The organism is Streptomyces sp. NPDC042336, assembly GCF_055581985.1.
In genome coordinates, this window is sequence record NZ_JBVJEA010000016.1 from 1 (window position 1) to 163,818 (window position 163,818).

The 163,818-nt window shown below is 72.3% G+C and carries 135 protein-coding genes, 2 pseudogenes and 1 riboswitch; of the genes and pseudogenes, 40 read left to right on the top strand and 97 right to left on the bottom strand.

Features of this window, described 5'->3' with window-relative positions:
- Positions 1-254: 254 nt before the first annotated feature.
- The 3 genes from ACZ6IM_RS28735 to thyX form a co-directional block, all read right to left on the bottom strand.
- Positions 255-1,940 carry a ribonuclease J gene (locus ACZ6IM_RS28735; RefSeq protein WP_052843327.1) on the bottom strand — a complete coding sequence of 562 codons (1,686 nt, stop codon included), beginning with the start codon at positions 1,938-1,940 and terminating at the stop codon, positions 255-257.
- 154 nt (positions 1,941-2,094) lie between these two features.
- Complete coding sequence (gene dapA / locus ACZ6IM_RS28740) at positions 2,095-2,994, bottom strand: 4-hydroxy-tetrahydrodipicolinate synthase (RefSeq protein ID WP_052843325.1); 900 nt, start codon at positions 2,992-2,994, stop codon at positions 2,095-2,097.
- A 219-nt stretch (positions 2,995-3,213) separates the two neighbouring features.
- Complete coding sequence (gene thyX / locus ACZ6IM_RS28745; RefSeq protein WP_052843323.1) at positions 3,214-3,954, bottom strand: FAD-dependent thymidylate synthase; 741 nt, start codon at positions 3,952-3,954, stop codon at positions 3,214-3,216.
- A gap of 190 nt (positions 3,955-4,144) precedes the next feature.
- Between thyX and ACZ6IM_RS28750 the strand changes: the two genes are divergently transcribed.
- Both ACZ6IM_RS28750 and ACZ6IM_RS28755 read left to right on the top strand, forming a co-directional pair.
- Complete coding sequence (locus ACZ6IM_RS28750) at positions 4,145-4,384, top strand: hypothetical protein (RefSeq protein ID WP_052843322.1); 240 nt, start codon at positions 4,145-4,147, stop codon at positions 4,382-4,384.
- A 115-nt stretch (positions 4,385-4,499) separates the two neighbouring features.
- On the top strand, positions 4,500-5,054 hold the full coding sequence (locus ACZ6IM_RS28755; protein ID WP_052843320.1) for a hypothetical protein: 555 nt from the start codon (positions 4,500-4,502) through the stop codon (positions 5,052-5,054).
- A 76-nt stretch (positions 5,055-5,130) separates the two neighbouring features.
- Here the strand turns inward: ACZ6IM_RS28755 and ACZ6IM_RS28760 are convergent, their stop codons facing one another.
- From ACZ6IM_RS28760 to rpsO, 5 genes are all read right to left on the bottom strand, one after another.
- Entirely contained in the window at positions 5,131-5,586 is a 456-nt protein-coding gene (locus ACZ6IM_RS28760) for a tetratricopeptide repeat protein (protein WP_052843318.1), read from the bottom strand.
- A gap of 13 nt (positions 5,587-5,599) precedes the next feature.
- The gene (gene dapB, locus ACZ6IM_RS28765) at positions 5,600-6,352 is read right to left on the bottom strand and encodes a 4-hydroxy-tetrahydrodipicolinate reductase (RefSeq protein WP_052843316.1); all 753 of its coding nucleotides are present in this window, start codon (positions 6,350-6,352) and stop codon (positions 5,600-5,602) included.
- Between the two features lie 35 nt (positions 6,353-6,387).
- Positions 6,388-7,767 (bottom strand): M16 family metallopeptidase, encoded by a 1,380-nt coding sequence (locus ACZ6IM_RS28770; RefSeq protein ID WP_052843314.1) that lies wholly within the window; start codon positions 7,765-7,767, stop codon positions 6,388-6,390.
- Positions 7,764-9,983 (bottom strand): polyribonucleotide nucleotidyltransferase, encoded by a 2,220-nt coding sequence (locus ACZ6IM_RS28775; protein ID WP_052843312.1) that lies wholly within the window; start codon positions 9,981-9,983, stop codon positions 7,764-7,766. The genes ACZ6IM_RS28770 and ACZ6IM_RS28775 overlap by 4 nt, the downstream gene beginning before the upstream one ends.
- A gap of 282 nt (positions 9,984-10,265) precedes the next feature.
- Complete coding sequence (gene rpsO / locus ACZ6IM_RS28780) at positions 10,266-10,553, bottom strand: 30S ribosomal protein S15 (RefSeq protein ID WP_003973291.1); 288 nt, start codon at positions 10,551-10,553, stop codon at positions 10,266-10,268.
- Positions 10,554-10,837: 284 nt separating this feature from the next.
- Here rpsO and ACZ6IM_RS28785 point away from each other — a divergent pair, with 284 nt between their 5' ends.
- Entirely contained in the window at positions 10,838-11,134 is a 297-nt protein-coding gene (locus ACZ6IM_RS28785; protein ID WP_052843310.1) for a DUF397 domain-containing protein, read from the top strand.
- Positions 11,135-11,159: 25 nt separating this feature from the next.
- On the opposite strand, the gene ACZ6IM_RS28790 is transcribed toward ACZ6IM_RS28785, so the two are convergent.
- The gene (locus ACZ6IM_RS28790; RefSeq protein WP_469560348.1) at positions 11,160-12,731 is read right to left on the bottom strand and encodes an outer membrane protein assembly factor BamB family protein; all 1,572 of its coding nucleotides are present in this window, start codon (positions 12,729-12,731) and stop codon (positions 11,160-11,162) included.
- A 366-nt stretch (positions 12,732-13,097) separates the two neighbouring features.
- On the opposite strand from ACZ6IM_RS28790, the gene ACZ6IM_RS28795 reads away from it, so the two are divergent.
- The 6 genes and pseudogenes from ACZ6IM_RS28795 to ACZ6IM_RS28820 all read left to right on the top strand — a co-directional run bounded on the left by ACZ6IM_RS28795 (position 13,098) and on the right by ACZ6IM_RS28820 (position 22,754).
- Complete coding sequence (locus ACZ6IM_RS28795) at positions 13,098-16,106, top strand: SCO5717 family growth-regulating ATPase (RefSeq protein WP_052843305.1); 3,009 nt, start codon at positions 13,098-13,100, stop codon at positions 16,104-16,106.
- A 302-nt stretch (positions 16,107-16,408) separates the two neighbouring features.
- Positions 16,409-18,265, top strand: coding sequence for an ABC transporter substrate-binding protein (locus tag ACZ6IM_RS28800; protein ID WP_469560351.1), 1,857 nt, complete (start codon positions 16,409-16,411; stop codon positions 18,263-18,265).
- Positions 18,266-18,293: 28 nt separating this feature from the next.
- Positions 18,294-19,310: an ABC transporter permease gene (locus ACZ6IM_RS28805; protein WP_052843329.1), complete on the top strand. Its 1,017-nt coding sequence runs from the start codon at positions 18,294-18,296 to the stop codon at positions 19,308-19,310.
- On the top strand, positions 19,307-20,251 hold the full coding sequence (locus ACZ6IM_RS28810; RefSeq protein WP_052843300.1) for an ABC transporter permease: 945 nt from the start codon (positions 19,307-19,309) through the stop codon (positions 20,249-20,251). Before ACZ6IM_RS28805 ends, ACZ6IM_RS28810 begins: the two co-directional genes overlap by 4 nt.
- Positions 20,248-21,193: pseudogene (locus ACZ6IM_RS28815) on the top strand (ABC transporter ATP-binding protein); the annotation flags it as partial. The gene ACZ6IM_RS28810 and the pseudogene ACZ6IM_RS28815, both read left to right, overlap by 4 nt.
- 505 nt (positions 21,194-21,698) lie before the next feature.
- Complete coding sequence (locus ACZ6IM_RS28820) at positions 21,699-22,754, top strand: ABC transporter ATP-binding protein (protein WP_469560355.1); 1,056 nt, start codon at positions 21,699-21,701, stop codon at positions 22,752-22,754.
- Between the two features lie 72 nt (positions 22,755-22,826).
- On the opposite strand, the gene ACZ6IM_RS28825 is transcribed toward ACZ6IM_RS28820, so the two are convergent.
- The 9 genes from ACZ6IM_RS28825 to rimP form a co-directional block, all read right to left on the bottom strand.
- The gene (locus ACZ6IM_RS28825) at positions 22,827-23,783 is read right to left on the bottom strand and encodes a bifunctional riboflavin kinase/FAD synthetase (protein ID WP_052843297.1); all 957 of its coding nucleotides are present in this window, start codon (positions 23,781-23,783) and stop codon (positions 22,827-22,829) included.
- A gap of 187 nt (positions 23,784-23,970) precedes the next feature.
- Positions 23,971-28,017 carry a trypsin-like peptidase domain-containing protein gene (locus ACZ6IM_RS28830; protein ID WP_052843295.1) on the bottom strand — a complete coding sequence of 1,349 codons (4,047 nt, stop codon included), beginning with the start codon at positions 28,015-28,017 and terminating at the stop codon, positions 23,971-23,973.
- 254 nt (positions 28,018-28,271) lie between these two features.
- A complete protein-coding gene (truB, locus tag ACZ6IM_RS28835) occupies positions 28,272-29,177 on the bottom strand; it encodes a tRNA pseudouridine(55) synthase TruB (RefSeq protein WP_052843293.1) in 906 nt (301 codons plus the stop codon).
- A complete protein-coding gene (rbfA, locus tag ACZ6IM_RS28840; protein ID WP_052843291.1) occupies positions 29,174-29,656 on the bottom strand; it encodes a 30S ribosome-binding factor RbfA in 483 nt (160 codons plus the stop codon). Before rbfA ends, truB begins: the two co-directional genes overlap by 4 nt.
- Positions 29,657-29,727: 71 nt before the next feature.
- Positions 29,728-30,021: a DUF503 domain-containing protein gene (locus ACZ6IM_RS28845; RefSeq protein ID WP_052843289.1), complete on the bottom strand. Its 294-nt coding sequence runs from the start codon at positions 30,019-30,021 to the stop codon at positions 29,728-29,730.
- Between the two features lie 152 nt (positions 30,022-30,173).
- Positions 30,174-33,278: a translation initiation factor IF-2 gene (gene infB / locus ACZ6IM_RS28850; RefSeq protein ID WP_469560360.1), complete on the bottom strand. Its 3,105-nt coding sequence runs from the start codon at positions 33,276-33,278 to the stop codon at positions 30,174-30,176.
- A gap of 161 nt (positions 33,279-33,439) precedes the next feature.
- Positions 33,440-33,745, bottom strand: coding sequence for a YlxR family protein (locus ACZ6IM_RS28855; protein WP_052843286.1), 306 nt, complete (start codon positions 33,743-33,745; stop codon positions 33,440-33,442).
- Between the two features lie 102 nt (positions 33,746-33,847).
- Positions 33,848-34,870: a transcription termination factor NusA gene (gene nusA / locus ACZ6IM_RS28860; protein WP_052843284.1), complete on the bottom strand. Its 1,023-nt coding sequence runs from the start codon at positions 34,868-34,870 to the stop codon at positions 33,848-33,850.
- A gap of 2 nt (positions 34,871-34,872) precedes the next feature.
- Positions 34,873-35,379, bottom strand: coding sequence for a ribosome maturation factor RimP (gene rimP, locus ACZ6IM_RS28865; protein ID WP_052843282.1), 507 nt, complete (start codon positions 35,377-35,379; stop codon positions 34,873-34,875).
- 357 nt (positions 35,380-35,736) lie between these two features.
- Here rimP and ACZ6IM_RS28870 point away from each other — a divergent pair, with 357 nt between their 5' ends.
- The 3 genes from ACZ6IM_RS28870 to ACZ6IM_RS28880 are packed head-to-tail and all read left to right on the top strand — an operon-like array spanning position 35,737 to position 37,746.
- A complete protein-coding gene (locus ACZ6IM_RS28870) occupies positions 35,737-36,297 on the top strand; it encodes a hypothetical protein (protein WP_469560365.1) in 561 nt (186 codons plus the stop codon).
- A 3-nt stretch (positions 36,298-36,300) separates the two neighbouring features.
- On the top strand, positions 36,301-36,798 hold the full coding sequence (locus tag ACZ6IM_RS28875) for a ferritin-like domain-containing protein (protein ID WP_469560366.1): 498 nt from the start codon (positions 36,301-36,303) through the stop codon (positions 36,796-36,798).
- A gap of 39 nt (positions 36,799-36,837) precedes the next feature.
- Positions 36,838-37,746, top strand: coding sequence for an aminoglycoside phosphotransferase family protein (locus ACZ6IM_RS28880; protein WP_469560370.1), 909 nt, complete (start codon positions 36,838-36,840; stop codon positions 37,744-37,746).
- A 453-nt stretch (positions 37,747-38,199) separates the two neighbouring features.
- On the opposite strand, the gene ACZ6IM_RS28885 is transcribed toward ACZ6IM_RS28880, so the two are convergent.
- From ACZ6IM_RS28885 to ACZ6IM_RS28915, 7 genes are all read right to left on the bottom strand, one after another.
- Entirely contained in the window at positions 38,200-39,903 is a 1,704-nt protein-coding gene (locus tag ACZ6IM_RS28885) for a proline--tRNA ligase (protein WP_052843897.1), read from the bottom strand.
- Between the two features lie 73 nt (positions 39,904-39,976).
- Positions 39,977-40,507 carry a GNAT family N-acetyltransferase gene (locus ACZ6IM_RS28890; protein WP_052843898.1) on the bottom strand — a complete coding sequence of 177 codons (531 nt, stop codon included), beginning with the start codon at positions 40,505-40,507 and terminating at the stop codon, positions 39,977-39,979.
- Between the two features lie 61 nt (positions 40,508-40,568).
- Positions 40,569-41,414, bottom strand: a complete 846-nt coding sequence (locus ACZ6IM_RS28895) for a GNAT family N-acetyltransferase (RefSeq protein WP_052843899.1) — start codon at positions 41,412-41,414, stop codon at positions 40,569-40,571.
- Positions 41,415-41,514: 100 nt separating this feature from the next.
- The gene (ispG, locus tag ACZ6IM_RS28900; RefSeq protein ID WP_469560375.1) at positions 41,515-42,672 is read right to left on the bottom strand and encodes a flavodoxin-dependent (E)-4-hydroxy-3-methylbut-2-enyl-diphosphate synthase; all 1,158 of its coding nucleotides are present in this window, start codon (positions 42,670-42,672) and stop codon (positions 41,515-41,517) included.
- Between the two features lie 196 nt (positions 42,673-42,868).
- Positions 42,869-44,161, bottom strand: coding sequence for a M50 family metallopeptidase (locus tag ACZ6IM_RS28905; protein WP_469560505.1), 1,293 nt, complete (start codon positions 44,159-44,161; stop codon positions 42,869-42,871).
- Positions 44,162-44,169: 8 nt separating this feature from the next.
- A complete protein-coding gene (dxr, locus tag ACZ6IM_RS28910; RefSeq protein WP_469560377.1) occupies positions 44,170-45,426 on the bottom strand; it encodes a 1-deoxy-D-xylulose-5-phosphate reductoisomerase in 1,257 nt (418 codons plus the stop codon).
- A gap of 92 nt (positions 45,427-45,518) precedes the next feature.
- On the bottom strand, positions 45,519-47,510 hold the full coding sequence (locus ACZ6IM_RS28915; protein ID WP_469560380.1) for an acyl-CoA dehydrogenase family protein: 1,992 nt from the start codon (positions 47,508-47,510) through the stop codon (positions 45,519-45,521).
- A 291-nt stretch (positions 47,511-47,801) separates the two neighbouring features.
- Here ACZ6IM_RS28915 and ACZ6IM_RS28920 point away from each other — a divergent pair, with 291 nt between their 5' ends.
- The gene (locus ACZ6IM_RS28920) at positions 47,802-48,815 is read left to right on the top strand and encodes a LacI family DNA-binding transcriptional regulator (protein WP_052838310.1); all 1,014 of its coding nucleotides are present in this window, start codon (positions 47,802-47,804) and stop codon (positions 48,813-48,815) included.
- 90 nt (positions 48,816-48,905) lie between these two features.
- Here ACZ6IM_RS28920 and ACZ6IM_RS28925 read toward each other — a convergent pair whose 3' ends face one another.
- On the bottom strand, positions 48,906-49,340 hold the full coding sequence (locus ACZ6IM_RS28925; RefSeq protein ID WP_052838311.1) for an Rrf2 family transcriptional regulator: 435 nt from the start codon (positions 49,338-49,340) through the stop codon (positions 48,906-48,908).
- A 126-nt stretch (positions 49,341-49,466) separates the two neighbouring features.
- On the opposite strand from ACZ6IM_RS28925, the gene ACZ6IM_RS28930 reads away from it, so the two are divergent.
- Positions 49,467-50,204, top strand: coding sequence for an SDR family NAD(P)-dependent oxidoreductase (locus ACZ6IM_RS28930; RefSeq protein WP_052838312.1), 738 nt, complete (start codon positions 49,467-49,469; stop codon positions 50,202-50,204).
- A gap of 36 nt (positions 50,205-50,240) precedes the next feature.
- On the opposite strand, the gene ACZ6IM_RS28935 is transcribed toward ACZ6IM_RS28930, so the two are convergent.
- The 5 genes from ACZ6IM_RS28935 to ACZ6IM_RS28955 form a co-directional block, all read right to left on the bottom strand.
- Positions 50,241-52,463, bottom strand: coding sequence for a glycosyl hydrolase family 95 catalytic domain-containing protein (locus ACZ6IM_RS28935; protein WP_052838313.1), 2,223 nt, complete (start codon positions 52,461-52,463; stop codon positions 50,241-50,243).
- Positions 52,460-54,442 carry a beta-galactosidase gene (locus ACZ6IM_RS28940; protein WP_469560385.1) on the bottom strand — a complete coding sequence of 661 codons (1,983 nt, stop codon included), beginning with the start codon at positions 54,440-54,442 and terminating at the stop codon, positions 52,460-52,462. Before ACZ6IM_RS28940 ends, ACZ6IM_RS28935 begins: the two co-directional genes overlap by 4 nt.
- Entirely contained in the window at positions 54,442-55,314 is an 873-nt protein-coding gene (locus tag ACZ6IM_RS28945) for a carbohydrate ABC transporter permease (RefSeq protein ID WP_052838315.1), read from the bottom strand. Before ACZ6IM_RS28945 ends, ACZ6IM_RS28940 begins: the two co-directional genes overlap by 1 nt.
- A gap of 95 nt (positions 55,315-55,409) precedes the next feature.
- Complete coding sequence (locus ACZ6IM_RS28950; RefSeq protein WP_052838316.1) at positions 55,410-56,447, bottom strand: ABC transporter permease; 1,038 nt, start codon at positions 56,445-56,447, stop codon at positions 55,410-55,412.
- A gap of 27 nt (positions 56,448-56,474) precedes the next feature.
- Complete coding sequence (locus ACZ6IM_RS28955; protein WP_469560389.1) at positions 56,475-58,160, bottom strand: extracellular solute-binding protein; 1,686 nt, start codon at positions 58,158-58,160, stop codon at positions 56,475-56,477.
- Between the two features lie 340 nt (positions 58,161-58,500).
- Here ACZ6IM_RS28955 and ACZ6IM_RS28960 point away from each other — a divergent pair, with 340 nt between their 5' ends.
- Complete coding sequence (locus ACZ6IM_RS28960) at positions 58,501-61,356, top strand: glycoside hydrolase family 3 C-terminal domain-containing protein (RefSeq protein ID WP_469560392.1); 2,856 nt, start codon at positions 58,501-58,503, stop codon at positions 61,354-61,356.
- A gap of 41 nt (positions 61,357-61,397) precedes the next feature.
- On the opposite strand, the gene ACZ6IM_RS28965 is transcribed toward ACZ6IM_RS28960, so the two are convergent.
- Positions 61,398-62,111, bottom strand: coding sequence for a response regulator transcription factor (locus tag ACZ6IM_RS28965; RefSeq protein WP_052838516.1), 714 nt, complete (start codon positions 62,109-62,111; stop codon positions 61,398-61,400).
- Positions 62,108-63,304 carry a sensor histidine kinase gene (locus ACZ6IM_RS28970; RefSeq protein WP_469560396.1) on the bottom strand — a complete coding sequence of 399 codons (1,197 nt, stop codon included), beginning with the start codon at positions 63,302-63,304 and terminating at the stop codon, positions 62,108-62,110. Before ACZ6IM_RS28970 ends, ACZ6IM_RS28965 begins: the two co-directional genes overlap by 4 nt.
- 142 nt (positions 63,305-63,446) lie before the next feature.
- Here ACZ6IM_RS28970 and ACZ6IM_RS28975 point away from each other — a divergent pair, with 142 nt between their 5' ends.
- The 3 genes from ACZ6IM_RS28975 to ACZ6IM_RS28985 are packed head-to-tail and all read left to right on the top strand — an operon-like array spanning position 63,447 to position 66,191.
- The gene (locus ACZ6IM_RS28975) at positions 63,447-64,580 is read left to right on the top strand and encodes a glycosyltransferase 87 family protein (protein WP_469560399.1); all 1,134 of its coding nucleotides are present in this window, start codon (positions 63,447-63,449) and stop codon (positions 64,578-64,580) included.
- Complete coding sequence (locus tag ACZ6IM_RS28980; RefSeq protein WP_052838321.1) at positions 64,577-65,752, top strand: glycosyltransferase family 4 protein; 1,176 nt, start codon at positions 64,577-64,579, stop codon at positions 65,750-65,752. The genes ACZ6IM_RS28975 and ACZ6IM_RS28980 overlap by 4 nt, the downstream gene beginning before the upstream one ends.
- Positions 65,753-65,777: 25 nt before the next feature.
- On the top strand, positions 65,778-66,191 hold the full coding sequence (locus ACZ6IM_RS28985; RefSeq protein WP_052838322.1) for a cytidine/deoxycytidylate deaminase family protein: 414 nt from the start codon (positions 65,778-65,780) through the stop codon (positions 66,189-66,191).
- Positions 66,192-66,200: 9 nt separating this feature from the next.
- Here ACZ6IM_RS28985 and ACZ6IM_RS28990 read toward each other — a convergent pair whose 3' ends face one another.
- The 3 genes from ACZ6IM_RS28990 to ACZ6IM_RS29000 all read right to left on the bottom strand — a co-directional run bounded on the left by ACZ6IM_RS28990 (position 66,201) and on the right by ACZ6IM_RS29000 (position 71,791).
- Complete coding sequence (locus ACZ6IM_RS28990; RefSeq protein WP_469560403.1) at positions 66,201-67,646, bottom strand: aldehyde dehydrogenase family protein; 1,446 nt, start codon at positions 67,644-67,646, stop codon at positions 66,201-66,203.
- Between the two features lie 185 nt (positions 67,647-67,831).
- On the bottom strand, positions 67,832-69,499 hold the full coding sequence (locus ACZ6IM_RS28995; RefSeq protein WP_052838324.1) for a PucR family transcriptional regulator: 1,668 nt from the start codon (positions 69,497-69,499) through the stop codon (positions 67,832-67,834).
- A gap of 165 nt (positions 69,500-69,664) precedes the next feature.
- Positions 69,665-71,791: an ATP-binding protein gene (locus ACZ6IM_RS29000; protein ID WP_469560407.1), complete on the bottom strand. Its 2,127-nt coding sequence runs from the start codon at positions 71,789-71,791 to the stop codon at positions 69,665-69,667.
- Between the two features lie 252 nt (positions 71,792-72,043).
- Between ACZ6IM_RS29000 and gabT the strand changes: the two genes are divergently transcribed.
- Positions 72,044-73,378, top strand: a complete 1,335-nt coding sequence (gabT, locus tag ACZ6IM_RS29005) for a 4-aminobutyrate--2-oxoglutarate transaminase (protein WP_469560410.1) — start codon at positions 72,044-72,046, stop codon at positions 73,376-73,378.
- Positions 73,379-73,792: 414 nt separating this feature from the next.
- On the opposite strand, the gene ACZ6IM_RS29010 is transcribed toward gabT, so the two are convergent.
- The gene (locus ACZ6IM_RS29010; protein ID WP_469560413.1) at positions 73,793-74,626 is read right to left on the bottom strand and encodes a tetratricopeptide repeat protein; all 834 of its coding nucleotides are present in this window, start codon (positions 74,624-74,626) and stop codon (positions 73,793-73,795) included.
- A gap of 44 nt (positions 74,627-74,670) precedes the next feature.
- On the opposite strand from ACZ6IM_RS29010, the gene ACZ6IM_RS29015 reads away from it, so the two are divergent.
- Complete coding sequence (locus ACZ6IM_RS29015; protein ID WP_052838328.1) at positions 74,671-75,360, top strand: phosphatase PAP2 family protein; 690 nt, start codon at positions 74,671-74,673, stop codon at positions 75,358-75,360.
- Here ACZ6IM_RS29015 and ACZ6IM_RS29020 read toward each other — a convergent pair.
- The 8 genes from ACZ6IM_RS29020 to ACZ6IM_RS29055 form a co-directional block, all read right to left on the bottom strand.
- Complete coding sequence (locus tag ACZ6IM_RS29020; RefSeq protein ID WP_052838329.1) at positions 75,299-77,116, bottom strand: chitinase; 1,818 nt, start codon at positions 77,114-77,116, stop codon at positions 75,299-75,301. The two genes, ACZ6IM_RS29015 and ACZ6IM_RS29020, sit on opposite strands and share 62 nt — an antisense overlap.
- 97 nt (positions 77,117-77,213) lie before the next feature.
- Entirely contained in the window at positions 77,214-77,672 is a 459-nt protein-coding gene (locus ACZ6IM_RS29025; RefSeq protein ID WP_052838330.1) for a hypothetical protein, read from the bottom strand.
- 129 nt (positions 77,673-77,801) lie between these two features.
- Positions 77,802-79,229 carry an NAD(P)/FAD-dependent oxidoreductase gene (locus ACZ6IM_RS29030; protein ID WP_052838331.1) on the bottom strand — a complete coding sequence of 476 codons (1,428 nt, stop codon included), beginning with the start codon at positions 79,227-79,229 and terminating at the stop codon, positions 77,802-77,804.
- A gap of 48 nt (positions 79,230-79,277) precedes the next feature.
- A complete protein-coding gene (locus ACZ6IM_RS29035) occupies positions 79,278-80,078 on the bottom strand; it encodes an ABC transporter permease (RefSeq protein WP_052838332.1) in 801 nt (266 codons plus the stop codon).
- Positions 80,079-81,008, bottom strand: a complete 930-nt coding sequence (locus ACZ6IM_RS29040) for an ABC transporter permease (RefSeq protein WP_052838333.1) — start codon at positions 81,006-81,008, stop codon at positions 80,079-80,081. It abuts the gene before it with no gap.
- Positions 81,008-82,201: an ABC transporter ATP-binding protein gene (locus tag ACZ6IM_RS29045; RefSeq protein ID WP_052838517.1), complete on the bottom strand. Its 1,194-nt coding sequence runs from the start codon at positions 82,199-82,201 to the stop codon at positions 81,008-81,010. Before ACZ6IM_RS29045 ends, ACZ6IM_RS29040 begins: the two co-directional genes overlap by 1 nt.
- Before the next feature lie 5 nt (positions 82,202-82,206).
- The gene (locus tag ACZ6IM_RS29050) at positions 82,207-83,454 is read right to left on the bottom strand and encodes an ABC transporter substrate-binding protein (protein ID WP_052838334.1); all 1,248 of its coding nucleotides are present in this window, start codon (positions 83,452-83,454) and stop codon (positions 82,207-82,209) included.
- A gap of 55 nt (positions 83,455-83,509) precedes the next feature.
- On the bottom strand, positions 83,510-85,045 hold the full coding sequence (locus tag ACZ6IM_RS29055) for a gamma-aminobutyraldehyde dehydrogenase (RefSeq protein ID WP_052838335.1): 1,536 nt from the start codon (positions 85,043-85,045) through the stop codon (positions 83,510-83,512).
- Positions 85,046-85,247: 202 nt separating this feature from the next.
- Between ACZ6IM_RS29055 and ACZ6IM_RS29060 the strand changes: the two genes are divergently transcribed.
- On the top strand, positions 85,248-85,862 hold the full coding sequence (locus ACZ6IM_RS29060) for an NADAR family protein (RefSeq protein ID WP_469560421.1): 615 nt from the start codon (positions 85,248-85,250) through the stop codon (positions 85,860-85,862).
- A gap of 75 nt (positions 85,863-85,937) precedes the next feature.
- Here ACZ6IM_RS29060 and ACZ6IM_RS29065 read toward each other — a convergent pair whose 3' ends face one another.
- Positions 85,938-87,269 (bottom strand): class II 3-deoxy-7-phosphoheptulonate synthase, encoded by a 1,332-nt coding sequence (locus tag ACZ6IM_RS29065; protein ID WP_052838337.1) that lies wholly within the window; start codon positions 87,267-87,269, stop codon positions 85,938-85,940.
- A 177-nt stretch (positions 87,270-87,446) separates the two neighbouring features.
- Here ACZ6IM_RS29065 and ACZ6IM_RS29070 point away from each other — a divergent pair, with 177 nt between their 5' ends.
- Entirely contained in the window at positions 87,447-88,979 is a 1,533-nt protein-coding gene (locus ACZ6IM_RS29070) for an anthranilate synthase component I family protein (RefSeq protein WP_052838338.1), read from the top strand.
- Positions 88,976-89,563, top strand: a complete 588-nt coding sequence (locus tag ACZ6IM_RS29075; RefSeq protein WP_052838339.1) for an anthranilate synthase component II — start codon at positions 88,976-88,978, stop codon at positions 89,561-89,563. Before ACZ6IM_RS29070 ends, ACZ6IM_RS29075 begins: the two co-directional genes overlap by 4 nt.
- Here the strand turns inward: ACZ6IM_RS29075 and pdxR are convergent.
- A complete protein-coding gene (gene pdxR, locus ACZ6IM_RS29080; RefSeq protein WP_052838340.1) occupies positions 89,529-90,944 on the bottom strand; it encodes a MocR-like pyridoxine biosynthesis transcription factor PdxR in 1,416 nt (471 codons plus the stop codon). The genes ACZ6IM_RS29075 and pdxR overlap by 35 nt on opposite strands.
- A gap of 138 nt (positions 90,945-91,082) precedes the next feature.
- Between pdxR and trpD the strand changes: the two genes are divergently transcribed.
- On the top strand, positions 91,083-92,141 hold the full coding sequence (gene trpD, locus ACZ6IM_RS29085; RefSeq protein WP_469560426.1) for an anthranilate phosphoribosyltransferase: 1,059 nt from the start codon (positions 91,083-91,085) through the stop codon (positions 92,139-92,141).
- Between the two features lie 214 nt (positions 92,142-92,355).
- Here trpD and trpC read toward each other — a convergent pair whose 3' ends face one another.
- The 10 genes from trpC to ACZ6IM_RS29135 form a co-directional block, all read right to left on the bottom strand.
- On the bottom strand, positions 92,356-93,177 hold the full coding sequence (gene trpC / locus ACZ6IM_RS29090; RefSeq protein ID WP_052838341.1) for an indole-3-glycerol phosphate synthase TrpC: 822 nt from the start codon (positions 93,175-93,177) through the stop codon (positions 92,356-92,358).
- Positions 93,177-94,793 (bottom strand): FAD-binding oxidoreductase, encoded by a 1,617-nt coding sequence (locus tag ACZ6IM_RS29095; RefSeq protein ID WP_469560431.1) that lies wholly within the window; start codon positions 94,791-94,793, stop codon positions 93,177-93,179. Before ACZ6IM_RS29095 ends, trpC begins: the two co-directional genes overlap by 1 nt.
- Positions 94,793-95,440: a DsbA family oxidoreductase gene (locus tag ACZ6IM_RS29100; RefSeq protein WP_469560433.1), complete on the bottom strand. Its 648-nt coding sequence runs from the start codon at positions 95,438-95,440 to the stop codon at positions 94,793-94,795. Before ACZ6IM_RS29100 ends, ACZ6IM_RS29095 begins: the two co-directional genes overlap by 1 nt.
- Positions 95,437-96,723, bottom strand: a complete 1,287-nt coding sequence (locus tag ACZ6IM_RS29105) for a flavin-dependent oxidoreductase (RefSeq protein ID WP_052838344.1) — start codon at positions 96,721-96,723, stop codon at positions 95,437-95,439. The genes ACZ6IM_RS29100 and ACZ6IM_RS29105 overlap by 4 nt, the downstream gene beginning before the upstream one ends.
- Positions 96,720-97,829, bottom strand: a complete 1,110-nt coding sequence (locus ACZ6IM_RS29110; RefSeq protein ID WP_052838345.1) for a monodechloroaminopyrrolnitrin synthase PrnB family protein — start codon at positions 97,827-97,829, stop codon at positions 96,720-96,722. The genes ACZ6IM_RS29105 and ACZ6IM_RS29110 overlap by 4 nt, the downstream gene beginning before the upstream one ends.
- A gap of 178 nt (positions 97,830-98,007) precedes the next feature.
- Positions 98,008-99,438: a beta-ketoacyl [acyl carrier protein] synthase domain-containing protein gene (locus tag ACZ6IM_RS29115; protein WP_469560437.1), complete on the bottom strand. Its 1,431-nt coding sequence runs from the start codon at positions 99,436-99,438 to the stop codon at positions 98,008-98,010.
- A gap of 95 nt (positions 99,439-99,533) precedes the next feature.
- A complete protein-coding gene (locus tag ACZ6IM_RS29120) occupies positions 99,534-100,451 on the bottom strand; it encodes an SDR family oxidoreductase (protein WP_052838346.1) in 918 nt (305 codons plus the stop codon).
- 80 nt (positions 100,452-100,531) lie between these two features.
- Positions 100,532-101,968, bottom strand: a complete 1,437-nt coding sequence (locus tag ACZ6IM_RS29125; RefSeq protein WP_469560440.1) for an MFS transporter — start codon at positions 101,966-101,968, stop codon at positions 100,532-100,534.
- A complete protein-coding gene (locus ACZ6IM_RS29130) occupies positions 101,955-103,454 on the bottom strand; it encodes a 4-hydroxyphenylacetate 3-hydroxylase family protein (RefSeq protein WP_052838348.1) in 1,500 nt (499 codons plus the stop codon). The genes ACZ6IM_RS29125 and ACZ6IM_RS29130 overlap by 14 nt, the downstream gene beginning before the upstream one ends.
- A gap of 104 nt (positions 103,455-103,558) precedes the next feature.
- The gene (locus tag ACZ6IM_RS29135; RefSeq protein ID WP_052838349.1) at positions 103,559-104,851 is read right to left on the bottom strand and encodes an FAD-dependent monooxygenase; all 1,293 of its coding nucleotides are present in this window, start codon (positions 104,849-104,851) and stop codon (positions 103,559-103,561) included.
- A 153-nt stretch (positions 104,852-105,004) separates the two neighbouring features.
- Between ACZ6IM_RS29135 and ACZ6IM_RS29140 the strand changes: the two genes are divergently transcribed.
- Positions 105,005-105,961, top strand: a complete 957-nt coding sequence (locus ACZ6IM_RS29140) for an AraC family transcriptional regulator (RefSeq protein WP_052838519.1) — start codon at positions 105,005-105,007, stop codon at positions 105,959-105,961.
- A gap of 23 nt (positions 105,962-105,984) precedes the next feature.
- On the opposite strand, the gene ACZ6IM_RS29145 is transcribed toward ACZ6IM_RS29140, so the two are convergent.
- Both ACZ6IM_RS29145 and ACZ6IM_RS29150 read right to left on the bottom strand, forming a co-directional pair.
- On the bottom strand, positions 105,985-106,434 hold the full coding sequence (locus ACZ6IM_RS29145; protein ID WP_052838350.1) for a DUF4190 domain-containing protein: 450 nt from the start codon (positions 106,432-106,434) through the stop codon (positions 105,985-105,987).
- A gap of 57 nt (positions 106,435-106,491) precedes the next feature.
- Positions 106,492-107,163 (bottom strand): DUF4190 domain-containing protein, encoded by a 672-nt coding sequence (locus ACZ6IM_RS29150; RefSeq protein WP_052838520.1) that lies wholly within the window; start codon positions 107,161-107,163, stop codon positions 106,492-106,494.
- Between the two features lie 56 nt (positions 107,164-107,219).
- Here ACZ6IM_RS29150 and ACZ6IM_RS29155 point away from each other — a divergent pair, with 56 nt between their 5' ends.
- The 3 genes from ACZ6IM_RS29155 to ACZ6IM_RS29165 all read left to right on the top strand — a co-directional run bounded on the left by ACZ6IM_RS29155 (position 107,220) and on the right by ACZ6IM_RS29165 (position 110,418).
- Positions 107,220-108,380, top strand: a complete 1,161-nt coding sequence (locus ACZ6IM_RS29155; RefSeq protein ID WP_469560446.1) for an adenosine deaminase — start codon at positions 107,220-107,222, stop codon at positions 108,378-108,380.
- 14 nt (positions 108,381-108,394) lie between these two features.
- Positions 108,395-109,135 carry a glycerophosphodiester phosphodiesterase gene (locus ACZ6IM_RS29160; RefSeq protein WP_052838352.1) on the top strand — a complete coding sequence of 247 codons (741 nt, stop codon included), beginning with the start codon at positions 108,395-108,397 and terminating at the stop codon, positions 109,133-109,135.
- Between the two features lie 125 nt (positions 109,136-109,260).
- Entirely contained in the window at positions 109,261-110,418 is a 1,158-nt protein-coding gene (locus ACZ6IM_RS29165) for a serine hydrolase domain-containing protein (protein ID WP_469560510.1), read from the top strand.
- A gap of 24 nt (positions 110,419-110,442) precedes the next feature.
- Here the strand turns inward: ACZ6IM_RS29165 and ACZ6IM_RS29170 are convergent, their stop codons facing one another.
- The 3 genes from ACZ6IM_RS29170 to ACZ6IM_RS29180 all read right to left on the bottom strand — a co-directional run bounded on the left by ACZ6IM_RS29170 (position 110,443) and on the right by ACZ6IM_RS29180 (position 113,831).
- Positions 110,443-110,994: an HXXEE domain-containing protein gene (locus ACZ6IM_RS29170; protein WP_469560450.1), complete on the bottom strand. Its 552-nt coding sequence runs from the start codon at positions 110,992-110,994 to the stop codon at positions 110,443-110,445.
- A gap of 12 nt (positions 110,995-111,006) precedes the next feature.
- On the bottom strand, positions 111,007-112,206 hold the full coding sequence (locus ACZ6IM_RS29175; protein ID WP_052838354.1) for a polyamine ABC transporter substrate-binding protein: 1,200 nt from the start codon (positions 112,204-112,206) through the stop codon (positions 111,007-111,009).
- Between the two features lie 185 nt (positions 112,207-112,391).
- Positions 112,392-113,831 (bottom strand): gamma-aminobutyraldehyde dehydrogenase, encoded by a 1,440-nt coding sequence (locus tag ACZ6IM_RS29180; RefSeq protein WP_052838355.1) that lies wholly within the window; start codon positions 113,829-113,831, stop codon positions 112,392-112,394.
- Between the two features lie 164 nt (positions 113,832-113,995).
- On the opposite strand from ACZ6IM_RS29180, the gene ACZ6IM_RS29185 reads away from it, so the two are divergent.
- From ACZ6IM_RS29185 to ACZ6IM_RS29215, 7 genes are all read left to right on the top strand, one after another.
- A complete protein-coding gene (locus ACZ6IM_RS29185; RefSeq protein ID WP_052838356.1) occupies positions 113,996-114,511 on the top strand; it encodes an Lrp/AsnC family transcriptional regulator in 516 nt (171 codons plus the stop codon).
- Positions 114,512-114,513: 2 nt separating this feature from the next.
- Positions 114,514-115,887, top strand: a complete 1,374-nt coding sequence (locus ACZ6IM_RS29190) for an aspartate aminotransferase family protein (RefSeq protein ID WP_052838357.1) — start codon at positions 114,514-114,516, stop codon at positions 115,885-115,887.
- 202 nt (positions 115,888-116,089) lie between these two features.
- Positions 116,090-116,866 carry an ABC transporter ATP-binding protein gene (locus ACZ6IM_RS29195; RefSeq protein WP_052838358.1) on the top strand — a complete coding sequence of 259 codons (777 nt, stop codon included), beginning with the start codon at positions 116,090-116,092 and terminating at the stop codon, positions 116,864-116,866.
- On the top strand, positions 116,848-118,263 hold the full coding sequence (locus ACZ6IM_RS29200) for a hypothetical protein (protein WP_469560456.1): 1,416 nt from the start codon (positions 116,848-116,850) through the stop codon (positions 118,261-118,263). Before ACZ6IM_RS29195 ends, ACZ6IM_RS29200 begins: the two co-directional genes overlap by 19 nt.
- A 130-nt stretch (positions 118,264-118,393) precedes the next feature.
- Positions 118,394-118,801 (top strand): VOC family protein, encoded by a 408-nt coding sequence (locus tag ACZ6IM_RS29205; protein ID WP_052838360.1) that lies wholly within the window; start codon positions 118,394-118,396, stop codon positions 118,799-118,801.
- Between the two features lie 79 nt (positions 118,802-118,880).
- Positions 118,881-119,999, top strand: coding sequence for an LOG family protein (locus ACZ6IM_RS29210; RefSeq protein WP_469560513.1), 1,119 nt, complete (start codon positions 118,881-118,883; stop codon positions 119,997-119,999).
- 156 nt (positions 120,000-120,155) lie between these two features.
- Positions 120,156-120,866, top strand: coding sequence for an LAETG motif-containing sortase-dependent surface protein (locus tag ACZ6IM_RS29215; RefSeq protein ID WP_052838361.1), 711 nt, complete (start codon positions 120,156-120,158; stop codon positions 120,864-120,866).
- 62 nt (positions 120,867-120,928) lie between these two features.
- On the opposite strand, the gene ACZ6IM_RS29220 is transcribed toward ACZ6IM_RS29215, so the two are convergent.
- The 10 genes from ACZ6IM_RS29220 to rpsB form a co-directional block, all read right to left on the bottom strand.
- Positions 120,929-121,729 carry a maleylpyruvate isomerase family mycothiol-dependent enzyme gene (locus tag ACZ6IM_RS29220; RefSeq protein WP_052838362.1) on the bottom strand — a complete coding sequence of 267 codons (801 nt, stop codon included), beginning with the start codon at positions 121,727-121,729 and terminating at the stop codon, positions 120,929-120,931.
- 43 nt (positions 121,730-121,772) lie between these two features.
- On the bottom strand, positions 121,773-122,801 hold the full coding sequence (locus ACZ6IM_RS29225) for an ABC transporter ATP-binding protein (protein ID WP_469560462.1): 1,029 nt from the start codon (positions 122,799-122,801) through the stop codon (positions 121,773-121,775).
- A 2-nt stretch (positions 122,802-122,803) separates the two neighbouring features.
- Positions 122,804-124,513 carry an ABC transporter permease gene (locus ACZ6IM_RS29230; RefSeq protein WP_469560464.1) on the bottom strand — a complete coding sequence of 570 codons (1,710 nt, stop codon included), beginning with the start codon at positions 124,511-124,513 and terminating at the stop codon, positions 122,804-122,806.
- Positions 124,489-125,580: a thiamine ABC transporter substrate-binding protein gene (locus ACZ6IM_RS29235; RefSeq protein ID WP_052838364.1), complete on the bottom strand. Its 1,092-nt coding sequence runs from the start codon at positions 125,578-125,580 to the stop codon at positions 124,489-124,491. Before ACZ6IM_RS29235 ends, ACZ6IM_RS29230 begins: the two co-directional genes overlap by 25 nt.
- A gap of 79 nt (positions 125,581-125,659) precedes the next feature.
- A riboswitch (TPP riboswitch) is annotated at positions 125,660-125,765 on the bottom strand.
- A gap of 38 nt (positions 125,766-125,803) precedes the next feature.
- A complete protein-coding gene (rlmN, locus tag ACZ6IM_RS29240) occupies positions 125,804-126,910 on the bottom strand; it encodes a dual-specificity RNA methyltransferase RlmN (protein WP_052838365.1) in 1,107 nt (368 codons plus the stop codon).
- 112 nt (positions 126,911-127,022) lie between these two features.
- A complete protein-coding gene (locus ACZ6IM_RS29245) occupies positions 127,023-128,201 on the bottom strand; it encodes a phosphatidate cytidylyltransferase (RefSeq protein ID WP_052838366.1) in 1,179 nt (392 codons plus the stop codon).
- A complete protein-coding gene (gene frr, locus ACZ6IM_RS29250) occupies positions 128,201-128,758 on the bottom strand; it encodes a ribosome recycling factor (protein ID WP_052838367.1) in 558 nt (185 codons plus the stop codon). Before frr ends, ACZ6IM_RS29245 begins: the two co-directional genes overlap by 1 nt.
- Before the next feature lie 179 nt (positions 128,759-128,937).
- Positions 128,938-129,696, bottom strand: coding sequence for a UMP kinase (pyrH, locus tag ACZ6IM_RS29255; protein ID WP_007444937.1), 759 nt, complete (start codon positions 129,694-129,696; stop codon positions 128,938-128,940).
- 206 nt (positions 129,697-129,902) lie between these two features.
- A complete protein-coding gene (gene tsf / locus ACZ6IM_RS29260) occupies positions 129,903-130,739 on the bottom strand; it encodes a translation elongation factor Ts (protein ID WP_052838368.1) in 837 nt (278 codons plus the stop codon).
- A gap of 95 nt (positions 130,740-130,834) precedes the next feature.
- Positions 130,835-131,761: a 30S ribosomal protein S2 gene (gene rpsB, locus ACZ6IM_RS29265; RefSeq protein WP_052838369.1), complete on the bottom strand. Its 927-nt coding sequence runs from the start codon at positions 131,759-131,761 to the stop codon at positions 130,835-130,837.
- A 272-nt stretch (positions 131,762-132,033) separates the two neighbouring features.
- Between rpsB and ACZ6IM_RS29270 the strand changes: the two genes are divergently transcribed.
- Positions 132,034-132,714, top strand: coding sequence for a murein hydrolase activator EnvC family protein (locus ACZ6IM_RS29270; RefSeq protein ID WP_469560471.1), 681 nt, complete (start codon positions 132,034-132,036; stop codon positions 132,712-132,714).
- Here ACZ6IM_RS29270 and ACZ6IM_RS29275 read toward each other — a convergent pair.
- From ACZ6IM_RS29275 to ACZ6IM_RS29355, 17 genes and pseudogenes are all read right to left on the bottom strand, one after another.
- Positions 132,668-133,225 (bottom strand): TetR/AcrR family transcriptional regulator, encoded by a 558-nt coding sequence (locus ACZ6IM_RS29275; protein WP_052838371.1) that lies wholly within the window; start codon positions 133,223-133,225, stop codon positions 132,668-132,670. The genes ACZ6IM_RS29270 and ACZ6IM_RS29275 overlap by 47 nt on opposite strands.
- A 128-nt stretch (positions 133,226-133,353) precedes the next feature.
- The gene (gene whiG / locus ACZ6IM_RS29280; RefSeq protein ID WP_052838372.1) at positions 133,354-134,196 is read right to left on the bottom strand and encodes an RNA polymerase sigma factor WhiG; all 843 of its coding nucleotides are present in this window, start codon (positions 134,194-134,196) and stop codon (positions 133,354-133,356) included.
- 283 nt (positions 134,197-134,479) lie between these two features.
- Positions 134,480-135,667, bottom strand: a complete 1,188-nt coding sequence (gene dprA / locus ACZ6IM_RS29285; protein WP_052838524.1) for a DNA-processing protein DprA — start codon at positions 135,665-135,667, stop codon at positions 134,480-134,482.
- A 605-nt stretch (positions 135,668-136,272) separates the two neighbouring features.
- The gene (locus ACZ6IM_RS29290; protein ID WP_469560475.1) at positions 136,273-137,898 is read right to left on the bottom strand and encodes a YifB family Mg chelatase-like AAA ATPase; all 1,626 of its coding nucleotides are present in this window, start codon (positions 137,896-137,898) and stop codon (positions 136,273-136,275) included.
- A complete protein-coding gene (locus ACZ6IM_RS29295) occupies positions 137,898-138,260 on the bottom strand; it encodes a YraN family protein (protein ID WP_469560478.1) in 363 nt (120 codons plus the stop codon). The genes ACZ6IM_RS29290 and ACZ6IM_RS29295 overlap by 1 nt, the downstream gene beginning before the upstream one ends.
- A gap of 88 nt (positions 138,261-138,348) precedes the next feature.
- Complete coding sequence (locus ACZ6IM_RS29300; protein ID WP_003965949.1) at positions 138,349-138,657, bottom strand: DUF2469 domain-containing protein; 309 nt, start codon at positions 138,655-138,657, stop codon at positions 138,349-138,351.
- A 56-nt stretch (positions 138,658-138,713) separates the two neighbouring features.
- Positions 138,714-139,238, bottom strand: coding sequence for an NUDIX hydrolase (locus tag ACZ6IM_RS29305; protein ID WP_052838375.1), 525 nt, complete (start codon positions 139,236-139,238; stop codon positions 138,714-138,716).
- Positions 139,228-140,004 carry a signal peptidase I gene (gene lepB, locus ACZ6IM_RS29310; protein WP_052838376.1) on the bottom strand — a complete coding sequence of 259 codons (777 nt, stop codon included), beginning with the start codon at positions 140,002-140,004 and terminating at the stop codon, positions 139,228-139,230. The genes ACZ6IM_RS29305 and lepB (ACZ6IM_RS29310) overlap by 11 nt, the downstream gene beginning before the upstream one ends.
- A gap of 103 nt (positions 140,005-140,107) precedes the next feature.
- Positions 140,108-141,118, bottom strand: coding sequence for a signal peptidase I (lepB, locus tag ACZ6IM_RS29315; protein WP_052838377.1), 1,011 nt, complete (start codon positions 141,116-141,118; stop codon positions 140,108-140,110).
- Positions 141,009-142,100, bottom strand: a pseudogene (gene lepB, locus ACZ6IM_RS29320) (signal peptidase I); the annotation flags it as partial. The pseudogene lepB (ACZ6IM_RS29320) and the gene lepB (ACZ6IM_RS29315), both read right to left, overlap by 110 nt.
- Positions 142,093-142,857, bottom strand: a complete 765-nt coding sequence (gene lepB / locus ACZ6IM_RS29325) for a signal peptidase I (RefSeq protein ID WP_469560483.1) — start codon at positions 142,855-142,857, stop codon at positions 142,093-142,095. The pseudogene lepB (ACZ6IM_RS29320) and the gene lepB (ACZ6IM_RS29325), both read right to left, overlap by 8 nt.
- Positions 142,858-142,902: 45 nt before the next feature.
- Complete coding sequence (rplS, locus tag ACZ6IM_RS29330) at positions 142,903-143,253, bottom strand: 50S ribosomal protein L19 (RefSeq protein ID WP_016432403.1); 351 nt, start codon at positions 143,251-143,253, stop codon at positions 142,903-142,905.
- Positions 143,254-143,389: 136 nt separating this feature from the next.
- Positions 143,390-144,223 carry a tRNA (guanosine(37)-N1)-methyltransferase TrmD gene (gene trmD / locus ACZ6IM_RS29335; RefSeq protein ID WP_052838379.1) on the bottom strand — a complete coding sequence of 278 codons (834 nt, stop codon included), beginning with the start codon at positions 144,221-144,223 and terminating at the stop codon, positions 143,390-143,392.
- Positions 144,223-144,795 carry a ribosome maturation factor RimM gene (gene rimM, locus ACZ6IM_RS29340; protein ID WP_469560486.1) on the bottom strand — a complete coding sequence of 191 codons (573 nt, stop codon included), beginning with the start codon at positions 144,793-144,795 and terminating at the stop codon, positions 144,223-144,225. Before rimM ends, trmD begins: the two co-directional genes overlap by 1 nt.
- 109 nt (positions 144,796-144,904) lie before the next feature.
- Positions 144,905-145,144, bottom strand: a complete 240-nt coding sequence (locus ACZ6IM_RS29345) for an RNA-binding protein (RefSeq protein ID WP_003973401.1) — start codon at positions 145,142-145,144, stop codon at positions 144,905-144,907.
- A 2-nt stretch (positions 145,145-145,146) separates the two neighbouring features.
- A complete protein-coding gene (gene rpsP, locus ACZ6IM_RS29350) occupies positions 145,147-145,566 on the bottom strand; it encodes a 30S ribosomal protein S16 (protein ID WP_007444852.1) in 420 nt (139 codons plus the stop codon).
- 253 nt (positions 145,567-145,819) lie between these two features.
- Complete coding sequence (locus ACZ6IM_RS29355) at positions 145,820-146,416, bottom strand: hypothetical protein (RefSeq protein ID WP_052838381.1); 597 nt, start codon at positions 146,414-146,416, stop codon at positions 145,820-145,822.
- Positions 146,417-147,086: 670 nt separating this feature from the next.
- On the opposite strand from ACZ6IM_RS29355, the gene ACZ6IM_RS29360 reads away from it, so the two are divergent.
- Both ACZ6IM_RS29360 and ACZ6IM_RS29365 read left to right on the top strand, forming a co-directional pair.
- Entirely contained in the window at positions 147,087-147,974 is an 888-nt protein-coding gene (locus ACZ6IM_RS29360; RefSeq protein WP_052838382.1) for an SAM-dependent methyltransferase, read from the top strand.
- A 208-nt stretch (positions 147,975-148,182) separates the two neighbouring features.
- Complete coding sequence (locus tag ACZ6IM_RS29365) at positions 148,183-148,788, top strand: hypothetical protein (RefSeq protein WP_052838383.1); 606 nt, start codon at positions 148,183-148,185, stop codon at positions 148,786-148,788.
- Positions 148,789-148,801: 13 nt separating this feature from the next.
- Here ACZ6IM_RS29365 and ftsH read toward each other — a convergent pair whose 3' ends face one another.
- From ftsH to nsdA, 6 genes are all read right to left on the bottom strand, one after another.
- A complete protein-coding gene (gene ftsH, locus ACZ6IM_RS29370) occupies positions 148,802-150,748 on the bottom strand; it encodes an ATP-dependent zinc metalloprotease FtsH (protein ID WP_052838384.1) in 1,947 nt (648 codons plus the stop codon).
- A 114-nt stretch (positions 150,749-150,862) separates the two neighbouring features.
- Entirely contained in the window at positions 150,863-152,413 is a 1,551-nt protein-coding gene (gene ffh, locus ACZ6IM_RS29375) for a signal recognition particle protein (protein WP_052838526.1), read from the bottom strand.
- 159 nt (positions 152,414-152,572) lie between these two features.
- A complete protein-coding gene (locus tag ACZ6IM_RS29380; protein ID WP_469560493.1) occupies positions 152,573-155,047 on the bottom strand; it encodes a [protein-PII] uridylyltransferase in 2,475 nt (824 codons plus the stop codon).
- Between the two features lie 26 nt (positions 155,048-155,073).
- The gene (locus tag ACZ6IM_RS29385; protein ID WP_003973409.1) at positions 155,074-155,412 is read right to left on the bottom strand and encodes a P-II family nitrogen regulator; all 339 of its coding nucleotides are present in this window, start codon (positions 155,410-155,412) and stop codon (positions 155,074-155,076) included.
- Complete coding sequence (locus ACZ6IM_RS29390; RefSeq protein ID WP_052838386.1) at positions 155,409-156,755, bottom strand: ammonium transporter; 1,347 nt, start codon at positions 156,753-156,755, stop codon at positions 155,409-155,411. The genes ACZ6IM_RS29385 and ACZ6IM_RS29390 overlap by 4 nt, the downstream gene beginning before the upstream one ends.
- Before the next feature lie 320 nt (positions 156,756-157,075).
- Entirely contained in the window at positions 157,076-158,578 is a 1,503-nt protein-coding gene (gene nsdA / locus ACZ6IM_RS29395; RefSeq protein ID WP_052838387.1) for a transcriptional repressor NsdA, read from the bottom strand.
- Positions 158,579-159,023: 445 nt separating this feature from the next.
- Between nsdA and ACZ6IM_RS29400 the strand changes: the two genes are divergently transcribed.
- Entirely contained in the window at positions 159,024-159,695 is a 672-nt protein-coding gene (locus tag ACZ6IM_RS29400; protein WP_052838388.1) for a bifunctional DNA primase/polymerase, read from the top strand.
- Between the two features lie 382 nt (positions 159,696-160,077).
- Here ACZ6IM_RS29400 and ftsY read toward each other — a convergent pair whose 3' ends face one another.
- Entirely contained in the window at positions 160,078-161,286 is a 1,209-nt protein-coding gene (gene ftsY, locus ACZ6IM_RS29405; protein ID WP_052838389.1) for a signal recognition particle-docking protein FtsY, read from the bottom strand.
- 181 nt (positions 161,287-161,467) lie between these two features.
- Between ftsY and ACZ6IM_RS29410 the strand changes: the two genes are divergently transcribed.
- Entirely contained in the window at positions 161,468-162,928 is a 1,461-nt protein-coding gene (locus ACZ6IM_RS29410) for a cytosine permease (RefSeq protein WP_052838390.1), read from the top strand.
- 147 nt (positions 162,929-163,075) lie between these two features.
- Here the strand turns inward: ACZ6IM_RS29410 and ACZ6IM_RS29415 are convergent.
- The coding region (locus tag ACZ6IM_RS29415; RefSeq protein ID WP_469560501.1) for an MFS transporter at positions 163,076-163,818 on the bottom strand (743 nt) is incomplete at its 5' end.

Below are 163,818 nucleotides of genomic sequence, written 5' to 3' on the forward strand. Positions count from 1 at the left end.
TCCGACTCTATCAGATCTTTCCGATCCGATTTCCTCGGTGCTTTCCAGGTTCCCGCTTTCGCGTTTCCCTTTCCGGCGGCTCCGACTTTATCAGAGATTCTGAGTCGGGATTTCCGCCCTCCCGGGGCGGCTCCGAACCATGAAGTGGTCGGGTGCCCGTCCGAGCGGAGATGTAAACGTACTGGAGCGGGGCGCCCCGATGCAAATCGAGGCGCCCCGCTCCAGGTTGGCGCTGTCGGTGGTCCGACGGGCCGTCAGACCTCCACGACGACGGGCAGGATCATCGGCCGGCGCCGGTAGGTGTCCGAGACCCACTTGCCGAGGGTCCTGCGGATCAGTTGCTGGAGCTGGTGCGGCTCGACGACTCCGTCCTGGGCCGAGCGCTCCAGCGTTTCGGTGATCTTGGGGAGCACCGCGGCGAAGGCCGAGTCCTCGATGCCCGAGCCGCGGGCCTGGACGTGCGGCCCACCGGTGATCTTGCCGGTGGAGGAGTCCATCACCACGAAGACCGAGATGATGCCCTCGTCGCCGAGGATCTTGCGGTCCTTGAGGGCCGGCTCGCGGACGTCCCCGACCGAGAGGCCGTCGACGTAGACGTACCCCGCCTGCACCTTGCCGGAGATCTTCGCCTTGCCCTCGACGAGGTCGACGACCACGCCGTCCTCGGCGATGACGATGCGGTCGTGCGGGACGCCGGTGAGGGCGCCGAGTTCGGCGTTGGCGCGCAGGTGGCGCCATTCGCCGTGGACCGGCATCAGGTTCTTCGGGCGGCAGATGTTGTAGAAGTACAGCAGCTCGCCGGCCGAGGCGTGGCCCGAGACGTGGACCTTGGCGTTGCCCTTGTGGACGACGTTGGCGCCCCAGCGGGTCAGGCCGTTGATCACCCGGTACACCGCGTTCTCGTTGCCCGGGATGAGGGACGAGGCCAGGATCACCGTGTCGCCGTTGACGATGCGGATCTGGTGATCGCGGTTGGCCATGCGGGACAGGGCGGCCATCGGTTCGCCCTGGGAGCCCGTGCAGACCAGGACCACCTCGCTGTCGGGCAGGTCGTCGAGCGTCTTGACGTCGACCACCAGGCCCGGTGGGACCTTCAGGTAGCCGAGGTCTCTCGCGATGCCCATGTTGCGGACCATGGAGCGGCCGACGAAGGCGACCCGGCGGCCGTACTCGTGCGCGGCGTCCAGGATCTGCTGGATGCGGTGGACGTGGCTGGCGAAGCTCGCCACGATGATCCGCTTGCGGGCACTGGCGAAGACCTGGCGCAGGACGTTCGAGATGTCCCGCTCGGGCGGGACGAAGCCCGGCACCTCGGCGTTGGTCGAGTCGGCGAGGAGCAGGTCGATGCCCTCCTCGCTGAGCCGTGCGAACGCGTGCAGGTCCGTGAGGCGGCCGTCCAGCGGAAGCTGGTCCATCTTGAAGTCGCCGGTGTGGACGACCATGCCCGCGGGCGTGCGGATGGCGACGGCCAGCGCGTCCGGGATGGAGTGGTTGACCGCGACGAACTCGCAGTCGAAGGGGCCGACGCGTTCGCGGTGCCCCTCCGCCACCTCAAGGGTGTACGGGCGGATGCGGTGCTCCTGGAGCTTGGCCTCGATGAGCGCGAGGGTCAGCTTGGAGCCGATCAGCGGGATGTCCGGCTTCTCGCGGAGGAGGAAGGGGACGCCGCCGATGTGGTCCTCGTGGCCGTGGGTCAGGACGATGCCCTCGATGTCGTCGAGGCGGTCCCGGATGGACGAGAAGTCCGGCAGGATCAGGTCGATACCGGGCTGCTCCTCCTCGGGGAAGAGCACGCCGCAGTCGACGATCAGCAGACGGCCGCCGTATTCGAAGACCGTCATGTTGCGGCCGATTTCGCCGAGGCCGCCGAGGGGCGTGACCCGGAGGCCGCCCTTGGGGAGCGCCGGGGGGCGGCCCAGTTCAGGATGCGGATGACTCAAAAGACTCTCCTCACCACACGCGCCACGTACCGGTGGGCACGTGGCGCGCATGACGTTCGTGCAGAAGCAGTTGTCGTAGTGGGGTGCGGGCACCGGTGGCCCGCCTATTCAGTTGTGAAGTCCGTCCGGTCGTGCGGTGGTGCGAAGTCTGATGTCAGAGCTGTACCCCGCCGGCGGCAAGATCGATCTTGAGCTGTTCGGTTTCCTCGGGCGTGAGGCCGACCATGGGGGCGCGCAGCGGTCCGGCGGGCAGCCCCTGGAGGGCGAGCGCGGCCTTGGTGGTCATGACGCCCTGGGTGCGGAACATGCCGGTGAAGACGGGGAGCAGCTTCTGGTGGATCTCCAGTGCCTTCTGTACGTCACCCGCGACGTGCGCGTCCACCATGGCGCGCAGCTCGGGAGTGACGACGTGGCCGACGACGGAGACGAAGCCGACCGCGCCCACGGAGAGCAGCGGCAGGTTCAGCATGTCGTCGCCGGAGTACCAGGCGAGGCCGGAACGCGCGATGGCCCAGCTGGCCCGGCCGAGGTCGCCCTTGGCGTCCTTGTTGGCGACGATCCGCGGGTGCTCCGCGAGGCGGACCAGGGTCTCGGTGTTGATCGGGACGCCGCTGCGGCCGGGGATGTCGTAGAGCATGACCGGGAGCCGGCTGGCGTCGGCGATGGCCGTGAAGTGCTGGTACAGGCCCTCTTGCGGGGGCTTGTTGTAGTACGGCGTGACGAGGAGCAGGCCGTGGGCGCCGACGCGTTCGGCGGCGCGGGCCAGCTCGATGCTGTGCTGGGTGTTGTTGGTGCCGACTCCGGCGACGACGTGCGCCCGGTCGCCGACGGCTTCCAGGACGGCTCGTACGAGGTCCGCTTTCTCCGCGTCGCTGGTGGTGGGGGACTCGCCGGTGGTGCCGTTGACGATCAGGCCGTCGTTGCCTGCGTCCACCAGGTGGGTGGCGAGCCGCTGGGCGCCGTCGAGGTCGAGTGCGCCGTCCGCCGTGAAGGGCGTGACCATGGCGGTGAGGACCCGCCCGAAGGGGGTCTGCGGAGTGGAGGTCGGAGCCATGGGTTACACGCTACTCGTTGCTCAGGGCGGGGTCTGCCCTAGGGGGAGGCGGCAGGTCGGAACGGAAGTGGAGCCCGGCACTGCCTGCTCGGGGGTTCAGGCAGTGCCGGGTCCCTTTGATCAGGCTAGATGAACTTCTCCAAACGCCGCAATCCGGACACATCGCATGGTTGATGCGTACATCTGTGCCCGGCGGGGCCGGCCCTGAGGCCGGACTCGTTACGGAGCCACCCGGCCGTTGGCGTTGAAGGCGGCGTGGGTGAGCGGCATGAGGCGGGCCCACTCGGCCTCCATCCGCTCGCCGACCATCTCGATCTCCCGCTGCGGGAAGGAGGGCACCTTCGCCAGCTCGTGCTGGGTGCGCAGGCCCAGGAAGTGCATCAGCGAGCGGGCGTTGCAGGTCGCGTACATCGACGAGTACAGGCCGACGGGAAGCACCGCGCGGGCCACCTCGCGGGCGACGCCGGCGGCGAGCATCTTCTGGTACGTCGCGTAGGCCTGGCGGTAGGACTCCTCCATCGCGCCACCGACCAGCTCGTGCTGCTCGGGGGTGCCCTCGACGAAGACGTACTTGCCGGGGCGGCCCTGCTGCACCAGCTTGCGGGAGGCGTCCGGCACGTAGAAGACCGGCTGGAGCTCACGGTAGCGGCCCGACTCCTCGTTGTAGGACCAGCCGACGCGGTGCCGCATGAACTCCCGGAAGACGAAGATCGGGGCGCTGACGAAGAAGGTCATCGAGTTGTGCTCGAAGGGGCTGCCGTGCCGGTCCCGCATGAGGTAGTTGATCAGGCCCTTGGAGCGCTCCGGGTCCTTCTTCAGCTCGTCCAGGGACTGCTCCCCGGCGGTCGAGACCCGGGCGGCGAACAGCACGTCGGAGTCGGTCGCGGCGCTCTTGACCAGCTCGACGGTGATGTCACCGCGCAGGTCGATCTTGAAGTCGTCGGCGGGTGTGTCGGTCACGGTGTGGTGGGCCTTCCCATCTCGTCACTTGGCGGGGCCACTCTACGGCCGCCGGGCCGCGGCCCGCCGAATCGGGCGATCGGTGCCGTGCCGCGATGAAGTCGGCGAAACAGGGCACCCAAAGGGGCGTTCGTTCGTCTGTATGAGTAACAGCACTTCATTCCAGTCCCTGAAGGGAGACGCAGCCCCTATGATCCGCCGGCGTGAACCCGTGCCGTTCGCCTTCGTCGCAGAGGCAGACAGGTTCCGCAGCAATGTCACACCCCCGCCGCGTGAACGGGCGTCCTTCGGCCAGCTGGCCGGACGCTGGCTCCTCGGCGTCACCGTCGTCGCCGGTCTCGTGGGCTCCCTGGTGATCGGGATGCCCGCCCTGTCGGCCGACCAGCCCGCCTCGCACAAGCAGCCGTCGCAGGCGTCCGAGGGACGCTAGGGGGCGTCGGGCACGGTCCCCGACTCCGTCCGGACCCCCGAGGGTGGTGACCGGAGACACAGGTCGGTAGCCTCACCGGGCACAACACTTGCCTTGGAACGAGTGAGGACCAGCCGTGCCCCTGCCCTTCCTGACGGCCGACCGCGCCTTTGACACGGCCGACGACGTCGCGCTGCCGTACGACGACCGCGACCTCTGGCGCCGGCCCTACCGGCCGGGGCCGTGGCGCGTGGGGGCGGCGGCCGTGATGCTGCTGCTCGCCTCGTTCGTCCTGTTCGCGGCGGTCATCATCGCGGCGACGGGCGGGCCGTCCTCCGCCGCGGCGGTCTTCGTCATCGCGGTCGTCGTCATCCTCTGCGCCCTGCGGATGCTGCGCATGGGTGTGTGGGTGAGCGCCCACGGAGTGCGTCGGGTGGGCTTCCTCACCACGCGCACGGTGGCCTGGCAGCAGGTCGCCAGCCTGCGCACCGTGCAGCAGCCGGTGCGCTGGCTGGGACTGCCGCGCACGGTGCAGGGGCAGGCGCTGCTGCTGGTGCGGCAGGGCCGGTCGACGGAGCCCATGTCCCCGCTGCTGACCTCGCACAACTCCGACTTCCTCGCCCGTGAGGGCGCCTTCAACCGGGCGGCCGACGCGGTGGAGGCGTGGGCCGACGAGTACCGACGGGGCTGACGCACCCGACGGCCGAACGCCGGGGCCCGGACCGCAGCTGTGCGGTCCGGGCCCCGGCGTTCGGCGTGCGGTCCGCTCAGGCGGCCTCGACGTGCTTGCCGTCGTGCAGGGCGATCGCCCGTTGCATCGCCTTGCGGGCGCGCGGGGTGTCACGGGCGTCGTGGTAGGCGACGGCGAGGCGGAACCAGGTGCGCCAGTCGGCGGGGCTGTCCTCCGTCTCGGCCTTGCGCAGGGCGAAGACCGCGTCGGCCGACTCCCGGTCGACGCGGCCGCTGGGGGTGCGCTTCAGCTCGTCGACGGGCAGTCCGCCCTCGGCGTCGAGCTCGGCGGCGAGCTGGTTGGCCCGGCGGACGAACTGGGTGTTCTTCCAGAGGAACCACAGGCCGATCACCGGCAGGATCAGCACCGCGACGCCGAAGGTGACGGTGAGCAGGGTGCCGGCCTCGATGAGCAGCACGCCGCGGCTGCCGACCAGGAGGAAGTAGAAGACCAGGACGGCGGCCGTGACGAGGTAGGTGATCTTCGCGCGCATCAGGGTGGGGGTCTCAGTTCAGGTCCAGGAAGTGTTCCAGGCCGAAGGTGAGGCCCGGCGTCGTGACCACCCGGCGGGCGCCCAGCAGGATGCCCGGCATGAAGCTGCTGTGGTGCAGGGAGTCGTGCCGGACTGTGAGGGTCTCGCCCTCACCGCCGAGCAGTACCTCCTGGTGGGCGAGCAGGCCGCGCAGCCGGATCGCGTGCACCGGGACCCCGTCGACGTTCGCGCCGCGGGCGCCGTCCAGGGCGGTGGCAGTGGCGTCGGGCGCCGGTGCGGAGCCTGCCTTCTGCCGGGCCGCCGCGATCAGCTGGGCGGTGCGGGTGGCGGTGCCGCTGGGGGCGTCCACCTTGTTCGGGTGGTGCAGTTCGACGACCTCGACGGACTCGAAGTACGGGGCGGCGAGCTGCGCGAACTTCATGGTGAGCACGGCGCCGATGGAGAAGTTCGGCGCGATGAGCACGCCGGTTCCCGGGGCGGCGTCGAGCCACGAGTTCAGCTGGGCGAGACGCTCGTCGGTCCAGCCGGTGGTGCCGACGACGGCGTGGATGCCGTGGCGTACGCAGTAGTCGAGGTTGTCCATCACCGAGGCGGGGGTGGTCAGCTCGACGGCGACCTGGGCGCCGGACTCGGCCAGCGCCTCCAGGCTGTCGCCCCGGCCGAGGGCGGCGACCAGCTCCATGTCCTCGGCGGCCTCCACCGCCCGTACCGCCTCGGAGCCGATCCGGCCCTTGGCACCGAGGACGGCCACGCGCAGCTTGCTCATGTTGGGTTCGCTTCCTTACCGAGAGACCGGGAGTGTCAGGCGACGGCGTCGTGCAGTCGGGACGCCTGCTTGTCCTTGAGCGGGCCGATGACCGACAGGGACGGCCGTCGGCCCAGGACGTCGCGGGCGACGGCGCGGACGTCGTCCGGCGTGACCGAGGCTATCCGGGCCAGCATGTCGTCGACCGACATCTGCTCGCCCCAGCACAGCTCGCTCTTGCCGATACGGTTCATCAGCGCCCCCGTGTCCTCCAGGCCGAGGACCGTGGAGCCCTGGAGCTGGCCGACGGCGCGGCCGATCTCGTCGTCCGTGAGGCCGTGCTCGGCGACGTGGTCCAGCTCGTCGCGGCAGATCTTGAGCACGTCGTGCACCTGGGAGGGCCGGCAGCCCGCGTACACGCCGAAGAGACCGCAGTCGGCGAAGCCCGAGGTGTACGAGTACACGCTGTAGGCCAGCCCGCGCTTCTCCCGGACCTCCTGGAAGAGGCGGGAGGACATGCCGCCGCCGAGGGCGGTGTTGAGGACGCCCATGGCCCAGCGGCGCTCGTCGGTGCGGGCCAGGCCCGGCATGCCGAGGATGACGTGGGCCTGCTCGGTCTTGCGGCCGATCAGCTCGACGCGGCCGGCGGTGCGGATGGTGCGCCGGCCCTCGCGCGGGGCGAGCGGCTGGGCCGCCGGGTCCTTGAAGGCGCCAGCCTTCTCGAAGGCGGCGCGTACTTGGCGTACGACCTTGTTGTGGTCGACGTTGCCGGCCGCGGCGACCACCAGGTGGGTGGGGTCGTAGTGCTTCCGGTAGAAGCGGCGGATGCGGTCGGCGGTGAGGGCGTTGACCGTGTCGACGGTGCCGAGGACGGGGCGGCCCAGCGCGTTGTCGCCGAACATGGTGTGCGCGAACAGGTCGTGCACGCAGTCGCCCGGATCGTCCTCGGTCATCGCGATCTCTTCGAGGATGGCGCCGCGCTCGACGTCGACGTCCTCCTCCTGGATCAGCGAGCCGGTCAGCATGTCGCAGACCACGTCGATGGCGAGCGGCAGGTCGGTGTCGAGCACGCGCGCGTAGTAGCACGTGTACTCCTTCGCCGTGAACGCGTTCATCTCGCCGCCGACCGCGTCGATGGCGGAGGAGATGTCCAGGGCGCTGCGCTTGCGGGTGCCCTTGAAGAGCAGGTGCTCCAGGTAGTGGGTGGCGCCGTTCAGCGCGGGGGTCTCGTCGCGGGAGCCGACGTGGGCCCAGATGCCGAAGGTCGCCGAGCGGACCGAGGGGAGGGTCTCGGTGACGATGCGCAGGCCGCCGGGGAGGGTCGTCCTGCGGACCGTGCCGATGCCGTGCTCGCCCTTGATGAGGGTTTGGGTACGGGCGACGGCCCGCGCCTCCGAAGAGGTGCGGGCCGTCGCCTCGGCGCTACGGGACGTCACTGGTCGGCGTCGTCCTTCTTGTCCTCGGAGCCTTCCTCGCCCTCGATCACGGGGATCAGGGAGAGCTTGCCGCGGGAGTCGATCTCGGCGATCTCGACCTGGACCTTGGCGCCCACGCCGAGCACGTCCTCGACGTTCTCGACGCGCTTGCCGCCGGCGAGCTTGCGGATCTGCGAGATGTGCAGCAGACCGTCCTTGCCGGGCAGCAGGGAGACGAACGCGCCGAAGGTGGTCGTCTTGACGACCGTGCCCAGGTAGCGCTCGCCGACCTCGGGCATGGTCGGGTTGGCGATGCCGTTGATCGTGGCACGGGCGGCCTCGGCGGCCGGACCGTCGGCGGCACCGATGTAGATGGTGCCGTCGTCCTCGATCGTGATGTCGGCGCCCGTGTCCTCCTGGATCTGGTTGATCATCTTGCCCTTGGGGCCGATGACCTCACCGATCTTGTCGACGGGGATCTTCACGGTGATGATCCGCGGCGCGTTCGGGGACATCTCGTCCGGCGTGTCGATCGCTTCCATCATCACGTCGAGGATGTGGAGGCGGGCGTCACGGGCCTGCTTGAGGGCGGCGGCCAGGACGGAGGCCGGGATGCCGTCCAGCTTGGTGTCGAGCTGGAGGGCGGTCACGAACTCCTTGGTGCCGGCGACCTTGAAGTCCATGTCGCCGAAGGCGTCCTCCGCACCAAGGATGTCGGTGAGGGCGACGTAGTGCGTCTCGCCGTTGATCTCCTGGGAGATCAGGCCCATGGCGATACCGGCGACGGGGGCCTTCAGCGGCACACCGGCGTTCAGCAGCGACATGGTGGAGGCGCAGACCGAGCCCATGGACGTCGAGCCGTTGGAGCCGAGGGCCTCGGACACCTGGCGGATCGCGTAGGGGAACTCCTCGCGCGTCGGCAGCACCGGCACGATGGCGCGCTCGGCGAGTGCGCCGTGGCCGATCTCGCGGCGCTTCGGGGAGCCGACGCGGCCGGTCTCGCCGACGGAGTACGGCGGGAAGTTGTAGTTGTGCATGTAGCGCTTGCGGGTCACCGGGGAGAGGGTGTCCAGCTGCTGCTCCATGCGGAGCATGTTCAGGGTGGTGACGCCCAGGATCTGGGTCTCGCCACGCTCGAAGAGGGCGGAGCCGTGCACGCGCGGGATGGCCTCGACCTCGGCGGCCAGGGTGCGGATGTCGGTGACACCGCGGCCGTCGATGCGCTTCTTCTCCTTGATGACGCGCTCGCGGACCAGGGACTTGGTCAGCGCGCGGTACGCGGCGGAGATCTCCTTCTCGCGGCCCTCGAACTCCGGGAGGAGCTTCTCGGCGGCGAGCCCCTTGACGCGGTCCAGCTCGGCCTCGCGCTCCTGCTTGCCGGCGATGGTGAGCGCCTGCGTCAGCTCGGGCTTGACGGCACCCGTCAGCGCCTCGAGGACGTCGTCCTGGAAGTCCAGGAAGATCGGGAACTCACCGGTCGGCTTGGCGGCCTTGGCGGCGAGGTCGGCCTGGGCGCGGCACAGCACCTTGATGAAGGGCTTCGCGGCGTCCAGACCGGCGGCGACGACCTCTTCGGTGGGCGCCTCGGCGCCGCCCTCGACCAGCTTGATGGTCTTGTCGGTGGCCTCGGCCTCGACCATCATGATCGCGACGTCGCCGTCCTCCAGGACGCGGCCCGCGACGACCATGTCGAAGACGGCGTCCTCGAGCTCGGTGTGCGTCGGGAAGGCCACCCACTGGCCGCGGATCAGCGCGACGCGGACGCCGCCGATCGGGCCGGAGAAGGGCAGGCCGGCCAGCTGCGTGGACGCGGAGGCGGCGTTGATCGCCACGACGTCGTACAGGTGGTCGGGGTTGAGGGCCATGATCGTCGCGACGACCTGGATCTCGTTGCGCAGGCCCTTCTTGAAGGACGGGCGCAGCGGGCGGTCGATCAGGCGGCAGGTGAGGACGGCGTCCTCGGAGGGCCGGCCCTCACGGCGGAAGAAGCTGCCGGGGATCTTGCCGGCGGCGTACATCCGCTCCTCGACGTCCACCGTGAGCGGGAAGAAGTCGAGCTGGTCCTTCGGGTTCTTGGAGGCGCTGGTGGCCGACAGCACCATGGTGTCGTCGTCCAGGTACGCCACGGCGGAACCGGCGGCCTGACGGGCCAGGCGGCCCGTCTCGAAGCGGATGGTGCGGGTGCCGAACGCGCCGTTGTCGATCACGGCTTCGGCGTAGTGGGTCTCGTTCTCCACTAGTGATTTCTCCGATGCTTGTCGTCTTTTGTCCCGTCCGCCCGTGTGGCGGAGGGGACGGTGCCGGAGAAGCGTTCCGTGCAATGCGGGCCGGTCTTCGATCGAAGCACCCGGGGATCTGCCCCCGGGGGCCACTACCGAGGACCGGCGGCGGCGGTGAGGTCCGCTTCTCCTCGTACGTCTTGTTCTTCTGCTACCACACTACAAAGCGGCGGCGACAGCGCGCACGTACAGCAAAGGGAGCGGCCCCCTTACGATGGGAACCGCTCCCTTCACGGCGTGCTATCGGGCGCCCGCCGCACCGCGGCGGATGCCGAGGCGCTCGACCAGCGCACGGAAGCGCTGGATGTCCTTCTTGGCGAGGTACTGCAGCAGCCGGCGGCGCTGACCGACCAGGATGAGCAGACCACGACGGGAGTGGTGGTCGTGCTTGTGGGTCTTGAGGTGCTCGGTCAGGTCGGAGATCCGACGGGACAGCAGAGCGACCTGGACCTCGGGGGAGCCGGTGTCGCCCTCCTTGGTACCGAACTCGGTGATGATCTGCTTCTTCACTGCGGCGTCGAGCGACACGCGTACTCCTCTTGGTCTGTGACTGGCCACCGAGTGCCCCCGGTCTGCGTCTCGGGGGATCTTCCATGACTCGGAAGGCGGGGATCCGCTGGGCGCGACCTCCAGGGCTCACAGCTCCGGGGGCGCGTACACAAACGGCCGTCACACAGCCTACCAGCCCGTAGGGACACCTCCGCCCGTCCCCCGTACCGGTGCCTACATCGGTGAACCGCTGACCTGTGAGAACGGGGACAAGTATGGTGACCGCACAGTTCGTTGGCACAGCAGGAAGGACCCGAGCCGCGATGGCCGAGGCCGAGGACAGGGAACTCCGAGCACGCAAGGACCGGGAGCGGGACGAGCTCTACGCCCTCGACATCTCCGGCGTCGAGTGGCACAGCGCGCCGGGCACCGAGTCCCACGAGGAACGGGTCGAGATCGCCTACCTCCCGCAGGGTGCCGTCGCCATGCGGTCCTCGCTCGACCACGACACCGTGCTGCGGTACACGGAGGCGGAGTGGCGGGCGTTCGTGCTCGGTGCGCGGGACGGGGAATTCGACCTGGAACCGGCCGCGGAACGCTCCGGGGGCGACATCGAGTAGACGCCGAGCAGCGGCGGCGCTCCGGTCAGGACGTCCGCGGTGTGCCGCCGCCGATGCCGAGCACGAGGTAGCTCCACTGCTTGGTCTTGGCGTCGGCGGGGCCGTTCGCGGCCTTGACCCCGAAGAAGAGGCGCCCGTTCTGGACGACGATGTCGTTCTCGTCCGGCAAGGTCATCATCTGCGCCTCGCCCGGCAGCCCGAAGTAGAGGTACGGCACCTCCTCGTCCGTCCGCGGGTCCAGGGCGACCAGCGCGTTCGGTGTGATGTGGTCGTTGCTCAGGCGCAGGGCGAGCAGCCGGTCACCGCTCATGCGCACCGGGTAGAGCAGCGCGCCGGGGCCGGAGTCGAACTTCTTGGTGGTGTTCCCCGTGGCGAGGTCGAAGCCGATGATCCAGTTGGACGTCTGCTTCTCGAGCTGGTCCTTGCTGCGGATGAAGACCTGGTCCTTCCCCACGGCGATGGTCGGGCAGTCGTCGATCAGCAGGTAGTCGGAGAGGGCGCAGTCGGCGACGTAGGCGCCGTTGCGGAGACTGACGGTGGCGCGGTTGCGGCCCCGGTCGTCGAGCGAGATCAGCTCGGTGATCTCGGAGTCCCCGGCGGACACGGCGATGACGGCGGGGTCGGCGGAGGGGACGTCGAGCCCGCGGATGCCCTCGGCGGCGGTGTACGTCCACAGCGGCTTGCCGGTGACGGGGTCCAGCTTGCGCAGTTTGTAGGTGACGCCCTTCCAGGACTCGGCGGGGAGGTCGTCGCCGCCGGTCCAGCACTGCTCCCGGACGATCAGCCCGCGACCGCCGGCGGCGCCCATGTCCTGGCAGGGGGCGGCGGTCGCCGTGGTCCAGCGGGTGGTTCCCTTCTCCATGTCGTACCCGACGGTGCCGCCGCCCCAGGTGACGGCGACCGTTCCGTGCGCGAGGGTCACACTGGGCCGGTCCTTGGCGGGGTCCGCGCCCTCGCCGGACTCGGGGCCGGACTCGGAGACGGGGAACCGTCCCTCCCAGACCAGCTTGCCGTCGTCGAGGTCGACGAAGGCCACCTGGTTGCAGTACGCCTCCTCCGCCCAGTCGTTCGCCCGGAAGAGGACGGCGGTGCGGTGGTCGCCGGTGACGTGGCGCGTGTAGCCGCAGATCGGGCCGTCGAGCCCGAGCCGCCACTTCTCGTCGCCCGGCTCGGCGTCGGTGCCGATGCTCAGGCCGACGAGTGTCTTGTTGATGCCCTTGGCGAGGATGCGGTCCGTGGCCCACATTCCGGGCATCTCCACGTGCTCCCCGGGTTTCATGTCGTCCACGGAGAAGCGGAAGGCCATCTCGCCGTTGGTGCTCGCGGGCCGCTTCTCGACCGTCTCGCGGACGTCGAGCGGGCCTTGTCCGACCGCGGTTCCCGACGTGCCGGACGCCTTCGGGGCCGCGCTGTCGCGCCCCCACAGCAACCAGCCGCCGGCGCCCAACACCCCGGCGAGGACCACCGCGAGGAGCCCGAGCAGCGCCTTCCGGGGCCCCTTGCCGCCCGGGCCTCCGCCGTCTCCGGGGCCGTGCCTGCCCTCGTGCGGCTCCACGGGGGCCGCGGGGGCGGCTGGGCCCGGAGGGCCTGGGGGCATGGACGGGAGCGGGCCGAAGCTCACTCGGGGCCTCTTCCTGTTCCTCGGAATCCCTGTGCCTCTCAAGGGAATTCCTGCGACGGACGACGGAGATCGCCGCCAACTATGCCGGGCACACGATCACTCGAAGGGAGTGGGTGGCGGGGACGTCGTCGCCCACCGTGCGGGGACGGGGGCTGACGGGGCGGGGCTCGTGATGATTAGGCTGGTGTGGGGCGCGACACCAGAACCCGTGGAGGGGGCGTCGGCGTCTCAGGGGGAAAGCCGGTGGATCGGACGACCTCGAACGGCCTCGGACCATTTCGGATGACAAGCAAGGGTCGCCCCAGCACGGCATGAGGGTGCTCGACCACACCAGGAGGAACTGTGAGCAGCGATCGGGACGGGAACCGCGGGGGCTGGGCTACACCCGGCGATGACCAACCCGACGCGGAGTCCTCCGTCGAGACGACCGGCGAGTTCACCATCGACTACGCGCCGCCCGCCTGGTACACGCAGAACGCGTCCGGCGACGGTGGGGAGGGTGAGAGGGCGGATGCGTCCTCCGGCTCGTCCGGTACTCCCTCCTCTTCCGGCTCGTCCGGTGCTCCCTCTCCTTCCGGCCCGACCGCTCCGCCTGCTCCTCGGGGTCCGGTGCCGCCGTTGCCGGGGCTGACTCCGCCGCCGCACGCGACGCCCAACGGGCCGTCCTCTGTTCCGGCGCCCGCTCCGGGTGCGCCCTTCACGCCTCCGCCGCCGGCGCCTGCTCCGGGGGCCGTGTTCACACCGCCTCCCCCGCCGGGGCCGGGTGCGCCGTTCACGCCGCCCGCGCCGCCGAGCGCGGGGCCGACCGGAGTGCCGAAGTTGCCGGTGGGGAGCGGGTTCGAGCCGCAGTCGCAGCAACCGTCGGCGCCGCCGGAGCCCGAGCCGGAGCCGCGGGTTCAGACGCCGGAGCCGGAGGCGGTGACCGACCCGGCGCCCGCCGCGGATCTCGCCTCGCCCACGGCCCTGCCGGCGTTTCCGGCCGGAGGCTTCCAGCTCCAGGCTCCCGCACCGCCGGCCGCCGAGGAGCCCGAGGCAGAGCCCGAACCCGAACCCGACAGCGAGCCCGACACCTCCGATCTCGACAACGGCGACCTGGACAGCGGCGCGACCATGCGCTTCTCCGCAGTCGCCCTCAAGCGTGAGATCGCCGAACGGGCCGCCGCGGAGGACACCGCCGAGGAGTCCCCGGCGGCCGGTTCCGAGGAGGTCGGTGACGCGCCGGACGAGGCCGTGGCGGGCGCGGACGACACCGAGGCCGAGGCCGACTCCCGGAAGGACTTCGACGGGGGGCCGGTGCACGACGCCGAACCGGCGCCGGTCGCCCTGACCGCCGTACCCGATCCCGATCCCGAGGAGGAGGACGAGGACGAGGACGCAGACGAGCCCGCAGACGAGCCTCGGGACAGCGCCCCGAGCGTTCCGGCGGAGGACGAGCCCGAGGACGCGGTGCCCGCCGACGCCGCGCCGCCGGCCGACAGCGCGCCGCAGGACGCCGTCCCGCAGGACGCTCCACCGGCCCCCGCCCCGGACGGAATGCCGCCGATGCCTCCGTCGTACCCGCCGGCCGCGCCCTCGCCTGCCCACCAGTGGCCCGCACAGCCGCAGCCCGCCCCCGCGTCTCCCGAGCAGCCGGGTGTACCGGCCCAGCAGCCGCCGTTCCAGCCGCAGGCTCCGCAGCCGGCGCCCGCCGCGTGGAACCCGCCGCCCCCCGTCCCGCAGACCGGTTACGGCTTCCCGCAGGCGCCGCACGTGCCGTCGGCGCAGCAGCCGTACCCTGGTGTTCCGCAGCAGCCGCAGCAGCCGCAGGCCGAGGGCCAGGCTCCGCCCGCCCAGCCGGCTCAGCCGGTCCAGCCGGTTCAGGGCCCCCACGCACCGGCACCTCAGGCCCCCCAGGCGCCTCAGCCGATGCAGCAGCCGCAGTCCCCGCACCCTGCGCAGCAGCAGCCGGAGCACCAGCCCCTCCCGCCCCAGCAGCAGGCACCCCAGCAGCCACACCCGTACCCGCAGCCGCAGCCGCAGCCGCACCAGCAGCCCGCCGATCCCCGGCTCGGTGCCGCCTGGCCGCAGCCCATGCAGCACGATCAGCGCCAGCCCACCAACCCGGGGGCCGCGCCGCTCGGTTACACGGCGGCCGTGGAACTGTCGTCCGACCGGCTGCTCAACAACAAGCGGCAGAAGGCGAAGAGCAGCCGTCCGGCCGTCGGCGGTTCCCGGTTCAAGCTGGGCGGCAAGAAGGAAGAAGCCGAGCGGCAGCGGAAGTTGGACCTGATCCGCACCCCGGTGCTGTCCTGCTACCGCATCGCGGTGATCAGCCTCAAGGGCGGTGTCGGCAAGACGACCACCACCACCGCGCTCGGCTCCACGCTCGCCACCGAGCGGCAGGACAAGATCCTCGCGATCGACGCCAACCCGGACGCCGGTACGCTCGGCCGCCGGGTGCGCCGGGAGACCGGTGCCACCATCCGGGACCTCGTCCAGGCGATCCCGTACCTCAACTCGTACATGGACATCAGGCGGTTCACCTCGCAGGCCTCGTCCGGTCTGGAGATCATCGCCAACGACGTGGACCCGGCGGTGTCCACGACCTTCAACGACGAGGACTACCGGCGCGCGATCGACGTGCTCGGTCAGCAGTACCCGATCATCCTCACCGACTCGGGCACCGGTCTCCTCTACAGCGCCATGCGCGGCGTGCTCGACCTGGCCGACCAGCTCATCATCATCTCGACGCCGTCCGTGGACGGTGCGAGCAGTGCCAGTACGACCCTGGACTGGCTGTCGGCCCACGGGTACGCCGACCTCGTCTCCCGGTCGATCACGGTCATCTCCGGGGTCCGCGAGACCGGCAAGATGATCAAGGTCGACGACATCGTCGGACACTTCCAGACCCGGTGCCGGGGGGTCGTCGTGGTCCCGTTCGACGAACACCTGGCCGCCGGCGCCGAGGTCGACCTCGACATGATGCGGCCGAAGGTGCGGGAGGCGTACTTCAACCTCGCGGCGATGGTCGCCGAGGACTTCGTCCGCCACCAGCAGGCGCACGGCCTGTGGACGTCCGACGGCAACCCGCCGCCGGTCGCCGCCCCGCCCATGCCGGGCCGGCAGATGCCCGGGCAGCCGATGCCGCCGCAGCAGCAGCCCGGCCAGCCGATGCCGCCCCAGCAGCCTGCGCAGCCGATGCCGGGACAGCCGTATCCGCCGCAGCCCGGACCCGGCCAGCAGCAGCCGCATCCGCAGCCCGGTTACGGTCAGCCCTACGCCCAGCCCGGTTACGGATATCCGCAACCGGGACAGCAGGGGCAGCCGGGACAGCCGGGGCAGACGCCCCCTCCTCCCCCGCCTCAGCAGTAGCTCCACCCCCTCCGAAGGCCCGCGCCGTCCCCGACGGCGCGGGCCTTCGGGCGTGTGCGAACGACAACGTCCGCCCCAGCCGCCACGCTCTCACCAGGCAAGCGCCAGTGGTCTGCGCCAATGAGGGTGACGTATGGGTCAACTCGCCGTTTCCGCAGGCCACATGGGGTTTGACATACCGTTGACGCGCGCAGACTGCCGCTGGTAGACACACACTTCATTCCGCGTTCACCACCGTTCAAGCCCGCCTCACGCGAGGACGCCCGGCGTCTGCGCGTGCGATGACGCGAGGTCAGGTAGTCATGAACAGACACGATCAGCACGGCAGCGGACGTACCGCCCACCGGCCGTGGAGAACCCGTCTCCTCGCGGCAGCAGGCGCCGGCGCGCTGCTCCTCGCGTCGGGGGCGGTCGCCCCCTCGGTCTCGGCGAAGGAGGGCGACGGGGGCGACAAGGTGCTCACCGTCGCCGTGGCGCAGAGCGTCGACTCGCTCAGCCCGTTCCTGGCGGTGCGGCTGCTCAGCACCAGCATCCACCGGCTGACGTACGAGTACCTGACCAACTACGACGCCAAGGACAACCACGTCATACCCGGGCTCGCCACCGAGTGGAAGTCCTCGCCGGACAAGCTGACCTGGACGTACACGATCCGTTCCGACTCCAAGTGGTCGGACGGCGAGCAGGCCACCGCCGAGGACGCGGCGTGGACGTTCAACACGATGATGACCGATCCGGGCGCCGCCACCGCCAACGGCAGTTTCGTCGGCAACTTCGAGAAGGTCACCGCGCCCAGCCCGACCCAGCTGGTGATCCGGCTGAAGAAGCCGCAGGCCACGATGACCGCGCTGGACGTGCCGATCGTGCCCAAGCACGTCTGGGAGAAGATCGACGACTTCTCCAAGTTCAACAACGACAAGGACTTCCCGGTCGTCGGCAACGGGCCGTTCGTCCTCACCGACTACAAGCCGGACAGCTATGTGCGGCTGAAGGCCAACAAGGACTTCTGGCGCGGCGCCCCGAAGTTCGACGAGCTGGTCTTCCGGTACTACAAGGACCAGGATGCCGCGGTCGCCGCCCTGCGCAAGGGCGAGGTGTCGTTCGTCGCCGGGTCGCCGTCGCTGACCCCGGCCCAGGCCGACTCGCTCAAGGGTGAGGAGAACATCCGGGTCAACGACGCCCCCGGCCGCCGCTTCTACGCGCTCGCCACCAACCCGGGCGCGCGGGCGAAGGACGGTACGGAGTTCGGTGACGGCGACCCCTCGCTGCTGGACCAGCGGGTGCGCAACGCGCTGTTCATGGCGGTGGACCGCAAGGCGATCGTCGACAAGGTGTTCCAGGGCCACGCGGTCGAGGGGGCGGGCTACATCCCGCCGCGCTTCTCCTCGTACTTCTTCGAGCCGTCGGCCGGGCAGGAACTGGCCTACGACCCCGAGAAGGCCGCGCGGTTGCTCGACGAGGCTGGCTACCGGACGAACGCCGACGGCAAGCGCCTCGGCAAGGACGGCAAGCCGCTGACTTACCGCATCCTGTGCCACGCCACCGACCCGAACGACAAGGCGGTCGGCAAGTACGTCCAGGAGTGGTGGGGCAAGCTGGGCGTCTCGGTCACGCTCGACTGCCTGGACAACGTGACCGACCCGTGGCTGGCCGGCAAGTACGACCTCGCCTTCGACGGCTGGTCCGTCAACCCCGACCCGGACTTCGTGCTCTCCATCCACACCTGCGCGGCGCTCCCGGCGACGCCGAAGGACACCGGCGCCACCGACAACTTCATCTGCGACAAGAAGTACGACGACCTCTACGCGCGGCAGTTGGCCGAGTACGACACCGGCAAGCGGGCGGAGATCGTCAAGCAGCTGCAGTCCCGGCTGTACGACACCGGGTACATGAACGTCATGGCGTACCCGAACGCGGTCGAGGCGTACCGCACGGACCAGATCAAGTCGATCACCACGATGCCGTCCGCCGCGGGCAACATCTACGGGCAGGACGGCTACTGGAGCTGGTGGTCGGCGGTGCCCGCCGACTCCGGTGACACCTCGGGGGGTTCGTCGTCGACCGGCACCGTGATCGGGATCGCCGCGGGCGTCGTCGTCCTCGTCGGTCTCGGGGTGCTCTTCGCCGTCCGCCGACGGGCGTCGGCCGACGACCGTGAGTAGCGCGACCGACCCGGCGAGCGTCTCCGCGATCGGGAAGCGTCCGTCCGAGGCTACGCGGGGGCGCACCCGCAGCGGGTATCCGCGGTACGTGGCGGGGAAGCTTGGGGGCGCGGTGGTCTCCCTGTTCGCCGTCCTGGTCACGAGCTTCTTCCTGTTCCGGCTGATCCCCGGCGATCCGGTGAAGTTCATGACCGGTGGCCGCCCGGTCTCGGCCGAGCAGCTCGCGGTGTACAAGGAGGAGTTCGGGCTCGACCTGCCGATGTGGGAGCAGTTCACGGACTACTGCCTCAAGGCGCTCACCGGGGACCTGGGCACGTCGTACCAGTTCCACGCGCCCGTGGTGGACAAGATCACCGAGGCGCTGCCGAACACCCTGCTGCTCACCGGCACGGCCTTCGTGCTCTACACCGCGCTGGGTGCCTTCCTCGGCACCCGCTCGGCGTGGCGGCACGGGAGCCTCGGTGACCGGCTCAACACCGGTCTGGCGCTGACGCTGTACTCCATCCCGTCGTTCTGGCTGGGGCTGCTGCTCATCATCGTGCTGTCGGTGGGGGTGGACCCGATCCCGGGGCTGTTCCCCACCGGGGGCATGGAGTCGGGCCGGGAGGAGGGCTTCGCGCACGTGCTGGACGTGGCGCACCATCTCGTACTGCCGGTGGTGACGTTGGTCGCGGTGGAGTACGGGCAGACGCTGCTGGTCGCCCGGTCGGCGCTGCTGGACGAGATGGGCAGCGACTATCTGACGACCGCGCGGGCCAAGGGGCTCAGGGACGACCTCGTACGGCGTCGGCACGCCGTGCCCAACGCGCTGCTGCCGACGGTGACGCTGGTCTTCGTCAACCTGGGGCGGACCGTGGCGGGGGTCATCCTCGTCGAGACGGTGTTCTCCTGGCCGGGTCTGGGCGGACTGTTCTACCAGGCACTGAGCGTGCCCGATCTCCCGCTGGTGCAGGGGCTGTTCTTCGTCTTCGCCGCCGCGGTGATCCTGATGAACACCCTGGCCGACCTGTTGTATCCAATGCTCGATCCGAGGGTGGGCCGATGACCGCCGAGACCACCGAATCCGCGTCCGGGCCGCCGGTCAAGTCCGGCGCGCCGGGCCCGCGCGCGCTCGCCCGGCGGCGGCGCCGTGCCTCCGTCGCCCGCTTCTGGAGGGAGTACCGCAGGCACCGTGCGGGGGTGTTCGGGCTGGCGGCGCTGGTGCTGTTCGTGCTCGTGGCACTGACGGCGCCGCTGACCGTCGGGTCGGACGTGGACAGCGTGACCGACGCTCCCGGGCAGCCGCTGGAGAGCCCGAGCGGCCGGTTCCCGCTGGGCACCGACCAGTTCGGGCGGAACCTGCTGGGCCTGCTGATCTGGGGCTCGCGCGTCTCGCTGCTGGTCGGGCTGCTCGCGGCGGCGCTGTCGGTGCTGATCGGCGCGCTCATCGGGATCACGGCCGGGCACTTCCGCGGCTGGTACGCCACGGTGATGATGCGAATCACGGACTGGTTCCTGGTGATGCCGACGCTGGTGCTGGCGATCGTGCTGGCCACGGTGCTGTCCCGGTCGCTGGGCACGATCGTGCTCGCGATCGGCGTGACCACCTGGCCGACCACGGCCCGGCTGGTGCGGGCGCAGACGCTGGCGGTGGAGTCGCGGCCGTACATCGAGCGGGCGAAGGCGCTCGGGGGCGGGCACTGGCACATCATGTCCCGGCATGTGCTGCCCAACGTCATGCCGCTGATCCTGGCGCAGACGACGCTGATCATCTCCTCCGCGATCCTGGCCGAGGCGACCCTGGCCTTCCTCGGGCTCGGGGACCCGGCGGTCGTGTCCTGGGGCGGGCTGCTGCAGGACGCGCGCGAGGCGGGTTCGGTGAGTTCCGGTGACTGGTGGTACCTGGTGCCGCCCGGTGTCGGGATCGCGGTCGTCGCGCTGGCGTTCACGCTGTGCGGGCGTGCGGTGGAGGCCGTTCTCAATCCCAGGCTGGGGGTGTCCCGTTGAGTCTGCTCGAGGTCCGGGACCTGAAGGTGACGTATCCCGGCGGTGCGGCCGCCGTGCGCGGGGTCGACCTGACCCTTCAGGCGGGTGAGAAGCTCGGCGTCGCGGGCGAGTCCGGCTGCGGCAAGTCCACCCTGGCCCTGGCGCTGCTGCGGTTGCTGCCGCCGGGTGCCCGGGTCGGCGGGGAGGTGCTGCTGGACGGCGAGGACGTCCTCACGATGAAGTGGGGCCGGGTACGGGCGGTCCGCTGGGCCGGCGCGTCGATCGTCTTCCAGGGCGCGATGCACTCCCTGAACGCCGTCCACCGCGTCGGTGACCAGATCGCCGAGCCGATCGTGCTGCACCGCAGGGCCACGCCGGCCGGGGCGCGCAAGCGGGCCGGGGAGTTGCTGGAGCAGGTCGGTCTGCCGGCCGCCCGGGCGAGTGCCTACCCCCACGAGCTGTCCGGCGGGCAGCGGCAACGGGTGATGATCGCCATGGCGCTGGCGTGCGATCCGCGGCTCATCGTCGCCGACGAGCCGACCACGGCGCTCGACGTGATGATCCAGGCGCAGATCCTGCGGCTGATCGAAGGTCTGGTGGGCGAGCAGGACGTCGGCCTGATCATGATCAGCCACGATCTCGCGGTGCTGGCCGACACCTGCGACCGGCTCGCGGTGATGTACGCGGGCCGGGTGGTCGAGGAGGGCCCGGCCCGGCAGGTGTACGAGGACGCCCGGCATCCCTACGGCCGGGCGCTGGCGGAGGCGTTCCCCACGATCGGGGACCCGGCCTCGCGGTTCGCACCCCGCGGGCTGCCCGGCGACCCGCCCGACCCGGCGGCGGTGCCGTCCGGGTGCGCGTTCCATCCGCGCTGCCCGGTCGCGCTGGACCTCTGTGCCACCCAGGACCAGCCCCTGCGGGAGGCCGGCACGCACCGCCGGGCGGCATGCGTGCACGTGGGCCCGGACGACACGGGAACACCGGGCGACGACGACACGCCCACCGGGGAGGCGACACCTCCACGGAACGGGGCCGCCGATGCCCACGGGGCTGCCGCCGGGGGCGGGGAGCGCGCCGAGGGCGAGAGACCAGCCCGGCGCGGGAAACCCGCCGGGGCCCGCTCCCCCGGCAACAGCCTGACGCCCGGCAAGGACACCGAGCCCGCCCCCGAAACGGCCATCGCCGACAGGGGGACGGCCGCCGAGGGCGGAGGGCCCGCCGAGGGCAAGGAGCCCGCCGCGAACACGGCCGCCGCCCACAGCGCGGCGGCCGACGGGAGCGCGGCGGCCGACGGGAGCGCGGCGGCCGACGGGAGCGCGGCGGCCGACGGGAGCGGGGCGGTCGACGGGAGCGGGGAGCACACCGCGGACGCGGCGGTCGGCGGCAGCGGCACGGCCGGGCGCCGCCGGGCAGGCGGCGCGGGCGGGGTCGCGTCGGCGGAGGACGACGGAGTGAGGAGCAGTGCCCCATGACCAGCACCGCGTCCAGCGACGCACCCACCGGCACCCCCGACGACACCCACGGTCACACGCCCCCGTTGCTGAGTGTCCAGGGGCTGCACGTCACCTTTCCCGGCAGGCGCGGGGCGGCCGACGCGCGCGCCGTGGACGGGGTCGACCTCGACATCCGGCCGGGCGAGATCGTCGCGCTGGTCGGCGAGTCGGGCTGCGGCAAGACGACGCTGGCCCGTTCGCTGCTGGGCCTGGTCAGGCCGACCGGAGGCCGCGTCACCTTCGACGGCGCACCCCTCGCGTACTCCGCCCGGGCGCTCAAGGCGTACCGCAGAAGGGCCCAACTCGTCCTCCAGGACCCGAGCGGCTCGCTGAACCCGCGGCACACCGTGTACGACATCGTCGCCGAGGGCCTGCGCATCCACGGCCACGCCGGGGACGAACGGACGGCGGTCGCCGAGGCGCTCGCGCGTGCCGGGCTGCGGCCGCCGGAGCGGTTCTTCCTGCGCTATCCGCACGAGCTGTCCGGGGGCCAGCGCCAGCGGGTCGTCATCGCGGGCGCGCTGGTCCTGCAACCCGAACTGCTCGTCGCCGACGAACCGGTGGCCTCCCTCGACGCGTCGGTGCGCGGAGAGATCCTCGCGCTGCTGCTGCGGCTGCGCACCGAGCTGGGCCTGTCCGCGCTGGTGGTGACCCACGACCTGGGCCTGGCCTGGAACATCGCCGACCGGGTCGCGGTGATGTACCTCGGCCGGATCGTCGAGACCGGCCCGGTGGAGCAGGTGCTGACGGCACCCCGGCACCCCTACACCCAGGCCCTGCTGTCCGTGCTGCCCGAGGCACCCGGCGCCCCGGTCGTGCTCACCGGGGAGCCTCCGGACCCGTCGTACATCCCCGACGGGTGCCGCTTCCACGTCCGCTGCCCGGTCCTGGCGGGCGGCGAGGCCGAACGGGCCGGCGTCGCGGACGCCTGCCGGCACCGGGAGCTGGGGATCCTGCGCGGCGGCGACGAGTCCCAGGTCGCCTGCCACTGGGCGCGGGCGGAGCGGCCCGCGGCCCGACGACCGGACTGACGGGGAAGGACGGGGGAGGACGGAGAAGGAGGGGCCGGGAAGGGAACGGCCCCGGGCGGGCGGCGTCGGCCGTCAGGGCCTGGGGGCGTCCGTCGCGGTGATCTCGCGGCACCTGTCCACGTCCTCGGCCATCTGCTCCAGGAGCGCGTCCAGCGTCTCGAACTTCGCCTGCCCGCGTACGAAGGCCACGAAGTCCACGGCGACGTGCAGGCCGTACAGCTCCAAGCCCACGCGGTCGATGGCGTACGCCTCGACCGTGCGCTCGGTGCCCTCGAACTGCGGGTTGGTGCCGACGGAGATCGCGGCCGGCATCGCCTCGCCCTGGGCGTGCAGCCAGCCCGCGTACACCCCGTCGGCCGGGATCGCGGTGTGCGGGAGGGTCTCGACGTTGGCCGTGGGGAAGCCCATCTCACGGCCGCGCTGGGCGCCCCGCACGACCACGCCCTCCACGCGGTGCGGGCGGCCCAGGATCTCCGCGGCGCCGGACACGTCGCCCTCGGCCACCAGGCGGCGGGTCAGGGTGGACGAGAACGGCTCGCCGCCGCCCGCCTCGCCGGTGACGTACAGATCGACGACCTCGACCTCGAAGTCGTAGACCTTGCCCTGCTCGGTGAGGAAGTCCACGTTCCCGGCGGCCTTGTGGCCGAAGCGGAAGTTGGGGCCCTCGACGACCGCCTTGGCGCGCAGCCGGTCGACCAGCACCTTGACCACGAAGTCGGCCGCGGAGAGCTTCGAGAACTCCTTGGTGAAGGGGAGGATCAGCACCGCGTCCACGCCCAGGTCCGCCATCAGTTCGGCCCGGCGGTGGTGCGGGGCGAGCAGCGGCGGGTGGCTGCCGGGGCGGACGACCTCGCTGGGGTGCGGGTCGAAGGTGACGACGACGGCCGGAACGCCCAGCTCACGGGCGCGGTCCACGGCGTGCCTGATGATCAGCTGGTGCCCGCGGTGAACGCCGTCGTAGGAGCCGATGGTGACGACGCTGCGTCCCCAGTCCTCGGGGATGTCCTCCAAGCCACGCCAGCGTTGCACTGTGTCCGCTCCTCGGTGCTTCCGTGGTTGCCATGGTTCCGTGGTGACCCTTACGCAGGTCTAAGGGTGCCATGCCGTGCGGCTCCGGCCCGCATCGGCATCGGCGCTGTGACCGGGTGCACGCCGGGCGGGCCTGCTCGGGGGCCCGGTGGCGGTCGTGGTGGGGCGTGGCGGGGGTCGGGGCGGGTCAGGCGGGGACTCCGATACCCGCCAGGTGCTCGATCGTGCGGCGGGTGCTGGGGCCCACCAGCGCGGCCCAGTCCTGGGGCGCGTCGGTGAGCCAGCCGGTCAGCCGGGGGGCGAAGCCCGGGAGGTGGCGGGCCAGGTCGACGAGAGCGCGGTCGAAGCGGGTGGCGCCCTCGGGGGTGCGGACGAGGAGCAGCCCGGTGCGCTGGACGAGGGCGCGCAACTCTTCGCCCTCGCACCGGGCGGCCGCGTGCAGCAGCGCGTCCAGGACGGCGGGTTCGCGCTCGTGGGCGAACAGGTGCTCCCGCAGTTCGCGGCGGAGCGGGGCGCCCGCCGTCGCCCCGTCGGCGGCGAGGACTCCGGCGAGCACGGCCCGCGCCGGCTCGGGACCGTCGTCCAGGAGGCGGGTGACCAAGGGCAGGAGTACGGCGCGGGGTGCGGGGTCCCGGTCGAGGCGCCGGTCGACGTAGGCGGCCAGGTGCCCGGCGGTGTCGGGGCGCTCGGTCACCGTCCGCCCGAGGAGGGCGGCCACCCGGTCGGCCAGCGCGGGTGTGGTGGCGTCGGCGAGCCTGCGCAGCGCCTCACCGGCGTCCGGGCCGAGCAGTCGGGCCCGGAACGCTTCGAGGACGGGCCCGGGGTGGGTCGGCAGGGCGGCGGCCACCGCGCTCGGCGGGAGGTACGGATCACCGGCGGCGAAGTGGTCGAGGGCTCGGGGCAGGTGGCGGTCGCGGCAGGCGGGGTCCTGGACGAGCAGGGCGAGTGCGCCGCCGCGCAGCTGGCTGTCGGAGGGACCGGCGAGCAGGACCAGGGCGGCGTGGCGGAGCAGGGTGCGGTCGGCGCCGGTGCGTGCGTGCGGGGCGGTACGCAGGCCGTGGGTGACCGCCGCGGTCTGCCGCGCGGACCGCTCGTCGCGCGCCCACCGCTCCACCGCGCGACACAGCGCCGACGGCTCCTCCTCGGCCAGGACGGCGAGCAGTTCGTCGGCGCGTCGGTGCGCGCTGTCGACGAGTACCTCGGTGAGGCCGTCCAGGCCGCGGTGGCGGTGGGTGTGCAGCAGTGCCTGCGCGGCCGTCGCCACGGTGGCGTGCGGGGTGGCGGGCAGTGGCCGCTCGTCGTCGAACCAACGGACGAGGAGCGGTTGTACGGCCGCGGGGTCGGCGACGAGCAGCCCGGCCACGGTGTCGAGGTGGCGGGGGCCGGGCTCGTGCGGCGGTCCGTCGGCGAGGACCAGGCGGCGCAGCAGGTCCAGGCGGGTGCTCTCCGTCACCCGCAGGGCCGTCCAGAACCCGGGTCCGAACACCAGGGGCGCCGGCTGCCCTTCGCCGCCCCGCTCCGCGATGCCGTCGGCGAGCAGCCGCAGCACCTCCGTGTACGGCGTCGCGTCGGGTACCCGGGTCAGCACCTCGGCGAGCAGCCGGGCGGCCCACCAGGAGTGCGGGTCGCGGTCCAGGGCGTGCGCCAGCTCTTCGAGGGTCAGGGCGAGTTGGGGCACGCCGTGCTGACGGGCGAGGAGCAGGACCGCCTCGACGACGGAGCCGATGCGGTGGTGCGGCACGGGGAGGGTGTGCGTGCCGTGCGGGGTGTCGCGGCGGTGGACGAGGGCGCGCAGGGCCTCCGCGAGGTCGAGGTGGATGCCCTGGATCCAGTCGGCGAGCTCCTCGTGCGCGAAGCGGTACCCGCCGCCGGCGGGTACGAAGAGGCCCTCGGTGAGCACGGCCGGTGCCCAGCCGGTGCCGCCGCCCAGCCGGGCTGGGGCCGGTCCCCACGGGAACAGCGCCTCGAAGGACTCCCGGTCCAGTCCGCCCTGTCCGGGCCCGAGACTGCGCCGGGCGGCCTCGTGGACCTGCCCGGAGACCTTCGCCGCCAGTCGGCGCACGGCGGTGCCGTGCAGGCCGTTCTCCCCGGCCAGCCGGGTGGCGACGCGCAGGCACGCCAGGTCCAGGTAGGCCGCGAAGACCTCGTCCCGGGTGACCGGGACGGGGGCCGGGGAGCCGGGGAGGGCGGCGTGGACCTCCGAGAACAGGCGGAGGGTGAGGGGGTGACCGGCGTCCGGGTCCGCCAGGGCGCCTTCGGGTACGCCGTGACGTACGCGCGCCTCCCGGGCCTCCTCCTCGCTCAGGTCGCCCAGGCGGACACAGGGCGGGAGCCCGGCGTGCCCGCGCCCCCGGGGGCCTGCGGACACCGGTTCGGCGGACGCCGGTCCGGTGTCGGCGGCCTCCGTGCCGGCCGGGGGTACGGCGGCGGCCGCCCCGGGCACCGGCCGCGGTCCCACGGCACCGCCGGTACGCCGCGGCCACGGGGCCGCGCCGGGAGCCCCGGGCGCCTGCACCTCCGCTGCCCCCGACCGCCACTCCCCCAGACCGGTCCCGAACCAGGAACCGCCACCGGCCACACCCGGCCCCGGACCCGGCACGGCGAGCGCCGCCCCGGACGGCGGCACACCCTCCGCCGCCCACACCGCACTGCCCGACCCGGACCCCGGCACCCCGCCGATCACCCCGGACGCCCGCGCTCCACCGGCTGCCCCCGACCCCGGCTCCCCCGGGCCGGTCCCGCCACCGGCCACACCCGAACCCGGCCCCGTGGCGGTGGCCACCCGGGGCGGCGGGATGTCCGCCGGCCGCCCGGACGCCCGCGCCACCACCGTGCCCGTACCGGCAGCCGCAACCGCAGCCGTCGAATCGGGCGACGGCACTCCGGCGTCCGGTCCGTACAGCAGCTCCCTCGGGAACTCCGCCCCCGCGTGCTCCCAGTACTCCGGGCGGCAGGCCACCACGAGTCGTGCCTCCGTCTCGCGCAGCCAGGTGGCCGTCCCCTCGGTCCACTCGGGGAGGCGGTGTGCCAGGACGGGCGGCATCTCCTCGGGGCCGTCGAGGAGGATCAGGAGGGGCCGTCCGGCGGTGCGGGCCAGGCGGGCGAGCCGTTCCGGGGCGATGTCGCCGAGGTCGGCGGGTCCGGGGCGGTCCGAGGCGGCGACGATGCGGGCGGCCCGGGCCAGCGTCCGGCGAGCCGCGTCCGCCAGCGACATGTCGTCGTCGTGCAGGTCGGCCCCGCGCAGCCACAGCGTCGGCGCCGCGTCCGGGCCGCCGGACCGACGGGCGGCGAGGGCCGCCAGCTCGGTCGTCCGGCCACTGCCCGGCGCGCCGACCAGGCCGAGCACGCGGGCGCGGCCGACGGCGAAGGAGGCGAACTCCCGCGTCACCGCCGCCCGTTCGACCGGTTGCGCCGAGCCGGATCCGCCACCCGGCGCGGCGGTGGGACCTCCGTCCGTGACCGAGGTCGCGGTGAGGGCGAGCACCCCGGCCAGGTTGAGGTCGGCGCCGTACGCCGGGACCGTCGCCGCGTTCTCGACGAGGAGCTCGGCGAGCGGGCCGGTGGCCGCGCGGCGCAGCGGCACGGCGAAGCCGACGTCGCTGTGTCCGGAGCTGAGGGCGGTACCGAGGACGCCGAGGACGGCGCCGGTCGCCACGTCGAGCACGGGCCCGCCGGCCGCGCCGCCGCCCAGCCGCAGGGCGTCCCGCCCGCTGGTGCCGACGGCCAGTTCGAGGGCGTCGGCGAGGATGTGGAAGCGGTCGGTGGCCGTGTAGGTGACGTCGGTGGCGCCCAGGACCCGGGCCTCGCGCCAGCCGCCGGCGGCGATCCGGACGTAGGTCCCGGCCTCGACGCGGTCCCGCGTGGCGAGGGGCAGCGGGGCGACGCCGAGCCCCTCGGTCCGCACGGTGGCCAGGCCGAGGTCGGGCAGCGGGGTCACATCGGCGGCGGCCACGACACGTCGGCGGCCCTCGGCGGTGCTCAGGACCAGCCGGGACAGGCCGTCGACGGTCTCGTGGCTGGTGAGCACGGTGCCGTGGTGGTCGGCGACGAACCCCGTGCCGCGGGGGCGGCCGGCCAGGTCGTGGAAGCGGATCAGGGCGCCGTCGGGCGCGCACCCGGCCCGATCGGACGCGCGGACAGCCGGAGGCCCGCCTCGTGCTTCCCGGGAGCCGCCCCCTGGCCGCTCCTCCGCCCTGCCGCCCGTCGCCTCCCGGGACCGGTTCCGCGACGCCATCGTCGAACCTCCCCGCCGTACACCGTGCCGTGTGTTCGACGGTAGGCGCGAGATGATCAGCGGGACAGATCCCCTGGCGAACGCGCCCCCTTCCACTCCCCCGGTTCACTCCGAGCGCCCGCCCGGACGGGTGAACAGAAGGGGTGGGCTGGATACACCCTAGGGGGTGGGGGAACCGAGGGGGGACCGTGGAGCGGCGACAGTGGCAGTCCCCGTGATCGCCGCTCCACGGGCGGACCCGACGGTGGGCCGGGTCAGCCGAAGACGGCCAGGCTCTTGGCCTTGCCCTTGTGCTCCTCCACCAGGGCGAGCAGACGCCCCTCGGGATCGAAGACGGCGACGGCACCGGCGCCGGTGTACTCCTCGGGCATCTCCAGCCGTACGCCGTTGGTGAGCAGCCGGGCCCGCTTCACGTCGACGTCCCAGCGGGGGAAGGCGGCACCGGCCGCGTCCGCGACGGGCATGACGGTCAGCTCCTGCTGGAGCTGGTCCAGGGTCCGGGCGCCGTCCAGCTTGTACGGCCCGACGCGGGTGCGCCGCAGCGCCGTGAGGTGGCCGCCGACGCCGAGACCGGCGCCCAGGTCGCGGGCCAGGGCCCGGATGTAGGTCCCGGAGGAGCAGGTCACCGAGACCACCAGGTCGAGCACCGGGGTGCCGTCGTCGGCGACGGCGTCACGGACGTCGTACACCGCGAAGGAGGAGACGGTGACGGGGCGGGCGGGGATCTCGAAGTCCTCGCCCTCGCGCGCGCGTTTGTAGGAGCGCACGCCCTTGATCTTGATGGCGCTGACCTTGGACGGCACCTGCATGATGTCGCCGCTCAGCTCGGCGACACCGGCGTCGATCGCCTCCCGGGTGACCTTCGAGGCGTCCCGCGACCTCGTGATCTCGCCCTCGGCGTCGTCGGTCAGTGTCGTCTGCCCGAGCCTGATGGTGCCCAGGTACTCCTTCTCGGTGAGGGCGAGGTGCCCGAGGAGCTTGGTCGCCCGCTCCACACCGAGGACCAGGACGCCCGTCGCCATCGGGTCGAGCGTGCCGGCGTGCCCGACGCGCCGCGTGCGGGCGATGCCCCGCATCTTGGCGACGACGTCATGCGAAGTGAAGCCCGACGGCTTGTCGACGATGACAAGGCCGTCGGGCGTGGTGTGCTTGTCGGTCATTTAGCGGTGTCGTCCGTCTCGTCGGCCTCGACGGCCCCGTCGGTCTCGGTCTCGTCCTCGCCCGGCTTGCGGTACGGGTCCGCGTCACCGGCGTACGCGGCACCCGCGGACGCCTCGCGCACCTTCTCGTCGGACTGCCGCGCCTTGTCGAGGAGGTCCTCGATGTTGCGGGCGGTGTCCGGCAGGGCGTCCATGACGAAGGTCAGGGTCGGCGTGAACTTCACGCCCGCCGCCTTGCCGACCTCGGAGCGCAGGATGCCCTTGGCGCTCTCCAGGCCCGCCGTGGCGGCCTGCCGCTCCTCGTCGTCGCCGTAGACCGTGTAGAAGACGGTCGCCTCCCGCAGGTCACCCGTGACCCGGGTGTCCGTGATGGTGACGTGCGAGCCGAGCCGCGGGTCCTTGATCCCGCGCTGCAGCTTCTGGGCCACCACCTCTCGGATGAGGTCCGCCAGCCTTTTCGCCCGCGCGTTGTCGGCCACTGGTCCGTCTCCCGTTCCTTGTTCTCTCGTCTGATCCGGTCTTCTGCCGGGTCCTGCCGTTCGCCGTCGCCTCAGTCGTCGTCGCCGTGGAAGCGCCGCCGCACGGACAGCAGTTCCACCTCGGGGCGGCCGGCCACCAGCCGCTCGCACCGGTCGAGCACGTCGCTGAGGTGGCCCGCGTCGCCGGACACCACGGCCAGGCCGACGACCGCCCGGCGGTGGAGGTTCATGTGCTCCACCTCCGCCGCGCTCACCGCGTACTTCCGCTGGAGTTCGGCGACGATCGGGCGGACGACGGAGCGCTTCTCCTTCAGCGAATGTACGTCGCCGAGGAGGAGGTCGAAGGACAGCGTCCCCACATACATGTGCAACCGGTTCACCCGCCGGTCCGGGATCGATGGCCCCGCCATCCACGGGCGGGGACATCAGAACCGTACAACGAACGGCCGGGGCCGATCGACGGATATTGTGCTCCGCCGACCGGCCCCGGACCGGTCACTCCCGGAAGTCGCGGTGCTTACACCCGCGGCTTCTCGCGCATCTCGTACGTCGCGATGACGTCGTCGACCTTGATGTCGTTGAAGTTTCCGAGGTTGATACCGCCCTCGAAGCCTTCGCGGATCTCGGTGACGTCGTCCTTGAAGCGACGCAGACCCTCGATGTTGAGGTTCTCCGCGATGACCTTGCCATCGCGCAGGAGGCGCGCCTTGGTGTTGCGCTTGACCTCGCCGGAGCGGATGAGAACACCCGCGATGTTGCCCAGCTTGGAGGAGCGGAAGACCTCGCGGATCTCCGCCGTGCCCAGCTCGACCTCTTCGTACTCCGGCTTGAGCATGCCCTTGAGGGCCGCCTCGATCTCCTCGATCGCCTGGTAGATGACCGAGTAGTACCGGACGTCCACACCTTCGCGCTCGGCCATCTGCGCGGCACGCCCGGCGGCGCGCACGTTGAAGCCGATCACGATGGCGTCGGAGCCCATCGCCAGGTCGATGTCGGACTCCGTGACCGCACCGACGCCGCGGTGCAGGACGCGGATGTCGACCTCTTCGCCGACGTCCAGCTGGAGCAGGGAGGACTCCAGTGCCTCGACGGAACCAGAAGCGTCACCCTTGATGATCAGGTTCAGCTGCTGGACCTCGCCGGCCTTCAGCACCTTGTCCAGGTCCTCCAGCGACACGCGGCGCGTGCGCTTGGCGAACGCGGCGTTGCGCTCGCGGGCGGCGCGCTTCTCCGCGATCTGGCGGGCCGTACGGTCCTCCTCGACCACGATGAAGTTGTCACCGGCGCCCGGGACGTTGGTCAGACCCAGCACCTGGACCGGCGTGGACGGACCCGCCTCGGCGACGTTGTTGCCGTTGTCGTCGAGCATGGCGCGGACGCGGCCGTAGGCGTCGCCCACCACCATCGTGTCGCCGACCCGCAGGGTGCCTCGCTGCACGAGGACCGTCGCCACGGCACCGCGGCCGCGGTCGAGACGGGACTCGATCGAGATGCCCTGCGCGTCCTGGACCGGGTTGGCCCGCAGGTCGAGCGAGGCGTCCGCGGTGAGGACCACGGCCTCCAGCAGGGAGTCGATGTGCAGACCCTGCTTGGCGGAGATGTCGACGAACATGGTGTCGCCGCCGTACTCCTCGGCCACCAGGCCGTACTCGGTCAGCTGACCGCGCACCTTGGTCGGGTCGGCACCCTCGACGTCGATCTTGTTGACCGCGACGACGATCGGGACCTCGGCCGCCTTGGCGTGGTTGAGCGCCTCGACCGTCTGCGGCATGACGCCGTCGTTGGCCGCGACGACCAGGATCGCGATGTCGGTCGACCGGGCACCACGGGCACGCATGGCGGTGAACGCCTCGTGACCCGGGGTGTCGATGAAGGTGATCTTGCGCTCTTCGTCGTTGACCTCGGTCGCGACCTGGTAGGCACCGATGTGCTGGGTGATGCCGCCGGCCTCGCCCGCGATGACGTTCGTCTTGCGGATGGCGTCGAGCAGTCGGGTCTTTCCGTGGTCGACGTGACCCATGACGGTGACCACCGGAGGACGGACGACCAGGTCCTCCTCGGAGCCCTCGTCCTCGCCGAACTCCAGGTCGAAGGACTCGAGCAGCTCGCGGTCCTCCTCCTCCGGGCTGACGATCTGAACCGTGTAGTTCATCTCGTCGGCGAGGAGCTGGAGCGTCTCGTCGGAGACGGACTGGGTCGCGGTGACCATCTCGCCGAGGTTCATCATGACCGCGACGAGCGACGCCGGGTTGGCGTTGATCTTCTCCGCGAAGTCGGTGAGCGACGCACCGCGCGACAGGCGAATGGTCTCGCCGTTGCCGCGAGGCAGCATCACGCCGCCGACCGACGGGGCCTGCATGGCCTCGTACTCCTGGCGCCTCTGCCGCTTCGACTTGCGACCGCGACGCGCGGGACCGCCGGGACGACCGAAGGCGCCCTGCGTGCCACCACGGCCACCGGGACCGCCGGGACGACCGCCGAAGCCGGGACGGCCACCGCCGCCGCCGAAGCCGCCGCCACCGCCGGGACGACCGGCGAAGCCGCCACCGCCACCCGGGCGACCGCCGCCGCCGGGACCGCCGGGACGACCGGCGAAGCCGCCACCGCCACCGGGACGACCGCCGCCACCGGGACGACCGGCACCGCCGGGACCGCGACCGCCGCCACCGGGGCCGGGACGCGGGCCGGCAGCGGGACGCTGCGGCATCATGCCGGGGTTAGGACGCGGGCCACCGCCGGGACGGGGACCGGCGCCGCCGCCCTGCGGACGCGGCATCGAGCCCGGGCTCGGACGGTTGCCGCCCGGAGCCTGGGGACGGGGGCCGCCGCCCTGGCCGCCGGGACCCTGCGGACGGGGACCGGCGCCGGGGGCACCGGGGCCACCGGGTCGGGGTCCGCCCTGCGGACGCGGCGCCTGCGGGCGCGCCATGCCGGCGTTGCCGCCGGACGTGAAGGGGTTGTTGCCCGGACGGGGACCGCCGGGGCGGCCGCCGGGACGCTGTGCCGGAGCACCCGGACGCTGGCCACCGGGACGGCCCTGGCCGCCCTGCTGACCGCGGTCCTGACCCGGACCGGAGGGACGGGCGCCGCCGGGCTTGGGGGCACCGGGACGCGCGCCGCCGGGCTTCGGGCCGGACGGAGCCGGGGCCGGAGTGGACGGAGCGGCCGGGGCCGCCGGCGGAGCGGTGAACTCCGGTGCGGCCGGGGCCGGACGCGGCGCGGGCTTGGGGCCCGGCGTCGGACGCGAACCCTGGGACTGAGCCGGCGCGGGCGCCGACGGCGCCTCGGGCTGCTGGGCAGCCGCGGGCTTGGGTGCGGCCGGCGGCCGCGGGGCAGCCGGACGGTCCCCCGCTGCCGGAACGGCGCGGGAAGCGCCCCCGGTCTGCGCCGGGGACGGCGCCGACGGCCTGGGGGCAGCCTTCTTCGGGGCCGCGGGGCGGCCGGCGGACCGGCCGTTGCCGCCGCCCTGCTGGAAGGCGTCTGTCAGCTTGCGTACTACGGGCGCTTCGATCGTCGAAGACGCCGAACGGACGAATTCACCGAGTTCCTGGAGCTTGGCCATGACGACCTTGCTCTCGACGCCGAACTCCTTGGCGAGTTCGTAGACCCGGACCTTAGCCACTTCGCTCCTCTGAGGTCCGGGTTGCGTCCGGACCGTCGCTAGTTCATGGGCGTACTCATCGCGTACTCATCGAGTGCTCATCGCAATCTCGACCTGCTTTCGACTCGCGAGGTACCAAACCGCGCGCGGTTCCGCACGGCATGTCTTCCTTACCACGTTGCTCACATGCTGCTTTCAGCAGCCTCGTGGCAACCTTCTGCCTGCTCGACGTAGTGGCGCAACGCCTTTACGTCGAGCGGACCCGGGACGCGGAGCGCCCGCGGAAACGCCTTGCGGCGCACCGCCTGGTCGACACAGACCGGTACGGGGTGTACGTACGCACCCCGGCCGGGCAGCGTACCGCGTGGATCGGGGGTGCAATGACCCTCGACCACCACGGTGCGCAGCAGCTCACTCTTGACCGCTCGCTCCCGGCACCCCACGCAGGTGCGCTCGGGGCATGCTCGGGTACGTGTCCGGCCAGACACTCCTAAGTCTACCTCCCCGGACCGACCTCACCCCTTCGGGGCAAGAATCGAACACGTGCCGCACGCAAAGCTGTCGTGATCTCTGCGCCGTGCGGCTTGGATCTATTCCCGGTGGTCGCCGGACGGCTGCTCTGACGACGCGTCGGCGGGCTGCTCGGTGTCCGGGCGGATGTCGATCCGCCAGCCGGTCAGCCGGGCCGCGAGCCGGGCGTTCTGGCCCTCCTTGCCGATGGCCAGCGAGAGCTGGTAGTCGGGCACGATCACGCGTGCGGAGCGGGCTGCGAGGTCGACGACCTCCACCTTGGAGACGCGGGCCGGGGAGAGCGCGTTCGCCACCATCTCGGCCGGGTCGTCCGACCAGTCGACGATGTCGATCTTCTCGCCGTTCAGCTCGCCCATGACGTTGCGCACCCGGCCGCCCATGGGGCCGATGCAGGCACCCTTGGCGTTGAGGCCCGAGCGGGTGGAGCGTACGGCGATCTTGGTGCGGTGGCCGGCCTCGCGGGCGATCGCGGAGATCTCGACGGAGCCGTCGGCGATCTCCGGGACCTCCAGGGCGAACAGCTTCTTCACCAGGTTGGGGTGCGTGCGGGAGAGCGTCACGGAGGGGCCCCGTACGCCCTTGGCCACCCGGACGACGTACGAGCGCAGGCGCGTGCCGTGCGGGTAGGTCTCGCCGGGCACCTGCTCCTGCACCGGCAGGATGGCCTCCAGCTTGCCGATGTCCACCAGCACGTTCTTCGGGTCGCGGCCCTGCTGGACCACGCCGGTGACGATGTCGCCCTCGCGGCCGGCGTACTCGCCGAGCGTCGCGTCGTCCTCGGCGTCGCGCAGCCGCTGCAGGATGACCTGCTTGGCAGTGGTGGCGGCGATGCGGCCGAAGTCGGACGGGGTGTCGTCGAACTCGCGGGCCGCCTGGCCCTCTTCGAGGTCGTCCGGGTCCTCCTTCGCCCACACGGTCACATGGCCGGTGTTCCGGTCGAGCTCCACGCGCGCGTGCCGGCGGCTTCCCTCGGTGCGGTGGTAGGCGATGAGGAGGGCCGACTCGATCGCTTCGACCAGCAGGTCGAAGGAGATCTCCTTCTCCCGAACCAAGCCCCGCAGGGCGCTCATGTCGATGTCCACGGCTACGCCTCCTCCTCTTCCGTCTTGTTGTCGTTCTTGCGGTTGAACTCGACCTGGACCCGTGCCTTGTCGACGTCGTCGAAGGGCAGTCTGCGGGTGGTGGGCTTGCGGCCCTTCACCCCGGGCACTTCCAGGTCGAGGCCGTCCTCGTCCACGCCCAGGATGCGGGCGGTCAGTTCGCCGCCCTCGTGCAGCTGGAAACGGACCAGGCGGCCCGTGGCGCGCACGTAGTGGCGGTGCTGGGTGAGGGAGCGCTCCGCGCCGGGGGTGCCGACCTCGAGGGTGTACTCCCCCTCGCCCATCGCGTCGGTCTCGTCGAGCTTCGCCGAGAGCGCGCGGCTCACATCGGCGATCCGATCCAGGTCCGCTCCGGCGTCGGAGTCGACGACCACGCGCAGCACACGCCTGCGGCCGACCGCGTCCACCGCGAGCTCTTCGAGGTCCAGTCCCTGGGAGGCGACGAGCGGTTCCAGCAGCTCTCGCAGCCTCTCGCTCTGGGTGGTGCTCATCCGGGTGACTCCTCGGCCGCGTGTGCTGTTGTGGGACGGTGCGCGTGTCTGGTCAAAGGGTATCCGGTCGCGGGGGGTGTTGCCGTCCACCCCGGTCCGGCGGTGCCGATGAGTGGTGGCCGGGCGGGGCACGGGTACCGTGATCACGGGCGGGCGGGATCGTGGGTTTCCGTCGCGTTGAGTGTCGTTCTGCCGGTTCTTTTGTCGTTGCTCTGCCGATGTTTGTCGCTGCTCTGCCGTTGTGTGGTCGTTGCTCTGCCGATGTTTGTCGCTGCTTGTCACTGCTTGTGGTTGCTTGTCGTTGCTTGTCGTCGCGTTTTTCGTCGTTTCCGTACGAGCCTGTCGAGGACGTCTGCCGTGTCGCTTTCCCCATCGCCGCGCCCGCCCCTCGGGCCGCGCAGAAGGAGCCTGCTCGGGTCGGCCGCCGGGGCCGCCCTGCTCGTCGGCTGTACCGGGGGGTCCGGCTCCGGCGGGGCGGGGGCCGGTCCGTCGGCCGTCGAGCGGGCACGGGCGCGTGCGGCACGGGACAGCGAGGAACTCGCCGCGCGGTACGCGGCGGTCATCGCGGCCCATCCGAGGCTGGCGGAGCGGCTGGGGGCGTTGCGGGAGGAGGTCGTGCGGCACGCGGAGGCGTTCGGTGGCGGGCGGGCGGGTTCGCCTTCGGCTTCGGCGTCCGGGACGGGGGTGGCATCGACCGCGTCGCCTTCTGTGTCCGCGCGGGCCGCCGGGCCCGCGGACGACTCCGGTGCCGTGCCGGACGACGAGAAGGGCGCTGTGGACCTGCTCGTCCGTGCGGAACGGAAGCTGGCCGACCGGCGGGCCCGGGCGCTGCTCGACGTGCCGGGTGAGCTGGCGCGGCTGCTCGCCTCCGTCTCGGCGGCCGGGGCGGCGCACGTGTTTCTGCTGACGGAGGGCTGACGGGTGGGCAAGGCGGAGGACGGGCGGCTGGACGCCCTCCAGGCGGCGCTGGCGGCGGAGCACGCGGCCGTGTACGGCTACGGGGTCGTCGGCGGGCGGATCGTCGAGGAGCGGCGGGCCGAGGCGCGGACGGCGTACGACGCGCACCGGGCGCGACGGGACGCGCTGGCGCGCGAGGTGCGGGACCTGGGCGGGGAGCCGGTGGCCGCGGCCGCGGGGTACGCGCTGCCCTTCTCGGTGCCGGACTCGGCGGCGGCACTGCGGCTGGCGGCCGAGCTGGAGGAACGGGTGGCCGGGGTGTACTCCGACCTGGTGCGGGCGGCCGAGGGCGACGGGCGGGCCTCGGCGGCCTCGGCGCTGCGCGAGGCGGCGGTCCGCGCGGTGCGCTGGCGGGGCGGGAGCGTAGCCTTCCCTGGGCTCGCCGAGCGGGCCGGCACACCGACCGGGCGGGGGTCCGCTCCGCGGGCCTCCGACACGGCCACGGCATCACCGACTGCGTAACGCGTACGGCATTCCGTACGGGAAGGGAACGGCTCGCGCATGGCTTTCGAACCGCCGCGGCGTTTGGTCAGGGCGTTCGGCGAGACGGCGCCGGACGGTGACGACTGGTTGGCCGAGCTGCCCGAAGTGGCGGAGCGGGCCGTGGTGCGGCGCGAGTTGGTGGTCGAGCGGGTGCAGGTGCCCGGGGGGCGCAGCAGCCTGGTGGTCCTGGTGCGGACGGCCGAGGGGGCGCCGGCGGTGCTGAAGCTCGCCCCGCGCCGGGCGCGCCCGGAGAGTGAGCGGGCGGCGCTCGTGCACTGGGGTGGGCTGGGGGCCGTGCAGGTGCGCGAGGAAGGGGCCGAGGGGGCCGAGGAGGGCGTACTGCTGCTCGAGCGGCTGCATCCGGACGTGTCGGTGCGGTCGTTGCCGGAGGCGAAGGCGCTGCTGGAGGCCGCGGGGACGTTGCGGCGGCTGTGGGTGGAGCCGCCGGACTCTCATCCCTTCGAGACCGTGGCCGAGCGGACCGGGCGGCAGGCCGAAGCGATGCGGGCGAGCGCGGCGGCGGACGCCGAGGTGGCGCCGCTGGTCGACGCGGCGCTCGCGGCGCGGGCGGAGTTGCTGGCCGAGCCGCCGGAGCGGCGGCTGCTGCACGGGACGTTCCGGCAGAGCAAGGTGCTCGCGGGGGATCGGATGCCGTGGCTCGCGGTGGGGCCCGATCCGGTGGTCGGGGAGATCGCGTTCGATCTGGCGCGGTTGGTGCGGGACCGGGTGGAGGATCTGATCGCCCAGCCGTCGGGGGCCTCGACGACTCGGCGGCGGATCAAGCGGCTCGCGGAGTCGTTGGAAGTCGACCAGGAGCGGTTGCGCGGCTGGACGCTGTTCCGGGCGGTGGAGTCGGGGGTGCGGGCCCGGCGGGTGGGGCGGGAGCAGGACGCCGAGCTGTTGTTGGAGTTCGCGGGCTGGCTGTGAGGGTGCCTGCGGCGCCTGTGCGGCTCCGGTGGAGGTGCCTGCGGCGGCCGTGCGGGTGCGGTGGTGGGTGCGGGGTGCCTGCGGCGCCTGTGCGGGCTGGTGGGGGTTCGCGGTGCGCGGTGCGTTGTGGGTGGGTCGGGGCCGCGCCGGGGGGTGTCCGTCCTCGGAACGGCGCGGAATCGGTCGGCCACAGAAGTGGAACTCCGTTGACGCGCCAACCGCTGCGGGCGGACACCCCCCGACACGACCCCTTCTCGCCGTACGCGACTGCGGCCCGCCAACGCCGCCCTGCCCCGGCCCGCCGTACGCGGCTTCCCCGCCGTAGCTGCGGGCAGTCGTGCCGCTGGGGCGATGGGGGTCCCCCGCTCGAGCCAAGCCGAGAGTGGGGGAGGGTGGGCGCAGCGGCACCCCGCTACGCCGGACCGCACTCCCCCCGCGCCCGCCCGGAGGGGCTCAGCTGGTGAGGCGGGTGAGGGCCTCCTCGACCGTTACTTCCTCGCGCTCGCCCGTGCGGCGGTCCTTCAGTTCGACGACGCCCTCGGCGGAGCGGCGGCCCGCCACCAGGATCTGCGGGACGCCGATGAGTTCGGCGTCGGTGAACTTCACGCCGGGAGAGACTCCCGCGCGGTCGTCCACCAGGACGCGGACGCCTGCCGCGGACAGCTTGTCGGAGACCTCCAGGGCCAGCTCGGTCTGCAGGGCCTTGCCGGCGGCGACGACGTGGACGTCGGCCGGGGCGACCTCCTTGGACCAGACGAGGCCCTTGTCGTCGGCGTGCTGCTCGGCGAGGGCGGCCACCGCGCGGGAGACGCCGATGCCGTAGGAGCCCATGGTGACGCGGGCCGGCTTGCCGTTCTGGCCGAGGACGTCGAGCTTGAGGGCGTCGGCGTACTTGCGGCCCAGCTGGAAGATGTGGCCGATCTCGATGGCGCGGTCCAGCTTGAGGCCGGTGCCGCACTTGGGGCAGGGGTCGCCCTCGCGGACGACGACGACGTCGACGTAGGCGTCGACCTCGAAGTCGCGGCCCGCCACGACGTTCTTGGCGTGGGTGTCGGGCTTGTTGGCGCCCGTGATCCACGCGGTGCCCGGCGCGACGCGCGGGTCGGCGATGTACTTGACCTTCTCGCCCAGGCCCTGCGGGCCGACGTAGCCGCGGACCAGGTCGGGGCGGCCGACGAAGTCCTCGGCGGTGACCAGTTGGACGGCGGCGGGGGCGAAGTGCGCCTCGACCTTGTCCATGTCGACCTCGCGGTCGCCGGGGACGCCCACGGCGAAGATCTCGCCGTCCACCTTGACGAGGAGGTTCTTGAGCGTGGCGGAGGCCTCGACGCCGAGGGAGGCGGCCAGGGTCTCGATCGTGGGGGTGTCGGGCGTGGGGATTTCCTCGGCCGCGGGGGTGCCGGTGGCGTCCGTCGGGGTGAGGGTGTAGGTGATCGCCTCGGTGTTGGCGGCGTAGTCGCAGTTCGGGCAGTCGGCGAAGGTGTCCTCGCCGGCCTCGGCGGGGGCCAGGAACTCCTCGGACTTGGAGCCGCCCATGGCGCCGGCGGTGGCCGCGACGATGCGGTAGTCGAGGCCCAGGCGCTCGAAGATGCGCTGGTAGGCGGCGCGGTGCAGGGCGTAGGACTCGGCGAGGCCCTCGTCGGCGACGTCGAAGGAGTAGGAGTCCTTCATGAGGAACTCGCGGCCGCGCAGGATGCCGGCCCGGGGGCGGGCCTCGTCGCGGTACTTGTTCTGGATCTGGTAGAGGATGACCGGCAGGTCCTTGTAGGACGATGCCTGGTCCTTGACGAGGAGGGTGAAGATCTCCTCGTGGGTGGGGCCGAGGAGGTAGTCGCCGCCCTTGCGGTCCTGGAGGCGGAAGAGTTCGGGGCCGTACTCGTCCCAGCGGCCGGTCGCCTCGTACGGCTCGCGCGGCAGCAGGGCGGGGAGCTGGACCTCCTGGGCGCCGATGGCGTCCATCTCCTCGCGGACGATGCGCTCGATGTTGCCGAGGACCTTCTTGCCGAGCGGCAGCCAGCTCCACAGGCCGGCGGCGGTGCGGCGCACGTAGCCGGCGCGGACCAGCAGCTTGTGGCTGAGGACCTCGGCGTCCGCCGGGTCGTCGCGCAGCGTCTTCGCCATCAACTTCGACATGCGCTGGACCGGTGCGTTGGCCATGGTTCTCGTGTCTCCTGCTGCGTAAGGGTGGTGCTAGGAGGTTAGCCGGGGGGTCCACTGCGGTGGAAATCGGTTATCGCCTGAGAAGCGGGAGCGGGGCGCCCATCACGGCGTAGGGCTTGGGGGCGCTGGGGAAGAGGACCCGGCGGGCGAGGTCCTGGTAGCCGAGGGAGCGGTAGAGGCCGCGGGCGGGGCTCTCGGTGTCGATCGCGGAGAGGATCGAGCGGGGCTCGGTGGCGGCGTCGGTGATCGTGGTGATCAGGGAGCGGCCCGCGCCGTGGTTCTGGTACGCCGGGTGGACGTGGAGTTCCGTGATGACGAAGGAGTCGTCGAGCCAGGCGTCGGTGCCCTGGGCGCGGAGGTACGGCTCGACGACGGTGGACCACCAGTGGGCGCGGTCGTTGGGCATGCCGTAGACGAAGCCGACGAGACGGCCCCGGTCGGTGGCGCCGAGGGCTCTGGCACCCGGGTGGGTCATGTGGCGCAGGACGATCTGACGGCGGACGGCCACCTCGTCGGGGCCGAGGCCGAAGGCGGCGGCTTGGACGGCCAGGGCCTCGTCCACGTGCGCGGCGAGGTCCAGTGGGCCGATCACGACGTCCATGCCGGGGAGCCTACAGGGGGGTTGCGGTGGGAGGTGCTGGTGCTGGTGGTGCGCCCGGGGCTCAGAACAGGACGCTCATGAAGGCGCCCACCTCTTGGAACCCGACGCGGAGGTACGTCCGTCGCGCCGCGGTGTTGAAGTCGTTGACGTAGAGGCTCGCCACGGGGGCGACGTCCGCGAGGGCGTAGCGCAGGACCGCCGCCATGCCGGGTGCCGCCAGGCCCTTGCCGCGGTACTCGGGGGCCACCCACACGCCCTGGATCTGGCAGGCGCGGTCGGTGGCGGCGCCGATCTCGGCCTTGAAGACGACCTTGCCGTCGGCGTCGAAGTGGGCAAAGGAGCGGCCGGAGCCGACGAGTTCGGCGACCCGGGCCTGGTAGAGCAGGCCGCCGTCGCCGGCCATCGGGGAGATGCCGACCTCCTCGGTGAACATCGCCACGCAGGCCGGCATGATCCGTTCCATCTCGTCCTTGCGGACGCGGCGGACGTAGGGGTCCGGGGCGATGTCGGGGAGGCGGTCGGTGACCATGAGGGGCTGGCGGGTGCGGACCTCGCGGGCCGGGCCCCAGCCGGGTTCCAGCAGCCGCCACAGCTGGGCGGTCGGACCGGCGGGGCCGACGATCGAGGAGCAGCGGCGGCCGGCCCGGCGGGCGCGGTCGGCGAAGGCTCGGACGGCGCGGGGGGTGGCGCAGATGGGCACGAGGTTGGCGCCCGCGTAGCACAGGGACGTGAGCATGCCGTGCTCGTACCAGCCCCACATCTCGCCGCCGAGCCGCCACGGGTCGAGACCGGCGATCTGGACGCGTGCGGTCACGAAGGCGTTGGCGACCGGGTCGCGGTCGAGGATGGCGAGCGCGGCGTCCAGGTCGCTCGGTTCGAGCACGCGGGAGGTGGTCTGCGTCAACACGTGCGGGGGCCTCACCCTGAGATCTGCTGGTCCCCGCACTGTACCTGCCACGCATATGCCGCGCCGCCCCCCTGGGGCGACGCGGCAGTGGGGTGAGGGATCAGCCCGCGACGGCGACGGAGGGCTCGCCGGAGGCCACGCCGTCCTTCTCCATCTGCTCGGCGATCTTCATGGCCTCGTCGATGAGGGTCTCCACGATCTTGGACTCGGGGACGGTCTTGATGACCTCGCCCTTGACGAAGATCTGGCCCTTTCCGTTGCCGGAGGCGACGCCGAGGTCGGCCTCGCGGGCCTCGCCGGGGCCGTTGACCACGCAGCCCATGACGGCGACGCGGAGCGGGACCTCCATGCCTTCGAGACCGGCCGTGACTTCCTCGGCCAGCTTGTAGACGTCGACCTGGGCGCGGCCGCAGGACGGGCAGGAGACGATCTCCAGGCCTCGCTGGCGCAGGTTCAGCGATTCCAGGATCTGGATGCCGACCTTGATCTCCTCGACCGGCGGGGCCGAGAGGGAGACCCGGATGGTGTCGCCGATGCCCTGGGAGAGCAGCGCGCCGAAGGCGACGGCGGACTTGATCGTGCCCTGGAAGGCGGGGCCGGCCTCCGTGACACCGAGGTGGAGGGGGTAGTCGCACTGCGCGGCGAGCTGCCGGTAGGCCTCGACCATCACGACCGGGTCGTTGTGCTTCACCGAGATCTTGATGTCCCGGAAGTCGTGCTCCTCGAAGAGCGAGGCCTCCCAGAGAGCGGACTCCGCCAGGGCCTCGGGGGTCGCCTTGCCGTACTTCTGGAGCAGGCGGCGGTCCAGCGAACCCGCGTTCACCCCGATGCGGATGGGCGTGCCGTGGTCCTTCGCCGCCTTGGCGATCTCCTTGACCTTGTCGTCGAACTGCTTGATGTTGCCCGGGTTCACCCGGACCGCCGCGCAGCCCGCCTCGATCGCGGCGAACACGTACTTGGGCTGGAAGTGGATGTCCGCGATCACCGGGATCTGCGACTTCTTCGCGATGACGGGCAGCGCGTCGGCGTCGTCCTGGGTGGGGCACGCCACACGCACGATCTGGCAGCCCGACGCCGTCAGCTCGGCGATCTGCTGGAGCGTGGCGCCGATGTCGGAGGTGCGGGTGGTGGTCATGGACTGCACCGACACGGGGGCGTCGCCGCCCACCGCCACGGGCCCGACCTGGATCTGCCGGCTCTTGCGGCGCTCCGCGAGCCTGGTCGGAACGTCCGGCATGCCGAGAGAAATCGCAGTCATCTGCTGTGCAACCCCAAGTCGTGGATCAAGGTCCGGCCCCGTTCAGCGGCGGGCTCCGGCATCCGAGATTACGGCACCGACATGAACACCGGGCACGCGGCGTACGGGGGATGCACCCTTTGGCGTCCATCCGCGGGACGTAGGGAGTGAAGCCCGGTCCGGAGGGACATGCTCTCCGGATCGGGCTTCTCATCGGTCAGGTGATCCGCACGGGGTTGACGACGTCGGCCACCAGCACGAGCAGCGTGAAGCAGACGAAGACGCCCGCCACCACGTAGGCCACCGGCATCAGCTTCGCCACGTCGAAGGGCCCCGGGTCCGGCCTGCGCAGGACCTTGGCGGTGGCGCGGCGCAGCGACTCCCACAGCGCGCCCGCGATGTGGCCGCCGTCGAGCGGCAGCAGCGGGAGCATGTTGAAGAGGAACAGGGAGAGGTTGAAGCCGGCCACCAGCATCACGAACATGGCGAGCTGCTGGGTGGGCGGGATGTCCAGGGTGGCGATCTCGCCGCCGACGCGGGCGGCGCCGACGACGCCCATCGGGGAGTCGGCCTCGCGCGGTCCGTCGCCGAAGGCCGCGTCCCACAGGGCGGGGATCTTGGCGGGCAGGGCGGCGAGGTTGTCGACGGCGTCGCCGATCCGGTCGCCCATCCAGGTCACGGACTGGCCGAAGTCCTGTTTCACCACGCCCGTCGCGGAGCTGAAGCCGAGGAAGCCCGCGGTGACGTACTCGCCCTGGACGATCTGTCCGTTGGAGTCCTTCTTGGCGACCTTGTTGGTGGCGATGGTCGCGTGGAGGGTGATCTCCTCGCCCTTGCGCTCGACGACGACCGGTACGTCCTCGCCGGGGTTGGCGCGGATCAGGTCGGACAGCCTGTCCCAGTCGTCGGTCCGTACGCCGTCGAAGGCGACGATCTTGTCGCCCGCCCTGATGCCCGCCGCGGCGGCCGGGGAGGCGGGGTCGGACTTGGTGCAGTCGTCGCGGTTCTCGCTCTGCGAGATGACGCACTTCGAGACGGAGCTGACGGTGGTGGTCTGCTGCGAGATGCCGAAGCCCATCAGCACGGTGAGGAAGAGCACCACGGCGAGGATGAGGTTCATGAACGGGCCGGCGAACATCACGATGACGCGCTTCCACGGCTTGCGCGTGTAGAAGAGCCGCTTCTCGTCACCTGGCTGCAGTTCCTCGAAGGCGGCCGACCGTGCGTCCTCTATCATCCCGCGCCAGGGCGAGGTGGAGCGCGCCTCCATGCGGCCGTCGGGGCCGGGCGGGAACATGCCGATCATGCGGATGTAGCCGCCGAACGGGATGGCCTTGACGCCGTACTCGGTGTCGCCCTTCTTCTTCGAGAAGAGCGTCGGTCCGAAGCCCACCATGTACTGCGGCACCCGGATGCCGAACATCTTGGCCGTGGACAGGTGGCCCAGCTCGTGCCAGGCGATGGAGAACAGCAGGCCGACGGCGAAGAGGACTATGCCGAGGATGAACATCAGGGTCGTCATGCACGGGCCTCCGCCGTCTGTGCCGCCAGTTGCCGGGCCCGGGCGCGGGCCCAGGCCTCCGCTTCGAGGACGTCCGCGACGGTGAGCGAGGTTCCCGTACGGGGCGTTCCGTGTTCCTCGACCACCCGCGTGACGGTCTCCATGATCCCGAGAAACGGCAGCGCGCCGCGGCGGAACGCCTCGACGCACTCCTCATTGGCGGCATTGAACACCGCCGGGGCAGTGCCCGCGAGCTGTCCGACGTGCCGGGCCAGATTCACCGAGGGGAAGGCCTCGTCGTCGAGCGGGAAGAACTCCCAGGTCGAGGCCTTGCGCCAGTCGAAGGCGGGGGCGGCGTCGGGGACGCGTTCGGGCCAGCCGAGGCCGACGGCGATGGGCCCGCCCATGTCGGGGGGCGTGGCGTGGGCCAGTGTCGATCCGTCCGTGTACTCAACCATCGAGTGGACATACGACTGCGGGTGCACGACCACCTCAATGCGGTCGAAGGGAATGTCATAGAGCAGGTGGGCCTCGATCACCTCCAGGCCCTTGTTGACGAGGGTCGCGGAGTTGATCGTGATCACCGGGCCCATGGCCCAGGTGGGGTGGGCGAGGGCGTCCTCGACGGTGACGGCCGCCAGCTGGTCCCTGGTCCGGCCCCGGAACGGGCCGCCGGACGCGGTGACGACCAGCTTGCGCACGTCGGCACGGGTGCCGGCGGCCAGCGCCTGGAAGAGGGCGGCGTGCTCGGAGTCGACCGGGATGATCTGGCCCGGCTTGGCCAGCGCCTTGACCAGCGGGCCGCCGACGATGAGCGACTCCTTGTTGGCCAGCGCCAGGGTGCGGCCCGCCTCCAGGGCGGCGAGGGTGGGCGCGAGTCCGATGGAGCCGGTGATGCCGTTGAGCACCGTGTGGCAGTCGGAGGCGGCGAGCCGGGTGGCCGCGTCCGGTCCGGCGAGGATCTCGGGAAGCGGCTCCCCCGCGCCGTACCGGTCGCTGAGCGCCTCCCGCAGCGCCGGTACGGCGTCCTCGCGGGCTACGGCGACGGTCCGCGCCTTCAGCCGGTACGCCTGCTCGGCGAGGAGGGCGACCCGGCCGCCGTTGGCGGACAGGGCGGTGACCCGGAAGCGGTCCGGGTTGCGCAGCACGAGGTCGATGGCCTGGGTCCCGATCGACCCGGTGGACCCGAGGATCACCACGTCCTTCGGGCCGTCGCCCGCCACCGGGTCGTATACGAGGTGGGGGTCGGCGAGTGGGGCTGGACTGTCGCTCATCCCCCCATTGTGTCCGCAACCGCCCTCCAGGAGGACAGCGCGTCCCTCGCACGGGTGTCACACGTCCGCACGAGGGACCGCCGGGACCGGGGTCAGCCGATGGCGCGGCGGACGTTCTCCCGTTCGGACGGGCCCGGTGTCGCGGCCGCGATCCACGGGCCGTCGCCGGAGGGGTCGACGACGCCCTGCTCAAGCCACTCGTACGCGCCGCCCAGCACGCCCTTGACGATCTTGCGGTCGACGTCGTCCGTGTTGCTCCACAGGCGGCCGAAGAGTTCCTCGACGCGGATCCGGGACTGGCGGCAGAAGGCGTCGGCGAGCTGGTAGGCCTCGCGGCCGTGGTCGTCCTCGGCGCGCAGGTGCTCGGCGCGTACGCAGGCGGCGCTCATCGCGAACAGCTCCGCGCCGATGTCGACGATCCGGCCCAGGAAGCCCTGCTTGGTCTCCATCCGGCCCTGCCAGCGGGACATGGCGTAGAAGGTGGAGCGGGCCAGCTTGCGGGCGGTGCGTTCGACGTAGCGCAGGTGCCCGGACAGGTCGGGGTGGCCGGACGGGTGGAAGTCGGCGTACGAGCGCGGGAGTTGGCCGGGTCCGGCGACGAGCCTGGGCAGCCACTTGGCGTAGAAGACGCCGGCCTGCGCACCCGCCCGAGCCTTGTCGGACAGGGTCTTGTCGGGGTCGATCAGGTCCCCGGCGACCGAGAGGTGGGCGTCGACGGCCTCGCGCGCGATCAGCAGGTGCATGATCTCGGTGGAGCCCTCGAAGATGCGGTTGATGCGCAGGTCCCGCAGGAGTTGCTCGGCGGGGACCGCGCGCTCGCCCCGGGCTTCGAGGGAGGCCGCGGTCTCGAAGCCCCGGCCGCCGCGGATCTGGACCAGCTCGTCGGCCATCAGGCAGGCCATCTCGGAGCCGTAGAGCTTGGCGAGGGCGGCCTCGATGCGGATGTCGTTGCGGTCCTCGTCGGCCATCTGGGAGGAGAGGTCCAGGACGGCCTCCAGCGCGAAGGTCGTCGCCGCGATGAAGGAGATCTTGGAGCCGACCGCCTCGTGCAGCGCGACCGGCTTGCCCCACTGCTCGCGCACCGCCGACCACTCGCGGGCGATCTTCAGGCACCACTTGCCGGCGCCGACGCACATGGCGGGCAGCGAGAGGCGGCCGGTGTTGAGGGTGGTGAGCGCGATCTTGAGGCCGGCGCCCTCGGGCCCGATGCGGTTGGCGGCCGGGACGCGGACGCGGTGGAAGCGGGTGACGCCGTTCTCCAGGCCGCGCAGGCCCATGAACGCGTTGCGGTTCTCGACGGTGATGCCCTCGGAGGCGGCCTCGACCACGAAGGCGGTGATGCCGCCCTTGCCGCCCTCGGCGTCCTTGCCGGCCTCGCCCCCCTCGCCCTTCTCCGGCTTCGGGACGCGGGCCATGACCACGAGGAGGTCGGCGACCACCCCGTTGGTGGTCCACAGCTTCACTCCGTCGAGGACGTAGTCGTCGCCGTCCCGGACGGCGGTGGTGGCCAGACGGGCCGGGTCGGAGCCGACGTCCGGCTCGGTCAGCAGGAACGCCGAGATGTCGGTGCGGGCGCAGCGCGGCAGGAAGGTGTCCTTCTGCTCCCGGGTGCCGAACATCTTCAGCGGCTGCGGCACGCCGATCGACTGGTGGGCCGAGAGCAGCGCGCCGATCGCCGGGTTCGCGGACCCGACCAGGGCGAGGGCCTTGTTGTAGTAGACCTGGGTCAGGCCGAGGCCGCCGTACTTGGTGTCGATCTTCATGCCGAAGGCGCCCAGCTCCTTCAGCCCGGTGATCACGTCGTCGGGGATCCGCGCGTCGCGCTCGATCACCGCCCCGTCGATCTTCGTCTCACAGAAGTCGCGCAGCTTGGCGAGGAACTCCTCGCCCCGCTGGACGTCCTCGTCGGCGGGGAGCGGGTGGGGGTGGAGGAGGTCGAGCCGGAAGCGGCCGAGGAACAGCTCCTTGGCGAAGCTGGGCTTGCGCCAGTCCTGTTCCCGGGCCGCCTCCGCGACCTGTCGGGCCTCACGTTCGGTGACGGTGGGTCGGGGGGAGGGGGTGGAGGGGGTCGGTGGTGCGGACATGAGGCTCACCTCGGCACGATTCGCCCTGCACGAACTTGCGGACGTACGTTACTAGTCGGTGCTACTCGATCGTATGTACCCGATCCCGGGCGACCCAGCCACCCTTCGTGCGGCCGTTCGGCCGATACTGCGGGGGGAGACTCGACGAGGAGAAGGCGGAAGAGAGGGCAGTCGAAGCGCTTCGACGTGCTATGGACACCCATCCTCACTACGGCTACTGTCGAACCACTCTCGCCCGCCCGCGTTCGCCCCGTGCGCTGTCGAAGCGCTTCACAAAGCTTGGAGAGCTGGATGGTCACCCTCGCCGAGGTCGCCCAGCACGCCGGAGTATCGGCGAGCACGGTGAGCTATGTCCTCAGCGGCAAGCGGTCCATCTCCACCACCACCCGGCAGCGGGTCGAGGAGAGCATCCGGAAGCTCGGCTACCACCCGAACGCCGGCGCCCGCGCACTGGCCAGCAGCCGGTCGAACATCATCGCCCTCATGATCCCGCTGCGCACCGACATGTACGTGCCGGTGATGATGGAGATCGCCATCGCGGTCGCGGCCGGCGCGCGCACCCACGGGTACGACATCCTGCTGCTCACCGGTGAGGAGGGCCCCGACGCGGTGCGCCGCGTCACCGGCAGCGGTCTCGCCGACGCGATGATCCTCATGGACGTCGAACTCGACGACGAGCGGCTCCCCCTGCTGCGCGGCACCGACCAGCCGTCCGTGCTGATCGGGCTCCCCGCCGACACCGAGGGACTGACCTGCGTCGACCTGGACTTCCGGGCGACCGGCGCGCTCTGCGTGGAGCATCTGGCGCAGTTGGGCCACCGCGACATCGCGGTCATCGGCGAGGCCGCCGCCGTCTACGAGCGGCACACCGGCTTCGCCGAGCGCACCCTCGACGGTCTGCGCACCCGTGCGCGGGAGCTGGGACTGCGACTGCTGCACCGGCCCTGCGACGGCGGGTACGACGCGATGGCCGCGACGCTGGCCCGCGTCTTCGACGAGCGCCCGGACACCACGGGCTTCGTCGTCCAGAACGAGGCGGCCGTCGAGCCGCTGCTCGCCCTGCTGCGCCAGCAGGGCCGGGCCGTGCCGGAGGACGTGTCGGTGGTCGCGGTCTGCCCCGAGGAGGTCGCCACCCAGGCCTCGGTGCGGCTCACCTCGGTCGCGGTGCCCGCGCAGGAGATGGGACGGCGGGCCGTGGAACAGCTGGTCGCCAAGCTCGACGGCCGCGGCAGCGACGAGGTCGTGCTGCTCGCGCCGGAGCTGACCGTCCGGGCCAGTTCGGGACCCGCGCCCGTCGTGCCCTAGCACTCCCGCGCCCGGCCGCCCCGCCGAACCGGACGGGTCTGTCCCGGGAGCATGCCGCCGCGAGCGGGACAGCGCCCTGGAGTGGCGAGACTAGCGAGGTGTCGCGAGTACGTTCCGGAGTACGTCCTCCAGCGTGACGCGGGCCAGCTCGCGCCTCAAGGTCTCCTCGATGCCCTGGTAGACGCTCTGCATCGCCGGCTGGATGCCGTGTCCCACGACGCATCCCTGGTCCGGGGTCGTGCGGTGCATCGCGAACAGCGGGCCCGGTTCGACCGCCTCGTACACGTCGAGCAGGGTCATCGACCCCAGCTCGCGCGCCAGCGACCAGCCCGCGCCCACACCCCGCCGGGACTCCACGAGCCCGGCCCTGCGCAGCTCGCCGAGCAGGCGCCGGATCACCACGGGGTTGGTGTTGGCGCTGCTCGCGATCTGCTCGGAGGTGGCGACCTCGTGGCCCTGGCGCTGGTAGAGACCGATCCAGGCCAGCGCGTGGGCGGCGATGGTCAGTCTGCTGTTGGCACTCATGAACCCCTCCTCTCGGCCGCAACGCTTTATGTTACGACAGCGCGGTCGTAACAGCGATGGTTGCGACAGGCTGTCGTAACAATTAATGTTGCGACCACGAACGGACCGATCAACGAGGTGAGAAGAATGAGCGAGTCACTGACGGGCAAGATCGCAGTGGTCACCGGGGGCAGCAGCGGCATCGGGTTCGCGACCGCACGCGCGTTCCGCGACGAGGGCGCCCAGGTTTTCATCACGGGTCGCCGCAAGGACGCGCTCGACGCCGCGACCGCCGAGCTCGGCCCCGCCGTGACGGGCGTGGTCTGTGATGTTTCGGTGCCCTCGGATCTCGACGCGTTCTACAGCACCGTGCGCGACCGGGCCGGCCGCATCGACGTGCTGGTCGCCAACGCCGGCGTCGGCGTCGCGGCTCCGTTCGGCGAGGTGACGGAGGAGCTGATCGACTCGGTGTTCGCCACCAACGTCAAGGGCACGGTCTTCACCCTGCAACAAGCGCTGCCGCTGCTCAGTGCCAACGCTTCGGTGATCCTCACGGGTTCGACCGCCTCGACACGGCCCACCCGGGGACTGGAGGTCTACGCGGCGTCGAAGGCCGCCATCCGCAACCTCGCCCGCGGCTGGGCCCTCAGCGCGCGCACGCACGGCTTCCGGGTCAACGTCGTGTCCCCGGGCGGCACACGCACCCCTGGCCTGCTCGAACTGGTCCCGCCCGAGGCTCTCGAGCAGGCCGAAGGCGAAGTCCCTCTCGGCCGGCTCGCCGAACCCGCGGAGATCGCCGCCGTGACGACGTTCCTCGCCTCGGACGCGTCGAGTTACGTCAATGGTGCCGAGTTCTTCGCCGACGGTGGTCACGCGCAGGTGTGAGCGCCCTCGCGGACGCCTGTGAACTCTTGACCGGTGTCACCGCGCCTCGACGCTGATGACGCGGTCCTCCCCGGCGACGAGGTCGAGAGGTTCGGCGCCGGAGGGGGTCCTGAGTTCGATGCGGCGGGTGCGGTCCGGGCGCAGGACGGCCCTCGCGCTGCCGTCGGGCATCCAGGTCAGATCGACCGCTGCCCCGAACCGGGTCCGTACGCCCCTGAGTTCGCCCCGCGGGCAGGAGACGGGCAGGGCGGGCAGCAGGACCAGCCGGCCGGGGGTGGACTGCACGAGCATCTCGATGAGCACGGCGGGCAGGGCGTGCGCGGCGTCCGCGTTGTAGACGTCGCGGTGGGGGTAGTGCGCGCTCATCAGGGACGCGTGGAAGTAGTCGCCGCCGAGCACCCTGCCCAGGGCGTGGGCGACCCGGGCGCCGTCCCGGAGCCGGGCGGCGACCAGGGCGTGGTGGAGGTGGCCGTGGGCGGAGTCGTTCTCGGCGCCGCGCAGGGCGAGGGCGCGGTGGGCGGCCTCGGCGAGGCCGGGGGTGTCGTACGGGTTGATCTCGTCCAGCGGCCAGACGCCGTAGAGGTGGCTGAGGTGCCGGTGGTCGTAGGTGTCCGCCAGACCGGGCCACGCCCACTCGGCGAGCGCCCCGTCGGCGTTGACCCGGTGTGCGGGGAGGCTGTCGGCGAGGGCGCGCCAGCGGTCGGCGTGCTCGGGGTGGCGGTCGGCGGCGGTGCGCAGGGCGTGCCGGGCGGCGGAGAGGTCCATGGCCGCGTTCAGGGTGCCCCAGCTCGCGTTGGCGGGGCGGTTCTCGGGCGAGTAGGAGGGGACGACGACCAGGTGGCCGTGCTCGTCGGTGTGCTGGAGGAAGTCCTCGTAGAACAGGGCGGCTTCGGCCAGGGTGGCGGTGGTGCGGGGGTCCTCGGTGCCGTGGGTCTCGTCGTGGTCGACGAGGGGCTTGAGCAGCCAGTCGGCGCCCGCGGTCCACAGGTGAAGCGGGTACTCGCGGCTGAAGTGGTAGGTGTGGCCCGACTCGCCGTCGGTGTGCGAGGGCGCGACCACGCCGCGGGTGCCGAAGATCTCGCGGGCGTTGTCCCGCCAGTCGGGCAGTTGCCGGTGGACCAGCGCGGCGTGGGCCCCGGTGACCTCGGGGAGGGCGGCGGCCGCGGCGGAGGCGGTCTGCAGGTTGAGGTTGGCGTTGGTGGTGAAGGCGCCGGACCAGGCGGTGTTCCAGTCGCCGGTCCACAGGCCGGTGAGGCGCGGCGGGAGCAGGCCGCTCGCCGACAGCAGGTGGTAGCGGCCGGCCGCGAAGAGGCGTTCCAGCAGGGCGGGGCCGCCGGGCCGGGCGAGCAGTTCCGAGCCCGGCAGGGCGCGTTCGGCGGGGTCGGCGGCGAGGTCGAGGGTGACGCGGTCGTAGGCCGTGCGGTGCCGGGTCAGATGCCGGGCGAGGAGGCCGTCGTACGAGGCCCCGTACGCGGCGCCGTCCAGCAGGTCGCGCAGGGCGCGGCTCTCGGCGAGCGTGTCCAGTTCGCCGGTGTGGCGGTGCACCCGGGTCAGCAGCAGCACCCCGGTGGCGCCCTCGACGAGGACGCCCGGCGGTACGAGCTTCGTGCTGCCGCCGGTGACGACGGCGAGGGTGACGCCGGTGTAGCCGAGGTCGCTGCCGGGGTAGCGGGCGCGCAGGGTGAGCAGGGCGCCGTCGGGGGTGAGGACCGCGCCGTGGCCGATGCCGAGCCCCGCCGGGGTGCCGGGGAGGCGGGGGTCGAGGGACAGGTCGAGGGTGAGGTGCGGGGCGGTGACGTGCTGGACGATCACGTCGTCGGCGCGGGAGACGAAGACTCCGCTGGTCCAGCCGGCGCGGGTGGCCGTGGTCTCGCCGGTGGTGAAGTCGACGGCGCGGCGGTAGGGGGCGTGGGTGTCCTGGGGTCGGTCGCCCGCGGGCCGGTTCAGACGCAGTTGGAAGGCCGGGTGGAAGGGGCGCACCCAGCGCAGCGGGCGGCCGTCGGTGAAGTCCTCGGCGGCGCCGGCGTCCCCGGCGAGCAGGCGGCCCTGGAGGGCGGGGAGCCCGGCGGCGAGCGCGGGCGGGCGGCGGTGGTCGTCGCCGTTGGGGCGGACCAGGGTGTGGTGGGTGACGATCACCCGGTCGGCGTTCGGATCGCCGAACACCAGGGCGCCGTGGTGGCCGTTGCCGCTCAGGAAGGCGTCCTCCCAGCGGGTGGCGGGCTCGGGCTCCCAGGTGCCGTGGACGGGCGTGCCGCTCATGACGTCGGCTCCGGGTCCCGCAGCACGGCCACGCCGTAGCGGCCAAGGGTGACGCGGTCGGTGACGAGGATGTCGGTGAGCAGCTCGCGGTGGGTGCCGGGGACCTCGACGGTGACCGGGTCACGGCCGTGGTGGAGCAGGAACAGCAGGTCGCCCCGGCGTACCGCCTCGACGTCGGCCGGGAGGGCGTCGAGCACCGGGCGGGCGCCCGCGTCGGCGGCGGCGCGGGCGAGCAGGTCGCGCAGCGCGTCCGGCTCGGGGAGGGTCGAGAGGTACCAGGCGCCGCCCTTGCGCAGCACGGCCGGAAGTCCGTCCAGCTCGCCGCCCTCGTAGGGGATCGTCTCGGACGCGGTGCCGTCGGGTTCGATCTCCTCCGACCAGAGGGTGCCGCGGAAGCCGTCGCAGTCGGCGCTCTCGTCGGCGTCCAGGGGCCACCACTCGTGCAGGGTGCGGATGCCGAACAGCTCGCGCAGCCGGGCGTCCATGCCGCCGGGCCGGACGCGGTCGTCCAGGTCGGCGACGCCGGTGAGGAAGCCGCAGACGAGGGTGCCGCCGCCGCGGACGTGGGCGAGGAGGTTGTCGATCGCCGTGTCGCCGAGCGCGTAGAGCTGCGGGACGACGACGACCTTGTACGGGGTGAGGTCGTCCTCCGGGTGGGCGAAGTCGGTGGTGAGGTGGGCCCGCCACAGCGCACGGTGCCAGGCGCGCAGCACGTCCGCGTGGTCGACGCGGGCAGAGGGGCGGGCCTCCTGGTCGGCGGCCCACCAGGAGTGCCAGTCGTGCAGGACGGCGATGTCGGCGCTGATCGTGCCCCCGGCCGCGTACGGGCCCAGTCTCGCGAGGTCGGCGCCGAGCCGTACGACCTCTTGGTAGGTGCGCCCCTCCTCCCCCGCGTGGCTGACCATGCCGGAGTGGAACTTCTCCGCGCCCTGCCGTGACTGGCGCCACTGGAAGTAGCAGACGGCGTCGGCACCGCGGGCCACCGCCTGGAGCGACCAGAGGCGGTTCAGGCCCCGCGGCTTGGGGTGGTTCACTGCGCGCCAGTTGACGGGTCCGGCCGCCTGTTCCATGAGCATCCACGGGCCGCGGGCCTGGGAGCGGGTCATGTCCTGGACCAGGGCGCCCTCCTGGGCGCCGAAGGGGTCGCGCGGGTCGGGGTAGAGGTCGACGGAGACGACGTCCTCCTCCTCGGCCCAGCGCCAGGCGTCCTGGCCGGACCACAGCGGCATGAAGTTGGTGGTGACCGGGATGTGCGGGGTGTGGCGGCGGACGATGTCGCGCTCGGCGGTGAAGCACTCCAGGAGCATGTCGGAGGTGAAGCGCCGGAAGTCCAGGACCTGGGCGGGGTTCTTCAGGTAGTGGGCGTGGCGGGGTGGGGCGACCTCGGCCCAGTCGCCGTAGCCCTGGCTCCAGAAGGCGGTCCCCCAGGCGGTGTTGAGGGCGTCGAGGGTGCCGTAGCGGTCCTGGAGCCAGCGGCGGAATCGGGTGGCGGCCTCGTCGCCGTAGTCGTAGGTGCAGTACTCGTTGTTGATGTGCCACAGGGTGAGGGCGGGATGCGCCCCGTACCGCGCGGCCAGGGCCTCCGTGATGGCGGCGGCGTGGCGGCGGTAGACGGTGCTGGAGTGCGAGAAGTGCTGCCGGCCTCCCCACCACTCGGTGCGGCCCTCCGCGTCGCGGGGCAGGGTGTCGGGGTGGAGCCGGCCCAGCCAGGGCGGGGGCGAGGCGGTGGGGGTGGCGAGGACGACGCCGATGCCGCTCTCGTGCATCAGGTCCATGAGCCGGTCCAGCCAGCCGAAGTCGTGGACTCCGGGGCGTGGTTCGAGCCTGGACCAGGAGAAGACGCCGAGGGTGACGGTGTTGACGCCGGCGGCCCTCATCAGCCGGACGTCCTCGGGCCAGGTCTCCTCGGGCCACTGCTCGGGGTTGTAGTCGCCGCCGTAGAGGATGCGCCGGCCGGTGGCGTCCGACAGGTTCGGCATCAGCCCTTCACCGCCCCGGTGAGCATGCCCTTCTTGAAGTGGCGCTGGACGAAGGGCGACAGCACGGCCACCGGCAGCAGGGCCATGACCATCACGGCCATCTGGACGGCCAGTCCGGACAGTTCGCCGGTCTTGATGGCCTGTCCGAGACCGACCGGCGCCTCCTGCTTCTGCACCAGCTGGATCATGACGTTCTGCAGGGGCAGCATGTCCTGGTCGTTCAGGTAGAGGGAGGCGTTGAACCAGGCGCTCCAGTAGCCGACCGCGTAGAACAGGGTGATCACCGCGACGACCGCGCGGGACAGCGGCAGGACGATCTGCCACAGGATGCGCAGGTCCCCGGCGCCGTCGATGCGGGCGCTGTCGATCAGCTCCTGGGAGATGCCCATGAAGAAGCCGCGCAGTACCAGGATGTTGAAGACGCTGATCGCGCTCGGCAGGATCAGCGCGAGGTAGGTGTCCGTCAGGCCCAGCGACTGCACCAGCAGGTAGGTGGGGATGAGACCCGCGCTGAAGAACATCGTGGCGAGCAGCACCATGAGGATCCAGCGGTGGCCCAGCGAACCGCTGCGGGAGAGCCCGTAGGCGCACAGCACGGACACCGCCATGGAGAACAGGGTGCCGACGAGGGTGATGCCGATGCTGACGAGGGCGGCGCGGGTGACCTGGCCGCCGCTGAGCAGTTCCTGGTAGGCGACGAAGGTGATGTCCTTGGGGATCATCACCAGGCCGCCGGCCTCGTCGATGGACTTGCGGCTGGACACGCTGGTGACGACGACGATCCACAGCGGGAACAGGATGGCCAGGGAGGCCAGGAGCAGCACGAGCCCCTTGCCGGCGACTCCGGCCCGGCTGGGCTTCTCCTCCCACACGGGGCGGGGCGGGGCCGCCCACGGGCGGGGCCTCGGCGCGGCCGGGCCGCTCGCGGCGGCCGCTTCTCGTACGGCGGTCGCTTCGGGTACGGCGGTCACTTCTTGTACACCCCCTGCTCGCCCATGAGGTGGGCCACCTTGTTGGCCACCAGCACCAGGCCGAGGCTGATGACGCCCTTGACGAGCCCGGCGGCGGCCGCGTAGCCGAAGTCCTGGTTGCGCACGCCGTTCCACCACACGAAGGTGTCGAGGACCTCCGCCGCGCCCGGTCCCACGGCGTCGCGCTGCAGCAGGATCTGTTCGAAGCCCACGGTGAGGGCGTCGCCGACGCGCAGCACCAGCAGCAGGGCGATCACCGGGCGCAGCGCGGGCAGCGTGACGTGCCACATGCGGCGCCAGCGGTTCGCGCCGTCCATCGCGGCCGCCTCGTACAGGTCGGGGCTGACCGAGGCGAGGGCGGCGAGGAAGACGATGATCCCCCAGCCGGCGTCCTTCCACACGCTCTGCGCGGTGACCAGGAACTTGAAGGTGTCCGGGTCGGTCATGACGCTGAGCCCGTCGTACCCGTGGTCGCGCAGCAGCTGGGACAGCAGCCCGGCGCCGCCGAGCAGCTGCTGGAAGACGGCGATGACCAGCACCCACGAGAAGAAGTGCGGCAGGTAGAGGATGGCCTGCGAGATCGCCCGCACCCGGGGCCTGACCACGCTGTTGATGAGCAGCGCGAGCCCGATGGGGATCGGGAAGTACAGCAGGAGCTGGAGCGCGAAGAGCACGAGCGTGTTGCGCACCGAGTTCCAGAAAGCGGAGTCCTCGAAGATCCGCTGGAAGTTCTCCAGGCCCACCCACGGGCTGTGCAGCATGGAGACGACGCCGTTGTCGGAGATGTACGGGTCGTACTCCTGGAAGGCGACCACGTTTCCGAAGATCGGCACGTAGTTGAAGAGCAGCACCAGCAGCACGGCCGGCAGGGTCATCAGCAGCAGTACGCGGTCGCGCCGGAACCGCAGCCGCAGGCTCAGCTTCCCCGGGTTCCGCTTTCCGCCGCGGGGGCCGGCGGCGTCGCCGGACGCCACCGGGGTCTTCTTCGTCGTATCGGCCTCGGTCCTGGTCCGAGGCACCGTGCTGTGGGACACGGTGGTTCTCCTTGCCTCGGTACCTGGTCAGCCGGCCGCCGGCCCGTTCTCGTCGAGGAGCTTCTGATACCACTCGCGCAGCTTGTCCCCGCCCTTGCTCTTCCAGTCGGAGACGGCCTGCTGCATGTCGCCGATCTTCTTGCGGCCGCGGACGATGTCGTCCTCCAGCTGCTCGAAGTCGTTGGAGAGGTTGGTGTAGCGGGCGGGCTCGACGATCTGCATGCCGTAGAACGTGGGCTTCTTGGTGACGGCGCCCGTCCGCTGCTGCCACTCGACCTGCCCCCTGGCGACCTCGGGGAAGTCGGGGTGGGCGATGGTCGCCGCGGGACTCGCCACCATCACGTAGGCGTTCATCACGTCGATGTTGCCCTGGTCGGTCTTGGTGGGCACGCCGTCCTTGACGGTGTAGTGGGTGCCCTCGACGCCGTAGTTGGTGGCCATGTACTCCTTGGTGCCGTACGGCGCGGCGGTGACGTTGGCGACGGCCAGCACGTCGCGGATCACGGCCTTGGACGCCTTCTTGTTGACGAAGGCGAAGATGCTGGCCGGGTTCTGCGCCCACAGCTTGGGTGCGCCGCCGTCGTGCCCGAAGAAGTCCATGCCCCAGATCTTGAACTCGGGATTCTGGGTGGCCTGTTCCGCAGTGCGGCTCCACCACTGGGAGATGTCCTGGTTGTAGACGAGGAACTCGCCGGCGGCGAACTTGGGTCCGGGGTCGGCGGCGTTGGACTTGCCGAGCTTGGCGTCGGGGTGCACGACACCGGCGGCGAACAGCTTGCGCGTCCACTCCAGCGCTTCGAGGTACTCGTCGGTCTCGGCGCGGTAGACCAGCTTGCCGTCGACCTGGTTCCAGCCGAGCGACTTCTCGTTGCCGGAGAGCACACCGAAGGCGTTGAAGGCGGTCCACTTCATGTCCAGGCAGGCCCAGCGCTTGGCCCGGGCGTTGGTGGCGTCCTTGGCGAAGGCCATGAACTCGTCGCAGGACCGGGGGGTTTCGTAGCCCTCCTTCTCGAAGATGTCCTGCCGGTACAGCGGCACGATGCCGGACACGTACGAGGACGGCATCGGCAGGCCGAGCAGCTTGCCGCCGAAGATGGACCGCCGCCAGGCGTCCGTGGGGATCGCGGCGAGGTTCGGGTACTCCTTGACCGCGTCGCCGGACAGATAGGGGCCGAGGTCGGCGAACTTGCCGATGATGGCACTGGGTATCTTCCCGGTCATGTTCCAGCCGGGCACGACCACCACGTCCGGCACCTCGCTGGAGGCGAGGACCGCGCCGAGCTTCTGGTCGTAGGTGTTGCCGTCCTGGTTCTGCCAGACCACGTCGACGCCGATGAGGTCGTTCATCGCCCGGTAGTAGGCGTTGTCCGCCTTGGGCGGGGACCCCCAGAACGGCGACATGACGGTGACCTCGCCGCCCTTGCCGAGCTTCTTCGGCACCGAGGTCTTCAGCTCCGCGAGGTCGAGCTTGCTCGTGAAGCCGACCGCGGAGCCGTTCTTGCTGGGGATGTCGGGCGTGACGACGTTGCCCGCCACGTACGCCGGCAGCAGCTTCTCGGCGTCCTTGCCCGACGTGGTGCCGTCGCGCGAGCCTCCGTCGGATCCGCCGCAGGCGGAGAGCAGCGGCACCCCTCCCGCCACCGCCGCAGTGGCGACCGCGGTGGAGGCGAGGAAACTTCTCCGGCTGGGACCGGAGGCGGCGTTCGGCGTCATTTGCGTCAACCCTTCGTGCCTTCGTGGCGCACCAGGACAGCCGACGGGGCGTCGGCTGCGGTGTGTTGAGGGAACTGAGATGCGGCGTGTGGCCAAGCATGTCGAAGCGCTTCGATGTTGCAGCGAGGTTAAGTTAACCCCTCGGGGGGCACAAGGGTCGTCCCCAAGATTCCTGACCGACGCCTTCGGCAACGGTGCTGGCCTAACTCCTCCTTCCCACGTTGCAATGGCTCGCGGGCAGGGCCGCGATCCGGTGCAGTGTCTTGACACCCACCCAGGGCTGCACAGAGCATCGAAGCGCTTCGACGTCCTACCCGCACCATCGCAAGGGGACCTCCACGTGACCGCACCCACGCCGCCGTTCCGTGATCCGCAGCTGCCGTTCGCGAAGCGCGTCGACGATCTGATGTCGCGGCTCACCCTCGACGAGAAGACCGCCTTCCTGCACCAGTTCGCGCCCGCCGTCGAACGGCTCGGCATCGCCGCCTTCCGCACCGGCCAGGAGGCGCTGCACGGCGTGGCCTGGATGGGTCCGGCGACTGTGTTTCCGCAGGCCGTGGGGCTCGGCGCCACCTGGAACGAGGGGCTGGTGCGGCGGGTCGGCGAGGCGGTCTCCAAGGAGGCGCGGGCGATGCGCGCCCGCGACGAACGCGTCGGCCTCAACGTCTGGTCGCCCACGGTGAACCTGCTGCGCCACCCGCTGTGGGGCCGCAACGAGGAGGGCTACTCCGAGGACCCGAAGCTCACCTCCGCCATCGCCACCGCCTACACCCGGGGCCTGCGCGGCGACCATCCGGCGTACTGGCGCACCGCGCCGGTCCTCAAGCACTGGCTCGCGCACGACAACGAGACCGACCGGGACACCTCCTCGTCCTCCGTCCGCCCGCGCGTGCTGAACGAGTACGACCTGCGGGCCTTCCGCGAGACGGTCGAGGCGGGCGCGGTGGCCGGGGTGATGCCGGCCTACAACCTGGTCAACGGCCGCCCCAACCACCTCTCCCCGTACCTCGCCCGGCACCTGCGCACCTGGACCGAGGACGAGCTCCTGGTCTGCTCGGACGCGGGCGCGCCCTCCAACCTGGTCGACTCGGAGCACTACTTCGACACCCACGAGGAGGCGACCGCCGCCGCGCTGCGGGCCGGGGTGGACAGCTTCACCGACCACGGCACCGACTCCTCGCGGATCGTCGCGCGCGTCCGGGGCGCCCTGGAGCAGGGCCTGCTGACGGAGGCGGACGTGGACACGGCCGTACGCCGTCAGCTGTCGGTCCGCTTCCGGCTCGGCGAGTTCGACCCGGAGCACGACCCGTACGCGGGTGTCGACGACTTCGACACCCCGGAGCACCGGGCGCTCGCGCGGGAGGCGGCCGAGCAGGCGGTGGTCCTGCTGAAGAACGACGGCGTCCTGCCGCTGGCCCCCGAGACCCGCGTCGCCGTCGTCGGACTGCTCGCCGACGAGTGCAAGCTCGACTGGTACAGCGGCACGCTCATCCACCGCTCCACTCCGCTGGAGGGCCTGTACGAGCGGTTCGGCGCCGAACGCGTGAGCTTCGCGGAGGGCGTGGACCGCATCCGGCTGCGCACCGCCGACGGCACGTTCCTGCACGTCCTCCCGTCGGACGACTCCCCCGCCGAGGCGTCCGGCGCCCAGGGCGCCCTCGACCCGGCGTTGCTCGCCGGCCGCACCGATCTGCCGCCCCTGACCACCGACGCCGTCGGCACCGAACTGGCGCTCGTCGACTGGGGCGGGGGCGTACTCACCCTGCGCGCGCCCGACGGCCGGTACCTGTCCGTCGCCGAGGACGGATTCGTACGCGCCTCCGCCGACCAGCCCGGCGGCTGGGTGGTGCAGGAGACGTTCCGGCTCGAACCCCATGAGAACGGTCACCTCCTGAGGCACACGGGAACGGGTCGTCTCGTGCAGGTCGCCGCCGACGGCGTGAAGGTTGCCGCCGAGAACGCCGAGAACGCCGAGGGCGCCGAGGTCTTCGAGCTGGTCGTCGCCGAGCGCGGCGAGGACGCGGTGACGCGGGCCGCGTCGGGGGCGGACGTGGTCGTCGTGGTCGCGGGCAACGACCCGCACATCAACGGCCGGGAGACCGAGGACCGTACGACGCTGCGGCTGCCCGCGCACCAGGAGCGGCTGCTGCGCGCGGCCCGCGCCGCCAACCCGGCGACCGTGCTGGCGCTGGTGTCCGCCTACCCGTACGCGGTCGACGTGGCGGCGCTCCCGGCGGTGCTGTGGACCGCGCACGGCGGCCAGGCGGCCGGCACCGCGCTGGCCCGGGTCCTCGCCGGTGACGTCTCCCCCGCGGGCCGGCTCCCGCAGACCTGGTACGCCGGCGACGCCGACCTGCCCGACCTGCTCGACTACGACGTGGTCGGCGGCCGCCAGACCTACCTGTACTTCGAGGGGGTGCCGCTGTTCCCGTTCGGGCACGGCCTGTCGTACGCGTCCTTCGGGTACGGGGACCTGACGGCGGAGGTGCGGGACGGGGCGGCCGGGCCGGTGTCCGTGTCCTTCACGGTCACCAACACCGGGGAGGTGGCCGCCGACGAGGTGGCCCAGCTCTATGTCCGCGCCGAGGCCCCGTCGGTCCCGCGTCCGCGCCGCGAGCTGCTGGCCCACCGCAGGCTCACCCTCGCCCCGGGGGCGTCGGAGCGGGTCTCCTTCGAGGTGCCGCTGTCCGCCTTCGCGTTCTGGGACGTCGCGCACGACCGGTGGCGGCTGGAGTCGGGGCCGTACGCCCTGCTGGTGGGTGCCTCCAGCGAGGACGTGCGCCTGTCGACGACCGTCGCCCTCGACGGCGAGCCCGCCGCCCCGCGCCCGGCCGGCGCACGCGGGCTGGCGGCGGTCGACTTCGACGAGCAGAGCGGCACGGAGATCGTCGACCGGACGAAGACCGTGGGCGACGCGGTGACGGCGGTCGCCGGACGGACGGGCGAACTGCTCTACCGCGACTGCGACTTCGGCACCGGTGTGTCCCGGGTGACCGTGTCGGTCGCGGGCGCCGGCTCGGTCGAGGTCGCCCTGGACGGCGGCCGTGCGGTGGCGGTGCTGTCGCCGGACGCGCCGACCGCGGGGCCGTACGACTACGTGGACCTGGACGGCGCCTTCACCGCCGGGGGCGTCCACGACCTCCGCATCAGACTGCGCGGCACGCTGCGGCTCGCTCACGTCGGCTTCTCCGGCTGAGGGCCCGCAGGAGGCAGGAGGGCGGGGCCCGGCGCCGGTGTCTACCGGTGCCGGGCCCCACCCGGCTCGCCGCCCGCGCGGACCAGGCCCAGTTCGTAGGCGACGATCACCGCCTGGGCCCGGTCGCGCAGCTCCAGCTTGGTGAACAGCCGGTTGATGTGGGTCTTCACGGTGTGGTCGGTGATGGTGAGGCGCCCCGCGATCTCCGCGTTGGACAGTCCCCGCGCGATCAGGGTCAGCACTTCCGTCTCCCGGGCCGTCAGGTCACCCGCGGCGGGGACGGGCAGCCGCGAGCCGCGCGCGTGCACGAACTCGGCGATCAGCCGCTTGGTGATCTCGGGCGACAGCAGGGCGTTGCCGTCGGCCACCACCCGTACCGCGTGCAGCAGTTCGGGGAAGGTGGCGTCCTTGAGCAGGAAGCCGCCCGCCCCGGCCGCGAGCGCGTCGTACACGTACTCGTCGAGGCCAAAGGTCGTCAGCATCAGGACCTTCGTGGCGCCTCCGGAGGCGGCCAGGATCTCCCGGGCCGCCTCGATGCCGTTCTTGTGCGGCATCCGGATGTCCAGGAGCGCGAGGTCGGGCCGGGTCTCACCGGCCGACAGCACCGCCTGCGCACCGTCCTCCGCCTCGGCGACGACCTCGATGTCCTCCTGGGTGTTCAGGAGGTTCACGAACCCGGTGCGGACCACCGCCTGGTCGTCGGCGACCAGTGTCCTGATCACGCGCGGCTCCTTCGCTCGTTCCGCGGCACTCATCCGCTCCCCCACGGAAGCTCCGCCGTCACCAGGAAGCCGCCGTCCGGACCGGCCCCCGCGCTGAGCCGGCCCCCGACCAGCGCGGCCCGCTCCCGCATCCCGGTCAGGCCGTGCCCCGGGCCCGTACCCGGGCGGGAGCCGGCGCCGGGGCCGTCGTCGTGGACGCGGAGGGTGAGCAGCCGGTCGGCGCCGTAGTCCACCTCGACCACGGTACGGGCGCCGGGGGCGTGCTTGCGGGCGTTGGTCAGCGCCTCCTGTGCGATCCGGTAGGCGGACAGCTCCCACGCGGCGGGCAGCGCCACCCGCTCCCCGGTGATCCGCAGCTCGGCCGTACCGCCCACCGCCCGGTGCTGGTCGACCAGTTCGGCCAGGTGGTCGAGGGTCGGCTGCGGAGCGGTGAGGGCGCTCTCGCCCTGGGGTGTGCGCAGGACCCCCAGCAGGCGGCGCAGTTCGGCCATCGAGGAGCGGGCGGTGGCGGCGATCTGCTGGAAGCCGTCGCGGGCCTCGGGGGTGAGCCCGGGCGTGGTGTACGTGGCGCTCTCGGCCTGGACGGCGATCATCGACACCGAGTGCGAGACGATGTCGTGCAGTTCACGGGCGATCGCGGCGCGTTCCGCCTCGGCGGCCTGCTGTCGCTCCATCGCGATCAACTGGGCCTGCGCCAGGCCCCGTTCGGTTCGGGTCTCCTCGCGGGAGCGGACCGCGTCCCCCATCATCACCGCCCCGAAGACGACCACGGTCACCAGGAAGGACTCGGCGAACAGGCTGAGCGAGCCCCGCTCCCACAGCGCGGGCACCGGCAGGTCCATCCGCGACCAGGTGTTGATGTGCACCAGGTTCACGCACAGCGCGCCGAGCGCGCCGCCCGTGACGGTGAGGGCGGGGTGCAGCACCCGGTTGCGGCCCAGCGAGTAGCAGCCGGTCAGCCCGCTGACCATGATGGACAGGTACAGGTTGACGTCGCCGGCGAAGCCGATCAGTCCGGCCGCGACCGTGAGCACCGCGACGGGCGGGAAGGAGCGCCGCCACATCAGTGAGACGGCGGACACCAGCACTCCGACCGTGGTCGTCACGCCGCCGGGAATGACGATCAGCTCCACGACGGCGCCCGCCGTCACGGCACCACCGGTGATCCAGGGGTAGGCGGGCGCGGCGATCCAGTCGCGCAGCCGCTGTGGGGGCGACGTACTCATCCCCCCATGATTCCGGCCGGGGCGGGAGCGCGCGTCACCGCCCGGGTGGAGTCCGCGGGCTCATGTCGTACCACGGGTTGACTCCCGGGTGCGGAGCCTCGGTTGACGCTCTTCGACCTGCGGATTCCTAGCGTCGACGGACATGAGGAAGACCTTTGGGGACCGGGTCGCGACAGACGCCGGGTGGCCCGTCGATCGGTATGCGTGGGCCGGCTGCGCGGTGGCGGCGGCGGGTTTCGCGCAGGTGTCGGACCTGGCGCCGCACCGGGTGTGGGGGTGGTCGGCCGCGGCGGGGTACGCCCTCGCGGCGTTCCTGGCGTCGGGGGCCGTGCCGCGCCCGGCCGTCCGGGCGGTCGCCGTGGCGGGGGCCGTCGTGGCGCCGCTCGTCGGCCTGGTGGTGACGGGGCTCGGGCAGTCCGAGGTCGCCGTGATCGAGCGGTCGGGGCGGCTGCTGGCCGCCACCGGGAGCCCGTACCTCACGGCTCCCCCGGCCGTGGGCGACTTCAATCCCTACCTGCCGGGGATGGCGCTCTTCGGCCTGCTGCCGGGAGACCCCCGCTGGTGGCTGGGCGGCGTGTTCGTCGCGTCCCTCGGCGCCGCCGGGTTGCGCCGCCCCGGGCTGCTGCTCGCGTGCCCCCTGGTCGCGCTGCCCCTCGCGGTGAGCGGCGTCGACCTGCCGGTGGCCGGTCTGATGTGCCTCGGCCTCGCGCTGGCCGGACGGGGCCGTCCGGGTGGCGCCGGCCTGGCGCTCGGGGCCGCCACCGTCCTCAAGTGGACCGCCTGGCCCGCGCTGCCGGTGGCGCTGGTCCTGGTCGCCGTACGGCAGGGCGGCCGGCCCGCGCTGCGGTGCGCGGGCGTGGGCCTGGGCACCGGGACGGCGGTGGTCCTGCCCTTCGCCCTCACCGACCCCGTCGGGTTCTTCCGGAACGTCGTCGCATTCCCCTTCGGGCTCACCGCCGCCGACTCGCCCGCCGGCAGTCCGCTGCCCGGCCACCTGCTCGCGGCGCACGTCCCCGGCGGCACGGTGATCGCGCTCGCGCTCCTGACGGTCGGGGCGCTGCTGACCGGTGCCTCGCTCGCGGTACGCCCTCCGGAGGCCCTGCGGGCGGCGGCCGGGCGCCTCGCGCTCGGCCGGGGCCTGGCGACGGCCCTGATGCCGGCGACGCGCTTCGGCTACCTGGTCTACCCGTTGGTCCTGGCCGCGCTGGCGCACGGGGCGGCGCGCCGCGATCCGGAGGTCACCGGCCGTCCCGTGGAGAGCACCCCCGCGCGATGAGTGACTCCCGCGCCCGCACGCTGATCGTCACCAACGACTTCCCGCCCCGGCAGGGCGGCATCGAGACCTTCGTCCGTGAACTGGCCGACCGCTTCCCGCCCGACGAGGTGGTCGTCCTCACCTCCGCGCCCACGGCCGCGACGGGGCCCGGCGAGTCCTTCCCGTACCCGGTGGTCCGCCACCCGGTCCGCACCCTGCTGCCGACTCCCGGTGCGACCGCGCACGCCGCGGCGGTGGCCCGCCGGTACGGCTGCGACCGGGTGTGGTTCGGCGCGGCGGCGCCCCTCGCGCTGATGGCGGGGCGGCTGCGGCGCACGGCGGGGATCCGCACCGCCGTCGCCACCACCCACGGCCACGAGGTCTGGTGGGCCCGCACGCCGGGGGCCCGCGCCCTGTTGCGCCGCATCGGCTCCCAGGTGGACGCGCTGACCTGGCTGGGCGAGCGCACCCGGGGCCCGATCGAGGCGGCCCTCGCCCCCGGCACCCGGACCGCACGGCTGGTCCCCGGCGTGGACACCGGGGCCTTCCACCCGGCTACCGACGGCACCCGGGTCAGGACGAGGTACGGCCTGGGCCACCGCCCCGTGATCCTGTGCGCGGCCCGGCTGGTCCCGCGCAAGGGCCAGGACACCCTGATCAGGGCGCTGCCCTGGGTGCGCAGGGCGGTCCCCGACGCCGTGCTGCTCCTGGTCGGCGACGGCCCCCACGCGGCCGGACTGCGGCAACTGGCCCTGCGCGAGGGCGTCATGGACTCGGTCCACTTCGCCGGCGGCCATCCCCACCACGCGCTCCCGGCCTTCTACGCCGCCGCCGACGCCTTCGCGATGCCCTGCCGTACCCGCAGGGGCGGTCTGGAGCTGGAGGGCCTCGGCATCGTGTACCTGGAGGCCGCCGCGTCCGGACTGCCGGTCGTCGCGGGCGACTCGGGTGGCGCGCCCGACGCGGTGCGCGAGGGTGAGACGGGGCATGTCGTCGACGGCCGCTCGGTCGCGGCGACGGCGGACCGGCTGATCAGGCTCCTGCGCGATCCCCGGCTCGCCCGCGCCATGGGCGGCGCGGGCCGCGACTGGGTGCGTACGGCATGGTCCTGGGACCACTCGTACGCGACGCTGCGGGACCTGCTGTCGGGTCGGACGGCGGGCTGCCGCACAGTGGGACCGGCCGACACCTGACACCACACCTGACAAGGCAGAGACGATGACCTCGCAGACACACCCCGTCGACCACGAACTCGTCGAGGCCGCGGCGCACGTGGCCCGCACCCGTTGCCGGGGCGACAATCACACCGTGGCGGCCGCGGCCCGCGCCCGGGACGGCCGGATCGTCACGGCGGTCAACGCCTACCACTTCACCGGCGGCCCCTGCGCCGAGCTGGTCGTCGTCGGTGCGGCGGCCGCCCAGGGCGCGTACGAGCTGGAGACGATCGTCGCCGTCGGCGACCGCGAGCGCGGGGTCGTCCCGCCGTGCGGCCGGTGCCGTCAGGTCCTGCTCGACTACTTCCCCGGCCTGAAGGTGATCGTCGGTGACGGGGACCGCGTACGTGCGGTTCCCGTCACCGATCTGCTGCCCGAGACGTACGTCTGGGCCGACCACCAGCTCGACGCGGGGTGAGAGCAGGCGTCAGAGCGCGAGTCCGGTGAGGACCAGCACCCGCTCGTAGGTGTAGTCGTCCATCGCGAACTTCACGCCCTCGCGGCCGACGCCGGACTGCTTGGCGCCGCCGTACGGCATCTGGTCGGCGCGGTAGGAGGGGACGTCGCCGATGACCACACCGCCGACCTCCAGGGCCCGGTGGGCGCGGAAGGCGGCCTGGAGGTCGTGGGTGAACACGCCTGCCTGGAGGCCGTACTTGGAGTCGTTGACGGCGGCGAACGCCTCGGCCTCGCCGGTCACCTTCTGCACGCTGAGGACGGGGCCGAAGACCTCCTCGCGGGCGAGGGTGGTGTCGGCGGGCAGCTCGGCGAGGACGGTCGGGGCGTAGGAGGCGCCGTCGCGCTTGCCGCCGGTGAGGAGCTTGGCGCCGGCGGTGACGGCCTCCTCGACCCAGGTCGCCACGCGCTCGGCGGCGGCCTCGCTGACCAGCGGGCCGACGTCCGTCGCGTCGTCGTTCGGGTCGCCGGTGACCTGGGCCTCGACGGCGGCGACGATGCGCGGCAGCAAGCGGTCGTAGACGGCGGCGTCGGCGATCACGCGCTGCACGGAGATGCAGGACTGGCCGCCCTGGTAGTTGGAGAAGGTCGCGATGCGCTGCGCGGCCCGGTCCAGGTCCTCGTCGCTCGCCCAGTCGGCGAGGACGACGGCCGCGCCGTTGCCGCCCAGCTCCAGGGTGCAGTGCTTGCGCGGGACCGAGTCCATGATCGCGTAGCCGACGGTCTCGGAGCCGGTGAAGGAGATCACCGGCAGCCGCTCGTCCTGGACCAGGGCGGGCATCTTGTCGTTGGGCACCGGGAGGATGCTCCAGGAGCCGGCGGGCAGCTCGGTCTCGGCGAGCAGCTCGCCGAGGATCAGGCCGGACAGCGGGGTGGCGGGGGCCGGCTTGAGGATGATCGGCGCGCCCGCGGCGATCGCGGGGGCGATCTTGTGGGCGCACAGGTTGAGGGGGAAGTTGAAGGGCGCGATGCCGAGGACGACGCCCTTGGGGAAGCGGCGGGTGAGGGCGAGGCGGCCCTGGCCGCCGGCGTCGGTGTCCAGGCGCTGGGCCTCGCCGCCGTTGAACCGGCGGGCCTCCTCGGCGGCGAAGCGGAACACGGAGACCGCGCGGCCGACCTCGCCGCGGGCCCACTTGACCGGCTTGCCGTTCTCGGCGGAGATCAGGCGGGCGATCTCCTCCGTGCGCTCCGCCAGGCGGCGGCCGACGTGGTCGAGGGCGGCGGCGCGGAGGTGGGCGGGGGTGGCGGCGAACTCGTCCCGTACGGCGTACGCGGCGGCCACGGCCTCTTCGACCTGGGCATCGGTGGGGAGGCTCACCGTGCCGACGGTGCTGCCGTCCCAGGGGGACGTGACGTCGAAGCCGGACTCGCCGGTGGCCTGGCGGCCGGCGAGCCAGAAGGCGTGGGTGGAAGTCATTGTCGAGTCCCGGCCCTTCCGCGTTGGGGGTGGTGGTCTCTACGGGTTCGGAGTCCACGGTAGGGCGGGGCGGTGTGGGGGGCGCTTGTCCGGGGTGTAGTGGTGGGTGGGGGTTGTTCGACGTGGCGGCCAGGTGGGCGGGAGTACGGGGCGAGGAAGACCTCGTCCTCAAGCGCCGGACGGGCCTATTCGGGTGCCGTCGCCTTCAGGGCCAGCCACAGCTCCATGCGGACGTCCGGGTCGTCCAGGGAGCGGCCGAGGATCTCCTCCACCCGGCGCATCCGGTAGCGCAGGGTGTGGCGGTGGACGCCGAGGTCGGCGGCGGCCGCGTCCCACTGGCCGTGGCGGGAGAGCCAGGCACGCACGGAGGCGACCAGGTCGCCCCGGCCGGTGGCGTCGTGGTCGCGCAGCGCCCGCAGGAGGCCGTCGGCGAAGGCGCGCACCGCGTCGTCGGCGAGGAGCGGCAGGACCGAGCCGGCCGCCACGTGCTCGTGCTCCACGCAGACGCGGCCGCGCCTGCGGGCCACCGACAGGGCCTGTTGGGCCTGCTTGTAGGCGGTGGCCGCGGCGATGGGACCGGACGGGGCCGAGAGACCGACGACCAGGCTCTCCTCGTCGCCGCCCGCGCGGGACTCGGACGACGGGCGGGCGGCCTCCAGCGCCGACGCGTGCTCGACGCAGGCGGCGACGGCCGCGCCGCCGTCGGTGGCCAGCAGCACCAGGCGTTCGCCCTCCGGGACGACCAGCACCGCCTCGCCCGAGCGGGCCGCCGCGGCCTCCGCCGCCTCGGCGAGCGCGCCGAGGGTGCCGAGGGTGCCCAGCGGGTCGCCGCCGGGGTCGCCGCCCGTGTCACCGGCGGCCTGTGCGGCCGTGGAGGCCCGGTTCCTGGCCGCCCCCGACTCGGCGACGATCACCCGGAACGGCGCGTCCAGCAGGCCGCCGTACAGGTCCCCGGCGACCGTGCGGGCGTGGTCGGGCTCGCCGGCCAGCAGCATGCGCAGCACGGCCGCGTCGATGCGGAGCCCGGCCTCGTGCAGGGAGCGGGAGCGTTCCGTGGTGAGGGTCAGCAGGGCGATGGCGGAGTGGACGGCGTACCTCTCGGCGGTGCCCAGGGCGGCGGCCGTGCCGACGGCGAGCGCGGAGCGGGGTCTGCGGGAGGTGCCCAGGGAGTGCAGCTCGACCCGGTCGGCGTTCTCGGGGTGCTCGGCGTTGTGGGCTCCGCCGACCACGGAGGAGGCCGGGGCGGGCCGCTCGCGCAGCCGTTGCACGTCCGCCGTGAGCCGGGCGGCCCTGCGGCCCGCCCACTCGGGTGCGGTGGCGACGACGGCGCCCGAGGCGTCGTACAGCGCCGCCCAGCCGTCGACCTGGGCGGCGAGCGCGGCCAGCAGGCCCTCGGGGCCGTCGGCCAGGGTCCGCCGGGTCAGCTCGCGCTGGGCGGCGAAGCCCGCGGTGACCGCGCGGTACTGGTCGGCGGCGATCGCGGCGGAGACGGCCTTGCTGATGGCGAGGAAGGGGGTGCGGCGCGGCACCTCCAGCAGCGGCAGCCCTTCCTGCCGGGCCGCGTCCACCAGTGCCTCGGGGACGTGGTCGTAGTTGACCCCGACGGCGAATCCGAGGCCCACCACTCCGGCGCCCACCAGCCGTTTCACGTACCGGCGCATCGCCGCGGGGTCCTCGGCGTCCAGCTGGAGGGCGGTGATCAGCAGCAGCTCCCCGCCCTCCATGTAGGGCACGGGGTCGGCGAGTTCGCTGACGTGGGCCCAGCGCACCGGCACGTCGAGGCGGTCCTCGCCGGCGCGCACGGTCAGCTTCAGCGCCGAGTGGTGGACGAGCGAGGCGAGCGTGGGGGGCATGGGGGCCTGGGCCTTCGGGGTCTGCGTCGGGTGGTGCGGGCAGGCCGCGGGGTGCCCGCGGTTCGGTGTGGAGTCTCCGTGATCTTTTGGCCGCCGCGTATGAACGACCTGTGTCGATTCTGCCTCACTGTACGGTCCCACGCGCCCGCCCGGGGCCCGTACGACTCACCCGCGCAGGTCCACCAGCAGCGGCGGCGCGTGTTCCCCCTTGACGCTGGTCAGCGACAGCACCGCGTGCCCGGCCGGCACGGCGTGCGCCAGCTCGGAGGCCGACCAGCGCTCCCGCTCGACCTGGCGGACGGTCACCGCGCGCGCGGTGGGCGCCTTCCCGGTGATCACCCGGCGGAGCATGTGCACCGCCTTGCCCGCGGGGGTCTCGGCGATGATCTGCCGGTCGGTGACGTCGCGGGCCTCGGTCCACTCCTTGCCCCACACCTCGGCGAAGTCCTGCCCGTCCCAGGGGGTGAGCCCGGAGAGCGCCATCCGGCACCCGATGGCCCCGAGCAGCGGCCCCCGCAGCGCACGCGGTACGTCGTCCAGGGTGCGCAGGGTCAGCACCACGCCGGCACCGGCCGAGCGCAGCCGCTGCACGCCCCGCACCGCCTCCGGCGTCACCACGCCGCTCGCGTCGTCCAGCACCAGGCAGGCGAACAGCGACCGGTCCTCCCGCGCCGAGACGCTCGCCGTGAACTGGGCGAGCACCAGCCGCGCCAGCATCCGGGAGGCGTCGGCGTGCCCCCGCTGGGGCAGGTCGATGCGGACCCGCACCGGGTGGTCGAGGGCCTTGAGGGAGAAGGGCCGGGACTGTCCCGAGGTGTCGAAGAAGGGAGCGAAGGCGGGGCGGTCCAGGAGCGCCACCCGGTCGGCGAGGACGCCGCCCACGTCGCCGGGCCGGTCCATCTGGCGTTCACGCGCGTCCAGTTCGCGCAGCAGGGAGTCCTGCCCGGCCGCGCGCAGCCCCTCGCGCAGCTCGGCCAGCGGTCCGGCGGCGCCCTCCAGCAGCTGCCGCAGTTCCGGCACGCCGGGGAAGCGGCCGTGCACCGCGCGGAAGGGGCCGAGCAGCTGGGCGAGGACGGTGGTGGAGCGCCGGGTGTCGCCGCCCTGGTGCTGCTCGGTGAGGTCGCCGACCAGCGCTTCCGCGAGGACGACGGCGGCCTCGTCGGGGTCGGTGGTGCCGCCGTACAGGTCCAGGTCGTACACGGAGTCCGGGTTGCCGATCCGTACGACGACGTCGTAGGCGTCGGCCGGGCCGAGGTCCGCGCCCGCCGCGCCGACCACGACGACCGCGGCGCGGCCGGCGAGCGCGTGCAGGCACAGCGACTCGGTGAGCGGGCGCACCACGCTGCCGGTCTTGCCGGAGCCCGCGGGTCCGACGGCGAGCAGGGAGGTGCCGAGCAGGTCGGGGCCGAGGGCGAGGCCGGCGCCGCGGTAGGCATAGGGGTTGCGGGCGTCGTCGGCGGCCGTGCCGATGCGCACCTGGCCGGTGACGAGGTCGTGCCGGGCCTGCCGGACGGGCAGGTCGCGGGCGCCGGAGGGGTGCGGGCAGGCGCCGGCACCGTGGCTGAGCACCGCGCCGGTGAAGGTGGCGAGGCTGTGCCGTCCCCGCTGCACGCCCTGCCAGGCGCGGACGATGCGGGCGTGGTCGACGTCCCGCATGAGCCCGGAGCGGGCGTCCGCGGCGAGCCGTTCGGCGGCGTCGTGGGCACCGGCGGCGCGGAGCGCGGGCCAGGCGGCGGGGTCCTCCTCGGGAGCGGGCACGGGGCCGCCGGCGGGGGTGGCACGGCGCCAGGCGGGCGGGCCGTAGCGCCGCCAGATCTCGCCCCAGCGGCCGAGCCGGCCGACGGCGACCATGATGATGCCGGCGATCAGGACGTAGTAGGCGTAGACGACCACGACCGAGGCGAAGCTGTGGGGCTCAGCCCAGGAGTCTGGGATCATCGCGTAGAGGGGCAGCAGCCACCAGCCGCCGAGGTAGCCGTTCCACAGCAGCGACCAGATCAGCCAGCCGACCAGGAAGGCGATCACCGCGCCGCTCAGCAGCTGCCTGCCCGGCACCCGCTCGGGCTCCTCCTCGGGCCGCGGCCGGTGTCCGAACCGCCACACGCCGGGCAGCGCCTGGGGCCGCGGGGTGCGCAGCCAGGTCAGGAAGGCCGAACCGTCCCCGGTCCCCGGTGCCCGCGTCGGCCGCGGCGGCACCGTGGGCGGCACCGCGGGCACCTCGGGAGGTCCCGCCGGGCGCGGCACCGGATTCGCATGCGTGCCCCGCGCGTCCCGGGTCCCGTCGCCGTCCATCGCCCTTGCCCCCTGACCAGCCGCTCCATCCACCATCAGCGAGCCAATCTAACGCCCTCCCAAGGGGAGTTCATCGCTTACGCGGCCGGGCCCGCGTCGACGTGTCCATATGTCGCCGTTTCCGACACCTGTCCATGTCGGACAACCGGCCACGCGGACAACGCCCACATGGAGCATGCCCACCCCGCACCCCCGGTCCTAGCCTGCGAGAAAAGAAGTCAAGCGTTTGCCCGCACGACCCCAGGAGCCCCCATGACCGCCCTTCCGCAGGAGCGCCGCGTCGTCACCGCCATCCCCGGCCCGAAGTCGCAGGAGCTGCAGGCCCGCCGTACGGCCGTGGTCGCGCAGGGTGTGGGCTCCACGCTGCCCGTGTTCGTGGCGCGCGCCGGCGGCGGGGTGATCGAGGACGTCGACGGCAACCGTCTGATCGACTTCGGTTCGGGCATCGCGGTGACCTCCGTCGGCGCCTCCGCCGAGGCCGTCGTACGCAAGGCGTCCGCGCAGCTCGCCGACTTCACCCACACCTGTTTCATGGTCACGCCGTACGAGGGCTACGTCGCCGTCGCCGAGGCGCTGGCCGAGCTGACGCCGGGCGACCACGACAAGAAGTCGGCCCTGTTCAACAGCGGTGCCGAGGCCGTGGAGAACGCCGTCAAGATCGCGCGGGCGTACACCAGGCGGCAGGCCGTGGTCGTCTTCGACCACGGGTACCACGGCCGGACCAACCTGACGATGGCGCTGACCGCGAAGAACATGCCGTACAAGCACGGCTTCGGCCCGTTCGCGCCCGAGGTGTACCGCGTGCCGGTCGCCTACGGCTACCGCTGGCCGACCGGTGCCGAGAACGCCGGTCCGGAGGCCGCCGCGCAGGCGATCGACCAGATCACCAAGCAGGTCGGCGCCGAGAACGTGGCCGCGATCGTGATCGAGCCGGTGCTCGGTGAGGGTGGCTTCATCGAGCCGGCCAAGGGCTTCCTGCCCGCGATCAGCCAGTTCGCCAAGGACAACGGCATCGTCTTCGTCGCGGACGAGATCCAGTCCGGCTTCTGCCGCACCGGCCAGTGGTTCGCCTGCGAGGACGAGGGCATCGTCCCGGACCTGATCACGACGGCCAAGGGCATCGCGGGCGGTCTGCCGCTGTCCGCCGTCACCGGCCGCGCCGAGATCATGGACGCCGCGCACTCCGGCGGCCTCGGCGGCACCTACGGCGGCAACCCGGTGGCCTGCGCGGGCGCGCTCGGCGCCATCGAGACGATGAAGGAGCTGGACCTCAACGCCCGCGCGAAGGACATCGAGGCGGTCATGAAGTCCCGCCTGGCCGCGATGGCCGAGAAGTTCGACGTCATCGGCGACGTCCGGGGCCGCGGCGCGATGATCGCGATCGAGCTGGTCAAGGACCGCGCCACCAAGGAGCCGAACCCGGAGGCGACCGCCGCGCTCGCCAAGGCCTGTCACCAGGAGGGCCTGCTGGTCCTGACCTGTGGCACCTACGGCAACGTGCTGCGCTTCCTGCCCCCGCTGGTCATCGGGGAGGACCTGCTGAACGAGGGCCTCGACATCATCGAGCAGGCCTTCACCCGCGTCTGAGGACGAGCGTCGAACGCGCATCTGAGCTGCGGTTCGCACGCCTGGCGGGGCGACCGGCAGAGCGTGTGAAGAACGTGTGCGGGGTGGATGGCAGGACGCCGATGGCCCTGTCCTGAGCGCACCCCCTGCCGTAGGTTCTACGCAGATGAGAGATACACCCGCCCACAGGGGACTGTGGGCGGATCATCAGGACGAGGCTTCCCCGGCTTCGACCTGGTCGTGCCTCGCGCACACAACCGGAGCCCACGGGTTCCGGCTTCCTCACCGATCGGACGGTCGCCCGCCCCAAACCCCCCGGGGCGCGCGGCGTTCCGGTCAGGACGACCGCCTCGGCACTCGGGACGGTGGTTCACCGAAGGGCCGACACACTCCCCCCCTTGTGTCGGCCCTTCGGTGTGTCACCCCCTGTTCTGTTCATCCCTCCGCTTCTCCGCGGGTCTCCTCGCGAGGGTCCTCCCCCGTGACGCGGGCCAGCAGGGCGCGGGCCTCGCCGGTGCGCGGATGGGCGGGGTGCAGCCGCGATTCGCAGTCGGCCAGCGACCGTCGTACGGCGGCCTCCGCCTCGGCGCGGCGTCCCAGGCCGTGCAGGGCCTCGGCGGTGACCAGGTCCCGGTACCCGGCGGCATGGCGGGGCGGCTGCGGCACGTCCCGGCGGACCTCGGCCAGCGCCTCCTCGTGGCGGCCCTGCCCGTTCAGGCTGCGCGCCAGCGTGGTGCGCAGGACGCCGGCGGCGGGCCCGTCCGTCCGGGACAGGTTGCCACGGGCGACTGCCTCCGCCTCCTCGTGCCGGGCCAGCCCGCACAGCACGGTGGCCAGGTGCCCGAGGGTGGTGATCTCCAGCGCCGACACCGGGGCGCGGTGGGCGATCCGGTTCAGCTCGCCCAGGATGCCGTTCGCCTCCGTCTCCGCCTCCGCGTACCGCCGCAGGCCGGACAGGGCGACCACGCGGTTGCCGCGGGCGATCAGCCGCAGCATCTGCGAGTTGAGGCCGGCCGGCTCCAGTTCCGCGATCAGCGTGTCCAGTTCGTCCAGCGCCTCGGCCACCCGGCCGTGCATGACGGCCGTTCCCGTGGCCAGTACCCTCGCCTCCCAGTGCGGCGGACGCCTCCGCCAGGGGCGCCGCGGGAGCGCGGCCAGGGCCCGTGCCTCGGCCTCGACCTCCTCGTACCGGCCCTCCTTGCTCATGGTCCGCAGCCGTGTGAAGGTCTCTCCCCACTGGCTGTCCCGTGCCGTTCGTATGGTCGTCACGGGCGGTGAGACTACGCGAGGGCGGGCCTGCGAAGCTGGGCGTCATGCCGGTCTCCGCCCCGCCACGCGTCCCCTCCGCCCTCGTCGGGCTTCCCGTGCTCCTCTTCGTCCTGATCACCTGGCAGGTCGTCGCCGACGGCCCGTTGGCCGAGGCGGACGAGCGGCTGAGCCGGGCGCTCGTCCACCCGGACCGGTTCTCCGAACTGCTGTCCGACCTCGGCAATGTGCAGGTGGCCGTGCCCGTCCTGGTCGTGGCGCTGGTGTACGCGGCGTGGCACGGGCGCGCCACAGGTATGGACCGCTGGTGGCTGCCGCCCCTCGCGGGGGCACTGGCGATGGTCCTGGTGCCGGCGCTGGTGGCCCCCCTGAAGGAGTGGACCGACCGCCCCGGCACCCCGGCGGTGCCCCCGGCGGTCGGCTACTACCCCTCGGGCCACACCGCCACGGCGGTCGTCGCGTACGGCGCGGCGACGCTGCTGCTGCTCGGGCGGCTGCGCGCGCCGGCCGTGCGCCGCACGCTGGTGGTGCTGTGCGCCCTGCTGGTGCTCGGCACCTCCTACGGGCTGGTGCGGCGGGGCTACCACTGGCCGCTGGACGTGGTGGCGAGCTGGTGCCTGGGGGTGGTGCTGCTGGCCGGGGTCCGGCTGGTGGACCGCCGGACCCCGCGGGGCGTCAGCCGAAGTACGCGTCGAAGTTCTTCTGGAACTCCCAGTTCGAGTAGCGGTCCCAGTTGATCGACCACGTCATCAGGCCGCGCAGGGCGGGCCAGGTGCCGTGGGTCGCGTACGAGCCGCAGTCGGTCTTCTTGGTCAGGCAGTTCAGGGTCTTGGTGACCTCGGCCGGGGAGACGTGGCCGTTGCCCGCGTTGGTGGAGGCGGGCATGCCGATCGCGACCTGGTCCGGGCGCAGCGGCGGGAAGACGTTGTTCGCGTCGCCCGCGACCGGGAAGCCGGTGAGCAGCATGTCGGTCATGGCGATGTGGAAGTCGGCGCCGCCCATGGAGTGGTACTGGTTGTCCAGGCCCATGATCGGGCCCGAGTTGTAGTCCTGGACGTGCAGCAGGGTCAGGTCGTCGCGCAGGGCGTGGATCACGGGCAGGTAGGCCCCGGCCCGCGGGTCCTGGCCGCCCCACTTGCCGGTGCCGTAGTACTGGTGGCCGAGCTGGACGAAGAAGGTCTCGGGCGCCATGGTCAGTACGAAGCCGTCGCCGTACTTGGCCTTGAGGGTCTTCACGGCCGAGATGAGGTTGACGACCACGGGGGTCTTCGGGTTCTTGAAGTCCGTGTCGTCGGCGTTCAGCGAGAGCGAGTGGCCCTCGAAGTCGATGTCGAGGCCGTCCAGGCCGTACTCGTCGATGATCGCGGAGACGGAGGAGACGAACGTGTCGCGGGCGGCGGCGGTGGTGAGCTGCACCTGGCCGTTCTGTCCGCCGATGGAGATCAGCACCTTCTTGCCGGCCGCCTGCTTGGCCTTGATCGCGGCCTTGAACTCGGCGTCGCTCTCCACGTTCGGGCATTCGCTGACCGGGCAGCGCTCGAAGCGGATGTCGCCGGAGGTGACCGAGGTGGGCTCGCCGAAGGCCAGGTCGATGACGTCCCAGCTGTCGGGCACGTCGGCCATGCGGGTGTAGCCGGAGCCGTTGGCGAAGCTCGCGTGGAGGTAGCCGACCAGGGCGTGGGCCGGGAGGTCGGAGGAGCCGCCGCCGTCGTCCGGGCGCTGGGCGGTGGTCGCCGTGACCGTGGCGGAGCGGGCCGACTCGCCCGCGTCGTTGACCGCGGTGACCTGGAAGGAGTACGCCGTCGAGGGGGCCAGTCCGGTCACGGTGGTGGACGTGCCGGTGACGGTGGCCGCCTTGGCGCCGTCGCGGTAGACGGCGTATCCCGTCGCGCCCGGCACCGGTGACCAGGACAGGGCGACGCCGGAGGAGGTCACGGAGCCGGTCTTCAGGCCGCCCGGTGCCGCCGGGGGCTGACCCGTCTCGCCGCCCGGGCCGGTGAGGGAGATGTCGTCGGCGTGATAGGCGCCGGTGCCGTACCAGCCGTGGGTGTAGATCGTGACCTTGGTGGTCGACGGGCCGGTGCGGAAGGTGGTCGTCAGCTGCTTCCAGTCGGGGGCGGACTGGGCCCAGGTGGAGACGTCGGTGGTGCCGGTGCCGCTCGCGCCGAGGTAGACGTAGGTGCCCTGGACGTATCCGGAGAGCGTGTACTGGGAGTCCGGTCTGACGGACACCGTCTGGGCGCAGCGGGCGTTGTCGGCGCCGGCCGGGGTGGCCTTCAGGGCCGTCGTGCCGCTGTGGACGGGCGAGGTCACGGTCGTGCCCGCGGTACAGGTCCAGCCGTCGAGCGTGGACTCGAAGCCGCCGTTGCGGGCGAGGTCCGCGTCGGCCGCACGGGCGGCCGACGTGAGCGCGGTCAGGCCGGACGCGGCGAGCGCCGCGGCCGTGAGCACGGTGACGAGGGGGCGACGGGCGAGAGGTCTGGCGCGTTCCACAAGTGCCTCCGGACATGGGGGAGATGGGGAGGACGGAGCGCGCCCAACTTGGTCCAGACCAATTCTGTTGTCAACCCCTTGCGCACCTCACCGCCGGTTACCCCCCGCTCTCCTCCGCCGCGAGGGCCGCCGCCGCCTCGTGCATCGCCAGCTCCAGGAGCGAGGGATCGGTGAGGGTGCCGGTCCCGTCCGGCGGGATCAGCCAGCGGGTGCCGCCGGACGACAGTCCGCCGGGGTACGGCACCACGATCCAGGTGCCGAGCCCGGCGGTCCGGATGCCGGTGCCGACCCAGCGGGCCGCCGTGCCGGCCGGCACGAAGAAGCCCGTGCGCGCGTCGCCGAAGTCGGCGAGCACCGGGCCTGGCTGGTCCAGGACGCGGGAGAGCACGTCCAGGGTCGGATAGCCGAGCCTGCTCGGCAGGATGAGCACGTCCCAGGCCTTGCCCGCGGGCAGCAGCGCGACGCCCGAAGGGTCGCGCTCCCAGTCCCGTCGGCAGGACTCGGGATCCGGTGCGACGGATGCCAGCCACGCGACCGCCGTCTTCGCACCAGGCATGTGAAACCTCCCTTTCACTCGTCGACGCGGGGTGCGTCACGAGGGAGAGGGAGGTCTCCCGGCAGCATTACGCGGGTTGTCGTGCCTCGTTGGGGTGAACCGGGTCACAGGCCCGCACAGCGAGGCGGCTCAGCTGTCGAAGCCGAGGCCCAGCCGGTCCATCGTCCGCAGCCACAGGTTGCGCCTGCCGCCGTGCGCGTCCGCGCGGGCCAGCGACCACTTGGTGAGCGCGATGCCGGTCCAGGCGAAGGGCTCGGGCGGGAACGGCAGCGGCTTCCTGCGCACCATCTCCAGCGCGGTGCGCTCGGTGCGCTCTCCCGACAGCAGGTCCAGCATGACCTCGGCGCCGAACCGGGTCGCGCCCACGCCGAGACCGGTGTACCCGGCCGCGTAGGCGACCTTGCCCTGGTGCGCGGTGCCGAAGAACGCCGAGAAGCGCGAGCAGGTGTCGATGGCGCCGCCCCAGGCGTGGGTGAAGCGGACGCCCTCCAGCTGCGGGAAGCAGGCGAAGAAGTGCCCGGCGAGCTTGGCGTAGGTCTCGGGGCGGTCGTCGTACTCGGCGCGCACCCGGCCGCCGTACGGGTAGACGGCGTCGTAGCCGCCCCACAGGATCCGGTTGTCGCGGGACAGCCGGAAGTAGTGGAACTGGTTGGCGCTGTCCCCGAGTCCCTGCCGGTTCTTCCACCCGATCGAGGCGAGCTGCGCGTCGCCGAGCGGCTCGGTCATCAGCGCGTAGTCGTAGACCGGGACGGTGTACGGGCGGACCCTGCGGACGAGGTTCGGGAAGATGTTGGTGCCGAGCGCGACCGTGCGGGCGCGGACCCCGCCGTACGGGGTGCGTACGGCCATGCCGGCGCCGTACGGCTTGAGGGTGAGCGCCGGGGTGTTCTCGTAGACGCGGACGCCCAGGGCCAGGCAGGCGCGCTTGAGGCCCCAGACCAGCTTGGCGGGGTTGACCATCGCCACGCCGCGCCGGTCCCACAGGCCGGCCCGGAAGGTCGGGGAGTCGACCTGTTCCCGTACGGCGTCGGCGTCCAGGTACTCGATGCCCTCGGCGAGACCCTTGGCGCGGATCTCCTCGTACCACTGCTCGAGTTCGCGGGCCTGGTACGGCTCGGTGGCGACGTCGATCTCGCCGGTGCGCTCGAAGTCGCAGTCGAGGCCGTGCCGGGCGACCGCCGCCTCGATCGCGTCGAGGTTGCGGGCGCCCAGCTCCTCCAGCTTGTGGATCTCGTCCGGCCAGCGGCTGAGGCCGTTGGACAGGCCGTGGGTGAGGGAGGCGGCGCAGAAGCCGCCGTTGCGGCCGGAGGCGGCCCAGCCCACCTCGCGGCCCTCGACCAGTACCACGTCCCGCCCCGGGTCGCGCTCCTTGGCGATCAGCGCGGTCCACAGTCCGCTGTAGCCGCCGCCGACGACCAGCAGGTCGCAGGTCTCGGCGCCGGTGAGGGCGGCCTCGGGACGGGGGCGGCCGGGGTCGTCCAGCCAGTACGGGACCGGCTGGGCGTCGGAAAGGGATTTCGTCCAGTCGTTGCTGCGGCTCATGGCGCTCGGGGCCATGATTTCAACTCCCTACGAATACAGCTGACGTGCTTGCACCGATGTGCTTTACGCCTTGCGGCGGTTTCGGCGGTTGCCGATGACCATGGAGGCCAGGACGAACAGTACGGCGATGACGAACATGGCCGTACCGATGACATTGATCTGGACGGGCGTGCCGCGCTGGGCCGATCCCCAGACGAACATGGGGAAGGTGACCGTGGAGCCCGCGTTGAAATTGGTGATGATGAAATCGTCGAAGGACAGCGCGAAGGCGAGCAGCGCGCCGGCCGCGATACCGGGGGCGGCGATGGGCAGCGTGACCCGGACGAAGGTCTGGAAGGGACCGGCGTACAGGTCCTGCGCCGCCTGCTCCAGCCTCGGGTCCATCGACATCACGCGCGCCTTGACGGCCGTCACGACGAAGCTGAGGCAGAACATGATGTGGGCGATCAGGATCGTCCAGAAGCCCAGCTGAGCACCCATGTTGAGGAAGAGGGTGAGCAGCGAGGCGGCCATCACGACCTCGGGCATCGCCATCGGCAGGAAGATCAGCGAGTTGATCGCGCCCCGGGCGCGGAAGCGGTAGCGGACCAGCGCGAAGGCGATCGCGGTGCCGAGCGCGGTGGCACCCAGCGTCGCCCAGAGGGCGATCTGGAGGCTGAGCGAGAGGGAACCGCACAGCCCGGCGACCCCGCACGGGTCCTTCCAGGCGTCCGTGGAGAACTGCTGCCACTCGTAATTGAAGCGTCCGTTCGGCTTGTTGAACGAGAACACCGTGACGACGACGTTGGGCAGCAGCAGATAGGCGAGCGTCAGCAGTCCGGCGATCACGACCAGATTGCGCTTGAACCAGTTGACGAAGGTCATTTAAACCAGATCCTCCGTGCCGGACTTGCGAATGTAGAAGGTGACCATGGCGAGAATCGCGGCCATGAGGACGAAGGACAGCGCCGCGGCCGTCGGATAGTCCAGCACCCGCAGGAACTGGGACTGGATCACGTTGCCGATCATTCCGGTGTCGGCCGAGCCGAGCAGGGAGGCGTTGACGTAGTCGCCGGTCGCCGGGATGAAGGTCAGCAGGGTGCCGGAGACCACGCCCGGCATCGACAGCGGGAAGGTGACCTTGCGGAACACCGTGGACGGCTTCGCGTACAGGTCCCCCGCCGCCTCGTGCAGCCGGCCGTCGATGCGCTCCAGGGAGGTGTAGAGCGGCAGGATCATGAAGGGCAGGAAGTTGTACGTCAGGCCGCAGACCACCGCGAGCGGGGTGGCCAGCACGCGGTCGCCGGAGGTCCAGCCCAGCCAGCCGGTGACGTCCAGGACGTGCAGCGTGTTCAGGGCGCCGACCACCGGCCCGCCGTCCGCCAGGATCGTCTTCCAGGCCAGGGTGCGGATCAGGAAGCTGGTGAAGAACGGCGCGATCACCAGGATCATGATCAGGTTCCGCCAGCGGCCCGCGCGGAAGGCGATGAGATACGCGAGCGGGTAGCCGAGCAGCAGGCACAGCACGGTCGCGGAGGCGGCGTAGGCGACCGAGCGCAGGAACTGCGGCCAGTACTCGGACACCGCGTCCCAGTAGGTCACGAAGTGCCAGGTGACCTTGTAGCCCTCCTCCAGCGAGCCCGTCTGCACGGACGTGGAGGCCTGGTAGACCATCGGCGCCGCGAAGAAGACGACCAGCCACAGGATGCCGGGCAGCAGCAGCCAGTACGGCGTCCAGCGGCCGCGTTTGCGCGGTGGGCGCTTCTCGGGCGCGGCCGGGGTCAGCGGGGGTGGCGCCTCGGTGAGGGTGGACATCAGGCGGCCTCGCCCTCGGCCACACCGGCGTCGCCCATCGTCCCGGCAAGCACGGACTGGTCGGCGTCCAGCCCGAAGGTGTGCGCCGGGTTCCAGTGCAGGACGACCTCGGCGCCGGGCGCGAGCCGGGGGTCGCGGTCGATGTTCTGGGCGTAGACCTCGAACTCGGGGCAGGCGGCGCAGTCCACGACGTACTGGGTGGAGACGCCGATGAAACTGGTGTTGCTGATCCTGCCGGTGATGCGGTTGCGGCCCTCGGGGACGGAGCCCGCGTCGTCCGCGTGGGTGAGGCTGATCTTCTCGGGGCGGACCCCGACCAGGAGCCTGCCGCCCGCCTTCGCCGGCGTGGAACACCGGGCGCCGGGCAGCACCAGCTTGTCGCCGGCCGCCTTCACGACGACGTCGTCGCCGCTGCGGGTGTCGACCTCGGCCTCGATGAGGTTGGAAGTGCCCAGGAAGTTGGCGACGAAGGTGGTGCGCGGGTTCTCGTACAGGTCGGCTGGGGCGCCCAGTTGCTCGACCCGGCCCGCGTTCATCACGGCGACCTGGTCGGCCATGGTCATGGCCTCCTCCTGGTCGTGGGTGACGTGCACGAAGGTGATGCCGACCTCGGTCTGGATGCGCTTGAGCTCCAGCTGCATCTGCCGGCGCAGCTTGAGGTCCAGGGCGCCGAGGGGTTCGTCGAGGAGCAGCACCTTGGGGTGGTTGATCAGGGCGCGGGCGACTGCGACGCGCTGCTGCTGGCCGCCGGAGAGCTGGTGCGGCTTCTTGCGCGCCTGCTCGCCGAGCTGGACCAGGTCGAGCATCTCCCCGACCTGCTTCTTCACGCTCTTGATGCCGCGCCGGCGCAGGCCGAAGGCGACGTTCTCGTAGATGTCGAGGTGCGGGAAGAGGGCGTAGGACTGGAAGACCGTGTTGACCGGCCGTTTGTAGGGCGGCAGCGCGGTCACGTCCTGGTCGCCGAGGTGGACGGTGCCGCCGCTCGGTTCCTCCAGTCCGGCGATCATGCGCAGGGTGGTGGTCTTGCCGCAGCCGGAGGCGCCGAGCAGGGCGAAGAAGGAGCCCTGGGGGACGGTCAGGTCGAGCGGGTGCACGGCGGTGAAGGAGCCGTAGGTCTTGCTGATGCCGGCCAGGCGGACGTCGCCGCCGCCGTCCGTCGCGGCCGTCTGGTTCTTCGTCGTGTTGGTCGTCATCGTCGTCACGCCCCGGTGAGCTTCGCGAACTTCTCTTCGTATGCCGTCTCTTCCTTCGGACTCAGGGAGCGGAAGGAGTGCGACTTGGCCTGCATGGCCTTGTCGGGAATGATCAGCGGGTTGTTCGCCGCGTCCTCGTCGATCTTCGCCAGGTCGTCCTTCACGCCGTCGACGGGGCAGACGAAGTTGATGTAGGCGGCGAGTTCCGCGGCCGGGCCCGGTTCGTAGTAGTAGTCGATGAGCCGTTCGGCGTTCGTCTTGTGCCGTGCCTTGTTGGGGATCAGCATGTTGTCGCTCGACGTGACGTAGCCGCTGTCCGGGATGACGAAGTCGATGTCCGGGTTGTCCGCCTTGAGCTGGACCACGTCACCGGCCCAGGCCAGACAGGCCGCGAAGTCGCCCTTGCTGAGGTCGGACGTGTAGTCGTTGCCGGTGAAGCGGCGTATCTGACCGCGGTCGACGCCCTTCTGGAGCCGGGCGATCCCCGCGTCGTAGTCGTCGTCGGAGAAGCGGGCCGGGTCCTTGCCCATGTCCAGCAGCATCATGCCCATGGTGTCGCGCATCTCGGTGAGGAAGCCGACCCGGCCCTTGAGCTTCGGGTTGTCGAGCAGGTCGGAGACCGACGTCACCTCGATGCCGTCCAGGGCCTTCTTGTTGTAGGCGATGACGGCGGAGATGCCCTGCCACGGGTAGGAGTAGGCCCGGCCGGGGTCCCAGTCGGGGCTGCGGAACTGGGGCGACAGGTTGGCGAAGGCGTGCGGCAGGTTGGCCGGGTCCAGTTTCTGGACCCAGCCGAGGCGGATCAGGCGGGCGGCCAGCCAGTCGGTGAGGACGATGATGTCGCGCCCGGTCTCCTGGCCCGCGGCGAGCTGCGGCTGGATCTTGCCGAAGAACTCGCTGTTGTCGTTGATGTCCTCGGTGTAGGTGACCTTGACACCGGTGCGCTTGGTGAACGCCTCCAGCGTGGGGTGCCGCCGGCCGCTCTCGTCGACGTCCATGTACTCGGTCCAGTTGGAGAAGCGGACCTGCTTCTCCTCCTTCGAGTGGTCCTCGACGGAGACGCCGCCCTCGGTCTTGCCGGCCGCCGGGATGCCGCAGCCGCTCAGCACGCCGAGGCCGCCGACCGCGAGCGCGCCGCCCGTGGAGGCGCGCAGCAGCGAACGGCGGGTGAGGGCGGCCCGGCCGCTCCTGAGACTGCGCCGCACGGCGGCCGCTCGGGCCGGGGACAGGCGGTCTGGCTGGTACTGCTCCATGCGCGTGGTTGCCCTTTCGGGTGGGTCGGCCGTGGTCGGCGGCCTGGCGTGATGGCTATCGGTCCCCGAAGACGGTGCGGTGCCAGTCCTTGGCCGCCACCGCGGTGTTGTCGAACATGACGTGCTTGACCTGCGTGTACTCCTCGAAGGAGTAGGCGGACATGTCCTTGCCGAAGCCGGACGCCTTGTACCCGCCGTGCGGCATCTCGCTGATGATCGGGATGTGGTCGTTGATCCACACGCAGCCCGCCTTGATCTCGCGGGTGGCGCGGTTCGCGCGGTACACGTCCCGGCTCCAGGCGGAGGCGGCGAGCCCGTACGGCGTGTCGTTGGCCAGCCGGAGGCCCTCGTCGTCGGTGTCGAAGGGCAGCACGACCAGGACCGGCCCGAAGATCTCGGACTGGACGGCCTCGCTGTCCTGCGCGGCGTCCGCGATGAGGGTGGGCCGGTAGTAGGCGCCGTCCTTGAGGTCGCCCTCGGGCGCCTCGCCGCCGCACACCACGCGCGCGTAGGAGCGGGCGCGCTCGACGAACCCGGCGACGCGGTCCCGCTGGACATGGCTGACCAGCGGGCCGAGGTCGGTGCCGGGGGCGAAGGGGTCGCCGACGCGGACGGTGTCCATGAGGGCGGCGGTCTTCTCGACGAACGCCTCGTACAGGGGTCGCTGTACGTACGCGCGCGTGGCGGCCGTGCAGTCCTGGCCGGTGTTGATGAGCGCGCCCGCGACCGCGCCGTTGACGGCGGCGTCCAGGTCGGCGTCGTCGAAGACCAGGAAGGGTGCCTTGCCGCCCAGCTCCAGGTGGAGGCGCTTGACGGTGGCGGTGGCGACCTCGGCGACGCGCTTGCCGACGGCGGTGGAGCCGGTGAAGGAGGTCATGGCGACGTCGGGGTGCGCGACGAGGTGCTCGCCCGCCTCCCGTCCGGTGCCGCTGACGATGTTGATCACACCGTCCGGGATACCGGCCTCGGTCGCCGCCTGGGCGAACATCAGGGAGGTCAGCGGGGTGATCTCGGCGGGCTTCAGCACGATGGTGTTGCCCGCGGCGATCGCCGGGAGGATCTTCCAGGCTGCCATCTGGAGCGGGTAGTTCCAGGGTGCGACGGACCCGACCACGCCGATCGGCTCGCGCCGCACGTAAGAGGTGTGGTCGCCGGAGTACTCCCCCGCCGACTGCCCCTGGAGGTGCCGGGCGGCGCCGGCGAAGAAGGCCGCGTTGTCGACGGTGCCCGGCACGTCGAACTCACGGGTCAGCTTCAGCGGCTTGCCGCACTGCAGGGACTCCGCGCGGGCGAAGTCCTCGGCGCGCTCGGCGAGGACGGCGGCGAACCGGTGCAGGGCGTCGGAGCGCTCGCCCGGGGTGGCGCCGGCCCAGCCGGGGAACGCCGCCCGCGCGGCGGCGACCGCCGCGTCGACGTCGTCCGCGCCGGCCAGCTCGTAGGTGAGGACGTCCTCGCCGGTCGCCGGGTCGACGACGGTGTGCGTCCGTCCGGAGGTGCCCTTCGTCAGACGGCCCGCGATGTACTGGGCCCCGTCCGCGAAGCGGTCCTGGGCCGGGAATCGGTCCGGGGTGGCGTTGCCCGGGTTGTGCATGTCGGCTCTCCTCGGTCTCCCCGTGGCGGGGGCCGGCGTGGCTCAGGCTCGATGTGAGTGCCGATCCTGACAGAGCACTAGGCCACCAACAAGTGATTCCGTTGTTGCCATTTGGTTACGCGACGGAATCTGTCGACCAGGTGTCGAGTCGCCACGGAAAAGGACGGACGGAGTGTCAGTGGCGCGTGCCACACTCGCGTGCATGGAGAAGATCACGGGGGCGGAGCGGGTTCCGGAGGCGCGGCGGAGCGGGGGTGCGATGGAGAGCATCGACAGCCGGGAAGCGCTGGTCGCGCGGGTCCGGGCGGGCGCGCGGATCAAGTACCTGCACTTCTGGGGGCACCGGCCGCTCCCGGACGGCAGGGTCGGGCCGAGTTGTCTGAGCCAGTGGTGGCCGTCGCCGTTCACGGTGGCCGGGGTGGAGTACCGGACGGCCGAGCACTGGATGATGGCGGGCAAGGCCCGGCTCTTCCGGGACCCGGAGGCCGAGCGACGCGTGCTGGCTGCGGCTCACCCCGCGGAGGCGAAGAAGGCGGGCCGGCTCGTGCGCGGCTTCGACGACGCGGTGTGGGAGCGGGAGCGCTTCCGGATCGTGGTGGAGGGCAGCGTCCACAAGTTCGCCTCGGACCCGGCGCTGCGGGATTTCCTGCTGCACACGGGCGAGAGGGTGCTGGTGGAGGCGAGCCCCGTGGACCGGGTGTGGGGCATCGGCCTGGCCGCGGACGACGAGGCGGCGAGCGACCCGGAGCGCTGGCGGGGTCCCAATCTGCTGGGCTTCGCGCTGATGGCGGCCCGGGAGCGGCTGAGAGGGCGCTGAGCGGTACAGCGCCCTCTGCGGCGGGCCGACGCGGCCGGTCGGCCCGGGCGAGGGGGCGGTCCGCGGGGGCGGGGCTCAGCCCGCGCGGTACCACTCCGCGAGCAGGAAGGCCAGGTCCAGCGCCTGTGCGTGGTTGAGGCGTGGATCGCACGCCGTCTCGTACCGGTGCGGCAGGGTGTCCAGGCCGACGGTGCTGCTCCCGCCCAGGCACTCGGTGACGTCGTCCCCGGTGAGTTCCAGATGGACGCCTCCCGGGTGGCTGCCGAGGGCGCGGTGCACCTCCACGAAGCCCCGGACCTCGTCGGCGATCGCGTCGAAATGCCGGGTCTTGTGTCCGGTCGGTGCGACGAACGTGTTCCCGTGCATCGGGTCGCTGACCCAGCAGACGAGGGCGCCCTCCGCGGCGACCTTCTCCACCAGCGGCGCCAGCAGGTCCCGTACCCGCTCCGCGCCCATCCGGACGACGAAGGTCAGCCGGCCAGGCTCCCGGTCCGGGTCGAGCCGGTCGACGTACCGCAGGACCTCGTCCGCCGTCGCCTTCGGCCCCAGCTTGACGGCGACCGGGTTGCGGATGCCGGCCGCGTAGTCGATGTGCGCGCCGTCCGGCCGGCGCGTGCGCTCCCCCACCCACAGCAGATGGCCGCTGGTGCCGTAGCTCCTGCCGGTCTGCGGATCGGTGCGGGTCAGCGCACGCTCGTAGTCGAGCAGCAGGGCCTCGTGACTGACGTGGAACTCGGCCGTGGCCAGGGGGCGGGTGTCGCCCCCGCAGGCGCGCAGGAAGGCGAGCGCCCGCTGGATCTCGTCGGCCAGGCGTTCGTAGCGCCACCCGCTGGGCGCGGCGGCGACGAAGGCGCGGTTCCACTCGTGCACCTGCGCCAGATCGGCGAAGCCACCGGTCGTCAGCGCCCGCACCAGGTTGAGCGTGGTCGACGACGTCTCGTACATCCGCAGCATGCGGGCCGGGTCGGGGGTCCGCTCACGCGCCGAGAAGCCCGGCGCGTTGACCGCGTCCCCGCGGTACGACGGCAGTCGCACGCCGTCCCGCTCCTCGAACGTCCGGGACCGGGGCTTGGCGAACTGCCCGGCCATCCGGCCGACCTTCACCACGGGCAGCGACGCGCCGTGGGCCAGTACCACCGCCATCTGCAGCAGGGTGCGCAGCTTGCCGGCGACCGACTCCTGTGTCGCGGTGGCGAACGTCTCCGCGCAGTCACCGCCCTGGAGCAGCAGTGCCTCGCCCCGGGCGACCGCGGCGAGCCGCGTGCGCAAGGTCTCGCACTCCGCGGGGAAGACCAGCGGCGGCGCCGCGGCCAGCTTTCCGGTGACCTCACGCAGCTGCTCCGGGTCCGGCCACTCCGGCTGCTGATCGGCCGCCGGTCGCGGACCTGTTCCGTGTTCCGACGCCATTTCGGCTCCCTCGGTTCTCTGCGGCCACCTACCGGACATCTCACTTCAATGGCCGGCCGCATTTCCGTCAAGCGCACGCGGAGTTGGACCGGCCGCGCACGACGGAATTGGTCTGGCCGCCCGCACGGGCTTCTTGATTCGCTGTCCACCGGCACCGCGAAACGAGGGGGACGAAGAATGGCGCGCAGCGCACCCGTTCAGGTACGAGTCACAAAAGCGGCCCTTCCGGCGCACGACCCGGTCGATCTCTACGAGGAACTGCTGCGCACGCGTTCCGCGGACGACGTCTTTCTCCTGGAGAACGCCTCGGGGCCGGGGCAGGCGCCCGACCGGGCCTACCTCGGCTGTGGGCGGCTGCTGGAGGTGCGGGTCCTGGCGGACTCGGGGGCCGCGATGGTCGTGCGGGTGACCGGGGAGCCGGTACTCGTCGACGCGCTGCTGGGCCTGGCGGACGGTGGCGGGCTGACCCGTTGTGCCGGCCCCGCGGAGGCGGAGACCGGCGGCGGGGCGGTCGCGCTCCGGGCCGGGCACCCGGACCTGTTGTGGGCGTTCCTGGACGCCGTGCGCCGCGAGGTGTTCGTCGTGGACGGCGACGTGCCGGCGGACGAGTTCGCGTTCGGGTTCCTGACCTGCCTCGCGTACGAGTCGACCTGGCACATGGACCGGCTCGGCCCCCGCACCAAGGCTCCGCGCGGCCCGGACATCACGCTCGCGCTGTTCCGGCACACGGTGTGCTACGACCGCGAGGCCGGCCGGGTCCGGGAGCTGCGGGCCGAGAGCGACGTGTTCGACGCCGGACCCGGCCCCGGGTTCGCGCGGCTCGCGGCACGCCTGACCGGGCGGCCCCCGGCCCCCGTACCGCCGGCGCCCGAGCCCCGTTCGGTGCGCGACAGCCTGGACCGCGAGACGTTCCTGGAGTGGGCGGGGCGCTGCCTGGAGCACATCCGGGTCGGCGACATCTACCAGATCCAGATCGGTCACCGCATCGACGTCCGCAGCGAGTTGACGCCCGTGGACGTCTACCGGCGGCTGCGGTCGCGCAATCCCTCGCCGTACATGTACCTGGCTCCGCGTGGCGACACGGTGCTGATCGGGGCGAGCCCCGAGCTGTTCTTCCGGATCGAGCGGGGCCGGATCACGATGCGCCCGATCGCGGGAACCGCCCGGCGCGGCGCGGACGACGAGGACAACCGGCTGCGGATCAAGGAGATGCGGGAGAGCACGAAGGAACGGGCCGAGCACGTCATGCTGGTGGACCTGTGCCGCAACGACATCGGCCGGGTGTGCCGGCCGGGCACCCTGCCGGTCGACCAACTGATGGAGGTGGAGGCGTACTCGCACGTCTTCCACCTGGTCTCCACTGTCTCGGGCCGCCTGGCCGACGGCGTCACCGTGTGGGACGCGGTGCGTGCCACGTTCCCCGCCGGCACGATGACCGGTGCGCCGAAGCTGCGGGCCATGCAGATCGTCGACGGGCTGGAGCGCGAGCCGCGGGGCGCCTACGCGGGAGCCCTGGGGCTGGTGGACGTGCGGGGGTGGAGCGAACTGGCGCTGTGCATTCGCACGGTCGAGTACGACGGCGAAACGTACTCCACGCAGAGTTCCGCCGGTCTGGTGGCCCAGTCAGAGCCCGAGGCGGAGTGGCAGGAGACGCTGGCCAAGATGGGGGCGGCCCACTGGGCGCTCACCGGGGAGGAACTGCTGCCGTGAAGGTGCTGCTCATCGACGCGTACGACAGCTTCGTGCATGTCATCGACCAATATCTGCGCACGCTGGGGGCGAACACCGAGGTGGTGCGCTCGGGCACCCGGGCTCCGGACGAACTGGCGGCCATGGAACCCGACGCTGTGGTGCTCGGCCCGGGTCCCGGCCATCCCGCCGACTCCGGTCACGTGGAGCTGGTCCACCGCTTCGCGGGGAGCGTGCCCGTGCTCGGCGTCTGTCTGGGGCATCAGGCGATAGCCCTGGCGTACGGCGGGCGGATCGAGGTCGCCCAGCAGGTGATGCACGGCCGTACCAGCGTCGTCCGCCACGACGGGGCGGGTCTGTTCGCGGGACTCGGCAACACGCTGGAGGCCACCCGCTACCACTCCCTGGTGGCCGCGGAGCCGTTGCCGGAGCCCCTGGTGACCACCGCGGTCGCCGTCGACCACGGATACGTCATGGGGCTGCGGCACCGGTCGCTGCCGGTGGCCGGGGTGCAGTTCCATCCGGAGAGCATCATGACCACGGGCGGGCTGCGTCTGTTCGAGAACTTCCTCACCGCTGCCCGCGAGCCGGTCCCGGTGGACTGATCCCGGCGCCGATCTCGCGGATCGCCTCGTCGATCCCGGACCGGGGCAGATGGGCGTGGCCGACGACGAGCGCGGGGCTGCCCCGGCGGGGCACGGCGCCGAACGCGGCGCCCCCGCGCACCAGGACTCCGCGCCGAAGCGCGCCGGCGATCAGGGCCGCCTCGTCGGTGTGGTCCGGCAGCCGGACGGTCGCGTGCAGGCCGGCGGCCGGTCCGGGCACCGTCGCACCCGGCAGATGAGTGCGCACCGCCTGCTCCAGGGCGCGCCGGCGGCTCGCGCAGCGCTCGTTGAGCCGACGCAGGTACCGGTCGAACAGTCCGCTGCGCAGCAGTTCCGCCAGGGCGAGCTGGGTGAACGACTCGGTGCCCAGGTCGTGGCCGGCGCGGACGTGCAGCAGGCGGTGCAGCAGGTCCTCGGGTGCCGTGAGCCAGCCCAGCCGCAGTCCGGGGTCGAGGAGCTTGCTGGCGGTACCGGCGTAGACGACCCGCTCGGGGGCCAGGCGTTGCAGTGCCAGGGGCCGCGGGACGCGGTCGTCGTACCAGAGCCCTCCGTCGTAGTCGTCCTCCACGATCCAGCCGTCGACGGCCCGTGCCCAGCGCACGAGTGCCTCGCGCCGGGCGGCCGAGAGCACGGCTCCGGTGGGGAACTGGTGCGCCGGGGTGACGAGGACGGCCCGGGCGGAGGTCGCGGCGAGGGCGTCGACGTCGATGCCCTCGTCGTCGACCGGCACCGGGACCACGCGCAGTCCGCTGTCCCGTACGAAGCGGCGCTGCCCGGGGTGGCAGGGGTCCTCCACCGCCAGTTCGGTGATGTCCATCGCCGGGAGCGCGGCGCACAGCAGGGACAGGGCCTGGGCGAATCCGCTCACCACCAGGACGCCGGTCGGGGTGGCCGCGACCCCGCGCAGCCGGCCGAGATGGCGGGCGAGTTCGCCGCGCAGTTCCGGCTCACCTGCCAGGTAGGGGTACGTCGTGCCGCGGGGGTGCGGGGCGCTCAGGGCCCGCTGGTAGGCGGTGAGCCACTCGCGGCGGGGCAGCCCGGGGGCGTTGTGGCTGCCCGGCCGCAGGTCCCAGCGCATCGGCGGGACCGGGCCCTCGTCGAGCAGGACCGGCACCACCGCCTCGCGCGACAGGTGGCCCCGCACCCGGGTGCCCGCGCCGCGGGCGGCCTCCAGATAGCCCTCCGCGGCGAGTTGTGCGTAGGCCTCCACCACCACGCTGCGGGAGACCTTGAGGTCCGCGGCGAGCCATCGGCTGGGCGGCAGCCGGGTGCCGGGGTGGAGGGTGCCCCGCTGGATCTCCTGTTTGATGAACCGCTGTATCTGCGAGGTGAGGGATTCGCCGGAATTTCGCGAAACCGGCACCGATAAGTGCAGTGCCATTCGTCTTTCCTCTCCGGTGCGCCTGATTCCGGTTCTGTGTTTGGACCGCATCGGTCATCCGTGATTGGTCTGCCCTGCGGAGCCCGGTTTCCCGACAATGGACGGCAGCATGAATTCAGCGCCGACGAGGAGAATTCCGTGACCGCACGGCCGAGGATTCGCGAATGGGCCGCTCTGATCGACACGCTGCTGGACGGGCACGACCTCGTCTCGGACGAGACCGACTGGGCGATGGAACGGATCATGGCGGGCGAGGTGGGCCCAGCCGCGCTGGCCGGCCTCCTGGTGGCGTTGCGCGCCAAGGGTGAGACGGCCGAGGAGATCGACGGGCTGACCCGGGCGATGCTCCGGCATGCGCTGCCCCTGCCGACGACCGGCCCGTCGCTGGACATCGTGGGCACCGGCGGTGACGGTTCCCACAGCGTGAACATCTCCACCATGTCGGCGATCGTCGCGGCCGGGGCGGGCGCCCGGGTCGTCAAGCACGGGAACCGTTCGGCCTCCTCCTCCTGCGGGTCGGCGGACGTGCTGGAGGAACTGGGTGTGGTGCTCGACCTGCCGGTGCACGAGGTGGCGGAGGTCGCCGACGAGGCGGGCATCACGTTCTGCTTCGCGCCCGTCTTCCATCCGGCACTGCGGCACGCCTCCGCGCCCCGGCGGGAGTTGGGCGTGCGCACCGTGTTCAACCTCCTCGGGCCGCTGTGCAACCCGGCCGGGTCCACGGCGCAGGCCGTCGGGGTTGCCGCCGCCGACGCCCTCGCGCCGGTGGCCGGGGTGCTCGCCCGGCGCGGGGTGTCCGCCCTGGTCTTCCGCGGCGACGACGGCATGGACGAGTTGACCGTGACGACGACGTCCCGGGTGTGGACGGTCCATCGCGGCGAGACGCGGGAAGAGGTCTTCGACCCGCGCGGTCTGGGGTTCCGGCTCGCCCGCCCCGAGGAGCTGCGCGGTGGCGACCGGCGCCACAACGCCCGGGTGGCCCGCGAGGTACTCGACGGGGTGAGGGGGCCGGTCCGTGACGCGGTGCTGCTGTCCGCGGCGGCCGGCCTGGCCGCGCTGCGCCCCTCGTCGGCGCCGCTGACGGAACGGCTCGCGGAGGGCGTGGCACAGGCCGGCGAGGCCATCGACTCCGGGGCCGCGGCCGCGGTCCTCGAACGCTGGGCGGCCGTCACCGCCAAGCGTGCCGGGACGGGATGACACGCTCCGCCCCGACACGCTCCTGGACGACCACCGCACGGCGTCCAGGAGCACGACGGAACCACGACCCCGGTACGCGAACAGGCGGCCGCCGTCACCACGGAGCAGTCCAGGACCCGCCGGGACGAGCCGCCCCGGCGCCCACCGGGACGACGACCGCTCGGCGTCCGGGAGCGCGGGCGGGCTCCGGACGCCGGCTGCGTCGCACGTCCGCTCATGGGAGGGCGTCGGTGGCGGGTGTCGGTCCGGTGGGCCGCCCGGCCTCGACCAGCGCGGCCACCGCGGCGCCGGGGTCGCCGTGGGTGACCAGCGAGGAGCCGACCAGGACCGCGTCGGCGCCGAGCCGGGCGAAGCGGGCGGCGTCCTCGGGTCCGCGCACCCCCGACTCGGCGATCCGGACCACGTCGTGGGGCAGCCGGGGGGCGACCCGCGCGAACACGTCGGGGTCGATCCGCAGGGTTCGCAGATCCCGGGCGTTGACGCCGATCAACCGTGCTCCCGCGGCCACCGCCCGCTCCGCCTCCGCCTCGTCGTGCACCTCCACGAGGGCGTTGAGACCCGCCTCGCGCGCCACCGCCATCAGCTCCGTGAGCAGCGGCGCGTCGAGTGCGGCCACGATCAGCAGGACCAGGTCCGCACCGTGCGCACGGGCCTCCCACACCTGGTAGGGGTCGACCACGAAGTCCTTGCGCAGCACGGGCAGGTCCACGCCCGCGCGGACGGCGTCCAGATCGGCGAGGGACCCGGCGAACCGCCGTCGCTCGGTCAGCACGCTGACGGCCGCCGCGCCTCCGGCCGCGTAGGAGGCGGCCAGCCCCGCGGGGTCGTCGAGGGCGGCGAGCCGGCCGCGGGCGGGGCTGGCCCGCTTGACCTCGGCGATCACGCGCAGCCCGGCGGGCGACCGCAGCGCCGTCGCCGCGTCGGGCGCGGGCCCGGCCGACAGGGCCAGGTCCCGCACCGCGTCCAGGGACACGGCCCGGCGTCGCTCGGCGAGGTCGGCCCGGACGCCCTCGATGATCGAGGTGAGGACGCTCATCACTCGCCCCGCCCCGCGGGCCGCACGGACAGGGCGTGCCGGAACTCGTTCCTCGGGTCCCAGCCGGCCTTGGCCCGGCGCAGCCTGGCGTGGTTCGCGCCGAAGTACAGCTCCTGCCAGGACACCCCCGACCGGTTGCGGCGCGGGTCCTTGAGGTCGGTGTCCGCGTAGTTGACGTAGGCGCCGGCGGTGCCGCGGCCCGGTGCCGGGGCGCCTCCGGTGGCCCCGTACACGTCCTCGTACAGGTCGCGCAGGAAGCCCACGTGCCGGTCGTCCTCGGCGGCGGCCGTCCACTCGCTGACGTACATCAGCATCAGGGCGCTGTCCCGGTGGGCGAGAGCGGTCTCGTGCGGTGCGACGGCGTTGACCCGGCCGCCGTAGGGCGCGATGAGCAGGCCGCTGCCCGGGTGGTCGTAGTCCGTGCGGGTCAGGTGCCGGCGCAGGGCCTGGACCTGGGCGTCGTCGAAGGCCGTGCGGTGGTAGGCGGACTTGCCCTTGATGCGCTTGCCGCTGGGGCGGTCGGCGAAGCCGGACCACTGGGTGGCCATCAGCCAGGGCAGCCGGTGGCGTTCCACGGTCCGGGACGGCGTGGCCACGCCGCGTCCCAGCGCGGCGAGGAAGGCGTCCAGCCGGCGGTCCGGGTCCCCCCGCTCCGTGGACAGCTGGACGTTCAACGCCACCGCGCCGCCCGACCGGTGGAAGACGGCGAGGTGGCTGTAGAGGTCGGCCTCCGGGTCGCCGGGTGCGTTGTGGGCGACGTGCCAGGCGCTGTAGTTCTTCAGCAGGGCGCCGAAGGAGTCCCGGTCCAGGTCCTGCCAGGGCCACACCACGGTGGCGACCAGCAGTTCGGCGGGCGGCGCGGGCAGGACCCGCCGGGGGTCGGAGCCGGGTGCCCCCGGGCTCCGCAGCCAGTAGCGGGTGACGACGCCGAAGGTGCCGCCGCCCCCTCCGGTGTGCGCCCACCACAGGTCGTGCAGCGCGCCCCGGTCGTCCCGGGAGGCCACCACCGACCGCGCGGTGCCGTCCCGGTCGACGACCACCACCTCGACGGCGTGCAGGTGGTCCACGGTGAGTCCATGGGTGCGGTTCAGCGGGCCGTAGCCGCCACCGCTGATGTGGCCGCCGACGCCCACGGTGGGGCACGAGCCGCCCGGCAGCGCCACCCCCCACCGTTTGAACAACTGCTCGTTGACGTCCCCGAGACGGGCACCGGCTCCGACCTCGACGGCCCCGCGCCGGCTGTCGTACCCGATCGCGTTCATGGCGGACAGGTCGACCAGGGCCCGGACCTCGTCGTCGCCGACGAAGTTCTCGAAGCAGTGGCCGCCGCCGCGGACCGCGACCCGGCGGCCGGTGTCCACCGCCCGCTGGACCGCCGCCACGACCTGCCCGGTCGTCCTGGGCAGCGCGATCCAGTCCGGGGAGCCGATCCAGCGCTGGTTCACGCCCCGCGCCAGGTCCGCGTACTGGGGGCTGCCGGGGCCCACGACGATGGGCGGCCTCGCCCCGTCCCCGCTGTCGTGCGCCGCGGCCGGGCGGGCGGCCAGGCCGGTCGCCGCGGCGGTGCCGACCAGTGCGGAGGCGCCCACGAACGACCGGCGGCTGACGGTACTCATCACTGTTCTCCTCGGGTGGTGACGGACTCTGGCTTCAGGACCCGCAGGAAGACGGCGGGGTCCTCCTGCGGTCCCTCGACACGCTGGGCACCGCCGAAGTCGAACCGGGGGACGGTGGTGATGCCGAGGTCCCGGGCACGGCGCACCTCGGCGCGTACTTCCGCGACCCCCTCGTCGGACGCGAGCAGCCGGGCGGCCCGGTCGCGGTCGAGTCCGGCCCGCTCGACGCGCCGGAGCAGTTCGCCGTGATCGCCGAGGTCGGCGCTCTCCGTGAAGCAGGCGGCGAACAGGAGTTCCTCCAGGCGGCTCTGCACCGGGCGCCCGTGGCTCAGTCCGGCCCACCTCAGCAGCCGGTGGGCGTCGAGGGTGTTGACCGCGTAGCCGGTCTCGTTGCGGAAGGCGATGCCGTGCCGCGGTCCGGCGGCGGAGACCTCCTTGTTCATCCGCGCCGCACGCTCCCGGCCGTACTTACCCGCCAGCCACTCGAGCATGGGAGTGGCCTCGGCGGGCTGCTCGCCGTCGATCTGGTACGGGTGCAGGACGACGTGGACGTCACTGCGTCCGGAGGCCGACAGGGCCAGCTCGAAGGTGCGTTTGGTGATGTAGCACCAGGGGCACGAGACGTCGGACCAGATGTCGATTCTCATCGGTTGCCTCCAGCGGTGCCGGCGACGGCCAGGGACGGCCGGGTGTTGACGGTCTCCGGGTCGAAGCCGCCGATCCGGGCGAACTCGTCCGACACGGCCTGAAGTTCGCCGTCCTCGAAGACGTCCGCGGGGTCCGCGAAACCGCCCGGTGCCCGCTCGTGGGCCATGTCGATGACGACCTCGGGGCCGCGCCGGCGCGCGCTGTCCTGGATCCGGGTCAGCGCGGGCAGCCGTTCCGCCTCGTAGGCGGCCAGGGCACTCGCCGGAGTGCCGGCCAGGGCCAGTTCCCGGGCCAGTACCCGGGCGTCGACGATGGACTGCGTGGCGCCGTTCGAGCCCATCGGGTACATGGCGTGGGCGGCGTCGCCCAGCAGGGTGACCGATCCGTGGGTCCAGCGCGGCAAGGGGTCGCGGTCGACCATCGGGTAGACGTACGCCTCCTGTGCGGAGCGGACCAGCGCGGGGACGTCGAGCCAGTCGAAGGCCAGGTCGGCGAAGTGGTGCAGGAAGCTGTCCGGGGACACCGCGCGGTTCCAGTCGGCGTCCGCGAAGTCCGCTCCCGGGTCGGCGGCCCGGGCGACGGCCCAGTTCATCAGGACCGGGCCGTCCGCCGCGCCCCGGGGCGGGGACATGGGGTAGACGACGGCTCGCCGCCGGTCGTCGCCCGCGATGATCATCGTGCGCCCGTCCAGGAAGGAAGGGGCGACGGTGGTGCCGCGCCAGACCACGAGCCCGTTCCACGGCGGCGGGCCCTCGTCGGGGTAGAGGTGGGCGCGGACGGCGGAGTGGATGCCGTCCGCCCCGATCAACGCGTCGGCCGGTGTCACGGATCGCCGTCCGGAGCCGGAGTGGCGCACGCGCACCTCGACCCGTCCGTCCGCGCGCTGCGCGAACCCCTCGACCCGGGCGCCGGTGACGATGGCGCCGGGACCCAGCCGACGCCGTACGGCCGCTGCCAGCACCGCCTGGAGCCGGCCGCGGTGCACGGACAGCTGCGGCCACCGGTAGCCGGCCCCGGTCCCGCGCGGTTCGCGCCAGATCAGCTGGCCGTGCCGGTTGCGGTACTCCAGGGCGCCGGTCGGCACGGCGACCTCCAGCAGTTCGTCCAGCAGGCCGAGTTCGGCCAGTTCCCGCACCGCGTTGGGCAGGATGTTGAGGCCCACGCCCAGCGGCCGGAGGTCCGGTACGGCCTCCAGCAGGCGTACGTCGTCGATGCCCGCCTCGTGCAGCCCCAGGGCGGTGGTCAGGCCGCCGATGCCGGCGCCCGCGATCACGATCGTCACGCCGGCCTCCGCTCGGCACGCTCCGCGGACGCGCCCCGGCGCCGGGTGAGCTGGGCGGTGGCCCGGGTGAGGTCCGTGATCTGGCGCAGCAGGTCCACGCTGGCGCCGCCGCTGCCCACCGGATAGAGCCGCAGGTCGGCGTCGTAGGCCTTGCGGGCGATGCCGAGATGGCGGCCGCGGAAGACCAGGATGACGCGGAGCAGCCGGGCGATCGCCTCGGCGGCGGGGCGGAGTCCCGGCATCCTGCGCTCGGCGCCGTCCGGGTCGTCGCCGTATGCCGCGACCAGCCGTGTCACCACCGAGGGGACGCCCGTCCAGCGGTCGTACAGTTCGCGCCAGCGGGGCAGGCTGTAGGGCACCGAGTCGCGCAGGAACTCCTCGTACTCGGGTTCGCTGTGGTCGGAGGCCCACACCGCCTGGTCGATCAGCCACAGGGGGACCTGGGCGGCGGCGGGGCCGAGCAGGACGCGCCCGTCGACGGTGATCTCCTCGAAGTAGGCCCGCAGGCCCTGGGCGAAGAACTCGGGGCTGACGTTGGCCACGACCATGTCGATGGAGGAGACCATCGGCTCCACGTGCCCGGTCAGTTCGTCGGCGACGTCGGCGAACTTCGGCTCGGCGACGTCGGTGTCGCTGAGCAGCCCGGCCAGTTCCAGGGCCTCGCGCAGGTGGGGGAAGACCATCCGCACGGACTCCTGGAGGTAGGCCTCCTGGATGTCGCCGGTGTACATGCGCTGGCGCCCGCCCACAGGGTTCCAGGTCGTGTAGTGGTGCACGGTGTCCCGGGGCACCATGTCCGTGCGCCGGCCCAGTTCGTGCAGGACCGGCACCACCTCAGGGGCCAGGGGCACCGGTTCCGGGCCGTGCCGTTTGATGGAGCCGAGCACCATGCCGAGGTCGCGCATGGCCGCGACGCAGGCCTCGACGGAGTATCCGGCGACGTCGTCGAGCGTGGGCACCATGCCGCGCAGGGCCGCCGTGAGGGCGGGTACGTCGGCGTCCTCGTTGTACTGCCGCAGGTTGAAGCAGGTGGTGTCGGCGGCGAGGGGGTCAAGGTCCCGGATCACCGCCGTGCGTATGGAGTTGCCGAGATCGATGCCGAGCATGCTGGTCAAGGGTCTCTCCCTAGTTGTGGCGCGGGTGGTCATGGACATCGGGGCGTGCACCGTGCCGGGGCACGCGGGCGCGTCGGCCGACCGCCGGGGCGCTGGGCCCTGGGGGCGGGTCGACGGGCCGTGCGGGAGCACGGTGAGGAGTCACGGCGGCAGAGCGCCGCCGGTGTGGTCAGTTGCCGTGTGCGGCGGGCCCGGCGCCGTCCGACGGCCGACAGCGCGTGCGCCGGCCGGCCGACGGGGCCGGTCCGGGCCGGCCGGCCGTCGCCCGGGCTCGCGGCGTGCGGTCGCGCACCTCCGGGCCGGGGCCGAGCACGACGTGGGCGTTCACCCCGGACATGCCCTGGCCGTTGACCGCGGCGAGGGCGGGCTTGCCCGCGACGGCGGGCCAGGGCCGGGGCGAGTCCGGCAGCACCAGGGGCAGCCGGTCCCAGTCGACCCGCGGGGACCGGGTGTCCACGTGCAGTGTCGGCGGCACCTCACGGTGTTCCAGGCAGAGCACCGTCTTGACGAGCCCCGCGACGCCGGCGGCGGCCTCGCAGTGCCCGATGTTGGACTTGAGCGAGCCGACCAGGCAGGGCCGGCCGGGCGGGCGGCCCTCGGACAGCACGTCGTTGAGGGCGCCGAGTTCGACCGCGTCGATCCCGGTTCCGGTTCCGTGGGCCTCGACGTAGCCGACGTCACCCGGGACGACCCGGGCGGCGCGGTAGGCCCGGCGCATCGTCAGTGACTGGCCGGCCTCGGAGGGGTCGGTGACGTGTGGCTTGGTCGCGCCGTCGTGGCCGAGGGCGCTGCCGAGGATCACCGCGCGCACGGGATCACCGTCGGCCAGGGCCCGTTCGAGCGTCTTGAGGACGACGACGGCGACGCCGTCGGAGCGGACGAAGCCGTCCGCCGCGCTGTCGCCGAACCGGCAGTGCCCGCCGGCCGACAGTACGCCGGCCCGGTCGAAGACCTCGGTGGCGGTGGTGCCGAGCACGAGGTTCGCGCCGCCCGCGATCGCGACGGCGGACTCGCCCGCGCGCAGGCTGAGGCAGGCCAGGTGCACGGCCGCCAGCGAGGACGCCTGGGCGCAGTCCACGGTGACGCTGGGCCCGTGCAGCCCGAGGTGGAAGGAGAGCCGTCCGGCGAGCATCGACCGCTGGTGGCCGCCGGCCAGGCAGTTCAGGTCGAGCTTCGGGGCGCGGGCCTCGCGCAGCCGGTCCCAGTGGTCGGCGTGCGACTGGCCGGCGAAGACGGCGGTGGCGCTGCCGGCGAGGGAGCGCGGGTCGTGGCCGGCGTCTTCCAGGGCCTCCCAGGCGGTGTGCAACAGGAGGCGCTGCTGGGGGTCCATCGCCTCGGCCTCCACGGCCGGGACGCCGAAGAACTCCGCGTCGAACTCGTCGACGCCGTCCACGAAGCCGCCCCGCTCACCTCCCCGGGGCAGGACGGTGCCGACCGGGAAGCGGCTCGCGGGCGCCGCGCCGGTGGCGTCCCGCCCGGAGCGGAGCAGTTCCCAGAGCTGCTCCGGCCCGTGCGCGCCCGGCAGCCGGCAGCCGGTCCCGATCACGGCGACCGGAGCCGCCTCGGGTATGTGGTCCGGTCTCCCGCTGTGCAGTGACATCTCGTTCCCCCGTTGTGCGTGCTGTGCTGCGGACCGTGCCGGTCGCCGGGGTGCGGCCGCGCGGCTGCGCGGCCCTCCCCCGGTCCGGCGGCGGATCACTCGCCGGTGTGCGTCCAGTGCTCCCAGGGCTGGGCCTTGACCCACTCGATCGTCGGGGTGAGCTGGATGCCCAGGGCCTCTTCCACGGCCGCCGGGTGCGGGGCGAGCAGGTCGGGTGCCTGGCCCCCGCCGACGTGGTGGTAGATCCCGGCGACGCCGGCCGCCGCCGGGGCGCCGAGCAGGCCGGCGAGGCCCTGCTCGAACTGGTCGACCTCCAGGGGCAGGTACCGCACGTCGCGGCCCAGCGCCTGGCCGAAGACCGCCGCGAGTTCGGGTCCGGTCAGGACGTCGGCGCCGCCGACGTGCAGCACCTGACCGGCGGGCACATCGTCGTCGAGGGCGCGGGCGGCGACCTTGGCCAGGTCCTCGTGGCTCATCCAGGCCACGCGCTGCTCGGCGGGCAGCGGGTAGGCGAGGACGCCGTCGTTGACGATGGCGGGGCCGTTCCAGGGGCTGAAGAGGTTCTCCAGGTACACCGGCGGCCGAAGGGTGACCACCGGGACGCCGCCGGCCCGCAGCACCTCCTCGGCACGGCGCCGGGTCTCGAAGCCCGGGCGGTCGGTCGTCTCGTCCGGGACGGGGGTGTTCGTGTTGAAGACGATGCGGCGCACCCCGGCCTCGAGTGCGGCGTCGGCGACGTTGCGGGCGTAGTTCGTGACCGTGTCGAGGTCGTACTCCAGCGGCATCACGACGACGGCGTGCGTGGCGCCCCGGAAGGCGGCGCGCAGGGACTCCGCGCTGCTCAGATCGCCGCGGACCGGGGTGAACCCGCCCCCGTCCTGCGTGGCCCTGGCCACGTCGCGGACGAGACCCCGCACGTCGTGTCCCTGTCCGGCGAGCCAGCGGGCGACGGCCCCGCCCTGGTACCCGTTGGCGCCGGTCACGAGGACGCGCTTGAGGTGCTCTTGTGTCATGTCGTGCCTTTCGTCGTGTGGTTCGTTCGGGGGTGTGCGCACCGGTCGCGGGCGCGGCGGACCGGACCGGGCGGACGCGTTCAGGGCACGGCTCGCCGTTGCCCGACGGCGTCCGGTGCCTCCGGGACCGGTGGCCCGGGCAGCCGCAGCCGCAGCCGCAGGGACAGCAGCGCTCCGGCGACGGCGAGGCCGGCGCCCAGCAGGAAGGCGGCGCCGAAGCCCTGGGTCAGGGCGACCTCGTGCGGCGCGTCGGAGGCGTTGGTGCGGGCGGCCGCGACGCCGGACAGCACGGCCAGTCCGATGACGGAGCCGAACTGGAGGCTGGTGTTGACCAGCCCAGAGGCGAGGCCGGCCTCGTCCTCGCGGGTGTCGAGGGTCGCCGCGACGTTGGTGGTGATGGAGACCAGCGGCAGGGCCACCCCGAGCACCAGGGTCGGCGGCAGCACGTCGGACACGAAGGAGCCGTCGGCCGAGATCCGGGACAGCCCGGCCATGCCGGCCGCGACCAGCACGAACCCGGCGGCCATGACGCCCCGCAGACCGAAGCGGCCGATCAGCCGGTCCGCGAGCGAGGCCACGGCGATGACGACCACGCACAGCGGCAGCAGGGCGAGTCCGCCGAGCACCGCCTCGTGCCCGAGCACCGCCTGGAGGTAGAGACTGACCAGGAAGAACATCGGGAACAGCGACATCTGCCACAGGGCCGCCAGGATGTTGGCCAGGCGCAGGGAGGGCCGGCGCAGCACGGCGGGCGGTACCAAGGGGTGTGCGACCTTGCGCTCCACCAGGGCGAACAGGACCAGCAGCACGACGGCGGCGCCCCCGGTGGCGAGGGTCCCGGTGGACCGCCACCCGGCCTCGCCGGCGTTGACCACGGCATACGCCAGCAGGGCCAGTCCGGCCGTGCCCGCGATCGCGCCCGGCACGTCGATGCCCCGCTCACGCCCGCTGCCCGCGCCGCCCGGCAGCAGCCGGGGAACGGGCAGCATCAGCAGGACCCCGGCGACCACGTTGAGCGCGAAGGTCGACTCCCAGCCCAGCCAGCTGGTGAGCACCCCGCCCAGCACCGTGCCCACCGCGCCCCCGGCACCCGCCATCGCGGCGAACACCCCGAGGGCCCGGTGTCGTTCGGGGCCGTCCGGGAACAGACTCAGCACCAGGGCGAACGCCGCCGCGGCGGCCATGGCCGCGCCGACGCCCTGCACCGCGCGAGCGGTGATCAGCAGCGCCGCGTCGCCCGCGAAGGCGCCCAGCAGCGAGGCGGCGGACAGCACGCCCAGACCGGCCAGGAAGACGCGGCGCCGGCCGAGCAGGTCGGCGGCTCGTCCGCTGAGCAGGAGCAGTCCGCCGAAGGACACGAGGTAGGCGTTGGCCACCCAGGACAGCTCCGCGGGCGAGATGCGCAGGCTCTCGCCGATGGACGGCGCGGCCACGTTGATGATCGACGTGTCCAGGAGCAGGACGAACTGGGTGGAGGCGAGCAGCGCGAGCGCACGCCACCGGTCAGCGGAGGGCATCGAGGCCACCTCCGCCGCCCGGCAGGTCGTCCAGCCGGTATCCGTCCAGGCACGACTGGGTGAAGGCGGCCAGCAGGTCCGGGTTCCCGTCGCGCACGATGCCGGGGAGATAGACGTGCGGGGCCCCGTGGTAGAAGCGCTCGTACTGCTCGTGCCGGGCGGCGAACTCCGAACCCAGCGCGTCCCAGGCCAGCTTGAGGAGCTTGATCCGCTGCTCCGCGGGGGTTCCGGGAGAGCGCACGTACTTGGCCACCAGCGGGCCGAGCTCCGGATGGGTCAGGTCGTACCCCGAGGCGGGGAGCTGGATGAGGCCGCCGCCGGCCAGCATCTTGATCTCGGCGAGCACCTTCGGGTAGAGGTCGCCGGCCATGGCCCGGTGGGCGGAGGCGATCTCCTTGTTGATGTGGACGGCGCTGCCCTCGCCGGCGACACGTTCGTACGTCGTCTCGGCCGCCACCACCATGGATTTCGCGATGTTCAGCCATCCCATGAGACGGCCGATCTGCATCTGCACCGGCGGCAGCGCGTAGGTGTTGTTGGCGCGGGTGAGCAGGATCGCCAGACCGGTGAGGAACTCCAGCTTGGTCCAGAAGCGGGTGGCCGCCTGGTGCACGAAGTTGTTGTAGGCGGGGGTGAACCACCACATCCGGAAACTGGTGTCGACGTCGCGGTAGGTCAGCACCCGCTCCCAGGGGACGAAGACGTCGTCGCAGACCAGCAGCGCGTCGTTCTCGTCGAAGCGGGCGGAGAGCGGGTTGTCGAACACGCTGCGCGCCTGGGCCTCGTAGGAGGTGCGGGAGATGAACTTCAGGCCCGGGGTGTCCAGCGGCACCGAGAAGGTCAGGGCGTACTCGGTGTCCTGGCGGGGCAGCGGCTCGATGGTGCCGACGATGACCTCGTCGCCGAAGACCGCGCCGGTGCCGATCATCTTGGCGCCGCGCACCACGATGCCGTCGTCGCGCTCCTTGACGACCCGTACGTACAGGTCGTCCTCCTCCTGCTCGCTCGCGGCCCTGGTCCGGTCTATCTGCGGATTGGTGATGGTGAACGCCTGGTAGAGGCTGCCCTCGGTCATGCGGCGGTAGTAGGCGGCCAGGTTGTCCCGCCCGTCGAAGCCCTCGCCGGCGAAGATGTCGGGCGCGGACACGAAGCCGGCGATGCCGGCCGCCATGTAGTCGGGCGACCGGCCCAGGAAGCCGAAGCTCGCCTCGGACCAGGTCTTGAACGCCTTGCGGCGCTCGACCAGTTCGGCCTGGTCGCGCGGCACGTGGTAGGCGCGCAGCATCGGGTGGTCGGCGTCCTCGGGGCGAACCGTCAGGACGTCGCGCAGGCCGGGCTCGCGGGCCATGTCGTAGAGGTGGGCTATGGACCGGGCGGTGTTGCGGAACGCGGGATGCTCGGTGACGTCCTTGACCAGCTCTCCGTCGAGCCAGACGGCTCGCCCGTCGCGAAGTGAATCGAGGTATTCCTGGCCGCTGCGGGTCATGTCTCTCCTGACACGAAGGTGCGATGACTGGTGTGGGACGGTGAGGTCGGAGCCGGGCCGCGCCGGGACGCTGCCGTACGGGCCCGGTGAGCGGGACGGTGGCCTCAGGGCTCGCGGACCGCGTCGGCGCGTGCTCCCGACGACGGGCGGTGACAGCCGTAGGGGGAGGGCGCGTTGACGGACTCGGCGTCGAAGCCCGCGGCGCGCGCGTAGCTCTCGGCCACCAGGGCCAGCCGGGCGGCCGGTATGACGTCCTCGACCCGCCTGAAACCCCCGGGAGCCCGCTCCTGAGCCAGATCGATCACCAACTCGGGCCCCTTGGCCCGGTTGAACAGCTGGAGGCGGTTCATCGGCGGCCGGCGGTCGCGGTCGTATGCGGCCAGGGCGCGGACGGGGTCGCGGTGGGTGGCCAGGGCGTGGGCGAGGCCGCGGGCGTCCAGGACGGCCTGGGTCGTCGCGTTGGACCCCATCGGCGCCATGGCGTGCGCCGCGTCGCCGACCAGGGTGACCGTGCCGAACGACCAGCGCGGCAGGGGGTCCCGGTCCAGCATGGGGAAGGACCCCACGGAGCCGGCGCCCGCGAGGACGGTGCGCAGCCGCAGGTCACCGCAGGTCCAGTCGGACACGGCACCGGGGAAGCCGTCGTCGGGCCGCGGCTCCCGCCCCGGCTCCCGCGGCGTCGCCGCGCGGGACACGGCCCAGTTGACGAGGACCAGGCCGTCCGCGTCCGGGCGTCCGGCCAGGGGGTAGACGACGGCCTTCCAGCGTCCGTCACCCATCACGACCATCGACCGGCCCCCTTGGAAGGGGGTGCTCCGGTTCACCCCGCGCCACACCGTGGTGCCGTTGGAACGGGGCTCGCCCTCCTCGGGGTACAGGGTCCGGCGCACCGCGGAGCGCAGTCCGTCGGCCCCGATCAGCACATCGGCGCGGATCCGGCTGTCCGGCCGGTCTGCGGAGCGGTGCGCGAGGAGCACCTCGGTTCCGCCCCCGTCGAGGGGGGTGAACCCGGTGACGCGGGCGTCGGTCGTGAGGGCGTCCGGTCCCAGCCGGTCGCGTACCGCGTCGACGAGGATCGACTGGAGGACCCCGCGGTGCAGGGCCAGTTGGGGCCAGTCGCAGTCACTCGCCCGGCCCCGGGGCTCGTGCCAGATCCGCTGCCCGAGATGGTTGTGGTAGCTCAGCTCCGTCAGTTCGGTGCCGGCGTCCGCGACGCTTTCGGCCAGACCGAGGTCGGCCAGTTCCCGGACGGCGTTGGGCTGCACGTTCACTCCGGCACCGAAGGGACGGATCTGCGGAACCGCCTCGAGTACGCGGACGTCGCGCAGTCCGACGGCGTGCAGACTCAGCGCCGCCACCAGGCCGCCGATGCCGGCGCCGGCAATCACGATCTCCATGGAACGAGCCCCCCGGTAACTCCACCCCGTGTGAGCCGGCCAGAAGCACGGCACGGCTCGGCTCTCATCGTTCTTGCCGGTATGGCTACGATCAACTAGTCATAAGCCGAATACGTTTAACGATCGTCCGGGATGCCGTCGAAGGAGTGGTCCGTGAACGACGACGTGCTGAGCGAGGTACTGCGCCCGCTGTGGCTGACCGATGTGTTCCACAGCACCTGGCGGGCCGGCGGGCAGTGGGGGGTCGAGGGGCACGACGACAGCTGTGCGATTGTTCACTACATGGTCGACGGTGGCTGTGTCATCTCCTTCCACGACGACTCCGAGCCCGTGTCGCTGAGCGAGGGGGATCTGGCGGTCTTCCCGCACGGCACCGCCCACACCTTCGCCGCCGAGACGGGTGCCGCGGTCACGCCGTTGTCCACACTGCTGCCGCACTGCCCGCCGGGCAGGTCGGGGGTCGTCACCGTCGGCAGTCCGCCGTACACGACGCAGATGCTCTGTGCGAGCCTGCGCTACTGCGCGATCGGGGAACCGGTCCTGTACTCGGCGCTGCCCCGGCTCATCGTGATCCGGCAGCGCTTCCTGCGGGGCGAGTCGCTGCTGGTGCGCACGCTGGAGTCGCTGCCCTCGGAGGTCGGGCGTACGGCTCCCGGTTCCCGGCTGGTCACGCTGCGGGCGTTCGAGACGGTCTTCATCCTGTCCCTGCGGATCGCGATGGAGCAGCTGGCGGACGAGTCACCCGCGCTTCAGGCACTGCACCATCCGGGCATCAGCAAGGCGCTGATGGCGATCCACGGCTCGTACCACAAGCCGTGGACGGTGGAGGCGCTCGCCCGCGAGGCGGGCCTGTCCCGCTCGGTGTTCGCCCAGTTGTTCCGGGAGCTGGTCGGTCAGCCACCCATGCGGCACCTGACACTGCGCCGGCTCCAGGAGGCCAGACGGCAGCTCGCGGAGACCTCCGTGCCGCTCCAGGAGATCGCCCGGCTCATCGGCTACGGCAGTCAGGTGGGATTCCACCTCGCGTTCCGCAAGGAGTACGGGATGACGCCCGGCGAGTACCGGAGCAGGAACAAGACCGGTCCCGCCCCGGTGCCCGTCACGACGTGAGGACCACCGGGGCGGGACCGGGCTCAGGCCACGCTCATCAGGCTGGCGAAGGCGAGGAAGCCGAGCAGCGGCAGGATCACGGTGGCCGTGATGCCGAGCACGAGACCGGCGGTCGCGGAGCCCTTGTTGGTGGCCTCGCCCCGGTTGGCCCTTCCTCGGCCGATCGCGCCGAAGATGATCCCGAGGATGCCCAGGATGACGCCGAAGAACCAGAGGAAGAAGGTCAGGCTGCACACCACGCCGATGATGCCCAGCACCAGTCCGGAGGTCCCCATGCCGTTGCTCGGCTGCATCGGCATGCCGTAGCCCGGCCCCTGCGGGTAGCCCACCGGCGGGGCGGCCGGGTACGAGGGCCCCTGGTTCGGATAGCCGTACCCGGGCGCGGACTGCGGGTACGCGTAGCCCCCCGCGGGCGGCTGCCCCGGCTGCGGCGGCGGCCCGTAGTCCCCGGGTCCTGGATTGGAGTACGACATGAACTGCTCTCCCCTCGTTGGCGCATGACATCGTAGAGGCAACCTGCGGGGACGAACTCAGCTTTCCGCGGTGACGGAGACCGGCACGGGGCGCGAGGAGCCGTAGTAGGGGTCGTCGTAGTCCGATTCCTCGTTGATCGCGGCGGTGATCCCGATGGCGATCAGCACGATCACGGCGACACCGAGCACGATGCCGACGATGCCCATGACGAACCCGGCCTGCGCCTGCCCGTGGTTGTTCGCCAGGCCGCTCTCCGCCTTCCGGCGGCCCTTGATGCCGAAGACCACGGCGAGGACGCCCAGCACCACCGAGACCACGCCGTACAGGCAGAACAGCGCGCAGGCGAGGATGCCCAGCACCATGGACGCGGTGCCGAGCCCGTTCTGCGGGGGCATCTGCATGCCGGGCCAGCCGTAGCCCTGACCGTATCCGGGGTAGCCGTAACCGCCCGGGACACCGGCGCCGCCGGGCGCGAGGGGCGGAGGGGGCACCGCGGAGTCGGGGCCGGTGAACCCGGCGCCGGGCATCGACGCGACCGTGGCCTGGTCGTGCACGCCCGGCGGCGGCTGCCAGGGCGGCGGCGCGTCGGAGGCGGGCGGCTGGGAGGGCGGGGGCGGCTGCTGCGGCTGCCCGGCACCGCCCTTGTCCAGGGACGGACCGCTCTGAGGCGGCGCCCAGGGGTCGTGGCCACCGGAGGATTCCCCCTCCGGCCGTATCGCGTCCGTCATGTCCTGTCCCCCCGGGTCGTTCGTGCCCGCCATGCTACGGTCCCGGGCCGCCGGGCGTGAGACCGGCCTACGATGATCCCCGAACGACCGATCAGCCGATCACCCGTGCCCCACCGCCGCCCCGCGGTCCGGGGCGCCGCCCCGGGGAGGAACCCTTGACCGAGCACCTCGTCGACCCCGACGTCCCGCGCGACCTGCACGCCTTCATCGCCGGACTGCCGAAGGCCGAACTGCACGTCCACCACGTCGGCTCCGCCTCCCCACGCATCGTCTCCGAACTGGCCGCGCGACACCCCGACTCGAAGGTCCCCACCGACCCCGAGGCCCTGGCCGACTACTTCACGTTCACGGACTTCGCGCACTTCATCGACGTGTACCTGTCCGTCGTCGACCTGGTCCGCACCCCGGAGGACGTCCGGCTGCTGACCTACGAGGTGGCCCGGGACATGGCCCGCCAGCAGGTGCGGTACGCGGAGCTGACCATCACGCCGTTCTCCTCCACCCGGCGCGGCATCGACGAGGGCGCCTTCATGGACGCGATCGAGGACGCGCGCAAGGCGGCCGAGGCCGAGTTCGGGACCCAACTGCGCTGGTGCTTCGACATCCCCGGGGAGGCCGGTCTGGAGTCCGCCGAGGAGACGGCGCGGCTGGCCACCGACGACCGGCTGCGCCCGGAGGGCCTGGTCTCCTTCGGGCTCGGCGGACCCGAGATCGGGGTGGCCCGCCCGCAGTTCAAGCCGTACTTCGACCGGGCGATCGCCGCGGGACTGCACTCGGTGCCGCACGCGGGCGAGACGACCGGTCCGCAGACCGTGTGGGACGCCCTCACCGACCTGCGCGCCGAACGCATCGGGCACGGCACCAGTTCCGCCCAGGACCCGGAGCTGCTCGCCCACCTCGCCGAACGGCGCATCCCGCTGGAGGTGTGCCCGACCTCGAACATCGCCACCCGCGCGGTGCGCACCCTGGACGAGCACCCGATCAAGGAGTTCGTGCGCGCCGGGGTCCTGGTCACGGTCAACTCCGACGACCCGCCGATGTTCGGCACCGACCTCAACAACGAGTACGCCGTCGCCGCCCGGCTCCTCGGCCTCGACGAGCGCGGCCTGGCCGACCTGGCGAAGAACGGGGTCGAGGCCTCCTTCCTCGACGCGCCGGGCAAGGCCCGGATCGCCGACGAGATCGACACGTACACCGCCGACTGGCTCGCCTCCTGAGAGTTGCCGCCCCCATGGACACCCCGCGCCCCCTGACCGCCGTCGCCCACCGCGGCGACCCCTACCGACACCGCGAGAACACGATCGACTCGCTGCGTTCCGCCCTGGACCGCGGCGCCGACGCGGTCGAGACCGATGTGCGCCTCACCCGGGACGGCGTGCCGGTGCTGCTGCACGACGAGACGCTGAAGCGGCTGTGGGAGCACGACCGTCCGCTGCGCTCCCTGTCGGCCGAGGAGGTGCGCGGGCTGACGGCGGGCAGGGTGCCGACGCTGGCCGAGGCGCTGGCCGCGACCGACGGCAGCCGGCTGATGCTGGACCTGCCGGGCGGTCCGGGCGAGCGGGCCGTGCGGCGCATCGTGGACGTGGTCCGCGAGTGCGGGGCGCGGGACCGGGTGTACTACACCGCGGGTGCAGCCGCGATGCTCGCCGTGCGGGCCGCCGACCCCGCCGCCGAGATCGCCATGACCTGGACCACGGCCGCCCCGCCCCGGCCCGCGCTGCTGGCGGCGGTGCGGCCGCGGTGGCTCAACTACCGCTTCGGTCTGGTGCACCGGGCCCTGGCCGACCGCGTCCACGCCGACGGGCTGCTGCTGTCCGTGTGGACCCCGGACACCCGTCGCACCATGCGCCGCCTGCGCGCCCTGGGCGTCGACTCCATCACCACCAACCGCATCGACGTGCTGTGCGCGCTGCGCGACCGGGTCGCCGCACCGCCCGTAGGGGCGAACCCGGACAACCCCCGCACTCGGTAAGGGAGTTCCCGGAGGCCCGGTCCGGGGTCCGGGCCCTCCTCGGCGACGATACGGCGTGCCGGGCGGCGCGACGAGGATGATCGACGACCGTCCCGCCCCGGAACCTGGAGTCGTCGATGCCGTCGATGCGTGTCCGTACCTCCTCCGTCCTCGCCGCCTCCCTGGTGCTCGCGCTGTCCGCCGGGCCGCTGGCGGCCCCCGCGTTCGCCGGGCCGCCCGCCGCGGCCACCGCCGAGCACCAGCCGGACGGCCCGGACGCCAAGGCGCTGCGCGCCGCCCTCGCCATGGTGCCGGACGAGGATGCCACGGCCGCTCTCGTGCGGGTGGGCGGCACCGACGGCACATGGCGCGGCAACACGGGCGTGCGCGACCTGGCCAGTGGCCGGCCCGCGCACCCGGACGCCCGCTTCCGGGCCGGTTCCGTCACGAAGGTCGTCACCGCGGCCACCGTCCTGCGGCTCGCCGCGCAGGACCGGGTCGACCTGGACGCGCCGGTGCAGCGCTACCTCCCCGACCTGTTCACGGCGGACTTCGACGAGCCGATCAGCGTCCGCCAGTTACTCAACCACACCAGCGGCATCCAGGCGGGCGACGGACTCGGCGACGACTTCGCCCAGTTGTACGCGCACCGCTTCGACACCCTCACCCCGCAGGAGGTCGCGGCGTCGGCGATCGCGAAGGGGCCGGAGTTCGAGCCGGGCGAGCGGCAGCACTACCTCAACATCAACTACACGATCCTCGGCCTGCTGATCGAGGAGGTGACGGGGCGCTCCTACGCCGCCGAGGCCACCGGCCTGGTCCTGCGCCCGGCCGGCATGCGGCACACGTACTTCCCGGGCACCGACCCGCGCATCCGGGGCCCGCACAACCGGGGGTACCAGACGGTGGAGCGGCCGGACGGGACGACGAAGCTGCTCGACGTGACCGAGTGGAACCAGGCGGACCGCTGGGCGGCCGGTGACATGATCTCGACCACGGCCGACCTGGAACGCCTGCTCACCTCGCTCTTCCGGGGACGGATCGTGCCCGAGCCCCAGCTGGAGGAGATGTTCACGACGCCGCCGGGCCTGCCGGACGCGATCCTCAGCGCGGGTCTGGAGTACCAGGAGGTCGACGGCGAGATCTTCTGGGGCAAGTCGGGCTCGCGCTACGGGTACAGCGCGCTATTTGGCGGCACCCGCGACCTGTCCCGCACCCTCGTCTGCTCGGTCAACGCCACGGACGCCAAGAGCGCGGAGCCCAATCCGGTGCTCGACGCGATCACCGCGGCCGCGCTGAAGTAGCCCGCGCCCGCCGGCGGCCGCCCGTCAGTGGCCCGGTCGGCCGCTCGTCAGCCGCCGCGCCACCCCGTGCGCCGCGACCGTCGCCGCGCCCGCGAAGCCGAGCCCCACGACGAGGTCGCGCGGGCGGGTGGCGCGCAGGACACCGGCGCGGCGCAGCCGGCGGCGGGCCCAGAGGGTGAACGGGACCACGATCAGCGGCGAGGTGGCCGCCCCGGGCGTGTAGCCGCGCACCAGCCCCGCCTGCGCGAGGTGGACGAGGCCGTGCAGGCCGAAGGCGTTGAGCGCACTCTGGTAGGCGGCCGAGCGGCCGCCGGTCAGCCGTCCCGCGACGGAGGCGGAGGCCACGACCGCGGCCATCGCGCCGACCGCCACCGCGAACTCCCGCCCGTCGACCGGCCCGGCCCGCCGCCACACGGCCTCCGGGACGGCCGGGTACCGCTCGCGCAGGGCGGGGAGGTTGCGCCGCCACCAGCCCGGCACGGTCGCCAGCTCTTCGAGGTCGTGCAGCGCCCAGGCGGCCAGCAGTCCCAGCGTGACCGCGCCCTCGACCCGTTCATCCCCCGATGAATTCATCACATGATCAGTCTGCTACACCCCGACGATCCCGTTCCACCGCTTCGCGAACTCGGCACGCTCCCCCGCCGAGATGTCCCGCGCGATGGCGAGCCGCTTGCGCATCGTGGCGTCCGGGAAGATCAGCGGGTCCTCGGCCAGTGCTGCGGTCTCCTCGTCGTCGGAGGAGGCGAGCACGTCCTGGGCGGCGGGGACCGGGCAGACGTAGTTGACCCAGGCGGCCAGCCCGGCGGCGACCTCGGGCCGGTAGTAGTGGTCGATCAGCCGCTCGGCGTTGGCCTTGTGGCGGGCCAGGTTGGGGATCATCAGGGACTCCGCCCACAGCTCGGCGCCCTCCTCCGGGACGACGAACTCGATGTCCGGGTCGTCCGCCTGGAGCTGGATCACGTCACCGGAGTAGGCCTGGCAGGCGAGGACGTCGCCGCCGGAGAGGTCCTTGATGTAGTCGTTCCCGGTGAAGCGGCGGATCTGGCCCTTGGCGACCTGCTTCTCCACCTGGTCGCAGATCCGGTGGAAGTCGTCCGTCTTCCAGTCGGTGATGTCCACGCCGTTGCCCTGCATCAGCAGCGCGAAGGCCTCGTCCATCCCCGACAGCAGGGTGACCCGGCCCTTGAGGTCGGCCGCCCACAGGTCGGACACGTGCCGGATCTCCCGGCCGAGCCTGCGGCGGTTGTAGGCGATGCCGGTGATGCCCGACTGCCAGGGCACGGTGAACCTCCGGCCGGGGTCGAAGGCGGGCGAGCGCAGCAGCGGGTCCAGGTACTCGGTGACGTTCGGCTGGTGGGAGCGGTCCATCTCCTGCACCCAGCCCAGGCGTACGAACCGCCCGCACATCCAGTCACTGATGACGATCAGGTCGCGGTCGGTGGGCTGGTGGTTCATCAGGGACGGGCTGATCTTGCCGAAGAACTCGTCGTTGTCGTTGATCTCCTCGATGTAGTCGACGGAGATGCCCGTCTCCTGCTCGAACGCCTCCAGCGTGGGCCGCCGGCCGGGGTGGTCGTCGTCGGTGTCGATGTACAGCGGCCAGTTGGCCCAGGTCAGCCGCCGTTCGCCGGCGGACCGGTCGGTCGCGGCCCGGTCGCCCGGCGCGACGTACGCGGCAGGGACCCCGCAGCCGGCCAGGGCGCCGAGCGCGCCGAGCGCGGCGGAACCGCCCAGGCCGCGCAGCAGGGTACGACGGGACAGCGAGGGCGTCTTCGGGAGCAGGGGCATGGCACGAGGATCCCCGTCCCGCGCCCACCGGGACAATCGACGCTGCGTCGAGCGGGCCCGGCCAGGCCCGACACCCTGTCGAGCGCGCGGAGTTCACCCCCGCACGCACCGCGGCCCCGGACGGAGGCCTTCTGCCTCGCGTCCGGGGCCGCGCACACCGCCTGCGGTCCGCGCACCGCCCGCGGTCACACGTCCAGCGACGTCATCACGTGCTTGATCCGCGTGTAGTCGTCGAAGCCGTACCCCGACAGGTCCTTGCCGTAGCCGGACTTCTTGAAGCCGCCGTGCGGCATCTCGGCGACCAGCGGGATGTGGGTGTTGATCCACACGCAGCCGAAGTCCAGCTTCTTGGACATCCGCATCGCGCGGCCGTGGTCCTTGGTCCACACCGAGGAGGCCAGCGCGTACTCGACGCCGTTGGCCCACTCGACGGCCTGGTCCTCGTCGCGGAAGGACTGGACGGTGATGACCGGGCCGAAGACCTCCTGCTGGATGATCTCGTCGTCCTGCTTGAGGCCGGAGACGACGGTCGGGGCGTAGAAGTAGCCCTTGTCGCCGACCCGGTGGCCGCCCGCCTCGACCTTGGCGTGGGCGGGCAGCCGCTCGATGAACCCGGAGACCTGCTTGAGCTGGTTGGGGTTGTTGAGCGGGCCGTAGAGCACGTCCTCGTCGTCCGGCTGCCCGGTCTTGATCTCGGACGCGGCCTTGGCGAGCGCGCTCACGAACTCGTCGTGGACCGACTCGTGGACCAGCACGCGGGTGGCCGCCGTGCAGTCCTGCCCGGCGTTGAAGTAGCCCGCCTCCGAGATGCCCTCGACGGCCTTGGGGATGTCGGTGTCCTCGAAGACCACGACCGGGGCCTTGCCGCCCAGCTCCAGGTGGACGCGCTTGAGGTCCTTGGACGCCGACTCGGCGACCGACATGCCGGCCCGCACGGAGCCGGTGATGGAGGCCATCGCCGGGGTCTCGTGCTCGACCATGAGGCGGCCGGTGTCGCGGTCGCCGCAGACGACGTTGAAGACGCCCTTGGGCACGATCGAACCGATGATGTCGGCCATCAGGGCCGTGGAGGCGGGGGTGGTGTCCGAGGGCTTGAGGACGACCGTGTTGCCCGCGGCGAGCGCCGGGGCGAACTTCCACACGGCCATCATCATCGGGTAGTTCCACGGCGCGACCTGCGCACAGACACCGATCGGCTCGCGGCGCACGAAGGAGGTCAGACCCTCCATGTACTCACCGGCGCCGCGGCCTTCCAGCATCCGCGCCGCGCCCGCGAAGAAGCGGATCTGGTCGACCATCGGCGGGATCTCCTCGGAGCGGGTCAGCCCGATCGGCTTGCCCGTGTTCTCCACCTCGGCCGCGATCAGTTCCTCGGCCCGCTCCTCGAACGCGTCCGCGATCTTCAGCAGGGCCTTCTGCCGCTCGGCCGGGGTCGTGTCGCGCCAGGCCGGGAAGGCCGCCGCGGCGGCCGCCATGGCGGCGTCCACGTCCGCCTGCCCGGACAGGGGGGCGGTCGCGTACGCCTCGCCGGTGGCGGGGTTGACCACGTCCGTGGTCCGTCCGTCGGCGGCGTCCCGGAACTCACCGTCGATGTAATTGCGCAGACGACGCAGCTCGGTGCTCACTGCCGGCCCTCCAAGTTCGCTGTCCATTGACTGAGACACCCACCCTAGACGGAGTCCCGACGTTTTCAACACCCCCGTCACCCTCAGGGTTGCGATATCCGCAGATTGAAGCGAGCCAGACAACGAATTTCATCGATCCGGCCTTGCGAAACTATCGATACGTCGTGCACAGTGAAGCCGTGGCCAGTCGAAGCGCAGACCAGAAGGACTCCCGCGAGTCCCGGAACGGCGGTCCCCAGTTGGACGCCGTCTCCCTCGCCATCATCGAGCAGCTCCAGGAGGACGGCCGCCGGCCGTACGCCGCCATCGGCAAGGCCGTGGGCCTGTCGGAGGCGGCCGTGCGCCAGCGCGTCCAGAAGCTGCTCGACCAGGGCGTGATGCAGATCGTCGCCGTCACGGACCCGCTCACCGTGGGCTTCAGGCGCCAGGCGATGGTCGGCGTCAACGTGGAGGGCGACGTGGAGTCGGTGGCCGAGGCGCTGGCGGCCATGTCCGAGTGCGAGTACGTGGTGATGACCGCGGGCTCCTTCGACCTGATGGTGGAGGTCGTCTGCGAGGACGACGACCACCTCCTGGAGGTCATCAACCGACGCATCCGGGCCGTGCCCGGCGTGCGCTCCACCGAGAGCTTCGTCTACCTCAAGCTCAAGAAGCAGACCTATATGTGGGGAACCCGATAATCGTGAGCACCGACAGCCCCAAGGACCTCAGCCGGACCGCCTACGACCACCTGTGGATGCACTTCACCCGCATGTCGTCGTACGAGAACGCCCCCGTCCCCACCATCGTCCGCGGTGAGGGCACCCACATCTACGACGACAAGGGCAAGCGCTACCTCGACGGCCTCGCCGGCCTGTTCGTGGTCCAGGCCGGACACGGCCGCACGGAGCTGGCCGAGGCGGCCGCGAAGCAGGCGCAGGAGCTGGCCTTCTTCCCGGTGTGGTCCTACGCCCACCCCAAGGCCGTGGAGCTCGCCGAGCGGCTGGCGAACGAGGCCCCCGGCGACCTCAACAAGGTCTTCTTCACCACCGGCGGCGGCGAGGCGGTCGAGACCGCCTGGAAGCTCGCCAAGCAGTACTTCAAGCTGACCGGCAAGCCCACCAAGTACAAGGTAATCTCCCGTGCGGTGGCCTACCACGGCACCCCGCAGGGCGCCCTGTCCATCACCGGCCTGCCCGCGCTGAAGGCCCCCTTCGAGCCGCTGGTCCCCGGCGCGCACAAGGTGCCGAACACCAACATCTACCGCGCCCCGCTGTTCGGCGACGACCCCGAGGCCTTCGGCCGCTGGGCCGCCGACCAGATCGAGCAGCAGATCCTCTTCGAAGGCCCGGACACGGTCGCGGCGGTCTTCCTGGAGCCCGTGCAGAACGCGGGCGGCTGCTTCCCGCCCCCGCCCGGCTACTTCCAGCGCGTCCGGGAGATCTGCGACCAGTATGACGTGCTGCTCGTCTCGGACGAGGTCATCTGCGCCTTCGGCCGCCTCGGCACGACCTTCGCCTGCGACAAGTTCGGCTACGTCCCGGACATGATCACCTGCGCCAAGGGCATGACCTCGGGCTACTCCCCGATCGGCGCCTGCGTCATCTCCGACCGCCTGGCCGAGCCGTTCTACAAGGGCGACAACACCTTCCTGCACGGCTACACCTTCGGCGGCCACCCGGTCTCCGCCGCGGTGGGCCTCGCCAACCTCGACCTGTTCGAGCGCGAGGGCCTCAACCAGCACGTGCTCGACAACGAGGGCGCCTTCCGCGCCACCCTGGAGAAGCTGCACGACCTGCCGATCGTCGGCGACGTCCGCGGCAACGGCTTCTTCTACGGCATCGAGCTGGTCAAGGACAAGACCACCAAGGAGTCCTTCAACGACGAGGAGACCGAGCGCGTCCTGTACGGCTTCCTCTCCAAGAAGCTCTTCGAGAACGGCCTGTACTGCCGTGCCGACGACCGCGGCGACCCGGTCATCCAGCTCGCCCCGCCGCTGATCTCCAACCAGGAGACCTTCGACGAGATCGAGCAGATCCTGCGCGCCACGCTGACGGAGGCGTGGACGAAGCTCTGATCGTCCCGATCATCCGCTGAGAGGATCATCACCGGCCCCGGAACGGTCCGTTCGAGTGAGAACGGCGGCCCGGGGCCGCGTGCTGTCCCGCTTCCTCCGCGGCGACTCCTTACGGTGCCCAGTGACCGATCGGCCCCGCCTTCGTTCCCCCGGAAGAGGGACAAGACCGGGGAAATACGGATCAGAACCGAGGTGTACGCCCATGGAGGCCCCGCCGGACAACGACGTGCTCTGGGCCCGTGCCCTGCACTTCCAGCACCATGACGGCTCCCCCGCGCTGCAAGGCGTGTCGCTCGGCGTGCGCGAGGGCGAGATCCTGGCCGTGAGCGGCCCGCGCGGCAGCGGCAAGACCACCCTGCTGCGGTGCCTGTCCGGGCTGGTCAAACCGCAGGACGGCGAGGTGTGGTTCAACAGCGTGCCGGTGCACACCATGGGGCCCCTCGGCCGCGAGCGGCTGCGCCGTGACCGCTTCGGCTGGATCGACCCCGCCCCGGCGCTCGTCCCGGAGCTGAACGCCTGGGAGAACGCCGCGCTTCCCCTGATGCTGCGCGGCATCGGCCGGCGCCGGGCCAAGACCGCCGCCCTGGAGTGGCTGGACCGGCTCGACGTCGGCGGCAAGGCACGCAGTCGCCCGCACGAACTCCGGCAGGCCGAGCGGCAGCGCGTCTGCATCGCCCGCGCCCTCGCCGTCGCCCCGACGGTCCTGTTCGCCGACGAGCCGACGGCCCCCCTGCACCGCGCCGACCGCGCCCACGTCCTGCGGACGCTCACCACGGCGGCCCGCTCGCACGGCATCACCGTCCTGCTCGCCACGCACGACGCGCAGACCGCCGCCCTGGCGGACCGCGCGGTCGCCCTCCTCGACGGACGCCGGGTACGGACCGTGCACCTGCCGCCGCTCGCCGAGACCACGGTGGCCACGGGTGCCGCCGGGACTCCCGGAACGGAAGGCCGGGCGGCGTGCTCGCTCTCCGCCTGACCCGCACCGCCCACCTCGCCGTCCACCTGCGCCGCCTGCTGGTCGCGGTGGCCTCGGCGGGCACGGGCTTCCTGCTGCTGTGCGCCCTGGGCCACGCCCTGAGCCACCCCGACGCGCCCGGCGCCTCCGCCCTGCGGCTGGCCTGGTGCGCGGCGCCGCTGGCCGCCGCGGTGTACCTCGCGGTCGCCGTGGCCCGCACCGACCCCGGGACCCGGCCGCGCTCGGGACTGTCGGCGATCGGGCTGGGCCCGGGCCGGCTGATGGCCGTCTCGGCGACGACCACCGCCCTGTCCGCCGCGCTCGGTTCGGTGGCGGCCCTGCTCGGCTTCCTGTACCTGCGCGGTGACCTGACCGACGGTCCGCCCTCCGGCCGCGTGGCGGCCGACGCCCTGGCCGTCGGCCAGTCCCTCCCCGCCCCGGCCGTCCTGACCCTGCTGGTCCTCGTACCGGCCTGCGCGTCGGCCGCCGTGGCCCACACGCTGCGGCCCCGCGACCCCCGGACCGCCGCGGCCGCGGCACCTCGCGGTTACGGCCGCTTCGGCGCGTACGGCTGGGGCAAGGCCCGCGAGACCTTCGGCGCGTACGGCCGCTTCGGCGCCCGCACCGCTGTCCCTGCCGCTGGGACGGCACGGGCGGGCGCAGGCGGCGCCGTGCTGACGCAGGCAAGTGATCCCCACTCCTCGGCCTCGGTTTCGGCGGACGGCGCGACGCAGACGCTGGAGGCCGCTCCCCCGGCCCCGGCGGACGCCACCCCGCGGACGCCGGACCCCGCCCCCGACACCGCGACCGAGCCGGCCCCCCGCCCCCAGAACACCACCGCCCTCCCCTGGGGCATCGCCGTACTCACCGCGGGCCTCACCGTCGAGACCTACACCGGCAACGCGGCCGGCGCCCCCGCCCCCGGCACCGCCCCCTCCGTCGGCGTGCTGATCGGCTGGGCCCTCACCGCCCTGGGCCTGGCCCTGGCCGGGCCGGGCCTCACCCACCTGTGCGGCCGTCTGCTCCAGGCCGCCCGGCCCGGCGCCCTGCGCCTCCTGGCCGGCCGCGTCCTCATGGAGGAGTCGCAGCGCGTCGGCCGCCCGCTGGGCGTCGTGGCCGCCGTCGCCGCCGCGGCCTACGTGACCACGACCGTGTACGACGGGGGCGGGCCCGCTTTCGGCCCGCTCAGCACCCTGGGCGCCCTCCTGGTGGCGGGCTGCACGGTGGCCACCCTGCTCACCGCGGCCGTCGAGGCCAGGCACGCCCGAACCGACACCAGGGACGCCCTGCTGCGGCTCGGCGCGCCCCCGGCGACCCTGCGTGCCGCCGCCGCCGTACGCGCCGCCGCCCTGCTCGCCCTGTTCGGTCCGCTGGTCCTGATCGTCGCGGTACTGGCGGCCCTGCCGCTGGACCACTGACCGCCGGAAACCTTTCCGAGAAAGTCCGCGCACCGGCGATGAGTTCCGGGGCCGCCTCCCGTCTACTTCTTCGAACGGCACGGCATACCAAGCGCACCGCGACAGCGGCACACCCACGGGAGAGGCCCCCATGTCCCAGCAGATGATCTTCCTGAACCTGGCCACCAACGACCTCGACGCCTCGAAGAAGTTCTTCACCGGGCTCGGGTACGAGATCAACGCCCAGTTCAGCGACGACAGCACCGCCTCGATCCCGCTGAGCGACGCCATCGTCGTGATGGTGCACACGCCTGAGAAGTACCGCCAGTTCACCAAGAAGGAGATCGCGGACTCCACGAAGTCCAGCGAGGTGCTGATCGCGCTGAGCGCCGAGAGCCGCGAGAAGGTCGACGAGCTGGTGGAGAAGGCGGTCGCGGCCGGCGGCTCGGTCTCCGGCGAGACCCAGGACCACGGCTTCATGTACGGCCGGGCCTTCGACGACGTCGACGGCCACACCTTCGAGGTCGTGTGGATGGACCCGGCGGCGGTCCAGGGCTGATCCGGCGCCTGCCTAGCATGGGCGGGTGGATCAGACACCCGCCCAGCGCACGGCCCGGTCACCGCACGGGTCACCGTCACTGTCACAGTTCCAGTCCCACCACGCCTCCCACGACCGGGAGATCGAGAGCCTCGCCGAGTTCGACCGGGTCGTCTCGGCGCCCGGCGGCCTCGCCCACCACCGCGTCCAGGCCGTCGACCTGACGGACCGTACGGACGCGCTGCTCGCCGCCGACCCCACGGGCGCCGTCTTCCTCGGCTGCCCCATGGACCCCGGTGCCGCCGCCAGGGTGCGCGCCGCCGGCGCCCTGGTCTTCCCGCCCATACCGGGCCTGCCCTTCGACCCCTACCGGGGGCGTGTCTACTCCCCCGACGAGCTCTACGCCCGTCTGGACGAGGGCTACGGGGCGACACCGGACGCCCTGGCCTACGACTGGTTCCAGCAGACCAAGGCCGACGGTGACGTGTTCGCCTCCATGCTGCGCGCGGTCCATGACGACGCCGTGTCGGACGCGCTGGACGAACTCGTCGTCGGTGACCGGGTGGTGGGCGTCATGGGCGGCCACGCCATGGCCCGCGGAACCGCGGAGTACTCGGGTGCCGCACGCCTGGGCCGGGAGCTGGCCCGCGCCGGTCTCACGGTGGCCACGGGCGGCGGTCCGGGCGCGATGGAGGCGGCGAACCTCGGCGCGTACGCCGCCCCGTTCGACGACCGGATGCTGGACGACGCGCTGGTGCTGCTCGCCAAGACCCCGTCGTTCGCGCGGTCGATCGCCGACTGGGCCCGGTCCGCGTTCGAGGTGCGCGAGCGCTGGCCCGGCGGCGGCGCCTCGGTCGGCATCCCGACCTGGTTCTACGGTCAAGAGCCGCCCAACGCCTTCGCCGAGCACATCGCCAAGTACTTCGCCAACGCCACGCGTGAGGACGGCCTGCTGGCCCGCTCCACCGCGGGCGTGGTGTTCCTGCCGGGCGCGGCCGGCACCTTGCAGGAGATCTTCGACAACGCGACGCCGAACTACTACGGGTCGCGCGGCGAGCCCACGCCGATGGTGCTCGTGGACCGGGAGCACTGGACCCGGACGCTGCCGGCGTGGCCGCTGCTGCGATCGCTGGCGAAGGGGCGGCCGATGGAGTCCAGAATCGCGCTGGTTGACCGAATCGACGAGGCTCCCGATGCGCTGAAACGTCTTGGCGGTTAATAAGACGGCAAAGTCAACGGCCCCAGCAGGCATATGCGTTGACACTTCTTACGCCCCGCTTATAGACCAGTGAGGCTCATGGGTGTGCTGATGCCGCGCCATCGGGCGTCGGCACCCTCTTCACCCCCCGCATCCGCGCTCCCGTAAAGGACAAACGTGGCAGCCCTGTCCATAATCAGCCGCACGGCATCACGCCGTAGCGTCCGCGCCCTCGGCGTCGTCGCCGCCTCCGCGGCCCTGGCGCTCAGCGCCTCGGGCACCGCCCTCGCCTGCAACATCGGCGAGTTCTCCGCCGCAGCCAAGTGCGACGGGGACAACGGTGTCATCACCGTCACCGACGTGGACCCCGCCGGCATCCCGGCCACCGTCACCGTCTACCTCAAGGACGGCGACAAGCAGGTCGGCCAGCAGACGGTCAAGGGCTCCAAGGAGGGCACCACCGTCTCCTTCCCCGTGGACTGGCAGCCGAACACGACGTACCGCATCCACGTCAAGGCCGACAAGTACGTCGACGAGGACATCAAGCCGGACCTCACGACCCCGTCGACCCCCTGCAAGACCGAGGACACCCCGCCCCCGTCCCCGGCCCCGTCGGAGAGCTCCTCGACCCCGTCCGACGAGACGGAGTCCCCGGCCCCCGAGCCGTCCACGTCGGCCCCCGCGCCGTCGCAGCCGGAGAGCAGCGCCCCGGCGGCGGTGCCGAACGACAACGCCCCGTCCCCGGCGGCCGGTGACTCCAACCTCGCCGAGACCGGTGCCAACTCCAACACCGGCATGATCGCCGGTATCGCGGCGGCCCTGGTCGTCGTCGGTGGCGGCGCCGTCTTCTTCGGCCTGCGCCGTCGCGGGGCGAACAGCGGCAGCTGATTCCCCGCGCCCACGCGCTCACCGCGGTGGCCCGTCCCGGTCCGGGCCGGGCCACCGTCGTGTCAGCCGAACGTCGCCTTCTCCAGCCAGAGTTCGAGCAGCCCCCGGTCACCGAGCACCTCGAGCCCCGGGGCGTCCGGCGGCAGTCGGCCGTAGAAAGCCAGCAGCACGCCCGTGACCGGCCCGCGCAGCGCCACCGTCGCCTTCCCGTGCCCGCGGCGCCAGGTGATGCCGTCGTCGGGCAGCTCGACGATCCACTCGGCGTTCAACCCGGCCGGGGTGTCGGTCGCGTGCAGGTGGAGGCTGCTGCCGGGGGCGCGCAGTTCGTTCGCCGATCCGCCTGGCAGGGCCCGCTGCACGAACCGCACGATGTCCAGCCACTCGTCGATCGCGTCGGCCGCCACCTCGGGCGCGACCGTCTGGAGGGGCAGGCCCGCCGTCAGGGCCGCGTCCGCGCCGTGGACGACGAGTTCGTGGGTCATCCGGCGCGCCCAGAACCCCGCCGTGTCGATGCCGGCCCACGACCACGCGTGCGCGTCCGGACCGGCCTCCCGCAGCGCCCCGGCGACCACGTCGCCGGACTCCGCCGGCCACGCGTCCAGCGCCGCCGCGTCCCCGGTCTCCGCGGGCCCCGCCGCGCCCGGCGCACGGTCCACCGGGAGGTCCTCCCCGGCGCGGGTGGCGACGATCAGCCCGGTCCAGCGCAGAGCCCGGCCCACGTGCCGTACCAGGTCCTCCAGGGTCCAGTCCGGGCAGGTCGGCACGGTGGCGGTCAGGTCCGCGCCGGAGGTGACCACGGCCCTGAGCCCGCCCACCTGGTGAACGATTTCGTCGCAGTACCGGTCGTGCGCGAGAAGTGACATGCGGCCCACCCTAGGAGCGCGACGATCACCCCGGAAGACACGGTCAGCCGAGTACGACGACTTCCGCCGCGTCGAACTCCACCCCTACCGCGGCCCCGACCTCCGGCGCCGACCGCAGCGCGCAGGCCGCCTCCAGACGGGGCGCGTCCTCGGGCTGGAGGTGCACGGCGACGTGCGTGCCGCGGAAGGTGCGGGCGGTGACCGTGCAGCGCAGGCCCTCGTCGGCGGGGACGACGCGGACCCCGGCCGGCCGCACCAGCACCGTCCGCGTGCCCTGCGGGGCGTCCTCGGGGACCGGCACCTTGCCCCAGGGGGTGTCCGCGGCCTGTCCGGCGACGGAAGCCTCGGTCACGTTGTCGAAGCCGAGGAAGCGGGCCACGAAGGCGTCCGCCGGCCGCTGCCACACCTCCAGGGGCGTTCCCGACTGGGCGATCCGCCCGTCCCGCATCACCACGACCCGGTCGGCGAGCGCGAACGCCTCGCCCTGGTCGTGCGTCACGGCCAGCACGGTCGTACCCAACCGCCCGAACAGCTCCCGCAGTTCGACCACGAGACGCTCCCGCAGCGAGCGGTCCAGCTGGCCGAGCGGCTCGTCCAGCATCAGCAGCCGGGGACGGGGCGCGAGGGCGCGGGCCAGCGCCACCCGCTGCTGCTCCCCGCCGGAGAGCGCGGCGACGGACCGGCGGGCGGCGCCCGGCAGCCCGACCAGCTCCAGCAACTCCCCCACCCGCTGACGCTGTTCGGCCCGGGACGCGCCGCGCATCCGCGGGCCGAAGGCGACGTTCCCGGCCACGTCACGCTGCGGGAAGAGCTGGTGGTCCTGGAACATCAGCCCGACCTCACGCCTGTGCGCGGGCACCCCGGACTGGTCCCGCCCGTCCAGCGTCACCCGCCCGGCGTCCAGCGGCTGGAGCCCGGCGACCGCCCGCAGCAGGGTCGACTTGCCGCTGCCGCTGGGCCCGAGCACACACACCACCTCGTGCTCGGCGACCCCCAGGTCGACGTCGTCGAGCACGGCCCGCCCACCGAAGCGGACGGTTGCTCCTTCGAGGCTCAGCAGGCTGGGCGACATGTTCAGAACTCCCCGCTCCGGTCGGTCCGCAGCCGCTCCAGCACCACCAGGGCCACCGCGCACACCAGCATCAGAATCGTCGAAAGGGCCATCGCCTGGCCGTAGTTCATCTCCCCGGGCCGCCCCAGCAGCCGCGCCACGGCGACCGGCAGCGTCGGGTTGTCCGGCCGGGCGATGAACACGGTCGCGCCGAACTCACCCAGCGACACCGCGAAGGCGAACCCGGCAGCGACCAGCAGCGCCCGCCGCACCATCGGCAGGTCCACCTCTCGCCACACGCGCCAGGGCGACGCGCCCAGCACCGCCGCCGCCTCCCGCAGCCGCCCGTCCACCGCCCGCAGCACCGGCAGCATGGTCCGAACGACGAAGGGCACGCCCACCAGCGCCTGCGCGAGCGGCACCAGGATCCACGAGGACCTGAGGTCCAGCGGGGGTTCGTCCAGCGCGATCAGGAAACCGAAGCCGACCGTCACGGCCGACACCCCGAGCGGCAGCATCAGCAGTGCGTCGAACCCGCGCACGAAGCGGCCCGCGTCGCGCCGGGTGAGCGCGGTCGCGGCCAGCCCACCGATCACCACGGCGATGCCGGTGGCGGCGACGGCGTACTGGAGGGAGTTGCCGATCGCCTCGATCGGCGGGACGAGGAAGGCGCCGCCGTCCTCGCGGGTCAGCGCCCGGTAGTAGCCGAAGCCGGACGCGCCCAGCGACCGCTGCACCAGCACCGCGAGCGGCAGCACCAGCAGGACCACGATGACGCCCAGGACCCCGGCGAGCAGCGCCCACTGCCCGGCTCCGCGCGGCCGGCGCGCGGTCGTGGCCGCGTCCACCAGCCGCAGAGCCGTCTCGCGCCGCCGCACCGTCCAGGCGTGCACGGCGAGGACGGCGGCGACGGCGGCGAACTGGATCAGCGTCAGGACGGCCGCCGTGGACAGGTCGAAGACCTGCGAGGTCTGCCGGTAGATCTCCACCTCCAGAGTGGAGAAGGTCGGCCCGCCGAGGATCTGGACGACGCCGAAGGAGGTGAAGGTGAACAGGAAGACCATCAGCGCGGCGGCGGCCACGGCGGGTGCCAGAGCGGGCAGCGTGACCTTCCGCCACGCCCGCAGCCGCGAGGCGCCGAGCATCCGCGCGGCCTCCTCCTGCCGCGGGTCGAGCTGCGCCCAGAGTCCGCCGACGGTGCGGACGACGACGGCGTAGTTGAAGAAGACGTGCGCGAGCAGGATCGCCCACACCGTGGTGTCCAGGCGCAGGCCCCACAGCTCGTCCAGCAGCCCGCCGCGCCCCACCAGCGCCAGGAACGCCGTACCGACGACGACCGTCGGCAGCACGAACGGCACCGTCACCGCGGCCCGCAGGACCTGCTTGCCGGGGAAGTCGAAGCGGGCGAAGACGTACGCGCCGGGCAGCGCGACCAGCAGCGTGAGCGCGGTGGACGCCAGCGCCTGCCAGGTGGTGAACCACAGCACGTGGCGCACGTCGGACTGCGCGAGCACGTCCCCGATCCGCCCGAGCCGCCAGACCCCGTCGACCTCCAGGCCGCGCGCGACGATGGCGGCGACGGGGTAGGCGAAGAACACCGCGAAGAACGCGACGGGCACGGTCATGAGGCCGAGCCGGACCGCGCTCGCGCGCACGCTCCCCGCCGGCTTCAGCGCTGCCGGCTTCACCGCCTGCTTGCCTTCGTGGCTCACTTCAGTACGAGCGAGGTCCACGACTTGACCCACTGGTCGCGGTTGCCGGCGATCTTCGCCGGGTCCAGGGTCCGCGGGTCCTTCGCCTGCGGCCCGAACTTCCGGAACACCTCGGGGACCTGCGCGCCCTCCCGCACCGGGTAGACGAACATGTTCAGCGGCATGTCCTCCTGGAAGGTCTTGCTGAGCAGGAAGTCGAGGAGCGCCTTGCCGCCTTCGGGGTTCTGGGCGTTGCTGAGCAGGCCCGCGTACTCGACCTGCCGGAAGCACGTCCCGTCGGCGACGCCCGTGGGGGCGGTGTCCGGCTGCGGGTCGGCGTAGACGACCTCGACGGGCGGGGAGGAGGCGTAGGAGACGACGAGGGGACGCTCGCCCCCCGCCTTCTTGCCGCCGGCCGAGCCGGAGAACTCCTCGTTGTACGCCTGCTCCCAGCTGTCGACGACCTTGACGCCGTTCGCCTTGAGCTTCTTCCAGTAGCCCTCCCAGCCTCCGTCGCCGTACTGGGCGGCGGTGCCGAGCAGGAAGCCGAGCCCGGGCGAGGAAGTGCCGGCGTTCTCGGTGACGAGCAGGTCCTTGTACTCGGGCTCGGCCAGGTCGTCGAAGGACTTCGGCGGGGTCAGTCCGTGCTGGTCGAAGTACGCCTTGTCGTAGTTGACGCAGATGTCGCCGGTGTCGACCGGAGTGACCCGGTGCTTGTCCGGGTCCGCCCGGTACTGGGGCAGGACCAGGTCGGAGCCCTTCGCCTCGTACGGCTGGAACAGGCCGTTGTCGAGCGCGCGGGACAGCAGGGTGTTGTCGACGCCGAAGAAGACGTCACCCTGCGGGTTGTCCTTGGTGAGGATGGCCTTGTTGACGGCCTGCCCGGCGTCGCCGTCCTCCAGGACCTTGACCTTGTAGCCCGACTCCTTCTCGAAGGCGGCGATGACGTCCTTGGAGGCGGCCCACGAGTCGTGGCTGACCAGGGTCACGGTCTTGGAGCCGCCGGAGCCGCTGCCACCGGCGTCGTCGGACGACGATCCGCAGGCGGCCAGCGTGCCGACCATGCCGAGTCCGACGGCCAGGACACTGACCTTCTTGGTGATGCTCACTGAATTCCTCCTGGGTGACCAGGAGAAGACGCGGCCCCGCCCGGAACCCCCGACGAGGGTCCCGGGCAGGGCGCAACAGCTCGAGTGGTGACCGATCTCCCTACCCAGAATGACCTGGGCCAGGTTCGGAGGGTCTGCGGCCGGTGCCGCACTCTCAGCGCTGTGGCGCTCCCCTGTCGGAATATGAAGATGTGACTGTGCTGACGTACTTCCGCCGGTCAGGTTACCGCTCGCTGGCGGCGAGCTGACCACACGCCCCGTCGATCTCCTGCCCACGGGTGTCCCGGATCGTCACCGGCACACCGTGCGCCGCGATCGCCTCCACGAACGCCTTCTCGTCCTCCGGCCGGGACGCGGTCCACTTGGAGCCGGGCGTGGGGTTGAGCGGGATCAGGTTGACGTGCACGGGCTTGCCCTTGAGCAGCCGCCCGAGACGGTCACCGCGCCAGGCCTGGTCGTTGATGTCCCGGATCAGGGCGTACTCGATGGACAGCCGGCGCCCGGACTTCGCCGCGTACTCGAACCCGGAGTCCAGCACCTCGCGCACCTTCCACCGCGTGTTGACGGGGACGAGGGTGTCGCGCAGCTCGTCGTCGGGGGCGTGCAGGGAGATGGCGAGGCGGCACTTGAAGCCCTCGTCGGCGAAGCGGTGGATCGCCGGGACGAGACCCACCGTGGAGACGGTGATGCCGCGCTGCGAGAGCCCCAGCCCGTCCGGCTCGGGGTCGGTGAGGCGGCGGATGGAGCCGACGACGCGGTTGTAGTTGGCGAGGGGCTCGCCCATGCCCATGAACACGATGTTGCTGAGCCGCGCGGGGCCGCCCGGGACCTCGCCGTCCCTGAGCGCCCGCATGCCGTCCACGATCTGGTGCACGATCTCGGCGGTCGACAGGTTCCGGTCCAGGCCGGCCTGGCCGGTGGCGCAGAACGGGCAGTTCATGCCGCAGCCGGCCTGGGAGCTGATGCACATGGTCACCCGGTCCGGGTAGCGCATGAGGACGGACTCCACGAGGGTCCCGTCGAACAGCTTCCACAGCGTCTTGCGCGTGGTCCCCTGGTCGGTCGACAGGTGCCGCACGACCGTCATCAGTTCGGGCAGCAACGCCTCCTGCAGTCCCTGGCGCGAACCGGCGGGGATGTCGGTCCACTGCTCGGGGGCGTGCGCGTACCGCGCGAAGTAGTGCTGCGAGAGCTGCTTCGCACGGAACGGCTTCTCACCGATCGCGGCGACAGCCTCCTTGCGCTCGGCAGGCGTGAGATCGGCAAGGTGCCGCGGCGGCTTCTTGGCTCCGCGCGGCGCGACGAATGTGAGTTCTCCGGGCTTAGGCATGGCCATACCAGTGTCGCAGACATACGGAGAGGGACCCGCCGCCCTGTGGACAACGAGTCCCTCATCGAAGAACCAGCAGGTCAGACCCACCCAGGAGGGGTCACCGACCGGGTCACCCCGACCCCACGAAGATCACCAGCAGCAGCCACACCACCGGTGCCGTCGGGAGGAGGGAGTCGAGGCGGTCCATGATGCCGCCGTGGCCCGGCAGGAGGGTGCCCATGTCCTTGATGCCGAGGTCCCGCTTGATCATGGACTCGCCGAGGTCGCCCAGGGTGGCGCTGACCGCGACCACGAGGCCGAGCAGCAGGCCCTGCCACCAGGTGCCGTCGTCGATCAGGAACTGCATGCACAGCGCGCCCGCCGCCATCGCGAACGCGACCGCTCCCAGCAGGCCCTCGCGGGTCTTGCCGGGACTGATGCGCGGGGCGAGCTTCGTGCGGCCGAAGCGCCAGCCGACGGCGTAGGCCCCGGTGTCGCTGACGACCGTCAGTATCAGGAAGACCAGCACCCGCCAGGCACCGTCGTCGGCCGCCAGCATCATGGCGACGAAGGTGGCCAGGAACGGCACGTAGAACGCGGCGAACAGGCCCGCCGTGACGTCCCTGAGATACCCCTCGGGCGGCTCCGTCATCCGCCAGACCAGTACCGCGAGCGCCGTGAGGGCCATGGCGACCCACGCTCCCTCGGCGCCGCGCGCGTAACCGGCGACCACCATCGCGGCGCCGCCGATCGCGAGCGGCACGAGGGGCGCCTCGATGCCCTTGCGCTCCTCCAGCCGCTTGGTCAGCTCCCACAGGCCCACCACGACCGCGACCGCGATCACGCCGACGAAGACGGCCTTGACGACGAACAGCGACGCGATGATCACCACGCCGAGTCCGACGCCGACCCCTATCGCGGCACCCAGGTCGCGCCCCGCGCTCTTCTTCTGCGGCGACGGCTGGGGCTGCGCCGGCTGCGGGGCGTCGGGCATGGGATCCGGATTCTGCGGCACCGCCGCATACGGCTGCGCCGACGGGTTCTGGTCGCGATACGGCTCGTCGCGAACGGGCTGGTCGTGGAACGGCTCGTCCCGGAACAAGGGACCGCTCAGCCGAGCGGTCCCCTGGTCGTCGTCCTGGTCTCCGCCGTGTTCGGGTACGTCGGGCACGATGGGCATGGGGCGAGTCTGCTGCGCGTAGTGCGCATCGTACGCGGGACCCGCCGGACCGGCGCCCTGGACGGGTCCCTGGTCGGACGGCCCCCAGTACCCGGCTTGTGGCGGCGCTCCCCAGGAAGAGTCGTTCATCAGACCTCGAGCAGCTCCGCTTCCTTGTGCTTCAGGAGCTCGTCCACCTGTGCGACGTACTTGGCGGTGGTGTCGTCGAGCTCCTTCTCCGCACGGCGGCCCTCGTCCTCGCCGACCTCGCCGTCCTTGACCATCTTGTCGATGGTGTCCTTGGCCTTGCGGCGCACGGAGCGGATCGAGACCTTGGCGTCCTCGCCCTTGCTCTTGGCCACCTTGATGTACTCCCGGCGGCGCTCCTCGGTCAGCTCGGGGAACACCACCCGGATGATGTTGCCGTCGTTGCTCGGGTTGACGCCCAGGTCGGAGTCGCGGATCGCCTGCTCGATGTTGCGCAGGGCGGTCTTGTCGAACGGTGTCACCACGGCCATGCGCGGCTCGGGCACGGAGAACGAGGCCAGCTGGTTGATCGGCGTCGGTGCGCCGTAGTAGTCGGCCACGATCTTGTTGAACATCGCCGGGTGCGCACGGCCGGTGCGGATCGCGGCGAAGTCCTCCTTGGCGACCACGACGGCCTTCTCCATCTTCTCCTCGGCCTCGAGGAGGGTCTCTTCGATCACCACTTGCTCCTGCGTGTCTTGAGTAGGCCCGGCTGCGGTTCCCCTGCGGGCGGCGGCCGGCTGCGTCGCGTTCTTCCTGCACGGTTCCCGACCGGCGGGACATTGTCCATCCCCCGGCCCGGTCCCGTCCCGTCCGTCCCCCGGACAGGTGGCGTCCGCGGACGGGGGGTGTTCTCCGGTCAGTCCCGGCTGCCCTGGTCACCCACGAGCGTGCCGATCTTCTCACCCTTGACGGCGCGGGCGATATTGCCCTCCTTCAACAGCTCGAAGACCACGATCGGGAGGCTGTTGTCGCGGCAGAGCGTGACGGCCGTGGCGTCGGCGACCTTCAGGTCCCGGGTGATGACCTCGCCGTAGCCGAGCGCGTCGAACTTCACGGCGTCGGGGTTGGTCTTCGGGTCGGAGTCGTAGACCCCGTCCACACCGTTCTTACCCATGAGCAGGGCCTCGGCGTCGATCTCGAGGGCGCGCTGGGCGGCGGTGGTGTCGGTGGAGAAGTACGGCATGCCCATACCGGCGCCGAAGATGACCACGCGGCCCTTCTCCAGGTGCCGCACGGCGCGCAGCGGGATGTAGGGCTCGGCGACCTGGCCCATGGTGATGGCGGTCTGCACGCGGCAGTCGACGCCCTCCTTCTCCAGGAAGTCCTGGAGGGCCAGGCAGTTCATCACGGTGCCGAGCATGCCCATGTAGTCGGAGCGGGCGCGGTCCATGCCGCGCACCTGCAGCTCGGCGCCGCGGAAGAAGTTGCCGCCGCCGATGACGATCGCGATCTGCGCGCCGTCCCGGACGACGGCCGCGATCTCGCGGGCGATGGCGTGCACCACGTCGGGGTCGACGCCCAGGCCCCCACCGCCGGAGAAGGCCTCTCCGGACAGCTTCAGCATGAAGCGGCCGCGTACTTTGCCGTCGTCGCTCTTCTCGGCCTTGGTGGTCATGGAGATCTCGCCTCTTTTACGTGGGTCACACACACGAAGAAGGCCACTGCCGGTGGGGGCGTGTTTCGCATCCCATACGCGGCAATGGCCTCCTCGTCAGATCTGCTGCCGTCCGCCGCCACGCGCGCGTACGCAACGGCATACGCGAACGGCGCCGACGACTGCTGTCGACCCTACCGGGGTCGCACGTCCGTCGCGGTACGGACTCAGATGCCGACCTTGATGCGCGAGAAGCGCTTCAGGCTGACACCGGCCTCTTCCAGCACCTTCTGGACGGACTTCTTGTTGTCCAGGGCGTAGGGCTGGCCGAGCAGGGTGGCGTCCTTGAAGAAGCCGTTGAGGCGACCCTCGACGATCTTCGGCAGGGCGGCCTCGGGCTTGCCCTCGGCGCGGGTGGTCTCCTCGGCGACGCGGCGCTCGGACTCGACGACCTCGGCCGGGACGTCCTCCTTGGAGAGGTACTTCGGCGCGAAGGCGGCGATGTGCTGGGCGACGCCCTTGGCGATCTCGGCGTTGGGCTTGTCCAGCTCGACGAGGACACCGATCTGCGGGGGCAGGTCGGGCATCGTGCGGTGCATGTACGCGGTCACGAAGCCGCCGGAGAACTGCGCGAAGCGGTCCAGGACGATCTTCTCGCCGAGGTTGGCGTTGGCCTCGTCCACGTACGCCTGGACGGTCTTGCCGGGCTCGATCTCGGAGGCGAGCAGGGCCTCCAGGTCGGCCGGGGCGGCCTTGGCGATGTGCTCGGCGATGGTCTTGGCGACAGTCTGGAACTTCTCGCCCTTGGCGACGAAGTCCGTCTCGCACTTCAGCTCGACGAGGACACCGGAGGTGTTGTCGTCGGCGATGATCGAGACGACCGCGCCGTTCTCGGCAGAGCGGCCCTCGCGCTTGGCGACGCCCTTCTGACCCTTGATACGGAGCGCCTCGACGGCCTTCTCGACGTTGCCCTCGGCCTCGTCCAGCGCCTTCTTGCAGTCCATCATGCCGGCGCCGGTGAGCTCACGGAGCTTCTTGACGTCGGCGGCGGTGTAGTTCGCCATGATTTCGGAATCTCTCTCGAAGTCTGAAGATCTACGGGCCGGACGGCGGGGGCTTCGTGGGCCCCCGCCGTCCGGCACCCGAAGGTGGTGAGGGGTCAGGCCTGCTCGGCGTCCGCGGCCGGGGCCTCGGCGGGCGCCTCGGCGGCGGGGGCCTCGGCGGCGGGGGCCTCGGCCTCGGCAGGGGCGGCCTCGGCAGCCGGAGCCTCGGCGGGCTTCTCGGCGGCCTCGGCGTCGTCCTTCTTCTCGGCCTTCTCGCCCTCGAGCAGGTCGCGCTCCCACTCGGCGAGCGGCTCGCCGGCGGCCTTCTCGCCCTTGGCGCCGCCGGCGGCACCGGAGCGGGCGATGAGGCCCTCGGCGACGGCGTCGGCGATCACGCGGGTGAGCAGGGTGACGGAACGGATCGCGTCGTCGTTGCCCGGGATCTTGTAGTCGACCTCGTCGGGGTCGCAGTTGGTGTCGAGGATGGCGACGACCGGGATGTTGAGCTTCCGGGCCTCACCGACCGCGATGTGCTCCTTCTTGGTGTCCACGATCCAGACGGCGCTGGGCACCTTGGACATCTCGCGGATACCGCCGAGGGTCTTCTCCAGCTTGGCCTTCTCGCGGGAGAGGACCAGCAGCTCCTTCTTGGTGAGGCCGGAGGCGGCCACGTCCTCGAAGTCGATCTGCTCGAGCTCCTTCAGGCGCTGCAGGCGCTTGTAGACGGTCGAGAAGTTGGTGAGCATGCCGCCCAGCCAGCGCTGGTTGACGTAGGGCATGCCGACGCGGGTGGCCTGCTCGGCGATGGCCTCCTGCGCCTGCTTCTTCGTGCCGACGAACATGACCGTGCCGCCGTGGGCGACGGTCTCCTTGACGAACTCGTAGGCGCGGTCGATGTACGACAGCGACTGGAGCAGGTCGATGATGTAGATGCCGTTGCGCTCGGTGAAGATGAAGCGCTTCATCTTCGGGTTCCAACGGCGGGTCTGGTGACCGAAGTGGACGCCGCTTTCCAGCAGCTCCCGCATCGTGACGACGGCCATGGCCGTATCTCCTTGGTGTTCTCGGTTGTGCCGCGCGAGCCGGACGGCTCCCGCGCCTGACGCCCGCGTTGCGCCGTGCCGCAAGGGACCGAGGGGCGCTGACACCGGCCTCGGGAGGCCTCGTGTCGGGGCGTGCGAAGTCGACCCGGTGACCCGGATCGCCACCAGAAGTGTACGGGACCCGCGGGGTACCGGGTGACGCGGCTGTCCACAAGCGGGGCGCGGTCCACAGGGCCGGGCGGCGACGGGCCCCGGCGGGGGATGGTGCTCGCATGCGAACGAGGCGATGGGTGCGGACGTGTGCCCGAGTGGTGGTGCTGTCGGCCGTCCTTGCGGTTCTGGCCGCCCAGGCCGCGGGGTCGCCGCGCCCGGCGCCGGCGGTGTGGGCCCTGCCGGGCCCGGTGGACCCCATGGACCCGGTGGTCCCGGTGGCCCCGGTGGTGCCGGCCGTGGCCCGGAACTGGCCGGTCGGTACCCGGCCCACGGTCCTGCGGGGCTGGGAGCCCCCGGCGACCCCGTACGGACCGGGGCACCGCGGCGTGGACCTCGCCGCGGACGGCGGGGCGCCGGTGCGGACGGTGGCCGCGGGGCGGGTGTCGTTCGCGGGGCCGGTCGCGGGCCGGGGCGTGGTCTCGGTGGAGCTGACGGGGACGGGCGAACCACCCCTGCGGACGACGTACGCCCCCGTCCGGGCGACCGTGAGGAAGGGCGACCAGGTGGCGGCCGGGGAGCCGCTCGGCACGGTGGAGCCGACGGGTGCGCACTGCACGGCCTGCCTGCACTGGGGCCTGCTGCGGGGCGAGGTCTATCTGAACCCGTTGTCCCTGCTCCCGCCGTGGCTGCTGAACGCGGGTCCGTCGAGGCTGCTGCCGGTCCTGGGGGTGCCGTTGCCCGGCCGTGCGGAGATCAGCCCCGCACGCCGCGCAGCGCCATGGAGACCGCCGCCTCCGTGATCGCCGCCGGCTCCTCCGCCGCGCCCAGCTCGATCCGCCGTACGGCCGCGTCGACGACGCCCTGGAGGAGCATCGCCGCCAGCCTCGGCTGGCCGTGCCCCATCTCGCCCAGCGCCTCGACGATCATCGCGACCAGCCCGCCGTGCGCCGCCCGGATCTTCTCCCGGGCGCCGGCGTCCAGCTCGCTCGCGGAGATGGCCACGACGGCCCGGTGCCGCCGGTCCCCGACCAGGTCGAGCTGGGTACGCACATAGGCCTCGACCTTGGCCTCGGGGGCCGTCTCGCGCTCCATCGCGGCCTCGACCTCGGCGGCCCAGACGGGGAAGTCGACGGCGCACAGCTCCTCGACCACCGCCGCCCTCGACCGGAAGTACTCGTAGACGGACGACCGGGCGAGGCCCGTCCGTTCGGCGAGGGCGGGGAAGGTCAGCGCCTCCGTTCCGCCGTCGGACAGCAGGGAGCGTGCCGCGTCCAGCAGGGCGGCACGCTGCATCGACCGGTGCTCGGCCACAGAGGCCGCTCGAATCCTTGGCACGTCACCACTTTACGGACGCGGCCCCCCGTACGGGAGTCGTCCACCGGGCCGCACATCCTGCGACGGGGCCGCCGGCGAAGCCGTTTCCCCGCCGCAGGCCCAGGTCAGCGGCCGAAACCCGCCAGCTTGGCGCGCAGTTGCAGCACCGACTTGGTGTGGATCTGGCTGACCCTGCTCTCGGTCACACCCAGCACGTTCCCGATCTCGGCGAGGGTGAGGCCCTCGTAGTAGTACAGCGTGACGACGGTCTTCTCCCGCTCCGGCAGTGTGTTGATCGCCCGGGCCAGGAGTCGTCGCAGCTCCCGGTCCTCGGCGACCTCCACCGGATTGTCGGCGGCGGTGTCCTCCAGCGTGTCCATCAGACTCAGCCGGTCGCCGCCCTCGCTCCCCGCGTGCAGCAGCTCCTCCAGGGCCACCACGTTGGCCAGCGACAGCTGGCTGAAGACGGCGTGGAGGTCCTCCACCGCGATCCCCATCTCCACGGCGACCTCGCTCTCCGAGGGGGTGCGGCGCAGGCGTGCCTCCAGCGTCGCGTACGCGCGCTCCACGTTCCGCGCCTTCTGCCGCACCGAGCGGGGGATCCAGTCCAGGGCGCGCAGCTCGTCGATCATCGCGCCCCGGATCCGGGTGATCGCGTACGTCTCGAACTTGATCTCCCGGTCGACGTCGAACTTCTCGATGGCGTCGATCAGCCCGAACACCCCGGAGGAGACGAAGTCGGCCTGCTCGACGTTGGGCGGCAGTCCCACGCTGACGCGGCCCGCCACGTACTTCACCAGGGGCGAGTAGTGCAGGATCAGCTGTTCCCGCAGCCGCTCGTCGCCGGTCGCCTTGTACGACCGCCACAACTCGTCGAGTGTCGAGGGGGCGGACGGTCGCACGCTGCCACCGTCGCGGGCGGCTGGGGGGATCGCCGCCCGGTCGGACCCGGAGGTGTGCTGGGGCATTCGTCGCCTAGTGCCGTTCTGCCGTGATGTGGATCTGCCTGAGGCCGCCGGTCTGCTTTCTGGTTGTCGCCTGCTGTCGGCCGTCTGCGTGGGGGGTAGTCGTGAGCGTAGCGTGACTGGACCGTCGCGGTGTGCGAACGAATGGGTGGTGACCCTACGCAGATACGTTCCGCCGAACGCTCTACAGGGGGGACGATGATCGCTCTGGGTGATCACATGAATCCCTCAACTGCCAGAATCCCCAGGGGCGTCGGGGTTCCCCCGGACGGCCGAACACGGTGCGTCAGCACGGACTGCGCCCGCCGCGAACCGAGATCATCGCCTGGCGTGTCAACTTCCAGCCGTCGCCGTGTCGTTCGACGTAACCGAGTGCTCGAAGCTCGTACAGCCTCGCGACCGCGTCGTCCTCGCTGGTCTGGGCGCGCCGTGCCACCTCCGCCGCCGTCGCCGTTCCCCGCCCGGGGAGGCCGGACAGCACCTGGCGGGTCCGGGGCTCCAGGAGATCGGTGGGGAGGACGGGTCCGCGCCGCTCCGGAGGCAGCTCTCCCATGTCACCGACCAGTTCGATCACCTCGGCGGCGTCGCCGACGAGCACCGCGTCGGCGCGCAGCAGCTCGTGCACCCCGGCGGAGAGGGCGCTGGTCGCCGGCCCCGGGACGCCCATCACGTGCCGGCCCAGCCGCCTGGCCGCTCGGGCGGTCACCAGCGAACCGCTGCGGTAGGCGGCCTCGACGACCACGGTGCCCCGAGTGAGCGCGGCGATGACCCGGTTGCGCAGGATGAACCTGCTCGGCGTCGGATGGTCGCCCGGTGGCAGCTCGCCGACGACCAGGCCCTGTTCGGCGATCCTGGTGATCAGTGCGGTGTGCCCGGGAGGGTAGGGGCGGTCGACCCCGCAGGCGAGGACCGCCGCGGTCGCGCCGCCGGCGCCGAGGGCACCGCGGTGGGCGGCGCCGTCGATCCCGTAGGCACCGCCGGACACCACGACCCAGCCGCGCTCGGCCAGGCCGGCGGCGAGGGTGGCCGCCATGTGGGCGCCGTACTCGGTGCAGGCGCGGGCTCCGACGACGGCGACCGACCTGAGCGCCCACAGGCGCAGACTTGGCCCGCCCCGCACCCAGAGCCCGAGCGGCCGGGCGTCACCGAGGTCGTCGAGCTGACCCGGCCACTCCGCGGTCCCGGGGACCACGAAGCGGGCCCCCGCGGACCGGGCGACGGCCAGGTCACGGCGGGGGTCGGCCCGGCCCGCCCGCGCGCACAGCCCGGCCCACCGCTTCTCGCTCACCCCCGGGAGGGCACGCCCGCCCTCGCGCAGTCGCCGCACCACCTCCAGGACACCGCGCTCCCGCACCCACCGCCCGACCGCCTCGTCACCGGGCTCGAGCACCCGGGCGAGGAAGACCCGCCCGAGCAACTCATCGTCCGCCGGTCGGTCACCCGGCGCCCCGCCTCCGCCGGCACCCGCCTCCAGGCCCGCGTCACCCTGCGTCGCGACGCCACGGGCGCCGGCAGCCAGGCCGCCCACGGCACTGGCGTCGTTGCCGCCCGTGAGGTCCGGCCCGGCCAGTGCCTCGTCGCCGTGCGCCTCGTCGCCGTGCACCTCGTCCGCCTTCACCGTCTCACCCCCGTCGCAAGCGTCATGACCGGCCACGGCGTCCTCCCGCACCGTGGCCCTCCCCCTGGCCTGTTCGGCCCTCCCCGTCCCCCCGCCGTCCCCGGACAGGGTGCGCATCACCGCGTCCGCCTCGGCCGGCCCGCCGCGACCGAGGGACACGGCGTCGTCCTGGAAGAGGGTGTCGGCCCTCGGCGACGGCGCGTTCCCGCTGATGGCGACGTCCCTCAGCGGGGTGGTCCCCCCGCTCCTGGAGGCGCCGCCCGGGCGCGGGATCACGCCGCTCATGACACGGTCCTCCAGCGCCCCGGTCTGCCCGCCCACCGCACCCTCCGACGGGGACGTGGCCTCCCCGCCCACCGCACCCTCCGACGGAGACATGGCCTCCCCGCCCACGGTGCCGCCCTCCAGCGGCACGGTCTCTCCCCTCACGGCGCTGTCCCGGCTCGGCATGATCTCCCCGTTCACGTCAGTGCTCCCAAGGCCATGGGCACGCCCCGCGGCACTCCTGTGCGCAGTTGCAGTGCCAGGGCGACGTCCCGCGCCTCGGGTCGGTCGTGGCCGACGAGGTCCGCGACGGTCCAGGCGACGCGCAGGACCCGGTCGAGTCCGCGGGCGGTGAGCACACCGCGTTCCAGGCTGCGCTCCGCCTCCTCCAGGGCACCGGGCGCGGCGCGCCAGCGGCTGCGCAGCTCCCGTCCGGGCACCTCGCTGTTCGAGCGCCACGGGGTGCCCGCGAGGCGCTCGGCCGCCCGCTCCCGGGCCGCCCGCACCCGGTCGGCGACGGTCGCGGTGGGGTCGCCCCGGGGACCGTCCCCGGCCAGTTGGCTGCGGGTGACCCGGTCCACCTCGACCCGCAGGTCGACCCGGTCGAGCAGCGGCCCGGACAGCCTGGCCTGATAGCGCCGGATCGCCGAGGGCGGGCACTCGCACACCTCGTCGGCCTGCGAGAACCGCCCGCACGGGCAGGGATTGGCGGCCAGCACCATCAGGAACCGCGCCGGGAAGCGCACCACACCCGCGCTGCGCGCGATGACGACGTGCCCGGCCTCCAGCGGCTGACGCAGGGCGTCCAGCACGTGGCTGCTGAACTCGGGTGTCTCGTCCAGGAACAGGACGCCCCGGTGCGCCAGCGACACCGCCCCGGGCCGGGCGATGCCGGGGCCACCCCCTACGAGGGCCTGCATCGTGGCGGAGTGGTGCGGGGCGCAGTAGGGCGCCACGTCGATCAGGGGCTTGCCCGGCGGAAGCAGTCCGGCCACCGAGTGCACGGCGGTGACCTCGAGCGACTCCGCCCGGCACAGCGGGGGCAGGATGGCGGGCAGCCGTTCGGCGAGCATGGTCTTGCCGGCGCCGGGCGGTCCCTCCAGGAACAGGTGGTGGCGGCCGGCCGCGGCGACCTCCACGGCCGTGCGTGCCGACTCCTGACCGACGACGTCGGCGAGGTCGTGGCCGTGGTCGTGCTGTGCCGCTCCCATGCTGTGCATTCCGGTGGCCGCGCCCGTGCCGGGCACGCGCAGGCCGGCCAGGAGCGGGTCGGGGCGGCCCTGCTGGTCCTGCTCCTCCTCCGGCACGGGTTCGTCGGCGAGGACGGCGATCAGCTGGCGCAGGCTGCGTACGCCGAGCACCGAGACGCCCGGCACCAGGGACGCCTCGGCCGCGGCGCACTCCGGCACGACCACCTGTTCGTACCCGGCCTCGGCCGCGGCCAGTACCGCGGGCAGGATGCCGCGCACCGGCCGCACCCGGCCGTCCAGACCCAGCTCTCCGATCATCACGATGTCGGCGAGCACCCGCGGGTCGATCCGCTCCGCGGCGCCCAGCACGGCCGCCGCGACCGCCAGATCGAAGCCGCTGCCGCTCTTGGGCACCGAGGCCGGGCTGAGGCCCACCGTCAGCTTCTTCTGAGGCCACTCCGCGCCCGAGTTCACCACCGCGGCCCGCACCCGGTCCCGGCTCTCCGTGAGGCTCTTGTCCGGCAGCCCCACCAGGGTGAACGCCGCCACGCCCGGTTCCAGGTCGGCCTGGACCTCGACCACCACGCCCTCGACGCCGACGAGCGCCACCGAGCAGGTACGCGCGAACCCCATCACGCCACCCCCCGGGCGTGCTCGACCACGGGGCCACCGCGCCGCGGGAGGAGCACGCCGACCAGGTCGATGCGCACGCCGCCGGGCGGGGCTCCTCCGTGGGTCTGGATCCAGCGCTCCGCGAGCCGCCGCAGCCGCTCGGCCTTGTCCGGGGTCACGGCGGCCATCGGGTGCTGGAAGGAACCGCCCCTGCGCGTCTTGACCTCGCAGACGACCAGGACGTCTCCGTCCCGGGCCACGATGTCGATCTCGCCGGTCCTGCCACAGCGCCAGTTGCGCTCCAGGACGGTCATCCCGGCCCCGGTCAGCCGGCGGACGGCGAGTGTCTCGCCGTACTCGCCCATCGCACCTCGTGCGTTCATGTCGGCACCACCTCCGGCACCAACGATCACGCAGACGGAGAAAACCCGTCACTCACAGTGAACTACTCACCGGTTGTGGAAAACTCCGTCACCCGCCGGGCAGCTCCAGGTCGCTCTTGTTCAGCTCCTCGATGTTCACGTCCTTGAACGTCAACACCCTCACCTGCTTCACGAACCGGGCCGGCCGGTACATGTCCCACACCCAGGCATCAGCCATGGAGACCTCGAAGAACACCTCGCCCTGGACCGAGTGCACCTGCATCTCGTAGTCATTGGTGAGGTAGAAACGCCGCTCGGTCTCGATCACGTATTTGAACAGACCGACGACATCGCGGTACTCCCGGTAGAGCTTGAGCTCCATCTCGGTCTCGTACTTCTCGAGGTCCTCGGCGCTCATGGCATGTTCCCCTTCAGCCGTGCGGTCCCCCCATTGTGCGCCAGTCCCGTGCGCCCCTAGACGATTTCGGTGTCGAGGGTCACCGGCCCGGCCGGGGGACCTTCGTCGAGCAGCGTGCGCAGCAGCTCGGCGAGTCTGGTCGGATACACCGTCTCACGTGCCCGGGTCAGTTCCTCACACGTCCACCAGCGCGCTCCGGCGACGCTGCGCCGCTCCAGTTCGGTGAGGCCGACGGCCTCGATGGCGGTCTGGGCGGTGCGGGCCAGGTAGTACCACTCGTCCTGGTCCCAGCGGCGGCCCGCGAAGGGGAAGGAGCACCTGCGCCGCCACAGCACCGGGCCGAGTGCGACGTCGGTGATGCCGGTCTCCTCCAGCAGTTCGCGCCGGGCGGCCTGGGCACGGGTCTCGTCGCCCTCCACGCCGCCGCCGGGGGTGAACCACCAGTCGTCGTCCGGGTCGTCCGGTTCGTGGCCGTGCAGCAGCAGGATGCGGTCCTCGGGGTCGAGAAGCACGACCCGGGCGACCCGGCGCAGTCCGCCCTCGTAGGTGTCCTGTCCCGCCGGGGTCGCCTCAGCGTCCACCGGTCGGCTCCGCTTCCTCGCGGGCCCGGGAGGAAGCGGCCCGCTTGGCGAGGGGACCGTAGGCCGCGCCCCCCAGGATCAGCACGGCCCCGGCGATCACCAGGACGACCACGGTCCGCAGCGGCCCCGGCGAGGAGAGGTCGCCCAGCGTCTCGAAGCCGGTGGGCCGCTCCAGCATGCCGTTCATCGGCCAGGCCACGGCGTCCACGCGGGCGTCCACGGCACCGCGCGACACGGTACCGCCGGCCGCGTCGGTGAGGTGCGCGGTGGAGTCGACGGAGTTGTCGCGCTCGTCGCCGAGCAGGAACAGGCGGCCGTCCGGGACGGTCACGGTCTGGAAGTCGCTGATCTCGGCCGGCGTGCCGTCGGGCAGGTACGGCTCGTCGATCACCTTGCCGTTGACCTTCAGCTTGCCCTTCTGGCAGCAGGAGACGGTGTCCCCGCCGACGGCGACGACCCGCTTGACCATCGGGGCGTTGGCCCAGGTCGCGTCCTTGAAGACGACGACGTCGCCCCGGCGGACGTCGGCGCCGTCGATGCGCTGTGCCAGGACGCGGTCACCGGCGTCGATCGTCGGCGTCATCGAGCTGGTCGGCACGGTGTAGGGCCGGTAGACCACCGCTCCCCAGCCGAACCCGCCGAGGAACAGCACCAGGCCCAGCGCCACGGCGATGCCGGACAGCCGCTGCCCGGTCCGGCTGCCCACCGGGCTCCTGTTCGCTGCGCCGCCGCGCGGGACCGTACGTGTCGTGCTCTCGCCACCCATGGAGCCGCACCTTACCCGGCGGTACGCCAACGGGGCAGCCCCCTCCCGGGGACCGGAAGGGGGCTCTTGGAACCTCGGCGGGACCCCGCGGGATCCGGCGGGCTCAGCGGGTCTCGGCCGGAGCGGTGCGGCGACGGCGCCACCAGACGAACGGGACCACACCGGCGACGGCCAGGCCCTGGGGCGCGATCGACAGCGCGGCGGCGGCCGAGGACTGGTCCCCCAGGCCGTCCTGGCCGAAGGTGTCGGGGACCGGCAGGGTGCTCCAGCGGTTCATCGGCCAGGCGACCACGATGGCGCGGCCGACGACCTCGTCCACCGGGACCATGCCGCCGTTCTTGTCCGACTGGTTGTAGCGGGAGTCCCGGGAGTTCTGCCGGTGGTCGCCCATGACCCAGATCTTGCCCTCGGGGACGGTGACCTTGAACCGCCCGCCCTGGTCGTCGTCCGAGCACGGCGTGTTGCCCGGGTAGACGTACGGCTCGTTCAGCGCCTTGCCGTTGACCTTGAGCGGACCCGTCTTGTTGCACTCGACCGTGTCACCGGCGACGCCGATGACCCGCTTGATCAGGTCCTTCTCGTCCGCGGACGGCATCAGGCCGATCCAGCTGAGGACCGTCTGCAGCGCGTTCGGGTCGGGTGTCGGCTCGCCCGCCAGCCAGTCGGCCGGGTCGTGGAAGACGACGACCTCGCCGCGCTCGGGCTCCGAGCCGAACCAGGGGGTCAGCTTGTCGACGAGGACCCGGTCACCGATCTGAAGGGTGTTCTCCATCGAGGACGAGGGGATGGAGAACGCCTGCACCAGGAATGTCTTGATCAGCAGGGCGAGCACCAGCGCGATGCCGATCAGGATCGGCAGTTCCTTCCAGAAGGAGCGCTGCTTCTTGGCCGCCGGGGGTGTAGAGGGCAGTGTCCCGCCGACTCCCTCGTCCTCCGTCCCGCCGTTGTGTCCGTCCTGGCCGTGCTGTCCGTTCGTCACCCTGCCGTCCTCGGTCCCGGAGCCGTACCCGGAGTCCGGGGCGCCGACCTGGGCCGGACCGGACCTCTCCTCGGGGCGTCCGCGGTTCTCCTCGCCGTCGTGACCGGACCGTGCGCCAACCGCCACATCCCCCACGCCAACTCCTTACTCTCTGCCGCCGCCTGCCCCGGATACGGCGCAGGCCCACCACTCCCATAACGAGCGGGAGTTCCGCAGGGGTCGGGAGTTCCATCATCGCGTTCGGATCGTTCGGATCGTAGGGGGCAACCCTATGCGACGGCTCGACGGCGGCGGTCGAACCGGAGGCCGCGTCGGTCACGGACGCGTACGTTTTCGGTTCGTCCAGGGTGGTCCAGTGACCGAACGGCCACGCGATCACCATGGCCCGTCCCACCACCTCGTCCTGGGACACCGTGCCGAAATCGGTCTCCTGGTGGGCGCGCGAGTCGGCGGAGTTGGACCGGTGGTCGCCCATCACCCACAGCCGCCCCTCGGGGACGGTGACGTCGAACGGCGTCCGGGACGGGGTGTCGCCGGGGTACAGGTAGTCCTCGTTCAGGGGAACGCCGTTGACGGTGACGCGGCCCTGCTTGTCGCAGCACTTGACGTGGTCGCCGCCCACGCCGACGACCCGCTTGATGAGGTCCTTCTCGTCGTCGGACGGCAGCAGTCCGATGAAGGCGAGCCCTTCCTTGACCTGCTTGACGACCACGGGGTCGTCCTTCTTGGTGGTCTGCTCGCCCTGGAGCCAGCCGCCCGGGTCGCGGAAGACGACGACGTCGCCGCGCTGCGGCTCGGAGCCGAACCAGGGGGTGAGCTTGTCCACCAGGACCCGGTCGCCGATCCGGATGGTCTGCTCCATGGAGCCCGAGGGGATGACGAAGGCCTGGACGAGGAAGGTCTTGAGCACCAGCGCTATGAGGACCGCGACGCCGACGAGGAGCGGGATCTCCTTGACGGCGCCGCGCCTGCGCCGCCGTTTGACCTTGCGCTGGAGTTTGCGGCGTTCGGCGCGGGAGCGGCCGCCGGAGGGCGCGGCGGTGCGCCTCGAGCCGGTGGGCAGCAGGTTCTCCGCGGGGCTGCTGGGCGCTCCCCGCGGCTTGCCCCGGCTACCCATCGGCGTCCCCGGCAGGCGCCGCCCCGGCCCCCGCGTGCGCCGCCTCGTCGTCGGCCTCCGCGTCCGGCACGCGCGCGTAGGCGTCGGGGCGGTCGAGGTGGGTGGCGTGGCCGAAGGGCCAGACGATCCAGTCGGCGCGACCGATCACGTCGTCCAGCGGGACCATGCCGCCCCCCGGGGAGCCCAGGTGGTCGCGGGAGTCGCTGGAGTCGGCCCGGTGGTCGCCGAGGACGAAGAGGGTGCCGTCGGGGACGACGACGTCGAAGGGGACGGTGGACGGGCGGTCGCCGGGGTAGAGGAACGCCGACTCGTCGACCGGCTGGCCGTTCACCCGGACCCTCCCCTCCTCGTCGCAGCACACCACGTGGTCCCCGCCCACACCGACAACGCGTTTGATGTAGTCGCCGTGCCCGAAGCTCCCGGCGCCGTCGAAGACGACGATGTCGCCCCGCCGCGGCCGACCGTCGAAACGGTACGCCAACTTATTTACGAGAACCCGGTCACCGATCCTCAATCCGCGCTCCATCGATCCACTCGGGATCTGGAAGGGCTGCAGCACGAAAGTGCTGACCAGCAGCAGGAGCAGCAGGAAGGCCAGCAGGACCACGGTGATCCGGCCGCCCGGCACCCAGTCCGTGATCCGCCCCGCCAACGCGGAACGCGACCGTTCCTCCGGGCCTTCCGGGTCCGAGGGCTGCTCGGATTCGGAAGGGCGGGAGGAGCGGTCGCGCTCCGTGTGCTGTGTTTCGGTGTCCATCGGGGCCAGATGCTATCCGGCCCCGGCACGGACCTCGGAGGGCGCTCAGCTCTCGCGCTTCTCCTTGATCTTCGCGGCCTTGCCGCGCAGCTCACGCAGGTAGTACAGCTTGGCGCGGCGGACGTCACCGCGGGTGACGAGCTCGATCTTCTCCACGATCGGGGTGTGCACCGGGAAGGTGCGCTCGACGCCGACGGAGAAGGAGACCTTGCGGACCGTGAAGGTCTCGCGCACGCCGGCGCCCTGACGGCGGATGACGACGCCCTTGAACTGCTGCACACGGGAGCGGTTGCCCTCGATGACGCGCACGTGGACGTTGACGGTGTCGCCGGGGCGGAAGGCCGGGACGTCGCTGCGCAGCGACGCGGCGTCGACGGAGTCGAGCAGGTGAGACATTTCGTCTGCTTTCTTCGCTGATGCCACAGGTCATCAACGGAAACTAGGTGTTTCGGAATCAGGGTCGTGCGGGTCGGGACGGGCGTCGTCTCCCCCTGTGGCAGGGGCGCGCTCCGGACGGACGCACAACAGTCGCCTATTCTTCCATGCCCGGGGTCCTGCGCCAAAATCGGCCGTACGGTTCCCCGTCCGGGTCGGGCTGCCAGCCCAGGATGGAGAGCATCTCGCGGTCCTTCTTGTCGAAGGCGGCGGGATCGCACCGTTCGATCAGGTCGGGCCGGTTGGCCGTGGTGCGGCGCAGGGCCTCGTCGCGGCGCCAGCGGGCGATCTTCCCGTGGTGACCGCTGAGCAGCACCTCCGGGATGCCGCGCCCGCGCCACAGGGGCGGCTTGGTGTGGACGGGGCCCTCCAGCAGGCCGGCCATGGCGCCGGGGGCGAAGGAGTCGTCCCGGTGGGACTCGGCGTTGCCGAGCACGCCGGGCAGCAGCCGGGCCACGGCCTCGGTGACGACGAGTACGGCCGCCTCGCCGCCGGCCAGGACGTAGTCGCCGATGGACACCTCGTACACGGGCATCCGGGTCGCGTACTCGTCGACGACACGGCGGTCGATGCCCTCGTAGCGGGCCGGCGTGAAGATCAGCCACGGCCGCTCGGAGAGGTGGACGGCCAGCTCCTGGGTGAAGGGCCGGCCGCTGGGGGTCGGCACGATGAGGGCGGGCTCGCGGGAGCCGCTCTCGTAGCCGTCGGCCAGGACGGAGTCCAGCGCGTCACCCCACGGCTCGGTCTTCATGACCATGCCCGGGCCGCCGCCGTAGGGGGTGTCGTCGACCGTGTTGTGGCGGTCGTACGTCCAGTCGCGCAGGTCGTGCACGTGGACGCCGAGCTGTCCGCGCGCGCGGGCCTTGCCGACGAGGGAGACGTTCAGCGGTTCCAGGTACTCGGGGAAGATCGTGACGACGTCGAGCCGCATTACGCCTCGTCCCCGGCGTCGGCGTCGGCGTCCTCGGCGTCCCGCGCGGAGGCGATCTCGGCCCGGTCGTCGATCAGTCCGGGCGGCGGGTCGATGACCGCGCGCTGCTCGTCCAGGTCGATCCCGGTGACGATCTCGGAGACGAAGGGCACGTAGACCTCGCTGCCGTCGGGGCGCTGCACCACGAAGAGGTCCTGCGTGGGCAGGTGGGAGATCTCGGTGATGCGGCCGACCTCGGTACCGTCCTCGGTCACCACGTCGAGGTCGATCAGCTGGTGGTCGTAGTACTCGTCCTCGTCCTCGGGCCGCTCGTCCGGGTCCACGTCGGCGATCAGGAGGGTGTTGCGCAGCGCCTCGGCGCCGGTGCGGTCGTGGACGCCGACGAAGCGGAGCAGGAGGCGGCCGCTGTGCACCCGGCCGGTCTCGATGGTGAGCGGCCCGGTGGAGGCGGGATCGGTGGCCAGTACGGCACCGGGTCCGAGCCTCAGCTCCGGCTCGTCGGTGCGGACCTCGACGGTCACCTCGCCCTTGATTCCGTGGGCGCGGCCGATGCGCGCGACTACCAACTGCACTGTGCTTGATCTCCTGTCGGTACTGCGACGAGCCGGTCGGGCTCATACGACTGCGGGCCGGGGACGGCCCAGTGGCCTTCCCCGGCCCGAGCCGGTGCTGCGATTGGCGTCAGCGGACGTGGTCCACGTCGACGAGGTCGACACGGACACCGCGCCCGCCGATGGCGCCCACGACGGTACGCAGGGCGCGTGCGGTGCGGCCGTTGCGGCCGATCACCTTTCCGAGGTCGTCGGGGTGGACCCGGACCTCGAGCACCCGCCCGCGGCGCAGGTTGCGCGAGGCGACCTGCACATCGTCGGGATTGTCCACGATGCCCTTCACGAGGTGCTCGAGAGCCTCCTCGAGCATGCTCAGGCCTCGGACGCGGAGGACTCGGCGGCGGCCTCGTCCTTCTTGTCGGCCTTCTTCTTCTGGGTGATCGCCTCACCCTTGCCCTCGTCCTCGCCACCGATCGCCTCGAAGGACGGGCGGGCCGCCTTCTCGGCCGGCTGCAGCAGCGGAGCCGGGGCGGGCTCGCCCTTGAACTTCTGCCAGTCGCCGGTCTTCTTCAGGATGGCGAGCACGGGCTCGGTCGGCTGGGCGCCGACACCGAGCCAGTACGCGACACGCTCGGCGTCGACCTCCATCACCGACGGGTTGTACGTCGGGTGGTACTTGCCGATCTCCTCGATGGCCCGGCCGTCACGGCGGGTACGGGAGTCGGCGACGACGATGCGGTAGTGAGGCGAACGGATCTTGCCCAGACGCTTCAGCTTGATCTTGACTGCCACGGGAGTGGGTTCTCCTGGTTTTGACGTGGTTGGGCACGGCGAGAGAGCCGCGTGGGGTTGCGGTACCCGAGTGCCCGATGGACGCGTCAGCCGGAGGAGAGAGGGGTCCTGTGCGACTGTCGAGTACAGCTAACCATTGTGCCACACGCGGGCAGGCCCGTCGGACCGAGGGCACCGGGCCCGCCCGCGGGGCGGACCGCTCGGCTCCCGACGGAACCCGGCCCCGGACCGGCTGCCACGAGCAGCCGGTCCGTCAGCTCACTCCCGCGCCGACCACCTCCGGGATCCGGAACGGCTTGCCGCAGCCGCCGCACATGATCGGGGCCTGGGCCAGCACCGACGGGACGACGCGGACGTTGCGCCCGCAGTCGCAGACCGCCTTGACGCGCACCCCTCCCCCGGAGGAGCCGTGGCGGGCGGCCGGACCGCGGAAACTGCGGGCCGTGTCGGTCGCGGTGGCGACGGTGTGGGCCTTCAGCGCGCGCTGCAGGCGTTCGATCGTCGGGCGGTAGCGGCGCTTCGCCTCGGGGGTGAGCGTGACCAGCGAGAAGCCGCTGCTGGGATGCGGCTCCTCGGGATGGTCCAGGCCCAGCTCCTCGGCGATCGCGAGGAACCGACGGTTGTGATAGCGCCCCGCGCGGGAGGTGTCGCGTACTCCGCGCGCGGCGGCGATGCCGTGGACTGCCTCGTGAAGCAGTCGCTCGAAGGAGAGTTCGTGCCCGCAGGCGGACGACGACTCTCCGATCAGGGACTCGGGCGCGGCAAGATCGGGCAGCTCGGTGTGGTGCCGCTGAATGTCGGCCCACGCCTGCGCCAGCTCTGCGGCGAGAACAGGTGGTGTCGTGCTCACGTAATGACAACGAGCCGGAGGGCCACTGTGTTCCTATTCCGGGGCATCCCAAATAATTTGCACGTACCAGTCAGTTGCCGCTGATGCGTCGTGACGAGGGCGGGTGCGCTGATCTGCGGAGAAGCCTCACAGCTCATACCAAGCTGGTGCGTAGTCCGACGTACGCGCCGGCGCGTAGCCGCCGTCCACACGCCGGAGCGCGGGACCCGCGCAAGGCGCAAGGCGCCTTTCGGTCGCTGTCGCGCCGGAGGGACGGCGTCCCGGTGGGCGCGTCCACGGGCGCGACGTTACCGGGTGCCCCGCCGGCGTGCGGCACCGCCCCGCCTCCCGACGTGTCCGGGCGCCGCTCGCCGGCCGCCGGCCCGGCCGACCTTGGCCGGAACCGTGCCGTCGGCGCGGTGGCCACCCACGGTCATCGCCCGGCGACACGATCCGGCCATCCGGGCCGGGCCGCGGGACGGGGCCGTCCCGGGTACCACGGGGCCAGGCGCATGTTGCCGGGAAGTGAAATCTCGCCACGGTGCCGGGGATCGGGCAAACCGGGCCCCGCTACCACTGGACGCCACGGCGAGCCCGGAGTTACCTGGCATACGGGGGGAGTGCGAGCGCACTGCACGGGGGCCATGGAATCGGGCACGGCGGCAACACTCGGCGATTGGGGCACTTTCCTATGACACCTACGCTCGTGCGGCAGCACTCATCTCACGCGGGGGCGACGCCTCACGTGGACCTGCGGGCACGCGCGCGTGACTGGTCCGAGATACAGGAGCGGATGCTCGTGCCGCTCTACGAGGCCGTCTACGAGCGGCTCGACGTGGGCGGCGGCACCCGGATGCTGGGCCTGGGCTGCGGTTCCGGTCTCGCGCTGCTGATGGCCGCCTCGCGCGGCGCCGCGGTGACCGGGGTCGACTCCCGCTCTCCGGAGCTCCTGGCCCTGGCCCGCCGTCGCCTGCTGGGCGCAACGCCCGGGGAACCCGGGACGGGCGACGCGGAGAGCACGCGCGCGCGTGCCGACGCGCCACGGTTCGTCGAGGGCTCGCCCGGGGACGCGGCGGACCCCACGGTGCCGGCCTTCACCCTGGTGACCGCCTTCGAACCCACCGGATGCCGCGCGGGCGACTCCGAGGAGCTCGGCGAGCTGCTCGCCCCGGCGACGCCGCTCGCCGCACGCGGGGCGGCCGTGGTGCTGGCCGGCTGGGGTCCGCCCGAGCGGTGCGCCACGACCTCGGTGCTGCGGGTGGCCGCCAAGCTCACCGACCCGATGCGCGGTCCGGGCGGGTGGCGCCCCGCCCTGCGCGACGACCTGGAGGAGGTCGCCCAGCGGGCCGGGCTGAGGCCGGACGGCTCGGGACGGGTGGCGTGCCCGTTCGGCTACGCCGACACGGGCAGCGCGGTGCGCGGGCTGCTGTCGACCGGGCTGTTCGACGCGGCGGTCGCGGCGACCGACCGGGAACAGGTCGACAAGGAGCTGACGGAGGCCCTGCACCCGCACCAGCGGCCGGACGGGACCGTGTGGATGCCGAACGTGTTCCGCTACCTGATCGCACGAGTTCCCTGACGACGACTGACGACCGTTTCCGACCGACGACCGCTTGCGACGGTTCTCGATCGAGTACATGCGACACCTGACGCGTTTCTTCCGGTGCAGGTGCGAAGAGTGTGCAGAACCCGGTACGCGGCTCCGGCGGTTTCCCCTGGTGGATCATGCACCTCTACCCTGATCCACCGTTCGGGGGAACAGACACATCTGCATACAGGAGCCCGTAGTGCCGCACCGCAAGACCGCTCTGCGCCTCGCCGCGCCCGTCGCCGCCCTCGCCCTGGCCCTCACCGCGTGCGGGGGCGGGGACGACGACACCGGCGCCGACGCGAAGGGCGGGGCGACCGCCGAGACCGCGCCGTCGCCCTCCCAGCCCGCCTCGGGCGGCGACATGGCGCAGGGCGAGAGCGCGACGGGGAAGGTCGCGGAGGACCCCGGGGAGGTCACGTACGACGTCCTGGCGCGGAAGGTCGAGGTGGGCACCGAGGCGGAGGCCGCGAAGGCGGTGGCGGACGCCGCGGACGCCAAGGGGAAGGTGCTGGCCACCGCGCACATCGAGTACACACACAAGGGCGGCCCCGCCCTCACCGAGGGCTCCGACGTGCACGACGGAACCACCGTCTTCGCCGACGGCCGGCGCGGCGGCGTCCTCATCGGCGCCGCCGAAGACGCGCCGGGCTGTGAGGACCCGTACGACGTCGAGAGCTGGAAGCAGGGCGAGAGCCACGTCTTCTGCGAGACCTACGTGATCCCGGCGGACGCCACCAGCGTCGAGGTGCACTGGTCGGAGGAGGACGGCGAGCCCTACGTCTGGAAGTTCCCGCAGAAGTAGCACCGGACGGCGCTCACGTCTCCGGGTCGTCCTTCGTCAGCCGGGCGACCCCGGCGATGCGGTACGCCTCCGCCTCGTCCAGCGTCTCGCTCGCCAGCAGCGACTCCGCGAGCGCGTCGAGCTGTCCCCGGTGGTCGCGCAGCTTGCGCACGGCCTCCTCGTAGCAGGAGTCCACGACCCGTCGCATCTCGCCGTCGATCGCGTCGAGCGTCTGGGGCGCGGCGGCGAGGCCGTACGCCTGCTGGGCGTCGCCGGGGAGTGCGGAGAGCCGTCCGACTCGCTCGCTCATGCCCCAGCGCGCGACCATGCCGCGCGCGATGTTGGTGACCTGTTCGAGGTCGCTCTCCGAACCGGTCGTGATCACCCCGTACACCACGTGCTCGGCCGCCATGCCGCCGAGCGCGCCGATGATCCGGCCGCGCAGGTACTCCTCCGTGTACGCGTACTTGTCCGCGTCCGGCGTCGACAGCGTCACTCCGAGCGCCCGGCCGCGCGGCACGATGGTGATCTTGCGAACCGGGTCGGCGCCCGGCTGCAACATGCCCAGCAGGGCGTGTCCGCTCTCGTGGTAGGCGGTGCGCCGGCGCTCCTCCTCGGGCATCACCAGCGGGCGCTCGGCCCCCAGCTGGACCTTCTCCAGCGCTTCGGAGAGGTTCGCCTGCGTCACCCGGTCCTGCTTCCGCTTGACCGCGAGCAGCGCCGCCTCGTTGGCGAGGTTGGCGAGTTCGGCACCGGTCATGCCCGGCGTCGTACGGGCGACCTGGGCGAGGTCGACGTCCGGGGCGAGCGGGATCTCACGGGTGTGGATCTCCAGGATCGCCTTCCGGCCGCTCCGGTCCGGCGGCGAGACGCTGACCACCCGGTCGAAGCGGCCGGGGCGGGTCAGAGCGGCGTCCAGGATGTCGGCGCGGTTGGTGGCGGCGATGACGATCACGCCCTCCGAGCCGGAGAAGCCGTCCATCTCGGTGAGGATCTGGTTCAGGGTCTGCTCGCGCTCGTCGTGGCCGCCCATGCCGGAGCCGCCCCCGCGAGCCCGGCCGATGGTGTCGATCTCGTCGATGAAGATGATCGACGGCGCCACCTTGCGGGCCTCCGCGAACAGCTCCCGCACCCGGGAAGCGCCCACGCCCACGATCATCTCGATGAACTCCGACGCCGACGCCGAGAAGAACGGCACGCCCGCCTCTCCGGCCACCGCGCGCGCCAGGAGCGTCTTCCCGGTGCCGGGCGGGCCGGTCAGCAGGACACCGCGGGGCATCTTGGCGCCCATCCGGCGATAGGCGTCCGGGTTCTTCAGGAAGTCGACGACGTCGCTCAGCTCGCCCTCCACCTCGTCGATCCCGGCGACGTCGGCGAAGGTGGTACGCGGCTTCCCGGCCTCCAGCTCGACCGGCTTGGGCGGCGCCTTGCGGCCGAGCATGCCCCCCGCTCCACCGCCCAGGGCGCCCCGCATGCGCCGCGCGATGAAGATCCACAGCACCACCAGGAGCAGCATCGGGGCCAGCGCGATCAGCAGGTTGGCCAGGAAGCTGCGGTGCTGCACGACGGGCTCGGCGGTGACCGTGACCTTGTTCTTCGTCAGGTCGGCCCAGAGCTGGTCGTCCGCGAAGGTCGGCCGCTCGGTGGTGAACTTGGTGTACGTCCCGTCGCCCTCGGGATTGTCCCGGGCCTTCTTCAGCTGGCCCTGGATCGCGTCGCCCTTGGCGTAGATCTTGCTGACGTTGCCCTCGTCGACCTGCTTGCTGAACTCGGTGTAGGAGATGGTCGGCTCGTCGCCCTCGTTGAAGAAGGAGAGCACGAGGTTGGCGATGAGGTAGACGATCAGCGCGGCCAGGATCAGGTTCCACCAGCCGCCGCGCATCCTCCGGCCGCCGGGCGGCGGTTTGGGCGGCTCGTCGGGCGTGCCCTCGGTCCGCCAGGGCGGCTCGGGCGCCTTGCGCGGCGGGGACGGATTGGTCATATCCGGACGCTACGACAGGAAAGCCGCGCGGGCATGCGGGTGTACGACACCGGGGCGCCCCCTCGGCTTCGACGAGGGGGCGCCCCGGTACGGCGCTGCGCACGGGCCGGACGGTCAGCCCATGAACTTCTTGAACTCGTCCGGCAGCTCGAAGTCCTGCCCGCCCTGCTGCGGCAGTCCCAGAGCGCCCCCGCTCTGCGCGGCGGCGGCGCGACGGGCGGCCTCCTCCTGCTCCTGCTGCTTGCGCTTCATCGGGTTGCCCGAGCGCTGCTTGCCCTTGGCCTTCTTCTGCTGCTTCTTCTGCCGGCCGGGGCCGCCACCCATGCCGGGCATCCCCGGCATCCCGGGCATGCCGCCGCCCTGGGCCATGCGGGACATCATCTTGCGGGCCTCGAAGAACCGCTCCACCAGCGACTTGACCGCGCTGACCTCGACGCCGGACCCCTTGGCGATGCGGGCGCGGCGCGAGCCGTTGATGATCGTCGGCTCCTGGCGCTCGGCCGGGGTCATCGACTTGATGATGGCGGCCGTGCGGTCGACGTCGCGCTCGTCGAGGTTGTTGATCTGGTCCTTCATCTGGCCCATGCCGGGCAGCATCCCCAGGAGCTTGGAGATCGAGCCCATTTTCCTGACCTGCTCCATCTGGGCCAGGAAGTCATCCAGGGTGAAGTCCTGGCCCTTCTTGGACGCCAGCTTGGAGGCCATCTTCTCGGCCTCTTCCTGGCTGAACGTCTTCTCCGCCTGCTCGATCAGGGTGAGCAGGTCACCCATGTCGAGGATGCGGGAGGCCATCCGGTCCGGGTGGAAGGCGTCGAAGTCGTCGAGCTTCTCGCCGTTGGAGGCGAACATGATCGGCTTGCCGGTCACCGAGGCGATCGACAGGGCCGCACCACCGCGGGCGTCGCCGTCGAGCTTGGAGAGAACCACGCCGTCGAAGCCGACGCCGTCGCGGAAGGCCTCGGCGGTGTTGACCGCGTCCTGACCGATCATGGCGTCGACGACGAAGAGGATCTCGTCCGGGGAGACCGCGTCGCGGATGTCCGCGGCCTGCTGCATCAGCTCCTGGTCGATGCCCAGGCGGCCGGCGGTGTCGACGATGACCAGGTCGTGGACCTTGGCCTTGGCGAACTCGATGGAGTCCTTGGCGACCTTGACCGGGTCGCCGACGCCGTTGCCCGGCTCGGGGGCGTAGATCGCGACACCGGCACGCTCGGCGACGACGCTCAGCTGGTTGACGGCGTTGGGACGCTGGAGGTCACAGGCCACGAGCAGCGGGGAGTGGCCCTGCTCCTTGAGCCAGTGGCCGAGCTTGCCCGCGAGGGTGGTCTTACCCGCACCCTGGAGACCGGCCAGCATGATCACGGTGGGCGGCTGCTTGGCGAAGCGCAGGCGACGGGTCTCGCCGCCGAGGATGCCCACCAGCTCCTCGTTGACGATCTTGAGGACCTGCTGGGCGGGATTCAGCGCCTTGGAGACCTCGGCGCCCAGGGAGCGCTCCTTGACCTTCTTGATGAAGGAGCGCACGACAGGCAGGGCCACGTCGGCTTCGAGGAGCGCGATGCGGATCTCGCGGGCCGTGGCGTCGATGTCCGCCTCGGTCAGCCTTCCTTTGCCCCGGAGGGATTTAAAGGTGGCTGACAGGCGGTCGGAGAGAGTATCGAACACGGCGGCGTAGGTCCTCGCGTCGGCGTTGGTGTGGGTCGCCCTCCAGGGTATCCGGCCCGGCAAGCAAATCGTCCCTGCCCGCCGCAGAGAGCGGACCGGGACTGAAGCCCCGCGGGTGCGGGGAGCACATCCGGTGAGCGCACGCCCCCGACCACGAGGTCACACCCGCAGCGACTCCTCCAGCTCCCGGGCCACCGACGCCGCCGTGTCCCCCGGCAACGGCACCCCTTCGTCCCGCGTCACATAGAACGCGTCCACCGCGTTCGCCCCCAGCGTGGACACGTGCGCGCTCCGCACCCGCACTCCCGCCGCCTCCAGCGCCCGCCCGAGCCGGAACAGCAGCCCCGGGGCGTCCTGCGCCCGGACCTCGATCACCGTGGCCAGCCGGGACGCGGCCCGGGCGACGGTGACGCGGGGCGGGGGCGGCTCGACGCCCCGGCGCCTGGGGTGGGCCGCGTCCCGTTCGGCGAGGCGTCCGGCGATGTCCAGGGTGCCGTCCAGGGCCCTGACCAGGTCGGCACGGAGCCGGGCGGCCTGGGGCAGGGAGCCGTACTGGGCGGCGACCCGCCAGTCGAGGAGCAGGACGGAGCCCTCGACGCCGTCCGGCAGCGGAAGGGACCGCAGCTCGGCGGTGCGGACGGTCAGCCGGTGCATGGCCAGCACCCCGGCGACCGCCGGGAGCACGCCGGCCTGGTCGGGTACGGCGATCAGCAGCTCGACACCGAGGGGCTCGGGACCGTCGGCCGCGACCGCGTCAGGCATCGCGGAGCCGGCGGAACCGGTGATCGGGGCTTCCGTCTGGGCCCGCAGCGCCAGTACCGGACCGCCCGTACGGAAGGCCTCGACCGCGAGCCGCTCCTGCTCCGCGGTGGGCGCGGCGGCCGCGGGTTCGGCCGGCGGCTCCCCGGCCAGCACCCCGGCGACCCGCTTCACCAGGTCGGCGACGAGGGAAGCGCGCCAGGACGACCAGGCGGCGGGCCCGGTGGCCAGCGCGTCCGCCTCGGTCAGGGCGTGCAGCAGCTCCAGCGTGTGCTCCGTGCCGACCGCGTCCGCGACCGCGCGCACGGTGGCCGGATCGTCCAGGTCTCGCCGGGTGGCGGTCTCCACGAGCAGGAGGTGATGGCGTACGAGGGTGGCCAGGACGGCCGCGTCCGCGTGGTCGAAGCCGATGCGGGTGGCGACGTCCCGGGCGATGGTCTCGCCGGCCACGGAGTGGTCGCCGGGCCAGCCCTTGCCGATGTCGTGCAGCAGTGCGGCGACCAGCAGCAGGTCGGGGCGGTGCACCCGGCGGGTGAACCCGGCGGCGCGGACCGCGGTCTCGATCAGGTGCCGGTCGACGGTCCACAGGTGCACGGCGTTGCGCTGCGGGCGGCAGCGGACCCGTTCCCAGTCGGGCAGCAGCCTGGTGACCAGCCCCTCGGCCTCCAGTGCCTCCCAGACCTGCACCGTGGGCCGGCCCGAGCCGAGCAGGGTCACCAGTTCCTCACGTGCCTCGGCGGGCCAGGGTGTGGGCAGGGGGCGCGCGGTGGCCGCCAGGCGCCGTACGGCGTGCAGGGAGAGCGGGAGCCCGGCCTGTGCGGCGGCGGCCGCGGCACGCAGCGGGAGCACGGGGTCGCGTTCGGGGCGCGCGGTGCGGGCGAGTACCACCTCACCGTCCTGCTCCACGACGCCCTCGGCGAGCGGGGAGCGCTCGGCGACCGGTTTTCCGCCGTTCATCATGGCGCGCAGCCGCGGCCGTACGGACCGGGAGCGGAGCACGCGGCCCACCTCGCGCCAGGTGACGTCACCCGCGTAGGAGATGAGGCGGGCCGCCTCGTACACCTGCCGCAGCAGTGCGTCGGCGTCCAGCAGGCCCAGCTCGGCCGCCACCTGGTCCTGTTCCTGCAGCGCCAGCCGGTCGGTCGCCCGGCCGGTGACCAGGTGGAGGGCGTCGCGTACGTCGAGCAGCCGGCGCCGGGCGTCGGCGAGTCCCTCGCGCGGGGCGTCGGCGAGCCAGGAGGCGGCGACGGCACGCAGGGCGGTGGCGTCGCGCAGGCCGCCCCGGGCCTCCTTGAGGTCGGGTTCCAGCAGGAACTGCAGCTCGCCCTGGCGTTCGGCACGCTCGGCGCACAGGTCACGGAGTTCGGGGAGGCGTTTGGGTGCCTGGTTGCGCCAGTCGGCGAGGACGGCGGTGCGCAGGGAGGCGGTCAGGCCGAGGTCTCCGGCGAGGTGGCGGGCGTCCAGGAGACCGAGTTGGACCTTCAGGTCCTCGCCCGCGGTCTTCCGGGCCTGCTGCGGGGTGCGTACGGAGTGGTCGAGGTCGATGCCGAGGTCCCAGACCGGGTACCAGAGGCGGTCGGCGAGGGCCGCGACCGCCTTGTCGTCACGGCCGTCGTGCAGCAGGAGCAGGTCCAGGTCGCTGCGCGGGGACAGCTCGCCGCGCCCGTAGCCGCCGACCGCGACGAGCGAGACCCCCACCTGTCCCCCGGCGCCCGCGTCGAAGAGGCCCGCCAGCCAGTCGTCCGTCAGGTCGGCGAGCGCCCTGCGCCGCGGCGGCCCGGACCGCGCCCCCTCGGTGAGGAGGCGCAGCCGGGCCGCCGCGTAGCCGCTGGGTCCCGAGCCTTCTGTTTCTCGCGTCACGTCCGTACTCGTCACCCGGCGACTCCTGTTCGTTGGTCGTGTCAGAGCGCGTCGGGTCCGCGCTCGCCGGTCCTGACCCGTACGGCCGTGTCGACCGGGACCGCCCAGACCTTGCCGTCGCCGATCTTGCCGGTGCGGGCCGCCTTGACCACGACGTCGATCAGCTGCTCGGCGTCGTCGTCCTCGACGAGGACCTCGATGCGGATCTTGGGCACCAGGTCGACGGTGTACTCGGCACCCCGGTAGACCTCGGTGTGTCCCCGCTGGCGGCCGTAGCCGCTGGCCTCGGTGACGGTCAGGCCGTGGACCCCGAAGGCCTGGAGGGCCTCCTTGATCTCGTCGAGCCGGTGCGGCTTGACGACGGCGGTGATGAGCTTCATGCGTCCACCTTCTTGCTCGGGGCCGACGCGGCCGTGGAGGCGGCCGGCGTGGCGGTCGTCCGGGCGGCACCACCGCCGGCGCCGCTGAAGTCGTATGCGGTCTCGGCGTGCTCGGCCTGGTCGATGCCGGCCACCTCGACGTCCTCCGATACCCGCATGCCGATCGTCTTGTCCAGCAGGAAGGCGAGGACCGCGGAGACGACCAGGGAGTAGGCGAGGACGCCGAACACGCCCGCGCACTGCTTCCAGAACTGGTCGAGGCCGCCGCCGTAGAAGAGGCCCTCGACGTCGGACTGGCCCTTGCCGCTGGCGAAGAAGCCGATGAGCAGCGAGCCGAGGATGCCGCCGACGAGGTGGACGCCGACCACGTCGAGGGAGTCGTCGTAGCCGAAGCGGTACTTCAGGCCGACGGCCATGGCGCACACCACTCCGGCGATGAGGCCGACGGCGATCGCGCCGAGCGGGGAGACCGCGCCGCCGGCCGGGGTGATGGCGACCAGGCCGGAGACGGCGCCTGAGGCCGCGCCCAGGGTGGTGAAGGCGCCGTGCCGGATCTTCTCGTAGGCGAGCCAGCCGAGGACGGCGGCTCCGGTGGCGACCTGGGTGTTGACGAACATCAGCGCGCCGACGCCGTCGTCGTTGCCGAGCCAGGAGCCGGCGTTGAAGCCGAACCAGCCGAACCACAGCAGGCCCGCGCCGAGCATGACCAGCGGGAGGCTGTGCGGGCGCATCGGGTCCTTCTTGAAGCCGACCCGCTTGCCGATGACGAGGATCACGCCGAGCGCGGCGGCACCGGCGTTGATGTGCACGGCCGTCCCGCCGGCGAAGTCGATCACGCCCAGTTCGAAGGCCCAGCCGCCCGCGCCCCACACCCAGTGGGCGACGGGGAAGTAGACGATCGTGGCCCACAGGGCGATGAACAGCGCCCAGGCCGTGAACTTCACCCGGTCCGCGAGGGCGCCGCTGATCAGGGCGGGGGTGAGGACGGCGAACATCAGCTGGAAGACGAGGAACACGAAGACGGGGATGGTGTAGCCGTCCCACAGCTCGGTCAGGCCGATGTTGCTGAGCCCGACCCAGTCGGAGTTCCAGCCCACGACGCTGCCGGAGTCGGTGCCGAACGCCATGGAGAAGCCGTACAGCACCCACAGGACGGTGACGATGCCGAGGCTGATGAAGCTCATCATCAGCATGTTCAGGGTGCTCTTGACGCGGACCATGCCTCCGTAGAAGAAGGCCAGGGCCGGCGTCATGAGCATCACCAGGGCGGAGCAGATGAGCATGAAGCCTGTGTTGGCGGCAGAGAGCTCCGTCTCTGCCGCGAGCGTGATGGCTGGAGCCATCGGCGTCTCCTCGTCGTTGGTACGGCCCCGTGCGGGCGAAGCCTGGCGGGCGGGCGGTGAGGGGTGGGCCGGTTATGCGCCATGAGATTGGCGCAGCGCGGTTTCGGTGGAAGCCCCTCGTTGTTTCGCCGCCGTGACGAAGGCGCGGTGCGTGTTACGCGTGGGTGAACGGCCGGGTGCGGGCCGGTGCGGTCGCCGTCGTGGCGGGGCGGTCGGCACCGGGACACAAGCCGGCCGCGGCGGGCCTCCGAATGACCTGGCATGGGGGAGCCGAGTCGGGCAGTTCGGGAGGGCCGGCCGCGGCCGGGGCTGGTGGGGGTTCAGACCGCTTCGGCGGTCTCCGGCAACTCGACGGCGAGCCGCTGGGTGAGGTCGACGACCTCACCGAGGTCCCCGAAATCGCGTACGGCCGTGTCGACGGTCTTGCGGATGCGGGTGTTGACGCGTTCGGAGCGGACCTTCTTGGCGATGCGCATGGCCTCGACGGCCAGGACGGTGCTCTCCTCCGGCTCGCGGCGCAGCAGGTGGACGGTGGCCATGCCGATCAGGTTCAGCGCGTAGGAGCGCTGGTGTTCCTCGTCCTTGGCGAAGAGCTCCACGGCCCGGCGCATCAGGGGGTCGGCGAGGGAGGCGTAGGCGGGGCTGCGGCCGGCCACGTAGGCGAGGTCGCGGAAGGAGTGGCTGTTCTCCCCGTACAGCTCGGCCTCGGAGAAGAAGCGGATCCAGTCGGGGTCCGGCTCGTCCCACTCGTCGGCCTCGGCGAAGATGTCCTCGGCCATGCGCACCGCGCGCTTGCAGCGGCCGGGCTGCCCCATGTTGGCGTAGGCACGGGCCTCCATGGCGTACAGCATCGACTGGGTGCGGGGGCTGGCGCAGTCCCGGCTGCCGTACTGCGCGAGGTGGATCAGCTCCAAGGCGTCGTCGGGCCGGCCGAGGTGGATCATCTGGCGGCTCATGCTGGAGAGGATGTACGAGCCGAGCGGACGGTCCCCCGCCTCCTTGGCGGCGTGCAGGGCGAGCACGAAGTACTTCTGGGCGGTGGGCTGGAGCCCCACGTCGTACGACATCCAGCCGGCCAGCTCGGCCAGCTCGGCGGCGACCTTGAAGAGCTTGGCGCGGGTGGCCTCCGTCTGGGGTTCCTGGAGCAGGTCGGTGACCTCGTGCAGCTGGCCGACCACGGCCTTGCGGCGCAGGCCGCCGCCGCACTGGGCGTCCCAGCGGCGGAACATCACGGCGGTGGACTCCAGCAGGTCCAGCTCCGGCCGGGACAGGCGCCCACGCGCGCGGTTGGCGGGTGCCGCGGCCTCGCGTCCGGCCGTCTGCGGGGTGGCGGAGGGCGTGGGGACGAGCCAGCGCTGCATGGGTTCGATGAGGGACGGGCCCGCGGAGAGGGCCAGCGAGCTCCCGAGGAAGCCGCGCCGCGCCAGCATGAGGTCGCTGCGCGAGAACTCGCTGAGCAGGGCCACGGTCTGCGGGCCCGTCCAGGGGAGGTCGACGCCGGTCGCGGAGGGCGTGGGGCGGGTGGAACGCAGGCCCAGGTCCTCGACGGAGACGACGACGCCGAAACGCTCGGAGAACAGCTCGGACAGGATCCGCGGGATCGGCTCGCGAGGGTTCTCCCCGTCGAGCCAGCGGCGCACGCGTGAGGTGTCGGTGGAGATGTGGTTGGCGCCCAACTGGCGGGCGCGGCGGTTGACCTGGCGGGCCAGCTCGCCCTTGGACCAGCCGCTGCGGGCGAACCAGGAGGTGAGCAGCTCGTTCGGGCGCTTGTCAGCGTGCGACGCGCTCACCGCGCCGGTACCGCTTCCGCCGTTGCCACTCACTGGAACGCCCCCATCCCTGAGACCACCTGTCGCCGAGTGCGCCAAGCCCTATCAGAATGCCGGTGGTTGCGGCCCTCCGTCCGGTGGTTGGCACCCTTCGAACGGAAAGCCGGGTTGCCTCCGGCATACCCACAAGTGCATGTGCCCCAAGGCTCCATGCACACAAAGTAGTCCTACGATCACTCGTCCAGCCATGGCGATTGCGGAATCGCCACCATTCGCCACCCCTTCGAATGAACTCGCGGTGGCCGGGACGCGATTCACTTGACATAGGCCAACCGGGAGCCGGTGCAACGGTGCACGCCGGGGCGTGCGCGGTCGGACGCACCACCCGCAGTGCTTCCGGACGCTGTCTGAACCGCGCCGGACTGGGGAGTTGGAAGCAGAGAGTCACGTTTCACGTTCGCTGCGTAACCGCCGCTGCGTCGGACCCGTTGGAGGGGGCATGGGCTTCACGATCGGCATCGGCAGCAGTCGGGGCATGCGCGAGATCCGGTCCGGCGCGCGCCGCCGCGGCCGCGCCTCGGAGCGCACCGTCGTGGCCGAGTTCACGGGGCTGTGGGGCTGGGACGTGGTGCCGGGCGCCCGGGCCGCCGGGGGCGCCTGCTCGTGCGGCCGGCCCGACTGTCCGGCCCCGGGCGCGCACCCCTTGGACTTCGCACCCCGGGTGCCCGCCGGGGCGACCCTGGACGAGGCGAGCGAGGCCTGGGCGCGGTTCCCCGGCGCCGCGGTGATGCTGGCGGTCGGGCGGACCTTCGACGTGATCGAGGTGGCCGAGTCCGCGGGGCTGCGGGCGCTGGCCCGGCTGGAGCGCATGGGCCTCCCGCTGGGCCCGGTCGCGGCCACTCCGCAGGGCCGCGTCCACTTCTTCGTCGCCCCGGGCGCAGCCGCCGAGCTGCCCCGGCTGCTGTACCGCATGGGCTGGGACGACCCGTCGGCGCTCGACCTCGGCGGCCTCGGCCCCGGTACGTACATCACGGCCCCGCCCTCCGACCGCGGCGGCCGGGGCCCGGTGCGCTGGCTGCGGCCCCCCGCGCTCGACTCGGCCACGAAGCCACCGGCGGCACGGCTGCTCCTCGGCACCTTGGCGTACGTGGCCCACCGGTCCCGGGCGTAGGCCTCCGCCCCTCTGCGGACCCACACTCCGGCCGGAAGCGCCGCCCCTGCCCGCACACACGCCTCGCGCGTCCCGGTGCCCGCCGCTCGACGGACCCTGCCGACGGCCGCCTTGCCACGGCCCCGCACGCGCCCAGGCCGCCGTCACTCCCTGCGCGACTGCCCCGCCACTCCGCCCCAGGTAGGGCCACGCGCCCGTCAGTACCGGCGCCCCGTGCGTCGACGCGCAGGCCGGACCGTCACCGGCATCGTCGCCACCGGCGTCGTCACTCCCGCGACCGGCCACCCGTGACCGGCCGCGCCACACGGCGAAGCGCCCGTCCCCCGGTTCGGGGGGCGGGCGCTTCTCGCCTGGATGCCGGCGCGGGCGCCGGCGGACGGCGTCACTCGCCGATGAGGGCATCCACGAAGGCCGCCGGCTCGAACGGCGCCAGGTCGTCCGCGCCCTCGCCGAGTCCGATCAGCTTGACCGGCACGCCCAGCTCGCGCTGGACGGCGACCACGATGCCGCCCTTGGCCGTGCCGTCCAGCTTGGTGAGCACGATGCCGGTGATGTTCACGACCTCGGCGAAGACCCGGGCCTGGATCAGACCGTTCTGGCCGGTGGTGGCGTCGAGCACGAGGAGCACCTCGTCCAGCGGCGCGTGCTTCTCCACGACCCGCTTGACCTTGCCCAGCTCGTCCATGAGGCCGGTCTTGGTGTGCAGGCGGCCGGCGGTGTCGATGAGCACGACGTCCGAGCCCATCTCCTTGCCCTCCTTGACCGCGTCGAAGGCGACGGAGGCGGGGTCGCCGCCCTCGGGCCCGCGCACGGTGTGGGCCCCGACGCGCTCGCCCCAGGTCTGGAGCTGGTCCGCGGCGGCGGCACGGAAGGTGTCGGCGGCGCCGAGGACAACGCTGCGGCCGTCGGCGACCAGGACGCGGGCGAGCTTGCCGGTGGTGGTGGTCTTGCCGGTGCCGTTCACACCGACGACCATCACGATGCCGGGCTTGCTCGCGGCGGGCTCGGTCTTGACCTCTCGGTCCATGTCGGGGCCGACGAGGGTGATCAGCTCCTCGCGCAGCAGGGTGCGCAGTTCCTCGGGCGTGCGGGTACCGAGGACCCTCACCCGCTCACGGAGCCGCTCCACCAGCTCCTGGGTGGGCTGCACGCCGACGTCGGCGGTGAGCAGCGTGTCCTCGATCTCCTCCCAGGTGTCCTCGTCGAGGTGCTCCCGGGACAGCAGGGTCAGCAGGCCCTTGCCGAGGGCGTTCTGCGAGCGGGAGAGGCGGGCACGGAGCCGGACCAGTCGGCCGGCGGTGGGCTCGGGAACCTCGATCTCGGGGATCTCGAGCTCTTCGACGACGGGCGGCTCCTCGACGGTGGCGGTGCCGCCGTCCGGGAGGTCGACCTCCTCTATCGTCCGGCGCGTTTCGTCGCGCGGCGTCTCGGCCTCGTCGCCGACGTGCGGCTCGGCCGGAGGGGCGGTGATGTCGGGCGTGGCGGGGGGCGGCTCAGGCAGCTGCTTCTTGCGGCGGCTGCCGACGACCAGCCCGCCGAGCGCGCCGATCACGACCACGGCGATGACTACAGCAAGGATGACGATTTCCATAACGGGACCAGTATGCGCGACCCCCGGCGCGGCCCCCCGCTACCAGCCCCTTGTGGTTTCCACCGGACAAAGGCCCCTGGAGGGAACGAGTCGGAGCAAAGTACGATGGAGAAGGCCGCGTCAACGCGCGTAGAGTCCCGACCGCTCCCCTCTCCCCACGATCGAGGCACGGACCCCCCACATGAGCAAGACCGCCGAGAACGAAGGCGCCCTGGAGACCCGCGGCATCGAGCAGGTGCCCGACCACGAGCGCACCGCCCGGACCCGCGAGCTGTTCCCGACCTGGGTCGGCGCCAACATCAGCGTGCTGCTGCTCACGATGGGCGCGAGCCTCGTCGTGGCCTACCGGCTCGACTTCTGGCAGGCCCTGGTCGTCGCGGCCGCGGCGCCCGTCGTGTCCTACGGCCTGGTCGGCCTGATCGGCATCGCGGGCAAGCGGGGCGGCGCTCCCGGGATGGCGCTGTCCCGTGCCGTGTTCGGGCAGCGGGGCAATCTGCTGCCGGGTTCGCTGATCTGGGTCGCCCGCTGGGGCTGGGAGACGATCAACGCGGTGACCGGCGCCTACGCCGTGCTCACGGTCCTGGACATCGTGTTCGGCATACGCGCCAACAGCGTGCTGGACATGGTGACGCTGCTCCTCTTCGTCGTGGCGACGTTCGCGATCTCAGGGCTCGGCATCAACGCCGTGCAGAAGTGCAACAAGTACGCGGCGTACCTCTTCGGCGCCTTCTCGGTGCTGGTGCTGGGCTACCTGGTCGTGGACACCGACTGGTCCGCGGTGTTCGACCGGTCCGCCGGTTCGGTGGCCGCGATGATCACGGGCGTGGGTCTGATCGCGGCCGGCGGCGTCAGCTGGATCCCGTCCGCGCCGGACTTCACGCGGTACCTGCCGCGCACGGCCTCCTCGAAGGGGATCGTGGGGGTCACGGTCGGCGGTGCGGGGATCGTCGTGCTGCCGATGGTGCTGATGGGCGCGGTCATGGCGGTCTCCACACCGGACCTGGCCTCGGCCGCCGACCCGGTCTCCTTCCTGGGCGAGATCCTGCCGACCTGGATCGCCGTGCCCTACCTGCTGATCGCGCTGATCGGCATGCTGCTGATCAACTCGATGTCGATGTACTCGGCGGGCTTCACCGCGCAGACCCTGGGCTTCAAGGTCCCGCGGCACTGGGCGGTCTCGGTGAACGCCGTGATCTCGCTGGTCTTCGGCGGTGTGCTGATGCTGGTGGCGACCAGCTTCATGGGCTCGTTCATCGCCTTCCTGTCGCTGCTCGCCGTGGCCTTCTCCGCATGGGTCGGCGTGTTCGGCGCGGACATGCTGCGCCGCCGGGAGTACGACGCCGAGGCCCTGGCCGACACCGGCCGCACCAGCGCCTACTGGTACCGCGGCGGCTTCTCCCCCGCGGCCGTGGCCGCCTGGGCGGTGGGCCTGGTCGCCGGTCTGATGTTCACCACGTCCGACTGGTTCACCGGCCCGCTCGCGGCGAACAACGTGATCGGCGAGTACGGACTCGGCTGGGTGGCCACCGTGGTGATCTCCGGCCTGCTGTACGTCGTCCTGCCGAAGCCCGCGGTGGTCGCCCCGGCGGCACCGGCGGCACCGGCGGAGCGGACCGCGGAGCCCGGGACCGTGCGCGTCTGACAACGGTTCCGCGGCGGCTCCGCCGTGCGGATGCTCGACGACACACCGCAGCCCCGCCCGGAGTACGACCGGACGGGGCTGCGGACGGTACGGGGAGAGGGGCAGCGGGGACTTGGCCCTCCTCCCCGAGTTCGGGGCGGTGGGCGGTCAGCCCATCTCCTCCAGGGCCTTGCCCTTCGTCTCCTTCACGAACTTCAGCACGAAGGGGATGGAGAGGGCCGCGAAGACCGTGTAGATCACGTAGGTGCCGGAGAGGTTCCAGTCGGCCAGCGACGGGAAGCTCGCGGTGATGGCCCAGTTGGCGATCCACTGCGCGGAGGCGGCCACGCCCAGGGCGGCGGCGCGGATCCGGTTGGGGAACATCTCGCCGAGGAAGACCCAGACGACGACACCCCACGAGAGGGCGAAGAAGAGGACGAAGACGTGGGCGGCGATCAGGGCCACCCAGCCCTGGGTGGCCGGGAGCTTGCCGTCGACCAGGTCGAAGGAGAAGGCCCAGGCCTCCAGGGCCAGACCGATCACCATGCCGACGGAGCCGATCAGGGCGAGCGGCTTGCGGCCGACGCGGTCCACGAAGATCATCGCGATCACGGTGCCGATGATGTTGATGATCGACGTCGTGAACGAGTAGAAGAAGGAGTCGGTGGGGTCGACGCCGACCGACTGCCACAGCGTCGAGGAGTAGTAGAACGCGACGTTGATGCCGACGAACTGCTGGAAGACCGACAGGCCGATACCGATCCAGACGATCGGCTTGAAGAAGAAGCTGCCGCCGAGGAGGTCCTTGAAGGAGGACTTCTCCTCACGGTGCATGGCGTGCTCGATCTCGGTGACGCGGGCGTCGAAGTCCACGTTCTTGCCCTCGACCTCTTCGAGGATCTTCTTGGCGC

Coding starts and splice junctions, on each gene's coding strand:
- ACZ6IM_RS28885 (WP_052843897.1), bottom strand. CDS start 39,903: ATGGCCAACGCACCGGTCCAGCGCATGTCGAAGTTGATGGCGAAGACG.
- ACZ6IM_RS29055 (WP_052838335.1), bottom strand. CDS start 85,045: ATGCACAACCCGGGCAACGCCACCCCGGACCGATTCCCGGCCCAGGAC.
- ACZ6IM_RS29410 (WP_052838390.1), top strand. CDS start 161,468: ATGAGCAAGACCGCCGAGAACGAAGGCGCCCTGGAGACCCGCGGCATC.
- ACZ6IM_RS28925 (WP_052838311.1), bottom strand. CDS start 49,340: ATGAGTGCCAACAGCAGACTGACCATCGCCGCCCACGCGCTGGCCTGG.
- ACZ6IM_RS29245 (WP_052838366.1), bottom strand. CDS start 128,201: ATGAACGACTCTTCCTGGGGAGCGCCGCCACAAGCCGGGTACTGGGGG.
- whiG (WP_052838372.1), bottom strand. CDS start 134,196: ATGCCCCAGCACACCTCCGGGTCCGACCGGGCGGCGATCCCCCCAGCC.
- ACZ6IM_RS29130 (WP_052838348.1), bottom strand. CDS start 103,454: ATGACCCGCAGCGGCCAGGAATACCTCGATTCACTTCGCGACGGGCGA.
- rplS (WP_016432403.1), bottom strand. CDS start 143,253: ATGTCTCACCTGCTCGACTCCGTCGACGCCGCGTCGCTGCGCAGCGAC.
- ACZ6IM_RS29345 (WP_003973401.1), bottom strand. CDS start 145,144: ATGCTCGAGGAGGCTCTCGAGCACCTCGTGAAGGGCATCGTGGACAAT.
- ACZ6IM_RS29015 (WP_052838328.1), top strand. CDS start 74,671: ATGCCGGTCTCCGCCCCGCCACGCGTCCCCTCCGCCCTCGTCGGGCTT.
- ACZ6IM_RS29035 (WP_052838332.1), bottom strand. CDS start 80,078: ATGACCTTCGTCAACTGGTTCAAGCGCAATCTGGTCGTGATCGCCGGA.
- ACZ6IM_RS29100 (WP_469560433.1), bottom strand. CDS start 95,440: ATGAGAATCGACATCTGGTCCGACGTCTCGTGCCCCTGGTGCTACATC.
- dapA (WP_052843325.1), bottom strand. CDS start 2,994: ATGGCTCCGACCTCCACTCCGCAGACCCCCTTCGGGCGGGTCCTCACC.
- ACZ6IM_RS29025 (WP_052838330.1), bottom strand. CDS start 77,672: ATGCCTGGTGCGAAGACGGCGGTCGCGTGGCTGGCATCCGTCGCACCG.
- ACZ6IM_RS29360 (WP_052838382.1), top strand. CDS start 147,087: ATGACACCTACGCTCGTGCGGCAGCACTCATCTCACGCGGGGGCGACG.
- ACZ6IM_RS29095 (WP_469560431.1), bottom strand. CDS start 94,793: ATGAGTACCGTCAGCCGCCGGTCGTTCGTGGGCGCCTCCGCACTGGTC.
- ACZ6IM_RS28995 (WP_052838324.1), bottom strand. CDS start 69,499: ATGCCCCCCACGCTCGCCTCGCTCGTCCACCACTCGGCGCTGAAGCTG.
- ACZ6IM_RS28935 (WP_052838313.1), bottom strand. CDS start 52,463: ATGAGCGGCACGCCCGTCCACGGCACCTGGGAGCCCGAGCCCGCCACC.
- rimP (WP_052843282.1), bottom strand. CDS start 35,379: ATGAGCACCACCCAGAGCGAGAGGCTGCGAGAGCTGCTGGAACCGCTC.
- trpC (WP_052838341.1), bottom strand. CDS start 93,177: ATGAGCGTCCTCACCTCGATCATCGAGGGCGTCCGGGCCGACCTCGCC.
- ACZ6IM_RS28975 (WP_469560399.1), top strand. CDS start 63,447: ATGAGGAAGACCTTTGGGGACCGGGTCGCGACAGACGCCGGGTGGCCC.
- ispG (WP_469560375.1), bottom strand. CDS start 42,672: ATGACTGCGATTTCTCTCGGCATGCCGGACGTTCCGACCAGGCTCGCG.
- ACZ6IM_RS29145 (WP_052838350.1), bottom strand. CDS start 106,434: ATGTCGTACTCCAATCCAGGACCCGGGGACTACGGGCCGCCGCCGCAG.
- ACZ6IM_RS29205 (WP_052838360.1), top strand. CDS start 118,394: ATGTCCCAGCAGATGATCTTCCTGAACCTGGCCACCAACGACCTCGAC.
- trmD (WP_052838379.1), bottom strand. CDS start 144,223: ATGCGGCTCGACGTCGTCACGATCTTCCCCGAGTACCTGGAACCGCTG.
- ACZ6IM_RS28785 (WP_052843310.1), top strand. CDS start 10,838: ATGGCCGAGGCCGAGGACAGGGAACTCCGAGCACGCAAGGACCGGGAG.
- ACZ6IM_RS29165 (WP_469560510.1), top strand. CDS start 109,261: ATGCGTGTCCGTACCTCCTCCGTCCTCGCCGCCTCCCTGGTGCTCGCG.
- ACZ6IM_RS29060 (WP_469560421.1), top strand. CDS start 85,248: ATGGAGAAGATCACGGGGGCGGAGCGGGTTCCGGAGGCGCGGCGGAGC.
- tsf (WP_052838368.1), bottom strand. CDS start 130,739: ATGGCGAACTACACCGCCGCCGACGTCAAGAAGCTCCGTGAGCTCACC.
- ACZ6IM_RS29150 (WP_052838520.1), bottom strand. CDS start 107,163: ATGACGGACGCGATACGGCCGGAGGGGGAATCCTCCGGTGGCCACGAC.
- ACZ6IM_RS28810 (WP_052843300.1), top strand. CDS start 19,307: ATGACCGCCGAGACCACCGAATCCGCGTCCGGGCCGCCGGTCAAGTCC.
- ACZ6IM_RS29000 (WP_469560407.1), bottom strand. CDS start 71,791: ATGGACGGCGACGGGACCCGGGACGCGCGGGGCACGCATGCGAATCCG.
- ACZ6IM_RS28990 (WP_469560403.1), bottom strand. CDS start 67,646: ATGACTTCCACCCACGCCTTCTGGCTCGCCGGCCGCCAGGCCACCGGC.
- ACZ6IM_RS29030 (WP_052838331.1), bottom strand. CDS start 79,229: ATGGCCCCGAGCGCCATGAGCCGCAGCAACGACTGGACGAAATCCCTT.
- ACZ6IM_RS29270 (WP_469560471.1), top strand. CDS start 132,034: ATGCGAACGAGGCGATGGGTGCGGACGTGTGCCCGAGTGGTGGTGCTG.
- ACZ6IM_RS28845 (WP_052843289.1), bottom strand. CDS start 30,021: ATGTATGTGGGGACGCTGTCCTTCGACCTCCTCCTCGGCGACGTACAT.
- ACZ6IM_RS28790 (WP_469560348.1), bottom strand. CDS start 12,731: ATGCCCCCAGGCCCTCCGGGCCCAGCCGCCCCCGCGGCCCCCGTGGAG.
- ACZ6IM_RS29135 (WP_052838349.1), bottom strand. CDS start 104,851: ATGGAGATCGTGATTGCCGGCGCCGGCATCGGCGGCCTGGTGGCGGCG.
- ACZ6IM_RS29065 (WP_052838337.1), bottom strand. CDS start 87,269: ATGGCGTCGGAACACGGAACAGGTCCGCGACCGGCGGCCGATCAGCAG.
- ACZ6IM_RS29225 (WP_469560462.1), bottom strand. CDS start 122,801: ATGTCGCCCAGCCTGCTGAGCCTCGAAGGAGCAACCGTCCGCTTCGGT.
- ACZ6IM_RS29195 (WP_052838358.1), top strand. CDS start 116,090: ATGGAGGCCCCGCCGGACAACGACGTGCTCTGGGCCCGTGCCCTGCAC.
- ACZ6IM_RS29120 (WP_052838346.1), bottom strand. CDS start 100,451: ATGACACAAGAGCACCTCAAGCGCGTCCTCGTGACCGGCGCCAACGGG.
- ACZ6IM_RS28915 (WP_469560380.1), bottom strand. CDS start 47,510: ATGTCCGCACCACCGACCCCCTCCACCCCCTCCCCCCGACCCACCGTC.
- ACZ6IM_RS29300 (WP_003965949.1), bottom strand. CDS start 138,657: ATGAGCGCCGAGGACCTCGAGAAGTACGAGACCGAGATGGAGCTCAAG.
- ACZ6IM_RS29040 (WP_052838333.1), bottom strand. CDS start 81,008: ATGTCCACCCTCACCGAGGCGCCACCCCCGCTGACCCCGGCCGCGCCC.
- dapB (WP_052843316.1), bottom strand. CDS start 6,352: ATGAGCAAGCTGCGCGTGGCCGTCCTCGGTGCCAAGGGCCGGATCGGC.
- truB (WP_052843293.1), bottom strand. CDS start 29,177: ATGACCGACAAGCACACCACGCCCGACGGCCTTGTCATCGTCGACAAG.
- ftsH (WP_052838384.1), bottom strand. CDS start 150,748: ATGACCAATCCGTCCCCGCCGCGCAAGGCGCCCGAGCCGCCCTGGCGG.
- ACZ6IM_RS28830 (WP_052843295.1), bottom strand. CDS start 28,017: ATGGCGTCGCGGAACCGGTCCCGGGAGGCGACGGGCGGCAGGGCGGAG.
- ACZ6IM_RS28890 (WP_052843898.1), bottom strand. CDS start 40,507: ATGGACGTCGTGATCGGCCCACTGGACCTCGCCGCGCACGTGGACGAG.
- ACZ6IM_RS29050 (WP_052838334.1), bottom strand. CDS start 83,454: ATGGAGCAGTACCAGCCAGACCGCCTGTCCCCGGCCCGAGCGGCCGCC.
- gabT (WP_469560410.1), top strand. CDS start 72,044: ATGACCGCCCTTCCGCAGGAGCGCCGCGTCGTCACCGCCATCCCCGGC.
- ACZ6IM_RS29290 (WP_469560475.1), bottom strand. CDS start 137,898: ATGGGGTTCGCGCGTACCTGCTCGGTGGCGCTCGTCGGCGTCGAGGGC.
- ACZ6IM_RS28985 (WP_052838322.1), top strand. CDS start 65,778: ATGACCTCGCAGACACACCCCGTCGACCACGAACTCGTCGAGGCCGCG.
- ACZ6IM_RS29175 (WP_052838354.1), bottom strand. CDS start 112,206: ATGCCCCTGCTCCCGAAGACGCCCTCGCTGTCCCGTCGTACCCTGCTG.
- ACZ6IM_RS28980 (WP_052838321.1), top strand. CDS start 64,577: ATGAGTGACTCCCGCGCCCGCACGCTGATCGTCACCAACGACTTCCCG.
- ftsY (WP_052838389.1), bottom strand. CDS start 161,286: ATGGAAATCGTCATCCTTGCTGTAGTCATCGCCGTGGTCGTGATCGGC.
- ACZ6IM_RS28970 (WP_469560396.1), bottom strand. CDS start 63,304: ATGAGTACGTCGCCCCCACAGCGGCTGCGCGACTGGATCGCCGCGCCC.
- ACZ6IM_RS29045 (WP_052838517.1), bottom strand. CDS start 82,201: ATGACGACCAACACGACGAAGAACCAGACGGCCGCGACGGACGGCGGC.
- ACZ6IM_RS29400 (WP_052838388.1), top strand. CDS start 159,024: ATGGGCTTCACGATCGGCATCGGCAGCAGTCGGGGCATGCGCGAGATC.
- pdxR (WP_052838340.1), bottom strand. CDS start 90,944: ATGGCACTGCACTTATCGGTGCCGGTTTCGCGAAATTCCGGCGAATCC.
- ACZ6IM_RS29385 (WP_003973409.1), bottom strand. CDS start 155,412: ATGAAGCTCATCACCGCCGTCGTCAAGCCGCACCGGCTCGACGAGATC.
- ACZ6IM_RS28820 (WP_469560355.1), top strand. CDS start 21,699: ATGACCAGCACCGCGTCCAGCGACGCACCCACCGGCACCCCCGACGAC.
- ACZ6IM_RS29070 (WP_052838338.1), top strand. CDS start 87,447: ATGGCGCGCAGCGCACCCGTTCAGGTACGAGTCACAAAAGCGGCCCTT.
- ACZ6IM_RS28940 (WP_469560385.1), bottom strand. CDS start 54,442: ATGCCGAACCTGTCGGACGCCACCGGCCGGCGCATCCTCTACGGCGGC.
- rlmN (WP_052838365.1), bottom strand. CDS start 126,910: ATGCCTAAGCCCGGAGAACTCACATTCGTCGCGCCGCGCGGAGCCAAG.
- ACZ6IM_RS29390 (WP_052838386.1), bottom strand. CDS start 156,755: ATGGCTCCAGCCATCACGCTCGCGGCAGAGACGGAGCTCTCTGCCGCC.
- ACZ6IM_RS28965 (WP_052838516.1), bottom strand. CDS start 62,111: ATGAGTGCCGCGGAACGAGCGAAGGAGCCGCGCGTGATCAGGACACTG.
- ACZ6IM_RS28880 (WP_469560370.1), top strand. CDS start 36,838: ATGGCTTTCGAACCGCCGCGGCGTTTGGTCAGGGCGTTCGGCGAGACG.
- pyrH (WP_007444937.1), bottom strand. CDS start 129,696: ATGACCACCAAGGCCGAGAAGAGCGACGACGGCAAAGTACGCGGCCGC.
- rpsB (WP_052838369.1), bottom strand. CDS start 131,761: ATGGCCGTCGTCACGATGCGGGAGCTGCTGGAAAGCGGCGTCCACTTC.
- ACZ6IM_RS29160 (WP_052838352.1), top strand. CDS start 108,395: ATGGACACCCCGCGCCCCCTGACCGCCGTCGCCCACCGCGGCGACCCC.
- ACZ6IM_RS28920 (WP_052838310.1), top strand. CDS start 47,802: ATGGTCACCCTCGCCGAGGTCGCCCAGCACGCCGGAGTATCGGCGAGC.
- ACZ6IM_RS28750 (WP_052843322.1), top strand. CDS start 4,145: ATGATCCGCCGGCGTGAACCCGTGCCGTTCGCCTTCGTCGCAGAGGCA.
- ACZ6IM_RS28930 (WP_052838312.1), top strand. CDS start 49,467: ATGAGCGAGTCACTGACGGGCAAGATCGCAGTGGTCACCGGGGGCAGC.
- ACZ6IM_RS28955 (WP_469560389.1), bottom strand. CDS start 58,160: ATGACGCCGAACGCCGCCTCCGGTCCCAGCCGGAGAAGTTTCCTCGCC.
- ACZ6IM_RS28760 (WP_052843318.1), bottom strand. CDS start 5,586: ATGCGCGCGAAGATCACCTACCTCGTCACGGCCGCCGTCCTGGTCTTC.
- ACZ6IM_RS29115 (WP_469560437.1), bottom strand. CDS start 99,438: ATGTCACTGCACAGCGGGAGACCGGACCACATACCCGAGGCGGCTCCG.
- ACZ6IM_RS28800 (WP_469560351.1), top strand. CDS start 16,409: ATGAACAGACACGATCAGCACGGCAGCGGACGTACCGCCCACCGGCCG.
- dxr (WP_469560377.1), bottom strand. CDS start 45,426: ATGAGCGACAGTCCAGCCCCACTCGCCGACCCCCACCTCGTATACGAC.
- lepB (WP_469560483.1), bottom strand. CDS start 142,857: ATGGACACCGAAACACAGCACACGGAGCGCGACCGCTCCTCCCGCCCT.
- lepB (WP_052838376.1), bottom strand. CDS start 140,004: ATGGGTGGCGAGAGCACGACACGTACGGTCCCGCGCGGCGGCGCAGCG.
- ACZ6IM_RS29110 (WP_052838345.1), bottom strand. CDS start 97,829: ATGCTCGGCATCGATCTCGGCAACTCCATACGCACGGCGGTGATCCGG.
- ACZ6IM_RS29125 (WP_469560440.1), bottom strand. CDS start 101,968: ATGCCCTCCGCTGACCGGTGGCGTGCGCTCGCGCTGCTCGCCTCCACC.
- ACZ6IM_RS29295 (WP_469560478.1), bottom strand. CDS start 138,260: ATGAACGCACGAGGTGCGATGGGCGAGTACGGCGAGACACTCGCCGTC.
- ACZ6IM_RS28905 (WP_469560505.1), bottom strand. CDS start 44,161: ATGTTCATCCTCGGCATAGTCCTCTTCGCCGTCGGCCTGCTGTTCTCC.
- ACZ6IM_RS29220 (WP_052838362.1), bottom strand. CDS start 121,729: ATGTCACTTCTCGCGCACGACCGGTACTGCGACGAAATCGTTCACCAG.